Source organism: Actinomadura sp. NPDC048955 (genome assembly GCF_040649435.1).
Classification (GTDB): Bacteria; Actinomycetota; Actinomycetes; order Streptosporangiales; family Streptosporangiaceae; genus Spirillospora; species Spirillospora luteofluorescens.
On record NZ_JBEZJI010000008.1, the window covers coordinates 1 to 225458 of the forward strand.

The 225458-nt window shown below is 72.9% G+C and carries 209 protein-coding genes and 1 pseudogene (1 of these 210 running past the window's edge); 125 read left to right on the forward strand and 85 right to left on the reverse strand.

Translation table 11 applies throughout. The features are described from left to right. Positions 1 to 125: 125 nt before the first annotated feature. Complete coding sequence (locus tag AB0C84_RS10610; protein ID WP_361063774.1) at positions 126 to 3305, reverse strand: BTAD domain-containing putative transcriptional regulator; 3180 nt, start codon at positions 3303 to 3305, stop codon at positions 126 to 128. 127 nt (positions 3306 to 3432) lie between these two features. Here AB0C84_RS10610 and AB0C84_RS10615 point away from each other — a divergent pair, with 127 nt between their 5' ends. From AB0C84_RS10615 to AB0C84_RS10640, 6 genes are all read left to right on the forward strand, one after another. Beyond that, positions 3433 to 4857 carry an MFS transporter gene (locus AB0C84_RS10615; RefSeq protein ID WP_361063776.1) on the forward strand — a complete coding sequence of 475 codons (1425 nt, stop codon included), beginning with the start codon at positions 3433 to 3435 and terminating at the stop codon, positions 4855 to 4857. 25 nt (positions 4858 to 4882) lie between these two features. Beyond that, positions 4883 to 5260: a DUF3054 domain-containing protein gene (locus tag AB0C84_RS10620; protein ID WP_258941455.1), complete on the forward strand. Its 378-nt coding sequence runs from the start codon at positions 4883 to 4885 to the stop codon at positions 5258 to 5260. Between the two features lie 75 nt (positions 5261 to 5335). Beyond that, positions 5336 to 6985 carry an AMP-binding protein gene (locus AB0C84_RS10625; protein WP_361063780.1) on the forward strand — a complete coding sequence of 550 codons (1650 nt, stop codon included), beginning with the start codon at positions 5336 to 5338 and terminating at the stop codon, positions 6983 to 6985. Between the two features lie 53 nt (positions 6986 to 7038). Next, positions 7039 to 10053: an AMP-binding protein gene (locus AB0C84_RS10630; protein ID WP_361063784.1), complete on the forward strand. Its 3015-nt coding sequence runs from the start codon at positions 7039 to 7041 to the stop codon at positions 10051 to 10053. 99 nt (positions 10054 to 10152) lie between these two features. Then, a complete protein-coding gene (locus AB0C84_RS10635) occupies positions 10153 to 11505 on the forward strand; it encodes a cytochrome P450 (protein ID WP_361063787.1) in 1353 nt (450 codons plus the stop codon). Positions 11506 to 11507: 2 nt separating this feature from the next. Beyond that, the gene (locus tag AB0C84_RS10640) at positions 11508 to 12317 is read left to right on the forward strand and encodes an SDR family oxidoreductase (RefSeq protein WP_179843637.1); all 810 of its coding nucleotides are present in this window, start codon (positions 11508 to 11510) and stop codon (positions 12315 to 12317) included. Here the strand turns inward: AB0C84_RS10640 and AB0C84_RS10645 are convergent. After that, the gene (locus AB0C84_RS10645) at positions 12314 to 13174 is read right to left on the reverse strand and encodes an oxygenase MpaB family protein (protein WP_361063790.1); all 861 of its coding nucleotides are present in this window, start codon (positions 13172 to 13174) and stop codon (positions 12314 to 12316) included. The two genes, AB0C84_RS10640 and AB0C84_RS10645, sit on opposite strands and share 4 nt — an antisense overlap. A 102-nt stretch (positions 13175 to 13276) precedes the next feature. Between AB0C84_RS10645 and AB0C84_RS10650 the strand changes: the two genes are divergently transcribed. After that, the gene (locus tag AB0C84_RS10650) at positions 13277 to 13894 is read left to right on the forward strand and encodes a helix-turn-helix domain-containing protein (RefSeq protein WP_361063793.1); all 618 of its coding nucleotides are present in this window, start codon (positions 13277 to 13279) and stop codon (positions 13892 to 13894) included. Between the two features lie 287 nt (positions 13895 to 14181). Beyond that, on the forward strand, positions 14182 to 15657 hold the full coding sequence (locus AB0C84_RS10655; RefSeq protein ID WP_361063796.1) for a carboxylesterase/lipase family protein: 1476 nt from the start codon (positions 14182 to 14184) through the stop codon (positions 15655 to 15657). A 178-nt stretch (positions 15658 to 15835) separates the two neighbouring features. Here AB0C84_RS10655 and lhgO read toward each other — a convergent pair whose 3' ends face one another. From lhgO to hisN, 3 genes are all read right to left on the reverse strand, one after another. Beyond that, the gene (gene lhgO, locus AB0C84_RS10660; RefSeq protein WP_361063799.1) at positions 15836 to 17035 is read right to left on the reverse strand and encodes an L-2-hydroxyglutarate oxidase; all 1200 of its coding nucleotides are present in this window, start codon (positions 17033 to 17035) and stop codon (positions 15836 to 15838) included. A 26-nt stretch (positions 17036 to 17061) separates the two neighbouring features. Further along, positions 17062 to 17253, reverse strand: coding sequence for a hypothetical protein (locus AB0C84_RS10665; RefSeq protein ID WP_179833075.1), 192 nt, complete (start codon positions 17251 to 17253; stop codon positions 17062 to 17064). A 121-nt stretch (positions 17254 to 17374) separates the two neighbouring features. Then, positions 17375 to 18178: a histidinol-phosphatase gene (gene hisN / locus AB0C84_RS10670; RefSeq protein WP_258941463.1), complete on the reverse strand. Its 804-nt coding sequence runs from the start codon at positions 18176 to 18178 to the stop codon at positions 17375 to 17377. A gap of 134 nt (positions 18179 to 18312) precedes the next feature. On the opposite strand from hisN, the gene AB0C84_RS10675 reads away from it, so the two are divergent. Continuing rightward, positions 18313 to 19161, forward strand: a complete 849-nt coding sequence (locus tag AB0C84_RS10675) for a hypothetical protein (protein WP_361063802.1) — start codon at positions 18313 to 18315, stop codon at positions 19159 to 19161. On the opposite strand, the gene AB0C84_RS10680 is transcribed toward AB0C84_RS10675, so the two are convergent. The 6 genes from AB0C84_RS10680 to AB0C84_RS10705 form a co-directional block, all read right to left on the reverse strand. Next, on the reverse strand, positions 19158 to 20663 hold the full coding sequence (locus AB0C84_RS10680; RefSeq protein WP_361063805.1) for an FAD-binding oxidoreductase: 1506 nt from the start codon (positions 20661 to 20663) through the stop codon (positions 19158 to 19160). The two genes, AB0C84_RS10675 and AB0C84_RS10680, sit on opposite strands and share 4 nt — an antisense overlap. Before the next feature lie 57 nt (positions 20664 to 20720). After that, positions 20721 to 21725 carry a ribosome small subunit-dependent GTPase A gene (gene rsgA / locus AB0C84_RS10685; protein ID WP_361064274.1) on the reverse strand — a complete coding sequence of 335 codons (1005 nt, stop codon included), beginning with the start codon at positions 21723 to 21725 and terminating at the stop codon, positions 20721 to 20723. Positions 21726 to 21742: 17 nt separating this feature from the next. Then, positions 21743 to 23014 carry a 3-phosphoshikimate 1-carboxyvinyltransferase gene (gene aroA, locus AB0C84_RS10690; RefSeq protein ID WP_361063808.1) on the reverse strand — a complete coding sequence of 424 codons (1272 nt, stop codon included), beginning with the start codon at positions 23012 to 23014 and terminating at the stop codon, positions 21743 to 21745. An 80-nt stretch (positions 23015 to 23094) separates the two neighbouring features. Beyond that, positions 23095 to 23817: a zf-HC2 domain-containing protein gene (locus tag AB0C84_RS10695; protein WP_361063811.1), complete on the reverse strand. Its 723-nt coding sequence runs from the start codon at positions 23815 to 23817 to the stop codon at positions 23095 to 23097. Beyond that, the gene (locus AB0C84_RS10700; protein ID WP_218826252.1) at positions 23814 to 24305 is read right to left on the reverse strand and encodes a sigma-70 family RNA polymerase sigma factor; all 492 of its coding nucleotides are present in this window, start codon (positions 24303 to 24305) and stop codon (positions 23814 to 23816) included. Before AB0C84_RS10700 ends, AB0C84_RS10695 begins: the two co-directional genes overlap by 4 nt. A 210-nt stretch (positions 24306 to 24515) precedes the next feature. Further along, entirely contained in the window at positions 24516 to 25556 is a 1041-nt protein-coding gene (locus AB0C84_RS10705) for a DoxX family membrane protein (RefSeq protein ID WP_361063814.1), read from the reverse strand. Here AB0C84_RS10705 and AB0C84_RS10710 point away from each other — a divergent pair. Continuing rightward, positions 25555 to 26403, forward strand: a complete 849-nt coding sequence (locus AB0C84_RS10710) for an SOS response-associated peptidase (protein WP_361063817.1) — start codon at positions 25555 to 25557, stop codon at positions 26401 to 26403. The two genes, AB0C84_RS10705 and AB0C84_RS10710, sit on opposite strands and share 2 nt — an antisense overlap. Before the next feature lie 70 nt (positions 26404 to 26473). Here the strand turns inward: AB0C84_RS10710 and AB0C84_RS10715 are convergent, their stop codons facing one another. Further along, a complete protein-coding gene (locus AB0C84_RS10715; protein ID WP_308206501.1) occupies positions 26474 to 27280 on the reverse strand; it encodes a methyltransferase domain-containing protein in 807 nt (268 codons plus the stop codon). Between the two features lie 356 nt (positions 27281 to 27636). On the opposite strand from AB0C84_RS10715, the gene AB0C84_RS10720 reads away from it, so the two are divergent. The 5 genes from AB0C84_RS10720 to AB0C84_RS10740 all read left to right on the forward strand — a co-directional run bounded on the left by AB0C84_RS10720 (position 27637) and on the right by AB0C84_RS10740 (position 32717). Further along, the gene (locus AB0C84_RS10720) at positions 27637 to 28242 is read left to right on the forward strand and encodes a sigma-70 family RNA polymerase sigma factor (protein WP_173395830.1); all 606 of its coding nucleotides are present in this window, start codon (positions 27637 to 27639) and stop codon (positions 28240 to 28242) included. Next, positions 28239 to 28535, forward strand: coding sequence for a mycothiol system anti-sigma-R factor (rsrA, locus tag AB0C84_RS10725; RefSeq protein ID WP_179843627.1), 297 nt, complete (start codon positions 28239 to 28241; stop codon positions 28533 to 28535). Before AB0C84_RS10720 ends, rsrA begins: the two co-directional genes overlap by 4 nt. Before the next feature lie 19 nt (positions 28536 to 28554). Next, positions 28555 to 29481, forward strand: coding sequence for an NAD-dependent epimerase/dehydratase family protein (locus tag AB0C84_RS10730; RefSeq protein WP_258941470.1), 927 nt, complete (start codon positions 28555 to 28557; stop codon positions 29479 to 29481). Between the two features lie 547 nt (positions 29482 to 30028). After that, the gene (locus AB0C84_RS10735; protein ID WP_361063823.1) at positions 30029 to 31378 is read left to right on the forward strand and encodes an HD-GYP domain-containing protein; all 1350 of its coding nucleotides are present in this window, start codon (positions 30029 to 30031) and stop codon (positions 31376 to 31378) included. A 10-nt stretch (positions 31379 to 31388) separates the two neighbouring features. Continuing rightward, positions 31389 to 32717, forward strand: coding sequence for an HD domain-containing phosphohydrolase (locus AB0C84_RS10740; protein WP_361063826.1), 1329 nt, complete (start codon positions 31389 to 31391; stop codon positions 32715 to 32717). Positions 32718 to 32767: 50 nt separating this feature from the next. On the opposite strand, the pseudogene AB0C84_RS10745 reads toward AB0C84_RS10740, so the two are convergent. Then, positions 32768 to 34492 (reverse strand): annotated as a pseudogene (locus AB0C84_RS10745) (cytochrome c oxidase assembly protein); the annotation flags it as partial. Between the two features lie 97 nt (positions 34493 to 34589). Between AB0C84_RS10745 and AB0C84_RS10750 the strand changes: the two are divergent. Beyond that, complete coding sequence (locus tag AB0C84_RS10750; protein ID WP_361063829.1) at positions 34590 to 35993, forward strand: SPFH domain-containing protein; 1404 nt, start codon at positions 34590 to 34592, stop codon at positions 35991 to 35993. Here AB0C84_RS10750 and AB0C84_RS10755 read toward each other — a convergent pair. The 5 genes from AB0C84_RS10755 to AB0C84_RS10775 are packed head-to-tail and all read right to left on the reverse strand — an operon-like array spanning position 35962 to position 39832. After that, a complete protein-coding gene (locus tag AB0C84_RS10755) occupies positions 35962 to 37158 on the reverse strand; it encodes a cytochrome P450 (RefSeq protein ID WP_361063832.1) in 1197 nt (398 codons plus the stop codon). The genes AB0C84_RS10750 and AB0C84_RS10755 overlap by 32 nt on opposite strands. After that, the gene (locus AB0C84_RS10760; RefSeq protein ID WP_179843621.1) at positions 37155 to 37751 is read right to left on the reverse strand and encodes an ATP/GTP-binding protein; all 597 of its coding nucleotides are present in this window, start codon (positions 37749 to 37751) and stop codon (positions 37155 to 37157) included. The genes AB0C84_RS10755 and AB0C84_RS10760 overlap by 4 nt, the downstream gene beginning before the upstream one ends. After that, entirely contained in the window at positions 37729 to 38085 is a 357-nt protein-coding gene (locus tag AB0C84_RS10765) for a DUF742 domain-containing protein (protein WP_179843620.1), read from the reverse strand. The genes AB0C84_RS10760 and AB0C84_RS10765 overlap by 23 nt, the downstream gene beginning before the upstream one ends. Further along, positions 38082 to 38516 (reverse strand): roadblock/LC7 domain-containing protein, encoded by a 435-nt coding sequence (locus AB0C84_RS10770; protein ID WP_246395877.1) that lies wholly within the window; start codon positions 38514 to 38516, stop codon positions 38082 to 38084. The genes AB0C84_RS10765 and AB0C84_RS10770 overlap by 4 nt, the downstream gene beginning before the upstream one ends. Then, the gene (locus AB0C84_RS10775) at positions 38513 to 39832 is read right to left on the reverse strand and encodes an ATP-binding protein (protein WP_361063837.1); all 1320 of its coding nucleotides are present in this window, start codon (positions 39830 to 39832) and stop codon (positions 38513 to 38515) included. Before AB0C84_RS10775 ends, AB0C84_RS10770 begins: the two co-directional genes overlap by 4 nt. Positions 39833 to 40137: 305 nt before the next feature. Here AB0C84_RS10775 and AB0C84_RS10780 point away from each other — a divergent pair, with 305 nt between their 5' ends. Both AB0C84_RS10780 and AB0C84_RS10785 read left to right on the forward strand, forming a co-directional pair. Next, entirely contained in the window at positions 40138 to 40959 is an 822-nt protein-coding gene (locus tag AB0C84_RS10780) for a helix-turn-helix domain-containing protein (protein ID WP_258941538.1), read from the forward strand. Between the two features lie 135 nt (positions 40960 to 41094). Further along, positions 41095 to 42123 carry a LysR family transcriptional regulator gene (locus AB0C84_RS10785; RefSeq protein ID WP_361063840.1) on the forward strand — a complete coding sequence of 343 codons (1029 nt, stop codon included), beginning with the start codon at positions 41095 to 41097 and terminating at the stop codon, positions 42121 to 42123. Here AB0C84_RS10785 and AB0C84_RS10790 read toward each other — a convergent pair. The 4 genes from AB0C84_RS10790 to AB0C84_RS10805 all read right to left on the reverse strand — a co-directional run bounded on the left by AB0C84_RS10790 (position 42120) and on the right by AB0C84_RS10805 (position 45775). After that, a complete protein-coding gene (locus AB0C84_RS10790) occupies positions 42120 to 42914 on the reverse strand; it encodes a hypothetical protein (RefSeq protein WP_361063843.1) in 795 nt (264 codons plus the stop codon). The genes AB0C84_RS10785 and AB0C84_RS10790 overlap by 4 nt on opposite strands. A 1-nt stretch (position 42915) precedes the next feature. Continuing rightward, positions 42916 to 43488 carry a papain-like cysteine protease family protein gene (locus AB0C84_RS10795; RefSeq protein WP_361063846.1) on the reverse strand — a complete coding sequence of 191 codons (573 nt, stop codon included), beginning with the start codon at positions 43486 to 43488 and terminating at the stop codon, positions 42916 to 42918. A gap of 398 nt (positions 43489 to 43886) precedes the next feature. Continuing rightward, positions 43887 to 45122 carry a HAMP domain-containing sensor histidine kinase gene (locus tag AB0C84_RS10800; protein WP_361063849.1) on the reverse strand — a complete coding sequence of 412 codons (1236 nt, stop codon included), beginning with the start codon at positions 45120 to 45122 and terminating at the stop codon, positions 43887 to 43889. Further along, a complete protein-coding gene (locus tag AB0C84_RS10805; RefSeq protein WP_361063852.1) occupies positions 45119 to 45775 on the reverse strand; it encodes a response regulator transcription factor in 657 nt (218 codons plus the stop codon). The genes AB0C84_RS10800 and AB0C84_RS10805 overlap by 4 nt, the downstream gene beginning before the upstream one ends. Positions 45776 to 45940: 165 nt before the next feature. Here AB0C84_RS10805 and AB0C84_RS10810 point away from each other — a divergent pair, with 165 nt between their 5' ends. From AB0C84_RS10810 to AB0C84_RS10830, 5 genes are read left to right on the forward strand one after another with little or no spacing between them, the layout of a single operon-like run. Further along, complete coding sequence (locus AB0C84_RS10810) at positions 45941 to 46453, forward strand: hypothetical protein (RefSeq protein WP_361063855.1); 513 nt, start codon at positions 45941 to 45943, stop codon at positions 46451 to 46453. Continuing rightward, positions 46450 to 47574: a peptidoglycan-binding domain-containing protein gene (locus AB0C84_RS10815; RefSeq protein ID WP_361063858.1), complete on the forward strand. Its 1125-nt coding sequence runs from the start codon at positions 46450 to 46452 to the stop codon at positions 47572 to 47574. Before AB0C84_RS10810 ends, AB0C84_RS10815 begins: the two co-directional genes overlap by 4 nt. Next, complete coding sequence (locus tag AB0C84_RS10820) at positions 47571 to 48293, forward strand: ABC transporter ATP-binding protein (RefSeq protein ID WP_361063861.1); 723 nt, start codon at positions 47571 to 47573, stop codon at positions 48291 to 48293. The genes AB0C84_RS10815 and AB0C84_RS10820 overlap by 4 nt, the downstream gene beginning before the upstream one ends. Then, positions 48290 to 49495, forward strand: a complete 1206-nt coding sequence (locus AB0C84_RS10825) for an ABC transporter permease (protein ID WP_361063864.1) — start codon at positions 48290 to 48292, stop codon at positions 49493 to 49495. Before AB0C84_RS10820 ends, AB0C84_RS10825 begins: the two co-directional genes overlap by 4 nt. Before the next feature lie 47 nt (positions 49496 to 49542). Continuing rightward, positions 49543 to 50118, forward strand: coding sequence for an antibiotic biosynthesis monooxygenase (locus AB0C84_RS10830; RefSeq protein WP_179843608.1), 576 nt, complete (start codon positions 49543 to 49545; stop codon positions 50116 to 50118). Here AB0C84_RS10830 and AB0C84_RS10835 read toward each other — a convergent pair whose 3' ends face one another. The 3 genes from AB0C84_RS10835 to AB0C84_RS10845 are packed head-to-tail and all read right to left on the reverse strand — an operon-like array spanning position 50119 to position 53657. Continuing rightward, the gene (locus AB0C84_RS10835) at positions 50119 to 51912 is read right to left on the reverse strand and encodes a choline/carnitine O-acyltransferase (RefSeq protein ID WP_361063868.1); all 1794 of its coding nucleotides are present in this window, start codon (positions 51910 to 51912) and stop codon (positions 50119 to 50121) included. It abuts the gene before it with no gap. A 59-nt stretch (positions 51913 to 51971) separates the two neighbouring features. After that, positions 51972 to 52781 (reverse strand): class I SAM-dependent methyltransferase, encoded by an 810-nt coding sequence (locus AB0C84_RS10840; protein WP_361063871.1) that lies wholly within the window; start codon positions 52779 to 52781, stop codon positions 51972 to 51974. 12 nt (positions 52782 to 52793) lie between these two features. After that, positions 52794 to 53657, reverse strand: coding sequence for an arpA protein (locus AB0C84_RS10845; protein ID WP_361063874.1), 864 nt, complete (start codon positions 53655 to 53657; stop codon positions 52794 to 52796). 301 nt (positions 53658 to 53958) lie between these two features. Between AB0C84_RS10845 and AB0C84_RS10850 the strand changes: the two genes are divergently transcribed. Then, positions 53959 to 55770: a serine/threonine-protein kinase gene (locus AB0C84_RS10850; RefSeq protein ID WP_361063877.1), complete on the forward strand. Its 1812-nt coding sequence runs from the start codon at positions 53959 to 53961 to the stop codon at positions 55768 to 55770. Positions 55771 to 55916: 146 nt separating this feature from the next. After that, positions 55917 to 57134, forward strand: a complete 1218-nt coding sequence (locus AB0C84_RS10855) for a PP2C family protein-serine/threonine phosphatase (RefSeq protein ID WP_361063880.1) — start codon at positions 55917 to 55919, stop codon at positions 57132 to 57134. A gap of 137 nt (positions 57135 to 57271) precedes the next feature. Here the strand turns inward: AB0C84_RS10855 and AB0C84_RS10860 are convergent, their stop codons facing one another. From AB0C84_RS10860 to AB0C84_RS10875, 4 genes are all read right to left on the reverse strand, one after another. Continuing rightward, complete coding sequence (locus AB0C84_RS10860) at positions 57272 to 58291, reverse strand: alpha/beta hydrolase family protein (RefSeq protein WP_361063883.1); 1020 nt, start codon at positions 58289 to 58291, stop codon at positions 57272 to 57274. Between the two features lie 217 nt (positions 58292 to 58508). Continuing rightward, entirely contained in the window at positions 58509 to 59825 is a 1317-nt protein-coding gene (locus AB0C84_RS10865) for a hypothetical protein (protein ID WP_361063885.1), read from the reverse strand. Then, positions 59822 to 60070 (reverse strand): hypothetical protein, encoded by a 249-nt coding sequence (locus AB0C84_RS10870; protein ID WP_361063888.1) that lies wholly within the window; start codon positions 60068 to 60070, stop codon positions 59822 to 59824. The genes AB0C84_RS10865 and AB0C84_RS10870 overlap by 4 nt, the downstream gene beginning before the upstream one ends. 99 nt (positions 60071 to 60169) lie before the next feature. Continuing rightward, the gene (locus AB0C84_RS10875; protein WP_179843603.1) at positions 60170 to 60451 is read right to left on the reverse strand and encodes a hypothetical protein; all 282 of its coding nucleotides are present in this window, start codon (positions 60449 to 60451) and stop codon (positions 60170 to 60172) included. 218 nt (positions 60452 to 60669) lie between these two features. Between AB0C84_RS10875 and AB0C84_RS10880 the strand changes: the two genes are divergently transcribed. Continuing rightward, positions 60670 to 61206, forward strand: a complete 537-nt coding sequence (locus AB0C84_RS10880; RefSeq protein WP_258941492.1) for a ferritin-like domain-containing protein — start codon at positions 60670 to 60672, stop codon at positions 61204 to 61206. Between the two features lies 1 nt (position 61207). Then, complete coding sequence (locus AB0C84_RS10885) at positions 61208 to 62176, forward strand: TIGR03557 family F420-dependent LLM class oxidoreductase (protein ID WP_258941493.1); 969 nt, start codon at positions 61208 to 61210, stop codon at positions 62174 to 62176. Between the two features lie 50 nt (positions 62177 to 62226). On the opposite strand, the gene AB0C84_RS10890 is transcribed toward AB0C84_RS10885, so the two are convergent. Continuing rightward, complete coding sequence (locus AB0C84_RS10890; protein WP_361063893.1) at positions 62227 to 63507, reverse strand: M14 family metallopeptidase; 1281 nt, start codon at positions 63505 to 63507, stop codon at positions 62227 to 62229. A 701-nt stretch (positions 63508 to 64208) separates the two neighbouring features. Here AB0C84_RS10890 and AB0C84_RS10895 point away from each other — a divergent pair. After that, entirely contained in the window at positions 64209 to 64703 is a 495-nt protein-coding gene (locus AB0C84_RS10895) for a hypothetical protein (protein ID WP_338740871.1), read from the forward strand. 103 nt (positions 64704 to 64806) lie between these two features. On the opposite strand, the gene AB0C84_RS10900 is transcribed toward AB0C84_RS10895, so the two are convergent. Then, on the reverse strand, positions 64807 to 67080 hold the full coding sequence (locus AB0C84_RS10900; protein ID WP_361063897.1) for a PA domain-containing protein: 2274 nt from the start codon (positions 67078 to 67080) through the stop codon (positions 64807 to 64809). A 128-nt stretch (positions 67081 to 67208) separates the two neighbouring features. Between AB0C84_RS10900 and AB0C84_RS10905 the strand changes: the two genes are divergently transcribed. Both AB0C84_RS10905 and AB0C84_RS10910 read left to right on the forward strand, forming a co-directional pair. After that, positions 67209 to 68147 carry a helix-turn-helix domain-containing protein gene (locus AB0C84_RS10905; protein WP_361063900.1) on the forward strand — a complete coding sequence of 313 codons (939 nt, stop codon included), beginning with the start codon at positions 67209 to 67211 and terminating at the stop codon, positions 68145 to 68147. Between the two features lie 314 nt (positions 68148 to 68461). Then, positions 68462 to 69394 carry a hypothetical protein gene (locus AB0C84_RS10910; RefSeq protein ID WP_361063902.1) on the forward strand — a complete coding sequence of 311 codons (933 nt, stop codon included), beginning with the start codon at positions 68462 to 68464 and terminating at the stop codon, positions 69392 to 69394. 91 nt (positions 69395 to 69485) lie between these two features. Here the strand turns inward: AB0C84_RS10910 and AB0C84_RS10915 are convergent, their stop codons facing one another. Both AB0C84_RS10915 and AB0C84_RS10920 read right to left on the reverse strand, forming a co-directional pair. Next, positions 69486 to 69809, reverse strand: a complete 324-nt coding sequence (locus tag AB0C84_RS10915; RefSeq protein ID WP_361063904.1) for a DUF397 domain-containing protein — start codon at positions 69807 to 69809, stop codon at positions 69486 to 69488. Continuing rightward, positions 69806 to 70603 (reverse strand): helix-turn-helix transcriptional regulator, encoded by a 798-nt coding sequence (locus AB0C84_RS10920; RefSeq protein ID WP_361063907.1) that lies wholly within the window; start codon positions 70601 to 70603, stop codon positions 69806 to 69808. The genes AB0C84_RS10915 and AB0C84_RS10920 overlap by 4 nt, the downstream gene beginning before the upstream one ends. Before the next feature lie 402 nt (positions 70604 to 71005). Between AB0C84_RS10920 and AB0C84_RS10925 the strand changes: the two genes are divergently transcribed. From AB0C84_RS10925 to AB0C84_RS10955, 7 genes are all read left to right on the forward strand, one after another. Then, on the forward strand, positions 71006 to 71320 hold the full coding sequence (locus AB0C84_RS10925; RefSeq protein WP_361063910.1) for a hypothetical protein: 315 nt from the start codon (positions 71006 to 71008) through the stop codon (positions 71318 to 71320). Further along, the gene (locus AB0C84_RS10930; protein ID WP_258941502.1) at positions 71317 to 71514 is read left to right on the forward strand and encodes a hypothetical protein; all 198 of its coding nucleotides are present in this window, start codon (positions 71317 to 71319) and stop codon (positions 71512 to 71514) included. The genes AB0C84_RS10925 and AB0C84_RS10930 overlap by 4 nt, the downstream gene beginning before the upstream one ends. Positions 71515 to 71637: 123 nt before the next feature. Further along, the gene (locus AB0C84_RS10935) at positions 71638 to 73221 is read left to right on the forward strand and encodes a BBE domain-containing protein (RefSeq protein WP_361063913.1); all 1584 of its coding nucleotides are present in this window, start codon (positions 71638 to 71640) and stop codon (positions 73219 to 73221) included. 145 nt (positions 73222 to 73366) lie between these two features. Next, the gene (locus tag AB0C84_RS10940) at positions 73367 to 74620 is read left to right on the forward strand and encodes an alpha/beta hydrolase-fold protein (RefSeq protein ID WP_361063916.1); all 1254 of its coding nucleotides are present in this window, start codon (positions 73367 to 73369) and stop codon (positions 74618 to 74620) included. A gap of 31 nt (positions 74621 to 74651) precedes the next feature. Further along, complete coding sequence (locus tag AB0C84_RS10945; RefSeq protein ID WP_361063919.1) at positions 74652 to 75209, forward strand: hypothetical protein; 558 nt, start codon at positions 74652 to 74654, stop codon at positions 75207 to 75209. A 115-nt stretch (positions 75210 to 75324) separates the two neighbouring features. Further along, complete coding sequence (locus AB0C84_RS10950; protein WP_361063922.1) at positions 75325 to 76131, forward strand: VOC family protein; 807 nt, start codon at positions 75325 to 75327, stop codon at positions 76129 to 76131. Positions 76132 to 76274: 143 nt separating this feature from the next. Then, on the forward strand, positions 76275 to 77081 hold the full coding sequence (locus AB0C84_RS10955) for a VOC family protein (RefSeq protein ID WP_361063925.1): 807 nt from the start codon (positions 76275 to 76277) through the stop codon (positions 77079 to 77081). Positions 77082 to 77096: 15 nt separating this feature from the next. Here the strand turns inward: AB0C84_RS10955 and AB0C84_RS10960 are convergent, their stop codons facing one another. Continuing rightward, complete coding sequence (locus AB0C84_RS10960) at positions 77097 to 77777, reverse strand: TetR/AcrR family transcriptional regulator (protein WP_361063928.1); 681 nt, start codon at positions 77775 to 77777, stop codon at positions 77097 to 77099. A 90-nt stretch (positions 77778 to 77867) separates the two neighbouring features. Beyond that, on the reverse strand, positions 77868 to 78626 hold the full coding sequence (locus AB0C84_RS10965) for a DUF1932 domain-containing protein (protein ID WP_361063931.1): 759 nt from the start codon (positions 78624 to 78626) through the stop codon (positions 77868 to 77870). 80 nt (positions 78627 to 78706) lie between these two features. Here AB0C84_RS10965 and AB0C84_RS10970 point away from each other — a divergent pair, with 80 nt between their 5' ends. Both AB0C84_RS10970 and fusA read left to right on the forward strand, forming a co-directional pair. Then, positions 78707 to 79327, forward strand: coding sequence for a GntR family transcriptional regulator (locus AB0C84_RS10970; protein ID WP_361063934.1), 621 nt, complete (start codon positions 78707 to 78709; stop codon positions 79325 to 79327). Between the two features lie 109 nt (positions 79328 to 79436). Beyond that, positions 79437 to 81482 carry an elongation factor G gene (fusA, locus tag AB0C84_RS10975; RefSeq protein WP_361063937.1) on the forward strand — a complete coding sequence of 682 codons (2046 nt, stop codon included), beginning with the start codon at positions 79437 to 79439 and terminating at the stop codon, positions 81480 to 81482. 46 nt (positions 81483 to 81528) lie between these two features. Here fusA and AB0C84_RS10980 read toward each other — a convergent pair whose 3' ends face one another. Further along, complete coding sequence (locus tag AB0C84_RS10980; protein WP_361063940.1) at positions 81529 to 81963, reverse strand: DoxX family protein; 435 nt, start codon at positions 81961 to 81963, stop codon at positions 81529 to 81531. Continuing rightward, positions 81960 to 82892 carry a hypothetical protein gene (locus AB0C84_RS10985; RefSeq protein ID WP_361063943.1) on the reverse strand — a complete coding sequence of 311 codons (933 nt, stop codon included), beginning with the start codon at positions 82890 to 82892 and terminating at the stop codon, positions 81960 to 81962. The genes AB0C84_RS10980 and AB0C84_RS10985 overlap by 4 nt, the downstream gene beginning before the upstream one ends. Positions 82893 to 83267: 375 nt before the next feature. On the opposite strand from AB0C84_RS10985, the gene AB0C84_RS10990 reads away from it, so the two are divergent. Beyond that, entirely contained in the window at positions 83268 to 84614 is a 1347-nt protein-coding gene (locus AB0C84_RS10990; protein ID WP_361063946.1) for a biotin carboxylase N-terminal domain-containing protein, read from the forward strand. A gap of 196 nt (positions 84615 to 84810) precedes the next feature. Here the strand turns inward: AB0C84_RS10990 and AB0C84_RS10995 are convergent, their stop codons facing one another. Both AB0C84_RS10995 and AB0C84_RS11000 read right to left on the reverse strand, forming a co-directional pair. Then, the gene (locus tag AB0C84_RS10995; protein ID WP_361063949.1) at positions 84811 to 85308 is read right to left on the reverse strand and encodes a GNAT family N-acetyltransferase; all 498 of its coding nucleotides are present in this window, start codon (positions 85306 to 85308) and stop codon (positions 84811 to 84813) included. Further along, positions 85305 to 86084: a hypothetical protein gene (locus AB0C84_RS11000; protein ID WP_361063952.1), complete on the reverse strand. Its 780-nt coding sequence runs from the start codon at positions 86082 to 86084 to the stop codon at positions 85305 to 85307. The genes AB0C84_RS10995 and AB0C84_RS11000 overlap by 4 nt, the downstream gene beginning before the upstream one ends. Before the next feature lie 94 nt (positions 86085 to 86178). On the opposite strand from AB0C84_RS11000, the gene bioD reads away from it, so the two are divergent. Both bioD and bioB read left to right on the forward strand, forming a co-directional pair. Beyond that, entirely contained in the window at positions 86179 to 86910 is a 732-nt protein-coding gene (bioD, locus tag AB0C84_RS11005) for a dethiobiotin synthase (protein WP_361063955.1), read from the forward strand. After that, entirely contained in the window at positions 86907 to 87902 is a 996-nt protein-coding gene (gene bioB / locus AB0C84_RS11010) for a biotin synthase BioB (protein ID WP_361063958.1), read from the forward strand. The genes bioD and bioB overlap by 4 nt, the downstream gene beginning before the upstream one ends. 18 nt (positions 87903 to 87920) lie before the next feature. On the opposite strand, the gene AB0C84_RS11015 is transcribed toward bioB, so the two are convergent. Together AB0C84_RS11015 and AB0C84_RS11020 are read right to left on the reverse strand one after the other, a co-directional pair. Then, positions 87921 to 88724, reverse strand: coding sequence for a GntR family transcriptional regulator (locus AB0C84_RS11015; protein WP_361063961.1), 804 nt, complete (start codon positions 88722 to 88724; stop codon positions 87921 to 87923). 36 nt (positions 88725 to 88760) lie between these two features. After that, the gene (locus AB0C84_RS11020; protein ID WP_361063964.1) at positions 88761 to 89924 is read right to left on the reverse strand and encodes an 8-amino-7-oxononanoate synthase; all 1164 of its coding nucleotides are present in this window, start codon (positions 89922 to 89924) and stop codon (positions 88761 to 88763) included. A gap of 77 nt (positions 89925 to 90001) precedes the next feature. Here AB0C84_RS11020 and AB0C84_RS11025 point away from each other — a divergent pair, with 77 nt between their 5' ends. Continuing rightward, on the forward strand, positions 90002 to 91669 hold the full coding sequence (locus AB0C84_RS11025; protein WP_361063967.1) for a histidine kinase N-terminal domain-containing protein: 1668 nt from the start codon (positions 90002 to 90004) through the stop codon (positions 91667 to 91669). Between the two features lie 185 nt (positions 91670 to 91854). Here AB0C84_RS11025 and AB0C84_RS11030 read toward each other — a convergent pair whose 3' ends face one another. Both AB0C84_RS11030 and AB0C84_RS11035 read right to left on the reverse strand, forming a co-directional pair. Further along, positions 91855 to 92103: a WhiB family transcriptional regulator gene (locus tag AB0C84_RS11030; protein WP_179843575.1), complete on the reverse strand. Its 249-nt coding sequence runs from the start codon at positions 92101 to 92103 to the stop codon at positions 91855 to 91857. 292 nt (positions 92104 to 92395) lie between these two features. Next, positions 92396 to 93337: a diacylglycerol kinase family protein gene (locus AB0C84_RS11035; RefSeq protein WP_179843574.1), complete on the reverse strand. Its 942-nt coding sequence runs from the start codon at positions 93335 to 93337 to the stop codon at positions 92396 to 92398. Between the two features lie 89 nt (positions 93338 to 93426). Here AB0C84_RS11035 and AB0C84_RS11040 point away from each other — a divergent pair, with 89 nt between their 5' ends. Next, entirely contained in the window at positions 93427 to 93945 is a 519-nt protein-coding gene (locus tag AB0C84_RS11040; protein ID WP_361063971.1) for a hypothetical protein, read from the forward strand. 58 nt (positions 93946 to 94003) lie between these two features. Here AB0C84_RS11040 and AB0C84_RS11045 read toward each other — a convergent pair whose 3' ends face one another. The 3 genes from AB0C84_RS11045 to AB0C84_RS11055 all read right to left on the reverse strand — a co-directional run bounded on the left by AB0C84_RS11045 (position 94004) and on the right by AB0C84_RS11055 (position 96763). Then, positions 94004 to 94762, reverse strand: coding sequence for an RNA polymerase sigma factor SigF (locus AB0C84_RS11045; protein WP_141586803.1), 759 nt, complete (start codon positions 94760 to 94762; stop codon positions 94004 to 94006). Between the two features lie 68 nt (positions 94763 to 94830). Next, a complete protein-coding gene (locus tag AB0C84_RS11050; RefSeq protein WP_179843572.1) occupies positions 94831 to 95259 on the reverse strand; it encodes an anti-sigma factor in 429 nt (142 codons plus the stop codon). Between the two features lie 580 nt (positions 95260 to 95839). Further along, complete coding sequence (locus AB0C84_RS11055) at positions 95840 to 96763, reverse strand: sugar kinase (RefSeq protein WP_361063975.1); 924 nt, start codon at positions 96761 to 96763, stop codon at positions 95840 to 95842. An 81-nt stretch (positions 96764 to 96844) separates the two neighbouring features. Between AB0C84_RS11055 and AB0C84_RS11060 the strand changes: the two genes are divergently transcribed. The 13 genes from AB0C84_RS11060 (at position 96845) to AB0C84_RS11120 (ending at position 111245) form a co-directional block, all read left to right on the forward strand. Then, the gene (locus tag AB0C84_RS11060; RefSeq protein ID WP_361063978.1) at positions 96845 to 97600 is read left to right on the forward strand and encodes a phytanoyl-CoA dioxygenase family protein; all 756 of its coding nucleotides are present in this window, start codon (positions 96845 to 96847) and stop codon (positions 97598 to 97600) included. Further along, positions 97600 to 98640 carry a DUF4432 family protein gene (locus AB0C84_RS11065; protein ID WP_361063981.1) on the forward strand — a complete coding sequence of 347 codons (1041 nt, stop codon included), beginning with the start codon at positions 97600 to 97602 and terminating at the stop codon, positions 98638 to 98640. The genes AB0C84_RS11060 and AB0C84_RS11065 overlap by 1 nt, the downstream gene beginning before the upstream one ends. Continuing rightward, the gene (locus tag AB0C84_RS11070) at positions 98637 to 99437 is read left to right on the forward strand and encodes an SDR family oxidoreductase (RefSeq protein ID WP_361063983.1); all 801 of its coding nucleotides are present in this window, start codon (positions 98637 to 98639) and stop codon (positions 99435 to 99437) included. The genes AB0C84_RS11065 and AB0C84_RS11070 overlap by 4 nt, the downstream gene beginning before the upstream one ends. 82 nt (positions 99438 to 99519) lie before the next feature. Then, on the forward strand, positions 99520 to 100794 hold the full coding sequence (locus AB0C84_RS11075; RefSeq protein ID WP_361063986.1) for a DUF4185 domain-containing protein: 1275 nt from the start codon (positions 99520 to 99522) through the stop codon (positions 100792 to 100794). Between the two features lie 112 nt (positions 100795 to 100906). Then, positions 100907 to 101836, forward strand: a complete 930-nt coding sequence (locus tag AB0C84_RS11080; RefSeq protein ID WP_361063989.1) for an alpha/beta hydrolase — start codon at positions 100907 to 100909, stop codon at positions 101834 to 101836. A gap of 34 nt (positions 101837 to 101870) precedes the next feature. Next, positions 101871 to 102575, forward strand: a complete 705-nt coding sequence (locus AB0C84_RS11085) for an FCD domain-containing protein (protein ID WP_179843566.1) — start codon at positions 101871 to 101873, stop codon at positions 102573 to 102575. A gap of 113 nt (positions 102576 to 102688) precedes the next feature. Continuing rightward, positions 102689 to 103948, forward strand: a complete 1260-nt coding sequence (locus AB0C84_RS11090) for an extracellular solute-binding protein (protein ID WP_361063993.1) — start codon at positions 102689 to 102691, stop codon at positions 103946 to 103948. Between the two features lie 3 nt (positions 103949 to 103951). Then, positions 103952 to 104923, forward strand: coding sequence for a sugar ABC transporter permease (locus AB0C84_RS11095; RefSeq protein ID WP_361063996.1), 972 nt, complete (start codon positions 103952 to 103954; stop codon positions 104921 to 104923). Further along, positions 104920 to 105750 carry a carbohydrate ABC transporter permease gene (locus AB0C84_RS11100; protein ID WP_179843563.1) on the forward strand — a complete coding sequence of 277 codons (831 nt, stop codon included), beginning with the start codon at positions 104920 to 104922 and terminating at the stop codon, positions 105748 to 105750. The genes AB0C84_RS11095 and AB0C84_RS11100 overlap by 4 nt, the downstream gene beginning before the upstream one ends. Positions 105751 to 106016: 266 nt before the next feature. Then, positions 106017 to 109103: a glycoside hydrolase family 38 C-terminal domain-containing protein gene (locus AB0C84_RS11105; protein WP_361063999.1), complete on the forward strand. Its 3087-nt coding sequence runs from the start codon at positions 106017 to 106019 to the stop codon at positions 109101 to 109103. Positions 109104 to 109120: 17 nt separating this feature from the next. Then, positions 109121 to 110356, forward strand: coding sequence for an enolase C-terminal domain-like protein (locus AB0C84_RS11110; protein ID WP_179843561.1), 1236 nt, complete (start codon positions 109121 to 109123; stop codon positions 110354 to 110356). A gap of 10 nt (positions 110357 to 110366) precedes the next feature. Next, positions 110367 to 110846 carry a GNAT family N-acetyltransferase gene (locus AB0C84_RS11115; protein WP_179843560.1) on the forward strand — a complete coding sequence of 160 codons (480 nt, stop codon included), beginning with the start codon at positions 110367 to 110369 and terminating at the stop codon, positions 110844 to 110846. 39 nt (positions 110847 to 110885) lie between these two features. Further along, complete coding sequence (locus tag AB0C84_RS11120) at positions 110886 to 111245, forward strand: hypothetical protein (protein ID WP_361064004.1); 360 nt, start codon at positions 110886 to 110888, stop codon at positions 111243 to 111245. A gap of 57 nt (positions 111246 to 111302) precedes the next feature. Here AB0C84_RS11120 and sodN read toward each other — a convergent pair whose 3' ends face one another. Then, on the reverse strand, positions 111303 to 111704 hold the full coding sequence (gene sodN, locus AB0C84_RS11125; RefSeq protein ID WP_179843558.1) for a superoxide dismutase, Ni: 402 nt from the start codon (positions 111702 to 111704) through the stop codon (positions 111303 to 111305). A 183-nt stretch (positions 111705 to 111887) separates the two neighbouring features. Here sodN and sodX point away from each other — a divergent pair, with 183 nt between their 5' ends. The 6 genes from sodX (at position 111888) to AB0C84_RS11155 (ending at position 116788) form a co-directional block, all read left to right on the forward strand. Continuing rightward, positions 111888 to 112280 carry a nickel-type superoxide dismutase maturation protease gene (gene sodX, locus AB0C84_RS11130; RefSeq protein WP_361064008.1) on the forward strand — a complete coding sequence of 131 codons (393 nt, stop codon included), beginning with the start codon at positions 111888 to 111890 and terminating at the stop codon, positions 112278 to 112280. Positions 112281 to 112397: 117 nt separating this feature from the next. Next, positions 112398 to 113288 carry an ABC transporter ATP-binding protein gene (locus tag AB0C84_RS11135; RefSeq protein WP_361064011.1) on the forward strand — a complete coding sequence of 297 codons (891 nt, stop codon included), beginning with the start codon at positions 112398 to 112400 and terminating at the stop codon, positions 113286 to 113288. Beyond that, on the forward strand, positions 113285 to 114304 hold the full coding sequence (locus AB0C84_RS11140) for an ABC transporter permease subunit (protein WP_361064015.1): 1020 nt from the start codon (positions 113285 to 113287) through the stop codon (positions 114302 to 114304). Before AB0C84_RS11135 ends, AB0C84_RS11140 begins: the two co-directional genes overlap by 4 nt. Before the next feature lie 92 nt (positions 114305 to 114396). Beyond that, positions 114397 to 114900: a hypothetical protein gene (locus AB0C84_RS11145; protein ID WP_361064018.1), complete on the forward strand. Its 504-nt coding sequence runs from the start codon at positions 114397 to 114399 to the stop codon at positions 114898 to 114900. 80 nt (positions 114901 to 114980) lie between these two features. Then, complete coding sequence (locus AB0C84_RS11150; protein ID WP_361064021.1) at positions 114981 to 116132, forward strand: histidine kinase; 1152 nt, start codon at positions 114981 to 114983, stop codon at positions 116130 to 116132. Further along, positions 116132 to 116788, forward strand: a complete 657-nt coding sequence (locus AB0C84_RS11155; RefSeq protein WP_361064024.1) for a response regulator transcription factor — start codon at positions 116132 to 116134, stop codon at positions 116786 to 116788. Before AB0C84_RS11150 ends, AB0C84_RS11155 begins: the two co-directional genes overlap by 1 nt. Before the next feature lie 64 nt (positions 116789 to 116852). Here AB0C84_RS11155 and AB0C84_RS11160 read toward each other — a convergent pair whose 3' ends face one another. Continuing rightward, positions 116853 to 118043: an NADP-dependent malic enzyme gene (locus tag AB0C84_RS11160; RefSeq protein WP_361064027.1), complete on the reverse strand. Its 1191-nt coding sequence runs from the start codon at positions 118041 to 118043 to the stop codon at positions 116853 to 116855. Between the two features lie 358 nt (positions 118044 to 118401). Here AB0C84_RS11160 and AB0C84_RS11165 point away from each other — a divergent pair, with 358 nt between their 5' ends. The 4 genes from AB0C84_RS11165 (at position 118402) to AB0C84_RS11180 (ending at position 122096) form a co-directional block, all read left to right on the forward strand. Then, positions 118402 to 119313: an ABC transporter substrate-binding protein gene (locus AB0C84_RS11165; RefSeq protein WP_179843551.1), complete on the forward strand. Its 912-nt coding sequence runs from the start codon at positions 118402 to 118404 to the stop codon at positions 119311 to 119313. 4 nt (positions 119314 to 119317) lie between these two features. Next, positions 119318 to 120229, forward strand: a complete 912-nt coding sequence (locus AB0C84_RS11170; RefSeq protein WP_361064030.1) for an amino acid ABC transporter permease — start codon at positions 119318 to 119320, stop codon at positions 120227 to 120229. A gap of 68 nt (positions 120230 to 120297) precedes the next feature. Then, positions 120298 to 121050 (forward strand): amino acid ABC transporter ATP-binding protein, encoded by a 753-nt coding sequence (locus tag AB0C84_RS11175; protein ID WP_258943460.1) that lies wholly within the window; start codon positions 120298 to 120300, stop codon positions 121048 to 121050. Positions 121051 to 121127: 77 nt separating this feature from the next. After that, complete coding sequence (locus AB0C84_RS11180; RefSeq protein ID WP_258943373.1) at positions 121128 to 122096, forward strand: zinc-binding dehydrogenase; 969 nt, start codon at positions 121128 to 121130, stop codon at positions 122094 to 122096. A 33-nt stretch (positions 122097 to 122129) separates the two neighbouring features. Here the strand turns inward: AB0C84_RS11180 and AB0C84_RS11185 are convergent, their stop codons facing one another. The 6 genes from AB0C84_RS11185 to AB0C84_RS11210 all read right to left on the reverse strand — a co-directional run bounded on the left by AB0C84_RS11185 (position 122130) and on the right by AB0C84_RS11210 (position 129532). Continuing rightward, positions 122130 to 122852: a PadR family transcriptional regulator gene (locus AB0C84_RS11185; RefSeq protein WP_258943374.1), complete on the reverse strand. Its 723-nt coding sequence runs from the start codon at positions 122850 to 122852 to the stop codon at positions 122130 to 122132. Positions 122853 to 122856: 4 nt separating this feature from the next. Beyond that, positions 122857 to 123678, reverse strand: a complete 822-nt coding sequence (locus AB0C84_RS11190) for a DUF4097 family beta strand repeat-containing protein (RefSeq protein ID WP_179843547.1) — start codon at positions 123676 to 123678, stop codon at positions 122857 to 122859. Positions 123679 to 123760: 82 nt separating this feature from the next. Beyond that, the gene (locus AB0C84_RS11195; RefSeq protein WP_258943376.1) at positions 123761 to 123940 is read right to left on the reverse strand and encodes a DUF6104 family protein; all 180 of its coding nucleotides are present in this window, start codon (positions 123938 to 123940) and stop codon (positions 123761 to 123763) included. A 71-nt stretch (positions 123941 to 124011) separates the two neighbouring features. Next, positions 124012 to 127704, reverse strand: coding sequence for a multifunctional oxoglutarate decarboxylase/oxoglutarate dehydrogenase thiamine pyrophosphate-binding subunit/dihydrolipoyllysine-residue succinyltransferase subunit (locus tag AB0C84_RS11200; RefSeq protein ID WP_361064036.1), 3693 nt, complete (start codon positions 127702 to 127704; stop codon positions 124012 to 124014). Between the two features lie 185 nt (positions 127705 to 127889). After that, the gene (locus AB0C84_RS11205) at positions 127890 to 128561 is read right to left on the reverse strand and encodes an AIM24 family protein (protein ID WP_179843544.1); all 672 of its coding nucleotides are present in this window, start codon (positions 128559 to 128561) and stop codon (positions 127890 to 127892) included. Between the two features lie 62 nt (positions 128562 to 128623). Then, positions 128624 to 129532 carry a glutathione S-transferase family protein gene (locus AB0C84_RS11210; protein ID WP_361064040.1) on the reverse strand — a complete coding sequence of 303 codons (909 nt, stop codon included), beginning with the start codon at positions 129530 to 129532 and terminating at the stop codon, positions 128624 to 128626. Between the two features lie 153 nt (positions 129533 to 129685). Between AB0C84_RS11210 and AB0C84_RS11215 the strand changes: the two genes are divergently transcribed. Further along, positions 129686 to 130375, forward strand: a complete 690-nt coding sequence (locus tag AB0C84_RS11215) for a DedA family protein (protein ID WP_258943379.1) — start codon at positions 129686 to 129688, stop codon at positions 130373 to 130375. A 12-nt stretch (positions 130376 to 130387) separates the two neighbouring features. On the opposite strand, the gene AB0C84_RS11220 is transcribed toward AB0C84_RS11215, so the two are convergent. Continuing rightward, positions 130388 to 131452, reverse strand: a complete 1065-nt coding sequence (locus AB0C84_RS11220; RefSeq protein WP_361064043.1) for a dihydrodipicolinate reductase — start codon at positions 131450 to 131452, stop codon at positions 130388 to 130390. Between the two features lie 246 nt (positions 131453 to 131698). On the opposite strand from AB0C84_RS11220, the gene AB0C84_RS11225 reads away from it, so the two are divergent. Both AB0C84_RS11225 and AB0C84_RS11230 read left to right on the forward strand, forming a co-directional pair. Continuing rightward, entirely contained in the window at positions 131699 to 132601 is a 903-nt protein-coding gene (locus AB0C84_RS11225; RefSeq protein WP_361064046.1) for an SDR family oxidoreductase, read from the forward strand. A gap of 4 nt (positions 132602 to 132605) precedes the next feature. Further along, a complete protein-coding gene (locus AB0C84_RS11230; protein ID WP_361064049.1) occupies positions 132606 to 133403 on the forward strand; it encodes an enoyl-CoA hydratase-related protein in 798 nt (265 codons plus the stop codon). A 228-nt stretch (positions 133404 to 133631) separates the two neighbouring features. Here AB0C84_RS11230 and AB0C84_RS11235 read toward each other — a convergent pair whose 3' ends face one another. Then, a complete protein-coding gene (locus AB0C84_RS11235; RefSeq protein ID WP_361064052.1) occupies positions 133632 to 134474 on the reverse strand; it encodes a hypothetical protein in 843 nt (280 codons plus the stop codon). 348 nt (positions 134475 to 134822) lie between these two features. Between AB0C84_RS11235 and AB0C84_RS11240 the strand changes: the two genes are divergently transcribed. The 14 genes from AB0C84_RS11240 (at position 134823) to AB0C84_RS11305 (ending at position 150732) form a co-directional block, all read left to right on the forward strand. Continuing rightward, the gene (locus AB0C84_RS11240) at positions 134823 to 137399 is read left to right on the forward strand and encodes an ATP-binding protein (protein ID WP_361064055.1); all 2577 of its coding nucleotides are present in this window, start codon (positions 134823 to 134825) and stop codon (positions 137397 to 137399) included. Further along, positions 137399 to 137851: a roadblock/LC7 domain-containing protein gene (locus AB0C84_RS11245; RefSeq protein ID WP_179849299.1), complete on the forward strand. Its 453-nt coding sequence runs from the start codon at positions 137399 to 137401 to the stop codon at positions 137849 to 137851. The genes AB0C84_RS11240 and AB0C84_RS11245 overlap by 1 nt, the downstream gene beginning before the upstream one ends. Positions 137852 to 137854: 3 nt before the next feature. Further along, on the forward strand, positions 137855 to 138235 hold the full coding sequence (locus AB0C84_RS11250) for a DUF742 domain-containing protein (protein WP_179843536.1): 381 nt from the start codon (positions 137855 to 137857) through the stop codon (positions 138233 to 138235). Next, positions 138216 to 138866 carry an ATP/GTP-binding protein gene (locus AB0C84_RS11255; protein ID WP_179843535.1) on the forward strand — a complete coding sequence of 217 codons (651 nt, stop codon included), beginning with the start codon at positions 138216 to 138218 and terminating at the stop codon, positions 138864 to 138866. The genes AB0C84_RS11250 and AB0C84_RS11255 overlap by 20 nt, the downstream gene beginning before the upstream one ends. A 105-nt stretch (positions 138867 to 138971) precedes the next feature. After that, positions 138972 to 141608 (forward strand): nitrate- and nitrite sensing domain-containing protein, encoded by a 2637-nt coding sequence (locus AB0C84_RS11260; RefSeq protein WP_361064280.1) that lies wholly within the window; start codon positions 138972 to 138974, stop codon positions 141606 to 141608. Next, positions 141605 to 142051 (forward strand): roadblock/LC7 domain-containing protein, encoded by a 447-nt coding sequence (locus tag AB0C84_RS11265; protein WP_258943385.1) that lies wholly within the window; start codon positions 141605 to 141607, stop codon positions 142049 to 142051. The genes AB0C84_RS11260 and AB0C84_RS11265 overlap by 4 nt, the downstream gene beginning before the upstream one ends. A gap of 1 nt (position 142052) precedes the next feature. Next, complete coding sequence (locus tag AB0C84_RS11270) at positions 142053 to 142448, forward strand: DUF742 domain-containing protein (RefSeq protein WP_179843533.1); 396 nt, start codon at positions 142053 to 142055, stop codon at positions 142446 to 142448. Next, complete coding sequence (locus AB0C84_RS11275) at positions 142429 to 143034, forward strand: ATP/GTP-binding protein (RefSeq protein ID WP_361064060.1); 606 nt, start codon at positions 142429 to 142431, stop codon at positions 143032 to 143034. The genes AB0C84_RS11270 and AB0C84_RS11275 overlap by 20 nt, the downstream gene beginning before the upstream one ends. 496 nt (positions 143035 to 143530) lie before the next feature. Further along, on the forward strand, positions 143531 to 144718 hold the full coding sequence (locus AB0C84_RS11280) for an ROK family transcriptional regulator (RefSeq protein ID WP_218905273.1): 1188 nt from the start codon (positions 143531 to 143533) through the stop codon (positions 144716 to 144718). A gap of 28 nt (positions 144719 to 144746) precedes the next feature. Beyond that, the gene (locus AB0C84_RS11285; protein WP_361064062.1) at positions 144747 to 146276 is read left to right on the forward strand and encodes a sugar ABC transporter ATP-binding protein; all 1530 of its coding nucleotides are present in this window, start codon (positions 144747 to 144749) and stop codon (positions 146274 to 146276) included. Further along, the gene (locus AB0C84_RS11290; protein ID WP_361064065.1) at positions 146273 to 147337 is read left to right on the forward strand and encodes an ABC transporter permease; all 1065 of its coding nucleotides are present in this window, start codon (positions 146273 to 146275) and stop codon (positions 147335 to 147337) included. Before AB0C84_RS11285 ends, AB0C84_RS11290 begins: the two co-directional genes overlap by 4 nt. Positions 147338 to 147429: 92 nt before the next feature. Continuing rightward, a complete protein-coding gene (locus AB0C84_RS11295) occupies positions 147430 to 148494 on the forward strand; it encodes an ABC transporter substrate-binding protein (RefSeq protein WP_179843529.1) in 1065 nt (354 codons plus the stop codon). Positions 148495 to 148594: 100 nt separating this feature from the next. Further along, entirely contained in the window at positions 148595 to 149737 is a 1143-nt protein-coding gene (locus tag AB0C84_RS11300) for a Gfo/Idh/MocA family oxidoreductase (protein ID WP_361064068.1), read from the forward strand. Next, entirely contained in the window at positions 149734 to 150732 is a 999-nt protein-coding gene (locus AB0C84_RS11305; protein WP_361064071.1) for a sugar phosphate isomerase/epimerase family protein, read from the forward strand. Before AB0C84_RS11300 ends, AB0C84_RS11305 begins: the two co-directional genes overlap by 4 nt. A gap of 186 nt (positions 150733 to 150918) precedes the next feature. On the opposite strand, the gene AB0C84_RS11310 is transcribed toward AB0C84_RS11305, so the two are convergent. After that, positions 150919 to 151770 carry an LLM class F420-dependent oxidoreductase gene (locus AB0C84_RS11310; RefSeq protein WP_361064075.1) on the reverse strand — a complete coding sequence of 284 codons (852 nt, stop codon included), beginning with the start codon at positions 151768 to 151770 and terminating at the stop codon, positions 150919 to 150921. 65 nt (positions 151771 to 151835) lie between these two features. Between AB0C84_RS11310 and AB0C84_RS11315 the strand changes: the two genes are divergently transcribed. Continuing rightward, the gene (locus AB0C84_RS11315; protein WP_361064078.1) at positions 151836 to 152321 is read left to right on the forward strand and encodes a MarR family winged helix-turn-helix transcriptional regulator; all 486 of its coding nucleotides are present in this window, start codon (positions 151836 to 151838) and stop codon (positions 152319 to 152321) included. 9 nt (positions 152322 to 152330) lie between these two features. Here the strand turns inward: AB0C84_RS11315 and AB0C84_RS11320 are convergent, their stop codons facing one another. After that, a complete protein-coding gene (locus AB0C84_RS11320; protein ID WP_361064081.1) occupies positions 152331 to 153029 on the reverse strand; it encodes a cupin domain-containing protein in 699 nt (232 codons plus the stop codon). Positions 153030 to 153127: 98 nt separating this feature from the next. Between AB0C84_RS11320 and AB0C84_RS11325 the strand changes: the two genes are divergently transcribed. Next, positions 153128 to 153475, forward strand: a complete 348-nt coding sequence (locus AB0C84_RS11325; protein WP_361064084.1) for a hypothetical protein — start codon at positions 153128 to 153130, stop codon at positions 153473 to 153475. A gap of 162 nt (positions 153476 to 153637) precedes the next feature. Here AB0C84_RS11325 and AB0C84_RS11330 read toward each other — a convergent pair whose 3' ends face one another. After that, on the reverse strand, positions 153638 to 154222 hold the full coding sequence (locus AB0C84_RS11330) for a Uma2 family endonuclease (protein ID WP_361064087.1): 585 nt from the start codon (positions 154220 to 154222) through the stop codon (positions 153638 to 153640). Between the two features lie 206 nt (positions 154223 to 154428). On the opposite strand from AB0C84_RS11330, the gene AB0C84_RS11335 reads away from it, so the two are divergent. Together AB0C84_RS11335 and AB0C84_RS11340 are read left to right on the forward strand one after the other, a co-directional pair. Further along, on the forward strand, positions 154429 to 154992 hold the full coding sequence (locus tag AB0C84_RS11335; RefSeq protein WP_361064090.1) for a DUF1707 domain-containing protein: 564 nt from the start codon (positions 154429 to 154431) through the stop codon (positions 154990 to 154992). A gap of 113 nt (positions 154993 to 155105) precedes the next feature. Further along, positions 155106 to 157565: a hypothetical protein gene (locus AB0C84_RS11340; protein WP_361064093.1), complete on the forward strand. Its 2460-nt coding sequence runs from the start codon at positions 155106 to 155108 to the stop codon at positions 157563 to 157565. A 248-nt stretch (positions 157566 to 157813) separates the two neighbouring features. Here the strand turns inward: AB0C84_RS11340 and AB0C84_RS11345 are convergent, their stop codons facing one another. The 4 genes from AB0C84_RS11345 to AB0C84_RS11360 form a co-directional block, all read right to left on the reverse strand. Then, the gene (locus AB0C84_RS11345; protein ID WP_179843521.1) at positions 157814 to 157999 is read right to left on the reverse strand and encodes a hypothetical protein; all 186 of its coding nucleotides are present in this window, start codon (positions 157997 to 157999) and stop codon (positions 157814 to 157816) included. 159 nt (positions 158000 to 158158) lie between these two features. After that, positions 158159 to 160009 (reverse strand): endonuclease/exonuclease/phosphatase, encoded by a 1851-nt coding sequence (locus AB0C84_RS11350; RefSeq protein ID WP_361064097.1) that lies wholly within the window; start codon positions 160007 to 160009, stop codon positions 158159 to 158161. 126 nt (positions 160010 to 160135) lie between these two features. Beyond that, positions 160136 to 161224 carry a Zn-dependent alcohol dehydrogenase gene (locus tag AB0C84_RS11355; RefSeq protein ID WP_361064100.1) on the reverse strand — a complete coding sequence of 363 codons (1089 nt, stop codon included), beginning with the start codon at positions 161222 to 161224 and terminating at the stop codon, positions 160136 to 160138. 74 nt (positions 161225 to 161298) lie between these two features. Continuing rightward, positions 161299 to 161490 (reverse strand): ferredoxin, encoded by a 192-nt coding sequence (locus AB0C84_RS11360; RefSeq protein ID WP_179843519.1) that lies wholly within the window; start codon positions 161488 to 161490, stop codon positions 161299 to 161301. 238 nt (positions 161491 to 161728) lie between these two features. Between AB0C84_RS11360 and AB0C84_RS11365 the strand changes: the two genes are divergently transcribed. After that, complete coding sequence (locus AB0C84_RS11365) at positions 161729 to 162385, forward strand: class I SAM-dependent methyltransferase (protein ID WP_361064283.1); 657 nt, start codon at positions 161729 to 161731, stop codon at positions 162383 to 162385. A 37-nt stretch (positions 162386 to 162422) separates the two neighbouring features. Here AB0C84_RS11365 and AB0C84_RS11370 read toward each other — a convergent pair whose 3' ends face one another. The 8 genes from AB0C84_RS11370 to AB0C84_RS11405 form a co-directional block, all read right to left on the reverse strand. Further along, entirely contained in the window at positions 162423 to 163538 is a 1116-nt protein-coding gene (locus tag AB0C84_RS11370; RefSeq protein ID WP_361064104.1) for a prenyltransferase, read from the reverse strand. Next, positions 163528 to 164289, reverse strand: coding sequence for a methyltransferase domain-containing protein (locus AB0C84_RS11375; protein ID WP_361064286.1), 762 nt, complete (start codon positions 164287 to 164289; stop codon positions 163528 to 163530). The genes AB0C84_RS11370 and AB0C84_RS11375 overlap by 11 nt, the downstream gene beginning before the upstream one ends. A gap of 42 nt (positions 164290 to 164331) precedes the next feature. After that, positions 164332 to 165615 (reverse strand): glycosyltransferase family 4 protein, encoded by a 1284-nt coding sequence (locus AB0C84_RS11380; protein WP_361064107.1) that lies wholly within the window; start codon positions 165613 to 165615, stop codon positions 164332 to 164334. 28 nt (positions 165616 to 165643) lie between these two features. Then, positions 165644 to 166879: a cytochrome P450 gene (locus AB0C84_RS11385; RefSeq protein ID WP_258943400.1), complete on the reverse strand. Its 1236-nt coding sequence runs from the start codon at positions 166877 to 166879 to the stop codon at positions 165644 to 165646. 36 nt (positions 166880 to 166915) lie between these two features. Continuing rightward, the gene (locus AB0C84_RS11390; RefSeq protein WP_179843515.1) at positions 166916 to 168187 is read right to left on the reverse strand and encodes a cytochrome P450; all 1272 of its coding nucleotides are present in this window, start codon (positions 168185 to 168187) and stop codon (positions 166916 to 166918) included. A 122-nt stretch (positions 168188 to 168309) separates the two neighbouring features. After that, the gene (locus AB0C84_RS11395; protein ID WP_361064112.1) at positions 168310 to 171168 is read right to left on the reverse strand and encodes a hypothetical protein; all 2859 of its coding nucleotides are present in this window, start codon (positions 171166 to 171168) and stop codon (positions 168310 to 168312) included. Between the two features lie 73 nt (positions 171169 to 171241). Beyond that, the gene (locus AB0C84_RS11400) at positions 171242 to 172231 is read right to left on the reverse strand and encodes an MBL fold metallo-hydrolase (RefSeq protein WP_258943402.1); all 990 of its coding nucleotides are present in this window, start codon (positions 172229 to 172231) and stop codon (positions 171242 to 171244) included. A gap of 99 nt (positions 172232 to 172330) precedes the next feature. Beyond that, positions 172331 to 173491 (reverse strand): steroid 3-ketoacyl-CoA thiolase, encoded by a 1161-nt coding sequence (locus AB0C84_RS11405; protein WP_361064116.1) that lies wholly within the window; start codon positions 173489 to 173491, stop codon positions 172331 to 172333. Positions 173492 to 173658: 167 nt separating this feature from the next. Here AB0C84_RS11405 and AB0C84_RS11410 point away from each other — a divergent pair, with 167 nt between their 5' ends. Then, positions 173659 to 174048, forward strand: a complete 390-nt coding sequence (locus AB0C84_RS11410) for a hypothetical protein (RefSeq protein WP_361064118.1) — start codon at positions 173659 to 173661, stop codon at positions 174046 to 174048. A 24-nt stretch (positions 174049 to 174072) separates the two neighbouring features. Here AB0C84_RS11410 and AB0C84_RS11415 read toward each other — a convergent pair whose 3' ends face one another. Beyond that, complete coding sequence (locus AB0C84_RS11415; protein ID WP_361064121.1) at positions 174073 to 175266, reverse strand: cytochrome P450; 1194 nt, start codon at positions 175264 to 175266, stop codon at positions 174073 to 174075. A 190-nt stretch (positions 175267 to 175456) separates the two neighbouring features. On the opposite strand from AB0C84_RS11415, the gene AB0C84_RS11420 reads away from it, so the two are divergent. From AB0C84_RS11420 to AB0C84_RS11450, 7 genes are read left to right on the forward strand one after another with little or no spacing between them, the layout of a single operon-like run. Beyond that, positions 175457 to 176458 (forward strand): ketoacyl-ACP synthase III, encoded by a 1002-nt coding sequence (locus AB0C84_RS11420; RefSeq protein ID WP_361064124.1) that lies wholly within the window; start codon positions 175457 to 175459, stop codon positions 176456 to 176458. A gap of 56 nt (positions 176459 to 176514) precedes the next feature. Next, positions 176515 to 177267 (forward strand): glycosyltransferase family 2 protein, encoded by a 753-nt coding sequence (locus AB0C84_RS11425; RefSeq protein WP_361064127.1) that lies wholly within the window; start codon positions 176515 to 176517, stop codon positions 177265 to 177267. Between the two features lie 56 nt (positions 177268 to 177323). After that, entirely contained in the window at positions 177324 to 178493 is a 1170-nt protein-coding gene (locus tag AB0C84_RS11430) for a cytochrome P450 (protein ID WP_361064130.1), read from the forward strand. After that, positions 178490 to 179995, forward strand: a complete 1506-nt coding sequence (locus tag AB0C84_RS11435; RefSeq protein ID WP_361064133.1) for a class I adenylate-forming enzyme family protein — start codon at positions 178490 to 178492, stop codon at positions 179993 to 179995. The genes AB0C84_RS11430 and AB0C84_RS11435 overlap by 4 nt, the downstream gene beginning before the upstream one ends. Further along, on the forward strand, positions 179992 to 180918 hold the full coding sequence (locus AB0C84_RS11440) for an NAD(P)-dependent oxidoreductase (RefSeq protein WP_361064136.1): 927 nt from the start codon (positions 179992 to 179994) through the stop codon (positions 180916 to 180918). Before AB0C84_RS11435 ends, AB0C84_RS11440 begins: the two co-directional genes overlap by 4 nt. A gap of 49 nt (positions 180919 to 180967) precedes the next feature. Beyond that, on the forward strand, positions 180968 to 181705 hold the full coding sequence (locus AB0C84_RS11445) for a Clp protease N-terminal domain-containing protein (protein ID WP_361064139.1): 738 nt from the start codon (positions 180968 to 180970) through the stop codon (positions 181703 to 181705). Between the two features lie 38 nt (positions 181706 to 181743). Then, positions 181744 to 182607, forward strand: a complete 864-nt coding sequence (locus AB0C84_RS11450) for an alpha/beta hydrolase (RefSeq protein WP_361064142.1) — start codon at positions 181744 to 181746, stop codon at positions 182605 to 182607. A 22-nt stretch (positions 182608 to 182629) separates the two neighbouring features. On the opposite strand, the gene AB0C84_RS11455 is transcribed toward AB0C84_RS11450, so the two are convergent. Beyond that, a complete protein-coding gene (locus AB0C84_RS11455; protein ID WP_361064145.1) occupies positions 182630 to 184072 on the reverse strand; it encodes a PucR family transcriptional regulator ligand-binding domain-containing protein in 1443 nt (480 codons plus the stop codon). 95 nt (positions 184073 to 184167) lie between these two features. On the opposite strand from AB0C84_RS11455, the gene uraD reads away from it, so the two are divergent. The 10 genes from uraD (at position 184168) to AB0C84_RS11505 (ending at position 194111) form a co-directional block, all read left to right on the forward strand. Further along, on the forward strand, positions 184168 to 184641 hold the full coding sequence (uraD, locus tag AB0C84_RS11460) for a 2-oxo-4-hydroxy-4-carboxy-5-ureidoimidazoline decarboxylase (protein ID WP_258943413.1): 474 nt from the start codon (positions 184168 to 184170) through the stop codon (positions 184639 to 184641). After that, the gene (gene uraH / locus AB0C84_RS11465; protein ID WP_179843501.1) at positions 184638 to 184952 is read left to right on the forward strand and encodes a hydroxyisourate hydrolase; all 315 of its coding nucleotides are present in this window, start codon (positions 184638 to 184640) and stop codon (positions 184950 to 184952) included. Before uraD ends, uraH begins: the two co-directional genes overlap by 4 nt. Beyond that, positions 184952 to 185809 carry a factor-independent urate hydroxylase gene (gene pucL, locus AB0C84_RS11470; protein WP_361064150.1) on the forward strand — a complete coding sequence of 286 codons (858 nt, stop codon included), beginning with the start codon at positions 184952 to 184954 and terminating at the stop codon, positions 185807 to 185809. The genes uraH and pucL overlap by 1 nt, the downstream gene beginning before the upstream one ends. A 28-nt stretch (positions 185810 to 185837) precedes the next feature. Continuing rightward, complete coding sequence (locus AB0C84_RS11475; protein WP_361064153.1) at positions 185838 to 186716, forward strand: FAD binding domain-containing protein; 879 nt, start codon at positions 185838 to 185840, stop codon at positions 186714 to 186716. Continuing rightward, positions 186716 to 187201: a (2Fe-2S)-binding protein gene (locus AB0C84_RS11480; RefSeq protein ID WP_179843498.1), complete on the forward strand. Its 486-nt coding sequence runs from the start codon at positions 186716 to 186718 to the stop codon at positions 187199 to 187201. The genes AB0C84_RS11475 and AB0C84_RS11480 overlap by 1 nt, the downstream gene beginning before the upstream one ends. Then, complete coding sequence (locus AB0C84_RS11485; protein ID WP_361064156.1) at positions 187198 to 188556, forward strand: 8-oxoguanine deaminase; 1359 nt, start codon at positions 187198 to 187200, stop codon at positions 188554 to 188556. The genes AB0C84_RS11480 and AB0C84_RS11485 overlap by 4 nt, the downstream gene beginning before the upstream one ends. Further along, on the forward strand, positions 188557 to 190866 hold the full coding sequence (pucD, locus tag AB0C84_RS11490; RefSeq protein ID WP_361064159.1) for a xanthine dehydrogenase subunit D: 2310 nt from the start codon (positions 188557 to 188559) through the stop codon (positions 190864 to 190866). It begins immediately after the preceding gene. Then, positions 190863 to 192161 (forward strand): allantoinase AllB, encoded by a 1299-nt coding sequence (gene allB / locus AB0C84_RS11495; protein WP_361064162.1) that lies wholly within the window; start codon positions 190863 to 190865, stop codon positions 192159 to 192161. The genes pucD and allB overlap by 4 nt, the downstream gene beginning before the upstream one ends. After that, complete coding sequence (gene alc, locus AB0C84_RS11500; RefSeq protein ID WP_361064165.1) at positions 192158 to 193156, forward strand: allantoicase; 999 nt, start codon at positions 192158 to 192160, stop codon at positions 193154 to 193156. Before allB ends, alc begins: the two co-directional genes overlap by 4 nt. A 79-nt stretch (positions 193157 to 193235) precedes the next feature. After that, on the forward strand, positions 193236 to 194111 hold the full coding sequence (locus tag AB0C84_RS11505) for a hypothetical protein (protein ID WP_361064168.1): 876 nt from the start codon (positions 193236 to 193238) through the stop codon (positions 194109 to 194111). Between the two features lie 59 nt (positions 194112 to 194170). On the opposite strand, the gene AB0C84_RS11510 is transcribed toward AB0C84_RS11505, so the two are convergent. Both AB0C84_RS11510 and AB0C84_RS11515 read right to left on the reverse strand, forming a co-directional pair. Then, positions 194171 to 194404 (reverse strand): DUF397 domain-containing protein, encoded by a 234-nt coding sequence (locus AB0C84_RS11510; protein WP_089314270.1) that lies wholly within the window; start codon positions 194402 to 194404, stop codon positions 194171 to 194173. Between the two features lie 103 nt (positions 194405 to 194507). Continuing rightward, positions 194508 to 195128 carry a TetR family transcriptional regulator gene (locus tag AB0C84_RS11515; RefSeq protein WP_258943421.1) on the reverse strand — a complete coding sequence of 207 codons (621 nt, stop codon included), beginning with the start codon at positions 195126 to 195128 and terminating at the stop codon, positions 194508 to 194510. A 238-nt stretch (positions 195129 to 195366) separates the two neighbouring features. Here AB0C84_RS11515 and AB0C84_RS11520 point away from each other — a divergent pair, with 238 nt between their 5' ends. The 3 genes from AB0C84_RS11520 to AB0C84_RS11530 are packed head-to-tail and all read left to right on the forward strand — an operon-like array spanning position 195367 to position 199266. Further along, positions 195367 to 196986: an AMP-binding protein gene (locus tag AB0C84_RS11520; protein WP_361064172.1), complete on the forward strand. Its 1620-nt coding sequence runs from the start codon at positions 195367 to 195369 to the stop codon at positions 196984 to 196986. Continuing rightward, positions 196987 to 198093, forward strand: a complete 1107-nt coding sequence (locus tag AB0C84_RS11525) for an acyl-CoA dehydrogenase family protein (RefSeq protein ID WP_361064175.1) — start codon at positions 196987 to 196989, stop codon at positions 198091 to 198093. Continuing rightward, complete coding sequence (locus AB0C84_RS11530) at positions 198094 to 199266, forward strand: acyl-CoA dehydrogenase family protein (protein ID WP_361064178.1); 1173 nt, start codon at positions 198094 to 198096, stop codon at positions 199264 to 199266. A 51-nt stretch (positions 199267 to 199317) separates the two neighbouring features. Here the strand turns inward: AB0C84_RS11530 and AB0C84_RS11535 are convergent, their stop codons facing one another. Both AB0C84_RS11535 and AB0C84_RS11540 read right to left on the reverse strand, forming a co-directional pair. Beyond that, entirely contained in the window at positions 199318 to 200745 is a 1428-nt protein-coding gene (locus AB0C84_RS11535) for a glutamate decarboxylase (RefSeq protein WP_361064181.1), read from the reverse strand. Between the two features lie 133 nt (positions 200746 to 200878). Further along, positions 200879 to 201550 carry a TetR family transcriptional regulator gene (locus tag AB0C84_RS11540; RefSeq protein ID WP_258943425.1) on the reverse strand — a complete coding sequence of 224 codons (672 nt, stop codon included), beginning with the start codon at positions 201548 to 201550 and terminating at the stop codon, positions 200879 to 200881. Between the two features lie 140 nt (positions 201551 to 201690). Here AB0C84_RS11540 and AB0C84_RS11545 point away from each other — a divergent pair, with 140 nt between their 5' ends. Both AB0C84_RS11545 and AB0C84_RS11550 read left to right on the forward strand, forming a co-directional pair. Continuing rightward, positions 201691 to 203310 carry an MFS transporter gene (locus AB0C84_RS11545; RefSeq protein ID WP_361064185.1) on the forward strand — a complete coding sequence of 540 codons (1620 nt, stop codon included), beginning with the start codon at positions 201691 to 201693 and terminating at the stop codon, positions 203308 to 203310. Positions 203311 to 203331: 21 nt separating this feature from the next. Continuing rightward, positions 203332 to 204012: a rhomboid-like protein gene (locus AB0C84_RS11550; RefSeq protein ID WP_361064188.1), complete on the forward strand. Its 681-nt coding sequence runs from the start codon at positions 203332 to 203334 to the stop codon at positions 204010 to 204012. A gap of 7 nt (positions 204013 to 204019) precedes the next feature. Here the strand turns inward: AB0C84_RS11550 and AB0C84_RS11555 are convergent, their stop codons facing one another. Next, the gene (locus AB0C84_RS11555; RefSeq protein ID WP_361064191.1) at positions 204020 to 205273 is read right to left on the reverse strand and encodes a hypothetical protein; all 1254 of its coding nucleotides are present in this window, start codon (positions 205271 to 205273) and stop codon (positions 204020 to 204022) included. Positions 205274 to 205529: 256 nt separating this feature from the next. Here AB0C84_RS11555 and egtA point away from each other — a divergent pair, with 256 nt between their 5' ends. Genes egtA through egtD form a run of 4 tightly spaced genes read left to right on the forward strand, consistent with a single transcriptional unit; the run spans position 205530 to position 209833 of the window. After that, the gene (egtA, locus tag AB0C84_RS11560; RefSeq protein ID WP_361064194.1) at positions 205530 to 206741 is read left to right on the forward strand and encodes an ergothioneine biosynthesis glutamate--cysteine ligase EgtA; all 1212 of its coding nucleotides are present in this window, start codon (positions 205530 to 205532) and stop codon (positions 206739 to 206741) included. Beyond that, entirely contained in the window at positions 206738 to 208081 is a 1344-nt protein-coding gene (gene egtB, locus AB0C84_RS11565) for an ergothioneine biosynthesis protein EgtB (RefSeq protein WP_361064197.1), read from the forward strand. Before egtA ends, egtB begins: the two co-directional genes overlap by 4 nt. Next, positions 208082 to 208816 carry an ergothioneine biosynthesis protein EgtC gene (egtC, locus tag AB0C84_RS11570; RefSeq protein ID WP_258943431.1) on the forward strand — a complete coding sequence of 245 codons (735 nt, stop codon included), beginning with the start codon at positions 208082 to 208084 and terminating at the stop codon, positions 208814 to 208816. It begins immediately after the preceding gene. A gap of 60 nt (positions 208817 to 208876) precedes the next feature. Beyond that, positions 208877 to 209833, forward strand: coding sequence for an L-histidine N(alpha)-methyltransferase (egtD, locus tag AB0C84_RS11575; RefSeq protein WP_361064200.1), 957 nt, complete (start codon positions 208877 to 208879; stop codon positions 209831 to 209833). 3 nt (positions 209834 to 209836) lie between these two features. On the opposite strand, the gene AB0C84_RS11580 is transcribed toward egtD, so the two are convergent. Beyond that, positions 209837 to 210619 carry an SGNH/GDSL hydrolase family protein gene (locus AB0C84_RS11580; protein ID WP_361064203.1) on the reverse strand — a complete coding sequence of 261 codons (783 nt, stop codon included), beginning with the start codon at positions 210617 to 210619 and terminating at the stop codon, positions 209837 to 209839. Positions 210620 to 210840: 221 nt separating this feature from the next. On the opposite strand from AB0C84_RS11580, the gene AB0C84_RS11585 reads away from it, so the two are divergent. Both AB0C84_RS11585 and AB0C84_RS11590 read left to right on the forward strand, forming a co-directional pair. After that, on the forward strand, positions 210841 to 211992 hold the full coding sequence (locus tag AB0C84_RS11585; protein ID WP_361064206.1) for an acyltransferase: 1152 nt from the start codon (positions 210841 to 210843) through the stop codon (positions 211990 to 211992). Further along, positions 211907 to 213124 (forward strand): hypothetical protein, encoded by a 1218-nt coding sequence (locus tag AB0C84_RS11590; RefSeq protein ID WP_361064209.1) that lies wholly within the window; start codon positions 211907 to 211909, stop codon positions 213122 to 213124. The genes AB0C84_RS11585 and AB0C84_RS11590 overlap by 86 nt, the downstream gene beginning before the upstream one ends. Positions 213125 to 213198: 74 nt before the next feature. Here AB0C84_RS11590 and AB0C84_RS11595 read toward each other — a convergent pair whose 3' ends face one another. Continuing rightward, positions 213199 to 213723 (reverse strand): cysteine dioxygenase family protein, encoded by a 525-nt coding sequence (locus AB0C84_RS11595; RefSeq protein WP_179843476.1) that lies wholly within the window; start codon positions 213721 to 213723, stop codon positions 213199 to 213201. 182 nt (positions 213724 to 213905) lie between these two features. Here AB0C84_RS11595 and AB0C84_RS11600 point away from each other — a divergent pair, with 182 nt between their 5' ends. Next, positions 213906 to 214919, forward strand: coding sequence for a LacI family DNA-binding transcriptional regulator (locus AB0C84_RS11600; RefSeq protein WP_179843475.1), 1014 nt, complete (start codon positions 213906 to 213908; stop codon positions 214917 to 214919). 3 nt (positions 214920 to 214922) lie between these two features. On the opposite strand, the gene AB0C84_RS11605 is transcribed toward AB0C84_RS11600, so the two are convergent. Beyond that, the gene (locus AB0C84_RS11605) at positions 214923 to 216386 is read right to left on the reverse strand and encodes an aromatic amino acid ammonia-lyase (protein WP_179843474.1); all 1464 of its coding nucleotides are present in this window, start codon (positions 216384 to 216386) and stop codon (positions 214923 to 214925) included. A 163-nt stretch (positions 216387 to 216549) separates the two neighbouring features. On the opposite strand from AB0C84_RS11605, the gene AB0C84_RS11610 reads away from it, so the two are divergent. The 4 genes from AB0C84_RS11610 to AB0C84_RS11625 are packed head-to-tail and all read left to right on the forward strand — an operon-like array spanning position 216550 to position 219988. Next, a complete protein-coding gene (locus AB0C84_RS11610) occupies positions 216550 to 217716 on the forward strand; it encodes an ATP-binding cassette domain-containing protein (protein WP_361064214.1) in 1167 nt (388 codons plus the stop codon). Then, entirely contained in the window at positions 217716 to 218363 is a 648-nt protein-coding gene (locus tag AB0C84_RS11615; RefSeq protein ID WP_179843472.1) for an ABC transporter permease, read from the forward strand. Before AB0C84_RS11610 ends, AB0C84_RS11615 begins: the two co-directional genes overlap by 1 nt. After that, the gene (locus tag AB0C84_RS11620) at positions 218360 to 219046 is read left to right on the forward strand and encodes an ABC transporter permease subunit (RefSeq protein ID WP_179843471.1); all 687 of its coding nucleotides are present in this window, start codon (positions 218360 to 218362) and stop codon (positions 219044 to 219046) included. Before AB0C84_RS11615 ends, AB0C84_RS11620 begins: the two co-directional genes overlap by 4 nt. Before the next feature lie 18 nt (positions 219047 to 219064). Then, complete coding sequence (locus AB0C84_RS11625) at positions 219065 to 219988, forward strand: ABC transporter substrate-binding protein (protein ID WP_179843470.1); 924 nt, start codon at positions 219065 to 219067, stop codon at positions 219986 to 219988. A 63-nt stretch (positions 219989 to 220051) separates the two neighbouring features. On the opposite strand, the gene AB0C84_RS11630 is transcribed toward AB0C84_RS11625, so the two are convergent. From AB0C84_RS11630 to AB0C84_RS11640, 3 genes are all read right to left on the reverse strand, one after another. Then, positions 220052 to 220954 (reverse strand): endonuclease/exonuclease/phosphatase family protein, encoded by a 903-nt coding sequence (locus AB0C84_RS11630; RefSeq protein WP_361064219.1) that lies wholly within the window; start codon positions 220952 to 220954, stop codon positions 220052 to 220054. Positions 220955 to 221015: 61 nt separating this feature from the next. Then, a complete protein-coding gene (locus AB0C84_RS11635) occupies positions 221016 to 222200 on the reverse strand; it encodes a cytochrome P450 (protein WP_361064222.1) in 1185 nt (394 codons plus the stop codon). Continuing rightward, positions 222200 to 223009: an SAM-dependent methyltransferase gene (locus tag AB0C84_RS11640; protein ID WP_361064225.1), complete on the reverse strand. Its 810-nt coding sequence runs from the start codon at positions 223007 to 223009 to the stop codon at positions 222200 to 222202. The genes AB0C84_RS11635 and AB0C84_RS11640 overlap by 1 nt, the downstream gene beginning before the upstream one ends. Before the next feature lie 218 nt (positions 223010 to 223227). Here AB0C84_RS11640 and AB0C84_RS11645 point away from each other — a divergent pair, with 218 nt between their 5' ends. Together AB0C84_RS11645 and AB0C84_RS11650 are read left to right on the forward strand one after the other, a co-directional pair. Beyond that, entirely contained in the window at positions 223228 to 223812 is a 585-nt protein-coding gene (locus AB0C84_RS11645; RefSeq protein ID WP_361064228.1) for a GNAT family N-acetyltransferase, read from the forward strand. Positions 223813 to 224183: 371 nt separating this feature from the next. Continuing rightward, complete coding sequence (locus tag AB0C84_RS11650) at positions 224184 to 225263, forward strand: SDR family oxidoreductase (protein WP_361064230.1); 1080 nt, start codon at positions 224184 to 224186, stop codon at positions 225261 to 225263. On the opposite strand, the gene AB0C84_RS11655 is transcribed toward AB0C84_RS11650, so the two are convergent. Next, positions 225241 to 225458, reverse strand: the 3' portion of a protein-coding gene (locus AB0C84_RS11655; protein ID WP_361064233.1) for an IclR family transcriptional regulator. Its footprint extends 544 nt past the window's final position; 218 of the gene's 762 nt are visible here — the last part of the coding sequence; the start codon falls outside the window, past its right edge; the stop codon is at positions 225241 to 225243. The genes AB0C84_RS11650 and AB0C84_RS11655 overlap by 23 nt on opposite strands.

A 225458-nucleotide genomic window follows, 5' to 3' on the forward strand; every position in this document is an offset into this window, starting at 1 on the left:
CCGGCATGGCCATGGGCGACATCGACATCACCGAGATCAACGAAGCCTTCGCCGCCCGCCCCTGGGGCTTCGCCCCTAGACCCCCCTCGGGCTTCGCCCTTCGAATTCCGGTTGGCCTTTTTGGGTCAGGGCTGTTGCGGGGTGGTCTGGCCCTTTTTTAGTTCGGCGGTCAGGGTTTCTTCGCCTAGGGCCTTTTGCAGGGTGGTCATGGTGCGGGCCGCGTCTGTGTCGGCGGCGCTTGGTAGTGGGGCGCCTGTTGATTCGCGGGCGGCGGTGGCCGCGCCCAGGAGGCGGGCGGCCTGGTGGTGTTCGTTCATCAGGGTGTGCGCGGCGGCTAGGCCTTCCAGTGCCAGGGCCGTTGCCCTTGGGTCGCCTGTGCGGCGCGCTACCGTCAGGGCGTCCAGGTGCGCCTGGCGGGCGGAGCGGGCGTCGCCGCGTTGCTCGGCTACGAAGCCCAGTTCGGACAGGGTCAGCGCCACCCCGGGGTCGAAGCCGACGCGCTGCTGCCAGTCGAGGGCGTCGCGCAGCAGCCCCTCGGCCATGTCAAGCCTTCCCTGCCGCCGTGCGCCCATCGCCAGGCCGAGTTCGGCGAACACCTCTCCGGGGCGATTGCTCTGCTCTGTCGCCAGTCGCATGGCCTTCTCGTGCAGCCGCTCCGCACCGGCCAGGTCGCCGGTCATCAACGCGATCCTGCCCAGCCCGGACAGCAGGTACGAGACCTGCGTCCAGATGCCGAGGGTCTCGGCCAGCTGCAGGCCCTCACGCAGCAACCCGGCGGCGCCCTCGTAGTCGCCTCGGATCTCCGCGAGCCTGCCCAGCAGGTCGGCCGCCCGCAACCGGCCCCAGCGGTCCCCGAGCGCGTCGAACAGCGCCGCGCCCCGCTCAGTGTGGCGGGCGCAGACGGCCAGGTCGCCTCGGATCAGCGCGTAGTGGGCCAGCGTGGTCAGCGTGGCGGCCGTGCCCCAGCGGTCCCCGGCCTCGCGGAAGGCGTCCAGGGCCCGCCGCGCCAGCCGTTCGCCGGTGGACGAGTCCGCGCCGCCCAGCAGGATCTCGGCGAGGAACCACTCCGCCCGGGCCCGGCCGCTCGGATCGTCCAGGCGGTCGAACGGCTCCAGGGCCGCGCGGACCTGCCGCGTCCGGTCGGCGCCGTGGCGGCCGAGCATCTCCATGCCCGTCCGCCAGGCCCCGGCCGCTGCCCTCGCGGCCGTCGGGGCCGTGTCGACCCGGGCGAGCGACAGGTCCAGGAGGCGTCGGCCCTCGCCGAGCCTTCCGCGCAGGAACCAGTACCAGGCCATCGCGTTGACCAGGCGCAGCGCGAGATCCGGGCGGTCGTGCCGCACGGAGCTCTCGACGGCGGCGCGCAGGTTGGCGTGTTCGAGATCGAGGCGCTCCAGCCACCGCCCCTGGTCGGGGCCGTGGAGCCGCTCAGCGGCCCGTTCGGCGAACTCGGCGTAGTACTCGTCGCGCCGGGTCCGGGCGCGCTCGGACTCGCCGGCCTCCCGCAGGCGCTCGGCGCAGTAGACCGCGACGGACTCCAGCAGCCGGTAGCGGTGCCCTCGCGGGTCGGCGGCGACCACGACCATGGAACGGTCGACCAGGCGCGACAGCAGGTCCGCGACGTCCTCGACCGCCACCCCGTCCCCGGCGCACACCGCCTCCGCCGCCTCCAGCGAGCAGCCGTCGACGTGCACCGACAACCGCCGCAGCACGGCGCGCTCGGGCCCGGCCAGGAGGTCCCAGCTCCAGTCGATCGCCGCGCGCAGCGTCCGCTGCCGCCGCGGGACGTCCCGCCGGCCGGCCGACAGCAGCCGGAACCGGTCCCGCAACCGGGCCGCCACCTCGTCCGCGCCGAGCGCGCGGACCCGGGTGGCCGCCAGCTCCAGCGCCAGCGGGATGCCGTCGAGGCGCCGGCAGATCGCCGCGACGGCGCCCGCGTTGCCGGCGGTGAGGGCGAAGCCGGGCGAGGCGGCGGCGGCGCGGGCGACGAACAGCCGGACGGCGCTGGAGCGGCGCAGGGCCGCCGGGGCCGTCTCCCGCACCGCGTCCGGCGGCTCCAGCGGCGGCACCGCCCAGACCGCCTCCCCGCCCACTTCGAGAGGCTCCCGGCTCGTCGTCAGGATCCGCACCTCCGGCGCCGCCGCCAGCAGCCGGTGCGCCAGCTCGGCCGCCGGGCCGATCAGGTGCTCGCAGTTGTCGAGGACCAGCAGCAGCCGCCTGCCGCGCAGCGCGCGGGCCACCCGGTCGGCGGCCGGGACGGGCTTCGCCGCAGGGTCCTGGACGGCGTCGTCGCGGACGCCCAGGGTCGCGGCGACCGCCTCCGCCGGCGCGTCCGGCCGGTCGTGGCCGCCGAGTTCGACCGCCCACACGCCGTCGGGGAACCCGTCGACGAGCCGGGCGGCGACCTCCAGGGCCAGCCGCGTCTTGCCGACCCCTCCCGGCCCGGTCAGGGTGACGAGACGGTACGCCTCCAGCAGCCCCCGCACCTCCGCGACCGCCTCCTCCCGGCCGATCAGCTCGCCGGGCGGCGCGGGCAGATTGGTCCGGGGACGTCCCGGCGCCAGATCCGGGTCCTGGGTGAGGATCGCCCGCTGGAGTTCCGCCAGCTCGGGGCCCGGGTCCAGGCCCAGCTCCTCGCGCAGGCGGTCGCGCAACTCGGCGAAGCCGTCCAGGGCCTCGCTCTGCCGCCCGGCGCGGTAGAGGGCGCGCATCTGGGCGGCGCGCAGCCGCTCCCTGAGGGGGTGCCGGGCCACCAGGTCGCGCAGCTCACCCACCAGCGCGGTGTGCTCGCCGAGGTCGAGCCGGGCCTCGACGAGATCCTCCACGGCCGTCAGCCGCTGGTCTTCGAGGCGAGTGATCGTGGCCCGCGCGAACGGCTCGTCGGCGAAGGGGGCATAGGCGGGGCCCCGCCACAGCGCCAGCGCGTCGGTGAGCAGCGCGGCCCTGGCGCGAGGATCGGCGGTGCCCCGGGCCCGTGCGAGGAACGCGGCGAACCGGCCCGCGTCCACCTGCTCGGGAGCGGCCCGCAGCAGGTATCCCGGCGCCTGGAACGCCACCAGCGCCCTGCCGCCCGGCTCGGCGTCCTCCAGAGCCCGGCGCAACTGCGACACCTTGACCTGGAGGGCCCCCGCCGCGTCCGCGGGGCGCGCCTGCCCCCACAGATCGTCGATCAGCCGCTCCGCCGACACCGGCCGCCCCTCCTGGACGAGCAGGTCGGCCAGCAGCGTCCGGACCTTCAGCCCCCGCACCGCCACCAGGGTGCCGTCGGCCGTCCAGACCGCCAGCGGTCCGAGCACCCCGAAACGCATGGCCCCACGATAACGCGGTGATCGCCGCCTACGGCGGCGGGCGGCGGACGGTAGGCGGAGGGAAGGCGAACGGTAAGCGCGCGGCCGCATAGTCGGGCCAAGAGCCTCCTACCGAAGAAGGTCCATCATGCGTTCCGCGCCCAGGCCGGGATTGAGCCTGGCCCTGCTGGCGTTCTCCAGCCTCATCACCTCGCTCGACTTCACGATCGTGTACGTCGCGCTGCCCGAACTCGTCCGCGACGTCGGCTTCACCGAGGGCTCGGCCCAATGGGTCATCAGCGCCTACGCCGTGTTCTTCGGCGGCTTCCTGCTGCTCGGCGGCCGCTCGGGCGACCTGCTGGGCCGCCGCCGCATGTTCGTCCTCGGCATGGTCGCGTTCGGCGGCGCGTCCCTGCTCGGCGGCCTCGCCACCTCCCCGGGCACGCTGATCGCCGCCCGCGCGATCCAGGGGGTCGGCGCCGCGATCGTGTTCCCCGCCACCCTGGCGCAGGTCAACACCATGTTCGCGGAGGGACGCGACCGGCTCAGGGCGCTCGGGGTGTGGGCCATGGCCGGCGCCGGAGGGCTCAGCGCCGGAGCGCTCCTCGGCGGCGTGCTGACCCACGCGTTCGGCTGGGAGGCGGTGTTCCTCGTCAACGTGCCGCTGGTGGTCGCCGCGGCCGCCGCCGCGTTCCGGCTGCTGCCGGCGGACGGGCCCGTCGAGCGCGGCCGCGGCTACGACCTGCCCGGCGTGCTGACCGGCACCGCGGGCGCCACCCTCCTGGTGTACTCGATCGCCGAGGTCCCCGAGACGGGCTGGACGTCGCCGAAGTTCCTCACCGGGGCCGTGCTCGCGCTCGTCCTGCTCGCCGCCTTCCTCGCCGTCGAGGCGCGCAGCCGCAGCCCGCTGATGCCGCTGCGCCTGCTGCGCGACCGCGACCTGGCCCCCGCCCTCGTGATCATCTTCGTGTTCGGGGCGACCATGCAGAACGTCGTGTACTTCCTCACCCTGTACTTCCAGGACGTGCTGGGCTACACCGCCCTGCGGGCCGGGCTGGCGTTCCTCGGCCTGTCCGCGGTGATCGCTCTCGGGAACTTCACCGCCGGGCGGCTGATGCTGCGCATCGGCATCCGCGGCACCCTCGTCACCGCCCTCCTCCTCGGGGCCCTGGGCAGCGGCCTGCTGGCGGCCGGGATGGTGGCCGACGGCTCCTACCTCACCGTCCTCGCCGGGATCGCCGTGTACGGGATGGGCATGGGCACGATCTACCCCACCCAGTTCGCCGCCGCCGCCACCGGAGTGGACGCCCGCGAACAGGGCATCGCCGGCGGCATGGCCAACACCGCCATGCAGATCGGGGTCGGCGTCGGCCTGGCCGTGCTCGTCGGCGTCGCGGCGTCGGGCGCGGGCACCGCCGGCGGCCTGCGCGCCGCCGTCGCCGTCTCGGCCGTCCTGACCCTGGCGGGCGCCGTCGCGGCCCTCGCGATTCCCGGCCGTCCCTCCGGCGGACCGGGCGAGAGCCTCCCCGAGGGCGCGGCGGCGTCGCCGGCGCCGAAGGTCGGCATGACCTGACCTGCGGGGCGCTTAGCCTTGAGGGGTGCCGAAGGTCTTGGGTGGGGTCGCCGACGTCCTCTGCGTGCTCGTGTTCGTCGCCATCGGGCGCGCCTCCCATGAGGAGGCCGCCAGCCTGGGCGGATTCCTCACCACAGCCTGGCCGTTCCTCGCAGGGCTCGGCGTCGGGTGGGGACTCCTTCGGGCCTGGCGGCGGCCCGAAGGGGTGTGGCCCGTCGGCGTCGGCGTCTGGGTCTCGACCGTGACCGCGGGAATGCTGCTGCGGGTCCTGGCCGGGCAGGGGACCGCCCTCGCGTTCGTGATCGTGGCTTGCGTGTTCCTGGGCGCGGCGCTGCTCGGCTGGCGCCTCGTGGCCCGGCTGGTGTCGGCCCGGGCGGTCTCTTTCACTGATCGAACCGGTTGACGGGGGTCGCGCCGCCCTGGTGAAGTTACCCGCGAGTTATGTACGGGCGCGAGCCTTTCCTGTGAAGGGGACACGATGCCATCTGCGCTGCGCGACTGGCTGGACAAGCCGACCACCGGACGCGGTATCCACCTGGCCGCCGACGACGGCGGCTGGGAGTTCCGCGACTACGGTGAGCTGGCCTCGGCCGCGCGGCGCACCGCCGGAGCGCTGATCGAGGAGGGCGTCCGGCCGGGCGACGTCGTGTGCCTGGTCCTGCCCACGGACTTCACCTGCGTCGAGACGTACTACGCGGTCTGGGCCGCCGGGGCCACGGTGTGCCTGATCACCCCGCCGCTGTTCCAGGACGGCGACGACTACGTCGCGCACGTGGCGGCGATCCTCCGGCAGGCGTCGCCGGCGCTCGTCGTCGCCTCCGACGGGCTGGCCGACTACGCGCGGCGGGCCATGGCCGGGGCCGGGCTGGACGGGGAGCCGTGGCGGCCCCGGCAGGCCGGCGAGGAGGCCGAGGTGCGGCCCGCCGGAGAGCTCGCCCTGCTCCAGTTCACGTCCGGGTCCAGCGGCTCGCCCCGGGGCGTCATGGTCACCTGGGAGAACCTGGAGGCCAACAGCGACCTGATCGCGCGGATGGCCGGGTACGAGGACGGGGACGTGGTCGCCTCCTGGCTGCCGCTCTACCACGACATGGGGCTGATCGGCTGCTTCCTCACGCCCATCGCGCGGCAGGGGACGCTGAAGCTGATGCGGCCCGACCACTTCATCCGCGACCCGGCACGGTGGCTCCGGTGCTTCGCGGAGGCGGCGCACACGGCGGCGCCGCCGTTCGCCTACGCCTACTGCGCGCGGCGCGTCAAGCCCGAGCAGCTGGAGGGCCTCGACGTGTCCGGGTGGAAGATGGCGCTGATCGGCGCCGAGCCCATCGACCCGCACGCGCTGGAGGTGTTCGCGCAGCTCCTGGAGCCGTTCGGGTTCTCCCGGACGATGTTCAAGCCCGCCTACGGGATGGCCGAGACGACCCTGCTCGTCACCATGGACGACGCCCCGCGCCACCCCCTGGCGATCCGGCCCGACCCGGAGGCGCTGGCCTTCGGGCGGCCCGTCCGGATCCTGGAGCAGCACCGGCTCGGAGCCGAGTCCCTCGGCGCCAAGGCCGGCTGGGTCGTCGGGTGCGGCACGCCCGAGGACGACGTGCCCGTCACCATCGTCGACGACGAGGGGCGCGAGCTGGAGAGCGGGCTCCTCGGCGAGATCGTCGTGGGGGGACCGTCGGCGTGCCCCGGGTACTTCGCGGGGGCCGAGGCCAAGTCGACCCGGTTCATGGACGGGAAGGTCTACACCGGCGACGCCGGGTTCTTCCACGAGGGGCAGCTGTTCGTCCTCGGGCGGATGGGCGACAGCATCAAGGTGCGCGGGCGCTCCGTCTACGTCGAGGACCTCGAATCCAAGATCGCGGAGGCGAGCGGGCTCGGCAAGGGCCGCATCGTCGTGGTCGGCGTCCCCGGCGCGGGCCGCAAGGGCCTCGCGCTGTTCGCCGAGACGCAGGACGAGGCCTGGATCGGCGGGGTGCGCGAGATGCTGCGGCGGCGGCTCGGCGACGACGTCGAACTGACGATCGTCGTCGGCGCCGGGCTGATCCAGCGCACCTCCAGCGGCAAGCCCCGCCGCAGGTACATGTGGGAAAGGCTGCAGGGCGGCCACCTGGAAGGCGCGCGGATCATCTCGTGATTGCTTAACCCGGTGATAACAGGACAACATGGCGTTGACTCTGTGAGAGGGCCATGATGCCGCCTGTTGCCAAGACGCTCCTTCGCCTGGGTTCCCGCCTTGGCTCGACCGCCCAGAACGCCCTGGAGGTCGCCCGCTTCGGGGGGTTCGACACCGACGAGGACGCCTCGCCCTGCGAAGTGGTGACCGAGCAGCGCGTCTACAGGCTGCGGCACTACTTCCCGGGCGAGGGCGGCGGGCCGGTCGTGCTGCTCGTCCCGCCGCTGATGATCACCGCGGAGGTGTACGACATCTCCTCGCGGGTCAGCGCGGTGCGCGTGCTGCGCGACCTCGGCGTCGACCCGTGGGTGGTGGACTTCGGAGCGCCCGAGCGCGAGCCCGGCGGGCTGGAGCGGACGGTCAGCGACCACGTGCTGGCCGTCAGCGACGCGGTGGACCGGATCCGCGAGGCCACCGGGCGCGACGTCCACCTCGCCGGGTACTCGCAGGGCGGCATGTTCGTCTACCAGGCCGCCGCGTACCGGCGCAGCGAGGGCATCGCGTCCGTGGTGACGTTCGGGAGCCCCGCCGACACCAGCGTCGGGCTGCCGTTCGGGCTGCCGAGCTGGCTCGCGTCCGAAGGCGTCGAGCGCATACCCGACGCCCTGCTCGGCGGGTTCGCGGTCCCGGGATGGGTCACGCGGCTCGGATTCCAGCTCCTCAGCCCCGTCAAGTCGGTGCGCTCGCGGGTCGACTTCATCCTGCAGCTGCACGACCGGGAGCGGCTCGCGCCCCGGGAGCGCCAGCGCCGGTTCCTGGAGCGGGAGGGCTGGGTGTCGTGGCCCGGGCCCGCGCTGGCGGAGTTCATCCGCCAGTTCATCCAGCACAACCGCATGCTGACCGGCGGGTTCCTCATCGGCGACCGGCTCGTCACGCTCGCCGACATCACCTGCCCCGTCCTGACGTTCGTCGGGGAGGTGGACGAGATCGCGGCGCCGCCGATGGTGCGCGGGATCCGCCGCGCCGCGCCGCGCGCCCAGGTGTACGAGGCGTCGCTGCGCGCCGGGCACTTCGGGCTCGTCGTCGGCAGCCTCGCCATCGCGCGGACCTGGCCGGCCGTCGCCGCGTGGGCGCGCTGGCGGGACGGCGAGCAGGAGCTGCCCGGCATCGTCGTGCCCGTCGCCGGGGACGAGGAGGCCGCGTCCGCCGGGCTGCCGGGCGGCCCCGCCGGGTACGGGCTCCAGCTCGCCATGGGCATCGGCACGAGCGCCGCCCGGTCGGCGTACCGGACCGCCTCCCGGGCCGTGCACGGGACCCGCCAGCTCGGCGGGGAGGCCGCGCAGAACCTGCCGCGCCTGGCCCGGCTGGAGCGCATCCAGTCCGACACCCGCATGTCCATGGGGCTGCTGCTCGACGAGCAGGCCCGCCGCAGGCCGGATGAGGTCTTCTTCCTGTACCAGGGGCGCGGGCACACCCACGACGCCGCCAAGCGCCGCATCGACGCCGTGGTCCGCGGCCTGATCCACATCGGGGTGCGGCGCGGCGACGCGGTCGGCGTGCTGATGGGCACCCGTCCGACGGCGCTCGCGCTCGTCGCCGCGCTCAACCGGCTCGGCGCCGTCGCGGTGCTGCTGCGGCCCGACGGCGACCCGGCCGCCGAGGCCCGGCTCGGCCAGGTCACCCGGGTCGTCGCCGACCCCGAGCACGCCGCGGCCGCCGCGAAGCTGGAGGGCGTGTCCGGCTTCCTGCTGGGCGGGGCGGGACGCGGCGAGCGCGGCCCGCTGATGGACATGGAGGCCATCGACCCGGACCGGGTCGAGCCGCCCGGCTGGTACCGGCCCAACCCGGGGCGGGCCGGAGACCTGGCGTTCGTGGTCTTCCGCGGTGACGGGGACCAGCTGCGCGCCAGCCGCATCACCAACCGGCGGTGGGCCCTGTCGGCGTTCGGGACGGCGTCGTCCGCCTCGCTGTCCTCGTCCGACACCGTCTACAGCCTTACGCCGCTCCAGCATCCGTCCGCTCTGCTGATGAGCCTCGGGGGAGCCGTGGCCGGTGGGGCGCGGCTGGCGCTGGCGAGTGCTCACAGAGGTCCCGGGGGGTCTGGGGGGTCGGCCCCCCAGCAGGAGTACGACCCGGAGACGTTCTGGGACGAGGCGCGGCGCTACGGCGTGACGGTCGCCTCCTACACCTGGACGCTGCTGCGCGAGCTGGTGAACGCCCCGCCGGACCCGGCCGAGCGGCACCACGCCGTCCGGCTGTTCATCGGGTCGGGCATGCCGCGCAACCTGTGGCGGCGGGTCGAGGAGCGGTTCGCGCCCGCGCGGGTCCTGGAGTTCTACGCCTCCACCGAGGGCGAGTCGGTGCTGGTCAACCTGAGCGGCAAGAAGCCCGGATCGCTCGGGCGGCCGCTGCCGGGCAGCGCCGAGGTGCGCCTGGCCCGCTACGACCTGGAGTGCGGGCGGCTCGCCGAGGGGCCGGACGGGTTCGCCGTCGCGTGCGAGCCCGGCGAGATCGGCATGCTGCTCGCCCGGGTGCGGCTGTCGGCGATCGGGTCGGCGGCCCGCCCGGTGCGGGGGGTGTTCCGGCCCGAGGACGCCTGGACGATCACCGGGGACCTGTTCCGCCGGGACGACGGCGGCGACTTCTGGCTCGTCGGGCGGGACACCGAGCTGATCCGCACGGCCGACGGCATCGTCCCGCCCGGCCCGATCCGGGACGCGCTCGGTGACCTGCCCTACGTCGACGCCGTGGCCGTCTACGGGATCCCGGTGGGCGACACCGAACTGGCCGCCGCCGCCGTGAGCCTGCGGAGCAAGGGCCAGGCGGAGGACGCCGTCAAGCCGGTGGACCTGTCGGAGGCGCTGCTGCGGGTGGAGCCGGGGCTGCGGCCCGCGATCGTGCGGATCGTGGACGAGATCCCCGTCACCGCGGGACGGCGGCTGCGGACGGCGCCGCTGCGGGACGAGGGCGTCCCCGCCGCGGGCGACGGGCGCGCCTTCTACCGGGACAAGGCGGGCGCGTACCGGCCGCTGACCGACGCGGCGCGGCGGCGGCTCCTCAAGGCGCCGCCCGCCCGCGAGGCCCGCTGACGCCCAAGTCACCGCGGATAAGTCTGGACTTACGGGCGGCCGTTGCGTTAGAACAAAGCGACAGATTTCGCGCATTTGTTGCACGCGTCCGGAGGGGTCATGACGAGCGTTCTCGCGCCGCCGCCGCAGGGCAGCGAGCTGAAACCGGTGCCCGGCGTGCCCGGCGTCCCCTACATCGGCAGCACGCTCGCGGTGATGCGCGACCCGATCGGGATGGCCCGCAAGCGGTACGCCGAGTACGGCCCGGTCGCCTGGGGATGGCTGCTCGGCCAGCGGATGGTCACCGTCCACGGCCCCGAGGCCGCCGAGGTCGTCCTGGTCAACCGGGACAAGGCGTTCGCGAACGGGCCCGCGTGGAGCTACTTCATCGGCCCGTTCTTCCACCGCGGCATCATGCTCCTCGACTTCGAGGAGCACCTGCACCACCGCCGCATCATGCAGCAGGCGTTCACCCGCCCCCGGCTGCGCTCCTACATGGACGCGATGGCGCCCGGCATCGTCAAGGGCGTCGAGTCGTGGGAGCCCGGGCAGGGCTTCAAGGTCTACGACCACATCAAGAAGCTCACGCTCGACCTCGCGGTGGACGTCTTCATGGGCGTCGAGCTGGACGACGCCGAACGCGCGCGGGTCAACGGCGCGTTCATCGACGCCGTCCGGGCGGGGACGGCCTACGTCCGCTTCCCGGTGCCCGGCCTGCGCTGGCACAAGGGCCTCCAGGCGCGCAAGGTCCTGGAGGAGTTCTTCTACCGGCACCTTCCCGCCAAGCGCGAGGGCGACGGCGGCGACCTGTTCTCGGCGCTCTGCCAGGCCGAGACCGACGACGGCGAGCGGTTCACCGACGAGGACGTCGTCAACCACATGATCTTCGCGTTGATGGCGGCGCACGACACCACCACCATCACGCTGACGACGATGGCCTACTACCTGGCCAAATACCCCGAATGGCAGGAGCGGCTCCGCGAGCAGTCGCTCGGGCTCGGCAAGGAGCGGCCCGGCTTCGACGACCTGGACGCCTTCACCGGCATCGACATGGTCATGAAGGAGTCGATGCGCCTCGTCACGCCCGTCCCGGCGCTGCCGCGCAAGGTCGTCAAGGACACCTCCATCCTCGGCTTCCACGTCCCCGCCGGGACGACCGTCGTGGTGCCGATGCTCAGCAACCACCACATGGCCGACTGGTGGACCGATCCCGACGAGTTCGACCCCGGCCGGTTCTCCCCGGAGCGCCGCGAGGACAAGGTCCACAAGTACGCGTGGGCGCCGTTCGGGGGCGGCGCGCACAAGTGCATCGGGCTCCACTTCGCCGGGATGCAGGTCAAGACGATCCTGCACCAGATGCTCCTGCGGTACCGCTGGAGCGTGCCCGCCCGGTACGAATGGCCCCTGGACCACACGTCCCTTCCCTCACCCAAGGACGGGCTCCCCGTCCGCCTCGACCGACTGGAGCAGTGAACATGAGCAAGGTCGTCGCCATCACCGGGGCCGCGAGAGGGATCGGCCTCGCCACCGCCCGCGCCCTCAAGGCCAAGGGCGCCACCGTCGTCATCGGCGACATCGACGAGACCGCCGTCAAGGAGGCCGCCGGCTCGCTCGGCGTCACCGGCCTGGTCCTGGACGTCACGTCCCGCGAGTCGTTCACCGCCTTCCTCGACGAGGCCGAGAAGGCCGCCGGGCCCCTCGACGTCGTCGTCAACAACGCCGGGATCATGCCGATCGGGCCCGTCACCGACGAGAGCGACGCCGACGCCCGCCGCTGCATCGACATCAACGTGCACGGCGTGATGCTCGGCACCAAGCTCGCCCTCGACCGGATGCTGCCGCGCGGCCGGGGCCACGTCATCAACATCGCCTCGCTCGCCGGCGTCATGTTCACCCCCGGCCTCGCGCTCTACAACGCCAGCAAGGCCGCCGTCGTCGGGTTCACCGAGGCGACCCGGCTGGAGGTGGCCGACCGGGGCGTGCACGTCAGCGCCGTCCTGCCCACCTTCACCAACACCGAGCTGACCGCCGGGACGCGCAGCCCCAAGGGGCAGAAGAACTGCGAGCCCGAGGACATCGCCGCGGCCGTCGTCGCCCTGGTCGGCAGGCCCCGCCCGCAGGCCGTCGTGCCGAAGAAGCTCGGCACGCAGGTCCGGCTCGGCGCGCTGCTGCCCGAGCGGGTCCGGCAGGCGACCTCCCGCCGCCTCGGCCTCGACAAGATCTTCCTGGAGTACGACCCCGAAGCGCGCAAGGGCTACGACGCACGCATCCGCTCCGGCTCCTAGGCCGCTCCGGTCCGCCGCGCTCTGCGGAAGGCGCGGCGGGCCGGCGGCAGGTAGCGGACGGCCTCGGGCAGCAGTGGCCACACCCGTCCCGCCGCGCGGACGGCCGCCGCGAACCGCCGGTGGCGGCGCTCGTCGGCGGCGCTCCACGGCAGGTCGAGCAGCTCGCGCATGCGCGGGTGCATGCCGCCGACCGTGATGAACCGCGCGACGGCGTTCAGCGGCGGCGACACCGCCCGCCACACCGGCGCCGGCACCTTCCGCGGCGCGGGCAGCCCCTTGGTCACGTAGCCGACGCCGTACCGGGCGGTCCGGTGCGCGACGATCTCCTCGTCCAGCATCCTCTTCCAGTACGCCTGGAACGCCTCCCAGTCGTCCGGCATGGCCCGGTCGCTGACCCCGTACATCCGGAACCAGGTCTTGGACTCCTCGTAGATCCGGCGCTTGTCGTCCTCGCCGAGCGGCCGGATGAAGGTCTCGACCCCGTACAGCATGTTGTCGAGGAACGTCGCGTGCGCCCAGTAGTAGGTCTCGGGATCGAGCGCGTGGTAGCGGGAGCCGTCCGGCATCTCGCCCTTGATCTCGCGGTGGTAGTCGCGGACCCTGCGGCCCGTCGCGGCGGACCGCTCCCCGCCGTACACGGTGTCCAGGATCGGGCCGGCGGACCGCTTGACCCGCGCGAACGTCTCGGCGAAGAACACCGAGTGGTCCAGGACGCCCTGGCCGAGCGCGGGGAGCATGTTCTGCAGCACCCCCGCCCGGGGCCCGACGAGGATCATCCGGGTGTCGCCGAAGTACCGCCAGGTCAGCGAGCCGGGCCCGAGGGGGGCCGGGGTCCGCGCGTCGGCCTCGTCCGTCATGTGCACCGCCGGGGGTCGGAACAGAACTACAGAACAACGATTATTGTAACTGTGTCGCACCCGGTGGCGGGGAGCCGGGTGCCCGGCGGCTAGGGTGCGGATATGACCACGGACGCGACCATCGCCCAGGAGTTGCGGGACCGGCTGGCGGCGCCGGACGCAGGTGCCGACGATCTCGACACCCGCATCCTGGACGCCGCGCTCGCGGAGTTCGAGACCTACGGGCTGCGCCGGGTCAGCGTCGAGGACGTCGCCAAGCGGGCCGGGGTCGCGCGCACCACCATCTACCGGCGGTTCACCAACAAGGAGCAGCTGCTCCAGGCCGTGATCCTGCGGGAGTGCCGCCGCTTCCTCACCGCGATCGCCGAGGCCACCGACGACCTGCCGTCCCCGGAGGACGCCGTCGTCGAGGGCTTCGTGGTCGGCCTGCGCAGCGCCCGCACCCACCCGCTGATGACGCGCGTCCTGCAGAGCGAACCCGAGGCGTTCCTGCCGCAGCTCAGCATGAACGGCGGCGCGGTGATGCTCGCGGCCCGCGACATCCTCGCCGACCGCCTGCGCCGCGCCCGCCCCGACGGCGCCGAAGACCACGACACCGTGGCCGAGGTCCTCCTGCGCCTCGCCGTCTCGCTGCTCCTCATCCCAGGCGGCGGCCTGGCCCTGGAAGACGAAAACGCCATCCGCACCTTCGCCCGCGACTACCTGACGCGCCTGTTGTAATTGCTTCTATCTCCTCCTTCGGGCCTGGCGGCCCTCCATCGTCGATAAAAGCGGGCGATCGCTGGCATCGCTCCGTCTCGCCTGGCGGCTCGCTGCGCGATCAGGTTCTCGCAAGCTCGAACCTGCCTTCGGACGCGATCGCAACCCTTGAGGTTGTCGCGTGGTGCGGTGGGGCCTGAGGTAGCTCACCGCGGATGCTGCTCCTGGGGGAGGCTGAGCGTTTCGCGGTTGGGGTGTGTCCCGTACGCTCTGGTTGTCGAATTTCGTTCTAGAAGCGGAGGTGCGGCATGGTGGCGGTCGTACAGACGTCCCATGGGAAGGTCCGCGGGCTGGCGCAGGACGGCGTCACCGCCTTCCTCGGCATTCCTTACGCCGCGCCGCCGTTCGGGGCGAACCGCTTTCAGGCGCCGCGTCCGCCCGAGCCTTGGGACGGTGTCCGCGACGCCGTCGAGTACGGGCCGACCGCGCCCAAGCCCGGCTACCCCAAGGTGTTCGCCGCGCTCCTGCCCGATCCCGAGATCCCGGGCGACGACTGCCTCAACCTGAACGTGTGGACTCCCCGGCTCCCGGACGGCCCCGGACCGGGCCTCCCGGTGATGGTGTGGATCCACGGCGGCGCGTTCCGGAACGGGTCGGGCGCCGTCCCCATCTACAGCGGCCGCAACTTCGCCCGCGACGGCGTCGTCTGCGTGACGATCAACTACCGGCTCGGCGTCGAGGGCTTCGCGCACCTGCCCGGCGCCCCGCCCAACCGCGGGCTGCTCGACCAGATCGCCGCGCTGGAGTGGGTCCGCGACAACATCGCCGCGTTCGGCGGCGACCCCGCCCGGGTGACCGTGTTCGGCGAGTCGGCGGGCGCGATGAGCGTCACCACGCTGCTCTCCCTCGACCTCGGCCTCTTCCACCGCGCCGTCGCGCAGAGCGGCGCGGGCAGCATCGCCCAGGCCCCGGCCGACGCCCTCCTCGTCACCAAGGAGATGGCGGCGCGGCTCGGCGTCGAGCCCACCGCCGACGCGTTCGCCGCGCTCGACCCGGCCGCGGTCATTCCCGTCCAGAACGCCGTCGCCGCCGAGGTCGCGGCGCTGCCCGACCCCGGCCGCTGGGGCGCCACCACCGCCGCGGGCGGCATGGCGCTGACCCCGGTGCTGGACGGCGAGCTGATCAGGCGGCGCCCCGAGGACGCCATCGCCGCCGGCGCCGGACGGGACGTGGACCTGCTCATCGGCTACACCACCGAGGAGTTCCGGCTCTTCCTGATGCCCACCGGGATCGCCGCCGGCCTCAACGACGAACTGGTCGGCGCCGTCGCCGCGGGCATGGGCGTCCCGCCGGGGCTGCCCGCCGCCTACCGCGCCCACCACCCGGACATGGCGTCCGGCGAGCTGCTCGCGGCGATCATCACCGACAGCCTGTTCCGCATCCCCGCGCACCGCGCCGCCGCCGGGCACGCCGACTCCGGCGGCCGCACCTGGATGTACGAGTTCGCGTGGCGGTCGCCGAACCACGACCTCGGCGCGTGCCACGCGCTGGAGCTCGGCTTCGTGTTCGACAACCTCACCGCCGGGACGGAGGGCCTGGCCGGCCCGAACCCGCCGCAGGCGCTAGCCGACCGGATGCATCGCGCGTGGACCCGCTTCGCCGTCGACGGCGACCCCGGCTGGGAGCCTTTCGCCCCGCCGAGCCGCGCGGTCATGGTCTTCGACGCCCCCACCGACGAACTCGTCCACGACCCCCACGCCCGCGACCGCAAGCTCTGGGAGTAGTGCTGCCACTCTCGAACGCGCTGACCTCAGCCCCACCGCAACCACGCAACAGCCTCAATGGTTGCGATCGCGTCCGAAGGCAGGTTCGAGCGGAGCGAGAACCTGATCGCGCAGCGAGCCGCCAGGCGAGTCGAAGCGATGCCAGCGATCGCCCGCGTCTCCCTCCTCCTTCGGGCCTTCAAGGCCCGAAGGAGGGGGGAGACGCAATCAACTCCGCTATTGCTAGGGAGGATGTGGCGGCTGGGGAGGGGGCGTTGCGGATGGTGGTGATGGGGCCTAGGTGGCCGATGCGGAAGTCGTCCACGAGGGAGCCGTCGGGGTCGACCGCTTGGGCGCGGACGCCGGCGGGGGCCGGGGCGACGTCGGCCGTTGTCAGTTCGGGGACGAAGCTGCGTGCTTCGGCGACGAACGCCCGCTTGACCGCCGACCCGTACAGTTCCCGGGCGCCTGTGCGCCAGTGCCGGCGTGCCAGGCGGCGGAAGCCGGGCCAGCGGACCGTGTCCCACAGGTCCGCCGGGCGGACGTCGCGCCGCCGGTAGCCCTCCCTGGCGAGGGCCAGGACGGCGTTCGGGCCGATGTCCACGCCGCCGTCGACGCGCCGGGTGAAGTGCACGCCGAGGAACGGGTAGCGCGGGTCGGGGACGGGGTAGATGAGGCCGCGCACGAGATCCGTCCGGGACGGGACGAGCCGGTAGTACTCCCCTCGGAACGGGATGATCGCCGGAGCGGGGGAGTCGCCCGCGAGGCGCGCGACGCGGTCGGAGTGGAGGCCCGCGCAGATCACCAGCCGGTCGAAGGTCAGCTCCTCGTGCGGGGAGGCGGCCGTGACGCGGTCGCCCGCCCGGCCGATGCGCACGACCTCGAAGCCGAGCCTGACCTCGCCGCCGGCGTCCACCACGTCCCGCGCGAAGGCGCGGGCCACGGCCGGGAAGTCGACGATCGCCGTGGTGGGGGAGTGCAGGGCCGCCGCGCCCGTCGCGTGCGGCTCGATCTCGGTGAGCGCGCCGCCGGTCAGTCGCCGCAGCCCGGGGACGCCGTTGGCCGTCGCGCGTCGCTCGATCTCCTCCAGGGCGCCGAGTTCCGCCGCGTCGCGGGCGACGACGAGCTTGCCGCACTCCACGTACGGCAGGTTCCGGTCAGCACAGAACTCCTTGAGCAGGCCGATCCCGCGCCTGCACAGGGTCGCCTTCAGCGACCCCGGCGCGTAGTAGAGGCCCGCGTGGGCGACGCCGCTGTTGTGGCCCGTCTGGTGGGCCGCGACACGGTCCTCCTTGTCGAGGACCGTCACTTTCAGGCCCGGACGCGCCAGCGCCAGCCCGCGCGCGATCGCCAGCCCGACGATGCCCGCGCCGACGACGCCGACCCGTGTCTCCGCCACACCCGCACCCTAGTGGGGGCGCGGCCTCAGCTGCCGAGGCGCTTGCGCCCCTGGGACCGCACCCGCTTGCGCTGGGACGGGTCGAGCATCATGTACCCGACGAGCGGCGCGCCGAGGACGCCGAGGATGATCAGCGCGCTGAGCCACCACGGGAAGACGAACAAGGTCAGGAAGCCGACGACGACGCCGCCGATCACTAGCTTGGTCTGGGTCGACATCTCGCACCTCCGTTGACGGACCGCCCACTTGTAGAACGGCCGTCGGGCGACCGCTGTTCCACGATATGTCGCGAGTCGGTCCGAGCGCCATGGCAGGGGCGGCGGTTCGGGCGCGTTCCGGTCAGATGCGCAGGGACAGCTGGCCACCGCCGAGGGTGCGGAGGACCTCCGCGTGCAGCTTGCCGTTGGTGCACACGACGCTGCCGCCGTCCGGGCCGGGCACGCCCGAAAGGTCGGTGAACATGCCGCCCGCCTCCTCCACGATGACCTGGAGGGCGGCGAGGTCCCACAGGGACACCTCGGGCTCGGTGGAGATGTCGACCGCGCCCTCGGCGACCATCATGTGCGACCAGAAGTCGCCGAACGCCCGCGTCCGCCACACCGAGCGGGTCAGTTCGAGGAAGCGGGGCAGCCGGTCCTGCTCCTCCCAGCCGCTCAGGCTGGAGAACGACAGGGACGCGTCCGAGAGATCGCCCACCGACGAGACGCTCATCCGGGTCGCGCGGGTGAGGCTGCGGCCCGTCCAGGCGCCGCCGCCGCGGGCCGCCCACCAGCGGCGGTTCAGCGCGGGCGCCGACACCACCCCGACGACGATCTCGTCGTTCTCCATCAGCGCGATCAGCGTGGCCCACACCGGGACGCCGCGCACGAAGTTCTTCGTCGCGTCGATCGGGTCGATGATCCAGCAGCGGTTGCCGTACCCGGTCCTGCCGTACTCCTCGCCGAGCACGGCGTCGCGCGGGCGGGCCCGCTTGAGCGTGCCGCGGATCTGCTCCTCCACGCTGCGGTCGGCGTCGCTGACCGGCGTCAGGTCCGGCTTGGTCTCGACGTCGAGATCGAGCGCGCGGAAGCGCTTGGTCGTGATGTCGTCGGCCCCGTCCGCCAGCACATGCGCGAGACGCAGGTCATCGGAATAGCCCGCCACGGCGAGCCACGCTACCCTGATCACCGCCCGTCCCGACACACGTACCCGGGCCGTTCCGGCGTTCGGACGGCCGGGATCGGCGCGCCGGGCGCGATGTCCCGCTTCCCGGCGCGGGTGGTGGCAGCATGGGGGCCATGGCGCACGATCTCCCCGAGTGGGTGGCCGAGCTGACCGATCCACGCCGGGCGCAGACGCTCGACGAGCTCGCCGACCGCCTCGTCCCCCTGGCCGAACACGCCATCGACGTCTCCCGTCGATTGCAGGCGCAGCTCAACGAGCTCAACGACCCGTTCAAGCGCGAGGCGCTCTACGGGCGGGTGGAACGCCTCAAGGCCCGCGTCGGCGAGGCCCTGGAGGAGATCACCGCGGAGATCGCCGCGTCCGGGGAGGAGCGCATCGAGCGGGTCTGGACCGATTGGACGGACCGCGCGGGCCCCGCCGGGAACGGCGCGCGGGGCCGGGAGATGCGGCGCAGGCTCGACCGCGACGTCGTCCCGGCGCTGTCCCGCCAGCAGCAGGACGTCGCCGAGCGCGTCGCCGAGCGCTCCTCCAAGGCCCTGGAGGAGGCGACGCAGCTGCTGCTCACCCGGGTGGAGGAGCTGGCCAAGGCGGTCACCGACCTGATCCACGATGTGCTCCCGCTGGCCCGCGAGGGCCTGACGCTCGCCAGCCGGATCTCGGCCCTGTCCGGCCACGCGCGCAAGGCGGGCCGGGGGCCGGTCCCGGACGAGCTGAAGGACGCCGGAGCGCAGACGTCGAGGGCGTTCGACGAGGCCGTCGCGCGCCTGGAGCTGGAGTGGTCCGCGCTCGGCTCCCGGGCCGCGACCGTCCGGGCGGCGCTGCGGGGTGCGGAGGAGGCCGCGTTCAGCCAGGTCACCGAGGAGATGACCCGGTGCGTCGAGGAGCTGGCGCCCCGGCACGTCCAGGCGCTGAACGAGGCCGAGGCCAAGGCGCGCAGCCTGTTCGAGGGGTCGCTCGGCTAGACCGCCTGCGGGAAGCGGAACAGGCGCCCGGGGTCGTGGGCGGCCTTCACCTTCCTGAGCCGGTCCAGGTTGGGGCCGTAGTAGGCGTGCGCCCAGTCGTGCAGGTCCGCGTCGACGTAGTTCACGTAGGCGGCGCCGCCCAGGTGGGGCTCCATCGCGGTGTGCGTCGCGGAGAGCCAGGCGTCATCGGGCGCGAGGTACTGGACGCAGAAAAGCCCCTTGCGGTGCGGGAAGGCGGTGTCGCCCGGACCGACGCGCGCGATCGCGGCGCCCATCGCGTCCATCAGCACCGACCGGTTCCGGACGCCGTTGCCCTTCTCGAACCGGTCGAGCAGGGCGCCGATCGCGTCGTCGGGCAGCGGCCGGTAGGCGATGTGGGACTTCCCCGAGTACTCGGTGCGGGGGAAGGCGCCGCCGGGGCGCTGCCCGGGCAGGCCGCCCTGCCCGTGGCACTGCTCGACGGACTGCCCGGCGCAGCCGCCCATGAACTTCATCGCGTCCATGTAGGGGCGGCTCTGGGCGGTGGTGGAGGCGGGATCCGTGCCGATCGCGGCCGTCAGGCGCTCCATGTGGCCGCCGGCTCCGGCGAGCGCGAGACCCGTCACCTCGATGTCCGGGACGCCCTGATCGGGGTTGGTGTCCAGGTGCAGGCTCGTCCAGACCTCGCCGGGCGCCGCCGGTGCCCAGCGCTGCCAGCCGCGCACCGCGTCGGCCGCCTTCCGCCAGGGCCAGCGCATGCTGAACGGCGTCACGTCCCCGACCTCGTGCGTCCGGAACGTGAACGCCACCGCGACGCCGAAGTTGCCGCCGCCCCCGCCCCTGCACGCCCAGAACAGGTCCGGGTTCCGCCGCGCGTCGCAGGTCAGGACCCGCCCGTCCGCCGTGACGACGTCGACCGACTCCAGGACGTCGCACGACAGCCCGTACGCGCGGGACGTCACGCCCAGCCCGCCGCCGAGCGTCAGCCCCGCGACGCCGACCGTGGGGCAGCTCCCGGACGGGACGCTCACCCCGCCGTCGCCGAGCTCGTCGTAGAGATCGATCAGCCTGGTCCCGGCCCCGACGGCCGCGCGGTCGCCGTCGCGCCTCACGGCGTCCATGGGGGAGACGTCGATCACGAGGCCCGTGCCCGTCGACCAGCCCGCGTAGCTGTGCCCGCCGCACCGCACCGCCACCGGCATCTGCTTCACCGTCGCGAACGCCACGCATTCCGCGACGTCCTGAGGGGTCTCGCAGTAGGCGATGCCGGCCGGGCGGACACGGTCGTAGCGCGGGATGTAGAGGCGCCTCGCCTCGCCGTAGGACGCGTCGGACGGGCGGACCAGCTTCCCGTCGAGGCCGCGTTCCAGGGCGTTCCAGTCGGCGGGCCCGGTCGGCTTCGGCGGCGCGGGCGGACGCCTCCGCGCGGGCGGCCCCTCATCGGAGCACCCGGCGACGCCGAGCCCGCCGAGCCCGCCGAGCCCGCCCAGGGCCGCCGCCTTCAGCATCGCTCGCCGCTCCATGCGGCTCATTGTCGCGCCTGCTGCCCCTTCGAGGGGCGGGATCCGCGGCGTAGCGGACTATTCGGGCTCGCCCTCGCGGCTGGCGAGGAGGCGGCGCAGGGAGTCCAGGCGCGCCCGGCTGGCGTGGCCCTCCTCGACCCAGGAGTCCAGGCCGCAGTCGTCCTGGAGGTGGTCGCAGCGGGGCGGGCAGCGCTCCGCGGCGCCCTCGGCGAGGTCGTCGAACGCGCCGAGCACGTTCTCGACGTCGACGTGCGCGAGGCCGAAGCTGCGCACGCCCGGGGTGTCGATGATCCAGCCGTCCCCGCCGGGCAGCTCCAGCGCGAGCGCCGAGGAGGAGGTGTGCCGGCCCCGGCCGGTAACGGCGTTGACGTGGCTCACCGCGCGTTCGGCGTCCGGGACCAGGGCGTTCACCAGCGTCGACTTGCCGACGCCGGAGTGGCCGACGAGCACGCTCGTGCGGCCGGTGAGGCGGGCGCGCAGCTCGCCGAGGTCGCCGCCGCGCTCGGTCACGACGTAGGGGACGCCGAGCGGCGCGTACTCGGCCACCAGGGCGTCGGGCGGGGCGAGGTCGGCCTTGGTGAGGCAGAGCAGGGGGGCCATGCCGGCGTCGTAGGCGGCGACGAGCTGCCGGTCGATCATGCGGGGGCGCGGCTCGGGATCGGCCAGCGCCGTCACGATGACGAGGTTGTCGGCGTTCGCGACGATGATCCGCTCGAACGGGTCGGTGTCGTCGGCGGTGCGGCGCAGCGCCGAGGTGCGCGGCTCGACCCGGACGATCCGGGCCAGGGTGTCCTGCGCGCCGGTGACGTCCCCGACCAGCGCGACGCGGTCGCCCACGACGACGCCCTTGCGGCCGAGCTCGCGGGCCCGCATCGCGGTGACGGCGCGCTCGTCGGCGGTGCCGGGGTCGGCCAGGCACCGGTACCGGCCGCGGTCCACCGCCGTCACGAGCCCGGGCGAGGCGTCCTCGTGCGCGGGACGGCGGCGCGTGCGCGGCCGCGACCCGCGGCGCCCGGGCCGCACCCGGACGTCGTCCTCGTCGTAGTCGTGTTTGCGTGCCAGTGGTCCGGTCCCTGCTGTCAGGCGGGCGCCAGCATCGACGCCCACTGCCGGGTGAAGTTCGGAAGAGTCTTGCCGACGGTGCCCGGATTCTCCACTTCGATGCCGGGAACGGCCAATCCGAGCAGGGCCGCCGCCATCACCATCCGGTGGTCGTCGTAGGTGCGGAAGACGCCGCCGCGCAGCGGCCGCGGCCGGATCTCCAGCCCGTCGGGCAGCTCCCGGACGTCGCCGCCCAGCCCGTTGATCTCGGCGACCAGCGCGGCGAGCCGGTCGGTCTCGTGGCCGCGCAGGTGCGCGATGCCCGTCAGCCGGGACGGCGAGCCCGCCAGCGCGGCGAGGGCCGCGAGCACCGGCGTCAGCTCCCCGACCTCGTGCAGGTCGGCGGCCAGGCCGTCGAACCCGTCCCCGCCGCGCACGGTCAGCCCGTCCGGCCCGCGGGTCACCTCGGCGCCCATCGCGGCGAGCAGCCCGCGCAGCGCGTCGCCGGGCTGGGTCGTCTCGGCCGGCCAGTCGGGGACGGTGACGCGGCCCCCGGTGACCAGCGCCGCGCCGAGGAACTGCGCCGCGTTCGACAGGTCCGGCTCGATCACCACCTCGCCGCCGCGCAGCGGGCCGGGCGCCACCCGCCAGACGTCGTGCCGCGCCTCGACCTCGGCGCCGGCCGCGCGCAGCATCTGGACGGTCATCGCCAGGTGCGGCGCCGACGGCACCGGCGGCCCCTCGTGCCTGACCTCCACGCCCTTGTCGAACCGCGGCGCGGCCAGCAGCAGCCCCGACACCAGCTGGGACGACGCCGACGCGTCGATCACCACCCCGCCCCCGGCCACCGAGCCCGAGCCCCGGACGGTGAAGGGGAGCGCGTCACGCCCTCCGTCGTCGATGTCGGCGCCGAGGGCGCGCAGCGCCGTGATGATGGGGCCCATCGGCCGCTCGCGGGCGCGCGGGTCGCCGTCGACGAACACCTCGCCGGACGCCAGGGCGGCGACCGGCGGCAGGAACCGCATCACGGTCCCGGCCAGCCCGACGTCGACGCGCGCCGGGCCCTCCAGGCGCTGCGGCAGCACCTGCCAGTCGTCGCCGTCCTCCCCGATGCCGGCGCCGAGCGCGCGGAGGGCGCCGGCCATCAGCTCGGTGTCGCGGCTGTGCAGGGGCCGGGTGATGCAGGTGGGCGCCTCCGCGAGCGCGGCCAGGATCAGCGCCCGGTTGGTCATCGACTTCGAGCCGGGCAGCGGCACGGTGGCGTCCACCGGGGCAGGGGCGACCGGGGCGGACCAGTGCGGAGAGGACATGCCCCAAGGTTATCGGGCCGCCGGCGGAGGGAGCGGGACGATCGGGAGGCCCCCCGAGATCAGAGGGGGATCAGAGGGGATCAGAGGGGAATCGTCAGGAGCGTTCCGCCGTCGTCGAGGCGGACCTCGAAGTGGCCGATCTGCTGGCGGCTGAGCCCGGTCCCGCCCTGCATGACGAGGGGCTTGGGCTGGCCCGGGACGCCGTACCCCTTGTCGGGGACGCTCCACCCCGCGACGACGCTGCGCTCGCCGGTCCGCGAGACGGCCTCCAGGTGGCACTTCAGCGGCCCGCGGATCCCGCGCAGCTCCAGCCCGACCTGCGTGCCCCAGCCCTTGTCGACCAGCGCGACCGTGCCGGACGCGCCGGTGCTCGCGTTCGCGGCGTGGAACCGCTGGCCGGTGAGGGGCTGCGCCACGGGCGGCTTCGGCGGCGGGGCCTCGCCGTTCACTGCCGTCCCGATGCCGATGCCCGCGGCCAGCGCCGCGGCCGCGGCGGCCGTGCCGGCCAGGTACGCGCCGCGCCGGAACCGCCGGTCGGCATGCCTCCTGCGCCGCATCATGTCGATCACCGGCGCCGGGGGCGCGGACGGATCGCCGCCGCCCTCCCATCCGGCCCCGTCCGGAACCGGCCCGGCCGCGGGCGACAGCCCGGACAGGGCGCCGGCCGCACCGGACAGCTCCCTAAGCTCGGCCTGGCAGGCCCCGCATCCCCGCAGATGCGCCTCGAACGCCAGCCGGTCGCCCTCTTCGAGAAGGCCCAGCGCGTACGCGCCGACATCGGTGTGCTCGACCTGGGAACTCATGACGTGACCCCCCTCTCCTCCAAGGCGACCCGCAAGGCGCGCAACGCGTAGTAGACGCGGGACTTGACCGTCCCCACCGGGATGCCGAGGTGTTCGGCGGCCTGGTTCACCGTCCGGTCGCGCAGCACCGTCTCCGTCAGTGCCTGACGGTGCGCGGGGGAGAGCGACTCCAGCGCCTCGGTCACCACGACCTTGCGCAGCAGCGCGTCCATCTCGTCCGCCATCGGGAGGTTCTCCAGGGGCCCGTCGCCGACCTCCGGCGGCCTGACCTCGCGCTGCCGCCGGTTGTCGATCACGATACGCCGGGAGACCGTGGCCAGCCACGGCATCAGCGAGGACGTCCGGTCGTCGAGCCGGTCCGCGCTGCGCCATGCCCGGATCATGGTCTCCTGCACCACGTCCTCGGCCCACGGGCGGTCGCCGCCCGTCAGCCGCAGGACGAACGCGAGGAGCGGCCGATGGTACTCGCGGTACAGCTCGGCCGCCATATCCTCGTCGGCCGCGTCCTGCGCGGCCCGCGCCGCGCCGGGGCGGCGGAGCAGGCTCCGCAGGCCGCCGCCGGGGCGGCCGGTCGATCCGGGAACTGCCATGGCCGGGGCGTCTCCGTCGTGATGGAAGGGCGGTCATCTGGCAGTACGGGACCGCCCCGGCCCCCGGTTCAACGCTCTTGAGACTCTTTTAAGGTTCTCTTCGGGAAGTCAGCGTTTGACCGCGTGCAGGGCCTTGCCGGCCTGCGCCGCGGTTCCCGCCTTGACCGTCCGTCCGGCCTTGGCGGCCTTCGCCGCCTGCGTCGCGGTCCCGGCCTTGACGGCCTGGCCCGCCCGCGCGGCCTTGCCCGGCTTGGACGCGCGGCCGAGCTTGAACGCGCTTCCCGCCGCCAGGGCGCCCTTGAGCGCGCCGCCGGCCCTGCCGCTCGCCCTGCCTCTGGCCTTGCCCGCCTTGGTGGCCTTCTCGGCGGCCTTGCCGGCGACGAGGGCGCCGCCCGCGCCGGCGCTCTTGAGCGCGCCGCCCGCCTTGCGGGCCGCCTTGCCTCCTGCCTTACCGCCCGCCTTGCCGGCCTTGAGCGCGCCGCCCGCCATCCCGGCGGTCGTGAGCGCGCCGCTCGCCTTGCCGCTCGCCTTGCCCATCCGGAACATGCCGCCGGACTTGGCGGTCGTGGCGCGCCTGCTCGCCTTGGCGGCCTTGCGCCCGCCCTCGGCCCGGGCGACGCGCACCTGGCGGGACGCCTCCCGGCGCGCCTCGCGCAGCGTCGCGGCGGCCTCGCGGCGCATCGCCTTCGCCTCCGCGCCGCTCCTGATCTGCGTCTCGCGCACGGCGCGGCGCAGTTCGGCGGTGCGCGGCGCGCGGCGGGGCTCGGTCGCCACCATGAGCAGCGCGCCGAACATGCCGGCGTTCTTCAGCAGGTGGGAGCGCTCGTTGGCGCGGCGCTCGGGGTCGCTCTCGGTCCAGTAGCGGTGCTCGGTCGCCAGCGCGGGGACGAGCTGGGCGGCGAGCACCAGCGTCGTGAGCCGCCGGAACCTGCCGGTCAGCAGCAGCGCCCCGGTGCCGAGGCTGAGCGCGCCCTGCATGCGGACGAGGGTCTCGGGGTCCTTCGGCAGCCAGTCGATCCGGTCGGCGACGGGCTTGACGGCCGGGCCCACCCGCTCGGCGCGTTCGCGCGGATCGCGGAGGGCCTCCAGGCCGGTCATGATGTACGGCGCCGCCACGAACGGGCGGGCCAGGGTCGTGAAGGGTCGCATGACCCGCTACATGCCCAGCGCGCCGCGCCTCAAGCGCGGCAGGATGGGACGCATGTGCGGACGCTACGCCACCACCCGTGCGCGCCAGGAGCTGCTGGACGAGTTCCAGGTGCAGCTCGACGCGGTCGACGGGGACATCCAGGCCGACTACAACGTCGCCCCTACGAAACAGGTCCCGGTCGTGCTCGACCGGCGGCCGAAGGACGAGCCCGACGAGGCGCCCGCGGTGCGGCAGTTGCGGACGGTGCGGTGGGGCCTCGTGCCGTCCTGGGCCAAGGACCTGTCCATCGGCTCCCGCATGATCAACGCGCGGGTCGAGACGGTGCACGAGAAGCCGTCCTACCGCCGCGCGTTCGCCAGGCGGCGCTGCCTGCTTCCCGCCGACGGCTACTTCGAGTGGTACACGCTCCAGGACCAGGGCGACGGGGCCGACCCGGCCGAGGGGGAGAAAAAGGCGAAGCGGAAGCCTCAGAAGCAGCCGTACTTCATCCGTCCCAAGGACGGCGCCGTCATGGCGATGGCGGGTCTTTACGAGCTGTGGAAGTCGCCCGAGGACGAGTGGGTCTGGACCTGCACCGTCATCACCACGAACGCGCCGGACGATCTCGGCCGCATCCACGACCGGATGCCGATGGTCGTCGAGCCGGAACGGTGGGACGCCTGGCTCGACCCCACGCTCACCGACACCGAGCAGGTGCGCGGCCTCCTCGTTCCCGCCATGGCCGGGACAATGGACGCCTATCCGGTGTCGAAGGCCGTCAACAGTGTGCGCAACAACGGCCCGGAACTCATAGAACCGGCAAATTCCGGGGATGGTGACGGCAACCATTCCGACGGGCTCTTCTGACGGGGGCCCTTCACCGGAGCGGCTCTTCGCCGCGACAATTCGGCCGCGGACGGCCCTGCGGCGCGAGGCCCTAGCGCCGCCGGGCGCTGGCCAGCAGGTGGATGCCGAGCGACTCGTCGGTCTGGCGGGCGCCCATCTCCGTGCGGACGAGGCGCTGCAGCGCCCGCGGGGACTCGCCGAGGACGTGCTCGACCGTCGAGGGGGACAGCACCGTGCGCGGCCGGATCCACTCGACCTCCAGGCCTGCGTCGGCGAGCAGTTCGCGGAGCTGGTGGGAGGAGAACGAGCGGGTGATCGTCCCGTCCGGCCAGGGCACGAGGACGACCTCGGCGCTCGGGACGTCCGACAGGTGCGCCCAGTAGTTGCGCTCGGCCAGCAGGGCCATGCCGAGGGTGAGCGAGTCGACGCACAGCAGGACCCGGCCGCCGGGGCGCAGCACGCGGGCGATCTCGGTGACGGTGGCCTCGGTGGCGAGGTGCCGCGACAGCACGCGGTTCTCGGCGATCACGGCGTCCACGCAGGCGTCGGCGAGGTAGGACAGGGTGCCCGAGTCGGCGACCAGCGGGACGGTGCGCGCGGCGGTCCGGCCCGGCTCGGCGCGGCGTCCCGGCGCCGGGCGGCCGGGGCGTTCGGGGTCGCGCACCTCCAGCACCGTGTGGCCCGCCGCGGCGGCCCGGGCGGCGCTGTGTCCGTGGCCTCCCGAGATGTCGAGCACGCGGGACGGCCTGCGCGGCAGCCACCGGGTGAGCTGGGCGTCCGCCACCGCCTCGTAGAAGGTCCAGTAGCGCGCCAGGGAGTCCCCTGACCCGTCTCCGGAGGTGTCCCGCAGGCTGGCGATGGTGGGCTCGGAAGGTCGCGCCGAAGGCACCGAGTGCACCAATTGCTCCTGTTCTAGCCGTGTACGTCACATCTTTCCCCGTCCGGGGCAGGTCATCACCCTGAGTGAGGGACGGGACCCGGCGACCCGGTTGCGGCGCGCCCGCTCCCGCCCGGGAATCGGCGGGGGCGTTCCGGTGTTGCACCCTCTCACAGGCCAGCGAAAGCGGAGGTGCGAGCCGGATGACCACAGCCGTCGCCGATCAGCAGCGAAGTACGGCGGCGCCCCGCGGCGACGCGCGGGCACCCGCCCTCGTGGGCAGGCCGCGCGGACCGATATCGTCTGAGGGGTCGATATCGTCTGAGGGGTACGGCGCCGCCAGGCCGGTCCAGGCCACGGGCGCCAGAGCCGAGGGGGTGGGTCAGGTACCGGGCACCGCGGAGACCGTGGAGCAGCGCCAGGAGCGCTTCCAGCGCGACGTGCTCCCGTTCTTGGACCAGTTGTATTCGGCCGCGCTGCGCATGACGCGCAACCCGGCCGACGCCGAGGACCTCGTCCAGGAGACGTTCGCCAAGGCGTTCGCGTCCTTCCACCAGTTCAAGGAGGGGACGAACCTCAAGGCCTGGCTCTACCGGATCCTGACCAACACGTTCATCAACTCCTACCGCAAGCGGCAGCGCCAGCCGCAGCAGGCGGCCACCGACGACATCGAGGACTGGCAGATCGCGCGTGCGGAGTCGCACACGTCGAGCGGTCTGAAGTCGGCGGAGGCCGAGGCGCTGGAGCACCTGCCCGACTCCGACGTCAAGCGGGCGCTGCAGGAGCTCCCCGAGGAGTTCCGCATCGCCGTCTACCTCGCCGACGTCGAGGGGTTCGCCTACAAGGAGATCGCCGAGATCATGGGCACGCCCATCGGCACGGTGATGTCCCGGTTGCACCGCGGCCGGCGCCAGTTGCGCGGCATGCTTGAGGACTACGCCGACGAGCGCGGGCTCACCCGCGCGAGCAGGGGGTCGACATGAGCTGCGGCAACCACCATGACACGCCCTGCGACGAGGTGCTCGCCCGCGTGTACACCTACCTCGACGGCGAGCTCGACCAGGGCGGCTGCGGCGAGGTGCGCCAGCACCTCGACGAGTGCGGCCCGTGCCTGCGCGAGTACGGCCTCGAAGAGGCCGTCAAGAAGCTCGTGAACAAGTCGTGCGGGTGCGAGCAGGCCCCGACCGACCTGCGCGCCAAGGTGCTCGGCCGCATCGAGGAGATCTGCGGCGAGATCCAGACGTCCGGGGGCGCCGGCAAGCCGGAGAACGTCTGACCCCCGGTATCTTTCCGGTGTGCTGACACTCGTCACCGGCGCGGCCGGATTCATCGGATCCCATCTCGTCGACAGGCTCCTCGCGGACGGCCACGAGGTCGTCGGCGTCGACGACATGTCCTCCGGCGCGAACGTCCGTTCCGGGGTCGAGCTGTGGGAGATGGACGTCGCCGACCCGGCGCTCGCCGAGCGGGCCGCGGCCCGCCGCCCCGAGGTGGTCTTCCATCTGGCCGCGCAGGTGAGCGTGCGGGTCAGCGTGGGCGACCCGCTGGGCGACGCCCGCACCAACGTGGTCGGGACGGCGAACGTGCTGGAGGCCGCGCGTGCGGGGGGCGCCCGCAAGGTCGTGTTCACCTCCAGCTGCGCCGTGTACGGGGTGCCGGACGCGCTGCCCGTCCCGCCGGACGCCGAGCTGCGGCCCGCGTCCCCGTACGCGGCCTCGAAGGTCGCCGGCGAGGTGTACGCCGGGATGTACCGGCAGCTGCACGGGATCGACTTCACGACGCTGACGCTCGCGAACGTCTACGGGCCGCGGCAGACGCCGGAGGGCGAGGCGGGGGTCGTCTCGATCTTCACGGACGCGCTCCTCGCGGGCCGTCCGACCAGGGTCTTCGGCGACGGCACCCAGACCCGCGACTACGTCTACGTGGGGGACGTGGTCGACGCGTTCGCCCGCGCCGCGGGGGAGGCGGGCGGCGGGCTGCGCCTCAACGTGGGCACCGGCCTGCAGACGACCGACCGGGAGCTGCACGCCCTGGTCGCCGAGGCGGCGGGCGCGCCGGACGACCCGGAGTTCGCGCCGCCCCGGCTGGGCGACCTGCCGGCGATGGCGGTCGACCCGCGGCGTACCGGGGAGGCGCTCGGCTGGAAGCCGGCGGTGAGCCTGCCCGAAGGGCTCGCGGAGACGGTCGCCTGGGCGCGGGAACGGAACACGCCCCGCACCTGATTGGTCCACTCTCCCTAAAGCTTCGGGGCCGCGTTCGCCGACCTTTATTCAATTTCGCTGATGCATTTGCGGATGCACGTGCATTCAGATTGTGCAGGCGGTTTGTGCACCCGGTTTGTGCAGGCCGGATAGCGTGGCGATGATTGGATTTTCAACCAGGACAATTGATCACCTAAGGTGACGATTGGTTCACGCTTTGCTCACGTTTTCCTGCACGCCTGTGTGACCTGGTCAGTCCGCGTTAGGCTTATGCCGAAATCAGTGACGGAGCGCGTGCACTCCGAGGAATTCGGGGTACGTGCTCGCCCGGGAGACCTGGACCGCACCGGTCCCGGTGGCCGGCCGCGAGGCCGGCCGGCCCGGTTCGGCTGGGGGGAGGCAAGGAGCCATGCTCAAGCGCGTGACACCGCATGGACACGGGCGGCGCCCGAGCGTCCCGTCGTCGTCGTCGCTGATGATGACCAAGGGCGTGTCCTGGGTCTAGTGCCGGCAGGCACATGTGAGCCCGGTGGCGGCCTGCCAACTCGTCACTCCCCGAGGGGCGGCAATGCGTGGACTACCTCTCGCTGCCTGGGCGTACGTCTGCGGTGTGGTCGCGCTCGCGGCGGGCCTCATCGCGACGTCGTCCTTCACGGATCTCGACTGGTCGAAGCTCGCCGTCCTGGCGCTGCTGTTCCTGGTCTGCGACTCGGCGCCCGCGCGGCTGAACATCACGCGGGCCAGGGTGTCGCTGAGCTTCGCCGCCAGCCTGGCGTCGGTGGTGCTGCTCGGCCCGGTCGGCGCCGCGCTGCTCGGCCTGTGCGCCCTGGTCACCGGTCAGCGGATCCTCGCTCCGGTCAAGCGGCTCTTCAACGGCGCGCAGTTCGCGCTCAGCGGCTTCATGGCCGGGACGGTGTTCAACCTCCTGGGCGGTGACCGCTTCCACCCCGAGAAGGCCCGCTGGGTCGAGAACGTCATCGGGCCGTTCCTCGGCGCGCTGGTCGCCTTCGTCCTGGTGAACCTGGCGCTGATGGCCGGGGTGCTGCTGCTCAGCCGGCAGGCCGCGCCGCGCGAGCTGCTGCGCGAGAGCGGCCAGCTCGCCGTCGGCTGCGTCGGCTACGGCATGGTCGGCCTGCTGATCGCCGGGCTGTGGCCGCGGGTCGGGCCGTTCGCGGCCGTGCTCGTCCTGCTCCCGCTGTTCATCGCCCGCTGGGCCATGGACCAGGCGTACGCGCAGCAGCAGGCGCACGCCGCGACGCTCGCCGCGCTGTGCCAGGCGGTCGAGACCAAGGACTTCTACACCCGCGGCCACTCCGAGCGCGTCTCCCGCGGCTCGGTGATGATCGCCCAGGAGATCGGGATGCGCGCGGACCGGGTCGAGGCCATCCGGTACGCGGGGATGCTGCACGACGTCGGCAAGCTCGGCGTCCCGACCAAGGTGCTGCAGAAGTCCGGCTCGCTCACCGAGGAGGAGTTCGCCGCGATCCAGCTGCACCCGATGCGCGGGCTGGAGATCGTCCGCGAGATCGGCTTCCTGGACGAGGCGCTCGCCGGCATCATGCACCACCACGAGAAGATGAACGGCCGCGGCTACCCGATGGGCCTCGCGGGCGACGAGATCCCCGAGTTCGCCCGGGTCATCTCCGTCGCCGACGCGTTCGACTCGATGACCTCGACCCGCTCCTACCGGGCCGCCCGCACCAAGGACGAGGCCGTCGAGGAGCTGCGCCGCGGGATGGGCGACCACTTCGACCCCGCGATGGTGGAGGCGTTCCTGCGGGCGCTGGAGCGGGAGGGCTGGGAGCCGCCGCGGCCGGTCGTGCTGCCCGACGACGACGTCGTCGAGACCACCCAGCAGGACCACGACGACCCGAGCGCGCCGCTGCGCGTCGCCGGCGGCGACGGGGTGCGCCAGTGACGGGGCACCTATGAGCGGGCAGGCGCGCGCCCGCGACCGGGCCGCGTGGCAGACCATCGACTCCGGCCAGCTGCTGCTGATCGCGACCGCAGGGCTGTTCGTGATCGTCGCGATCGCCGAGGTCGCGGCGGTCGGGCTGCGCCAGCCCGACGTGGCGGTCATCTTCGGCGTGCTGATCGCGCTGGGCGAGCTGTTCCGCATGGTGATGCCGGGCAACCGGGAGGTCGCGCCGATCGCCAGCGCCGGCGCGATGGGGTACGCGCTGCTGGTCGGCGTCGGCCCGGAGGGCGCCGCGCCGGACGCGCCGCTCGGCGTGGTGGCCGCCGGGCACTCCGCGCTCCAGGTCGTCGCGGTCACCGCGGCCGGGATGCTGGTCGGCTCGCTGCCGCACATCGCGGTCGGCCGGTCGGCGCGGCCCGACGCGATGGCGCGGCGGCTGTTCACCGTCGCGGTCGTCGCGCTGTGCTTCCGCCCGCTGCTGTCCCTGCACCTGCCCTGGCAGCTGCTGCTGGCCGTCATGTGCTTCGTGGTGGTGCTGTCCTGCTTCACCGACATGCTGATCGCCGCGATGATCCGCGCGGAGGCCGTGCGGGCGCGGTTCGGCATCGCGCTGCGCGACGAGGTCGACGCGAAGATGGCGCTGTGCGCCGCGACCAGCGCGACCGCCATGCTCATCGCGGTCGCCACGACGGCGATGGGCGAGGCCGCGCTGCTGATCTTCACGGTGCCGATCCTGGTGACGCAGTTCGCGTTCCGCCGCTACGCCGGGATCCGCGCCACCTACCTGCAGACCGTCCGGGCGCTGTCGCGCGTCACCGAGGTCGGCGGGTACGTGGAGGCGGGCCACTCGCACCGGGTGTCGAGGCTGGCGGTGGCGATGGGGCGCGAGCTCGGGATGTCGGAGGAGGAGCTGCTCGAACTGGAGTACGCCGCCCTCATGCACGACATCGGGCAGTTGTCGCTCGGCGACCCGATCCCGGGCGGCGCGACGGTGCTGGCGTCCCCGGCCGAGCAGCGCCGCATCGCCGAGCTCGGCGCCGAGGTGATCAAGCAGACCGGGGTGCTGGACCGGGTCGCGCACATCGTGCAGCTGTCCTCGCACCCCTACCGGACGGGACGCGAGCCGTCCGGCGACGACGGGCAGCGGCCGATCCCGCCGCCGCTCGCCGGCCGCATCATCAAGGTCGCCAACGCCTACGACGACCTGGTCGGCGACTCCGCCGACCGCGACCGGGGCGCCGCCGTGCTGGAGCGGCTGCGGCTGGACTCGGCCTCCGAGTACGACCCGACGGTGGTGGAGGCGCTCAGCCGGGTCGTGGACCGGGGGCCCCGCCAGTAGAGGCCGTGGGCCGCCGCGGCGGCGAGGGTGACGGCGGCGGCCGCCGTCCAGAGCAGCAGGGCGCCGAGGTGCTGGTCGTCCAGCGGTGGCGCGCCCCAGCGGCGGCCGAGGTGCTCGTACCAGCCGCCGTGGACGGTCCCGTCCCGTGTCAGGGCGATCCCGGCGATGGCGTGGAGCGGCAGGAGCGCGAACGGCATCAGCGTCCCGGCCGTCCCGTGGAAGTAGGCGAGCCCGACGACCAGGAAGACGACCAGCGCGAGCGAGTGCAGGGCGTGGTTGCCGAGGGACGCCCCGAGCAGCGGCGACCTGGGGAACGCGTAGAGGCTGAGCAGCAGCAGCGCCGACGCGGTGACGGGGTCCGTGAGCACACGGAGTCCCCGGCTCCCGGCGGCGGCGGCGAGCAACGCCCTGCCCTCGCCGCGCGTCGCCTCCAGCGCCAGCCGGAGGGGCGCCCCGTACAGCAGCAGGGCCGGCGCCACCAGGCCGGCCAGGACGTGCTGAGCGGCGTGCGCGCTGAACAGGACCATGCTGTACCGGGAGATCCCGCCGCAGGTGGCGAGGAGCACGACGAGGAGCCCGGTGGCCCATGACGCGCTCCGCCGCCACGGCCAGTCGCGCACGCGCGCGACGCCCGTCCCGTAGAGGACGGCGCCGGCGGCGATGAGCACGAGGAACAGCGGGTCGATCCACCAGTCGAGCAGGAGCGGGCCGGCCCCGGCGGGGCCGGGCAGCGGGAAGCCGAGCCGCAGCGCGACGACGTCCAGCGTGCCCGGCGCGACCTCCGGCGGCGGCGTGCGGGACAGTCCGGTCGCCAGCGCCATGGTCGCGGCCATCACGAGGATCTCGACGGCGCCGAGCCGCAGGAAGGGCCGCGCGCCGCCGCCGCGCAGGGCGGGGAGGGTGGCGCGCCGGTGCCACCAGCCGATCGCGCCGAGGACGGCGAGCGCGGCGGCCTTCGCGACGACCAGCGCGCCGTAGCGCGACCCGAGGTGCGGGCCGCCGAGCCGCACCCAGGCGTTCACCGCGCCGCTGGCGCCGACGACGGCGAACGACGCCAGCGCCAGCGCGCTGTAGCGTTCGGCGACGCGGGGGAGCCGGTCGCCGACGGCGGGGGCGAGGGTGACCAGGGCGACGAGGCCGCCGGTCCACAGCGCGACGCCCGCGATGTGGGCGACGAGGCTGTAGACGGCGAGGGCGTGGTTCGCGCCGCTCGCGGCGTGCCCGGTGAAGAGCGGCGGCAGCATGCCCGCGAGCGCGCCCGCCAGCAGGTACCCGGCCCCGCCGGCGGCGCGCGGGTGGCTCGACGCGACCGACACGGCGATCGTGGCGGCGAGGACGAGGAACAGGGCCCGCCCTTGCGGCAGCTCGACGAGGAACGTCCGCATCATGTCGCCGGTGACCTTGGTGGGGCCGACCCCGAACAGGTCCAGGACGGTGCACACGATCAGCGCCAGCGTGCACGCCGCCCAGGCCGTGGCGGTGAGCGACGCGGCGCGCAGGCACCTGCGCGCGGCGGGCGCGCCGGGCACGAAGACGGCCGCGACCAGCAGCCATCCGACCGTCAGGACGGCGGCGACGTCGCCGCCCAGCCGCGCCGTCACCAGGCCGGCCTTGGTCAGTGCCCCGGCCTGGGAGAGCCCCGGCGCCGCGGTCTCGCTGAACGCGCCGCCGGCCCGCACGACGAGCGCGAGGACGACCAGCGCGATCGCCCCGGCTCCGATCGCGAGCATCGGAAGGTCCGTCCGGGCCGCTTCCCGCCGTTCCTGTTCGCGCATTGCCGTCGTCTCGCGTGTCACCACGACCGCAAATACGCACACATCCAAGCAAAAGGTTCATTAATGTGTCGGCCACACCGAATTCCGGGGGAGCGAGATGAGCGCCTCAGACCAGGGCAACAGTTATCTGGACAAAGTCGTCGCGCAGCAGGCGGTGCTGGAGGACGACCTGAAGGCCAAGCGCCGCCCACCGCCGCCCCCCGGCGCGGTCGGCGCGGCCCCGGCGCCGGGACCGCTGGCCAAGCGCGACCGCGCGCTCGGCGGCACGGCGCCCGCCGACCGTCCCGGCCCGGGGCCCGTGGACGTCCGGGTCAGCGGGTTCTGGCGGTGGAAGAACGTGCTCGTCCCGCCGAACGCGTTCGTCGTGCACACCCGGCGCGGCCGCGAAGAGCCGCTGCACATCGGCCTCGGGGTGTCGTTCCGGTTCAACCCGTCCACCGACTCCTTCCTCGTGGTGCCGGGCGCGACGCAGACGATCCTGATCAACGCGTACTGCATCTGCCGGGAGCTGCAGGGCGTGCTCGTCCAGGGCTACGTGCAGTGGATCATCCAGGACTTCGGCACCGCCTACCGCAAGCTCGACTTCGGCGGCGACGACCCGATGCGGCTGGTGAACCTCCAGCTCCGCGAGCAGGCCGAGGCGGCGATCAAGGACAAGGTCGCCACGATGGGGGTGCGCGACGTCCTCAGCGACAAGCAGCCGATCATCGAGGAGCTGACGGCCCGGCTGCGCGCGGTCGCCGAGGGCGAGGACAACAGCGACCAGGGGCTCGGCCTGCGGATCGTCACGGTGCAGATCAAGGAGGCCGTGGTCAGCTCGTCGCGGCTCTGGGAGAACCTGCAGAAGCCCTACCGCGCCGAGCAGGGGCAGATCGCGCGGCTGGCGGAGCTGGAGGCCGAGGAGGCCGTCGCGCAGCGGGAGATGGCCGCCGCGCGGATCAAGGAGACGCAGCGGCTGGAGCACGAGCGCGAGCTCGCCGAGCTGCGCGCCCGCAACGAGTCGCAGCTGTTCGACACCGAGGCGGCCGAGAAGCTGCGCCGCACCCGGCGCGAGCACGACGACTCCCGCGAGTTCGCCGAGCTCCAGACCGAGACGACGCGGCACGCGCTGCGGATGGAGCGCGAGCGGCACGAGGAGGAGGCCGAGACGGGGCGGCTGCGCATCGAGCGCGACCACGAGCTGGCCCGGCTGCGCGCCGAGGGCGAGACCGCCGTCGCCGGACTGCGGGCCCGGTCGCGGCACGAGCAGGCGCTGCTCGACCTGGAGCGGGACGCCGCCCGCGCCGCGCTGGAGAACGAGCGGACGCCCGCGGCCGTCCAGGCGCGGCTCATCGCGGCGCTGCCGGAGATCATGGCGAAGCTGCCCAAGCCGGACGAGCTGCGCACCGTCACCGTCAACGGCGTCGACCAGACCGGCGTGGCCGGTCTGGTCACGCAGCTCGCCGCCGTCGTCGGCGCGCTGCGCGCCGCTACGGAAGGACCTGGTCCGGAGGGAAGGTGACCGGGAGGGCGGTCAGGGCCCGGTGGAACGGGCCCGGCCGCCACTCCAGGTGCTCCGCGGGGACGGCCAGCTCCACGTCGGGGATCCGGTCGAGGAGCTTCTCGATCGCGACGGACGCGATGAGCCGGGAGTGGCTCCTCGCCGGGCAGGTGTGCGGGCCGCCCGCGTAGGACAGGTGGGCGCGGTTGCCCCGGCGGTCGGCGATCCCCCGGGACGGGTCGGTGTTCGCGGCGGCGTAGCTGAGCAGGACGGGCTGGTGCGCGGGCAGCCGGTACCCGTGGAAGTCGATGTCCTGGCGGGGGAAGGTCGTCCCGTAGTTGGCCATCGGGGGGTCGGTCCAGAGGATCTCGTCGAGCGCGTCCTCGACGGGCAGGGCGCCCCCGGACAGGTCGCCGCCGAAACGGTCGTCGGACAGCAGCAGCAGGATGCCGTTGGCGATGAGGTTCAGCTCCGGCTGGGTCCCGGCCCCCATCAGCAGGATGACCTGGTGGATCGTCTCCAGGTCGTCGAGCCCGGCGGGGTGGCTCAGCATCCAGGACGTCACGTCCGCGCCCGGATCGGCGCGCTTGCTCGCGACCAGCTCGCCGGCCGCCTCCCCGAGCAGCGCGTTGCCCTCCTCGGCGGAGACGGTGTCGAAGATCGCGTTCATGCCGCGCAGGAGCTTGTCGCCGATCTCGGGCGGGCAGCCGAGGAGCTCGTTGAACACCAGCAGCGGCACCATGCGCGCGTACTGGCCGATGAGGTCGGCCTTGCCGTCGCCGGAGAACCGGTCGATGAGGGTGTCGGCGCCGCGCTCGACGTACTCGCGCAGCGACACCGGATCGACCCGGTCCAGGCTGTCGACGATGACCGACCGCAGGCGGGCGTGCACGGTCCCGTTGGTGAACAGGGCGTTGGGCCGCGACATCATCATCGGCAGCACCGGGCACTCTGGGCCGACCTCCTCCTCCCACACCTCGCTGCAGCGCGGGAACGTGGCCGGGTCGCGCAGGATCTCCAGCGCGGCGTCGTAGCCGAGGACGAGCGTCGCCGGCACGCCGGGCGCCAGCTCGACGGGCGCGAGGTCGCCGTGCTCGCGCATCCGCGCGTAGGCGGCCTGCGGGTCCTTGGCGAACTCCGGGCCGTACAGCGGGATGCGCTCGGGCGCCGTGCGGTCGATGGTCATGGCTGCTCCCCGTCCAGGGTGAGGAGGTGGTCGACGAGCGAGATGAGCGCCTCGGTGGAGGAGACGCGGTCGCGGGCGTCGCAGCTGACGAGCGGGGTCGACGCCGCGAGGTCGAGGGCCTCGCGCACCTCCGCCTCGGGGAACCGCGGCGCGCCCTCGAAGTGGTTGACGGCGACCGCGTACGGCAGGCCCTGCTTCTCCACGATGTCCATGACGGCGAACGACTCCTGGAGGCGCGCGGTGTCGACCAGGATCAGCGCGCCGAGGGCGCCGCGCGCGAGGTCGTCCCACAACCGGGTGAAGCGCTGCTGCCCTGGCGCCCCGAACAGGTACAGCACGAGGTCGTCGCTGAGGGTGAGGCGGCCGAAGTCCATCGCGACGGTCGTGGTCGTCTTGTCCTTGATGCCGGCGAGGTCGTCCACGGACGCCCCGGCCTGCGTCATCCGCTCCTCGGTGCGCAGCGGGCGGATCTCCGAGAGCGTCCCGACGTAGGTGGTCTTGCCGACCGCGAAGTGCCCCACGATGAGGATCTTGACGGCGGTCCGGACGCTCTCGCGCAGGTAGGGGGTGTCAGAGGCGAGCGCGGAGTCCATCGAGCACCTCCTGTAGGAGCCGGGCCTTGGACTGCTGGGCGGCGGGCGCGGCGGCCCGGGTGGCGAGGTGGCCGCTGTCGACGAGGTCGGACAGCAGCACCTTGGTGAGCCCGACGGGCAGGCTCAGGTGACCGGAGATCTCGACGACCGACAGCGCGCCGCCGCGGCACAGTTCGACGATGCGGAGCTTCTCCGGGGACAGGCCGGTGCGCGGCAGGTCGCCGGTCGCGGTCACCAGGGTGACGAGGTCGAACACGTTGCGGGTGGGGTGGGCCCGCCCGCCGGTGACGACGTGCGGGCGGACCAGCGCCCTCCTGCTGCGGCGCGGGGTCATGCGGGACGGCCCGCGCCCGGCCGCGGCGGGGTGGTCAACTCCTTGCCCAGCCGCTGCACGAGCTCCTGGAGCCGGAACGACACGGTCTCCATGTCGACGTGCTGCGTCGCCGACACCGCCAGGTAGGCGCCGGGGCCGGCGGCGACGAGGAAGACGTACCCGTCGTCGAACTCGTTCACGGTCTGCCGCCAGGTCGTGCCGGCGTCCCCGCAGAACTCGGCGGTGCTGCGGGCGAGCGACTGCAGGCCCGCCATGCCCGCGGCCTGCCGTTCCGCCTCGTCCACGTTGATGCGCTCGGAGTGCGCCATGAGCAGCCCGTCGGCCGACAGCAGGATCGCGTAGCGGGTCTCCGGCATCCGCAGCGCGTCGTCCAGCATCCAGCCGAGCCGGTTCGTACCGTCGTCCATCGCGCCGTTCCATCCCTCGTTCATGGCCGCAGGTCCTTGCTCTCGATACCGGGGCCCTCGCCGTCGGACGGCGTCGCGGCGCGGCCGGACCGCGTCCCGCGCTGCCAGGCGCCGAGGCCCGCGGCGGTCTCCCGGGCCGGCCTGAGCGGCGGCGGCTGCGCCCCCGCGTCCGGCTCGGCGGGCGGCTCGTGTTCCCCGGTGGGACGTTCGGCGACCGCGACGCGGGTGCGTTTCGGAAGGCCGCCCGGGGTGGCGGGGAGGTCGGTCGGGGCGGCGGGCGCGGGGCTCTCCGCGACCGGGCCGGACGCGGCGGACGGTTCGGGCGCACGCTCGCCCGGCACGTCGGTGAGCAGCGTGGACGGTACGAACACGACGGCGCGCACGCCGCCGTAGGGGGAGCGGGTGTCGACCGACACCCGGAAGCCGTACCGCGCGGCGAGGACGCCTGCCACCGCGAACCCGACGCGGGGCGGGTCGCCGAGCCGGTGGATGTCGACGGAGGCGTCGCCGGACAGCAGGTCGGCGGCGCGCTGGAGCTCCTCGGCGTCCATCGCGACCCCGGCATCGTCGATCATGATGGCGACGCCGTTGTGCGTGGACTGGAAGTTGACCTCGACGGTGGTGTCGGGGCGCGAGTGCCGTGCCGCGTTGTCCAGCAGCTCGGCCAGGGTCAGCACGATCGGTTCCACGGCCCGGCTGGTCACCGCGGCGTTCACCGGCCCCTGCATGTTGACCCGCAGGTAGTCGCGGATGCGGGAGGTCGCGCCGCGCACCACGTCGCTCATCGACGACGCCGAGCGCTGCTGGCCCGGCCACGACCCGCACAGCACGGCGGTGGCCTGGGCGCGCCGTCCGAGCTGGGCGTTCATGTGGTCGACGCGGAGCAGGCCCTCCAGCACGTCCGGGTCGTCATGGCGCTCCTGCATGTCGGAGATGGCGAGCTGCTGCTCGTTGGCGAGGCTCTGCACGGCGCGCATCATCGCGCGCAGCGTCGACTTGGCCGACAGGTCGGCCCGTTCCCGGACGCGCGCGGCGGATCCCGCGAACAGCTCGGTGACGGTACGCATCGCCTGCCCGAAGGCGGGCGCCTCGCGGTCCAGGTCGTGCAGCGGGCCGGTGACGCGCACGCCGGGGTTGTGCAGGGACTCCATGAGCTCGGGCAGCCGGACGTCCGCGAGGTGCCGCAGCTCTCTCTCGCGCAGGTCGAGCCCGCGGGCCAGGACGGCGTTCTGCGCGCGGAGGTCGGCCGTCTCCCGCCGCTGGCGTGCCAGGAGGGCGGCGGCCGCGATGCCGGCGCCCGCCACGACGACGAGCGCCGCCGCCAAGAGGAATGGCTCCATCAGATCCTCGGTGCAGGGGTCTTCGGGCGAGGTGGGCCGGGCCGGTGTCGGCGACACCCGGCGGACCGCCTCATGGCTGGTGGGGACGGCGTGGATACGCCGCAGTTTCGGCACCGTAGGACGGGTGAGCGGGAGCGCGCTTGTGCCCGCGCGCAGAGAAGTTGCCGCCGGGCGCATCGCAAGATCACCCACCGTCTGAATCACGTTACTTTCCGATGGATCCGGCTGATTCGTCGGACGGTGATCTACTACGCTCGCCCGCAAGTGATCTAGGGCGGGGGGCGGAGGGGCCTGCGTTGGACGACGTGCTCGGCGGGCCGTCCGGACCGCGCGGCGCCGAGTACCGGCTCGTGCTGTACCTGTCGGACCGGGCGGAGTTCGTCCGCACCCCCGGGCAGGCGCGCCGCGACCGCGGCTACCGGTTCCTGCTCCCGCTGCACGGCGAGATGCTCATGGTGCAGGACGGCCGCGAGGCGCGGCTGCGCCCCGGCACCGGCGGCCTCATCGCGCCCGCGGCGCCGTTCCGGGTCGTCCAGCCGAGCCCGGCCCGCGCGCTGGTCATGACGATCCCGGCCCGCGAGATGGACGGCCGGCTGGGCGGCCCCGCCCTCCCGGTGACCGGCCTGGACCTGTCCGCGGGCCTCGGCCGCGTCGTCGCTGACATGGTGCGGGCCGTCGGCGAGGAGCGGCGCAGCCTCAGCGGGCCGCAGTTCGACGCCGCCTGCGAGCGGATCACCGAGCTGCTGTGCCTGCTGCTCGCCGGGCAGGAGCGCCCGCCCGCGCCCGGCCACCTCGCCGAGGTGGAGGCGGTCGTGCGCCGCTACGTCCGCGAGCACGCCACCGACCCCGGGCTCACCGGCGCCGCGATGGCGCAGGACCTCGGCTGGTCGCTGCGGCAGGTGCAGCTCGCGCTGCAGCGCGCCGGGACCACCCCCCGCGAGCTGATCCGCGAGGAGCGGCTCCGGCTCGTCCGCGACCGGCTGCGCAACCCCCTCGACCGGCACGTCACCATCACCGACCTCGCGCACGCCACCGGGTTCTCCTCGGCCAGCGCGCTCAGCCACGCGTTCCGGCAGCGGTTCGGCGTCAGCCCGCGCGAGCTGCGGCGGCACGGCGCCGCCCGGTGACGTGGTCCGGGCGCTCTGGCACGGATTTCCACTTTGCCCGGACCGATACCGGGTTACGATGCGGCTGAATTCACCGGACGGGGCGTACAGACGGTCAGGAGCGCGCCCGTGGACCTCGGCCCCCACCACCTCAGGATGATCGAGGCTATCGCCGCGACCGGCAGCATCAGCAAGGCCGCCGCGCGGCTCGGCCTCACCCAGCCCGCCGTCAGCACCATGCTGCGCCGGGTCGAGGGCCACCTCGGCGTGCAGCTGTTCGTCCGCTCCCCGGAGGGCGTCACGCCGACGCCGGTCGGCGCCGAGGTCGCCACCCGCGCGCGGGCCGCGCTGGCCAGCATCGACGACCTGAACGCGGCGCTCGCGAACCGGCTCCGCGAACCGGCCGCCATGCCGCTGCTGCGGGTCGGGGTGCAGGCGTGCCCGGTGCTCACGCGGCTCAGCGACCATCTCGGCTCGCTGTCCCCGGAGGCGCGGCTGCACCTGCGCGTCGACCCCGGCGGCGGGCGCATCCCCGCGCTGCTCGGCTCCGGCACCCTTGACATCGGGCTGTTCCAGGAGCCCGTCGACCATCCGCCGCGGCCGCACGACGGCCTGGAGCGGTTCGTGCTCGTCGAGTGCGAGCCGGCCCTCGTCGGGATGTCCTGCTCCAGCCCCCTCGCCACCGGCGCGACCGTCGACCTGGCCGATCTCGCCGACCACGACTGGATCGACGACCCGCTCGACGACGGCCCCTGGCCCGCCTACCTGCGCGGCGTGTGCGCCGAGGCCGGGTTCCAGCCGCGGGTCAGGTACTGGGCGACGGACTGGCAGATCTCGGCCTCGCTCATCCGGTCCGGGCGCGCCGTCGGCATCTACCAGCCGACCGCGGCCCCCCGCGAGGGGGTCGCGTTCCGCCGGATCACCGGCGACCCGCTCGGCCAGCGGGTCGTCCTGATGTGGCGACCCGGGGCCGAGCGGGCGGCGGCCCGGCTGCGCGGCGTCTTCGACGCCGTCTACCTCGACCTCGTCCGGGCCCAGCGCGTCTACGGCGACTGGTGGGACGAGCATCCCGAGGCGCACCCGGCGCTGCCCGTCCCCGCGGGCCCGGCGGCGGACGCGGGGACGGGCGCCGGTACGGGTCCCGGGGAGGGGGGCGGTTCCCGGAACCCGAGGGAGGGCGGCTAGTAGCTGCCCTGGCGGCGGCGCCGCACGAGTGCGGCGCCCGCGGCGGTCACCGCACCGCCCGCGCCCAGTGCCAGCAGAGCGGGCGCCGGGCCCCTGTCCGGCGCCGGATCGCTGACGCCGGTCGCGGGCGAGAAGCCGCCGAGCTTCCCGGACCGCTGGTAGGCGGTGCCCGGGAGTTTGTCGGCGTACCGGGAGCGCACGAGCCTCCGGTACGCCGCCACCGTGACGCCGGTCCTGCCGACCGACGACGCGGCGGTGTCGTTGAGCGCGGTGACCCGGCCGTCCTTCAGCCGGTACCACGCGTGGATCTGCGGCTCGGTGAACACCGTCCCGCCCCGGGCCCGCGCCGGGTAGACCGCCTCCTCCGTCCCGGAGATGACGTTCATGACCTGCCAGCCCGCGCCGGACCGGGTCAGCCATACCGTCGCGTGCTGCCCGCTCGCCGACGCCGCGCCGACCGCCATGTAGGCGAAGGTCGCGACGGGTGCGCCGCCGTCGCCCTTCACGAACGCCGGGTTCAGCGAGTAGACCCGCTGGACGGACCCTTCCAGGCGCGGGGCCTTCGCCTGCGCGGCGGCCTTCGGCACGGCCTGGGTCACGAGCTGCCCGCGCTGGTGCTGGTCGAGGTGGACGAAGAACGCGCCGAGCCGCTGCCGGGCGGCGGGCGACGCGGCGGCCTTCGCGGCGGCGGCCTCGTCGGAGGACGGTCCGGCGGCCAGCGCCGCGGTGCCGCCCATCAGGACGGTCCCCGCGATCAGGGACCCGGCCGCGAGTCTCGCAGTCGTGCGCATGTCAGCCTCCGATCCTGGACAGGGCCTGGCCCCAGCGGAACTGGTAGTTGCTGACGTAGCTGCTGTACGCCATCTCCCCGTACCGGGGGCTGGAGGGCCACGGGTCGCCGTAGGAGACCGTCTGGCCGGAGTAGCCGTAGATGACCTGCGCGTGGCCGCCGCCGGCCGTCCAGTAGATGCCGGTGAGGATCGGCCGCTGGCCGTTGATCTCGGTCGTGACCGCCTGGTACGACAGGGGGCCGCTGACCTGGCCGGGGGACACGCCGAGCGCCTGGAACGCGCGCTGGTCGTACTCCAGGTAGCCGGCCTGGTTGGGGCAGGAGCTGCCGCGCGGGTAGCCGCGCCCGAGGGCGCAGAAGTCGTTCTGGCTGACGTTGCCCTTGCCGAAGAACTTGGCGATCGTCAGGCCGCTGGCGACCCAGCACCATTGGTCCTGCTGCTGCACCTGCTGCGTGATCGGCAGGTCCTGCGCCGAGGCGGTGCCGGTGGACGCCGCGAGGGTGGCCGCCGCCACCCCGGCGAGTCCGGCGGCGAGCCGCCGGCGTGCCCGGGCGGGTCGGGTACGCGTTCTCATGCACTTCCGCCTTTTCTCCCGGCGAGGCAGTACCGCCTCTCGCGAGGGAGCGGAGCGATTCCCGTCCGGTGCCGGGGGAGAGTCCGGGCGGGGAGGCCGCGAGAGGCCGGAGGAACGCGATAAAAGTCTCATTCGCGCTCTGAACCGGGTAATGCCAGCAGGACATAACAAACCGCTATGGCCCGAATGAACTCGGCTTTCTCCCCCGAAAGCGCGTCTAGGGCCTGTCTCGAAGGGGCCTCGGCCACGCGCGCGAACGCGTGACCTGGCCGGTGGAGCGAGGCCGGAGGCGAGCGGAGCCGGGCAGATCGCGGAGCGATGCCGCGTTCGCCCAGGCTCGGTCACGTAGCGAGCCGCCAGGCGAGCGAAGTGGGCCGGGACTTTGAAACACAGCGTGCTTAGGTGCGGGTGGCGAGTGGGCCGGGGCGGGGGGCGGTCTCGGGGTCCGGGTCCGCGGAGGGGAGGGCGACGGTGACGGTGAGGCCGCCTTCCCGGCGGGGGGCGGCGGTCACGGTGCCGTTGTGGGCGCGGACGATGGACTGGACGATGGAGAGGCCGAGACCGGCGCCCTTGGCGGTGACGAGGCGGTCGCCGTCGAGCCGGCGGAAGGGCTCGAAGAGGGCCGGGATCTCGTAGGGCGGGACGGCGGGGCCGGAGTTGGCGACCTCCAGCACGGCGCGGCCGCCCTCGGTGCGGCAGGACAGGGAGACCCACCCGGAGCCGGTGTTGTGCCGCAGCCCGTTCTCCAGCAGGTTCTGCACGACGCGTTCCAGCAGGAGCGCGTCGCCCGCCGTCATGGCCTCGGCGGTGTCGGCCTCGACGGTGATGCCGGAACCGTCGGCTTCGAGCGCCGTCTGCGCGGTGACGTGGGCGACGACGTCCGCGAGGTCCACCGGCGCCCGGGTGGTGATCTCGTTCTCCGAGCGGGCGAGCAGGAGGAGGCCGGTGATGAGGCGCTCGTGCCGCGCGTTGATCTGCAGGAGGGTCTCGCCGAGCTGCCGGACGTCCGGGGACGCCGACTCGCGGTGCATCGCCACCTCCACCAGCGCGCGGCCGAGGGTGAGCGGGGTGCGCAGCTCGTGGGAGGCGTTCGCGACGAAGCGGCGCTGGCCGTCGAAGGAGCGGTCGAGGCGCTCGACCATCGTGTCGAAGGTGTCGGCGAGCTCCTTGACCTCGTCGCGGGGGCCCCGCAGCGCGATGCGCTCGTGCAGGCCCCGGTCGGCGGCGGGCGAGCCGGCGATGCGGCGGGCGGTCTCGGTGACGCGGTGCAGCGGCGACAGGACCTGGCCCGCGATCAGCCAGCCGAAGCCCGCCGCGGCGCCCCCGACGACCAGCAGCGCGATCGACCCCTGGGTGACCAGGGAGGTGACGGCGGCGTCGTGCAGCTCCTCGCGCTGGTCGCGTATCCAGCGGTCGGTGTCGGCCATCACCCTCGCCTGCGCCGCCTCCTGCGAGACCCCGGCCGGCGGCGCGGTGCCGGGGGCCGGGTTCAGCCGGGTGGCCAGCACTTTCGGCCCGGACCGCGAGAGCTGCTGGTCGAACAGGGCGTAGGTCGCGCCGAGCAGCACCACCCCGGCGGCGAGGAACAGACCGCCGTAGGTGAGGGTGAGCCGGGCGCGCAGCGACAGCCTCATGGGATCCGGTACCCCGCTCCTTTGACGGTCTCGACGACGGGTGGGTCGGCGAGCTTGCGGCGCAGCTTGAGGACGGTCAGTCGGACGGCGCCGGTGAACGGGTCGGCGTGCTCGTCCCACACCTTCTCCAGGAGCTGCTCGGCGGACACGACGGCTCCCTCGGCGCGCAGCAGCTCGGTGAGGACGGCGAACTCCTTGCGCGCGAGCGGCACGTAGCGGCCGTCCCGGAACACCTCGCGGCGCGCCGGGTCCAGGGTGATCCCGGCGCGGTGCAGCGTCGGCGGCGCGGCCGGGCGGCAGCGGCGGCCGAGCGCGTGCACGCGGGCGGCGAGCTCGGGGAACGCGAACGGCTTGGTCAGGTAGTCGTCGGCGCCGAGGCCGAGCCCGTCGACGCGGTCGGTGACCTCCGCGGCGGCGGTGAGCATCAGGACCCGCGCGGCGCCCCCGCCCCGGACGATCTCGCGGCACACGTCGTCGCCGTGGACGAGGGGCAGGTCGCGGTCCAGCACGACCACGTCGTAGTCGTTGACCGTGACCCGCTCCAGGGCGGCCGCGCCGTCGTGGGCCAGGTCGACGGCGTGCGCGTCGTCGCGCAGCCATTCGGCGATCGCGTCGGCCAGGAGCCGCTCGTCCTCTGCCACCAGCACTCTCATGAAGCCTCCTCCGAACGCCGATGGTGCCGGAGGCCGTGTTTCGTTTCCGTTAGTGAACGCCTCCCCCTGGAAACGCCCGGGAGCGGAAACGCGGGGGAAACGCGCCGCCGGGTTGCATCGCTCCTCGCCGGCCGGAACCGCTCCGGCCGGGAACGAGGAGGAGACATGCGACTGAGGATCCTGGCCGTGCTGCCGCTCGCGCTGGCGCTGACCCTGACCGGGTGCGGCTCGGACGGCAAGGACGACACCGTGGCCTCGGCGAACGGGGGCGCGAAGCAGGGCGGCGCGAAGCAGGGCGGCGAGCAGCTCAGCCCGGAGGAGCGCGGCGTCAAGTTCGCCCAGTGCATGCGCGAGCACGGCATCGACATGGAGGACCCGAAGCCCGGCGGGGGCATCCGGATCCAGTCCAAGGGCGACAAGGCCGTCATGGAGAAGGCCATGGAGGCGTGCCGGCAGTACAACCCCATGGCCGACCGCACCGGCGCGCCCGATCCGAAGATGCAGGAGCGGGCGCGCGAGTTCGCCGCGTGCATGCGCAAGAACGGCGTGGAGAAGTTCCCGGACCCCGACCCGAACCAGCCCGGCATCCGGATCGACAAGAACACGGTCGGCGACGACCCGGACCTGGAGACCGCGCGGCAGGCTTGCGACAAGGTCCTTCAGGGCGGCGGGAAGTGACGGGGGAGACCGTCGCGGAGCGCGCGCCGGCCGAGCGGGAGGGCCGCCGCGCCCGGCGCCGGCCGCGCCTGAGGATCGCTCTGGCCGTCGCCGCGGTCGTCGCGGCGGGCGGCGCCGCCACCGCGGCGGCGCTCGCCACCGGCGGGGACCGGGGCGGCGGGCGGGCCGCGGCCCTGCCGCCCGGCACGGCGAAGGTGGCGAGGGAGACGCTCAGCGACACCCAGACCGAGGACGGGCAGCTCGGCTACGGCCCGACCCTGACGGCGACGAGCCAGGCCAGGGGCACGATCACCTGGCTGCCCGAGAGCGGGGACGAGGTCACCCGCGGCCACCGGCTGTACGAGCTCGACGGCGATCCCGTCGTGCTGATGTACGGGTCCAAGCCGTCCTACCGGCCGCTGCGGACCGGGACCGAGGGGTCCGACGTGAAGCGGTTCGAGAAGAACCTCAGCGCGCTCGGCTACGGCGGCTTCACCGTGGACGGCGAGTACACCTCGGGCACCGCCGAGGCCGTCCGGGAATGGCAGGACGACATCGGCGCGCCGCAGACCGGGACCGTCGAGGTCGGACGGGTCGCGTACGCGGCCGGGCCCGTCCGGGTCGAGACCCTCGCGGCCACCCCGGGCGAGCCCGCCGCGCCCGGCAAGAAGATCCTCGGCTACACCGGGACCACGCAGGCCGTCACGGTCGAGCTGGACACCGCCGACCAGCGGCTGGCGAGGAAGGGCGCCAGGGTGGAGGTGACCCTGCCGGAGGGGCGGCCGGTCGAGGCCGAGATCGACGAGGTCACCACCGTGATCGAGCCGGGCGGGCAGAACGAGGACCCGGCGACGAAGGTGGAGGTCACGATCTGGCTCGACTCCGCCGCGGCCCGGAAGGCCGCGGCCCGCTACGCGCTCGCCTCGGCCGACGTCCGCTTCACCGCGGGCCGGCGCGAGAACGTCCTGACGGTGCCGGTGTCGGCGCTGGTCGCGCTGCGGGAGGGCGGTTTCGGGGTGGAGGTCGTCAGGGGCGGGACGTCGTCGTACGTCCCGGTCGAGACCGGGTTGTTCGCCGACGGGAAGGTCGAGGTCTCCGGGGCGGGGATCGCCGAGGGCGCGCTCGTGGGGGTACCGAAATGATCACGCTGCGGGACGTGCGGAAGTCCTACCCGGGCGGCGTGCACGCGCTCGCCGGGGTGTCGCTGCACGTCGGCGCGGGCGAGCTGGTCGCGATCGTCGGCCCGTCCGGGTCCGGCAAGACGACCATGCTCAACATGCTCGGCACCCTGGACCGCCCCACCTCGGGCGAGATCCGCGTCGACGGCCACGACGTGGGGCGGCTCTCGGACGCGCGGCTGTCGGCGCTGCGCGCGAGCCGCATCGGGTTCGTCTTCCAGCACTTCCACCTGGCGGCGGGGACCCGGGCGATCGACAACGTCGCGGACGGCCTGCTGTACTCCGGGCTGCGCCCGGCGGTGCGGCGGCGGCGGGCCGCGGCGGCGCTGGAGCGGGTGGGGCTCGGCCACCGGCTGGAGCACGCGCCGCACGAGCTGTCGGGCGGCGAGCGGCAGCGGGTCGCGATCGCGCGGGCGGTCGCCGGGGAGCCCGCGCTGCTGCTCGCGGACGAGCCGACCGGCGCGCTGGACTCGGCGTCCGGCGACGGGGTGATGACCCTGCTGCGCGAGCTGCACGCCGCCGGCACCACCGTGGTGGTCATCACGCACGACCGGGAGATCGCGGCGGCCCTGCCGCGCCGCGTCCGGATGCGCGACGGCCTGGTGGTGGCCGACTCCGCGGACGGCTCCGCGGGGGACGGCCCGGCGGGCGACGGCCCGCGCATGGCGGGGGCGGCGCGATGACGGCCGGGACGCTCCAGCCGGCCCGGCTGTGGCCGGGCGACGTGCTCAGGGTCGGCGCGGTCGGCCTGCGGACCCGGCCGCTGCGGGCGTTCCTGTCCGCGCTCGGCATCGCGATCGGGATCGCCGCGATGGTCGCGGTCGTCGGGGTGTCCTCCTCCTCGCGCGCCGACCTCGACCGGACCCTCGCGGCGCTCGGCACCAACCTGCTGACCGTCTCGCCCGGCAGCACCCTGACCGGCGAGAAGGCGCAGCTTCCGCTGGAGTCGGAGGCCATGGTGGCCCGGATCGCCCCGGTCCGGGAGGTGTCGGCGACCGGGCTGGTGGACGGCGCGAAGGTCTACCGGACCGGCAAGATCCCCGAGGCGGAGACCAACGGGATCTCGGCGTACGCGGCCCGCACCGACCTGCGCGCCGCGACGGGGGCGAGGCTGCGCGGCGGGGTGTGGCTGAACGCCGCGACCGGCGGCTTCCCCGCGACGGTCCTCGGGTCGACCGCCGCGCGGCGCCTCGGGATCGGGCACGCGGCGCCGGACGTCCAGGTGCTGATCGGCGGGCGCTGGTTCACCGTGATCGGCATCCTGGAGCCGGCGGAGCTGGCCCCCGAGCTGGACGGCGCCGCGCTGGTCGGCTGGGCCGCGGCGCAGGACCGGCTCGGCTTCGACGGCCATCCGACGACGATCTACACGCGGTCGGCGGAGGCGAGCGTCGAGGACGTCCGGGAGGTGCTCGGCGCGACCGCGAACCCGGAGGCGCCGAACGAGGTGGAGGTGTCGCGGCCGTCGGACGCCCTGGCGGCGAGGAAGGCGGCGGGCGAGGCGTTCACCGGGCTGCTGCTCGGCCTCGGCGCGGTCGCGCTGCTGGTCGGCGGCGTGGGGGTCGCCAACACCATGGTCATCTCGGTGCTGGAGCGCCGGTCGGAGATCGGGCTGCGCCGCTCCCTCGGCGCGACCCGCGGCCAGATCCGCACGCAGTTCCTCGCGGAGTCGCTGCTGCTGTCGGCGCTCGGCGGCGCGGGCGGGGCGGCCGCCGGCGCGCTCGTCACCGCCGGCTACGCCGTGTCCCAGGGATGGCCGGTCGTCATCCCCGCGTGGGCGGTGCTCGGCGGGGTCGCCGCGACCCTGCTCATCGGCGCGGTGGCCGGCCTGTACCCGGCGATCCGGGCGTCCCGCCTCAGCCCCACCGAGGCGCTCGCCGCCACCTGATCGGGACGAATACGCATGGACCGGACGGGACGGGTGAGATCTCAGCCATGGCTTCAGCGGAGACCGAGCCCGTCACGATCGTGTTCACCTGGGACGTCAGGCCGGGCCGGGAGCGCGACTTCGAGGAGTGGGCGCAGGGGCTCCACGAGGTCGCGACCCGGTACTCCGGCCACCAGGGCGCCACCTGGCTGCGCGCGGAGGGGTCGCGGCACCGGTACTACACGGTCGTGAACTTCGCCGACCAGGAGCGGCTCGACCGGTGGCTGCACTCCGACGAGCGCGCGGAGTGGATCGAGCGGGTCAGCGGGATCGCCGACGAGCACCGGCAGGACACCACCGGGCTGGAGACGTGGTTCAGCCTGCCCGGCGAGTCCGTCCCGCCGCCCTCCAAGCTCAAGATGATCGTGGTCACCTTCTGCGCCGTGTACCCGCTCGCCCTGCTCCTGCAGGCGTTCGTCACGCCGCTGACCCAGTCGTGGCCGCTGCCGCTGCGGGCGCTGACGTTCCCCGTCATCGTGATCCCGCTGCTCACCGTCCTCGTGATGCCCGGGCTCAGCCGGGTGTTCCGGCGCTGGCTCTACCCGATCGGGCGGACGCACCGGCCGGCGAGACCCGGAAGGTGATCACGCGAGCAGGTCCCGCAGCTCGCTGACGGCCTCGCGGAGCCGGCCGGCGAACTCCAGCATCGCGTCCGCCACCGGCCGCGGGGTGCTCAGGTAGACGTTGAGGCGGTCGGGAAGCAGGACGTAGGCGACGCCGATGCACTGCTCGCTGGTCGAGCCGAACCCGAAGTACCGGATGTTGACCGACGGCGCGGAACTGGTGCTCAGGTAGTCGTCCCGCATGACGAGCCACCCGGGGGACTCGAACAGCGGGAGCGGCTCGGTGACGCCCAGCTCGGCGCCGCGCCGCTTCTGGATCAGCTGGAGCTCCCACAGGTGCTGCTCGGGCGCCTGCCCCGCCTGGCACTCCTTGGCCCGCCGGACGTGGGCGTCGGCGGCGGCGCGGAAGGCGTCCCGGCGCGGCCCGGCGCCGGCCGCCGGATCGTCCATGGCCTCGACGAAGCGGAACACCTCGGGGGTGACGACGCGCATCGCCTCGGTGCGCCCGTTGCGGTACTGACGGGTGGCGATCGACTCGTAGGTGGCGCCGACGAGGCCCTTCGCGCGCTTGTGGGCGAGCTGGTAGGCCATCTGGACGAACGCGTCCGGCGACATCTTTAGCCGCTTGATGTGCTCGGTGCCGAAGTCGTCGAACGACACGGTCGTGGTGGCCGTGGCCGCCCCGTACGCGGCGAAGGCCGCCGCGGCGTCGCCGATGTCGCGCCGCAGGGCGTCGTCCAGAGTGAACTCGATCGCCTCGGCGACCGGGAGCCCCTGCGACCGGGCGCCCGACCGCTGCGACAGCTTCTCCGGGGGGTCGCTCAGCAGCGCGTCGACGAAGCTGAGGATCGTGGTGCCGTCCAGGCCGCAGTGCTCCACGTTGATGCCCGCGGTGCCGTCGCCGAACACGACGAAGGAGACGGCCTTGTCGAACCAGCGGCCGGCGCCGTCGCCGTGGAGCAGGTGGTCGCAGGCGTCGAGCGTGGTCTCGGGGACGAGGTCCTCCAGGCACACGCAGAACAGGGCGGTCTCGATGTCGTCGAGCGCCTTGGCGTTGCCGAGGGCCAGCAGGGCCTCGCGGCTCGCCGCCCACTCGGCGCGGGCCTTGGTGGTGAGGTGCCCGGCGGACGGCTCCGGCGCCGCCTCCGCCTTCAGCACGGAACCGAGGCCCTCGCGCAGCTCCTCCAGCGTGTGGGGGTGGCCGTCGGGACCGAGCACGTCCATCTTGATCATGTTGCCGCGGAACAGCACCACGATGTGGCGGGCGTCCGACGGCCCCGGCCACTCGGCGGTGTAGGGGGCGCGGACGGTGTCCTGTTCGGCGCCGGGGATGCGGGTCGTGGAGAACAGGTACCGGTTCTGCGCCATCGACAGCGGGCGGCCGCGCTGCACGACCGGCGGGATCTCCTCCCGGTCGAGCCGCACTTTGTAGTCCAGCGCCCCGGCGATGAGCCCGGCCGCGCGCTCGACCTGTCCCTCCGGCGACTCCTTGAACAGGAAGAAGAAGTTGGCGTTCAGCGCGATCCGGTCGCGGCGGCCGAGGTAGCGGTAGGGCCAGAACGTGTCCAGCCAGCTCTCCACCCCCTCGCTCGCGTCGTAGCGCTCCAGCGCCGCGTGCAGCGTGCGGCCCGGGCCGTCCGGGCGGGCGAACGAGGCCAGCGCCGACTCCGTCCGGGCCCGCTCGTCCGCGGTCAGCAGCGGTCCGCACCATTCGAGGAACCGCTCGCAGGTGGCGTCGAGCGTGGGCAGCGGCACCCGCGGCAGGCGCTCCTCGTTGCCGAAGGTGCGGGACGACAGTTCTTGGCCGGCGTTCACATCGATCCTCTTGTTCTGTTCGTTCCCCGGGTCACGTGTCCGCGACCGGTCGGAAGGGGTCAGTCGCGTGGACGGCTGATGTAGAGCTGCGCGTAGAACCAGCCGCCGGTCTCCAGGCCGTCCGGGTCGGCGCCGACCTCGGCGAGCCGGTCCAGGACGAGTTCCTGCTCCTGCGGCGTCGCGAACCGCCGCTGCCGGAACAGGCCCTCGTGGCGGACGGTCGTGTACCCGGCGGCCGCGAGCGCTTCGGCGATCGGGTCGAACGGGAACATGCGCAGCACGAAATGCGCCATCCACGGCCTGCGCTCCCCGTGCGCCTCGACGACGCGGGCGAGGGTGCGCTCGGTGACGTAGCCGAGGCACCCCGTCGAGATGACCAGATCGGTTCCGGCGAGCTGGGCGCGCTGCCCGGCGGTCGGCTCGCCGCTCTCCAGGTCCGCGTGGACGGCGCCGTCGAGGAAGCCCGCTTCGAGCGCGTAGGAAAGGGCGCTGTCGGATGCGTCGAGGCCGAGGAAACGCAGGCGGTTCGTCGCTTCACGGGAACGGACCAACTCCCGGTCTCGGGCCAGAAGGCCGGCGCGCGTGCGTCCGGAGGCGTCGGGACCGCCGTAGCGATCGTACAGGTCCGCCATCGTCACGCCGTATTTCAGCAGAGCCGCATTAATGCCGTAGGAACAGCCGATATCGAGAACGGTGGGGACCGGGACGCCGCGCGCCTCCCGGTATTCGGCGATGAGCCGCTGGAAGTGCGGTTTGGCCAGTTCCGGGATGTCGTAGTGGAGTTCGCGCAGCGTGCCGAAGTAGGCGCGGGGATCGGGGCTGGTGTAGATGTGGTCGAGCGAGATCTTCCCTGTGGCGTCCGTGCGCACGGGCGGTGCCTCCTAGTCCAGCAGCCGGTCGACCCTGACGGCGCGTCCCTCCGCCGCCAGGTGCTCGGGCAGGACGCGGCCGAAGAGCTGCCTCGTGCGCGCGACGCTGCCGATGACCCCCGGGCGCTCGCTGTAGGCGAGGATCGCCGTGTGCCGCGCCGTGTCCCCCCGGACCGCGGCGACCCGGTGCAGCGAGTACCGTCCCCTGAACAGCTGCAGGTCACCGGGGCGGAGCGTGAGCCCGCGGACGAGGTCGCCGCCGTGCCCGGTCAGCACGCGGCGCACGTCGCCGAAGTTCTCCGCCTCCGCCGACCTGATGTTCGGGCAGTACTCGAAGACGCCCCCGTCCTCGGGCTCCTGCGTCAGCAGGCTGACGGTGAACTCGTTGGTGTCGAAGTGCCAGGGGTGCTCCATTCCCGGGTTGACGACGTTGAGGACGAGCCCCGACAGCGGGTCGGCCAGCTCGTGGACCCGGGGCAGCCCGAAGCAGGCCGCCACGAACCGCTGGAAGACCCCGCTCGCGTAGAGCCGGTGGACGACGGACCCGGCGGGGATGTGGTCGCGGGCGACGAACGCGTTGCCCCGCTCGACGGTGAGGCGCCCGGGGTGGTCCTCCGGCAATGGCGTGCTCACGTCGATGTTGTAGGCGTTCACCGTTTCCACGTCGTAATGCGCGTGCGGTGCGATCGCCCCGCATTCCGCGCGCAGCGCGTCCCGCAATGCCGGGCGAATGAAGTCGGGCAGCACGCAGCAGCCCGTTTTCTCCAGCTCGTCCCTGGTCCGGGAAACGAGTACGTCCCATCCCGCGCCGCCCGGCGCGGCCAGCGGATAGCGCTCGGTGTCGACGATCCCTGCGAGAGCCTCCGCTGCGCCCATGAAGATCCTTTCGCGGTCGGCGAACCCCAACGGGTTGTAGCACATTCCTTCCGCGCATTCCCGGCCGCGCTTTTCCTCCGCGCTTTGTCACGGAATGACAAGTGCGGCCCGTGACCTGTGGCTTCGAACGCTCCCGGGCCCGCGTGCGCGCCGCGGCCGGTGTGTCCCATCTCACCGGCCCTCCCCGGGCCTCAGACCCGTGTCCGGATCTGGCGGTCGTGCCGACTTTCCGCGAACCTTTCCTCACGCGGTGGCGTCACCGTCCTGTGAAGCATGATCTGAAGAGCGGCGGGAGAGCGGGATGGACTGGCGGCTGGCAGGGTTCACCGAGGAGCGCGAGCTCGGGCGCGGCGCGCAGGGACGGGTCGTCCTGGCCCGCCACACGGGTTCCGGGACCCCGGTCGCGATCAAGTACCTGGCCGGCGGGGACCCCGGCGCGGTCGACGCGCTGCGGTCCGAGGCGCAGATGCTCGGCCGCCTGACGAGCCCGTACGTGGCCCGCCTCTACCAGTTCGTGGAGGGCGAGCACGGCGCGGCGATCGTGATGGAGGCGGTGAACGGCGCGTCCCTGAAGGAGGTGCTGCGCGAGAACGGGGCCCTCACCCCGGAGGCCGCGCTGCTCGTGCTGAAGGGCTCGCTGCTCGGGCTCGCCTCCGCGCACGCCGTCGGGGTCGTGCACCGCGACTACAAGCCGGCGAACGTCGTGGTGCGGGGCGACGGGCTGAGCAAGCTCGTGGACTTCGGCATCGCCGTCCTGACGGGCGGCAGCTCGATCTCGGGGACGCCGGTCTACATGGCGCCGGAGCAGTGGCGCGGCGACCCCGCCAGCCCCGCCACCGACGTGTACGCCGCGACGTGCGTGTTCGTGGAGTGCGTCACCGGGCACCGCCCCTTCGCGTCGGCCGACCGGGCGGCCCTGATGAACCAGCACCTCACCGCGCAGGTCGACGTGCGGGACGTGCCCGGCCCGCTGCGCGAGCTCGTCCTCCAGGGGATGGCGAAGGACCCGGGGCGGCGGCCGCCGGGCGCGGCGGAGTTCGTCACGCGGCTCGACATCGCCGCCGTCGCCGCGTACGGGGGCGACTGGGAGCAGCGGGGCGTGCGCGCGCTGGCGGGCGCCGCGGTCGCGCTGGCCGCGCTGTTCCCGCTCGGCGCCCTCGCCGTCACGCCCGGCGCGTCCGCCGCGGCGGGCGCGGGCGCGGCGGGTGCGGCGGGCACCGCCGGAGCGGGCGGCGCGGGCGGCGCCGGCGGTGCGGGGACCGCGGGCGCGGCCGTGAGCAAGGGCTTCCTCGCCACCGCGGCCGGCAAGGGCGCGATGGCCGCCGCGGGCGCCGCCGTGGTCGCGGGGACGGCGGGCGGTGTCTACGCGGTGCAGGACGACGAGCCCTCGCGGCCCGCGCCCGTGCCCGCCGCCGTCGTCACCCTGGTCGCCGACAACCGCAAGCTCACCGACCCGGCGATCGAGATCCAGAACGCGCAGTACCCCAAGGTCACCGGGTTGAAGGACCCCGCGCTGGAGCGCCGCGTCAACGCCGAGCTGCGCGAGCCGATCGACTGGCTCGTCGGGGTGTGGAAGAAGAACGCTCCACGTTTCTGCAAGGGCAGGCCCGCGAAGATCGGCACCGAGACGAGGCTCGGGCTGCGCGGCCCCCGCCTGGTGTCGGTCCGCTACTACCTGCTGTCGGACAACTGCCAGCAGGCCGACGGCTCCCCGGGCGGCGAGGTCGTCACCGTCGACCTGCGCACCGGCCGCCGGCTCACCGCGGCCGACATCTTCAAGCCCTCGACGCTCACCGCGGCCGGCGTGAGCCGGCTCAACACCCTCGTCCCGCAGAAGCCGGCGCCGAACGAGCGCCCGTGGCGGGACTGCGGCCCCGACGGGTTCGCGCTCGCCGACTTCTCCCCGCGCGGGACCCAGGGGTCGACCGCCAAACCGGGGCCGTTCCTGTTCCCCTTCCTCACCCCGAACGGATTCGAGATCTCCCTCCTGGCGGGGGGCAGTGACGGCTGCGGCAACCTGAACTTCGGCACCTCGTACGCGAACGTCCGCGGCCTGCTCAAGCCCGAGATCGCCGCGCTGCTGCCCTCGGGCCCCGCACCGTCGCGGACCTGACGCGCCGGGCCCGGATCCCACATGGACGACGCGTGCCGGGGTAAGGGGTTCCGGAAAGGGGGAATTGCGGTCCTGGTGAGAGGTGGTCCGCCTGCGGGACGGTGGAGTGGGAGCCCCGAGAGCCGAGAGTGCAGGGCGGCGAACCGATGCTGAGAGAGCTGTTGGCGGCCAGCCATCTGATGTCGATGGAGCAGCTGCCGGGCGCGGTGGCCCGGCACGCCGCCGACCACGGCCTGCATGACGCGCTCATCTACGTCGTCGATCTCCAGCAGACGGTGCTGCGCCTGCTGACCGGCAAGGGACCGGACGCCGGACAGGACCCCGGGGCCGGATCGCGGGAGCTGAGGGTCGACGGGACGGTCGCCGGCCGTGCCTTCCAGACGATGGAACCCGCGTTCGGGCAGGCCCTCGACGGCGGGCGCTGCCAGTTCTGGGTGCCGATCCTCGACGGGACCGAGCGGCTCGGCGTGCTGCGGGTGACCGTCCGCCGCGACGACGACCGGGTCCGGGAGGAGGCCGAGGTCCTGGCCGGCCTGGTCGCATTGATCATCGTCAGCAAGGGCCCCTACAGCGACTCCTACTCCCGCCTCGTGCGGACCAGGGACATGACGGTGTCGGCGGAGATGCAGTGGCGGCTGCTTCCGCCCACGAGCTTCGCCAATGACCAGGTCGTCATCGGCGCCGCGCTGGAGCCGGCCTACATGCTGGGCGGCGACACCTTCGACTACGCGCTGGCCGGCGACACCGTCCATCTCACGATCTTCGACGCGATGGGCCACGACACCTCCGCCGGGCTCACCTCCAACCTCGCCGTCGCGGCCTGCCGCAACGCCCGCATCCAGGGGGCCGGGCTCGTCGAGACGGCGCAGGCGGTGGAGGCGGCGCTGCTCGAACAGGACCCGAGCGGGCGCTTCGTCACGGGCGTGCTGGCCGAGCTCGACCTGCCGTCGGGGCGGCTGTCGTGGGTCTCGCACGGGCACCCTCCGCCCGTCGTCATCCGCGGGTCGCGGTGGGTCACCACGCTGGAGTGCCCGCCGGGCACCCCGCTCGGCACCGGGCTCGGCGTGCAGGCGAAAGTGTGCAACGAGCAACTGGAGCCGGGCGATCGGATCCTGTTCTACAGCGACGGGATCGTGGAGGCCCGCGATCCGAACAAGCAGGAGTTCGGGCTGCAGCGGTTCGTCGACTTCATCATCCGGCGCGAGGCCGACGGGCTGTCGGTCCCCGAGACGCTGCGGCGGCTCGTCCACAGCATCCTGGAGCACCACGCGGGGCGCCTGGCCGACGACGCCACGGTCCTGCTCCTCGAATGGCAGGGGCCCCTCGGCATGAAGGACCCCCCGGAAACCCTCAAGAACGACTGAGCCCGGAGCAGGAGCCCAGCCCTAGTCTCGAAGTGGTCTCGGCCGCGCGCGAACGCGTGAGCTGGCCGGTGGAGCGAGGCCGGAGGCGAGCGGAGCCGGGCAGATCGCGAAGCGATGCCGCGTTCGCCCAGTGCCGGTCACGTAGCGAGCCGCCAGGCGAGCGAAGTGGGCCGGGACGTGGAAACACAGCCCAGCCCAAGGGCTTCCATGAGCATCGGGTATGCCTCGTGCAGGTCGCGCTGCCAGTAGGGCCAGTCGTGCTGCCCGTCGAAGAAGCGGGCGGTCACCGGGATGTCGAGGGTGCGCAGCCGGTCCACGAACGCGTGCGCGTGGTCGTTCGCGCCGGCCTCCACCGGGTCGGTGAACGGCAGCCGGCCGAGCGGCCCGGCCCTGCCGTTGCCGCTCGCCACCCAGAGCCGGACGCCGCGCAGCCGCCCCGCGAGGTCGGTCGGGTTGTGGGCGCGCCAGATCGCGGCCTGGTCGTCGGGGTCGCCCCACACCCGCCGCCAGTCGGTGCCGGGGCAGGCCAGGGACGGCCCCCAGCCGGTCGAGTCGTCGCCCGGCTCGTGGCCGTGCAGGGTGTCGAGGTAGCCGCTGAACGCCGCCGCGGCCGCGAACGCGCCCGGGAAACGGGCCGCGTACAGCATGGCGCCGAGGCCGCCCATGGAATTGCCGGCGATCACGCGCCGCGTTCCCGCGCGGTAGTCCCGTTCGAGAATGCGCCGCAGTTCGGTCATGTGGAACGTCTCCCAGCGCGGCGGGCCGCCGTTCCCGTAGTTCCACCAGTCGGAGTAATTGCCGCAGCGACCGCCGTCCGGCATGACCACGATGACGCCGGTGCCGGCGGTGAGTTCGGCGACGTCGGTGTCGCGGGTCCAGGCGGTGTAGTCGTCGACGCCGCCGTGCAGCAGCCACAGTGCGGGCCAGGTGCGCTCCGCGTGCCGCGACCAGCCCGGCGGGAGCAGGAGCCGCACCTTCCGGCGGCCGTCCATGGCGGGAGAGGCAATGGTCAGGTCCAGGGTGCGGGGCGCGACGGCCGTCTCGGCGACGACCTCGGCGGCGGCCGGCGCGGCCGCCATGGACCGGTTCGCGAGCACGAGAGGGAGCAGGAGCGCGAAGGCCCCCAGCCATGCGGCGGGGGTGGGGCGACGGAGCAACGCGGGGCCTTCCGGAAACACCGGCCGTGAGATCGTGCCGGCCTTGGGAAAGAGGAGAGATCCTTTGTCGGACTTTCTCTCCCCGTTCCCCGGGGATTCCCGTGGCCCGGCGCCCCGAAGCACAGGGGGAAAAGCTTATAAAATGCATTTCAACGGACAGGAAAAACGCGCCGGGTGCCCCCCTGGCGGCACCCGGCGCGTTGGTGAGAGGGGCCCGTCAGGTGCCGGAGGCGGCCTTGGCGACGGGCGCGTTCACGTAGCGGACGGCCCACCGCACCAGCCCGCGGACCATGCTGTACAGGATGAACGCCACGCCGACCAGCGGCAGGACCAGCAGGACGATCTGGAGCCCGGAGGTGAGGAGCGTGAGGGGGTCCGCGCCGTCGGCGGCGGCGGACGCGAGCCTGCGCATCATTGCCCAGTCCTTGGCCACCAGCCCGGGGACCTGCGTGATGATCAGCGCGATCTGGAAGGCCAGCATGGGGATCACCGTCAGCACCCAGACCGTGACGAAGATCTGGGGCCAGCGCTTGAGGTCGTCGAGCCGGGCGTCGGCGGGGCGCCGCAGGAGCGTCCGGCGCAGGATCGGCCCGATGTACCGGAACAGGTCGGGGATGCCGATGAGGTCGGACATGATGTAGTACCCGTCGAACCGGAGCGTCGGCAGCAGCTGCTGCACCATCTCCAGGTTGACGTACATGATGGCGACGATCAGCGGCGCGAACCCCGTCTGCGCGTAGAGCAGGGTCAGCCCGATGACGAAGATGGCGTTGAAGTAGACGCCGGCGAGGTCGGCGCGGAGCCGCCCGGCGCGGCCGAGCCGGTACGACTCGGTGATGTCGGTGTAGAACGCGGGCCACACCAGGTAGATGCCGCAGCCCATGACGCCCGGGCGGACGCCTCCGTACCGGCAGGCCGAGGCGTGCCCGATCTCGTGGAACGCGCACGAGGCGATCCCGAGCGCGATCACCAGCAGGATGCTGACCGGCTTGAGGATCGCCATCGACAGCGCGTCGGCGATCGACCTGGACGTGAGCACCCAGACCTCGCCGGCCAGGAATCCGGCGAGTACGGGCGCCATCACCCAGGGGCGGAACAGCCAGGCGAACAGGCCGCCGATGAACCAGGTGACCGACTCCGGGAACACCGCGACCTTGAACTTGAGCGCCAGGAACGGGTCGGACCGCGCGAGCTGCGGCTCGGTGCCGTCGCTGAAGGTGGTGACGCCGAGCGGGGCGAGTTTGCGGTCCACCAGGTAGACGATCTGCTCGGAGGTCAGCCGCGCGCCCGCCTCCCGGCTGACCGAGTCGGCCACGGTGGCGAGCGAGGCGACCACGTCGCTCTCGCTCGCCAGGTGGCGGTGCTCCTGCAGCGCCTTGGCGACCAGGAACAGCAGCGGGGGCAGCCGGACGAGCTGCCGGTTCGGCAGGCGCACCAGCTGCGGCGGCTCGCGGTACCCGGAGTTCTTGAACTCGCCGACGAGTTCGGCGCCGTCCACCAGTGCGGGCAGGGTGAGGGCGGCGGGCGCGGTCATGGCTTGTCGTGCACCACGACGGCGGGCGTGCAGGTCAACGTGGAGGACGGGGGCTCGGCGAGCAGGCCGGTGCCGAGCAGGCCGGTCGTCCCGGCGGACTGGGTGGCCTGGCAGGCGTAGAAGACCTGGGTGTCGCCGCCGCCGCCACCGGTCCTGACGGACAGCGCGAACCGGCGCGGGAGGACCTCCCCGGTCAACCGGTCCAGTTCCGCATAGGTGAGCCGCTGAGGGTTGGAAGAGCTCATGGGATCGCTTTCACTTTTCCGTAGGAAGGGGGGAAGGGCTGGCGGAAGCCGCCAGCCCTTCCGATTGCGAGCCGAAGCCCGCGGTTACGCACGCTCGGCTCAGTGGCCGGAGACCACGGCGCCCGGGATGCAGGACTGCGAGCTGGCGTCGTTCTGCGCGTGCAGGCCGACCAGCTGGAGCAGGCCGCTGTCGGGGCGGGTCTGCTGGCTCTGGCAGGCGTTCACGACCGCGGTCGTGCCGTCGCCGCCACCGCCGTGGTTGAGGTTGAGGTTGGCGTTCTCGTTCTCGCCGCCCCCGACGAGAAGGGTGGACAGAACGGCGCGCTCCGGCAGGACCTCACCGGCGAGCTTGTCCAGCTCGGTGTAGCTGAAGGACTTCATGTGGTTCCTTTTCTTCCTTGTCACGCCCGGATCTCAAGGTGGATACCGGATGTCCCTTCCCTCGCCCCAGGTCGGAGCGAGGTAGCTCTACGTATAGCAGATGTGACGTACGGTGGCCAAGTAACCCTCCGGGCGGCAGGTTCCTCGCGTCGGCGTCCAGGCATGAGTGGGCCCTGATGGGTAGGGGAGCCCACATCCGCGCAGATCAGGAGGAGTGCATGGCCGAGAGCAGCTTCAGCATCGACGTCGCGGCGATCCGCGAACGCGCCCGCGCCAAGATGACCGACGGACCCGTGACCGCGGGTTACGGCAGGAGCGCCGAGGAGGTCGTCGGCGTCCTCAACGACGTCCTCGCCACCGAGATCGTGTGCTGGATGCGCTACGCGCAGCACGCGATCAGCGCGACGGGGATCGACCGGGCGCAGGTGTCGGCGGAGTTCGCCGAACACGCCGACGAGGAGCGCGGCCACGCGATGCGCGCCGCGGAGCGCATCAGCCAGCTCGGCGGGGAGCCGGACTTCGATCCGAAGACGCTGGCAGAGCGCTCCCACACCACCTACCGGACGTTCGACGAGAACGACCTGAAGAGCATGCTGGAGGAGAACCTCGTCGCCGAGCGGATCGTCATCGAGTCCTACCAGGAGATCATCCGCTGGCTCGGCGACGGCGACGTGACCACCCGCCGGCTGATGGAGCACATCCTCGCCGAAGAGGAAGAACACGCCGACGACATCATGGACCTGCTGGGGATCTGACATGGAATTCGGATACACGCTGCTCTGCGAGCAGACGCCGCCCAAGCAGCTCGTCACCGACCTCGTGGAGGCCGAGGAGGCCGGATTCGCCTACTCGGTGATCTCCGACCACTACTTCCCGTGGCTGGAGAGCCAGGGCCACTCCGCCTACGCCTGGTCGGTGCTCGGCGCGCTCGCCCAGGCCACCCACCACATCCCGCTGATGACGTTCGTGACCTGCCCGATCATGCGCTACCACCCGGCCGTGGTGGCGCAGAAGGCCGCCACGATGGGCGTGCTGTCCGACGGGCGCTTCACGCTCGGTCTCGGGGCGGGGGAGAACCTCAACGAGCACGTCATCGGGCGCGGCTGGCCGTCGGTGGACGTCCGGCACGAGATGTTCGCCGAGGCCGTGGAGATCATCCGCGCGCTGTTCGGCGGCGGCTACGTCAACTACCGGGGCCGCCATTTCAGCGTCGACTCCGCGAAGCTGTACGACCTGCCCGACGAGCCCGTCCGGATCGGCATGGCGGCCTTCGGCGGGCGCGCCGGCCGGCTCGCCGCCGAGCACGCGGACCTCCTCATCTCCGACCAGCCGGTCCCGGAGGTCGTCGAGCGCTTCCACAACGAGGGCGGCGCCGGCAAGCCCGTCTACGGTCAGATCCCCGTGGCCTTCGGTCACGACTATGAGGAGTGCAGGCAACGCGCCCACAGCACGTGGAAGTTCTCCGCCCCGGGGTGGAAGGTGATGGCCGAGCTGCCCGGCCCGGTGAACTTCGAGGCCGCCACGAAGACCGTCCGTCCGGAGGACGTCGTGGAGTCCGTCCCCTGCGGCGACGACGTGGACGACTACGTCGAGGCCGTCCGGCAGTGGGCCGACGCGGGCTTCACCCACATCTCGTTCTGCCAGTCCGGGCCCGAGCACCAGAAGGACTTCCGGACCTGGGCGGAGGCCGACCTTCTGCCGGCCCTCCGCGAACGTTTCGGCTGACACGCCGGGCCCGGTCCGTCGCGGGCCGGACCGGACCGGCGCGCCGCCCGTCACTGAGCGCAGTACTGGCTCTGCTTTCCGATGGCGCGGTAGGGGCAGTCGGCGTAGTCGGTCAGGCGCAGCAGGGCCTCGCGGCTGCGCTGGACCTCACCGGCGATCGCGGACGGCGCCGGGTAGAAGCTGCCTCCGGCCAGCTCGAACGTGAACGAGAAGATGCGCTGCTGGCCCCACGTGTAGTCGTCCGTGGTCCCGTCGGTGATGTACAGGTCGCTGGACTGCTCGGGCGCGAAGCCGTTCGTTCCGGCCAGTTCCCGGCCGATGGTGCGGTGGGCGGCCTCCTCGTCGGCGGACATCGAGCCCGGGACGGTGTTGCTGTAGGTGTAGCCGAACGGCCACAGCACCAGTTCCGCGTCCGAGTGGATGTCCAGGAACATGCCGAGCTGCTGCTTGCCGCCCACGACCCGGCTCCGCACGAAGTCGGCGAGGACCTTCGTCTCGGTGGCGGACTCGGGGCCGGTGCCCCGGTAGGTCTCGCTGGAGCCGTTGCCGGACGAGCCGCCGCAGCAGCCCCACTTGTAGGCGAAGTTGCGGTTCAGGTCCGTGCCCGTGGACGTGGGGTTGGGCTGGCGGTTCTTGCGCCACATCCGGCCCGGCTGGGTGTCGCTGGTCATGTCGTAGACCTGGCCGTCCGGGTTGACCATCGGCATGACGTAGATCTCGCGGGAGTTCACCAGGTTCGTGATCCGGCTGTTGGACCCGTACCCGGTGGTGAGCTGCCCGATGTAGTCGAGCGCCTGCTCGGCGGTGAGCCGCTCGCGCGCGTGGATATTGGCGATGATCATGACTTCGGGCTCGTTCTCGTCGGTCGCCACGTTGTCGCTGATCTTCACGCCGACGATGTCGCGGCCCTGGTAGGACTTGCCGACGACGAACTGGCGGGCGATCGCCGGGTGGGCGGCGACGACCGAGTCCACCTCCTGCCGCATCTCGGCGAACGTGTGGTACGACGTCGCCGCGGTGCTCGGCGCCGCGCTCGGGTTCGCGGTCTGGACGGGGGCCGGCCGCACGGCGAAGCCGAGCCGCCGGATCGCCCTGACCTCCGACGGGATGGCGCTGACCTCCACCCCGCCGGCCCGGACGGCGTTGATCGCCGCTCCGGTCCGGGCGACCTGGCTGCGCTGCTGGCCGGTCCGGGGACCGGTCACGACGTACTGCCCGGCGGTCTCGGGGCCGGGCGCCGACGCGACGGACGGCGCGGCGAGCCCGGCCAGGGCCAGCGCCAGCGCCGCCGGGACGGCGAGCAGGGAACGCAATCGGCGGGAGCTTGTCATGACGGGGTACCTGCCGTTCGGCTCAACGCGCCCGCTCGTCGCGCGGCGGGGTCTCCTGCGGGACGCTCACGGACGCTCGCGGTCCCGTCACGATGGACCGGAACCGCCCGCCTGACAATGGCCTCCGGCGGGGACTTCCGGGCGGCTCCGTAAATCCGGAGTCGCGAAGAATCGCCAGATCAGAGATACCGGGCCGCCGGAGTCCGAAGCGGGTTTCAGTGCCGATCAGAGTGGATGTGAAATTTCACAGCCGGCCGGGCGCCCCTCTCAACTTGGTTCGCCGGCCGCGCTGTGTAACCGGTTCTCGCACATTTCGCCCCGACGTTCGCCGCCGTTGCCGGAGAGGGTGGGGCTGATGGGGCGGGACGAGCACGCCGATCGCGAGTATGTCTGTATCCTGCATGGATAGCGACTTACGGACGTTCGAAACGACGCTTTATGATCGGTGTCATCGCGAGATAACGGAAGAGTCGTGTCCGGGTATTGACCACTCTATGACCTTTGTCTATGGTCTGCGTTAGAACGCGTTCTACTCCGGTTGGAACCCATGTCGAGGGCGACAGGGCGGTTCCCCGGCCCGGTCCCTGATTCGCGGCGGCCTTCCCACCGGCCATGGGCGGAGCCGTGCATGGATCAACGGACCTCCCACCCCACCCTTCGGGTGCAGGCGCGACGCCCACCGTTCGAAATGAGGACCCCCCTTGTCTCGCACCACGAAGCTCGCCGCGGTCGCCTCGGCCGCGGTCGCGGCCACCGCCACCGCCACCGTCGCCCTGACGGCCTCGCCCGCCCTGGCCGTCAACACCGGCTCGTTCACCGCCACCCTCAACGGCACCATGGTGATCGACGCGGGAGTCCCGGCCAGCTGCACCAGCTCCGTGCTGAAGGGCACGGTCCTGTCGGGCGGCGTCAACGCGTCCTACACGTCCGCGAGCGCCGGCGGCTGCGGGGTCACCGTCACTCCCGGGGCCCTGCCCTGGAGCGGCACCTTCAGCGGCACCACCGTCAAGATCAACAACTTCTCGATGAGCGCGATCGGCTGCACCTACGGCGGAACCCTGACCGGCACCGCCTCGGCCACGAACTTCCCGTTCACCGCCACCTTCACCAACCAGGTCGTGCCCAAGACGAGCGGCAGCTTCATCTGCCCGGCCTCGGCCAAGATCACGGCCAAGTACGACTACGCCCAGCCCTGATCCCCGCGGGGGCGGGTCCGGCCCTGACGTCAGCCGGACCCGCCGCCCGTGCCGTGACCCCGGCCGCGCCGCCGGGGTCACGGTGTCCGGTCGTACCGGCCCGTCAGCGCAGCTCGTAGGCGCGGACGGTCTCCTGGGCGACCGCGTTGCCCCGCTCGTCCTCGGCGGTGACCCTCAGGGACACCGTCCCCTTCCCGTGGAGGCGGGCGACGCCGTTCTTCAGCGGGACGCCCGTCCAGGTCCTGCCGTCGTCGAACGACGTCTGGAGGGCTAGGCGGCGCAGCGGCGCGGACGAGCCGTCCTGGTGGCGAACCGTCAGCCGCAACGTCTTGGAGCCGGTCCGGTTCCGCAGGTCGAGCGCCGCGTCGTAACCGACCTGGAGCAGCGGAAGGGGCGTGACGTCGGTCGTGTGCGCGGAGCGGAACGTCCAGGACGTCTTGGTCCGCGTGGACAGCCGGGCCCCCGGGGCGTTGTTGGCGAAGTCGTACTCGACCCGGTATCCGGCGTCCTCCGGTGTCGTCGCCAGCACCCCGCTCGCCTTGTAGGCGGTCTGCGCGATGAGTTCGTCGTCCCGGTAGACACGGAAATCGGTGGCGAAGCCATTCGGGAAGGAGCTGGAGTAGGCGTCGGAGAAATTCCGCGCCGCGTCCGTCATGCCGACCCGCAGACGGATCTGGTCACCGGCGCGGACGATCGGTGACTGCGCACTGATCCCGCCGGTCAGCGGAGCCTTGCCCCAGCTGTGCGCGATACGCTGCCCCGCCCTGTAGGGGGACCATTTCGTTTCGCCGAGCACGAAGTGGGGCGTGTCCGGGCCGGGGAAGGCGTTGTTGTAAGGCTGCTCCGGGGTGATGGCCATCGCGGACCACTGCGTTTCCGGATCTGCCGAGACGTATTCGACGCGCGTCCGCGGAGTGCCGGTGACCGGTCGGCTGTAGGCGAGGGCGAAGTCCTCCCAGGGGCGCTTGCTGTAGCGCGCGGCGGTCATGGCGCCATCGCCGTGGTAGGCGTTGTCGATGCGCGCCAGATCCCGCGTGCGCGCGACATGGTTCAAGTTCCTGGAGATCTGCCCCTTCTCCGGAAGTAGCAGGTCGTACTGGTACGGGCTGTCCGTGATGCCCTTGGCCGTCACCGTTGCCTTCCCCCGCAGTACGGCCCGGCCTTCCTCATGGGACAGGCGGACGGTCGGGACCTTCAACTGCGTCCCGTAGCCGCCCGGATCGTCGTTCACGCCCGGCTTGTCGTTGTAGACGGCGACCATGCGCGCCCCGGCCTTGGCGGCCCTGGCGACCTGCTCGGCGACGGGCACGCCGTCCTCGCGCTGCACCAGGGCGAGCCGTCCGCGCAGGTCGGCACCGGGTTCGTCCCCGTCCGCGACCCGCATGGCCGCGCTGCCGCCGAGGCGAGGGAACTGGTCCGAGGTGTCGCTGAAGTAGGCCGCCGGATAGTACTCGGGGTGCAGGGTCCGCCCGCCCGCACGCATCGTGATCGCGGGCGCCTCCAGCCGCCACCGCGTGTACGTCTCGAACGTCCCGGTGCGGACCTTCGCGGTCGGCTGGAGGAACACCCGCTGCTCCAGCGTCGCGCCGTCGCCCATGTAGACGCCCTCGTCCACGGCCGGCCCGTTCGCGGGCCCGCGCGTCCACATCAGGTGGCTGATCGCGCCCAGGCCGGGCGCGGTGGCGTGCTCGGGCGTGCGGACCGTCACCTCCTCCGCCTTGCGCGCGTCGAGGACGATCTCGGTGTCCCCGGTGATCTCGATCTCCGGGTAGCCGACGAGGCTGTAGTTGAGCGGCTTGCCGGGACCGGTGCTCGGCGCCCACGACGGCATCGTCTGCACGACGCCCATGACGGAGTACGTCCCCGGGACCAGCCGCACGCAGTTCGCGTCGTTCCAGCGCTCGTCGGTGCAGGGCGCGTCCGGGTCGCCGGGCAGCGGCCGGTGCGCGTTGCCGATCGAGGCGTCCTTCACGTTCAGGAAGCCCGCCGTGCCGAGGCCGGGCCGCCCGTCCCGCGCGATGCTCCTCACCCGCACCGTGACCAGCTCACCGGAGGCCTTCGGCTCCGGCGCCGCGGACCGCCGCCGCTCGTGCAGCGCCGTCACGTTGTAGCGCTCGGGGTCGTCGGCGAGCCGGTCGTCCGGGACGACGTACAGGTCGCCCCCGCTGTGCCGGACGGAGAACGCGGGGGAGCGCCCGGCCGCGGCCGTCACGGCCGTGCCCTCACCCCCGACGTGCACCGTGTCGCCGGTCGGCAGCGTGACGTCGTAGGCTCCGGCCTCCGCCCGCAGAGCGGACGCAGGCCCGGCGTCCGCCGCCGCCGGCGCCGCGAACGCCAGCGCGCCGAGACCCAGGGCCGCCGCGGTCCTCAACCACATGGCCATCCCTCCCCAAAAGTGGATCTTGATTGTCGGGTCGGCCGCCGCGGCCGGGCCAGGGAAGACGCTGGCGGCTTCCGCCATGGCGGGAACCCGTCAAACGGACCGGGAAGCCGTACATTTAGGACGTGTCCGATTCGCCGCTCCTGGAGGGACTCGGGGTGACCGCCGCCGAGGAGGCGGCGTACCGCGCCCTGCTGCGGGAGGGCCCGTCCACCCTCGCCGACCTCGCGGCGCGCCACGGCGCGTCTGTCGCGGCACTGCGCCGCCTCCTGCCGCGCCTTGAGGACCTCGGCCTCGTGACCCGCCTGGCCGGGCGCCCGCTGCGCCTCCTCGCCACCCCTCCCCATGTCGCGGTGGAGGCCCTCGTCGCCAGCCGCCAGGAGGAGATCGCCCGCAGCCGCGCCGCCATCGGCCCGCTCCTGGCCGAGGCGGCGCCGCACCCGGAGGAGCTCGTCGAGGTCGTCAGCGGCCGGACGGCCGTGTCCCGCCGCTACCTGCAACTCATGAACGGCGCCCGCGAGGAGCTGCTCGTCCTCGTCCAGCCTCCGTTCGCGACCGACGCCACCGTGTCGAGCGACGAGCAGGAGCGCACCATGCGCCGCGGCATCGCGGTGCGCGGCATCTACGGCCCCGAGGCGCTCGACGAGCCGCACGCCCTCGACCACGTCCGCCGCGCCGTCGCGTCCGGCGAGCAGGCCCGCCTCGGCGCCGTCCCCATCAAGCTCGCCGTCGCCGACCGCCGCACCGCGATGCTGCCGCTCACCTCGCAGCACGCCAGCTCGGTCGACAGCTCCCTGGTCGTCCACCCGTCCGCCCTGCTGGACGCCCTCGTCTCGCTCTTCGAGGCGCTGTGGCGCTCCGCCGTCCCGCTCCCCGGCGAGGACGCCCCGGACGACGCCGTCCTCGCCCTCCTCGCCGCGGGCCTCACCGACGACGCCATCGCGCGCCGCCTCTCCATCAGCACCCGCACCGTCCAGCGCCGCGTCCGCGACCTGTGCGACCGCCTCGGCGCCCGCACCCGCTTCCAGGCCGGCGCCCTCTACACCCACCACCAGGACCGATGACACCCCTCGGTCCGGAGTCGTGCGGGGGGAGCAGATCGGCGGTCCGGCTGACGATCTGCCTCCGACGTCGCATCCTGGATCGTGACGCGGGTCGCTCACTGTGAGGCCATGCCCGGTTCGCCGCCCGCCCTGCACCATTTCCTGGTTTATCGACCGGTGTAGTTGATAAATCCGCACCATCCCGCACGGTCCCTCTTGCCGGTTTCCACAACCGGTGGTCGATCGCTCCCCGAGCGGCGGCCACCGGTTCGCGGAACCGGTGGCTCGTCGCTCGCGGAGCGCTCCGGCCTCTCACAACCTAGAGGGGCAGGACTATGTCCTCTTCACTCGACCTCCGCCGGCCGTTCGCCGGCAGGGGTTACGTCGTGGCGAGCCTGGTGTCGTCGGGCATCGGCTACGCCTTCACCACGAGCTTCCTCGCACTGGAGGTGGCGGCACCGATGCAGGCGGTCGGTGCCCTCGCCCTCTGCGTGCTGATGCTTCTTACAGGACGGTCTCCGTTCAGGCGGTACCAGCGGCCCATGTGGTGGCCGATCGCCCGCCTGACCGGGGGGAACGCCGCCGTCGCGGTCCTGTACCCGTTCGCCGTGCAGCGCCTGAACCTGGGCACCGTCGCCGCGGTCGTGGTACTCGGCTACCTCTCGGTGGGCTTCAAGAGGATCTGGCTCTTGAGGTCCACCGCGTGGGGATTCAAGCACCTGTGCGGGCGCGCGCTCGTCGCGGGTGGAATCGTCATGCTCAACTGGCCCCTGCAGGGCGGGATCGTGGGCTTGCTGTGTGCTTTCGGCAGCGCATGGTGCGTTTGGAACACGGTCACCGTGCTCGGGACGATGAAGGACCACGGACTGGCGGACCAGGGCGCCACGTTCGCCAACCTGCTGTCGGCGCCGGTGCTGTTCGCGCTGGTGTTCCTGCTGCGGGGCGGTGACTGGGTGTCCCGGGAGTTGTTCCTCGTGGCCGGGCTGGCAGGTCTGCTCACGCTGATGCTGCCGGTCCTCTTCACCAACGCCGCGCTTCGCCGTATCTCGAAGCTCGACGTCGGTGTCATGCAGTCGCTCTCGACGCCGGTCCACGCCATGGTGGCGCTGGTCGGCGCCGCACTGGGGCGGCTGCCGTCCGACCAGCGGCTCTCCTTCCCGGATTGGGCCGCCATCCTCCTGATCGCCGGCGCCGCCTTCGGAGTCTCCTCTCTCAAGGAGCCCTCCGGCGGCGCGCTCCGCGTCGGGACCCAAACCAGCGGCAAGTGACACGCCGCTGACCCGCAACGGCGGAGAGGACCACCCTTTCCGCCGTTGCACCTCCGCCGCGCCCGCCCTCCGTCCGGAACCCGGAGGTCGATCAGGCCAGGTCGAGCTCCCCGGCCTTGACCGACCGCGTGAAGGCGGCCCAGGCGGCGACGCCGAAGGTCAGCTTCGGCCCCTCCGAATCCTTGGAATCCCGCACCCCGACCACCGGAGAAAGGTCGGCCACCTCGACACAGTTGCCGCCCTGATGGTCGCTGTAGCTGCTCTTGCGCCACAGACTTGCCACTTCGACGCAATCACCGCCGCTATGACCGCTGTAGCTGCTCTTACGCCATAGAGTTGCCACTTCGACGCAGTCGCCACCTTCGTGTCCGCTGTGGCTGCTCTTGTGCCACTCGACGGTCTGCCAGTCGTTCATAGGCTCTCCATCACCGTCTTTATCATGGTCCGTGACTCCTTGACGGGGAGTGCGTGGCCTCGAAGTAGATCCCAGCGTACGACTTTGTCTCTTACTCTGGTAGATCTCTCGATGAGAATGCCCTCACCTGCGGACTCTGTGTAGGCAAGATCAGGCATGTCATCGAAGCCCAGGATGGTGAAGCTCCCCTCAAGGCCAGTGTGATAGCCGGCACTGCTGGGGATGACCTGCAGCATTGTGTTGAGTCTTTCGGATGCGTCGAGCAGCGAACGGAGCTGTTCTCGCATTATTTCGGGGCTCCCCACAACGCGCCTCAGCACGTACTCGTCTAATACGAGCCACGCGTGCGGAGGGTTGTCACGAGTCAGAACCGTCTGCCGTTCCATGCGCTTCGATGTCAACTCGGAAGCGTTGGTTCCATCGGTGGCTGTGAGGATCGCCCGGGTGTAGTTCTCGGTCTGGAACAGACCGTTCACGAGCAGAGCACAGAAAATGCGATACGAGATCGCCTTCTTCTCTTCTTCCAGATATTCAGGGAACCCTGGCGGTAGCACGAACTGGACTTCGATGTCCTTGGCGAGCTTCCAAAGGCGGTAGAAGTAGCCGCCGGTCTTGAAGTAGGTATCGAGGTCCAAAGCGCTCTGCTCGGAGACCTTGCGGCCGCTCTCCATGGTGCTGATCCACTGGGGTGTGCAGCCCAGTGCGTCCGCCAGTTGCTTGCCGGTGAGTCCGCCATGCTCGCGCATGCGGCGGAGTTCGTTGCCGAAGAAGACGCGCGCTCGATTGTCGCTCATGAGAAGCCTCCGGAGGGTTAATCGGGGGGTCGGGTTGAGTTGATCTCGGGTGGGCTTGATCGGGGGTGCCGCGAGGTCACTACCGCACTTTTACCTTCACCGTGAGACTGGTCGCAAGTGTTTTCGACGTGAAGGCGGGCGGGGAGGTTTCGAGATGTCCAGGTCGTCGGAATCGAAAGGCTTTGCGACGGGGCGAATACCCCTGATGTCTGATTGGTTCGGCGAATTTTCGCGGGACGGGTGCGTCGCGCGGCGGCACACCATGCTGAGCCCCTATCAACTCCTTAACGGGTGCCTAGGGGAGGTCCAAGCGCGGGACACGGACGAACTGTGGTTGCTCTGCGACGCCCAGACGCGCCTGTTGGAACGGATCGCTCTCGCGGAGTTCCTGAGGGGGCGACCGTGAGCGTTCCGGAGCACGAGTCCCCGGCCGTCGAGTCGTACGTGCGTCTGCAAGTCCTGGGGATGCACCTCAGGGCGCACGGGTTCACGATCCACCACGTGGCGGGCGGGCTGGTCGTCCGCAACATGACGTCTACCGCGCGGAGCCGCTGCGGGGCCAGGGGAGTGTCCGGCGACACCATCACCTGCCGCCCGCGGGAGGAGGACGAGGGCCGCTACTGGTACTTCACCTCCTGGCGGCAGCCGATCGCCGAGGCCGAGCGGATCACCGACGCCCTGGTGATGATCAAGGGCTATCTGGGGGCCCCGGCATGAGGGCCGAGGACCGGGTCCGGAGGGCCGAGACGGCCGCCTACCTCGCCGCGCTGAGGCGCGAGTTCCCGGCGTTCGGCATCGTCGCCGACCCGGAACGTCCCATCTGGATGGCGGTGCGCGGCAACGACGTCTTCATCCGGGCCACCGACGGCCACGTCCTCCGCCGGAGGCTCCTGGAGCTGGCGAAACGGTGAGTCCCGCCCACGTGTGAAACCTCACCAAGATGCTAACTGTTCGTTACTGATCGACTACTTTGCGACATGGTGGGGAAGGGGTTCCCGCATCCCTTATCCGAGGTGTGTGGAGGCGATGCCCCGATGAGCGAGATCCCGACCCTGTCCGGCACGGCCGGCGCGTCCGCGGCGTCCGGGCTGCCCAGCACGATCGTCCGGTCCGGCGACAAGCGGTATCCGGCGCTCAGCCGCGGGTTCAACCAGCGGTGGATCGGCGAGCCCGAGTACGTGCGGCTGGTGCGGTCGCCGGAGGAGGCGCGGGCGGCGCTCGCCGAGGCGGTGCGCGAGCGGCCGGCCGACCCGCGGCGGACGCGGATCACGGTCAAGGCCGGCGGGCACTGCTACGAGGACTTCGTCTGCGGCTCCGACGTGCGGGTCATCCTGGACGTGAGCCCGATGTGCGGGGTGACCTACGACGCCGCGATGCAGGCGTACTGCGTGGAGGCCGGGGCGACGAACTGGCACGTCTACAGCCACCTGTACCCGATCAGCGGCAAGGCGCTGCCCGGCGGGTCGTGCTACTCGGTCGGGCTCGGCGGGCACATCCCGGCGGGCGGGTTCGGGCTGCTGTCGCGGCAGCACGGCCTCACCGTCGACTACCTCTACGCGGTGGAGGTGGCGGTCGTGGACGAGCACCAGAACGTCGAGCTGGTCGTTGCCCGGCGCGACGACGGCGACCGGTGGCTCCGCGACCTGCTCTGGGCTCACACAGGGGGAGGCGGCGGGAACTTCGGTCTGGTCACCCGGTTCTGGTTCCGGGGCCTGCCGCAACCGCCGAAGCAGGTGCTGTTGACGGCCCTCGCGTGGGACTGGAAGGACTTCACCAAGAACGAGTTCGCCGCGCTGCTGGAGACGTTCGGGGAGTACTTCCGCGACCACCAGGACCCGTCCACGGCGGCCGGGAAGCTCTTCGCGATGCTGAAGCTCAACCACGTCAGCAACGGCCAGATCGGGCTGCTGGCCCAGGTGGACGTCGACGACCCCGACGGGGCGAGGGCGATGACCGACTTCATCGTGGCCCTCGACGGGCGCATCGGCCCGGCGGCGAGGCCCATGCGCACGATGATGGGCGAGCACTTCGTGCACCTGGAGATCCCGCGCGTGATGCCGTGGCTGACCGCCACGCAGGCCCTGAACGCCAGCGGCGAGAACCGCTGCGGAAAGTACAAGTCGGCCTACCTGCGCAAACCGTTCACCGAACAGCAGGTCGACGCCATGTGGGCGTATCTCGGCAAAGAGAAGTACACCGACTACGTGAACAAGCAGGCGCTCATCCAGGTCGACTCGTACGGCAGCGCCGTCAACAGGCCGCTGCACAAGACGGCGGCGCGGCAGCGCGATTCCATTATGAAACTCCAGTACCAGGTGTACTGGACGCAGAATGACGCCTACGAGGACACGCACATCGCGTGGATCCGCGACATCTACAAGGCGACGTTCGCCGCGACCGGTGGCGTCCCCGTCGCGGACGGCGAGACCACGGACGGCTGCTACATCGGCTATCCCGACGCGGATCTGAACGACGGGCACTGGAACGGGTCGTCCCAGACGTGGGAGACGCTCTACTACAAGGACGCCTACACGAAACTCCAGGAGGTCAAACGGCACTGGGACCCGGGAAACGTGTTCCGGCACGCCCAGTCCGTCCGCCCGGGGAAGCCGGGGTAGCGGCGCGGGCCGGTAGCCCAGCGTCACGGATCATCTCGCCTTTATTGCATTCGCTGCCAATACTTGCGGCTGTGACGGCGGGGACAGTAGTTTCGTCGGGCGAGCGGAGCGTCGGGCCGGGCGTGGCCCGAGCGGCTGGGGAGTCATGAAGAAGCGTACCGACAGGAAGATCGCCATCGCGGGCACCGCGGCGGCGGCCGTGCTGCTGCCCACCGTCATGGTCGGCCTCGCGCAGGCCGGCGTGGGGGTCCCGAAGGGCAAGTCGGAGGCCAGCGGGAACTCCAAGCCGATCCCGTCGTTCGGCCCCGCGACGCAGCCGTCGGTCCCCGGCGGCGCGTCCGCCTCCCCGACGAAGTCGCCGGGTGCGGCGAAGCTGCCCAGCGTCCCGCTGAACAGCAACCCGTTCCGCACCGGCCAAGGGTCGCCGAGCCCTGACGACCCCGACAGCAACACCGGCAACCGCGGCAAGAAGCCGCAGATGCCGTCCGGCTCGGCGCCGGGCAAGTACGCCAAGGCCCCCGACGGCGCCGCCATCACGGGCGTCAAGAAGATCAGCTCGCGGATCTTCGACGTCACGATCGCCTCGCCGGCGCTGGGCGCCGCCGTGAAGACCCGCGTGATGGTCCCCAAGGGCTGGAAGGCCGGCGCCACCAGGTCGTGGCCGACCGTGTACGCCTACCACGGCGGCAACAACAACTACCTGTCCTGGACCAAGGACTCCAACATCGAGCAGGTCATCGGCTCCTACGACGCGATGGTCGTGATGCCCGAGGGCGGCTGGAACGGGTCCTACACCAACTGGTTCAACGGCGGGAAGGGCGGCATCCCCGAGTGGGAGACCTTCCACATCGGCGAGGTCATCCCGCTGATGGAGCGCAACTTCCACGCCGGGTCGGTGCGCGCCGCGATCGGCCTGTCGTCCGGCGGGCAGGGCGCCATCACCTACGCCGAGCGGCACCGCATGTTCAAGTACGCCGCCTCCTACAGCGGCGCGCTCAACATCACCGCCCCGGGCATGCCGGTCATCCTGACGTCCATGAACCGCGAGGCGGGCACCGCCATCTGGGGCGACCCGATCACCGCGCGGGCGAACTGGCGGGCGCACGACGCGACCGTCATGGTGTCGAAGCTGAAGGGCGTCGGCGTCTACGTCTCGTCCGGCAACGGGCAGCCCGGCCCCTACGACAAGCCCGACACCCCGCCCCACGACGCGGGACGCATCGGCGAGCAGCTCGCCGGCACGATGAACCAGAACTTCGTCGCGGCCGCGCAGAAGGCGGGCGTGCCCGTCACCTCCCATCTGTACGGGCCCGGCATGCACAACTGGAAGTACTGGCGCATCGAGCTGGTCCGAAGCTGGCCGACCATCGCCAAGGCCATCGGCGCCCGCAAGTCCTGACCGCCCGCACGGAGGCCCGGGGAGCGGCACGGTGAAGGGGTTCGCCCGGCGCGAGTTCCAGCTCGTGCTGCTGCGGCGCATGGCCGACTACCAGCCGGGCCTCGTCGAGGACGCGATGCGGTCGCTCGGCGCGTCGCGCACGGAGATGCGCGAGGTCAACGCCCGGTGGCAGCGCATCCTGCGGTCCCGGACGTTCCCGCGCGGCCGCCGCCGCTTCGAGACCGTCCTCGGCCCGCCGGCCGGGGCCGGGGAGCATCAGATCGGCGACGTCGCCTGCGAGGTGGCGTGGTGGCCGCCCTTCCCCCTGTGGCCCGGCCTGCGCTTCGAGATCATGATGGGCCCGGACGGCACGGTCATGCAGGAGTGGCTCGTCCGCGACGACGGCGTGCCGGTGCCGCCGCTGGAGACCGTGGACGACCTCGTCCCGTGGACGTGCGTCGTCGGCGACGTGGACGCCCGCTTCGGCGCGGTCGCGCACCAGGACGGCGAGGTCCCGAGCCGCTGGCACGCCACGCTCGCGGGCCCGGACGGCACCGCCCTGGTCGCACACTTCGTCTGGGGGCTCCTCCAGACGGTCGAGAGCGTCTGAAACGGTCCAACGCCCGGACGGGCCGCCGACATTGGGGTGATCTTAGGGATCCGCGTCCCCGGAGATTGCGCACTCGTCCATAACGTGGGGATATGCGAACTTTGGAGGGTAGGCGATGCCCGAAGTAACCGCATATGCCCCCGGATATCCCACCTGGGCCGAACTGGTCACCCCGGACGTGCGCGCGTCCCAGAAGTTCTACACCGAGCTCTTCGGCTGGTACGTCTACACGCTGGCGGGCGACCTCAACGACTACTCGATCTTCACCCTGGGCGGCGTCCAGGGGCCCGAGGTTGCCGGCATGCAGCCGCTCGCGGACGCCTCGATGGAGCCGACGTGGACGTGCTACTTCCGGACCGACGACATGCGGGCCACGCTCGACACCGTGCGCGCCATGGGCGGGCACGAGCTGAGCGAGCCCACCGACCTCTCCAACCTCGGCCGGATGGCCCACTGCGCCGACCCCGAGGGCGCCGACTTCGCCCTGTGGGCCCCCTACGACTTCCAGGGCGCGGGCGTCGTGGACGAGCCGTCCGCGATGTGCTGGATGGAGCTGGCCTCCCACGACGTCGAGGAAGCCCGCCGCTTCTACGGGGCCGTCTTCGGCTGGACGGCCGTCGACCGCTCCTACCTCGCGCCCGGCTACACCAACTGGAAGGTCGGCGAGTGGTCCGTGGCGGGCATGGTGCCGCTGGAGGAGTGGTGGCCGGCCCACTTCCAGCCCCACTGGATCCCCTACTTCTGGGTCGCCGACTGCGACGCCATGGCCGCGCGGGCGGCCGAGCTGGGGGCGGTCGTCCACATCCCGCCGACCGACATCAAGCCCGGCCGCTTCGCCGTCATGACCGATCCGTGCGGGGCGCGCCTGGCCGTCCTCACCCCGGCCGCCGGTTCGCGCCTCACCTTCCGTCCGCACGGCTGACAGAGGCTCCGCCCGCCCCGCCGGCCCGTGCAGACGCGGAGATTGGGGTGATCTTGGGGATTCGCGTCATCGGGGATTGCGCGGGCCTCCCTAGCCTGGAGGAATGCGCGCTGCAAGGGCGCTGCGATGCCGGAGGTGACCCGATGCCCGAGGTGACCGCGTTTCCCCCCGGCCACCCGACGTGGGCCGAGCTCGCGACCCCGGACCCGCAGGCGTCCGAGCGGTTCTACCGGGGCCTGTTCGGCTGGTACTCCTACACGCTGACCGTGGGCGACCTCGGCGACTACGAGATCTTCACCCTGGGCGACGTCCAGGGGCCCGAGGTCGCCGGGATGCAGGCGCTCGCCTACGACTCGGCGACCGCGTCCTGGACGTGCTACTTCCGTTCCGACGACCTCCCCGCCACGCTCGCCGCCGTCCGCGAGGCGGGAGGCCTGGAGACGTTGGAGCCCACCGACATCGCCGATCTGGGGCGGATGGCCCTGTGCTCCGACCCCGAGGGCGCCGACTTCGGGCTCTGGTACCCCTACAACCTCAAGGGCGCGGGCGTCGTCGACGAGCCGTCCGCGATGATCTGGGTGGAGCTGGCCGCCCGCGACATCCAGCGCGCCCGCCGCTTCTACGGGGCGGTGTTCGGCTGGAGGGCCGTCGACCGCGACTACTACGACTCCGTCTACACGCACTGGAAGGTCGGCGACCGGGCGGTGGCGGGCATGGTCTCCATGGACGAGCACTGGCCGCCCGGCTACCCCTCGCACTGGACCCCGTTCTTCTGGGTCGCCGACTGCGACGCGTCCGCGGCCCGGGCCGTCGAGCTCGGCGCCCAGATCCGCATCCCGCCGACCGACATCAAGCCCTGCCGGTTCTGCGTCGTCACCGACCCGACCGGCGCCCGCCTGGGCCTGGTCACCCCCACCACGGACGTCCTGGCCGAGCGCGAACGCCCCTGACCTCCGCCCGGCAGGTCAGCGGCCGAGGGGCCCGGAGCCGGGCGCGGGCGGCGCGTCCTCGGAGCGCAGGCGGCCGAGGAGCATCAGGACGAGCTCGTCGATGACCTCGTCGAGGGTGGCGTCCACCCAGCCGGCGGTCCAGTCGTGCAGGAGGCCGTTGATGCTGCCGATGAAGGCGGTCGCGGCGATCCGGTAGTCGCGGTCGGTGATCTCGCCGCGCCCGGCCGCGGCGGCGGCCTCGGCGCAGATGAACTCGACCCAGCGGGCGCGGCGGGTGAGGCGCTGGCGGTCCAGCCGGGGGCTGACGCCGATGATCTCGACGAACGCGATCCGGATGCGGGCCCGGTCGGCGGTGATGCTGGCGGCGTAGGCGCGGAACAGGTGGGCCGTGCGCTCGGCGAGCCCGAGGCCCGCGACGGACGGCAGCGCGGCCACGACGTCCCGCTCGGCGGCGTCGTTGACCTCCAGGTGCAGTTCGGCGAGGAGGTCCTCCAGCGTGCTGAACTCCTCGTAGAACTGGCGCGTGGACAGCCCGGCCGCCTCGCTGAGCGCCGCGACCGTGGTGCCGCGGTAGCCGGGGCCGCGGCCGAACATCTCCAGCCCGGCGTCCAGGAACCGGCGGCGCCGCTCGGCGCGCCGCTCGGCTGCGGACCGGCCGCCGTACCTGCCGGTCGGTGTCGCGCGCCTGCCCGCCACGTGGTTCCCTCCGTCCGTCCGGACGGCATCTTCCCGCAAATCAGTCCTGTGTCACACATCACCTCGCTGTGGTCTCGCTCACCGGGGCGGTCAGGTGGACAGCCGCCTCAGCAGGTCGCGGCTCGCGGCGGCCATCGCCGGGGGGATGTCCAGCTCCTCCAGCATGGCCGCGGCGGCGTCCATCTCGGCGGCGCGGCGGGCGGCGTGCCGGTACGTCCCGGCGACGAGCCGGTCCACGGTGTGCTCCCCGGCCGCCACCAGCTCCGCGACGATGTTCTCGTGCAGCCAGTCCTCGCAGCCGGCCGCCCGCGCCGCCTCCAGCGCCTCGACCACCGACCCGGCCAGCCCCTTGAAGAACACGCTGCGCAGCAGCTTGCGCCCGGCCGCCGCGCCCGCCTCGGCGTCCATCACCTCGATCCCGGCGCCGAACGGGGTGAGGAGCGCGGCGGCGTCGCCGGCGCCCCCCGCGCAGGCCAGCATCGGCGTGCGGAGCCCCCGGCCCGGCACCGGCGCCATGATCGCCACGTCGGCGAACGGGACGCCGGCCCGCCGCGCGAGCGCGTCCAGCTCCCGCTTCAACCCGGGCGACCCGGTGTTCAGATCGGCCCACACGGCGCCCCCGGCGGCGCCGATCCCCGCCGTGAGCGCCGCGACCGCGTCGTGCGCGCTGTTGACGCTCAGCACCAGGTCGGCCCCGGCGGCGGCGCCGGCCTCGCTCGCGGCCTGGACGATCCCGCCGGAAGCGGCGACGGCCGGGTCGTAGCCCCGCACCACCGCCCCCGCGGCCACCAGGTCGCGCGCGATCGCGCCGCCCGCCTCGCCCAGCCCGAGTACGGCGATCACCGTCATGCGTCCTCCTCCGCGGCGGGACGGTCCCGTGAACCGCTACCCTAGATCGAACCAAAATTGGCGACAATCCCGGAGACTCCGTGAGCGACGTGACGGCCGCGATCCGCGAGGCGATCCTCGGCGGCGAGTTCGTGCCGAACCAGCGGCTGGTCGAGGCCGACCTGTCGGAGCAGTTCGCGGCGAGCCGCGCCGGCGTCCGCGCGGCGCTCACCGTGCTCGCGGGCGAGGGCCTGGTCGAGCGCGTCCAGAACCGGGGCGCCCGCGTGCGCGCCGTCTCCCTGGCGGAGGCCGTCGAGATCACCGAGGTCCGGATGGTGATCGAGGGGCTGTGCGCGGCGAAGGCCGCCGAGCGCGCCGGCCCCGCCGACGTCGGCGACCTGCGGACGATCGGCGAGGAGATGCGCGCCGCCGTCGCGTCCGGCGACGTGCTCGGCTACTCCCGGCTGAACGAGCGCCTGCACCGCCGCGTCCGCGAGATCAGCGGGCAGCGGACCGCCTCGGGCGTCCTGGAGCGCCTGCGCGCCCAGAACGTCCGGCACCAGTTCAAGCTGGCCATGCACCCGGGCCGCCCCCAGGTGTCCCTGCCGCAGCACCTCGCCATCATCGACGCGATCGCGGCGCACGACCCGGACGCCGCCGAGCGGGCCGCCCGCGCGCACCTGCGCAGCGTCATCGAGACCCTCGGGGAGATCGCCTCCTAGCCGGAAAACCCTTCGCGCGCGCCCTCCTCCGGCCGTTACGGTCGGCCTGCCGCGCGGCACGATCTTGCCCTGCGGCGGTCGTCATCAGAGAGAACCAGGAGGATTCCCGATGACAACAACCACAGCCCTTGCTCTGACCAAGGTTCGCAACATCGGGATCATGGCGCACATCGACGCCGGCAAGACGACGACCGCCGAGCGGATCCTCTTCTACACCGGCGTGTCGCACCGCATCGGCGAGGTGCACGACGGCAACACCGCGCTGGACTACACCAAGCAGGAGCGCGACCGGGGCATCACCATCACCTCCGCGGCGACGACCTGCCGCTGGACCGTCCAGGACGGCCCCGGCGGCGAGCACACGATCAACCTGATCGACACGCCGGGCCACGTCGACTTCACGATCGAGGTCGAACGGTGCCTGCGCGTCCTCGACGGCGCCGTGGCCGTGTTCGACAGCGTCGCGGGCGTCGAGCCGCAGTCGGAGACGGTGTGGCGCCAGGCCGACCGCTACGGCGTGCCGCGGATCTGCTTCGTCAACAAGCTCGACCGCGCCGGCGCCGACTTCGCGCGCTGCGTCGACATGATCGGCGAGCGGCTCGGCGCCGTCCCGCTGGTCGTGCAGCTGCCGATCGGCGCCGAGTCCGGGTTCGAGGGCGTCGTCGACCTCGTCTCCGGGCGGGCGCACGTCTGGCCGGACGACCGGCACGCCGTGGTGGACGTCCCGTCCGGCATGGCCGAGGACGTCCGCCGCTGGCGCGGCAGGCTCGTCGAGACGCTCGCCGAGCGCGACGAGGAGGTCATGGAGCTGTACGTGGGCGGTGCGGAACCGTCGCCGGAGCAACTGCACGCGGCGATCCGCCGGCTCACCGTCGCCTCCGAGGCCACCCCGGTGCTGTGCGGCAGCGCGTTCCGCAACAAGGGCGTCGAGCCCCTGCTGGACGCGGTGGTGCGGTACCTGCCGTCGCCGCTCGACGTCGCACCGCCGGAGATCGGGGACGCCCTGGAGCTGACCCCGCTCTCCGCGCTCGCCTTCAAGATCGTGAGTGTCCCGCACCTGGGCCGGCTCACCTTCGTCCGGATCTACACCGGGCGGCTGGAGGCGGGCGCGAGCGTGCTCAACAGCGTCAAGGAGCGCAGGGAGCGGATCGGCAAGATCTACCGCATGCACGCCGACACGCGCGAGGAGATCGCGTCGGCGGGCGCCGGCGACATCGTCGCGGTGATGGGGCTCAAGCAGACCTTCACCGGCGAGACGCTCTGCGACGGCGCGCGCCCGGTCGTCCTGGAGTCCATGGACTTCCCGGCGCCGGTCATCGAGGTCGCGATCGAGCCGCGGTCCAAGGCCGACCGGGAGAAGCTGAGCACCGCGATCCAGCGGCTCTCGGAGGAGGATCCGTCGTTCCAGGTCCACGACGAGGAGGGCCAGACCGTCATCGGCGGGATGGGCGAGCTCCACCTGGAGATCCTCATCGACCGGATGCGGGAGGAGTTCCACGTCGAGGCGGGCGTCGGCCGGCCGCGCGTGGCCTACCGCGAGACGATCCGCGCGGCGGTCGACCGGGTCGACCTCACGCACCGCAAGCAGTCGGGAGGCAAGGGCCAGTACGCGAAGGTGCAGATCGCCGTCGAACCCATCGAGGACGGGTACGAGTTCGTCAACCGGGTCACCGGCGGGCGGATCCCGAAGGAGTTCATCCCCTCGGTGGACGCGGGCTGCCAGGAGGCGATGCGCTTCGGCGTCCTCGCCGGGTACGAGATGACGGGCGTGCGGGTCACGCTGCTGGACGGCGACTTCCATCCCGTCGACTCGTCCGAGCTCGCCTTCAAGATCGCCGGTTCGCTGGCGTTCGGCGAGGCGGTGCGGCGCGCGTCCCCCGTGCTGCTCGAACCGGTGATGACCGTCGAGGTCACCGCCCCCGAGGAGCACCTGGGCGCGGTGATCGGCGACCTCAACGCCCGGCGCGGCCGGATCGAGGGGACCGACGAGCGGGCCGGCGCCCGGATCGTGCACGCCCTCGTCCCGCTGTCGGAGATGTTCGGCTATGTCGGGCACCTGCGCGGCATGACGTCGGGCCGCGGGGTGTTCACCATGCGGTTCGCGTCCTACGCGGAGGTCCCGGCCGCGGTCGCCCGGACCATCGTCTCGGGCTGAGGTGAAGGGGGCCCGGCTCTCGCCGGGCCCCCTTTCCGCGCGCGGCTCAGGATCCGGACGGGGCCGCCGCCGGTTCGCGGCGGCGGCCCGCCAGCAGGGCGTCCAGCGCCCAGGCCCCCGGCCCCAGCACCGCGATCAGCAGGAACGCCCAGCAGAACAGCGCCGCGCTCTCGCCGCCGTTGCGCAGCGGCAGCAGCGCGTGCGGCTGGTGGACGGTGAAGTACGCGTACGCCATCGAACCGGACGCCAGGACCGCGGCCGGCCGCGTGAACAGCCCGGCCAGAACCAGCGCGCCGCAGACGAGCTGGATGAGCGCCGCCCACCATCCCGGCCAGACGGCGAACGCGACCGCGTGCCCGCCGCCCCGGTTGCCGCCGAGCACCCCGAACAGCGACGCCGCGCCATGGCACAGGAACAGCAGGCCCACGACGGCGCGGAACAGCGCCAGCACCGGTCCGCCCAGTCGGTCCGTCGGGATCATCCCTCGGTCACCCAGGCGTGCATGATGCCCATGACGTCCGTGAAGCCCTCGTCGGACGCCCTGTAGGACGCGGTGATCCTCAAGGTGTCGCCGACGCCGATCCGGCCGATCGGGGAGCCGCCGCACGACGGCATGCTCGACACCTCCGTCATGCCGTGGTGGTCGATGAACTCCGGCGTGCCGCCCTCCTCCGCCTCGCTGCGGCAGAGCAGCCGCCCGGTCGTGACGTCCTCGGTCCGCACGGCGACGCCGCCGTGGTGCAGGTGCCCGCGGACGTGCACGACGTCGCCCGACACGGTGGACCGCCACGTCCTGGACCTCTCGCTCGGCGGTCCGGCGGGGACGTCCCAGGTCGAGTCGGCGCAGCCGCCGGCGTCCAGCCACAGCGGGACCACCGGCCGGATGTGCGAGCCGAGCACCGGCTGGTAGGTGAAGGTGAACTGGACGTAGACGGTCTTCTCCTCGTGCGCGTGGTTCATCAGGTCGGCGAGGAGCGTCCAGCGGTCGAGGGGCGCCATCCGGAACCCGTAGCCGGCCGGGAAGACGCTTTCCATCCGCTCGTTGCCGGACGCCAGGACGCGCCGCGGCCCGCCGCACACGGTGTCCCACGCCGCCGAATTGAAGACGACGGCATGGTGCAGCATCGGCCCGGTGTTGATGTTGGCGTTGCTTCCGTCGGCGTAGACGAGATTCGGCTTGAACCCCGTGACGAAGCAGCTCTCACACGGTTTCGCCACGTCCACGGCGATCTGGTTCGGCAGCTCGCCGTGCTCGCCGTTCGCCGCCTTCGGAATGGTGTAGGGGCCGTACCGCAGGGTGACGGTCTGCGGCTGCGCCGCCGGTGCGGCCTGCGCGCCGGCCGGGGCCGGCACGGCGCCGGTGAGCAGCGCGAAGGTGCCGAGCAGCACGAGAAGCGTTCTTCGGGACAAGGGTGTCCTCCTTGGGGAGCGGCGCCGGGCGGGAACCGCGGCGCACTTTTCCGCATGCGGCGGCCGAGCCCTGAAAGAATGGATTCCGCTTCCTTGCGAAAAAGGCCGTCCGCGACGCCCACACAGTGAACGCCGCCCGGCCGCGAGTCAATTGTGCCGGGACACAGTTCGCGCCGATCAGCCGAATGAGCAGCGTTTTCGCCGAACCCGCGGGAATGGAGACCGGCGATCTCGCCGATCCCCTCGCCGAGACGTTCCCCACACGGGCTGTGCGAGGCGAGGACCCGGGAACCGTCGGTCGCGGAGCCACCGGCCCACTAGTCTCTGCCGGGACGGGACGCCGGATCCCGCCGGTCCGCGAGGAGGAGTCCGCAGGTGTTCGAGTCGGTGCTCGTGGCCAACCGCGGCGAGATCGCCGGGCGGATCGTGCACACCGCGCGCGCGATGGGGCTCAAGACGATCGCGGTGTACTCCGCGGCCGACGAGGGCCTGCCCTTCGTCGCCGAGGCGGACGAGGCCGTCCTGATCGGGCCCGCGGAGCCGTCCGGCAGCTACCTCAACGCGGCCGCGATCCTGGAGGCCGCGCACCGGACCAACGCGCAGGCCGTCCACCCCGGCCACGGGTTCCTCGCCGAGAGCGCCGCGTTCGCCCGGCAGGTCGCCGAGCGCGGCCTGGTCTGGGTCGGCCCGCCGCCGCTCGCCATCGCCCGGATGGGCGACAAGATCAACGCCCGGAACCTGATGAAGGAGGCGGGCGTCCCCGTGGCGCCCGGCGTCTGGGAGCCCGTGCCCGACGCGGCGACGGCCGCCGAGGAGGCCGAGCGCATCGGCTACCCCGTCATGGTGAAGCCCGCCGCGGGCGGCGGCGGCATCGGGCTGGCCGCGGCCCGCGACGAGACGTCGCTGCGCAAGGCGTTCGAGGAGGCCCGCGCCGCCTCCGAGCGGCTCTTCGGCCGCGGCGACATCCTGCTGGAGCGGTACGTCGAGGGCGCCCGGCACGTCGAGGTGCAGATCCTCGGCCTCGCCGACGGCACGGTGGTCGCGCTGGGGGAGCGCGACTGCTCCGTCCAGCGCCGGTACGGCAAGGTCGTGGAGGAGTCCCCGTCCCCCGGCGTCACCCCGGCACTGCGCGAGCGGATGCTGGCCGCCGCCGTCCGCGCGGGCGAGGCCGTCGGCTACCGCGGCGCCGGCACCGTCGAATGCCTCGTCGACCCGGCCGCGCAGGAGTTCTACTTCCTGGAGATGGACACCCGCCTCCAGATCGAGCACCCGGTCACCGAACTCGTCACCGGCATCGACCTCATCGAGCAGCAGTTCCGGATCGCCGCCGGCGAACCGGTCTCCTTCACCGGCACCGCCCCGCGCGGGCACGCCGTCGAGTTCCGCGTCTGCGCCGAGGACCCGCACCGCTTCCTGCCCGGCACGGGCGAGATCACGGTGTGGGAGGAGCCCGTCGGCGAGGGCATCCGCATCGACGCCGGCTACGCCGAGGGCAACACCGTGACCCGCCACTACGACCCGCTGCTGGCCAAGCTCTGCGTCCACGGCGACGACCGCCCCCACGCCTTGGCCCGCGCCCGCGCCGCCCTGGAGGCGTTCCACATCGAGGGCCCGCCGACGAACCTGCCCTTCCTGCGCGAACTACTCGACCGCCCGGAGTTCGCCAGTGGCGACTACGACACCGGGCTGGTGACGCGCATGCGCAGCCCCCAGGCCCCCTGAGCGCCGCCCCCGCGCCCGTCGTAGAGTGACGCCGTGTACTGCGACCGCTGCGGCGAGCCCGCCGAGGGCGACCACACCCCCTGCCGGACCGCCCGCCGGATGGAACCGCCCCGCTACTGCCCCGACTGCCGCCGCCGCCTGAAAGTCCAGGTCACCCCGACGGCCTGGACCGCCGAATGCTCCCACCACGGCCCCCTCACCCCCGAGGGTCAAGGAACGACAGGGCGTAGGTGATGAGGTCTACGCCCGGGGCCGGGGTCCAGTCGTGGTCCGGGGTGCGGACGAAGCCCATCTTCTCGTACATGCGCTGCGCGGACTCCATGTTGCGCTGCGTCGACAGGCGCAGGCCGGACAGGCCGGCCGCGCGGGCCCGTTCGACGCAGGCGCGCACCATTGCGCGGCCCGCGCCCTTGCCCCGTGCCTGCTCCAGGACGGCGAGCATGCGGAACTCGGCCTCGTCCGGTCCGGCCAGCTCCGCGTAGGGGGTGCCGGGCGGGCAGTACGCGACCGCCCCGGCGATCTGCCCGGCGTCTTCGGCGACGAGCAGTTCGGCCTTCGCGGCCCGGTCGGCGGCGTCGCGGAGCTTGTGCACGTACGACGACTCCGGGCTGACCAGGCCGCCGTGCACGTAGACCTCCACGGTCAGCTCGCCGACGAGGTCGTACTCGTCCGGGCGCGCCAGCCGAACGATCACTTGACGTCCTGGCAGGAGGACTCGGCGGGAAGGAGAGGGCGCAGGCGGACGGAATAGGTCTGACCGCCGCTGCGCCACGCCGTGTCCGGGTTCGTGACGGGGGCCTTCGCGGCCGGGGCGACCGTGCAGACCGCACCTGCCACCTGGACGCCCTTGCCGAGCGGCTCCAGCGGCCACGTCTTGACGGTGGCGCTTCCCGTGGTCGGCCCGGCGAGGACGGCGGTCTTCTCCGCCTTGTACGGCGCGGGCTTCCCGGTGAGGTCGGACGCGGGCCAGCCGGCCGGGTCGAGGCGCTTGAGGAAACGTCCCTCCGGGCCCGACCGCGCCTCGGGCTGGACGATCCTGGTCGTCGCGCCGTCCATGGAGACCACGACCGTGATCGCGTCCGCGACGCCGCCGGGGCCGACCGCGTGGGAGCGGGCGAGACCGGCCGCGCGGGCCTCGTCCAGCAGGCGCCGCAGGGCCTCGGGCTTCAGGCGGTACTCGGTCGGCCCGCTTTGGGACGCGGCCACCGCGCGGCCCGAGGAGTAGAGGGAGAAGTCGGGCAGGCTTCCGGGGCCGCCGAGACCGGCGATGCCGCCGGTCTTGCGCCACCGCAGGACGAGCTGCTCGCCCGCGGGGCCGTCCTTGGCGGGGGACGCGGTTGTGGCGGGTGCGGAAGCGGGGGGCTCGGCGGTGCCGGAGCCGTCGCCGCAGGCGGCCAGCGTGCCGCAGGCGGCGAGGGCGGCGCAGGCGAGTGCCGGCGCCCGGCGGGAGCGTGTGTACGGACCGGCCATGACGGTTGGACGCTCGGCGGCCCGCCCCGGTTCCGGCGTTTCCGGGAACACCCGGCGACGGGCCGATTCCGGGCCCGCGCTAGTGTGCCGATCTGTGAGTGTGCTCGTTGTGACCGGGACCTGCACGGGTGTGGGCAAGACCGTCGTCACCGCGGCGCTGGCCGCGGTGGCCGCCGCGCGCGGCGCGTCGGTCGCCGTAGTCAAACCGGGACAGACCGGTGCCGGCGAGAGCGACCCGGGCGACCTCGACGAGGTCCGCAGGCTCGCCGGGATCGACGACGTGCACGAGTACGCGCGGTTCCCCGACCCGCTGTCCCCGGCCGCCGCGGCCCGCCACGCGGGCCGGCCCCCCGTCCGGATGCCGGACGTCGCCGAGCGCGTCCGGGACCTGGCGTCCGGGCGGCGGCTGGTGCTGGTCGAGGGCGCGGGCGGGCTCCTCGTCCGCTACGACGAGGAGGGCGCCACCATCGCCGACCTCGCGCGCTGGCTCGGCGCCGCCGTCGTGGTGGTGGCCCGGCCCGACCTCGGCACGCTCAACCACACCGCGCTCACCCTGGAGGCGATGGCGCACCGCGGGGTGCAGCTCGCCGGAGTGGTGATCGGCGCGTGGCCGGACGACCCCGACCTCGCCATGCGCAGCAACATCCGCGACCTGGAGACCATCGCGGCCCGCCCGCTGTCGGGCGTGCTGCCCGCCGGCGCGGGCGCCCTGGACCCGGCGGAGTTCCTCGTGGCCGCGCACCGCGGCCTGGCCCCCTCGTTCGGCGGCGGATTCGACGCCGCCGCCTTCCGCGCCGCCTTCGGCCCCGACAAGGAGAACACGTGACGGACATTCTCGACATCGCGCGCCGCCAGGTACTGGACGAGGGCGAGGGCCTGTCGCAGGGGCAGGTGCTGGAGGTCCTGAACCTGCCGGACGACCGGCTCCAGAACCTGCTCGCGCTCGCCCACGACGTCCGGATGCGGTGGTGCGGGCCGGAGGTCGAGGTCGAGGGGATCGTGTCGCTGAAGACCGGCGGCTGCCCGGAGGACTGCCACTTCTGCTCGCAGTCCGGCAAGTTCGAGTCGCCCGTCCGGTCGGTGTGGCTGAACATCCCCGAGCTGGTCGAGGCGGCGAAGGAGACCGCCGCGACCGGCGCCACCGAGTTCTGCATCGTCGCCGCCGTGCGGGGGCCGGACGAGCGGCTGATGTCGCAGGTCCGCGACGGCGTCAAGGCCATCAACGACGCCGTCGAGATCAACATCGCGTGCTCGCTCGGCATGCTCACCCAGGAGCAGGTGGACGAGCTGGCCGCGATGGGCGTCCACCGCTACAACCACAACCTGGAGACGGCCCGCTCCCACTTCCCGAACGTGGTCACCACCCACTCGTGGGAGGAGCGCTGGGACACCCTCCGCATGGTCAAGGACGCCGGCATGGAGGTGTGCTGCGGCGGCATCGTCGGCATGGGCGAGAGCGTCGAGCAGCGCGCCGAGTTCGCCGGGCAGCTCGCGGAGCTGGAGCCCGACGAGGTCCCGCTGAACTTCCTCGCGCCGCGGCCCGGCACCCCGTTCGCCGACTACCCGCTGGTCGAGGGCACCGAGGCGCTGAAGACGATCGCCGCGTTCCGGCTCGCCCTGCCCCGCACCATCCTGCGGTACGCCGGCGGCCGCGAGCTCACCCTCGGCGACCTCGGCACCCGCGAGGGCATGCTCGGCGGCATCAACGCCGTCATCGTCGGCAACTACCTCACCACCCTCGGCCGTCCGGCCAGGCAGGACCTGGAGCTGCTCACCGAGCTGAAGATGCCGATCAAGGAGCTCGGCCGGACACTGTGAGACGGGACGGGCGGCCGGTCAGCGGCTCAGCCGGGTGATGAACTTGTAGCGGTCGCCCCGGTACAGGGACTGGGCCCACTCGACCGGCTGGCCCGTCGTGTCGAACGCGTGGCGCGACAGCAGCAGCATCGGCAGGCCGACGTCCACGCCCAGGAGCTGGGCGTCGTGCGGGGTGGCGAGGACCGTCTCTATCGTCTCCTCGGCCTCGGTGAGGTGGACGTCGTAGGCGGTCGCGAGCGTCTCGTACAGGGAGTGATGGCGCGGCAGCTCCCGGCGCAGGCCGGGGAAGCGGCGGGCCGGGAGGTGGGAGGTGTCGATCGACATCGGCTCGCCGTCGGCCAGCCGGAGGCGGTGTATCCGCAGCACCCGGCCGCCGGGCCGGATGCACAGGAGCGTGGCGAGGCGCTCGTCGGCGCTGACGTAGCCGGCCTCCAGGATGCGCGTCTCGGGGCGCAGCCCGTGGTGCCGCATGTCCTCGGTGTAGCTGACGAGCTGGAGTTCCTGGGCGACCTTCGGCTTGGCGACGAAGGTGCCCTTGCCCTGGATGCGCTGGAGGCGCCCTTCGACGACCAGCTCGGCGAGGGCCTGCCGGACGGTCGTGCGGGACGTCTCGTACTTCTCGGCGAGGGTCCGCTCGGGCGGCAGCGGGCTGCCCGCGGGAAGCGACTGGATCAGCTCGACCAGCAGCTCCTTGAGCTTGTAGTACTTGGGGATCCGGGGCGCCTGGTTCGGGTGGCGCTTACCGAGGTCGCCGAGCGAGGCCCGGTCGAAGCCGTGCTCGAACCCGCCCCCGTGCCGGGGCCCGCCCCTGACCTCCGTCACGGCATCTCCTCACGTTCATCACCGGTTTCCCCGATGTTATGGGTGAAGACTACGGCCGGTAGAAGACGCGATTTCCGCCAGGGCCGCCCGCAATCGTGTGAGGTCCGACTCGTCCAGCGTGGCGCGTGCGGTGAGGCGCAGGCACGCCCGGCCCTTGGGGACCGACGGCGGCCGGAAGCAGCCGACGCGCAGACCGTGCTCAGCGCAGATCTCGGCGGCCCGCACCGCGGCCTGCGGCTCGCCCAGGAACACCGGCACCACGGCCGCCGCGGGCCTGGCCGTTTCCAGGCCGGAACCGGCCGCCAGGTTTGAGATCGCGAGCGCCCGTTCGCGGGCCCGGCCGGGCAGCGCGGGGTCGGAAGCGAGGACGTCCAGCGCGGCCAGGGCGGCGCCCGCGGCGGGCGGGTTCAGGCCGGTGTCGAAGATGAACGACCGCCCCGTGTCGACCAGGGCGTCGATCACCTCGGGGGCCCCGAGGACCGCCCCGCCCTGCGACGCCAGCGACTTCGACAGCGTGAGGGTGAGGACCACGTCGGGCTCTCCCGCGAGGCCGGCGGCGTGCGCGGCGCCCCGGCCCCCCTCGCCGACGACGCCGAGCGCGTGCGCCTCGTCGACCACCAGCAGCGCCCCGTGCGCCCGGGCGGCGGCGTGCAGCGCGCCCAGCGGCGCGAGATCGCCGTCCACGGAGAACACCGCGTCGGTGACGACGAGGGCGTGGTCCTCGTCGCGCTCGGCGAGGGCCCGCTCCGCCGCGGCCGCGTCCCGGTGCGGAACGATCACCACGCGGGACCGTGACAGCCGGCACGCGTCCACGATGGAGGCGTGGTTGACCTGGTCGGACACCACGAGCGTGTCGGGCCCCGCAAGCGCCGTGACGGCGCCGAGGTTGGCCAGGAAGCCGGAGGAGAACACCAGGCCCGCGGCGCTGCCGGTGAACGCGGCGAGCCGCCGGTCCAGCTCGGCGTGCAGCCGCGTCGTCCCGGTGACCAGGCGCGAGCCGGTGGAGCCGGTGCCCCACTCGCGCGCGGCCGCGACGGCGCCCTCGACGAGGCGCGGGTCGCCGGACAGCCCGAGGTAGTCGTTGGACGCCAGATCGGTGAGGCCGTCGGGCCGGGGGCGCAGCGTCCGGCGCAGCCCGGCGGCGGCGCGCCGTCCGGCCGCGTCCCGGAGCCTGGCCAGGGGGTCTCGTCCTGCGGTCATGCCGGGCATACTGCCAGGTGGCCCCCGGGGCGAGACCACCTGCCCTGGGACAGAAAACCATCGGCGATGATGGTCGTGTGCCTACCTTGACCGATTTGGTCCGCGACCACACCGACCTCACCGACACCGACCTGGAGTGGCTCCACGCACTGGTCTCGGACTGGCAGCTGCTGGCCGACCTGTCGTTCGCGGACCTCCTGCTGTGGGTGCCGCTGCGGTCGGCGGACGCGCTGCCCGCCGACGGGACGACCCGCGCGGGCCGGGGCAGGCCGGGCCTTATGGACACCGGTGCGGCCGTCCCCGGCTGGGTCGCGATCGCGCAGATGCGCCCGACGACCGGCCCGACCGCCTACCCGGAGGACCTCGTCGGCAAGGTCGTCCGGACGGGGCGCCGCGGGCTGATCGACGTGGCGTGGCGCGAGCGCCGGATCGTCCGCGAGGGCGACCCGGAGTGGGGCAGCGGCATCCCCGTCCGCGAGGAGTCCATCCCGGTGCGCCGCGGCGCCAAGATCCTCGGGGTCATCCAGCGCAGCACGAACCTCAGCTCGGCGCGCACCCCGTCCCGGCTGGAACTGACCTACCTGCAGAGCGCCAGCGACCTCGCCACGATGATCTCCGAGGGCCGGTTCCCGGTGCCGGGCGAGGAACCGAACATGGTCCGCTCACCCCGCGTCGGCGACGGCCTCATGCGCCTGGACCGCTCCGGCAGGGTCACCTACGCCAGCCCCAACGCCCAGTCGGCCTACCGGCGGCTCGGCTACCCGACGGACCTGGTCGGCGAGGCGCTCGGGCAGATCACCGCGGACCTGTGCGACACCGGCGAGCCGATGGAGGAGGCGCTGAGCGTCGTGCTGTCGGGCCGCGCGCCCCGCGAGGTCGAGGTCGAGTCACGCGGGTCGATCATGCAGCTGCGCACGATCCCGCTCGTCGTCGGCGGGACGCGGATCGGGGCCGTCGTGCTGTGCCGGGACGTGACCGAGCTGCGCTGGCGCGACCGGGAACTGATGACCAAGGACGCCACCATCCGGGAGATCCACCACCGGGTGAAGAACAACCTGCAGACGGTCGCGGCGCTCCTGCGGCTCCAGGCGCGGCGGCTGCGGATCCCGGAGGGGCGGGCCGCGCTGGACGAGGCCGTCCGCCGCGTCGGGTCGATCGCGATCGTGCACGAGACGCTGTCGCACACCCCCGACGAACTGATCGACTTCGACGACATCGCCGACCGGGTGATCACGATGGCGGGGGAGGTGTCCACCCCCGAGACCAAGGTCACCCCCAAGCGGACCGGCAGCTTCGGCGTCCTGCCCGCCGAGGTCGCGACGCCGCTCGCGATGGCGCTCACCGAACTGCTGCAGAACGCCCTGGAGCACGGCCTGGCCAACCGGTTCGGGACCCTGGAGGTCGTGGCGCACCGCTACGGAGAGGGAGAGGTCACCCGGGAACCGGGCGGCGCGTCGTTCTGGGGCGAGTGGAAGGCCCCCGGCGCGAACGACCCCCGCGTCCCCGGCACCGAGACCGAGCCCCCGTCCGGCCGCCGCCTCGTCACGATCGTCGCGGACGACGGCGTGGGCCTGCCCCCCGACTTCGACATGGAGAGCAGCGACAGCCTGGGCCTGCAGATCGTCCGCACCCTGATCGTCGGCGAACTGGGCGGCCACCTGGACTTCCGCCCCAGAGAAGGCGGAGGCACCGAGGTGGTAGTGGACATTCCCATAGACCACCACCACCGCCCCAGCCGCCCCTGATCACGGCCATCAACTCTGGTCCGTGCGCACTGGGAGCAACCGGCGCCTCAACCGTCAACAACCTGAAGATGTGCGATCGCGTGCGAAGCCAGTTTCAAGCGAAGCAAGAAACTGATCGCGCAGCGAGCCGCAAGGCGAGCCGGAGCGATGCCAGCGATCGCAGCCGTGCCCGCAAGGAAGGCGCTCTAGCGCCTGACGCTAAGGGCACGGCGGGAACGCCGCAGCGCGCGGCGTTCGTCTTCGCCCATGCCGCCCCAGACGCCGGATTCCTGGCCGGACTCGAGCGCCCAGCGCAGGCAGGCGTCGCTGACGTCGCAGCGGCGGCAGACCTGCTTGGCTTCTTCGATCTGCAGGATCGCGGGGCCGGTGTTGCCGATGGGGAAGAAGAGCTCGGGGTCCACGTCACGGCAGGCTGCGCGGTGGCGCCAGTCCATGCGGTCCACTCCTTCGTCAGGTGGTGGAGATGCTCCACTCTTTGTGAACGGGTTCACATGTCGCGAACGCCCGGGGTGGCTGTGGCCAGGTCCAGGGATGGTTGTTCCGCGGCGCCGCGAGCAGGTGACCAGCGACGTTGGGGTCCCTGCCGGGTGGCGCACTTTGAGCGTTTCAGGAGGGTGCGGGCAGACGCAAGACCTTTGAGAAAGGATTCTCAAAGTATGGGTGTCGCATGTGTCACACCCATCGGTCGGGCGTGTTACTTGGCTCTCACATGCGTCCTCGCGCGCCTCAAATGACGATGCGGATCGCCTTCGGCACGGAGCGGAACGTGACCGTCCGGTGCTCTCCCAGGTAGTCGCCGTCCAGCTGGAACGCCACGGGCCGGTCCGCGCGCACCGTGACCTCCGCCTCATCGTGCAGGTTCAGCACGTGCCGCCCCTGAATGGGATACGCCCGCGGAGTCAGCATCTGCGCCAGCGCCCCCAGCGTCGCGCCGAGTTCCAGAGAACGCATCCCGAACACGTCCAGCCCGCGCGCGAAGTTCGCCTTCGGACTCGGATTCAACGGCACCCGGCCCATGAAAGTCCATGGAGACGTATTGGAGATGAACGCCAGGAACAACCCCGATTTCGGCGGGCGCCCGGGCTGTTCCAAAGTGAGCGCCGGACGGCGCCGATCAGTGCCGGAGAAGAAATGCCGTATCGCGGTCCGCACATACAGCGACGGGTCCGCCCGCAGGCCCGCCTCCCGGCGCCGCTCCACCTCCCGCACGACCTCCGCGTCCAGCCCCACCCCCGCGCAGAACGTGAAATACCGCTCCGGGGCCCCGGGATGGGAGGCCGTGCCGAGCCCCACCGACCGGTACCGGCCCGCCCGCAGCGCCTCCAGCACCGACCGCGTCGCGCCGATCGGATCGTCCGGCAGGCCGAGCGCGCGGGCGAACACGTTCGCGCTCCCGCTCGGCAGCACCGCCAGCGCGGGCAGATCAGGGGACGGACCGTCCGCCAGCAGCCCGTTGACGGCCTCGTTCACCGTCCCGTCCCCGCCGAGAGCGATCACGACCTCGTAGCCCTCGACGGCGGCCTGCCGGGCCAGCTCGGTCGCGTGGCCGCGGTGACCGGTCTCCGCGAGAACGAGATCGAGATCGCCGGAGAAGGCCCGCACGAGGATGTCGCGGGCCCGCCGGGAGGTGGAGGTCGCCTTGGGGTTGGCGATGAGCATGGCGCGCACGGCGTCAGGGTATCGAGCGTTCCGGATGCGTTCGCCCGCAGTTTCCCCTGAGAGCCGGCCGCCGCACGGGGCGAGTAGGGTTTCGGGGTGTGACCAAGCGTCCCTTCACCGTGCAGGCCGCCGCCGCCCTCCAGGCCGCGGAGGGCGCCGCAGCCGTCGGATTCGGCGTCTTCACCGGCGTCGAGACCGCCACCGGCGCCGCCGTCGACCCGGCCAGCGCGATCGGGGTCACCGTCCTCGCCCTCGCCGGTGGCCTCGGCATGCTGGGGTGCGCCCGCGGACTCCTCCGCGCCGCCCAGTGGAGCCGCGCCCCCACCGTCCTCACCCAGCTGTTCGCCCTGCCGATCGCCTGGTCGCTGTGGCAGAGCGACCGCCCCGCGATCGCCGTCCCGCTGGGCGTCGTCGCCGTCCTCGCGCTGATCACCGTCCTCAGCCCGCCGAGCACCGCCTGGCTCATCGAAGACCACGACGAAGACGACGACACCCCGGCGGACGACACCGAACCCGCCGAACCGGCCGCCGTCCCGCCCCCCGGAGAGCCCCGCTCCCTCGGACGGCGCCTCAAAGACCGCCTCAACGAACAACCCACCAAGAACAGCAAGAACTGACCCGACGTCGAAAGGGCCCTGAGGACGCGTCCCCGGGGCCCCTTCCGCACAACACCCGCTACTCGTCCGCCGTCAGGCCGTCACGGAGCTGCGCCAGCGTCCGCGCCAGCAGACGCGACACGTGCATCTGCGAAATGCCCAGCTCCGCCGCGATCTGCGACTGCGTCATATTGCCGAAGAAACGCAGCAGAAGAATCTTCTTCTCCCGCGCCGGGAGCTTCTCCAGCAGCGGCTTGAGGGACTCGCGGTACTCCACGCCCTCCAACGACTCGTCCACCATGCCGAGCGAGTCCGCCACCGCCGGGGCGTCCTCGTCACCGGAGTCAGGCGCGTCGAGGGACACCGTGGAATAGGCGTTCGCCGACTCCAGCCCCTCCAGCACCTCCTCCTCGCTCATCTGCAGGTGCGCCGCCAGCTCGCTCACCGTCGGAGCGCGGCCCTCCCGCTGCGCGAGATCACTGATCGCCTTCGTCAGCGACAGCTTCAGCTCCTGCAGCCGGCGCGGCACCCGCACCGCCCAGCCCTTGTCGCGGAAATGCCGCTTGATCTCACCGACGATCGTCGGCGTGGCATAGGTGGAGAACTCCACCCCCCGCTCCAGATCGAACCGGTCGATCGACTTGATCAACCCGATCGTGGCGACCTGGATCAGGTCGTCCAGCCACTCACCGCGATTGCGGAAGCGCCGCGCGAGATACTCCACCAGCGGCAGATGCAGCTCCACGAGCTGATCACGGATGCGCTGGCGCTCCGGGTCGCCCTCAGGCAACTGGGCGAGACGCTCGAACAACGCACGCGCCCGCGCCCGATCCGGCACGGCACTGCTGTCCGAACGCTCGGTGCTCGCCCCGGCGACCGTCGTCTGCTCCGTCGTCGTCTTCTCCGTCACGGGGCCCCCGCCGCACCGCGACGCTTCTGCAGCGTCACGGTGACCCGGTCGTCGGAGCCCACCCTGGCGTCCACCTCGCCCGCCAGAGACGACAACACCGTCCACGCGAACGTGTCGCGGCTCGGCTCCTCACCGTCCACCGTCAGAACCGACACAGAGATGCGCATCGCCTCCCCGGTCAACTCGAACTCGCACGTCAGATCGGTGCCGGGCACCGCCTGAGCGAGCAGCATCGCGCACGCCTCGTCAACGGCGATGCGCAGGTCCTCGATCTCGTCCAGCGTGAAGTCCAACCTGGCCGCCAGGCCCGCGGTAGCGGTCCGCAGCACGGACAGGTAGGCACTCGCGGCAGGCAGCTTCACCGTGACCACGTCACGGACGGACAACTTCGTACTGGCCGGCATTGCAGCGGTTTCCTCGGTCACGTCACTCCCTCGCAGGATGGTCCCGCTGCCTTCGAAACTACCGCCTACGAGCCGTGCATCGAGACTCCGGCGCGCTGTGTTTATTTGCGTTGCGTTGGGTTGGGGCGCCTGGGGGCGCCCCAACCCAACGCAACGCGGTGCGATCGCTGGCATCGCTCCGGCTCGCCTGGCGGCTCGCTACGCGATCAGATTCTTGCTTCGCTCGAATCTGCCTTCGGACGCGATCGCGACGGTGAACCCTCGTTCGGGGTGCTGTGGTGGCGGGTGATGTGTGCGGAGCGGGGGGTTTCGGTGGGGTGCGTTTGCGGGGGTCTACCTCGGGTTGTGGGGGGTTGCTGTGGCGCTTCGGCTCGCCTGGCGGCTCGCTTCGCGAGTTGGCCCTCGCTTCGCTCGTGCCGTGGTCGGGGTCTGGTGCGGGTTTGTGGGGGTTGATCTCGCGCTCCGGCTCGCCTGGCGGCTCGCTTCGCGGTTGGCCCTTGCTTCGCTCGTGCCGTGCGTTGTTGTGGGGGGTGGCGGAGCGCTTCGGCTCGCCTTGCGGCTCGCTCGCTTGTGCGTGCTTGGGAGGGCTGGTGCGGGTGGGTCAGGTTCTTGCTGGGGTTGGGGGAAGTAGGGCTCCCTGGTGGGTTATTACCTGGGCTGCCAAGGTGGTCGCTGTTTCGGCTGCTTGGGCGGGTGGGGTGCCTGTCAGGCGGGTGGCCAGGTAGGCGCCGTTGAAGGCGTCGCCTGCGGCTGTGGTGTCGATCACTTTTACGTGGGGGACGGCGGGGATTTCGATCGTCGTCTTGGTGTCGGCCAGCAGGGAGCCTTGGGGGCCCTGTTTGACCGCCATTTCGGTCACTCCGGCTTGTCTCAGGCGTCTGATCGTGTCGGTCGGGATTCTGTCGCCGAAGACGGCCTGGTCGTCGGTGAAGGTGGGGAGGGCTATGTCCGTCCTGGTCAGGACGGTGGACATGGCTTCGGCGGCGGCCGCGGGGGAGGGCCAGCCCGCGGGGCGGTAGTTGGTGTCGAAGGCCACCCGGCCGCCGCGGCGGCGGGTCTCGTCCAGGACGGTGAGGAGCCTCGTGCGGGCTTCGGTGCCGAGGATCGACAGGGTGATGCCGGAGAGGTAGACGAGGTCGTGGTCGGCGATCGCGTCGTCGAGCTCCGGGGGGTGCGCGGGGCCGAACAGGCCGCGGGCCGCCGACTGGGACCGGTAGTAGTGGAACGTGCGTTCGCCGGCTTCGTCCGTGCGGATGAGGTAGAGGCCCGCCTGGCCGCCGGGGACGGCGCGGGTGTGGGCGGAGCCGACGCCGTGGGCCGCCCAGGACTCGCGCATCAGGGCGCTGTAGGGGTCGTCGCCGATGAGGGTGACGAACTGGACGTCGGCCGTGCCGGGGGCCGCGGTGCGGGCCAGGTAGGCGGCGACGTTGAAGGCGTCGCCGGCGTAGCCGACGGCCAGGCGGTCGGGGGCGAGATGACTCAGTTCGATCATGCATTCGCCGATCACGGCGATCCGGTTCCGCATGGCGGGCCACGATACATCTAGACAACAAGTGATCTGATGACTAAGACTTCGGGTGTCGCGCTTCATCGAGAAGGGACGCCCATGCACGACGGTTACGACGAGGACGGGTACGCGATCTTCCGGAACGTCCTGGATCCGGAGCTCGTGGCCGAGGCGGACGCGCATGTCCGCTGGCTGGAGGCGCGCTATCCCGACCGGACCGGTGAGGAGCTGTCCACCGAGCTGGTCGCCAAGGACCCCTTCTGGGTGCGGCTGGTGTCCGACGAGCGGCTCCTCGATGTCGCCGAGCGGTTCGTCGGGCCCGACATCGCGCTGTTCGCGTCCGCCTACATCTCCAAGCCGCCGTTCACCGGCAAGGCCGTGCTGTGGCACCAGGACGGCGCGTTCTGGCCGCTCGAACCGATGCGCGTGGTGACGCTGTGGCTCGCCATCGACCGGTCGACGCCCGAGAACGGGTGCCTCCGGGTCATTCCCGGGAGCCACAAGGAGGTCCTGCACGAGGTGCAGGAGCGGGAGGACGCGGAGGCCGTCTTCGGGGTGGAGAGCGCCGTGGGCGTGGACGAGTCGCGTGCCGTGGACCTCGTCCTCGAACCCGGCGACGTCGAGGTCCACCACCCGAACATCATGCACGGCAGCAACGCGAACGAGTCGCCCCACCGGCGGTGCGGGCTGACCATCCGCTACATCCCGACCTCGACGCGGATCACCGAGGAGCCGCTGCCGTTCCCGTCGGCGCTGCTGCTGCGCGGCGACCCGGGCGTGAACGAGTACCAGCCGCGGCCCCGGTACGAGGCGGGGGAGCACTTCGCGTTCAGCGGCGCGGAGAACTGGAGCTGATGCGGCGGCACCGGCCGTCCCGCAACTGGGGCGCCCGCGTCCACGAGATCACCTGGGCCGGGATCGAGGCCGTGGTCCTGGAGAACGAGCTGCTCCGGGTGACGGTTCTCGTGGGCAAGGGCGGTGACATCGCCGAGTTCTGCCACAAGCCGCGGGACATGGACTTCGTGTGGCTTTCGCCTGACGGGCTGCGCGATCCGCGTGATGTGGCGGGAGGAGCGGGCGATGACGTCGCCCTGTTCCTCGACGGCTACGAGGGCGGCTGGCAGGAGGTTCTGCCCAACGGGGGCGCGCCCAGCACCTATCGGGGGGCGGCGTTCGCGCAGCACGGGGAGGTGGCCTCGCTGCCGTGGGACTCCGAGATCGTGGCCGACGGCGCCGGCGAGGTCGCCGTCCGGCTCTCCGTCCGGGGGCGGCGGATGCCGCTGCGGGTCGCCAAGACGCTGCGGCTGAGGGCGGGCGAAGCCGAGCTCGTCGTCGAGGAGGAGCTGGTCAACGAGTCGGGTGTCGCGCTGGACGCGATGTGGGGGCACCACATCGTGTTCGGGGCGCCCTTCCTGCGGCCCGGGCACCGGATCAGGGTCGGGGGAGGTGCTCAGGTCGTTCCGCACGAGACGGCGATCGGGCCCGGTGGGCGGCGGGTCCGGGGTGGTGGGCCGCATGCGTGGCCTCGTGTGCCCGGTGAGGGGGGCGGTGTCATCGATCTCGATGTGGTGCCCGATGCCGGGGTGCCCAGTGAGATCGTCTACCTCACCGGGCTGGAGGAGGGACGCTACGAGGTCGTCGATCCGGACGGCTTCGGCCTGCGGGTGCGCTGGGACGTGGACGTCCTGCCGCATCTGTGGCTGTGGCAGGAGTTCGGGGCGACCACCGGGCATCCGTGGTGGGGCCGCGCGTACGTGATGGGCCTGGAGCCGTTCGCCGGGTACCCGACGGACGGGCTGGCCGCCGCGGTCGCGAACGGCACCGCGTTGAGGTTGGAACCGCGTGCGCGGCGGAGCCTGTGGCTGCGTGCCGCGGTCATCGAGGAGGGCACGTGAGGGAGTTCGAGGGCAGGGTCGCGGTCGTGACCGGGGGGTCGCTCGGGATCGGCCGGGCCGTGGTGGAGCGGCTCGCGCGCGACGGCGCCGCCGTGGTGTTCTGCGGGATCGGGGAGGACGAGGTCCGCCGTGCGGAGGGGGAGCTGCGGGGCGCGGGGCTGGAGGTCGCCGGCGCCGTCGCCGACGTGACCGACGCCGCGCGGATGGACGGGCTGGTCGGGGAGGCCGTGTCCCGGTACGGCGGCCTGGACGTGCTGGTGACGTGCGCGGGCGTGCAGCGGTACGGGACGGTCGAGGAGACGTCCGAGGAGCTGTGGGACGAGGTGCTCGGCGTCAACGTCAAGGGCGTCTTCCTCGCCTGCCGCGCCGCCGTCCCCGAGCTGCGCCGCCGGGGCGGCGGGGCGATCGTCACGGTGTCGTCGGTGCAGGCGTTCGTCTCGCAGGACCGCGTCGCCGCCTACAGCGCGAGCAAGGCCGCGATCAACGCGCTGACGCGGGCGGTGGCGCTGGACCACGCGGCGGACGGCATCCGCGCGAACACGGTGTGCCCCGGGTCGGTCGACACGCCGATGCTGCGGTGGGCGGCCGACCTGTTCCGCGGGGAGAAGGGGCAGGACGAGCAGGTCGCCGAGTGGGGGCGTGCGCACCCGCTCGGGAGGGTCGCGGCGGCCGCGGAGGTCGCCGAGGTGGTGGCGTTCCTCGCGGGACCGCGCTCGTCGTTCGTGACCGGCGCCGAGCACCGGGTGGACGGCGGGTTGCTCGCCCGTAATCCGGCGGCACTTCCGGAAATCTCCTAGAAGATCTAGACACCAAGTCATTTGATGACTCAAAATGTGGGGCGCACGAGGACCGTGTGAAAGTGACCTCGCGGAGGTTCCCATGCAGGCGTCCGTCCCTCCCACTCCCTTCTCTCCCGATCGGCCCTCATCCGTTCGCGGGGGGTGGCGGCGGCGCGCCGGGGTCTTCGCGTCCGTCCTGGCGCTCGCCGCCGCGCCCGCCGTGCCCGCGGCCGCCGACGCCCGGGGTCCGGGGCGCGCGGCCGCCGGGCCCACGTGTTCCGGGAAGGCCGCGCCGGCCTTCGGCACCGCCTCGCAGAACGCCGCCCTCAACGGCAAGTTCACGTCCTACGGCAACAGCAACACGCTGCTGGACGACTGGACCGGCGCGGACACGACGTACTCGCTGAAGCTCTCCGACGGGCGCATCGTCTACGCCTACTCCGACACCTTCCTCGGCAAGGTCAACGCGGACGGGTCGCGGCCGGTCGTCATCGAGGAGGGCGGGACGACGCCGTTCATCAACAACTCGTTCGTCGTCCAGGGAACGGGCGGGGGGCTCACCACCGTGCACGGCGGGACGGCGGCGGCCCCGAAGGCGGTCATGCCGCCCGCGCAGCCGGCCCACTGGTACTGGGCGGGCGACCTCACCCAGAGCGGGACGGAGGTCCAGCAGCTCTACCGCGAGTACTACGACCCCGACCCGGACAACGGCACCGGGTGGGACATGAAGTTCAAGGACAACGTCCTCGCCCGGTTCTCCAGCGGGAACCTCGCCGCGCCGGCCGTCCAGGCGATGCCCTCGGCGTCGGGCGTGCAGTGGGGGTCGGCGCTGCTCAGGGACGGCGGCTACACCTACGTCTACGGCACCGAGGACTACACCGACCCCCAGACGCAGGTGAACACCAAGTACCTGCGCGTCGCGCGGGTCAGCGGCACGGACCTGCGCGGCGCCTGGCAGTACCGCACGGCGAGCGGCTGGTCGTCCGCGGAGACGGACTCGGTGCGGCTGATGAGCGGGGTGTCGAACGAGTTCAGCGTCACCAAGCGCGGGTCGCACTACATCATGGTCAACCAGGACGCGAACATCGCTTTCGGCGGTGAGATCGACGTCTGGTTGTCGTGCTCGGCGGCCGGGCCGTTCAGCGGCGAGCAGACCGTCTACCAGACGCCCGAGACCGGGCCGCTTGGCTCCTACGGCGATCCGGACATCTTCACCTACAACGCTCACCAGCACGCGGCGCTCTCGTCCAGCGGCACCCTGGTGATCTCCTACAACGTCAACAGCCTGGACACCACCGGCGGTCCGGCCAACGACAACTACCGGGACGTCAGCATCTACCGGGCGCGCTACATCAACCTGCCGGTCTCCGGCTAGCCCGAGCCGCGGCACCGTCGTCCCGTCCACGGCGGTACCGCTCCCCGCGCCCCCGGGCCACCTCCCGCCCGGGGGCGCGTCCCGTTCCGTCCCCCCCTCTGAGGTGCCGACCATGCCCCTGGACGCCGAACTCGCCGCCGCGCTCGACGGCATGCCCTACGTCGGGCTCGCGGACCCCGTGCGGGCCCGCGCCGCCATGAGCGACCTGGTCCGCGCCCTCGCCCGGCCGGTGGGCGGCGAGCGGGCGGTCGTCGAGGACCGGGTCGCCTCCGGCGGGGTCCCGGTGCGGATCTACCGGCCGCGCGAGACGCCCGCGCCCGTGCTCGTGTACTTCCACGGCGGCGGGTTCGTTACCGGCGGGCTGGACAACGAGCACGAGCGCTGCCTGAAGTTCGCCGGGGAGGACGGGATCGCGGTCGTCTCGGTCGACTACCGGCTCGCGCCCGAGCACCCCTTTCCCGCCGGGTTCGAGGACTGCTATGCGGCGACCGTGTGGGCCCATGAGCACGCGGGGGAGTTCGGCGGCGACCCGGAGCGGGTCGCGGTCGGCGGCGGGAGCGCGGGCGGGGCGCTGGCCGCCGCGGTGGCGCTGCGGGCGCGGGACGAGGGCGGGCCGCCGCTGGTGTTCCAGATGCTGCTGTACCCCGTCCTGGACGACCGGATGGCCACGCCGTCGATGCGGACGTTCACCGAGCCGCCGCTGTTCAACAGCGGCGACGTGCGGCACATGTGGCGCCACTACCTCGGTGGGCGGACGGACGTGCCCGCCTACGCCGCACCGGCGCGGGCCGGAGACCTGAGCGGCCTGCCGCGCGCCTACGTCCTCGTCCCCGAGCACGACCCGCTGCGGGACGAGGGGCTCGCCTACGCGCACCGGCTGATCGTCTCCGGGGTTCCCACGGAGCTGCACCATGTGCCGGGCGCCTGCCACGGTTTCGACGGCATCATGTCGGCGCGGCTGGGGCGGCTCGCGTTCGAGGAGGAGCGCGCCGTCCTGCGGCGATGTCTCTCCGGGAGGGTGGACACGCCAATCGCTAAGTGATTAGATGACTTTACTTCTTGGGAACGAGGTGGCGATGTCACAGGATGTGGCCCGGCCTAGCCTGGCGGACGCCCTCACGGAGCGCATGCTGGAGCTGATCAGGGCGGGCGGCCTGCGCGCCGGCGACCGGCTGCCGTCCGCGCGGGAGCTGTCCCAGCGCTTCGCGGTGACGACGCCGACGCTGCGGGAGGCGCTGCGCCGGCTGGAGGCCACCGGGGCGATCCAGCTCCGGCACGGCTCGGGCATCTACGTGGGCGCCGACCTCGAACGCGTGGTCATCCCCAACCCCAACGTCCGGGAACTGGAGGCCGACCGGCTGCTCCAACTGCTGGACGCGCGGCTGCTCATCGAGCCGCCGCTGGCCGGACGGGCGGCCCGCCGGTCGCGGCCGGCCGACATCGAGCTGCTCCGGGCCCTCCTCGACCAGGCGGGCGCGGACCTCGGCACGGACGCGCCGGAGGCGGAGGCCCGCCTGCACAAGGCGAACATGGCCTTCCACCGGGAGGTCGCCGGCGTCGCCGGCAACTCCGTGCTCTGCGAGGTCATCGACTCGCTGCTGTCGGTGCACGCCATCGAGCAGCGCGCGATACAGCGGATCTTCGACGACCGCGTCCGCGACTTCGACGAGCACACCGCGATCCTCGCCGCCATCGAGGCGGGCGCGGAGCGGGACGCCGAGTCCCTCATGCGGGCCCACCTCGCGGACGTCAAGCACGTGATCGAGCAGCGGCTCGCCTGAGCGGGCCGTCCCCCGCCGCCGGTGCGAAGCGCCGCGCGGCCGGTTCACCCTTCACCGATTCCATCCTTCGACCACCCCGATCGGGCATCGCCGCCCGATGAAGGAGGCTCACCATGGTGCCGTCCAAGCGACTCCAGGTGACCGCGCTCACCGTGGGCGCGCTGCTGCTCGCCGCCGGCTGCGGGTCCGGCGACTCGGGCGGGAGCAGGTCCGAGCTCAAGCTCTACAACGACAAGGGCGCGTGGAAGCCCTTCTTCGAGCAGATGGGCGCCCTCGGCAAGCAGCAGACCGGCCTGGACATGACGCCGGTCGGCTACACCGACGAACCGACCTACACGGCGTTCATCAAGACCTCGTTCCGCACGAACGTCAAGCCCGACCTGTTCACCTGGACGACCGGCGGGCGCCTGGAAGAGATCGTCAAGCAGAACCAGGTCGCCGAGACCACGAAGATCTGGCAGGACGGCATCGCCGGCGGCGACCTCACCGAGGACCTGAAGAAGTACTACACCGTCGACGGCAAGCAGTACTGCGTCCCGCTGAACACCGCCTACTGGGGGATGTTCTACAACAAGAAGATCTTCGACAGGTACGACCTGAAGCCGCCCACGACGTGGGCGGAACTGGAGAAGACGGCGCAGACGCTGAAGTCGAAGGGGCAGGTGCCCTTCAACCAGACCACCCCGACGTCGCTGTTCTCCTTCGCCTGGTTCGAGCAGATCCTCGCCGGCACCGACCCCGACCTGTACGAGCGGCTGTCGAAGGGCCAGGCGTCCTACACCGACCCCGGCGTCGTGAAGGCGATGGAGCGCTGGAAGACGATGATCGACGCCGGCTGGTTCAGCAAGCCGGGCGACAAGGCCGACCCCGCCGACCACTTCAAGTCCGGCGACGCGGCCATGGTCATCAACGGCACCTGGTTCAACACGAGCATGACCCAGCGCGGCCTCAAGCAGGGCGAGGACTACGGGTTCTTCTTCATCCCGAACGTCGACCCGGCACTGCCGAAGCGGTCGCTGGTGTTCGAGAGCGGCCCGCTGTGCTCGCTGCGCAAGGCCCCCGACGCGGCCGCCAGCACCAAGTACCTCAAGTGGTGGATCACGCCCGCCGCGCAGGAGAAGTGGGCGAACGCGCGCGGCGACGTGTCCGGCAACCCGAAGGTCAAGGTCGCCGACCCCGAACTGGACAAGGTCACCAAGGAGGCCGCGTCGGGCGGCAACCGCCTCGTCCTGCGCTACTTCGAGGCGGCCCCCGCGCCCGTGCTCACCGAGGCGCTCAGCGGCTTCGACAAGTTCCTCAACAAGCCGGAGACCTACATGGACGTGCTCAAGGGCATCCAGAAGGTCAACGAGGACTACTGGAAGTCGCACTGATCCATGAGCACGCACAAGGCCACCGCCGACCGTCCCAAGCTGACGGTGGTGCCCCCCGCGGGCGGCGGGCGCTGCAAGGCGTCCGGCGCCCGCCCCGGCCGGGGGTTCGCGCTGCACGGCCGGTTCCGGCACGCCTACATCTCACCGGCCGTGCTGTTCGTCGCCGTCCTGCTCTACCTGCCGTTCCTGTGGACGGCGTACCTGAGCCTGACCAGCTACGACGGGCTCGCCTCGCCCGAGTTCACCGGCCTGGACAACTACCGGCGGCTCCTTGAGGACGACGCGCTCGTCACCTCGATCCGCAACACGCTGCTGTGGGTCGTCGGCACCGTCGTCCTGCCGGTGGGGCTCGGCCTGCTCGTCGCCGTCCTGTCCTACGACCTCAGGCGGGGCGCGTGGTTCCGGCTGCCGTTCCTGCTCCCGTACGCGATGTCGGGCGCCGGCCTCGGCGTGATCTGGGGCTTCATCCTCCAGCCGGACGGGATGGCGAACCAGATCCTGACCCTGTTCGGGATGCCGGGCGGCGACACCGCGTTCCTCCAGGACGGCCCCCGCAACACCGTCGCCATGATCGTGGTGTGGACGTGGCAGCAGCTCGGCGTCAACATGCTGCTGTTCGTCGTCGGCCTCCAGTCGATCCCGAAGGCGCCGATCGAGGCCGCCCGCATCGACGGCGCGTCCGGATGGGCCATGTTCCGGCACGTCATCTGGCCGCTGATGCGCCCGATCACCACCGTGGTGTTCGGCCTCGCGCTCGTCGCCGGCCTGAAGAACTTCGACATCGTGTGGGTGATGACGCAGGGCGGTCCCGGGCGCTCGTCCGAGACCCTCGCCGTGACCATGTACCGGGACGTGTTCGTCGCCAACGAGTACGGCTACGGGTCGGCGGTCGCGGTGCTGCTCACCACCATCACGGGCCTGGCCTCGTACGTCTACCTGCGCCGCCAGGTGAGCAGGGAGGAGCTGCCGCGATGAGCGGAGCGAGACTGATCCACGTGCGCCGCGCCGTGCTGGCGGCGCTGGGCCTGGTGTGGCTCTTCCCCACCTACCTGATCGTCGCGAACGCGGTGCGGCCCGCCGGCGACTACGACCCCTCGGACGCGGTGAAGCCGCCGTCATCGATCGGCCTGTTCGACAACATCGCGCAGGCCTGGGACCGGACCGCCGTCGGCGACACCCTGCTCAGCACCCTGCTGTACAGCGTCGTCTCGCCCGCGCTGGCCGTCCTGATGGGCGCGCTCGCCGGGTACGCGATCGTGGTGCTGCGCCTGCGGCACGGCTTCGCGTGGTTCGTGGTCATCTTCGCCGGGACCGTCGTGCCGTTCCAGATGCTGCTGGTGCCGCTGTTCGTCGGCTACAGCAAGGTCACGCTGTACGACGACCGCCTCGGGCTGATCATCATCTACTCGGCGATCAACGTGCCGCTGGCCGCGCTGGTGATGCGCAACTTCTTCGGCAACGTCGCCGTGTCGATCTTCGAGGCGGCCCGGCTGGACGGCGCGTCCACCTTCCGGATCTTCTGGCGGATCTACCTGCCGCTGTCGGCGGCGGCCCTGGCCGCCGTGTTCATCCTGGAGTTCACGTTCGTCTGGAACGACCTGCTGTTCGGCCTGACGCTCTCGCAGTCGCCGACCGTCCGGCCCGTGTGGGCCGAGCTGTCCGCGCTGACCACCGACGTCTACGCCGGGACGCCGGTCCCGATCGCGCTGGCCGCCGGCCTGGTGGTCTCCCTGCCGACCGTCGCGATCTTCCTCGCCACCCAGCGCCTGTTCACCCGCGGCCTCACCCTCGCCCAGTTCTAGCAGTATCCGCCCAGGGGGCGACCCCTGGAACCCCGTCACGGGCCGGCGAACCGTTTCGCGATCCGCTTCGCGTCTCGCGAAACGGCCCGCCGGCCCGGCGGGCCGGGTGGCCTCCGGGCGTAGAACGCCCTCCGGCCGCCCGGCCCGTGACCCCTCAGCCCAGGGGGCGACCCCCTGGAACCCCCGTCACGGGGCGGCGGACCGGGCGGCCTCCGGGCGCCCGGCCCGTGACCTCGGACTCCCAGAGAGGAATGTGACGCACAACGATGACGAGTCGCCTGCTGCAGGCGAGCCTCGGCTCGCCCGACTATGACGGGATCCGCGACGCGCTGCGCCAGGACACCTCGACCGAGGTGCTCGCCGTGCGCGGGCTGTCGGTGCGCGCCGCCGTGCTGCCGCTGTTCAAGCGGGACGAGGGCGGCGCGCTCCTCCAGGCCGTCCGGTTGACGCTGTCCGGCGGGGGGCCGGTGGAGGTGGCCCTCAAGGACGGCGACGCCGAGATCGCCGCCGCGGCGGCGGAGGGCGGGACCGTCACGCTGCTCGTCCCCGAGGTGGACGCGCCCCGCCGCCTCACCCTGGAGGTGCGCGACTCCGGCGGGCTCGTCGGGGCCGCGCCGCTCGACGTCGCCCCGCAGCGCAAGTGGAACGTCTTCGTCGTCCACCACTCGCACCTCGACATCGGCTACACCGACACGCAGGGCACCGTCCTGCGGCACCACCTCGACTACCTCGACGCGGCGCTGCGGCTGGCGCGGGAGACCGACGGGCGGCCGGACGACGCGCGGTTCCGCTGGTCGGTCGAGTCGTCCATGCCCGCGCTGCGGTGGCTCGCCACCCGACCCGACGACCAGGTCGCCGAGTTCGCCGAGCGGGCCCGCGCGGGCGACATCGAGGTCACCGCGTTCCCGATGCAGCTGCACACGGAGGCGTGCTCGACCGAGGAGCTGTACCGGCAGCTCCGCTTCGTCGAGCAGCTAAGCCGCGAGCACGGCATCGAGGTCCGGTCGGCGATGCACACCGACATCCCGGGCGCCGTCGTCGGGACGGTGGACGCCCTCAACGCGGCCGGCGTCCGGTACCTGGCCGCCGCGCACAACTGGGCCGGGCGCTCCGTCCCCTACATCACGGGCGGCGACCGGCTCGCCCGCCCGTTCCGGTGGCGGTCCCCGGGCGGCGGCGAGCTGATCGTCTGGTTCACCGACACCCCGCACGGCATGGCCTACATGGAGGGCAACACCGTCGGGCTCGTCGACGGCTACGACCTCGCCGAGGACCTGCTGCCCCGCTACCTCGGGTCCCTCGCCGACCGGCCCTACCCCTACGGGCCCGGGACGTTCGGCTGGTACGCCGCGCCCGGCCAGGTCGGCGCCGCCAAGGACCCCGACTTCCTGGACGCCGTCCACCTGCGCGTCCAGGGCGCGCACGCCGACAACGCCGGGCCGTCGATCGTCCCCGCCGACATCGCGCACCGCTGGAACGAGACCTGGGCCTACCCGCGGCTGCGGATGGCGACCAACGCCGACTTCTTCGAGTACGTCGAGGAGCACCACGGCGACCGGCTCCAGACCCACGAGGGCGACTGGACGGACTGGTGGGCCGACGGCCTCGGCTCCGGCGCCCGGCCGCTCGGCTACGTCCGGCGGGCGCAGAACGTCCTGCGCGCCGCCGAGACGCTGCACGCCCTCGCCGACGAGCGCAGCGGGGATCGCACCGGCGCCTCCCTCTCGGCCAGCAGGGCGATCGACGAGGCCTACGACCGGGCCGCGCTGTTCGACGAGCACACCTGGGGCGCCGCCAACCCGTGGGAGGACGCCGAGGAGGGCGGCGACTCCGGCGGCCTGCAGTGGACCCGCAAGTCCCAGGTCGGCTACCAGGCCCACGACGACGCCCTCGACCTGCTCCAGGCGGGCGCGCGGCGGATCGGCGCGACGTTCGGGGCCGCGCCGGACGCGCTCGCCTCGTTCCTCGTCGTCAACCCCGGCACGGCCGCACGCACCGACGCGGCCCGCGCGTTCCTGCCCCGCGACGTCGTCGCCGTCGACGTGCCCATCGCGCTCGTGGACGCCCGCACCGGCGAACCCGTCCCGCACCGCGAGGAGGAGGTCGACCCGGACGAGTGGCCGACCCGTCCCATCGGCCGCCACCTGGAGGCCGTCGTCCCGGACGTCCCCGGCCACGGGCACGTCCGCGTCGACGTCGTCCGGGCCGAGACGGGCGCGCCGGAGCCGGTCGACCTCGGTTCCGGCGGCACGATCGAGAACGAGTTCTACCGGGTCGTCTACGACCTCAGGGAAGGGCACATCGCCTCGGTCTTCGACAAGATTGCCGGCCGCGAGCTCGTGAACGCCGACGCCGTCGCCGGGTTCGGGCAGTACGTCTACGACCGGTACGCGACCGCGCCGCACTTCAACCACATGTCCGGGCACATGCTCGTGCACGACAAGACGATGCTCGGCGACCGGGCCGTCGCCACCCACGCCACCGTCACCGAGTGCAGCCGCACCCCCGCCGGGGAGCGGCTCGTCGTCGAGCTGCACGGCAAGGGCGTCGACTGGCTGCGCACGACCATCGACCTGTACGCGGGCGTGCCGCGCGTGGACGTCCGCTACCAGCTCGGCAAGCAGCCCACCGCGGCCAAGGAGGCGGTCTTCTTCGCGTTCCCGTTCGCCGTGGACGGCCCGCCCGCCGCCTGGGAGCTGACCGGCGGCGTCGGCGGTACCGGCGTCCCGAGCGTCCCGGGGTCGGCGGAGCACATGCGCCCGATCCGCCACTGGGTCGCCTTCGAGGACCCCGAACTCACCGTCGCGTGGGCGACGCTGGAGGCGCCGCTCGTCCAGTTCGGCTCCATCCACATGCCCTACGCGCCGTTCCCGCCCACGCTGGACGAGGAGGACGGCACCGTCTACTCGTGGGCGCTGAACAACATCTGGGACACCAACTTCCCGTCCCAGCAGCAGGGCGAGACCACGTTCCGGTACGCGTTCGCGTCCGGCGCGGCGGGCTCGGGCCGCCGGCTCGGCGCCCGCACGGCCGCCGGGATCACCGACCCGTTCGTCGCCACCCTCGCCACCGGCGACATGCCCGCCGCGGAATCGGGGACCTTCCTGCGCGTGGACGACCCGGACGTGCTCGTCACCTCCGTGGGCCGCGCCCGGGACGGCGAGGGGCTGGCCGTCCGGCTCCAGTCGCTCGCCGCCGGACCGGTGGAGACGGGCCTGCACGTGCCGGGCGCCACCCGCGCCTCGCTGAGCGGTGGTCTGGAGCGTGACCCGGCGGAGCTGCCCGTCCGGGACGGCACCATGACGGTGCGGCTGCCCGCCTGCGGCGTCGCCACCGTCACGGTTCGGCGTTGAGTACGGATCGGGGACACATGAAGATCACAGGCATCCGCGCCACCACGGTCACCGTGCCGCTGGAGGCGCCCCTCCTGCACAGCAACGGCGCGCACTGGGGCCGCTTCGTCCGGACGATCGTCGAGGTCGAGGCCGACAACGGCCTGGTCGGGCTGGGCGAGATGGGCGGCGGCGGGCAGAGCGCCGAGGCCGCCTTCCAGGCCCTCGCCCCGCACCTGGAGGGCCACGACCCGTTCGAGCTGGAGGCGCTCCGCTTCAAGATCGCCAACCCGACGGCGAGCCTGTACAACAACCGCACGCAGATGCTCGCCGCCATCGAGTTCGCCTGCCTCGACCTCGTCGGCCAGCATCTCGGCGTCCCGGTGCACGACCTGCTCGGCGGCCGCATCCGCGAGTCCGTCCCGTTCGCGTCCTACCTGTTCTACCGCTACCCGGGCGCCGGGGGATCGGCGGAGGTCCGCACCCCCGAGCAGCTCGTCGAGCACGCCCGCGCGCTCAAGGACGCGCACGGGTTCACCGTCCACAAGCTGAAGGGCGGGGTGTTCCCGCCGGGCCACGAGCTGGAGTGCTACAAGGCGCTCGCCGAGGCGTTCCCCGGCGACCGCTTCCGCTACGACCCGAACTCCGTGCTGAGCCTGGAGGAGGGCCTGCGGTTCGGGAAGGCCATCGAGGACCTGCCCAACGACTATCTGGAGGACCCCGTCCTCGGGCTGGAGGGGCTGCGGCTCGTCCGCGAGCGCGTCAACGTCCCGCTCGCCACCAACACCGTCGTCGTGAACTTCGAGCAGCTCGCCGCGAACGTGCTGCGCCGCAGCGCGGACGTCGTCCTGCTCGACACCACGTTCTGGGGCGGCATCCGGCCGTGCGTGAAGGCCGCCGGCGTGTGCGAGACGTTCCAGATCGGCGTCGCCGTCCACTCCTCCGGCGAGCTCGGCATCCAGCTCGCCACCATGCTGCACCTCGGCGCCGTCCTGCCCAACCTCACCTACGCCGCCGACGCGCACTACCACCACCTCGCCGACGACGTCATCGAGGGCGGGCCGATGCGGTACTCCGGCGGCAGGATCCCGGTGCCGTCCGGCCCCGGCCTCGGCGTCCGCCTGGACCGTGACAAGGTGGCCGAGTACGCGGAGCTGTACCGGGAGCTCGGCGGCTACCCCTACGACCGCGACCCCGGCCGCCCGGGCTGGTACCCGCTCGTCCCCAACGACCGGTGGGCCGATCCCGACGCCGCACTTCCGCCGCTCGCATAACCTGCCGGGTGTGATTCGTTACGCGACGGCCGGCGACGTCCCGGAGATCCTGCGGCTGATCCGCGAGCTGGCGGAGTACGAGCGCGCCCTCCACGAGGTGAAGGCGACCGAGGACCAGCTCCGGGACCGGCTGTTCGGCGACGACCCCCAGGTCTTCGCCCACGTCGCCGAGCACGACGGCCGGGTCGTCGGGTTCGCCGTGTGGTTCCTCACGTTCTCCACGTGGAACGGCACGCACGGCATCTACCTGGAAGACCTGTTCGTCGAGCCGGAGTACCGCGGCCACGGCTACGGCAGGGCGCTGCTCACCGAGCTGGCCCGCGTCGCCGACGACCGCGGGTACGGGCGCGTCGAATGGTCCGTCCTGGACTGGAACGAGCCCGCGATCGGGTTCTACAGGGCCCTCGGCGCCGGCCCGAAGGACGGGTGGACGGTCTACCGCCTCACCGGCGACGCCCTCACCCGGGCCGCCCGCCCGTCCGACGGCTGACTTGCATCCGGGACCGGGGTACGGACCTACCGTCGGGCCATGGAACTTCAGCAGGTACCGGCCCGGCCGGACGACGAGGGATGGGTGCCGCCGGCGTGCACGCTGCCGACGGCCGAGCGGCCGTTGCGGGTGGCCGAGTTCGACGCGCTCTTCGCCGAGGATGTGACGTCCGTGCGGCCCGCCGGGGCGGGCCGGGTGCGGATGGAGCTGCGCCCTGACCCGCGGGCGGCCGGGCGGGCCGCCGAGCTCGCCGCCCGGGAGACGGGCTGCTGCTCGTTCTTCACCTTCACCCTCACCGCCACCGGCGGCGCGCTGGCCATGGAGATCAGTACCGGCGACCGCCACACCGGGGTCCTGGACGCGCTGACGGCCCGCGCCGCCAGGACGGCCGCCCCCTGACACGCCGCGAGGGCCGTCCGGGAACGGACGGCCCTCGCGGTGGTGAGCTGGACGCGCTCAGCCCTGCTTGGTCTCCCAGAAGATCTTGTCGATCTCGGCGATCTTCGCCAGCAGGTCCTCCGCGGCCTTGGAGTCCATGCCGCCCTTGGTGCCGGAGGCGCCCGCGAGCTTGGTGGCCTCGTTGAACAGCTGGTGCAGCTGCGGGTACTTCTCGAAGTGCGGCGGCTTGAAGTAGTCGGTCCAGAGCACCCACAGGTGCTCCTTGACCAGCTGCGAGCGCTGCTCCTTGATCAGGATCGCCCGGGCGCGGAACTCCGGGTCCTCGTTGGCGGCGTACTTCTCAATGATCGCCTTCACGGACTCGGCCTCGATCCGGGCCTGCGCCGGGTCGTAGACGCCGCACGGCAGGTCGCAGTGCGCAGACACCGTGGTCTTCGGGCGCAGAAGCTTGAGCAACACCTGCTAGTCCCTTCCCTCGTTGCGGATCATGCTCAGGTCACCGACATTACCCTTGTGCACCGGGGCCCGTCCGGGCAGGGCACTCGGTAATTCGGCCTAAGACCCGGGCCGTCCGGCCCGGAACCTCTCCAGCAGTGTTCATGACCGCCGCCCGCCGAAGTATGCGGGCCGACGAGGAGGACCATGCGGATCCGGACCCCGGCGCTGTGCGTCCCGGCGGCGGCGGCGCTGGTCGCGCTCGCCGCGCGGAGGCTGCGGACGGTCGAGGTCACCGGGGAGTCGATGCTTCCGGGGCTGCGGCCCGGGGACTGGCTCATCGTCCGCGATGGCGCCCGGCCCGCGCCCGGTGCCGTGGTCGTCGCCGAGCACCCGGAGCGCCGGGGACTGCTCATCGTGAAGCGCGTCTCGCACCGGTCGGCGGACGGGTGGTGGCTGGAGAGCGACAACCAGCGCGCCCTCGGCGCCAAGGACAGCTGGGATTTCGGTCCCGTCGCCGACGACCTGGTCGTGGGGCGGGTCGTGGGACGTTACTGGCCTCGCCCCCGCGTGCTTCTGACCCGGCGGCGGGAGCGCTGACCGGAGCCTCGTTCGGCTGAGCGCCGGCGTCGAACCGGCCGAAAGTACGACCGCCGTCCACGGGAACCGTGCTTTGGGCCGGTGATCCGAGCGGGTGCCGTCGCCGACGATTCCGGTATGCCACTTGAAGAGCCGATCCCGATGCTGCACGCAGACGGACTGACGAAGAGATACGGACGCAGGGAGGCGCTGAGCAGCGTCGATCTGCGCGTTCCGGCCGGACGCGTCGTGGGGCTGGTGGGTCCGAACGGGGCCGGCAAGTCCACGCTGCTGAACCTCGCCTGCGGGTTGCTGGAGCCGACGTCGGGCTCGCTGCGCGTGCTGGGCTCCAAGCCGGCGGCGAGCGCCGCGCACCTGGCCAGAGTCGGGTTCGTGGCGCAGAACACTCCGGTGTACCCGTCGTTCAGCGTGGAGGACCACCTGCGCATGGGGGCGCGCCTGAACCCGTCCTGGGACCGGAGGCTGGCCGAACGGCGCATCGAGCAGGTCGGGCTGAACCCGAAGCAGAAGGCGGGACGCCTGTCGGGCGGCCAGCGCGCGCAGCTGGCGCTGACCGTCGCCGCCGCCAAGCGGCCCGAACTGCTGGTCTTCGACGAGCCGGCCGCCGCGCTGGACCCGCTGGCGCGCCAGGGGTTCCTGGCGAACCTGATGGAGTTCGTCGCGGAGCTCGGCGCCAGCGCCGTGCTGTCGTCGCACCTGCTCGGCGACATCGAGCAGGTCTGCGACCACCTCATCGTGCTGTGCGACTCGCGGGTCCAGGTGGCCGGCGACGTCCGGGACCTGCTGGCCGGCCACCACCGGCTGGTCGCGCCCGGCGGCGGCCTCGGCCCGCTGCCCGCGGGCGTCGAGGTCATTCAAAGGGAGCACGGCGGCGCGCTGGTGCGCACCGGCCTCCCGCCCTCGGAGCTTCCGCACCGGGCCGAGCCCGTCAGGCTCGAAGAACTGGTGCTCGCGTACATGTCGCGGGCGAACGCGCCCGCCGCCCAGGCACGGGAGGGAGCACGATGATCTGGTTGAACTGGCGGCAGTTCCGCCTCCAGGCGATCGCCGGTGCGGCCGGGCTCGTCCTGATCGCCGCCTACCTGCTGTACCTGGGCCTGGACATCCGGGAGGCGCACGACGCCTACCGGGCGCGGTGCACCGACACCGCCGCCTGCGCCCAGGCCGTCGCCCAGTTCCAGGGCGCCTACCGGAACCCGCTGCTGTTCCTGGCCGCCGGACTCCAGCTGATCGCCGTCGTCATCGGCGCGTTCTGGGGCGCACCGCTGATCGCCCGGGAACTGGAACTCGGCACCCACCGGCTGGTGTGGAGCCAGAGCGTGACGCGGCGCCGCTGGCTGATCGGCAGGATGGCGTTCGTCGGCCTGGCCGCGGTGATCCTGACGGGCCTGGCCGCCCTGCTGCTCACCTGGGCCGCCTCACCGTACGACGAGGTCGCCGCCGACCGGTTCGGGACGATCGAGTTCGGCGCCCGCAACATCGCCCCGATCGGCTATGCCCTCCTCGCCTTCGCGCTCGGCACCACCGTCGGCCTGTTCGTCCGGCGGACGCTTCCGGCCATGGCCATCACGGGCGTCGTCTTCATCGTCGTCCAGTTCGCGGTGCCGAACCTGGTGCGCCCGCACCTCATGCCGTCCGAGAGGACGAGCCTGCCGATGACCGCGCAGACCGTCAACCAGGCCAGGAGCCTGGGCAGCATCACCGGCGCCCCCGTCATCGGAGGCCTGCAGGTGCCCGGGGCCCCGGACGCGTGGATCAGCGAGACCAGCCCGCTGCGAACCCGCGACGGGCGGACGCTCAGCGGGAGCACGTTCAACGCGTGCCTCGACACCCCGCCGAAGACCGGCGCCGGCGGCACGTTCGGCGACGCCGCGGTGTGCCTGGGCGCGCTCGACCTGCACGTCGACGTCGAATACCAGCCCAGTGGCCGTTACTGGAACTTCCAATTGGCCGAAACCGGGCTGTACCTGCTGGCCTGCGCGCTCCTCACCGCCATTTCCCTGCGCCGCGTCCGGCGTGCGTGAAGCGACCGATCCCCGACAGCGAAACCAGGTCTCTCATGTCGCATGCGAACAGTCATCAGAATGGTGCCGGCGGGTCTCCAGTGACACCGGGCATGCTGGTCAACGCGGGGTTGGGCGTGGTGTTCGCCTCGGGCACCGCCTTCACGGCGTTCATGCTCATCACCAGCTGGGGCGGCACTTCCTGGCTCTGCACCACCGCCTTTTCGGTGGTGACGTGCGGGCTGGCGCTGCTGCGCGGGCGGCGAAGGGTGCGGCCCGCGGCCGCCGGGCTGGTCGTGGCGGCCGGCGCGGTGGCGGCGTCCATGGCGGCCGACCTGCCGCAGGAGCCGTCGCCCATGACGGCCCTGGCCCTCGCCGTGCTCGTCGGCTCGGCGCTCCGGTCGCTGCCGGTGCCGTCGGCGGCCGCCGTCGCCGCGGGCGGCGCCGCGGTGATCGCGTTCGGCTGGTATGCCAAGCCCAGCGCCCTGATGGCCCTGGCCACGCTGCTGGTGGCGGGCGGGTTCGTGGTGGGGGCGCTGCTCCGCGCGGTCGACCTCGTCCGGCGGAACGGTGCCGAGGGCGCCGGGCCGCCGCCGGCCGGCCCGCCACCGTGGTGAGGCCGGGGCCTGCCCGGGACCTGCCCGGCGGTGCTCCGTCCGCGCGCGGCACCGGACGGAGCACCGCTAGCCTGGCCGGCGTGACCGATCCGGGTGCGTGGGGACGCCGCGTCTCCGTGGCCGGGCTGGGCGCCGTCTTCCTCGCGGCGATCTTCGTGCAGGCCGCCGCCATCGCGCAGAGCTGGGGCTCCTGGTACTGGGCGCCGGGCAGCGCCGCCGCGGCGGCGGTGTGCGTTCCGGCGCTGCTGGGGCTGCGCCGGCCCCGCTGGCCGACCGTCGCGGGGTTCGGCCTCGCGGCGGCGGCCATCGTCGGCGTCCGCGTCGCCGGCACCGACCTTCCCGCCGAACCCAGCCCGGCGATGACGCTGGGGCTGGCGGTGCTGACCTGCTCCGCGCTCCGGATCCTCGCGCCGGTGCCCGCCGCCGCCGTCGCGGCCGCCGGACCGGTGGTGATCGTCGCCGGTCAGCTCGCCGCCGGCCCGCCGTCCGCGGGCCTCGCGGCGGTGACGGCGCTGGACGGCCTGGTCTGGACGGCCGCGGTCGGCGCCGGGCTGTCGCTGCGGCTCCTGGACGCGCGGGCGCGCGGGGTCGCCGAGCAGGTCCGCCGGGACGAGAGGCTGGAGCTGGCCCGGGAGCTGCACGACGTCGTCGCCCACCACATCACCGGCATGGTGGTCCAGGCGCAGGGCGCCCAGGTGGTCGCGCGGCGGAACCCGGAGCAGGTGGGCGAGTACCTCGGCGAGATGGAGGCCGCGGGCACCGAGGCGCTGGCCGCGATGCGCCGCGTCGTCGGGCTGCTGCGCGACGCCGACGACGCGGCACCGGCGTCCCCCGGGCCGGAGGGTCTCGGCGCGCTGGTGGAGCGCTTCCGCCGGCAGGGCCCGGAGGTGCGGCTGAGCCCGCCGGACGGGGGCGCGGACGCCGGGTGGCCGCCGGAGGTGACCACCACCGTGTACCGCGTCGCCCGGGAGGCGCTGACGAACGTGCTGCGGCACGCGCCCGGGGCCCGGTCCGTGACGGTCGCCGTCGAGCAGGGCGCGGGGTGCGTCACCGTCGAGGTCGCCGACGACGCCCCGGCGGCCCCGGCCCGGCACCCCCATCGCGGCGGCTACGGACTGATCGGCATGCGCGAACGCGTCGAATCGCTGGGCGGCTCGCTGAGCGCCGGGCCGCGGCCCGGCGGCGGCTGGTCGGTGTCGGCGACCCTGCCCGTCCCCACCAGGGAGCCCTGATGACCATCTCGGTCCTGCTCGCCGACGACCAGGCGATGGTCCGCCGCGGGCTGCGGCTGATCCTGGAGGACCAGCCCGACATCAGCGTCGTCGGGGAGGCGCCCGACGGGGCCGAGGCGGTCGCCCTCGCCCGGCGGCTGCGCCCGGACGTGTGCCTGGTGGACATCAGGATGCCCCGGCTCGACGGCATCGCGGTCACCCGCGCGCTGGCCGGCCCGCAGGTGCCCGACCCGCTGCGGGTCGTCGTCGTCACGACCTTCGACCTGGACGAGTACGTCTACGGCGCGCTGCGCGGCGGCGCGGTCGGCTTCGTCCTCAAGGACGCCGGGCCCGCCCTGCTCGTCGAGGCGGTCCGCGCCGCCCACAACGGCGAGGCCCTGGTCTCGCCGTCCGTCACCGTCAGGCTCCTGCGGCACCTGACGGCCGCCTCGGCGCCGCCGCGCGCCGCGCGGCCCGCGCCTCTGTCGGACCGCGAGGTCGAGGTCGTCCGGGCCCTGGCACGCGGCCGCACCAACCAGGAGATCGCCGCGGAGCTGTTCATCTCGTTGAGCACGGTCAAGAGCCACCTGGCGGGCATCCAGACCAAGCTGGGGGTCCGCAACCGCGTCGGGATCGTCACCTGGGCGTGGGAGAACCACCTCGTCGACACGGCCTGACGCCGCACGGCACCGCCCGGCGCGCGGCCCGTGCTCCGGGAACGGAACACGGGCCGGCGGCGGGTCAGACGCGGGCGACGCCCTCTTCGCGGGCCTTGGCGGCGACCGCGGCCGTGACGGCCGGGGCGACGCGGTCGTCGAACGGCCCGGGGATGACGTAGTCGGCGGTCAGGTCGTCGCCGACGATGCCGGCGAGGGCGTTCGCCGCCGCCAGCTTCATCCCCTCGGTGATCGTGTGGGCCCGGACGTCCAGCGCGCCGCGGAAGATGCCGGGGAACGCCAGCACGTTGTTGATCTGGTTCGGGAAGTCGCTGCGCCCGGTCGCGACCACCTTGGCGTGCCGGCGCGCGACCTCCGGGTGGACCTCGGGGGTCGGGTTGGAGAGGGCGAAGACGATCGCGCTGTCCGACATCGTGGCGACGCACGACTCGTGGACGGTGCTGCCGGACAGGCCGATGAACACGTCGGCGCCGCGGAGGGCCTCCTCCGTGGAGCCCTTCAGGTGCGAGCGGTTCGTGATCGCGGCGATGCGCTCCTTGACGGGGTTCAGGCCGTCGCGTCCCTCGTGGATGATCCCCTTGCTGTCGGACAGGGCGATGTCGCCGATGCCCGCCTCGATCAGGATCTGCGAGACCGCGATGCCGGACGCGCCCGCGCCCGCCACGACCGCGCGCAGCTCCGACAGCGGCTTGCCGACGAAGCGCGCCGCGTTGGTGAGGGCGGCGAGCGCCACGATCGCGGTGCCGTGCTGGTCGTCGTGGAAGACGGGGATGTCGAGGGCGGCGCGCAGCCGGTCCTCGATCTCGAAGCAGCGGGGGGCGCTGATGTCCTCCAGGTTGATGCCGCCGAAGCTCGGCGCCATCCGGATCACGGTGTCGACGATCTCGTCGACGCCCGTGCAGTTCAGCGCGATCGGCACGGAGTCGACGTCCGCGAACTCCTTGAACAGCAGCGACTTGCCCTCCATGACCGGCATGGAGGCCGCCGGGCCGATGTCGCCGAGCCCGAGCACGGCGGTGCCGTCGGTCACGACGGCGACGACCTTGGAGGTCCAGGTGTACTCGTAGGCCAGCTCGGGGTTGTCGGCGATCGCGGTGCACACCCGCGCGACGCCCGGCGTGTAGGCCAGTGAGAGATCGTCCTTGTTGCGGACGGGGATGGTCGAGCGCATCTCCAGCTTGCCGCCGCGGTGCAGCGGAAAGGCCGGATCGTCGTCCAGTGAGGGTGGTTCGGTGGGAATGGGCTCAGCAGCCACAGCGACCCCTGTCTGTGAAAGTTGGCTTTCTGAGATGCCGCCGCGGTGGTGGTCTGGTGTGGCCGGTCACCCGGTGGATCTCGCGACGCACGGGGGTCACCCGTTGTCTGATTGTGCCACAGGGGGGTGGGGCCGCCCGGAGGCCGGGGTGGGTGGTGACCGTCACGTGACCGTGCCCACACGGTGGCGGGTCGGTCGCGTTGCGTAGGGCATACCCGGTGGATGATGGCCGATCCGGGTTCGCCTCGTTGCGTGATTGTTTCGCACCCTTTATCCAGATCAGGGACGTTGTACGCCAAACTATGCACCTGACCATCGGATCTACGCGGATCCGACGAAACCACCAGGAGGGGGACCAGTGATCACCGGTTCTCTGCGCCGCCGCGCCGTCGCGGCGAGCGCGCTCGTACTGACGGGCGCGCTCGCGCTGTCCGCATGCGGCGACAGCAACGACTCTGGCGACTCGGGCTCCGCGGCCTCGAACACGAGCGTCGACAGCAAGCTCGCGGCGATGGTCCCGGCCGCGATCAAGAGCGACGGGAAGATCTCGATCGGCACGGACGCCTCGTACCCGCCCAACGAGTCCGTCGATCCCGCCTCGCAGAAGATCGTCGGCTGGGACGTCGACCTGTTCAACGCCGTCGCGGCCAAGCTCGGCCTGAAGACCCAGTACAGCAACGCCGGCTTCGACACGATCATCCCCGGCGTCCAGTCCGGCAAGTACGAGGCCGGCGTCTCCTCCTTCACCGACACCAAGGAGCGGGAGCAGGCCGTCGACTTCATCACCTACTACTCCGCCGGGACGTCCTGGGCCGTGCTCAAGGGCAACCCGAAGGGCGTCAACCCCGACGACGCCTGCGGCAAGTCCATCGGCGTCCAGCAGGGCACCGTCCAGGTCGACGACCTCACCGCGCGCAGCAAGAAGTGCACCGACGCGGGCAAGCCGGCCATCAAGAGCGTCGTCCGCAAGCAGCAGACCGAGGTCAACAACGACCTCGTCGCGGGCAAGGTCGACGGCATGGCCGCCGACTCGCCCATCGTCGGCGACGCGGTGAAGAAGACCGGCGGCAAGCTGGAGATCATCGGCCAGACCTACGACACCGCCCCCTACGGCTACGCGGTCGGCAAGAACTCCGGCCAGCTCAAGGAGGCCATCCAGGGCGCGCTGAAGGCCCTGATCGCCGACGGCACCTACAAGAAGATCCTCACCGACGCCGGCGTGGAGACCGGTGCGATCACCGAACCGAAGATCAACGGGGCGCAGAGCTGATCGCATGACGGTCGACAACGACGCCGGCAAGGGGCGGCCTGAGGCGATCAAGGCCGTCCCCGTCCGGCATCCGGGGCGCTGGCTCGGGGCGGCGGTCGTCCTCGTGCTGGTCGCCATGTTCATCAACTTCCTGCTGACCAGCAAGGCGCTCGACTGGACCGAGCAGTGGAAGTACCTGTTCTCGGACCCGGTGCTCAAGGGCGTCCGGAACACCATCTGGCTCACCCTCGCCGCCATGGTCGGCGCCGTCGTGCTCGGCATCGGGCTCGCCCTGATGCGGCTGTCGGCCAACCCCCTGCTGAGCGGCGCGGCCTGGGTGTACCTGTGGTTCTTCCGCGGGACGCCGCTCTACACGCAGCTGCTCATCTGGGGCGCGATCGGCTCGCTGTTCCCCACGGTCGGGATCGGCGTCCCGTTCGGACCCGAGTTCCAGACGTGGCACACGCAGGAACTGGTCAACGCCGCGCTCGCCGCGTCGCTGGGGCTGATCCTCAACGAGGCCGCCTACATGGCCGAGATCGTCCGGGCCGGCATCCTGTCGGTGGACGAGGGGCAGCAGGAGGCCGCGAGCGCGCTCGGCATGTCCCGGATGCAGACGATGCGGCGGATCGTGCTGCCGCAGTCGATGCGCGTCATCGTCCCGCCGACGGGCAACGAGGCGATCTCGATGCTGAAGAACACCTCGCTCGTCGTGGCCGTCCCGTACTCGGAGCTGACCTTCACCGCGCAGACCATCTACGCCAGCACCTACAAGATCATCCCGATGCTGGTGATGGCCTGCCTGTGGTACCTGCTCCTCTCCTCGCTCATGATGATCGGGCAGCACTACCTGGAGCGGTACTACAGCAGAGGCACCAGCAGGGGGGTGGAGCCCAGGCAGCGGCTCCGCCTCCGCGGCGGAGGAGGCGGCCAGTGAGCGCAGGCGAGGACATCGCGGGCGGCGTCCCCGGCATCCCGGAGCCCGCGGCCGCGAGCGGCGGGCTGATGGTCAAGGCCGAGGCCGTGCACAAGTCCTTCGGGCGCCTCGAGGTGCTGAAGGGCATCGACCTGGAGGTCAAGTCCGGCGAGGTGATGTGCGTCGTCGGCCCGTCCGGCTCGGGCAAGTCGACGTTCCTGCGCTGCATCAACCACCTGGAGAAGATCAACGCGGGACGGCTGTGGGTGAACGGCCACCTCGTCGGCTACCGGGAGAAGGGCGGAAAGCTCTACGAGCTGCGCGACCGGGAGGTCGCCGCCCAGCGCCGCGAGATCGGCATGGTGTTCCAGCGGTTCAACCTCTTCCCGCACATGACGGCGCTGGAGAACGTCATGGAGGCGCCCTGCCGGGTGAAGAGGCAGCCGAAGGCGCAGGCCAGGGAGCGGGCCGTGGCGCTGCTCACCCGGGTCGGGCTAGGCGAGAAGGTGAAGAGCTACCCGGCGCAGCTGTCCGGCGGGCAGCAGCAGCGGGTCGCGATCGCGCGGGCCCTCGCCATGGAGCCCGCGCTGATGCTGTTCGACGAGCCGACCTCCGCGCTGGACCCCGAGCTCGTCGGCGAGGTCCTGGAGGTCATGAAGCAGCTCGCCCTCGACGGCATGACCATGGTCGTGGTCACCCACGAGATGGGCTTCGCCCGCGAGGTCGGCGACTCGCTCGTCTTCATGGACGGCGGCGTCGTGGTCGAGGAGGGCACCCCCCGGGAGGTCCTCGCCAACCCGAAGCACCCCCGCACCCAGGACTTCCTGTCCAAGGTGCTGTGACGCCCGGGCGCGCGGCCCGTCCCCGACACGCCGGGGGCGGGCCGTTTCGCTCGCCGGCCGGCGGTTAGTGTGCGTTCATGTTCGCTGTCACGGCCACACAGATCGACGCAGACCATCCGCTGAACGGGCTCACGCTGGGGGAGCGGCCCGAACCCGAGGTACCGGACGGCTGGACGACCGTCACGGTGAAGGCCGCCGCGCTCAACCACCACGACCTGTGGTCGCTGAAGGGCGTCGGCCTGCCCGCCGAACGTCTCCCCATGATCCTCGGCGGCGACGCGGCCGGGGTCGACGAGGACGGCAACGAGGTCATCGTCCACTCGGTGATCGGCGACCCGGACCGGGGCGGCGGCGACGAGACCCTCGACCCGAAGCGGTCGCTGCTGTCGGAGGTCCACCCCGGGACGCTCGCGGAGAAGGTCGCGGTGCCGCGCCGCAACCTCGTCCCCAAGCCCGCCGGGCTGTCGTTCGAGGAGGCGGCCTGCCTGCCGACCGCGTGGCTCACCGCCTACCGGATGCTGTTCGGCAAGGCCGGGCTCCAGCCCGGCGGGTCCGTGCTGGTGCAGGGCGCGGGCGGCGGCGTCGCGACCGCGGCGATCGCGCTGGCGGCCGCCGCCGGCCACCGCGTCTACGCGACCAGCCGCAGCGAGGCCAAGCGCAAGCGGGCCGAGGAGATCGGGGCCGACGCCGCCTTCGAGACGGGCGCGCGGCTGCCCGAGCGGGTCGACGCCGTGATCGAGACCGTCGGCCAGGCGACCTGGTCGCACTCGCTGAAGTCGCTGCGCCCCGGCGGGCGCGTCGTGGTGTCGGGCGCGACCAGCGGCCAGGTGCCGCCCGCCGAGCTGAACCGCGTGTTCTTCCTCCAGCTCCAGATCGTCGGCTCCACCATGGGGACCCGCGACCAGCTGGAGCGGCTCGCGCGCTTCCTGGTCAAGACCGGCGTGCGGCCGCAGATCGACCGGATCCTGCCGCTGAGCCGGGCGGAGGAGGGCTTCGCCGCCATGGCGGAGGGCGACCTCTTCGGCAAGATCGTCTTCACCCCGTGACGCCGTGCGGGAGACCGTGACCGGGGCGCCCGGTCACGGCTCCCGGCGGAAGACCTCGTCGCGCAGCCGCTCGCGGGCCTCGTCGAGGAGGGCCTGCGCGGCGGCGAGACCGTCGTCGTCCAGCCGGGCCTCCTTCGCGGACTCGCGGACGTCCTCGACGAACCGGCGCAGCAGGCGCTCCAGCTTGAGGCGGGCGACGTCGTCGCGGGTCCCGGTCGCCGTCTTCCAGGCGTCGTCCCAGTTCTGCCGCCACTCCTCCTTCCACGCCTGCTTCTGCTCCCGCCAGTGCTCCTTCTGCCGGCGCCACTCGTCCTTCTGGCGCTCGGTGGTCTCCTTCCACGCGTCCTTGGACGTGGCCTTGCCCTGGTCGCGCATCGTCCGGGCGGCCTGCGTCAGCTCCTCGCGCAGCGTCCGGACGGTCTGGCGGACGTCTTCCTGCACGCCGCGCGCGAACTCCTGCGCCGAGGCGGAGATCTCCTCCTCCAGCTCGGCCAGCTCGTCCATCCGGCGCTCCAGCTCCTCGCGCCCCTTGTCGGTCAGCGAGTAGACCTTCTTGCCCTTGACCACCTCGTGGGTGACCAGGCCCTCGGCCTCCAGCCGGGCCAGCCGCGGATAGATCGTGCCGGGGGAGGGCGAGTACACCCCGAGGAACCGGTCCTGCAGGAGCCGGATCACCTCGTAGCCGTGCCGCGGGCTCTCCTCCAGCAGCTTGAGCAGGTACAGCCGCAGGCGACCGTGGCCGAAGACGGGGCTCACGTCGTCACTTCTCCATTCGGGGTGTGGTGATCTCGGGGGCGTCGTCGTCGCGGCCGAGGAGGGCGATCGTGCCGGACACCGTGTTGACCGCGACCCGCCCCGAGCCGTCCCCCATTTTCCCGCTGACCGAGCGCGAGACGGCGCGTTCCTGGCGGTCGAACGGGAAGGACGTCTCGATCCGCCCGGCCGCCGAGTTCAACGTCACCTGCGCGCCGGTGGACGCCGGGACACGCAGCGCCACCTCGCCCGAGACCGTGTTCACCTCGACGCCGCCGCTCCCGGACAGGTCGACATCGGCGGCGATGCGGCCGCTGACCGTCCGGGCCGCCAGCCGCTCGACGGTCGCGCCGGCCAGCGTCAGGTCCCCGGACACGGAGGTGAACGACACCGTCCCGTCCAGGCCCTGCGCCTCGATCGCGCCGGAGACCGTGTTGGCGTCGATCGCGCCCGCCACCCCGTCGAGCGTCACCTCGCCCGAGGCGCTCTTGATCGACGTGCGGGCCGTCGTGCCGGTGACCACCGCGTCCGCCGACACCAGGTTGAGGCTGACCGGGCAGTCGCGCGGGACGGTCACCGTGATGGCCGCGCGGACCTTCTGGTTGCGCAGCCAGCCGAGCACGCCCTCCCAGAGCTTCTCGTGGGTGACGGTCAGCATCCCCGCCTCGTGCGTGACCACCAGCGGCGGCCCCTCGACGCCGCCGACCATGACGGAGGGGCGCTCGTCGGAGGCCAGCACCGACACGCTGCCCGCGATCAGCGTGACCCGCAGCGCGACCACGCCGTCGAAGTCGAGAGTGGTCGGTTCGTCGATCGTCCAGCGCGACATCACGATGTGCCCTTCGTCCGAGAGGCCTGCCGTCAGTTAACACGATATGTCGCGTCCCCTCGAAGTCAAGACATATCGCGTCTTACTCCTCGTCCTCCTCGTCGAGGCGCGCGAGCCAGGTGGCGAGGCGCTCGACGGGGGTCTCGAACTCCGGGTTCAGGTCGACGAACTCGCGCAGCCGGCCCGCCAGCCACTCCAGGCTGACCTCCTCCGCGCCGCGCCGGTCCGCCAGCTCCTCGATGCCGCGGTCGGTGAAGTACATCGCGTCCCTCCCCATGGACGCCGAGGGCCCCGGCGCGGTGCACCGGAGCCCTCGGATCGATCGGTACCGCTCTACTCCTGCTCGCCGAACAGGCGCGCGAGCAGCGCCTCCTGCTCCGCCTGGTGGAGCTTGTTCGACCCCACCGCGGGGGACGAGGACGCCGGGCGCGACACCCGCGACATCTTCAGCCCGTCGATGTGGCGCGGCAGCTTCAGAGCCATGAACGGCCAGGCGCCCATGTTGGCGGGCTCGTCCTGCACCCAGACGACCTCGACGTCATCCGGGTACTTGGCCAGCTCCGCCTTGATCTCGTCGACCGGCGGCGGGTAGAGCCGCTCGACCCGCACGACCGCGGTGTCGTTCGCACCGGTCGCCTGCCGGGCCTTCACGACCTCGTAGTAGATCTTGCCGGTGGTGAGCAGCACCCGCCGCACGCCCGCCGGGTCGATCGCCGGGTCGCTCTCCGGGATCACCGGCTGGAACACGCCACCGGTGATCTCCTCGACCGGGGAGGCGGCCGCCTTCAGCCGCAGCAGCACCTTCGGCGTGAACACGACCAGCGGCTTGTGCCGGTTCGACAGCACCTGCCAGCGCAGCAGGTGGAAGTAGTTCGCCGAAGTGGTCGGGTAGGCGACGGTCATGTTGTCCTGCGCGCACAGCTGCAGGTACCGCTCGATCCGCGCGGACGAGTGGTCGGGCCCCTGGCCCTCGTAGCCGTGCGGCAGCAGCAGCACGACGCCCGAGTGCTGGCCCCACTTCTGCTCGCCGGAGGAGATGTACTCGTCCACGATCGACTGGGCGCCGTTGGCGAAGTCGCCGAACTGGGCCTCCCAGCACACGAGCGCGTCGGGGCGGGTCATCGAGTAGCCGTACTCGAAGCCCATCGCGGCGTACTCGCTGAGCAGCGAGTCGTGCGCGTAGAACTTCGACACGCCCTGCCCGAACTGCTTGAGCGGCGTGTACTCCTCACCCGTCTTGCGGTCGACGAGCACCGCGTGCCGCTGGCCGAACGTGCCGCGCCGGGTGTCCTGCCCGACGAGCCGCACCGGGTGGCCGTCGATCAGCAGCGAGCCCATCGCCAGCAGCTCGCCGGTCGCCCAGTCGATCGCGTCGTCCTCGATCATCTGGGCGCGGCGCTGCAGGATCGGCTGGAGCCGCGGGTGCGGCGTGAAGCCCTCCGGCAGGCTGACCTGGGTGTCGATGATCCGCTTCACGGTCTCCAGCGGGATCGCCGAACCGGCGCTGCCGTGGTCGATCGGGATGCGCTCCTCGACGTCGGGCTTCACGACCGAGCCCGGTTCGAGGGGCTTCTTCACGGCCTCGCGGGTCTCGGTGAAGGCCCGCTCCAGCTGCTCCTGGTAGTCGCGGAGCGCCTGCTCGGCCTCCTCCACCGTGATGTCGCCGCGGCCGATCAGCGCCTCGGTGTAGAGCTTGCGGACGGACCGCTTGGCGTCGATCAGGTCGTACATCAGCGGCTGCGTGAACGAGGGGTTCTCGCCCTCGTTGTGGCCGCGCCGCCGGTAGCAGACCATGTCGATGACGACGTCCTTCTTGAACGTCTGCCGGTACTCGAACGCCAGCCGCGCCACCCGCGCGCACATCTCCGGGTCGTCGCCGTTCACGTGGAAGATCGGCGCCTGGATCATCCGCGCGACGTCGGTGGCGTAGACGCTGGAGCGCGAGTACTCCGGCGCCGTGGTGAAGCCCACCTGGTTGTTGATGATCACGTGCACGCTGCCGCCGGTGCGGTAGCCGCGCAGCTGCGACAGGTTCAGCGTCTCGGCCACCACGCCCTGCCCGGCGAACGCGGCGTCGCCGTGGATCAGGATCGGCAGCACGGTGAAGCCGGCCTCGCCGACGTCCAGCAGGTCCTGCTTGGCGCGGACGACGCCCTCCAGCACCGGGTCGACCGTCTCCAGGTGGGAGGGGTTCGCGACCAGCTCGGTGTGGATCTTGGAACCGTCGTCGGCGACGAAGTCGCCGGACGCCCCGAGGTGGTACTTCACGTCGCCCGAGCCCTGCGCGCTGCGCGGGTCGAGGTTGCCCTCGAACTCGCCGAAGATCTGCCCGTAGGACTTGCCGACGATGTTGGCGAGGACGTTCAGCCGGCCGCGGTGCGCCATGCCGATCACGACCTCGTCCAGGCTGGCCTTGGCCGCCGCCGAGATCACCGAGTCGAGCAGCGGGATGACCGACTCGCCGCCTTCGAGGGAGAACCGCTTCTGCCCGACGAACTTCGTCTGCAGGAACGTCTCGAACGCCTCGGCGCTGTTCAGCCGCCGCAGGACGTGCAGCTGCTCCTCGCGGGAGGGCTTTTCGTGCGGGACCTCGACGCGCTCCTGGATCCAGGCGCGCTCCTCGGGGTCCTGGATGTGCATGTACTCGATGCCGACCGTCCGGCAGTACGCCATCCGCAGCACGCCGAGGATGTCGCGCAGCTTCATCGTCGGCTTGCCGCCGAACCCGCCGGTCGCGAACTCGCGCTCCAGGTCCCACAGGGTGAGGCCGTGCTTGAGGATGTCGAGGTCGGGGTGGCGGCGCTGCTTGTACTCCAGCGGGTCGGTGTCGGCCATGAGGTGGCCGCGGACCCGGTAGGCGTGGATCAGCTCGTGGACGCGGGCGACCTTGGCGACGTCGTCCTCGTGGGTGGCGGAGATGTCCTTGACCCAGCGCACCGGCTCGTACGGGATGCGCAGGGCTTCGAAGATCTCGTCGTAGAAGCCGTCCTCGCCGAGCAGCAGCTGGTGGATGCGGCGCAGGAAGTCGCCGGACTGCGCGCCCTGGATGATCCGGTGGTCGTAGGTGGAGGTCAGCGTCATCACCTTGCTGATCCCCATGCGCGACAGGGTGTCGCTGGAGGCGCCCGCGAACTCGGCCGGGTACTCCATCGCGCCGACGCCGATGATCGTGCCCTGGCCGGGCATCAGCCGCGGCACCGAGTGGACGGTGCCGATCGTGCCCGGGTTGGTCAGGCTGATCGTGGTGCCCTGGAAGTCCTCCAGGGTGAGCTTGCCGCCGCGGGCCTTGCGGACGATCTCCTCGTAGCCGGCCCAGAACTGGCGGAAGTCCAGCGTCTCGGCGGCCTTGATGCTCGGCACCACGAGCTGGCGCGAGCCGTCGCCCTTCTGCAGGTCGATGGCCAGCCCGAAGTTGACGTGCTCGGGCCTGATCAGCACCGGCTTGCCGTCCACCTCGGTGAACGCGGCGTTCATCTCGGGCATCGCGGTCAGCGCCCTGACGATCGCGTACCCGATCAGGTGCGTGAAGGAGACCTTGCCGCCGCGCCCGCGCTTGAGATGGTTGTTGATGACGATGCGGTTGTCGATCAGCAGCTTGGCCGGGACGGCGCGCACGCTCGTCGCCGTCGGCACGCCGAGGCTGGCCTCCATGTTGGTGGCCGTCCGGGCGGCGACGCCGCGCAGCCGGACCTCCTCGGCCCCCGCCGGCACCGGTGGGGGCGCCGGCCTTTCCGCCTTCGGAGCGGGCGCCTTGGCGGCCGGCCTGGCCGGAGCCTTCGGCGGCTGCGGTGTCGGCGGAGCGGCCGCCGTGCCGTTGGCGGCCTTCGGGGCCGCGCCGTCGGCCTGGGGGGTGGCGGACACGGGCCGGCTGCCCGGCTGGTAGTCCGCGAAGAAGTTCCACCAGGCTTCGTCAACGGAGTTGGGGTCGTCGAGGTACTTCTGGTACAGCTCGTCGACCAGCCACTCGTTGGCGCCGAAATCGGTCAGCATCGGGTCGGCACTAGTATGCGACGACTCTGTCGACACGGCGGAGATCGCCCTCTTCCGCAGCTCGCAGGTAAGTTCTGAGACGCAACAAGGCTACTCGCACTTGCCCCCGCACCACGCCAGCGTGTCGCATCCCCGCCCACACCGCCCCCGCCGTTGGCCGAACCGGCCAAAGGCAGGGCCGTGCCTCTGGCAAGATCTACCAAGGGGGATCCGGCTGGGGCTCAGTGGGTGTGCGGAGCGACCGTTGGGCCCTCGGAGGCCTGGATGAGGACGAAGCCTTGGCCCTGGTAGGCGAGCTGCATCGCTTCGCCGCTGCCGCGGCCGATGAGGGCGCTGGCCTTGAAGGTGCGGTTGACGCCGACCTGGAGGCTCGTGCTCCACGCGACGGCGGACTGGCCGTCGGCGAACGTGGGGGCGCGGCCGCAGTCGAGCATCACCGGGGTGCCATGTGTGGTGAGCGCCACCCAGCCGGTGCCGTGGAGGGTGGTGTTGAACAGGCCGCCCGCGGCGATTCCGGCGCCCTGGACGCGCTGGATGTCGGACTGGAGGTGCGAGTCGTAGGCGAGGATGTTCTTGCCGTTGACGGTGATGCCCTCGTTCTCCAGGTAGAACAGGTGGATGTCGTCGGCGTCGTTCGCGGCGAACAGCAGGCCCTGGCCCTTGACGCGCATGAGGGGGACGCCCTCACCGGTCAGGGCCTTCTTCATGAACTTGCCGATGCCGCCCGCGCCCTCGTAGTCGAACTCCATCTGGCCCTGGAAGGCGACCATGGAGCCCTGGCGGGCGAGGACGTCGCCGTTCAGGTGGATCCGGAGCATCTTGGAGTTCTGGAGGGCGAAGTGGCCGGGGAGCTGCTGTCCCTGTTCGAGGTTGCCGAAGAACTGGCTGCGCATGGTGGGGTCGTGCCTCTCGTGCGGATTACTGGAGGTGCGCCAGCATAACGAGGGAGACGCGGTCAACGTCCCCGGTCGTGCGGTGCCGTCCAGTCCACGAGCGGGCCCTTGGGGACGACGCCGGACGGGTTGATGTTCCGCTGGGTCACGTAGTAGTGCCGCTTGATGTGGTCGAGGTTCGTGGTTTCGCCGAACGCGGGGTTCGAGTACAGGTCGCGGGCGTAGCCCCAGAGGTTCTCGTGGTCGGCGAGGCGCCGCAGGTTGCACTTGAAGTGGCCGTGGTAGACGGCGTCGAAGCGGGCGAGCGTCGGGTAGAGCCGCACGTCGGCCTCGGTGATCTCGTCGCCGAACAGGTAGCGGCGGGTGGACAGGCGCTCCTCCAGCCGGCCGAGGGTGTCGAAGAGGGCGTCGAAGGCCTCCTCGTAGGCGCCCTGCGAGGTGGCGAACCCGGCCTTGTACACCCCGTTGTTCACGGTGTGGTAGACGAGGTCGTTCAGCTCGTCGATCTCGGGCCGCAGCGCCTCGGGGTACAGGTCGGGGGCGCCGGGGCGGTGGTGGGCGGTGAACTCCGTCTCGAACATCGTGGTGATGTTCGGGAAGTCGTTGGTGACCAGGCGCTCGGTCTCGGTGTCCCAGAGGCACGGCACGGTGTAGCGGCCCTGGAACGACGGGTCGGTGGACAGGTACAGCTCGGAGAGGAAGACGGCGCCGGTCACCGGGTCGCGGTCGGGGAACCGCCAGCCCCGCTCGTCCCGGATGGGGTCGACGATCCCGACGCCGATCGCGTCCTCCAGGCCGAGGAGCCGCCGCACGATCAGGGTGCGGTGCGCCCACGGGCACGCGTAGGAGACGAACAGCCGGTACCGGCCGGGCTCGGCGGGCAGGCCGCTCGACCCGTCCGCCGTGATCCGCTCGGTGAACCGGTTCGCCTGGCGGACGAAGCGGCCTCCCTCGACCTCCTGCACGCTCATGCCCGTCTCCCTCTGAAGTAGGTGAGGACGGCCCCGAGGCCGGCACCTGAGAGCGATCCGGATCCGGGAACCTCGCGGCTACCATAACCGTCGGTATCCAGTGTGAAACGGCCGCGACGGCCGGCCGGCGGATCGACGAGGTGGCGGGGGTCCATGCTCGAACAGTTCAACGCCCTGGTGGACGGCCTGCCACCGGCGATGATCTACCTGATCATCGCGGCGCTGGTGTTCGCGGAGGCCGCGCTTTTCGTCGGCTTCGTGTTCCCGGGCGAGACCGCGATCGTGGTCGGCGGCGTCCTCGCCAGCCAGCACGTGCTGTCGCTGCCGCTGCTGCTGGTGATCGCGGTGGTCGCGGCGGTGGCCGGCGACTCGGTCGGCTACGAGATCGGCCGCAAGTACGGGCCGCGGCTGCTGGACGTCCAGATGATGCGAAGACACCGGGCGAAGGTCGCGGCCGCGCAGGACATGATCCGCCGCCGCGGCGCGTTCGCGGTGTTCATCGGGCGGTTCACGGCGCTGCTGCGGGCGCTCATGCCGGCGCTGGCGGGCAGTTCGCGGCTGCCGTATCCGAAGTTCCTGCTCTTCAACGTCATCGGCGGCGTCACCTGGGTGGTGACGTTCACGCTCGGCGGCTTCTTCGCGGGCACGGCGTTCGAGCACGCGGCCAAGCTCGCGGGCCGCGGCCTGGCGATCGGCCTGGCGGCCGCGGCCGTCGTGGCGCTGGTGGTGTGGAGCGTCCGCAGGCACCGCCGCGAGGCCCGCGAGGAGGCCGAGGCCCAGGCCGCCGAGGACGTCTCCGAGGACGAGGAGGACGAGTCGGCGCCGACGCTGCCCTCGTCGTGACGGCCGGGGCGCCTAGAGGTGCATCCGGCCGCTGATCATCGGCAGGTCCAGGTAGGTGCGGATGCCGGGGGCGGCGCCGCACACCGCCGGGACGGAGTTCAGCGCGTGCGCGGACGCCGCGGAGATCGCGTCGCAGACCCACTCCTCGCCGGCCGACAGCGTGAGCGGCGGCCGGCCGTCGACGCGCAGCGAGTACCCGGGCCGCCCCCACTCGTCGGGCATCCGCGCGGCGTCGGCCTTGTGCACGATCTCGACGGTGATCACCGGGCGGCCGGCGGCGATGCCGTTGAAGGTCCAGCGGTCCGCGGCGACCGTGCCGCGCGGGATCGGGCCGGCGGCGGTGGTGAGGTCGGCGCCGGCCAGCCGGTGGTCGGCGTCCACGTCGATCTCGTCGAGGTCGACGCCGAGCCCGGCGGCGACCAGGTGCAGGCTCTCGGAGAACAGCGCCCGCATCGTGGCGCGGTTGGGGCGCAGCGCGCGCAGGTACGTCTCCTCGTCCTTGCCGAACCCGAGCAGGTCGTGGACGAGCCGCCGGGACGGGTGCCGGGCGAAGTCGGTGCACTCGCGGGCGTAGACGTGGGTGATCCGGCGCGACAGCCGCGACAGCACGAGCGGCATCACGTCGGCCATGAAGCCGTGGCTGACGCCGCTTCCGTGCACCGACGCGCCGCCTCGCTTGCAGGCCTGCTCCAGCTCGTTGACGAAGAGCGGGCCGTGCGCCCGCGGGTAGACCAGCCCGGTGAGGGAGATCAGGTTCTTGCCGGACGCCAGCAGCGCGCAGATCGTCTCCAGCTCGGCGAACCGGTCGGGACGGGGGCTCGCGGCGTACAGGACGCAGTCGGCGTCCAGGTCGAGGATCTCGCCGAGGTCGCCGGTCGCGGCGACGCCGGCCGGGCCGCGTCCCGCGAGCGTCCCGGCGTCGGCGCCCACCTTGGCCGGGTCGTGCACCCACGCGCCGGCGAGCTCCATGTCGTCGCGCTCCAGGACGCCCCGGATCGCGCTGCGCCCGAGCGCGCCCGTCGCCCACTGCACCACGCGGTAGCGGCGGCGGGACGCGGACGGGGTGGCGAGGCTCATCGCACGGGACCTCCGTTGCTCCTCGTGGCATCGACGGGTGAGGAGACTACGCGGTGGGCACGGGGGGAATTGCAGCAATTGGCGCAACTTCCTCCCTCGTCCCATCGTACGCAGGACGGCCCCGGCGTCCAGCCGGGAAGGGACCCGGGGGGTCGCGGCCGAGCGGGATTCGGTTTAGTGGTACCACTGGGTAACCCCTTGATGATTACCTGGGGGCGTAGTCGGTGCGATGTGAGGAGACACGAGATGTCGGAACTGCGCTACGACGGCCGCGTGGCGGTCGTGACCGGGGCTGGCCACGGCCTCGGCCGGCAGCACGCGCTGGAGCTCGCCGCGCGCGGCGCCAAGGTCGTCGTCAACGACCTCGGCGGTGACCGGACCGGGTCGGGCGCCTCCGCCGGCCCCGCCCAGGAGGTCGTGGACGAGATCAAGAAGAACGGCGGCGAGGCCGTCGCGAACCCCGACAACGTCGCCACCCCCGAGGGCGCGCAGGCGATCGTGCGGGCCGCGCTGGACGCGTTCGGCAAGGTCGACATCGTCGTCAACAACGCGGGCATCCTGCGCGACAAGTCGTTCAAGAACATGTCGGTCGAGGAGTTCGACTCGGTCATCGCCGTCCACCTGCGCGGCTCGTTCCTGGTCTCCAGCGCCGCCTGGCCGCACCTGCGCGAGCAGGGCTACGGCCGGATCGTGAACACCTCCTCGCCCGCGGGCCTGTTCGGCAACTTCGGCCAGGCAAACTACTCCACGGCCAAGATGGGGCTGGTCGGGTTCACCAAGACCCTCGCCCAGGAGGGCGCCAAGTACAACATCAAGGCCAACGCGATCGCCCCGGTCGCCTGGACCCGGATGACCGAGGACCTGCTGCCCGCCGACTTCGCCGACAAGCTCGGCGTCGACCAGGTGACCCCGCTCGTCGCCTACCTCGTGCACGACTCCATCGAGGACTCCGGCCAGGTCTACACGGTCGGCGGCGGCCGGATCGCGAAGATCTTCGTGGCGGAGGGCCCCGGCTACGGGCAGAAGGCGACGCTGTCGGTCGAGGACGTCCGGGACAACTGGGCGGCCATCGGCGCGGCCGAGCCGCTGACCGTGTTCGGCAACGTGGGCGAGCAGATGGGCCCGCTGATCCAGCAGCTCACGTCCTGAGCCGTTGACCGGGATCGAGCTCGACCGGCGGGACGGGGTGCTCACGATCACCCTGTCCCGCCCGGAGCGCCTGAACGCGGTCGACGGCGCGCTGACCGAGGAGATGCTGGACGTCCTCAACGGGCTGATGCGCGACCCGTCCACCCGGGTGGTCGTGCTGACCGGCGCGGGCCGCGGGTTCTGCTCGGGCATGGACCTGCAGGGCGGCGACCCGGGCGGCGCGAGCGGTGAGGGCCGCGTCCAGCGGCTCTACCGGGGCATCGCCCGGGGCGGCGAGGTCACCGCGCGGCTGCGGGAGATCCCGCAGCCGGTGATCGCGGCGCTGCACGGCCCCGTCGCGGGCATGGGCGTGTCCTGGGCGCTGGCCTGCGACCTGCGGGTCGCCGACCCGACGACCCGCTTCGTCGTGCCGTTCGTCGACCTCGGGCTGTCGGCCGGCGACTGCGGCCTGTCGTGGCTGCTGCCGCGCCTGGTCGGGCCGGCGAGGGCCGCGGAGATCTGCTACCGGGCGCAGCGCCTGGACGCGGCGCGCGCCGACGCCCTCGGCCTCGTCACCGAGATCGCCCCCGAGGGCGGGGACCTGGACGCCGCCCAGGCCCTCGCCGGCGAGCTGCTCGGCAGGTCCCCCTACGGCCTGAGCCGCACGAAGGAGCTGCTGAACGCGTCCCTGGACGTCCCCGGCCTGCGCCGGCAGCTCATGGCGGAGACGGCCGTGCAGACCCTGGCCTTCTTCAGCGAGGACCTCGCCGAGGGAATGGCGGCGACCATGGAGAAACGCCGACCGGATTTCAAGAACCGCTAGCGGCCCTCAAAGGGATGCCGAGGCCGGCCCAAGGGGGGTGACCCCCTTGGGCCAGGGCCGGTCTCGAAGCGGCCTCAGCCGCGCGCGCGAACGCGTGAACGGCCCGGTGTCGCGACGCCGAAGGCGGGCGACACCGGGCAGATCGCGAAGCGATGCCGCGTTCGCCGAGGCCGGGTCACGTAGCGAGCCGCAAGGCGAGCGAAGTGGGCCGGGACTCTGAAACACGACCTAGTCGGCGAGCGCGGTGGAGAGCGCTTCGACGTAGCGGAGGGCGGCCAGGCGGGCCAGGGCCGGATGGGCGCCGAGGGGCGCGGAGTGGGCCGAGCCCACCGTGGCGGCGGCCGCCGTGATCAGCGCGGTCTCCGGCTCGGACCCGATCAGGTGCGGGGCGACGGCGATGGACGCCGCGCCGGCCGCGCGCAGCTGCTCGTAGGCGGCCTTCACCGACGCCTCGTCGTTCAGCGATGCGGTGAAGACGGGGGCCGCGAGGCGGGAGGCCAGGAGCACGCCGGTGACCTCGGCCTGCCGGACGGCGGTCGCGCCGCCCGGGGTGGCGACGATCACACCGGACGCGGCCGTCACCATCGTCATCAGCCTGATCCGGTCGGCGCGGGCGAGCCCCGCGTCGGCGAGCCGGTCGTGCAGCGCCTCGGCGATGAGCGGGTGCGGGCCGAGCGGCTCGGCGGCGACGGTGCGCACGGGCGCGGCCGCCACGGCGGCGCGCACGGCGGCGTCGAGCGCCGGGTCGGGCCCGGTGGACAGCGGCACCACCACGGCCGCGAGCTCGTCGCCCTGCGGCCGGATCCCGGCGAGCGCGGCGTGCAGGCTCGCCTCGTCGCCCTCCAGGTGGCCGACGTAGGCCGGTTGCCCGGTGTGCTCCAGTTCGACGAGGTGGGCGAGCTCGGCGGCGATGTCGGTTCCGGCCCGCCGGGCGGGTCCGGGGACGGCGAGGACGAGCGTGGGGGATCCGGGGGGCAGCAGGAAGGATTCGTCGCCGCGGTGACGGCCGCCGCGGGGTGTGCGGCGCCGTCGCGACGGCAATGCCTCGGATGCCTGGCTTTCGGGACTCACGGCGGGCATCGTAACGCCCTCCGGCCCGGGAGCCGTCCTCCCGGCCCGGCCGTCGTCGTTGCCTGTAGGAATCGTGGATCTCCTTCCCGGACCGGTCGCGGCGCGAGCGGTGGTGAAGAAGCAGAGTATGGCGCATTGTCGCGGAGCGACAGGGGGAAATGAAGCAAATTGTCCGGATTTGCCGCTATCCTCTTGTCTCAGGTTCGACAAGATCGTCTTGCCTCCGCACATCGCCGCAGGTGGCAAGGAATTGCGGCAATGCGGCCGAATGCCGTCAAAGGGGTTGCGGGGGCGTCGCGGGCGGCCTTTATGATCCAGGGGCCCTCCGTGCCGGACGTTCGAGGTCACATGAAATCCCCCCGTAGGCGGTCGATCCGCTCGAAGGTCACCGCGCTGCTGCTGGTGCCACTGCTCTCGCTCGTCGCGCTCTGGGGATACGCCGCGATCATCACCGGCCGCGACGCGCTCGCCCAGCGCCGCTACCACACGCTCGACCGCGAGTTCGCGCCGAGCGGCCAGGGCGTCCTGGTCGAGCTCGGCAAGGAGCGGCTGGCCTCGGCCGTGTTCCTCAGCACCCCGCGCCAGGCCGCGGGCGGCATCCCCGCCGCCCTGGTGTCGCAGCGCTCGCGCCTCGACGACGCCGTCGAGAACTTCCGCCGCAAGGCCACCTCCGACGCCGCGCGCAGCGCCACGAACGCCGAGATGGAGTCGCGCGTCTCCGCGGTCCTGCGGGCGCTCGGCGGGCTCGGCGGGCTGCGCGCCGCGGTCGACGCCCGGTCCGTCGACCGGTTGGCCGCGGTCAACGGGTACGGCACGATGGTCGACAACATGCACCGGCTCTACGACAGCCTCGTGGCCATCGACGACTCGGCGCTCTACGACTGGACGCAGTCCACCCGGCACGCGGGCCGCGGCATGGAGCTGCTCCAGCGGGAGAACGCGCTGGTCGCGGGCGCGTTCATCACCAAGGGCCGGATGACGGCGGCCGAGCACCGCATGTTCGTGGAGATGGTCGGCGAGCAGCGCTGGCAGTGGACCAAGCAGCGCTCGCTGCTCGACCCGGTCGTCTACCGGACCGGCACCGCGCAGGTGTTCGCGTCCCCGCGGTACCAGACGTTCAAGGCGATGGAGGACCGGATCGCCGACGCCGACCCGCGCCGGCCGATCCCCGTCCAGCCCGGCGAGTGGCAGCGCACCGCGCAGCCGCTCGTGCTGTCGGTCAACGAGATGGTGCTCGGCAACTCCAGGCGCGCCGGGGAGCACGCCGACGACCTCGGCCGCGAGGCCTACCTCAGGCTCGCCGCCGTCGGCGGCCTCGGCCTGCTGGCGATCCTGCTGTCGGTGCTGCTGTCGCTGCGGTTCGCGCGCGGCTTCGTCCGCGAGCTGGTCGGGCTGCGCGGATCGGCCGAGGAACTGGCCGAGCAGCGGCTGCCCGGCATCGTCGAGCGGCTCGGCCGCAACGAGAGCGTGGACGTCGCCGCGGAGGCCCCGCCCCTGGACGCCGGCCGCACCGCCGAGGTCGCCCGGCTCGCCGAGGCGTTCGCCAAGGTGCAGCGGACCGCCGTCGACGCCGCCGTCGGGCAGGCCGAGCTGCGCGCGGGCGTCAGCCGCATCTTCCTCAACATCGCCCGCCGCAACCAGTCGCTCCTGCACCGCCAGCTGACGCTGCTGGACGGCCTGGAGAGCCGCGCCGAGGCCGACGACCTGGAAGACCTGTTCCGCATCGACCACCTCACCACCCGCATGCGGCGGCACGCCGAGAGCCTCATCATCCTGTCCGGCGCGACGCCGGGGCGCGGCTGGCGGCGGCCGGTGCGCTTCGCCGACGTGCTGCGCGCCGCCGTCTCGGAGATCGAGGACTACACCCGCGCGACCGTGCTCACCGACTCCGAGGACGGGCTGGTCGGCGCGGCCGTCACCGACGTCGTGCACCTGCTGGCCGAGCTGATCGAGAACGCGGCGGCGTTCTCGCCGCCCAACACCGAGGTGCGGGTGATGGCCGAGCGGGTCGGCACCGGGTACGCGGTCGAGGTCGAGGACCGGGGCCTCGGCGTGAAGCCGGAGCAGCTCGCCGAGGCCAACCGGCGGCTCGCCGAGCCGCCCGAGTACGACCTGGTCGACACCGACCAGCTCGGGCTGTTCGTCGTCGCGCGGCTGGCCGCCCGCCACGACATCACCGTCACGCTCCACCGATCCCCGTACGGCGGCGTGACCGCGATCGTCCTGTTCCCGCACGAGCTGGTGGTGTCGGCCGAGGAGATGGCCGCCGGGGTGCCGCCGCCCGCGCACGGGCCCGAGGACGCGCCCGCGGCCCTGACGGGGACCGCCGTCGACGGGGGACCGGAGCGGGAGGCGATGCTCATGGCCGCGCCCGTCCCCGAAGGGGTCGTTCCGCTCCGCGACCCCGCCGAGCCTGCCCGTCCCGCGGACGACCCGCGGCACGGGCAGCGGAACGCTCCAGGGCATCTGGACGGCGCCGGCGGCCACCTGGAGGCCCCGCCGGCGCTGCCCGCGCTCACCGGACCCCAGGCGCCCGCCGCTGACCCGGCGCCCGCGACGCCGTGGGGTGTCCCGGACCGGCCGATGCCGCCCGCGCCGCCGCGTCCCGCCCCGAACCCCTGGTCGGACGACGCCCACACGCCGGAGGCCGGGGGCCCCGGCGGCGCCGCCGACGAGGACACCGACGAGGCCGCCGGCGAGGACTGGCAGCCCGCCGGAACGCACGCCGGTTTGCCCCGCCGCGTCAGGCAGAGGAACCTGGCCCCGCAACTGCGCAAGAATCCCCCGTCGCCACCGCCGCCCGGCGGAACCGCGAACGGGGCAGTCGCACGCTCGCCCGAGGAGGCACGCTCGCTGATGGCATCGATACAGCAGGGATGGCGGCGCGGACGCGCGTCCGACATGGGGGATGAGGGGACCCGATGATGCACAACACCGTGACCGGTGAGCTGAACTGGCTGCTCAACGACTTCGCCCAGCGGGTCACGACGGTGCGGCAGGCGGTGATCCTGTCGCGTGACGGGCTCGCCGTCGCCGCCTCCAACGAGCTCGCCCGGGAGGACGCCGAGCACCTGTCGGCGCTGGCGTCCGGCGTGCAGAGCCTCGCCCGCGGCGCCGGCCGGCACTTCGCGGGCGGCAACGTCCGGCAGACCATCATCGAGATGGACGCGCTGCTGCTGTTCGTGACGGCGGCCGGTGACGGCACCTGCCTGGCCGTGCTCGCGGAGGCGGAGGCCGACGCCGGACTGGTCGCCTACGAGATGGCGGTGCTGGTCAAGCGCGTCGGCCAGCACCTGCAGGCGAGCCCGAGGTTCGGGACGGACACGGGCGGTCAGGGGTTCGGAGGCGCCGGGGGGTCCGCGCCGCGGGGCTTCTGACCGATGACCCCGCCGGGAGAGCGCTGGCTGGACCGCGAGGCCGGGCCGCTCGTGCGCCCCTACGCGATGACCCGGGGACGGACCCGTCCCGAGGGCGCGGGCTTCGAGCTGATCGCGGTGGTCGCGGCCACCGGCGTCCCGCCGGGCGACCGGCTGCGCTACAGCCCCGACCACGCGCGGGTGCTGCGGGGCTGCGCGCGGCCGGTCACGGTGGTCGACCTCGCGGCCGACCTCGGCCTGCCCATCGGCGTCGTGCGGGTGCTGCTCGGCGACCTGCGGGACAAGGGCCTGGTCGCGGTGGTGGACGAGGCGCGCCCGGCCGAGGGCCGGCGGCCCCCGACCGGGGTGCTGAGGGAGGTGCTCAATGGACTCCGCGCGCTCTGACCGGCCGCCCGCGCGGCCGGGCCTCGCGGCCCGGCCGCTCGTCACCACCAAGATCCTCATCGCGGGCGGGTTCGGCGCGGGCAAGACCACCCTGGTCGGCTCGGTCAGCGAGATCCGGCCGCTGCACACCGAGGAGCCCCTCAGCGACCGGGGCACCGGGGTCGACGACGTGTCCGGCGTCGACGCGAAGGCGACCACGACCGTCGCCATGGACTTCGGCCGGATCACGCTGTCGGACCAGTTGCTGCTCTACCTGTTCGGCACCCCCGGCCAGGAGCGGTTCTGGTTCATGTGGGACGAGCTGGCGGCGGGCGCGATCGGCGCGGTCGTGCTCGCCGACACGCGCCGGCTGACCGGCAGCTTCCCCGCGATCGACTACTTCGAGCGCCGCGGCGTCCCGTTCGTCGTGGCCGTGAACTGCTTCGACGGCGAGCGGACGCACCGGCCGAGCGACATCGCCATCGCGCTCGACCTGGACCCCGGCGTCCCGGTGGTGCTGTGCGACGCGCGCCGCCGCGAGTCGTCCAAGGAGGTCCTCGTCACGCTGATGGAGCATGTGCTGAGCTGGCCGGACGACGAGGACGAGGCACCCGGCGGCCGGAAGGCCGATCATCGTGAACCCGCGACGTAGTAGGCTCCCGCACACCCCCGTACTCCACGCATCGGGAGGTTTCCCCCGCATGTCCCGCCCCCCAATGCCGACCGCGACACACGTGAGCAGGGTCCGCCAGCCGTGATGGGCCCCCGTTTCTCCTCCATCCGGGCGAGGATCAGCCTGCTGGTCCTCGTGCCGCTGCTGGCGCTCGCCTCGCTCTGGGTGTTCCTCACGGGCTTCACCTACGGCGACGCGAACCAGCTGCTGCAGAGCCGCGACTTCCAGGAGAAGACCGTGCTGCCCACGCAGCACCTCATCGACGCGCTGCAGAAGGAGCGGCGGCTGACGATGGCCGAACTCGGCGGCGCCCGCACGGACGCCGGCGTGATGCGGACGCAGCGGCAGGCGACCGACGAGGCGAGCGACAAGGTCCGCGAGGGCGCGCGCGACGGCGGCCTGCGGGGCTCGATCCTGCCCCTGGTCGTCGAGCGGCTGGACGCGTTCGTGGAGCGGATCGACACGCTGCGCGGCGTCCGGCAGAGCGTGGACCAGCGGGTCGCCGACCGCGAGCGCGTGCTGCGCGAGTACAGCGGCATCATCGACGCGGGCTTCGCCGTCTACAACGCGACCACGCCCGGGGACGGGTCCATCACCGCGCACGCCCGCACGCTCGCCTCCTTCGGCCGCGCCCGCGAGTTCATGTCGCGCGAGGACGCCCTGCTCACCGGCGCCCTGGCCGCCGGGCACATCACCACCGCCGAGCGCGGGGAGTTCGCGCAGCTCGTCGGCGCCCAGCGGATGCTGTACGCCGACAACGCGCCCAACCTGCACCACGACTACGCGCGCTACGAGCGCCTCGCGGCGTCCCCGACGTTCGTCCAGCTGCGGACGCTGGAGGACCAGGTCATCCGCGGCGCCGAACCGCCCCGGGCCGCGGTGCGCAAGACCCGCGAGGCGGGCGCCCAGCCCGCCGCGGGCGCCCGCACGGGGCAGACCGCCGCGCGCGCCCCGCACACGCCGGTCATCGAGCCCGCCATCTGGCGGTCCCTCGCCGACACCGCCAACGGCCGGCTGTTCGAGCTGGAGAACAGGGTCCTCGACGACGTCGTCGACCACGGGGAGCGCATCGCGATCGGCGCCTTCACCCGCCTCGGCCTCGCCGGCGGCGTCGGCCTCATCGCGATCGTCCTGTCGGCGCTGCTCGCGGTCCGGGTGTCGCGGCGGCTGCTGGAGGAGTGCCGCACGCTCGCCTCCGGCGTCGTCGACTTCACCCGCACGCGGCTGCCGCTGCTGGCCGAGCAGATCCGCGCCGGCGCCCCCGTCGAACCCGAGGCCGCCCCCGAGCTCGACTACCGCATCACCGAGATCCGGCAGATCGCCGAGTCGTTCGACCGCGCCCGCGAGGCCGTGCTCGTCGCCGCCGAGGGCGAGGTCGCGGCCCGCCGCGGCATCAGCGAGGTGTTCGTCAACCTCGCGCGCCGCAACCAGGCGCTGCTGCACCGCCAGCTCAGCCTGCTCGACACCATGGAGCGCCGCACCGAGGACCCCTCGGAGCTGTCGGACCTGTTCCGCCTCGACCACCTCGCGACGCGCATGCGCCGGCACGCCGAAGGCCTGGTCATCCTGGCCGGCAAGACCGCCGGACGCGGCTGGCGCCGTCCCGTCCCGCTGGTGGACGTGGTGCGCGGCGCCGTCGCCGAGGTCGAGGACTACCCGCGCGTGCGGGTGCAGCCGCTGCCGCGCGTCTCGCTGCTCGGCTCCGCCGTCGCCGACGTCATCCACCTGCTCGCCGAGGTGGTGGAGAACGCCACCACGTTCTCGCCGCCGCAGTCGCCCGTGCGGGTCAGCGGCCATGCCGTCGCCAGCGGCTTCGCGGTCGAGGTCGAGGACCGCGGCCTCGGGATGACCGAGGAGGCGCTGCGCCGCGCCAACGAGCGGCTCGCCCACCCGCCCGAGTTCGACCCGTCCGACAGCGCCCAGCTCGGGCTGTTCGTCGTCGCCCGGCTGGCCGAGCGGCAGGACATCACCGTCACGCTGCGCCCGTCCCCGTACGGGGGGACGACGGCGATCGCGCTGATCCCGAGCTCGCTCATCGTGGAGAGCGCCGAACCGGAACCGGCCGCCGTGCGCCGCGCCACCGGGCCCATGCAGAAACTGCCGAGCCCCGCCGCGGCGCTCCCCGCCGCCGCCCCCGCACGCGGCGAGTCCGCCGGGGTCGTCCGCCTCGTCGCGGAGGCCGAGCCGTACCGGCCCGAACCGGGCCCGCTCGCGCCCAGGCCCGCGGCCCCGGCCGAGAAGCCCGAGCCCGCGGCGCCGAAGCGCGCCGAGACGCCGCCCGCGCCCGCCCGGGGCGAGCCGCCGCCGGAACCCGCCCCGCCCCTGCGGGAGGGCGAGCTGCCCAGGCGCAGGCGCCAGCAGCACCTGGCACCCCAGCTCAAGGAACGGGTGGACGCGCACCTCGCCGCGCAGGGCCAGGCCCCGCCGCCCGCTCCGGAACCGGCCGCGCCCCCGGCGCCGCCCGCACCGGAGCCCGCCGCGACGCCGCTCGCCGCACCCGTCCCCATGGACGCGATGGACGCTCCCGCGGACGGTCCCGGCCGCGACACGGCCGGGACCGTTCCCACGGACGAGGACCCGGACGACGGCGCCGCCCGCTCGCCCGAGTCGATGCGCTCGATGATGTCGGCCATGCAACTCGGCTGGCAGCGAGGCAGGCAGGACGCGGCCGACGCGGAGGCCGCGGGCAACGAAGGCGACCAGGAGGACGACGCCCCATGACACAGCCCCAGCACTCCGGCACGGAGGTCCCGGGCGGAGCCGGAGGTGAGCTCAACTGGCTCCTGGACAGCCTCGTCCAGCGGGTCGCCCCCGTGCAGAACGCCGTGGTGCTGTCCAGCGACGGGCTGCGGATGGCCGCCTCCAGCGGGCTGGCCCGCGAGGAGTCCGACCACCTGTCCGCCGTGGCCGCCAGCTTCCAGAGCCTCGCGCGCGGAGCCGGAGAGTCCTTCGGCGGCGGAGCCGTCCGGCAGACGATCGTGGAGATGGAGTCGTCGTTCCTCTTCGTCACCGCCGCCGGACGAGGCGCCTGCCTGGCCGTCCTCGCCGACGCCGAGGCCGACCTCGGGATCATCGCCTACGAGATGGCGATGCTCGTCACCCGGGTCGGCCAGCACCTGTCGGCCAACCCGCGCGTCGCCGCGGCCGAGCCCGGCGGCGCGTGAGATGAGCGGCACGGCCTGGTACGACGACGCGGCGGGCCCCGTCGTGCGTCCGTACGCGCTCACCCGGGGCCGGACGCACTACGACGGCGTCGAGTTCGACCTGGTCGCGCTGATCGTCGCGGCCGACCCGCCCGAGCCCGCGGAGGACGCCCACGCACTTCCGGCGACCCCATGGGCGCCGGAACCGGAACATGACATGATCCTCGAGCTTTGCCGCACCCCGTTGTCGGTCGCCGAGATAGCGTCGGATCTGGAACTTCCCCTCGGGGTCGTCCGTGTCCTGCTCGGCGACCTGCTCGACCACTCGCTGATACAGGTCCGGCGCCCCGCGCCGGTGGCGCAGTTCCCCAGCGAGCGCGTACTCAAGGAAGTGATCGATGGAATCCGTGCGCTCTGACGCGGCCGCCCACCAGGGCGACTCGGCGCTGACGGTAAAGATCCTCGTCGCCGGCGGCTTCGGCGTCGGCAAGACCACCCTGGTCAGCGCGGTCAGCGAGATCCGCCCGCTGCGCACCGAGGAGGCGCTCACCGAGAAGAGCATCGGGGTCGACGACACCACCGCCGTCGCGTCCAAGACCACCACCACCGTGGCGATGGACTTCGGGCGCATCACCCTGCCCAACGGCCTGGTGCTCTTCGTCTTCGGCACCCCCGGCCAGGACCGGTTCTGGTTCATGTGGGACGAACTGGCCAAGGGCGCGCTCGGGGCGGTCGTCCTCGTCGACACCCGCCGCCTCGCCGACTGCTTCGCCTCGGTCGACTACTTCGAACGCCGCGGCGTCCCCTTCATCATCGGGGTCAACCGCTTCGACGGCGCCGGTCAGCACTCGGCCGACCAGGTCCGCGACGCCCTCGACCTCGCCCCGGAGATCCCCGTGATCTCCTGCGACGTCCGCGACCGCGAAGACGCCAAGCGCGTCCTCATCAGCCTCGTCGAACACATCATGCGAACCATGAGCACTGGCAGGCAGCTTGCTTATTAGCTTTTATCTCCTCCTTCGGGCCTAGCGGCCCTGCTGTGTCTATCGCGGCGCCCTCCTCCTTCGGGCCCGGAGGGCCCTCCATCGTCGGGCACCGCGGCGATCGCTGGCATCGCTCCGGCTCGCCTTGCGGCTCGCTGCGCGATCAGGTTCTCGCAAGCTCGAACCTGCCTTCGGACGCGATCGCGGCGCCGGGGTCGCTGCGGGGTTGCGGTAAGGGCTGAGGTTGTGGCGGTCGTGGGCGCGGGTGGCGTTTATGGCTCGCCTTGCGGCTCGCTGCGGTGGGGGCTGAGGTAGGCGTTTAGGTGGTCTTTTGGGGCCCCGTCCGGTGCGCTGCACTGGGCGGGGCCGTTGCTTGTGGCGAGCTTTGTCCTCTGAGTGGGGAAAGTTTGAGGTTTTTGGGGGAAAGGTCTTCTCATCGCGGTGAAAGGGGGTTACGGTCTCGGGCATGAGACCGGCGTCACAGGGCGCCGGGGCTTGATCCCGAGGGGACGGCGTGATGCGCATGTCGGCTCGTCCGCAGAACGTGCACCAGGCACGCCTGCTGCGGCTGCTGCGTGACGAGGGGCCGCGCTCGCGCGCCGAGCTGGGCGACGTCGTCCGGCTGTCGCGGTCCAAGCTGGCCGTCGAACTGGACCGGCTCGTCGAACTCGGCCTCGTGGAGGGCGCCGGGCTGGCGGCCTCGCGGGGCGGGCGGCGGTCCGGGATCGTCCGGCTGTCGCCCCGGCTGCGGTTCGTGGCCTTCGACATCGGGGCGACCTCGATCGACGTGGCGGTGACCGACGGCGAGCTGGAGGTCCTCGGGCACGTGAGCGAGCGGTGCGACGTCCGGCAGGGCGCGACCGTGGTGCTGGAGCGGGCGCTGGACCTGCTCGGCAAGCTGCGCGACGAGGGCCTGATCCCGCAGGTGCACGGGACGGGCATCGGGGTGCCCGGGCCGGTCAGCTTCCGCGACGGCATGCCGGTCGTCCCGCCGATCATGCCGGGCTGGGACCGGTTCCCGGTGCGGGACGCGATCGGCCAGGAGCTCGGCTGCCCGGTGCTCGTCGACAACGACGTGAACCTGATGGCCCTCGGCGAGCTGCACGCCGGGCTCGCCCGGTCCGTGGACGACTTCCTGCTCGTGAAGATCGGCACCGGGATCGGCTGCGGCATCGTCGTGGACGGCGCCATCTACCGCGGCGTGTCCGGCAGCGCCGGGGACATCGGCCACATCCGGGTCGACGACGACGGCCCGACCTGCGCCTGCGGCAACGCCGGATGCCTGGAGGCGTTCTTCGGCGGCGCGGCGCTCGCGCGGGACGCGGAGGCGGCCGCGCGCTCCGGCCGCTCGCCCGCGCTCGCCGCCCTGCTGGAGACCCACGGGGAGCTGGGGGCCGAGCACGTCGGCGAGGCCGCCGCGGCCGGCGACCCGAGCGCGGTGCAGATCATCCGGGAGGGCGGCCGGCACGTCGGCCAGGTCCTCGCCGGGCTCGTCAGCTTCTTCAACCCCGGCCTCGTCATCATCGCGGGCGGCGTCGCGGGCCTCGGCCACGCGCTGCTCGCCGAGATCCGCAGCGTCGTGTACCGGCGGTCCGCGCCTCTCGCGACCGGCAACCTCCCGATCGTGCTGTCCGAGCTCGCCGGCGCCGCCGGCGTGGTCGGCGGCGCCCGGCTCATCAGCGACCACGTCTTCTCCGCGTCCTGACCCCCTCTCCGGCCCCCGAGGAGGCCCGATGGGCTCGCCCGAACCCGAACCCGAACCGCTGCTGCGGATGCGCGGCATCGTCAAGCAGTTCCCCGGCGTCCGCGCCCTGGACGGCGTCGACCTCGACGTCCGCCCCGGCGAGGTGCACTGCCTGCTCGGCCAGAACGGCGCCGGCAAGTCCACCCTCATCAAGGTGCTCGCCGGCGCGCACCAGCCCGACCAGGGCGAGATCATGTTCGGCGGGGCGCCGGCGCGGCTCGCCGGGCCCACCGCCGCCATGCGCGCCGGGATCGCCACCATCTACCAGGAACTCGACCTGGTGGACGGCCTGTCGGTCGCCGACAACATCTTCCTCGGGCACGAGAGGGCCCGCCTCGGCTTCACCCGCCGCGGCGAGGCCGAGCGGGCGGCGCGGGAGCTGCTCGGGCGGCTCGGGCACGGGGAGATCCCGCCGCGCCGCGAGGTCGGGCGGCTGCCCGCGGCCGGCAAGCAGGTCGTCAGCATGGCCCGCGCCCTGTCGCACGACGCCCGCCTCATCGTGATGGACGAGCCGTCCGCCGCGCTCGCCCACGACGAGGTCGCCAACCTGTTCCGCATCATCCGGGAGCTGACCGCCGCCGGCGTCGCCGTGGTGTACATCTCGCACCGGCTGGAGGAGATCCGCGAGATCGGCGACCGGGTCACCGTCCTCAAGGACGGCCGGTCCGTCGCGGGCGGGCTGCCCGCGCGGGGCACCTCCACCGACGAGATCGTGTCGCTGATGACCGGGCGCGACGTGGAGTACGTGTTCCCGCCGCGGCCCGAGCCGCAGGACGCGAGCCCCGAGGTGCTGCGGGTCGAGGACCTCACGCTGCCCGGCGCGTTCGAGGACGTCTCGCTCACCGTCCGCGCGGGCGAGATCGTCGGGCTCGCCGGGCTGGTCGGGTCCGGGCGCTCGGAGATCCTGGAGACCGTCTACGGGGCCCGGCGCCCCGCGCGGGGACGGGTGCTCGTGGACGGCCGCCCGGTCCGTCCCGGCGACACGGGCGCGGCGGTGCGGCGCGGCATGGGCATGGCGCCGGAGGAGCGCAAGAGCCAGGCGCTGCTGCTGAACGAGACCGTCGCCGCGAACGTCAGCGTCGCCTCGCTGCCGCGCTACGCCTCGTTCGGCTGGCTCAGCCGCCGCCGCGAGCTCGCCGACGTGCGGCGCCAGATCGAGTCGCTCGACATCCGTCCGCCCGACCCGCGGCGCCCGGTCGTGACGCTGTCGGGCGGCAACCAGCAGAAGGTCGTGCTGGCCCGCTGGCTGCTCGGCTCGGCCGGGCTGCGGCTGCTGATCCTCGACGAGCCCACCCGCGGCGTGGACGTCGGCGCGCGCGCCGAGCTGTACGCGGTGATCCGCGAACTGGCCGGGCGGGGGATCGGGGTGCTGCTGGTGTCCAGCGAGGTACCCGAGGTGCTCGGGCTCGCCGACCGCGTCCTCGTCGTCCGGGAGGGGCGCGTCGTGCACACCGGCGACGCCCGCGACCTCGACGAGGGCGCCGTGCTCAACATGATCATGGAGGGGAGTGCCCTGTGACCGGCACCTTTCACTCCGGAGGGTCGGCCCCCCGGACCGAGAAGACCGCGGGCGAGCGCGGCGGGGCGCCCGCCCGCCCGGCCGGCGGGCGCGGACGGCCGTTCGCGCGGGGCGGCGGCGCGGGCGGCCGCGAGATCCACCACCTCGGGCTCGTCGCCGCGCTGGTGCTGCTGTCGGCCGTCGGCCTGGTGACCGAGCCCGGCAACTTCGCGACGTCGGGCAACGTCGTCGGCATCCTCGCGCTCGCCGCCACCATCGGCGTGATCACCGTCGGGCAGACGTTCGTCATCATCGGCGGCGGGATCGACCTGTCCGTCGGGTCGGTGATGGCGCTGGCGTCGGTATGGGCGACGACCGTGGCGACGCAGTCCTACGGCCCGGCGGTGATGGCGCTGTGCGCGGTCCTCGTCGGCACCGGCGCCGGCGTCGTCACCGGACTGCTGATCTCCTACGGCCGGCTCGTGCCGTTCATCGCCACCCTCGCGATGCTCGTCGCGGCGCGCGGGCTGGCGCAGCGGATGTCGGACCGCAGGACCCAGCTCGTCCGGCCGGAGAACGACGCGATCGAGGCGCTGTCCACCACCAAGCTGCTCGGGCTGCCGCTCGTCGTGTACATCTTCGCCGCCGTCGCCGCCGCCGGATGGCTGCTGCTCAACCGCACCACGTTCGGCCGCCGGACGTTCGCGGTCGGCGGCAACCCCGAGGCGGCGCGCCTGGCCGGAATCGACGTCCGCCGGCACACCCTGACGCTGTACGCGCTGTCCGGGTTCTGCTGCGGCGTCGCCGCGCTCATCATCATGGCCCGCACCACCACCGGCTCCAGCACCCACGGCGACCTGTACGAGCTCGACGCGATCGCCGCCGTCATCATCGGCGGGACGCTGCTCACCGGCGGGCGCGGCACCATCGCCGGGTCGATCCTCGGCGTGCTGGTGTTCACCCTCATCACCAACCTGTTCATCCTGAACGGCCTGCAGACCAGCGACCAGCTGATCGCCAAGGGCGCGATCATCGTGATCGCCGTGCTGCTGCAGCGCCGCGGGCTCCGCTCGCCCACCTGAGGACACCGCCCGACACCCACCCCTCGTCCGGCGCCGCGCGTCCCGGGGAACGCGCGGCGGGGGACGCCCCATCCCTTGATCAGGAGCACGTCATGCGTGATCAGAGCCCCCGTCCCACCCGCAGAGGCGTCCTGTTCGGCGGCGCCGTCGTCGCGGCGGGCAGCCTCGCCGCGGCCTGCACGAGCAACAGCGCGAAGGACGACCCGAGCCCGGCGGCGCAGGCCGGGTCGCTCGGCGGCGACAACGACAAGCCGGGCAAGCAGGTCACCATCGGGTTCTCCGCGCCCGCCGCGGACCACGGCTGGATCGCGGCGATCGCCAAGAACGCCGAGGGGCAGGCCAAGAAGTACAAGGACGTGACGTTCAAGCCGGTCGAGCCGACCAACGACATCAACCAGCAGATCTCCGCCGTCGAGTCGCTGATCCGCGCGAAGGTCGACGTGCTGGTGATCCTGCCCAACGACGGGGAGCAGCTGAACCAGGTCGCCCGCAAGGCGATGGACGCCGGCATCCCGGTCGTCAACCTCGACCGCGTCTTCCCCGACAAGCTGTCGTACCGGACGTGGGTCGGCGGCGACAACTACGGCATGGGCGTCTCCGCCGGCCACTACATCGGCAAGAAGCTGAAGGGCAAGGGCGCCTCGAACCCCGTGATCGTGGAGATCCAGGGGATCGCGACGCTGCCGCTGACGCAGGACCGCAGCAAGGGCTTCGCGGACGCGCTGAAGTCCTACGGCTACACCGTCACCGCGAAGCAGGACGCCAAGTTCACCGTGGAGTCCGGCAACCAGGTCGCCTCCAACCTGCTCCAGGCCCACAAGAAGATCGACGCGCTGTGGAACCACGACGACGACCAGGGCGTCGGCGTGCTCGCCGCGATCAAGCAGTCCGGCCGCAAGGAGTTCTTCATGGTCGGCGGCGCGGGCTCGGCCAACGCGATGCGCGAGATCAAGACGGGCGGCGGCGTGCTGGAGGCCACCGTCACCTACCCGCCGACGATGGCCGCGTCCGCGATCAAGCTGGGCCGGCTCATCGCGCAGGGCAAGGGCATGGCCGACCTGGTCGAGCTCCAGGTGCCCCAGTCGATCACGCTGGCCTCCGAGACGGTGTTCAAGGACAACGTCGACACCTACATGCCGCTCGGCTTCGAGTCCTGAGCGACGGGGGCGCCGGCGCTCCCGCCCGCCCCCGGGCCGGAGCGCCGGCCCGGGGGCCGGGGCCTGCCCCCGTAAGACGACACAGAGAGGTGAGCTGAACATGACGACCGTCGGAGTCGGGATGGTCGGGCACGCGTTCATGGGACGCGCCCACTCCCAGGCGTGGCGCAGCGTGGGGCCGTTCTTCGGGCCGCCGCTGACGCCCGTCATGACCGCCCTGGCGGGACGCTCGGCCGAGCGCGCCCGCGCCGCCGCCGACGCGCTCGGCTGGGCGTCGGTGGAGACCGACTGGAAGGAGCTGCTCCGCCGCGACGACGTCCAGCTCGTCGACATCTGCACGCCGGGCGACAGCCACGCCGAGATCGCGGTCGCCGCACTCGACGCGGGCAAGCACGTGCTGTGCGAGAAGCCGCTCGCCAACTCCGTCGCGGAGGCCGAGGCGATGGCCGCCGCCGCCGAGCGGGCGCGCGAGCGCGGCATCCGGTCGATGGTCGGGTTCAACTACCGGCGCGTCCCCGCCGTCACCCTGGCCCGCAGGCTGGTCGACGAGGGCCGCATCGGCGCCGTCCGGCACGTCCGCGCCCAGTACCTCCAGGACTGGCTCGCGGACCCGGAGGCCCCGTTCACCTGGCGGATGGACCGCGACCGGGCCGGGACGGGCGCGCTCGGCGACATCGGCGCGCACATCATCGACACCGCGCAGTTCATCACCGGGCACAACCTCGTCGGGGTGTCGGCGCTGCTGGACACGTTCGTCCCGGAACGCCCGGTCCCGGGCGGCGGCACGGCGCAGGTCACCGTGGACGACGCGGCCCTGTTCGTCGGGCGCACCGACGGCGGCGCGCTCGCCTCGTTCGAGGCCACCCGGTTCGCCACCGGCCGCAAGAACGCGCTCCGGATCGAGGTCAGCGGCTCCTCCGGCGCCCTGGCGTTCGACCTGGAGTCGCTGAACGAACTGTGGTTCTACGACCGGGACGAGGACGACGCGACCGCCGGATTCCGCAGGATCGTCGTCACCGAACCCGTCCACCCGTACGCCGACCGGTGGTGGCCGCCCGGCCACCTCCTCGGCTACGAGCACACCTTCACCCACCAGGCCGCCGACCTGCTCACCGCGATCGCGGACGGCACCGACCCGCGCCCGTCGTTCGCCGACGGCCTCCAGGTGCAGCGCGTCCTCGCCGCCGTCGCCGCGAGCGCGCAGTCCCGAAGCTGGGTCGACGTCGAAGGGAGCGCATCATGACACGACCCGTCACCCTGTTCACCGGCCAGTGGGCCGACCTGCCGTTCGAGGAGGTCTGCCGGCTCGCGTCCGGCTGGGGCTACGAGGGCCTGGAGATCGCCTGCTGGGGCGACCACTTCGAGGTCGACAAGGCCCTCGCCGACGACGGCTACGTCACCCGCAAACTGGAGACGCTCGCCGAGCACGGCCTCAAGGTGTGGGCGATCTCCAACCACCTCGTCGGGCAGGCCGTCTGCGACAACCCCGACGAGCGGCACCGGGCGATCCTGCCCGAGCGCATCTGGGGCGACGGCGAACCCGAGGGCGTCCGCCGCCGCGCCGCCGCCGAGATCATGGACACCGCCCGCGCCGCCGCGCGGCTCGGCGTCGACACGGTCGTCGGATTCACAGGCTCCTCGATCTGGCACACCGTCGCGATGTTCCCGCCCACCCCCGAAGCGATGGTCGAGCGCGGTTACGCCGACTTCGCCGAGCGCTGGAACCCCATCCTGGACGTGTTCGACGAGGTCGGCGTGCGGTTCGCGCACGAGGTGCACCCGAGCGAGATCGCCTACGACTACTGGACGACCGTCCGGACGCTGGGGGCCATCGGGCACCGCCCCGCGTTCGGGCTGAACTTCGACCCGTCCCACTTCGTGTGGCAGGAACTCGACCCGGTCGGCTTCCTCCTCGACTTCCGCGACCGGATCTACCACGTCGACTGCAAGGACACCAAGGTCCGCACGGGCGACGGCCGCCGCGGCCGCCTCTCGTCCCACCTGCCCTGGGCCGACCTGCGCCGCGGCTGGGACTTCATCTCCACCGGCCGCGGCGACGTCCCCTGGGAGGACGTCTTCCGCGCCCTCAACACGATCGGCTACACCGGCCCGATCTCCGTCGAATGGGAGGACGCCGGAATGGACCGCCTCCAAGGCGCTCCCGAAGCCCTCGAATTCGTCCGCGCCCTCAACACCATGGAACCGCCCAAAACGTCATTCGATTCGGCGTTTACATAGCATTTCTCTCCTCCTTCGGGCCTGGCGGCCCTCCATCGTCGATAAACGCGGCGATCGCTGGCATCGCTCCGGCTCGCCTGGCGGCTCGCTGCGCGATCAGATTCTTGCTTCGCTCGAATCTGCCTTCGGACGCGATCGCGGCCATTGAGGTTGTTGGGTGGTTGCGGCGATGGTGCTGCTTCTGGGTCAGGGGGCGAGGCGGGCGCCCAGGTTGGGTGGGGCGTGGTCTGTCACGAAGCGTTCCAGTTCGGAGGCCGTGACGCCCATGGGCGGGACGACTATGAGCCGGTCCACACCCAGCTCCCCGTAGTCCCGGACGTACTTTGCGTCCGGGGGGCGGGGCGGGCTGATCGAGATGTGGAGGGGATCGCGGCCCGCCTCGGCGGTGAGGGTCCGCAGCTGGGCGATCGTCTCGGCGGCGGCGCGGCGGCCGAGCATCCAGCCGTACCAGCCGTCCGCGTGCCGGGCGGCCCGGCGGAGGGCCGCGGGGCTGTGGCCGCCCACCACGACGGGGATCGGCCGCTGCACGGGCCGGGGATGGGCGTCCACGCCCGCGAAGTCGACGTGGCGACCATGGAAGGCCGGCTCGTCGTCGTACCAGAGTGACCGCATCGCCGCGAGGTACTCGTCGGCGCGGGCCCCGCGCCCCTCCGGCGGAACGCCGACCGCGCGCATCTCCGGTTCCAGGTATCCGGCGGCCGTGCCGAAGACGAGCCTGCCGCCGCTGAGCACGTCGAGGCTGGCGAGCTGCTTGGCGAGGACCAGCGGGTTGCGCTGCGGCAGGACGACGACCCCGGTGCCGAGCGCGATCCGCTCGGTGCGTCCGGCGAGGTGGGCGAGGGCGACCAGCGGATCCAGAAACGGCGCGTCCGGCTCGGCGGGGGACGGTGCGACGCGCGGGCGCGGCAGCACCACGTGGTCGCCGGCCCAGACCGAGTCGTATCCGAGATCCTCGGCCAGTGCGGCGATCCGGGCGGCGACGTGCGGATCGGCGCAGGCGTGCAGGTTGACGGCGAAGAGCCCGAGAGTTGGTGGCATCCGTAGATAATCGAACTTTTCTATGATCGAGTCAAGCGATGATCCAACGGATATACCCTGCTTGAATGACGGAGGGTTCGACGCGCGGTGGGCTGCCGGAGGGGCTCGCGTCCCTGGCGGGCTTCCAGCTGGCCAAATGCGGGTGGTGGCTGGAGCAGCGGCTGGAAGAGGAACTGGAGCCGCTCGGGATCCGGGTACGGCACTTCCTGGTGCTGGCGATGCTCAGCACGTCCGAGTCCCTCTCGCAGCAGGAGATGGCCGACTACCTGCTCCTCGACCCCACGCTGATGGTCGGGCTCGTGGACGATCTGGAGGCGCGCGGATTCTGCGAGCGCGCCCGTGACCCGCGCGACCGGCGGCGCTACCGCGTCCGCGTCACCGAGGACGGCCGCGCGCTGCACCGCCGGGCCCGCGCCCTGGCCGACTCGGTCGGCGACGACGTCTTCGGCCGGCTGCCGGACGGTGAGCTGGGCACCGTGGTCCGGGCGATCGGCCAGGTCATGGAGCCGTTCTGGGCGGAACAGGCGGTGCGCCCGCGCCGCAAGCGGTGAGGGGCCGGGTCAGGGGAGGGCGCGGAAGTCCGCGAAGTCGAAGCCGGGGGAGACGACGCAGCTGACCAGGACCTCCTCGCCTCCGGCCGGGCGGGCGGCCTGCCAAACGCCGGGCGGAACGAGGGCCTGCGGCACCTGGCCGCGCGCGACGTCTGGGCCGAGCGTGATGGTTTCGGGCGTCTGCGATGGGTGGTCGCCGTCGCCGCCGAGGAGCAGCGTCAGCGGGCCGCCGGAGTGCCACAGCCACAGTTCCGCCGACCGGACGGCGTGCCAGATCGACTCCTCGCCGGGCGGTAGGAGGAAGTAGATGGCGGTCGCGGAGGCTCGGGCGCCCGGGTAGCCGTCCGGCGTGAACTCCGCGTCCGACCGCCATGTCTCGCGGTACCAGCCGCCCTCGGGGTGGGGCAGCAGGTCCAGCGCCTCGGCGGTCGCCGGCCGGTACAGGGCCGCGACGTGCCGGCCGTCGGGACCGCGCCGCAGGTAGCGGACACGGGACGCGGTCGTGCGGTCGATCAAGCCGCGCGCGGGCGCGGCGCCGGGTGCGGGGTCCAGGGCGACGGCGACGAGTTGGCCGCCGGGGAACTCCTGGTCGGCGAGGGACAGCAGCCCGGGCCCGTCGTCGGGCGCCCACACGGCTCCGGCCTCCTCCAGGACGAAACGGGGACCGGGCTGGGCCCGCCAGGCGTCGAGCGTCGTGAGCAGCAGCACCCCCCGAGCCTAGACCGACCTCCGCGGGGCTGCGCGGCGAGGCAGGCATAGTACTGTCACCAGGGAATCGTGATCAAAGAAAAGACCCTGGGGGATTCATGTTCTCGTTCGACCGTTCCTACAAGAACTTCAAAGACATCCCGTCAGCAGTTCTCCTCGAGGTCCTCCTGGGAGAGGGGCTGAAGGTGACCGCGGCGTGCAAGGTCATCGCGGTGATCGACGGGCTGGTGCGCCTGGCGTACACCACTCCGGATCCGCGTATGGAGTTCGGGTTGAACTTCATGGAGGACTGGGTGAAGATCACGGCCTTTCTCGCTCCGTTCGACGAACTGGGGTTGGCCGAGGAGACGCCTGTGATGACGCTGAAAGGCGTCACCGACGGAAACTTCGAGTGCAGGACCGGCGATGACGGCCGATACGTCGTCACGCTCTACGTGCAGCGCTGACTCCGGAGTGCCTCGGCACCCGGGGATTCGGCCCCCGCGCGAAGCAGAGAGCCGGGCCGATTGCCTGGCTCTTCCGCATCGACTGGTCCCGTCACTCCAGGAGCGACGGGACCAGAACCTTCTCCGGACCGGTCGCCGCCTCCGTGAGAACCGTGCGGCGTGCTAGTCCATTTCGGAGAGGCGTGCGGGGTCGAAGGCGATCGGGTAGGGGCGGTCCAGGGTGACGGTTTCGCCGGAGCGCGCTTTGCCGGTCAGCTCGTAGCGGCCGTCGTGGAGTTCCATCAGGGTGACGGCGGGGCGGGGCTCCAGGTCGACGAGCCAGTAGTGGGGGATGCCGGTCGCGGCGTACTCGTCGACCTTGCGGACGCGGTCGATCTGCTCGTTGACCGTGCGCGGCGTGACGACCTCGGCGACCAGGATGAGGTCGGGGCCGTAGTAGGTGCGGGTCTGGCGTTCGAGGGCGGCGCGGGCCACGTCGCGGGCGACGACGAAGACGTCCGGCTTGCGGATGCCCGCCGGGGTCGTGACGTCCTGCGGGGCGCCGGCGACGTGCACGTCGGCGTCCGCCTGCCGGGCGGCCTCTTTGAGGACCGTCTTGAGCTGTTCGGCCGCGTGGTCGTGCCAGAGGTCGCCGGGCAGCTCGTTGAGCCAGCCGTCGGCGAGTTCGTAGCGGCGGCCCTCCTCGGGGAGGGCGTCCAGGTCGTACAGCGTGTACGGACCGTGGGCACGGCCGACCGTCCCGCCCATGGGTCGTCCCCCCTCACCTCGATGAACGGGCTGATCCGAATCTAGTGGACGGGCGTCCGGAAAGAGCGCAGCCATGATCGCGCGTCGGGATGCGGACGAATGTCTCGAAAGCCGAGCGGCGGCGAGTTAAGATACATCGCGTCTTGACCCTCCAGCCGCTGGAGGGGCCAGGCTGTCGAGGCGGAGACGCCCGAAGGAGAGATGCGATGAGCGTCGAGCAAGACCGGGCCGCGCCCGCCGTGCGCGCCTCGGACCGCGACCGCGACGAGATGCTCGTCCGGCTCCACACGGCCTTCGCCGAGGGGCGGCTGAGCGAAGCCGAGCTGGACGAGCGCATCGACCTGGCCCTGGCCGCGCGCACCTACGACGACCTGGGCGCGCTGGTCGCCGACCTGCCGTCCGGGCGGGCCGCCCGGGAGGAGACCGGGAACGCGCCCGCCGGCCGGTTCCAGGTCGCCTACAAGGGATCGGTGGCGAAGGCCGGGCGCTGGCGGCTGCCCGAACGGTTCACGACCGTGGTCTACAAGGGGACGGGCCTGCTCGACCTCCGCGAGGCCGACCTCGACGGGGAGGTCACGACCCTGTGGGTGCTCGCCTACAAGTCCACCGTCCAGATCGTCGTGCCGCCGGGAGTCCGCGTGGAGGCGGACGGCGTGGGCGTGTCCACCGAGGTCTGCGGCGCCCTTCGGCCGGGGGCGCCGGTCCTGCGCGTCAAGGGCTACGCCTACAAGGGAGCGATCGAAGCGAAAGATCGGATATCTCGGGCGTGAGGTGATAGAACGCTCCCGCGGCCCCCATCGGCCGGCGTTCACGCGGATGTCAGTACAAGGCCCCCCGTGGCGCGATTTGATGGTGACTCGACAGGGACCGTGAAGGAGCGCGTGTGACCGCGAGGACCCCGGAGCAGCACGAGGCCCGGCGGACGGCCGAGGAGGGCCCGGCGGACTCCCGGCACGTGCGGCGGCGCCTCACGTTCGGCGTCGCGGGGGACCTCGCCGACATGCCGGCCGCGCGGTCGCCCTGGCAGCGCGCCTTCGAGGCGTGGCGCTCCGCCGGGCTGGACTGGGGCCACGGCTCCGCTCCCCGGGAGGCCGCGCCGCGGCCCGCGAGCCGCGACGCCGGCCGCGCGAAGTCCCCGCAGAAGCCCGCGCGGCCGCGCCCGGTGCGACCCGACCCGCATGACGTGCTGGTCGCGGGCCCGCCCAGGCCGCCGGCGCGCCCGCGACCGGCGATGCGGTCCGGGCCGACGCGGCGGTTCCGCGCGCGGGCCGCGATCGCGGCCGGGCTCGTCGTGGTCGCCGGCGGCGCGATCTACGCGGTGTCGCGGGGCGACGACGGGCCGGCGGAGCAGGGCCTGCCCGGGCCGGTCGTCGCGGACCGGCTGTTCGCCCCCGACCCGGCCGCCACGAGCGACGGCCTCGTCCAGGACCTCACGACCCTCGCCTCCGCGGGCGCGACCGTCGTCGCGGCGGGCACCGAGGGCGACGGCGTCCCCGGCCGGGAGCGGGCCCGCTTCCTCGTCTCCGCCGACGCGGGACACGCCTGGTCGCTCGCGGCCCTGCGCACGGCGGACGGCTCCGCCGCCCCGCCCGGCGACACCCCGCGCCTGGTCGACGGCGGGGCGGGCCGCTGGGCCGCGCTCGGCCGTTCCTCCGCCGGCGGCGTGACGGCGTGGACCAGTGAGGACGCCGCGACCTGGACGCGCCGCCCGCCCGCCGCGGGCTTCACCCCGTCCGACCAGGTGAACGACCTGGCCCGGACCGGCCAGGGCTTCGTCGCCGTGGGCTCCTCCGGCGGCCGCGCGGTGGCCTGGACCTCGGCGGACGGGCAAGCGTGGCAGCGCGTCGACGGCATCGCGGGGATCACCGCCCTCGACCGCGTCGCGGCGTCCGGGAACGCGGTCGTGGCGCACGGGACGTACGGCAAGAGGGTCACCACGAAGCGGGGGAAGAAGAAGGTCACGCGGACCGTGCGGACCGACGGTCTCTGGCGGTCCACCGACGGCGGCCGGACGTGGGCGCTCGTCGGCGTCCCCCAGGCGCAGGGCTCCTACGGGCCGACGAAGGGCCTGGCGGTCGGCCCCGGCGGGTTCGCGACCGTCCGCGAGGGCAGGCGGACGACCGGCCGCAAGAAGAAGCGCAGGACGACGCGCTTCGGCGTCCTGTTCACCTCGGCGGACGGTGCCAGGTGGCAGGCCGCGGGCCGGTTCGGCGGCGCGGGCATCGAGCGCTTCGACGGCACCCCCTCCGGCCTCGCCGTCATCGTCCAAGGTGCGGCGGCCGGCCAGCGGGGCGCGCGCACCGTCCTGCGGAGCGCGGACGGCCGCACCTGGCAGCCGGGGGGCACGATCGCCGCGCCGGTGCGGAGCAGCGGCCTGACCGTCGCCAACGGAAAGATCGCCGTCTCGGGGCGGCAGGGCGACGACGGCTACCTGTTCGGCGTGGACCTGCGCACCGTCCCGGGCGCCGTCCATCCGGAGCGCTCGATCAGGTCGCTGGCCGCGGGGCCGGGCGCCTCCGTCGCGGTGGGAAGCACCAACGGCAACGCCGCGATCTGGACGGCCCCCGACGGCCGCGCGTGGAAGCGCGCCGGGTTCCCCGCCACGGCCGGCCTGCTGTCCGATGCCGTGCGCGGCGGGCGCGGCTGGCTGGCCGTCGGCCGCGTGTCGGGGACGTCCCCCGGCCCTCTCGCGCTGACCTCGCAGGACGGGCTCACCTGGCAGAGGCCCCGGTTCCCCGCGGGCCCGCCGCCCGTGGCCGCCGCCACCGGCCCGTCCGGCTACGTCGCGGTCGGGACGGGCGTGGCCTGGCGTTCGGCCGACCTGAGCACCTGGAGCCGCGCGGGCCTCGACGGCGCCCCGGCCGACGTGGCCGCCACGAGCAGGGCCTACGCGGCGGTCGGCGGACGGGGCAGGGAGCCCGCGGCCTGGACGTCCCCGGACGGCCTCAGGTGGACCGCCGCCAAGCTTCCGCCCGGCCTCACCGCTCCGCTCACCCAGGTCGCCGCCAAGGGCGACACCCTCGTCGCGATCGCCGGCGGCGCGGCCGCGCTGGTGTCCACCGACGCCGGTGCGACGTGGACGCGGCGCGACCTCGGCCCGGGCCTGGCCGCCACCGCCGTCGCGGCGACGCCCGGCGGCTTCGTCGCGGCGGCCTCGGCGAAGGACGACGCGGCCGTCCTGACGTCATCCGACGGCGTGAACTGGCGGCGCGTCGCCGTCCCCGGCCTCACCGGTCCGGGCGACCAGCGCCTCACCGCCCTGACCGCCATGGGCCCGGCGATCCTGGCGACCGGCACCGACGCCGACGCTCCGATCCTCTGGCACGCCCGCACCCTCGGGTGAGCGCGAGGTGCCGGGCGGTCAGCCGTTGCAGCCGCAGGAGCAGCCCTTCGCGCACGAGCATCCGCCGCCATGTCCGCAACTGCAGTCCTTTTTCGTCATGAGCGGAAAGTAACCTTTGCGGCATTTGCGGTCTATGGCCGAGTAGCGACGTGCACCTGTCGGCGAGGACACGGGCCCCGGCGAGGACACGGGCCGTCCCTCCGCGGGGGAGAGGGACGGCCCGTGCCCGGTTCGGGGGACGCGAGGGCTCAGAAGTTGATGTGGAAGTCCACACCGAGCAGGACGAGGATCCAGAGGAAGACGGCCAGCAGCGCGCTGACGATCTTCTCCACCAGGCCCTCGGTGATGTAGCCGCGATCCCAGGCGATGAACACGCCGACGATCAGGTAGATGAGGCCGAGCAGGCTGATGTGCGGCCGATATCGGGTCGCCATGGAAGGCGTCTCCTCCCGGTGGGGGGTTGTGCCGATCGGACGCTGCCCCACCGGTCAGGAGAAAAACCCCGGAGGTATTCCGGACCTAACCATGACGCTACTTTTGGCATCTCCCAAATCCGGGCATCGTGTCGGCCGTCAGTCGGCCGTCACCGCACGCTACCGTCCGGTCACCGCGATGCGGACGATCGTGGGGTCGCGGTCGCCCGCGCGGTCGGCGAACTCCGCGCCGCGGTGCACCACGTCGAACTCGTGCCGGTTCCCGCGCAGCGACGGGCTCAGCAGGATGTGGTCGAGGTCCTCGGCGTTGCCGGCGGTCACCGCCGTGTAGCGGTCGCCCGCGGGCAGCTCGGCGGGCAGGTCGGCGAGCCCCGCGCCCTGGGCGAGGGTCCGGACCGGGGCGGAGGTCCCGCGGTCGCCGAGGTCGCCCGCCACGATCACGCGGGCCCGCCCGTCCACCTTCCGGACGGAGTTCACGAAGCCCGCGACCACGCGGGCCTGCGCGTCCCGGCGCCACTGGGTGGGCTGGGACGGCGGCTGGCGGCGCCCGAACAGCGGCTGGTCGTCGGCCGTGCGCGGGAACCACTGGTTCGCGACGACGATGATGCGGCGGCCCCGCCAGGTCAGCTCCGCGGCGAGCGGCTTGCGTGCGCCGGCCCACGCGGCGTCGCCCGGCGAGATCCGGCCGGGGCTCAGCGTGAGCCCCGCCGCGCCGCCGCGCGGGACGGCCCTGACCGGAGTGACGGCCGCGTCGGGCCGCGCGGGCGGCTCGTCGGGGACGGGGTCGGCCAGCGACGGGCGGTCGACGAACGCGAGCCCGCGGTCGGTGCGGAACAGGAACCCGACCCGGTCGTTGGAGCCCTTGCGCCCGCCGTCGGCGTTGTCGCGCGGGTCGACCGAGCGCCAGTCGTAGGCGGGGCCGCCCGCCGCGCTGATCGCCGTGATCAGCTGGGCGACGCTCTGGTCGTCGGCGACGGTGCCGTCGTCGTCGGCGCCGCTGTTGTCGCCGAGGCCGCTCACCGCGACGAGGTCGGGGGAGCGCAGGCCGTCCACGATGTCGCGCGCCGCGGCGTCGAACCGCGCGGCGGGGGCGTCGGGGCTGAGGCCGTCCAGCCCGGCGGTGGCGACGGCGAGCTCGCCGGGGCGCTGCGCCCGGGTCGCCTCGCGGACGAGCCCGCCGGGGGCGCGCCGCGGCGTCGCGGTGAGCAGCAGCTTGTAGTCGCCGTAGGAGTAGTCGAGGACCCCGGCGTTCGCGCCGGGCAGCCGGTCGCCGACGTCCATGCCGGGCAGCGGGGCGAGCGCGTCGTCGAGGATGACGCGCTCGGGGTTGGCGTCGCCGTCGCGCAGCAGGATGCCGCCGCGCGCCGTCCGCGGCTTGGCGCCGGCGCCCCCGGAGGGCAGCACCGGCAGTTCGCCGTCGCTGGAGGGCCCGGCCGCGACGGCGTCGCGGAGCTCGATCCGCATGCCTTCGAGGGCCTCGTAGAAGTCCAGGGCGTCGCGGCGGGGGTCGAACGCGCCGCCGCGCTCCACGTCCCCCAGCCCGTGGTCGATCACGCCCGGCGGCCTGAGCCCGCCCGCGCCGAGCACGAGGGCGGGCGGCGGCCGCGTCCCGTGCGCGTCGACCTTGGTCGCGGTGGCGTCGATCTCGGTCCGGCTCAGCCCGCCGGCCGCGCCGCCGTCCGGCCGGAACTCGCTGACCCTGCCGTCCACGCGGACCGCGTCGCCGACCGCCGCCTGCGGCCGGTTCCGGGTGAAGACGTAGACGCCCTCGGACGTCGCGGGGCTCCTGTCGGGACGCGGGTCCTGCATCCAGAAGCCGTTGGTGCTCACCGCCGTCACGACACCGGGAACCTGCGCGACCGCGGCCCCGTTCAGAGGCGAGATGTGCGCCGCGCCTTGAATGTGGTGAATCCGGACGACCCGAGGCGCGGCCTGCGCCGCGGAGGCCGGAAGAAGGGCGACCGAGAGAGCCGCCGTGACCGCGACCGGGAGCCACCGCAGACCGTGCACCAACCGCGCTCCATGACGACTCGCCGCCCGACCCGAACAGACAAGGATGATACGCGTCCGGGAACATGCGGCGCGCCGTTCCGGATGGGCGCGGTTACGGGACGGCACGCCGCAGTCTTGGGGGGTTCAGTCGAACACCACTACTTGGCGGATGACTTCGCCTTCGGTGAGGGCGCGGACGGCGTCGTTGAGGTCCTCGAAGCCGATCCGGCGGGTGATGAGGCTTTCGATGTCGAGCTTCCCGGCGCGCCAGAGGTCGACGAACAGGGGGATGTCGCGCTTGAGGTCGCAGCCGCCGTACAGGGACGGCTTCAGGCTCTTGCCGTCGAACAGCAGGGCGAACGCCGTCTGGCTCCAGCTGTCGTCGGCGGCGCCGGCGCCCACGACGATGACGTCGCCGCCGCGGCGTGTCGCGTTCCACGCCGTGGTGATCGCGGCGGACTTGCCGACGACCTCGAAGGTGTAGTCGAAGCCCGCGCCGCCGGTGAGCAGTCCCTTGGTCGCGTCGAGGTCGTCCAGGGTGGCGGTGTGGGTCGCGCCGAACTGCTCGGCGATCGGGTGCTTGGCCTCGTTCGGGTCGATCGCGAGGATGGTCGAGGCGCCCGCGATCCTGGCGCCCTGGATGACGGAGAGCCCGACGCCTCCCGCGCCGACCACCGCGACCTTGGAGCCCGGCGTGACCTTCGCGGTGTTGACGACGGCGCCGACGCCGGTGGGGATGCCGCAGCCGAGCAGGGCGGCGTACTCGAAGGGGATGTCCTCGGCGATCTTGATCACGCCGCGCCGGGGGAGCACGATCTCCTCGGCCCAGGTGCCGGTGCCCGCCATGCCGAACGCGGGGCTGCCGTCGCCGAGGGTGAAGCCGGGCTCGGAGAACGACCGCGCGAGGTGGGTCATGCACAGGTACGGCTCGCCGCGCAGGCACTCGGCGCACTCGCCGCAGTCGGGCGTCCAGTTGACGACGACGTGGTCGCCCGGCCGGACGCCGGTCACCCGGTCGCCGACCTCGGCCACGACCCCGGCGCCCTCGTGGCCGATGACCGTCGGCATCGCGGACGGCAGCACGCCGGTCATGGTGGACAGGTCCGAGTGGCAGACCCCGGTCGCCTTGATCTCGACCTTCACCTGGTCGGGACCCGGATCGATCGTCGAGACGTCGTCGCGCAGGTCGAGTTCCTTGTCGCCGACCGCATGCAGTACCGCGGCGCGTGCCATGGCTGCCTCCACTGTGCCTGAGCTGTTGCCGGGGGTCTGGGGTGGGTGAACGGGGACCGGGGGCAGCCGCCGGGCTACTCCTCCAGCGTCAGCGCGGCCTTCGGGCACGACCGCACCGCGTGGCGGACGCGGTCCTGCTCCTCGGGCGGGACGTCCGGCCGCGTGATCCGCAGCTCGTCATCGTCGTCGAGGTCGAAGACCTCGGGTGCGAGCCCGACGCACACGGCGTTCGCCTCGCATACCAGAGGGTCGACTCGTACTCTCATCGCTCTGCTCCGTTCGGGGGACTCACCCGTCAACCTACCGAATATCGTTCGGAAACGGGTGGCTCACCCCGAAAGTAGAACACGTTCCAGTCTGGTCCGGCAAGACTCCGCGTGAGACTCGGGTCTCATCCCACCGATGTCGGATATGGTGCCCCGACGGAGGAGAGCGATGACCCACACCAAGGCGTCCACCGGACCGGGGACGACCAGCGACGACGCACGGTCGGCGGGAACGCCGATGCCCGCCGAGCTGCTGCGCGCCGCGCGCGGCGCCAGGGGCTTCATGCCGGACGGCGAGGGCCTCGCGCTGTACGAGGCGGGCCTGGAGTACGGCGGCCGGCTGGCCGGGACCGGGCCCATGCTGGAGGTCGGCACCTACTGCGGCAAGTCCGCCGTGTACCTGGGGGCCGCCGCCAGGCTGGCGGGAACGGTCCTCGTCACCGTCGACCACCACCACGGCTCGGAGGAGAACCAGGCGGGCTGGGAGCACCACGACCCGTCCCTGGTCGACCCGTGCACCGGCCGGATGGACACCCTGCCCAAGTTCCGCGCGACGATCGCCGCCGCCGGGCTGGAGGACGAGGTCGTCGCCGTCGTCGGGCAGTCCCGCACCGTCTCGGCGTTCTGGCGGACGCCGCTGGCGCTGCTGTTCATCGACGGCGGCCACGGCGAGGAGCACGCGCAGGGCGACTACGAGGGCTGGGCGCCGCACGTCGCCGCCGGCGGGGCCCTGGTGATCCACGACGTCTTCCCCGACCCCCGGGACGGCGGACGGCCGCCCTACGACGTCTACCTGCGGGCGCTGGCGAGCGGCGCCTTCGAGGAGCGCCGGGCGGAGGGTTCGCTCCGCGTCCTGGAACGCGTCGGCGACGCCGACCCGCTCACGCCCGCCTGACCGGCCCGAGCCGGCGCGCCTGACCGGGGGAGCCCGGTCAGGCGCGGTTGGCGGCCGCGACGAGCGCGCAGCCGCACGCCAGCGGATCGGACGCCTCCGACGGCCCGAGCGGCCGTCCCGCGATCTCCTTGAAGAGCCGGGAGCCGGGGGAGGCGTCCGCCAGGGCGTCCGCCGCGAGGATCACCGCCGCCGCCGTGTAGGTGGAACGGTCCCCCGGGAAGTGCCGCTCGTTCTCGAACTGCCAGCCCGTCCAGTACGAGCCGTCCTCGTGCCGGAGGTGCTGGATGGTGCCGAACAGCTCCAGCGCGCGGTCGCGGTCGCCCGCGGCGTCCAGCGCCAGCACCAGCTCGCAGCTCTCCGCCGCCGTCACCCACGGCTGGTCCGAGACGCAGCGGCAGCCGAGGCCCGGCACCACGAAGGTGTCCCAGGACTCCTCGAAGCGGCGCGCCGCGTCCGCGCCCCGCACGGGGCCGCCGAGCACCGGGTAGTACCAGTCCATCGACCAGCGGCTCTTGTCGGCGAACGCCTCCGGATGCGCCGCCACCACATGCCCGAGCTGGTCGGCGGCGAGCTCCCAGTCCGGCTGGTGCTCGCCGAGCCGCTCGGCCAGCGCGACCGCGCAGCGCAGCGACTGGTAGATCGACGAGCAGCCGGTCAGCAGCGCGTGGTCGGACGGCTCGCCGTCCTCGTGCCGGATCCAGATGATCTCGCCGCGCCCGGTCTGCAGCCCCAGCGTGAAGTCGATCGCGCGCCGGACCGCCGGCCACATGCGCCGGGCGAAGTCCTCGTCCCCGGTCGTCAGCAGCTCGTGCCAGACGCCCACCGCGACGTAGGCGGCGTGGTTGGACTCCCCGCCCGGCTCGGTGACCTCGCCCAGCACCCACTTCGCGGGCCACGACCCGTCCGGGCGCTGGACGCCGAGCAGCCACTCGTAGGCCCGCCGCGCCTCGGCGCCGAGCCCGGCGACCGACAGCGCCATCGCCGCCTCGACGTGGTTCCAGGCGTCCACGTGGCCGGGGACGCCGTGCGTCGGCGAGAACCACGGGATCGCGCCGGACGGCTCCTGCTGCGCCGCGATGCTCCGCGCCGTGGCGACGACGTCGCCTGCGGTCAGGACTCCGGGGACCGAGGGCGGGGCGGTCTCAGACCGCATCCGCCGTCTCCCTGGCCGGGGCCGCCGGCGCGTCCGGCGCCGCGGGCTTGGCGAAGTAGACGACGACGCTCTTGCCGATCAGCGGGTTCATGACGCGCTCGGCCATCCGGGTGGCGAGCGGCCGCTTCATGATGTCCCAGACGAGGATCTGGTGGTAGGCCTTGGCGAGCGGGTTGCCGTCGTTGTCCACCCCCACCGCGCACTTGATCCACCAGTAGGGGGCGTGCAGCCCGTGCGCGTGGTGGTGGCCGCCGACCCGGAAGCCGATCGACTTCAGCTTGGCCTCCAGCTCGGCGCGGGTGTAGATCCGCACGTGCCCGCCGGGGGCGGTGTGGTAGTCCTCGGACAGGGCCCAGCAGACCCGCTCGGGCAGCCAGCTCGGCACCGTCACCGCGAGCTTGCCGCCCGGCCTGAGGACGCGCAGCAGCTCGCGCATCGCCCGCATGTCGTCGGGGATGTGCTCCAGCACCTCCGACGCGACGATCGCGTCGAAGTGGTCGTCGGGGAACGGCAGGTCCAGCGCGTCGCCCTGCACGGTCTCGGCGGTCGCGTCCTCGGGCACCTGGCCTTCGAGGCGCATCGCCCCGAACATCTTGTCCACGCCGGACAGCTCTCCGGCGTCCTGGTCGAAGGCCACGACGTGCGCACCCCGTCGGTACAGCTCGAAGGCGTGCCGTCCGGCGCCGCATCCCATGTCGAGGACGCGGTCTCCAGGGGAGACGCGGAACCGCTGGAAATCCACGGTCAGCAGGGTCGTGCTCCTTCCGATCAGAGGGCGTCTACGGACGCTCCCTCACTTGCCCTTGCGTGCGGCTAGGCGCCGGTAGTTCTGCTGGGTGATGGCGGCCCGGTAGTGCTCCACGGTGGCCTGCGCCACGGCGGGCCAGGCGAACCGCTCCTGGACGCGCGCGAGGCCCGCGGCTCCCACCCGCGCACGCTCCTCGGCGGAGTCGTGCAGGCGGTGCAGGGTCGCGGCCAGTTCCTCCACGTCACCCGGCGCGACCAGGATCCCGGCGTCGCCCACGACCTCGGGCAGCGCGCCGGCGCGGCTCGCCACCAGCGGCGTCCCCGACGCCATGTGCTCTACGGCCGGCAGCGAGAACCCCTCGTAGCGCGACGGGACGACGGCGGTCTCCGCGGACGCCAGCAGCTCGCCCAGCTCGCCGTCGCTGATGCCGCTGACGAACCGCACCCGCTCGCCGAGAGCGAGCTCGCGCACGAGCCGCTCGGTCGGGCCGTCCTTCTGCGGCCGGCTCACCACGATCACGTGGACGTCGCGCTCGGTGGCGACCTTGGCGACCGCGCGCAGCAGCACGTCCACGCCCTTGATCGGCGCGTCGGCGCTGGCCATCGCCACGATCCGGCCGGGGACGCGCTCGCCGCGCGGGTGGAAGATCCGGGTGTCGACGCCGAGCGGCAGGATCTCGATGTCGCGCGGGTCGACCTTGAAGTCCTTGACGATGTCGACCTTGGAGGACTCCGACACCGTCAGCACGGGCCCGATCCGCCGCGACACCTGCGACTGCATCCCGACGAACCCGTACCAGCGGCGCTTGCCGAGCTTCTGCTTGAGGCCGCGGGCGGCCTCGATCTCGATCCGCCGGTCGACGCTGATCGGGTGGTGGATGCTCGTCACCAGCGGCAGCCCCAGCCGGGCGATGCCGAGGTTGCCGACGCCGAGGACCTGGTTGTCGTGCACGACGTCGAAGTCGCGGCGGCGCTCGCGCAGCAGCCGCAGCGCGCGCAGGCTGAAGGTCAGCGGCTCGGGGAAGCCGCCGGTCCTCATGTGCGCGAACTCCAGGACGTCCAGCCAGTCGCGGAACTCGCCGAGGGCCGGGGTGCGGAACGGGTCCTCGTCCCGGTACAGGTCCAGGCTCGGGAGCTTGGTGAGGGTGATCGCCTCACGGTCGAGCTCCGGGTACGGCTGGCCGGAGACGACCTCGACGGCGTGCCCGAGGTCGGCCAGCTCCCGGGTCAGGTGCCGGAGGTAGACGCCCTGCCCGCCGCAGTGCGGCTTGCTGCGGTACGAGAGCAGGGCCACCCGCAACGGACCGCCCGCCTCGCCTGCCTCACCCACGCCATCCCCTGCCCACGCACCACTCCCGTCAGTCGAGGGACGCCGGACGCACCCGTACCGGCATCTCCTTTACGCCGTTGATGAAACTAGACCTTAGCCTGCGAACGTTACCGTTGAGTTCAATATTGGGCATGGCGTCCAAGAGTGTTTCGAAGAGCACACTCAGCTCAAGCCGGGCGAGATGGGAGCCCAGGCAGAAGTGCGGACCGCCGCCGCCGAAGCCCAGGTGGGGGTTCGGGTCCCGTCCCACGTCGAAGCGGTACGGGTCGGCGAACACCGCCTCGTCGCGGTTGGCCGAGGAGTAGAACACCACGACCTTGTCGCCCTCGGCGACGGCCGTGCCGCCGATCTCGGTGTCCCGGACGGCCGTGCGCCGGAACATGTTGACCGGGGTGACCCAGCGGACGATCTCGTCGGCCGCCGTCCGGGCCAGGGACGGGTCGGCCTTCATCCGCTCCCACTGCTCCGGATGCTCCAGCAGCGCGAGCATGCCGCCGGACGCCGCGTTGCGGGTCGTCTCGTTCCCGGCGACCGACAGCAGCATCACGAAGAGCTCGAACTCGTCCCCGGTCAGGACCTCGCCGCCGGCGTCCGGCTGGAGCAGCCGGGTGACGATGTCCTCGCGCGGGTTCTCGCGCCGGTCGGCGGCCAGCTCGTTGGCGTAGGCGTACAGCTCCGTCGCCGCCTGCTGCCCCTCCTCGGGCGTGCGCTGGAAGTCCGGGTCGTCCCCGCCGATCAGCGTGTTCGACCAGTGGAAGATCTTCTCCCGGTCCTCGGGCGGGGCGCCGAGCAGCTCGCAGATCACATACAGCGGCAGCGGCGCCGCCAGGTCGCGGACGAAGTCGGCGTCCGGTCCCCGCTCGGCGGTCTCGGCCACGAGCCGCCGGCAGATGTCCCGGATGTGCTGCTCCAGGGCGCCGATCGCGCGCGGGGTGAAGCCCCGGTTGACGATGCTCCGCTTGCGCGAGTGTTCCGGCGGGTCCTGGTTCAGCATCATCATCCGCTGCAGGACGATCTGGTCCTCCGGCGACTCGTGGAACAGCGCCAGCCGCTGCCAGGACGAGAAGAGCTCCGGGTGCCGCGAGACGTGCACGACGTCCTCGTGCCGGGTGACCGCCCAGAACGGCGGGTGGTCCAGTTGCGGGTCGCCGTGGTGGCGGTACACCGGCTCGTGCTCGCGCAGCCATGCCAGCTGCCCGTGCGGGACGCCGCTGTGCTCGTACGCTCCCGGGTCGACCAGTTCGATGTCGGGGGTGGTGGTCATCGCCTCGAACCTCCTCGTCCGGAGTGATGGGCGCCGTCAACCTCCCAGGGGGGCCGAGGGCGTGAAGCTCACCGGGATCTCCTTGTAGCCGTTGACGAAGTTGGACCGCAAGCGCCGCGGCTCGCCCGCGAGCCGGATGTCGGGCATGCGCTCCAGGATCGTCTCGAAGATGATCCGCAGGTTCATGCGGGCGAGATGGGTGCCGAGGCAGTAGTGCGGGCCGCCGCCGCCGAAGCCGATGTGCGGGTTCGGGTCGCGCGCCACGTCGAAGGCGAACGGGTTCTCGAAGGCGCGCTCGTCGCGGTTGGCGGAGCCGTAGAACATCACGACCTTGTCGCCGGCCTTGATCTGCTTGCCTCCGATCTCGGTGTCGACCAGGGCCGTCCGGCGGAACTGGTTGATCGGGCTGACCCAGCGGACGATCTCCTCGACCGCCTTCGGCAGCAGGCTCCGGTCCTCGCGCAGCCGGGCCCACTGGTCCGGCCGCTCGAAGAAGGCGATCATGCCGCCCGCGGTGGCGGTCCGGGTGGTCTCGTTCCCGGCGATCGACAGCATGATCACGAAGAGCTGGAACTCCTCCAGGGTGATCCGGTTCCCGTCGGCGTCGGGTGTCAGCAGCTTGGTCACGATGTCGTCGCGCGGCGTGGACTCGCGCGCGGCGGCGAGCTGCCCGCCCCACTCGGCGAACTCGGCGGCGCACAGGGTCGACTCCTCGCGCCCCCCGATGAACTCGGGGTCGTTGAACGCGACGAGCTTGTTCGACCAGTGGAAGATCTTCTCCCGGTCCTCCATCGGCGCGCCGAGCAGCTCGCAGATCGTGTACAGCGGCAGCGGCGCGGCGAACCGCTCGACGAAGTCGCACTCGCCCAGCGGCGCCGCCTCGTCGATCAGCTCGTTGCAGATCTTGCGGATGTGCTCCTCCAGCCGCCCGATCATCCGCGGGGTGAAGCCCTTGTTGACCATGGAGCGCAGCCGGGTGTGGTCCGGCGGGTCCTGGAAGAGCATCATCTGCCCGTACATGGCGATGTCGTCGCTGGAGAACTCCTCGAACATCGACGTCCGCTCGTGCGAGGAGTACGGGTCGGCGCGCCGCGACACCGACACCACGTCCTCGTGGCGCGTGATGGCCCAGAACCCCGGCACCCCGTCGTTCGGGTCCTGGTGCCAGTGGACGGGGTCGTTGTCGCGCAGCCACTGGAACTGGCGGTGCGGGATCCCCCCGCGCTCGTAGACGCCCGGATCGATGATGTCGATCTCGGGGGCCCGGAAGGCCCGGGCGGCGGAGACGGGGGACGTCGCGAGTGCCATGGATGATCCTTCGTGCCGGGGTGGAGACCAGCATTTACCTAGAACAGGTTCTAACATGAGACTCCAGTCTCATCAAGAGTCCCGCCCGTGAGAGTGATCTGCGTCGCACCCCGGCCGAAAGGTCACAGCCCCAGTTCGCGCCCCTCCGCCTCCCACCACGCGACGGCTCCGTCGACGTCCAGGCCCGTGACCCACAGGTCCTCCGGGTCGGCGGGCATCAGGGGCTGGCGCAGCGCCTCGTCGAGCTGCCACGACCGGTTCCGGGCGTGCTCGCCCGTCTCGGGATCGGTGTAGAGCACGGCGACGTCCGCGGGCAGCCGGTCGCGCTCCTTCTCGTTCCCGACCGTGAACGGGTACCCGTAGGCGGCGGACGCGGCCGAGGAGACCGGCAGCCCCGTGCCCTCGGCGAGCCGCCGCACGGCCGCCACGTCGTAGGGGGCGGGGCCCCGCTCGTCCAGCAGGCGCAGGTACCGCGCGATGCGGTCGGCCCCGCCCCAGCCCTGCGGCCGCGGCGGATACCGGTGGTGCCAGCCGGGGAAGGTGAAGTCGCGGAAGACGCCGTCCAGGGAGTACTCGACGGCGAAGGACTCCTTGTGCGGACGGGCCTGCCAGGACAGGATCACCATCGCGCCGTTCGGTGTCCGCCACAGCTGGCCCTCGGGGTCCTGCGTGGCCTGCGCGCCGAACCACAGCCGCCGCCACCGGCCGCCGCCGTCGCCCCAAGGGGTGCCGCCCCAAGCGCCCAGGAGGTCCACGGCCTTCGCCCGTTGGTACGCGGCCCGCCACGGCAGCGCGGCCAGCAGCGCCTCGCCGCCGAGCGTCCCGAACGCGAAGTGCACGGCCCGCGCGCCGGTGGGCAGGTCGATGCGGCCGAGCGGATGGGGGGTGTCGTAGGCGGGCCCGGCCTCGGCGGCCTCCACGAGGACCTCGGCGAGATACCGGATGGCCGGCACCCGCGCGACGTTCCGGCCGGCCCGCAGGCCGCCGCCGGGACGGATCCGCTCCGGCAGGCCCTCCGGCGGGGCCAGGCGGAGCGCGTCCCGCAGGCGGAGCACGTCGAGCAGGCACGCGGCGGCCCGGAGCGCCTGCGCCGCCACCTCCTCCAGCAGCCGCGCGTCGGTGATCTCAGGGAGGACACGGCCGAGCTCGGCGTCCAGCTCCCGCCGATGGACGAGGGCCGCGTCCACCAGGCGGGCCGCGCCGTCGCGGGTGAGGCCGCGCAGCGCCGCCGAGCCCTCGGGGTCCGCGGCCGGCAGGTGGGGCCAGAAACCGGGCGGGGGCATGACCGCGTCACCGGGCTGGGACGGGGAGTACCGGATCCTGAGGGTCGTCCGGCCCGCACCGTCGACCAGGCGCAGGAGCCCCCGGTCGAGCGTGAGCTGCGTCGGCGCGGTCGCGCCCGGGAACGTCAGCGCGACCGCCGCCGGGCTGCGCGGCCATCGCCACCGCCCGTCGGCGGGCACCTCCAGCTCGCCGGGCGCGGGCGCGCGGTAGGTCTCCGCGCGGTTCCCGTTCAGCCGCGAAACGTAGCAGTCGGCGCCGTCGTACCACGGGTAGGTGCCCGTGGCGTGGGGGAGGTCGGCGCGGTGGACCGGCCCTTCGGGCCCGAAGACCTCGACACGCTTTCCCTCGACGCCGACCGTGAGCAGATCGTCGTGCAGGACGGCGGTGGCGTACGAGCCCTCGACGGCCGGGAACCGCAGCTCCTCGGGGAGCCCGGCCCGCAGCGCGCGCCACAGCGCGTCGACCGGATCGGTGATCTCCAGCCCGGCCAGGGCCTCGGCGGCCGGGGTCGCGGCCGCCCACTCCGCCAGCGGCGCCAGGCGGGGCAGCGCGACCTCCAGGCCGAGCAGGTCGCCCGCCGCGCACTCCTCCCGCCACCGCGCGACGTCCTCGGAGAGGGCGCGGCGGACCGTCCCCTGCGCCCACAGCGCCCGCAGCAGGGACGGATAGTCGACGTTGGCGTAGTGGCCGAGCCCCCGCACGCAGGCGTCCAGCCGCTCCCGCGCGTTCGGGGCGCCTTCGTCGAGCTGCGCGAGGAACCGGGGGAGGGCGTCGTCCTCGCCGTTCCAGTGCGGAGCCTGGACCTTCGAGCGGGTGAAGGCGAGGGGGTCGGGTGCGGAGCGCCCGACGACCGGGTCGGCGGCGGGGTCGAACCACCGTCCCGGCGCGGGGAACAGGCGGTCGCCCGCGCCGGCGGCCAGGCGCATCAGCTCGTTCGCGGGCTGCGGGCCGGCGGCGGCGAACCAGTCCGGCGGCAGCCGCCGCCCGGCCTTGACCAGCCCGAGCAGCAGCAGCCAGTGCCGGTGGTGCTCGGCGCGCGGACCGGGATCGGCGTACAGCCCGCCGTCGGGCCGCGCCGCGATCAGCAGGTCCAGCAGCGCGGGATCCCCGGCGAGCCGCCGCAGCGCCGCGTCCACGGACTTCCACAGCGGCAGCGGCGCCCGGGGCAGCAGCCCTCCGCGCAGCAGCCGCTCGGCGATGAAGCCGGTCTCGTCCGCCTCGTCGACCCCGGCCGACCGCGCCACCGGAAGCAGGTCGGCGACGACGTTCGGATACGGGACGGTGCCCGCGTCGAAGAACGCGCACACCGCCTCCCGCGCCCACGCGTGGGCGGCGGCCGCGTCGTCGTGCCGCGCGAGCCGCTTCAGGTGCCCGTGCAGCGCCGACGCGGTGATCGCGCCCAGGGGGACCAGATCCACCAGCACCCGCTGCGCCCGGGCCGTGTCGGGCGCGAGGCCGAGCAGCCGCGCGTTCGCCTCCTCGACCTCGCCGGCCCTGCCCAGGTAGAACGCGGCCTGCTCGGCGTGCCCCGCCCGCGCGAACGCCCCCGCCGCGGCCGAGAAGAAGTCAGGCAGGGAGGCCGCCGGCCGGTGCCCCGCGGTCCGCAGGACGCGCTCGCGCGCCCCCTCCGGATCGTCGGGGGCGAGCGCCAGCGCGCCGTCCATCTCGTCGTCTTCCGGCCCCGGCACGTCCCGCATCCGCCACCCCTTCGGAGATCGTCGGCGGGCAGACTAACGTCCCCGGACGACACCGGGCGGCGGATCGGGAACGTCAGCGCAGGACGTAGCGCAGGGGGTCGTCGTCGCCGTCGCGGCGGGCGACGCCCCGGGTCTCCAGGGTGCGCAGGTGCGCGGCGGCCTCGGCGGCGGCCATGCGCCGGGCCTGCTGGGCCATCTCGGGCCACGGGTGGCGCCAGGTGAGGCCGGCGGTGAGGTCCCAGAGGGTGACGGGGCTCGGGGACAGCAGCGCCGCCACCTCCGCGAGGCGCTCCTCGTGGTGGCCGATGATCTCGCGGGCGCGGTCCCCGAGGCCGCGGAAGCGGTGCTGGTGGGCGGGCAGGACCTCGCCCACCGTCATGGCCGACACCTTGTCGAGCGAGCCGAGGAAGTCGCTCAGCGGGTCCACGTCCGGGGTGTCGTAGGGGTAGAGGCCGATGTGCGGGGTGATGCGCGGCAGGACGTGGTCGCCGGTGAAGATCCGGTCACCGTCCTCCAGGTGCAGGCAGATGTGGCCGGGCGTGTGCCCGGGGGTCCACACGGCCTGGAGCCGGCGGCCGGGGACGTCCACCAGGTCGCCGTCGGACAGCTCGCGGTCCGGGACGGCGGGCGGCGAGACCCGGGTCTGCTGGGTGGGCCCGGTCAGGTCCGACTCGGCCGCGCCGGCGCGGCGCAGCGCGGTCAGCTCGAACGAGCGGCGGCCGCCCTGGCCGACCTCGTTGAACAGCCGGACGATCGCGGCGTCGGAGTGGTGCATGGCGATCCAGGCGCCGGACGTCTCGCGGACGCGCCCGGCGAGGCCCGCGTGGTCGGGGTGGAAGTGCGTGACGACCACGCCGTACACGTCGGCGACGTCGATCCCGAACGTGCCGAGCCCGTCGCGCAGGGCCGTCCACGCGTCCTCGTGCTGCCAGCCCGCGTCGACCAGGACGGGGCCCCGGGGGCTCTCCACCGCGTACACCAGCGTGTACGACAGGGGGTTGTTCGGGATGGGGACGGGGACGCTCCACAGCCCGCCGCCGAGGTCCTCAGGTTCCGGCTGCACCGAGACCGCCTTTCGCGCCTGTCATGGTTCGAGGGCCCCGGCCGCTGGGACCGGGGCCCGTGGTCGTGCGCTGTCCTGTACTCCAGGATGCCCGCCCGGTCAGATCCGTTCGAGGATCGTGGCGGTGGACAGGGCGCCGCCCGCGCACATCGTGACCAGCGCGGTCCCGGCGTCGCGGCGCTCCAGCTCGTGCAGCGCGGTGGTGATCAGCCGGGCGCCGGTGGCGCCCACGGGGTGGCCGAGGGCGATGGCGCCGCCGTTGACGTTGACCCGGTCCATGTCCGGCTTGTGGACCGACGCCCAGGACAGCACGATCGACGCGAAGGCTTCGTTGATCTCGGTGATGTCGATGTCGCCCATGGCCATGCCGGAGCGCCGCAGGACGCGCTCGGTCGACTGCACGGGCCCGTCCAGGTGGTAGTACGGCTCGCCGCCGACGAGGGCCTGCGTGCGGATGCGTGCGCGCGGGCGCAGGCCGAGGGCCCGGGCCCTGTCCTCCGACATCAGCAGGACGGCGGCGGCGCCGTCGGAGATCTGGGACGAGGTGCCCGCCGTGTGCAGGCCCTCGGGGCCGAGCACCGGCCTGAGCCCGGCGAGCCCGTCGGCGGTCGTCTCGCGCAGGCCCTGGTCGCGGGTGACCTCGCGGGTCTCGCCGGTGACCTCGCCCTCGGCGTCCAGGACCGGCGCGGTGATCGGGGCGATCTCGCGGTCGAAGCGGCCGTCCGCCCACGCCTTGGCGGCGAGCTGCTGGGAGCGGGCGCCGAACGCGTCGAGGTCGGCGCGGGTGATGCCGCGGCGGGCGGCGATCCGCTCGGCGGCCTCGAACTGGTTCGGCATGTCGAGCGACCAGTCGTCGGGCCGCGGGTTGGCGGGCATGACGTTGCTGCCGAGCGGGGCGCGGCTCATCACCTCGACGCCGCAGCCGATCGCGACGTCCACGACCCCGGCGGCGATCTGGGACGCGGCCAGGTGGACGCCCTGCTGGGAGGAGCCGCACTGGGCGTCGATGGTGGTGACGCCCGCCTGCCACGGCAGCCCCGCGTACAGCCAGGAGTAGCGGCCGACGTGCCCGCCCTGCTCTCCCGCCTGCGTGACGCAGCCGGCGAAGACCTGCTCCACCTCGGCGGCGTCGATGCCGGAGCGCTCGACGGCGGCGTTCAGGGCGTGCGCGAGGACGGCCATCGGCTTCAGGCCCGCGAGCCAGCCGCCACGCTTGCCGAGCGGCGTGCGCACCGCCTCGACGATCACCGGGGTACCCATGCGGTCTCCTTCTAGAACACGATTCACTTTTGACTGTAACGTGTTCTAACTTTGCGGGGGAAGGCCGGTCCCGGTGAGAGGGATCGCGCGCGGGCCGCGGCACGCGGGGGTGTCGGCCGCGTCGACTAGCCTGGGCGCACGACGATCCCCCCGCGCCGGAGAGTCCCATGGCCGCAGATTTCGACGAGCCCGTGTTCGACGAGGACTTCGTCAGGAGCGCCGTCTTCACCGAGCCGTCCGCGCGCGAGCGCGCCCGGCCCCCGTCCCGGCGCGAGCGGCGCAGGTCCCGCCGCGCCGCGCGGCGGGACGGGGGCCGGCGCCCGCGCCGCGAGCCGACCCACCGGACCGCGGTGCTCCAGGTGGCCGGCGGCGTGCTGGTGCTGCTCGCGATCTCCTTCGCGCTCTGGTGGTGGAACTCCGCGCCCCGCGACGAGCGCCCCGCGCGGCCGGTCGGCCCGACGATCACGCACTCCCCGGCGCCCGCCCCGACCCCGACGGCCCCGGACAAGGAGGCCCCGGAGAAGGACGCCCCGCCGACCGAGATCCCCGAGGTCTAGCGGGCCCGGGTCGCCGTCACGCCGTCACGGGTACTGGGCGGGCCGGACGCGGAGCTCGGCGTACGACGGGACGAGGACGCGACGGGCCGGGCGGCGGGAGACCACCCGGTACGGGCGGCCGGAGGACAGCAGCGTCTCCAGCATCCGGGCCACCTGCACGCGCGCGACTGCGGCGCCGAGGCACAGGTGGCGCCCGCCGCCGAACCACAGCTGCCGCGTCTCCGGGACGTAGGCGCGCCGGACGTCGAACGGCCCGGCGGCGCCCGTCGCCCGGTAGGTCAGCAGCAGGATCCGGTCGCCCGCGCGGAGCCGCCGCCCGCCGACCGCCGCGTCCCGGGCGACGTGGCGCCCGATCACCGGCGCCGGGGCCGCGACGCGCAGCCCCTCCCGCACCGCGTTGTCCATGAGGGACGGATCGTCCAGCAGGGCCCGCTGCCCTCCGGTGTCGTGCAGCAGGGCCGCGGTGCGGACGGTCCCGGACACCCCGGTCTCCGTCCCGGCGATCACCAGCAGGGTCGCCAGGCCGCGGGCGAGCGGCAGGCCGAGGCCCATCTCGCGGCAGCGGCCGAGCAGGGTGCCGGTTCCTGCCGTCCGGTAGGCGCGCGGGACTCCGGCGGTGATCTCGTCCACGACGGCGCGGGCCCGCGCGAGGACCGCCGGGTCGAGGCCGGTGGACGCGGTCGTGCCGAGCGCCAGCCGGGCGAGCCGCTCCCCGGCGGCGAAGAGCGCGCGGTACTCGGCGTCGGCCCGGTCCGGGGGCAGGCCCAGCAGGTCGGCGACCATGCGCCCGGCCATGACGCGGGCCGCGTCGGCGACGTCGACGCCCGCTCCGGCGGCGAGGCGGGCGGCGAGCGCGGCGTGGGTCCGGCCTTGGGAACGCTCCACCAGGATCCGGGCGGCGTCCTCGGTGAACAGGTCGCGGGCGCGGGTGCGGACCTCGGCGTGCGTCGCACCGCCGAAGAACCGCCCCATCTCGTCCCCGAACAGCTGCGTCCAGAGGTGGCCGACGCCGCCCTCGCCGTTCATGCCGAAGGCGGCGTGGTCGTTGAGGACCTGCCGAGCGAGGACGGGGTCGGTCACCACCCACCCGAGCCTCGGCACGCGGGTGATGGGGCCGGTGTGGCGCGCCGCCTCCAGGAGGGCGAACAGGCCCGGGTTCGCCGTCCACAGCAGGCGGGCCTCGTGCCGCGCCGCCCTGTCGGTCTTCGTGCTGGTCACCCGCCGATTCTGGCGGTTCCGGAATCCGGACGGAAACGTGGTATCCCTCAAACCGGGCTAAGTGGCAGTACTCAGGCCGAACCGGGTACAACGCCCGGCCCGGGATGCGTAGGGTTCCCCTGACCGGGAGCGCCCGCGGCCGACGAGGCTTGCCGGACACCGAGCACGAGGAACCGGGGGACCCGAGCCCATGAGAGCCCGCATCACCGCCGTCGCCGCGCACCTGCCGGACCGGACGGTCAGCAGCGCCGAGGTCGAGGCCCGCGTCGCGGCCGAGAGCCCCGGGTACCGCCCGCACCCCACGATCGTCGAGCGGATGACCGGCATCCGGTCCCGGCACGTGATGCGCGACGACGAGCAGGCGTCCGACCTCGCCGTCGCCGCGGCCCGCCGCGCCCTCGCCGAGCGCGCGGTCGAGCCGGCCGGCCTGGACCTGCTGGTCTTCGGGTCGGCGTCGCAGGACCTCGTGGAGCCCGCGACCGCGCACATCGTCGCCGCCAAGCTCGGCGCGACCTGCCCGGTCTTCGACGTCAAGAACGCCTGCAACGGCTTCCTCAACGGGCTCCAGATGGCGGACGCGCTGATCCGCACCGGGCAGCACGAGCGCGTCCTGGTCTGCACGGGCGAGAGCCCGTCCCGCGCCGTCCGCTGGAAGGTGCGCGACCGCGCCCAGTTCGTGGACGCGTTCGCCGGCTACACCCTCTCCGACGGCGGCGCCGCGATGCTCGTGGAGGCCGCCCCGGACGGCGGGATCTTCTACCGCGACTTCGCCGCCGTCTCCAGCGCCTGGCGGGTCGGGACGCTCCCGGGCGGCGGTTCGATGCACCCGCGCGACCCCGAGTTCACCTACTTCAGCGGGGACGGCCGGCGGCTGAAGGACGCCTTCCTGGCGACCGGCCCGGAGATCTTCACCACCGCGCTCGCCAAGACCGGGCTGACCTGGGACGACTTCGCGGTCGTCGGCGTCCACCAGGTGACGCTGCCCTACCTGGAGACGCTGCGCGCGATCCTCGGCATCCCGCCCGACCGGCTCGTCGTCACGCTGCCCGACCACGGCAACGTCGCGTCCGCGAGCCTCCCGCTGCAGATCGCCACCGCGCTCGCCGAAGGGCGCTGCGGGCCCGGCGACCGGATCGCGCTGATCGGGCTCGCCGGCGGCGTCAGCCTCGGCGTCATGTTCGCGGAGCTGTGACGATGAACCCTGCGGACCCTGCGGACCCTGCGGACCCTGCGAACCCTGCGGACCCGATGAACCTGTGGATCGTCGTCCCCGCCTACAACGAGGAGCGCTCGATCGGCGCGACGCTGCGCCGCCTCGCCGAGCAGACCGACACCGGCTTCACCCTCGTCGTGGTCGACAACGGCAGCACGGACGGGACCGCCACCGCCGTCAAGGAGTTCGCCGCGGGCGCCGCGGCGTTCGACGTCCGGATCGTCCACGAGCCGGAGAAGGGGACCGGCGCCGCCGCCGACACCGGCGTCCGGCACGCGATCGGCGCGGGGGCCACGCACGTCGCCCGCACCGACGCCGACTGCCTGCCCCACCGCGGCTGGGTCGCGGCGGTGCGGCGGGCGTTCGGCGAGGGGCTGGAGATGGTGTCCGGGCCGCTGCTGCCGCGCACCGACGAGTTCCCCCTGAGGCTCTGGGAGCGCCGGCTGCTGCCCGCCGTCATCGACCTCGCCGCCCTGTTCGGGCGGTTCCGCCCCGGGAACCAGGACCCGCTCTACCTCGGCCCGTACGTGATGATGCCGGGCTGCAACCTCGCGATCACGGCCGACCTGTACGAGCGGGCGGGCGGCTTCCCCCGCACCCGCATCGAGGACGTCCACGAGGACCGCGCGCTGGTCAACCGCGTCCGCTACGTGACCGACGCCTACGCGCTGCGCGAGGACGTCGTCGTGTACGGGTCCGTGCGCAGGCTCCGCGCGTTCGGCCTCGTCAGGACGCTCGGCTGGTACGCCGACCACCGCTACCGCCCCGCCGTCGTAGACATCCGATGAGCGCAGGAGACATCCGATGAGCGCAGGGGACATCCGATGAGCACGGGGGACATCCGATGAACTGGGAGAGGCGGCTCTACCTGGCCGCGCACCCGGTCGCCTACCCGCTCCTGCGCGGGGTCGCGCGGCGCGGGCCGATCGTGCGCGTGCCCGGGGTCGGGGTGGTCGTGAACGACGCCGCCCTGGCCCGCGAGATCCTCATGGACGGCGAGACGTTCCGCAAGGACGGCCCCGGCTCGCCCGGCGAGCTGTGGACGCCCGTGCTCGGGCCGTCCGTCCTGCTCAACATGGAGGGCGGCGCCCACCGCGCCCTCCGCCGCCGCCTGACCGACCTGTTCACCCCGGCTTACACCGAGGCGCTGTGCGCCCGCGTGCTGGCCGAGCCGCTGGCCGCGCTGTCGGACCGCCTCGGACGCGGCGCGGCCGTCGACCTGGTGGAGGCGGCGCGGGTCATGGCCGGGACCGTGATCGGCGAGGTCATCGGGCTCGAAGGCGGCACCGAGGCCGCCTACCGGGACCTGTTCGAGCAGGGCGAGAAGATCGTCTCGATGGTGTCGCTGCGCACGCGGCGGCTCTCCCCGTCCCAGGCCCGCCGGGCCCGAGCGGTGCTCGACCCGCTCGGCGACATCGCGGCCAAGTCCTACCTGGCGGGGGACGAGTCCACGGTCATGGGACGGATGCGGGCCCTCGGCCTGTCGCAGGACGAGGCGCGCGGCGCCGCCGGAGCGTTCTTCCTGACCGGCACCGAGACCGTCGCGACGCTGCTGCCGCGCCTGGTCGCCCTGCTCGCCGACCACGGGCAGCTCGACCGCGTCGCCGGGGATCCCGCTCTCCTGGACCGGGCCGTCGAGGAGGCGATGCGGGTCGCGACGCCGACGCCGGTCATGCTGCGCAGCGTGCACCGCCCGGCCGTGGTCGGGGGCGCGGCGATCCGCCCCGGCGACCGGGTGCTGATCGCCACGCACAACTGCTGCCGCGCCCACGGCCCGTTCGACCTGGACCGTCCGCACCCGCCCGAGCTGCGCCGCCTGTGGTTCGGCGCCGGGCCGCACTTCTGCATCGGGTACCCGCTGGCCATGGCGCAGATCCGCCTGGTCACCCGGACGCTGCTCGCCGCCGCGCCGCTCACCGTCACGCGCCGCGCCGCCGCCCGGAACGTTCTGATCCCGACCTATCGCCACCTGGCCGTCCGGTCGGGAGATCCTCGGAAAGTGAGGGCGGCATGACGCTCGTCCGGCTGCTGCTCGACCAGGCGGCGCGGACGCCCGCCGCCGTCGCCCTGGTCTCGGGGGACGGCACGGAGCTGACCTACGGTGACCTGCGGCGGCAGGTGCTCGCCGTCCGGCACGGGCTGCTGTCCGGCGGGCTCGCCGCGGGCGACGGCGTGCTGTTCTCGGTGCGCCCCTCGCCGGAGTCGCTCGTCCTCGCGCTGGGCGTGGTCGCGGCCGGGGGAGTGGTCGTGTTCGCCGACCCGGGCGCCGGGCCCGAGATGTTCACCGCGCGGCTGCGGCTGGCCCGTCCCCGCTGGTCGGCGGCCGAATCGGTGCTGTACGCGGGCAGCAGGCTCCGGCCCGTCCGGGCGTACGCGCGGCGGCGCGGGCTCCTCCTGCCGAACCTCGCCGACCTGCAGATCCCGGGCGAGGGCCCGATGCGGCACATCCACGTCGGCCGCCGGCTGCCGGGCGTGCCCCGGGGCGCGCTGTCCTTCGCGCGCCTGGCCCGTGGCGAGGCCCCCGAGCCGGACCGCGAGCCCGATCCGGACGCCCCCGCCGCCGTGATCTTCACGTCGGGCACGACGGCGGACCCGCGCGCGGTCGTCCACACGCAGGCGTCGCTGGCGGCGGCGCTCGACCTGTTCCGGTCCCGGCTGCCCCTCGGGCCGGGGGACGTCGTCCACACCGACCAGCTCATGCTCGGCCTGCCGACCCTGATCGCGGGCGCCCGCTGGTCGATGCCGCCCCTGTTCTGCGCCCCGGCCGACTTCGCGCGGCTGATGCGCGAGCGGCGGGCCACGCACACGTTCTGCGTCCCCGTCCACCTCGCCGAGATCCTGGACGCGTGCCGCGAGCTGCCGCCGTCCGTCCGGTACGTGCTGCTCGGCGCGGCGCCCGCGCCCGCGGCCGTGCTCCGGCAGGCGGTCGAGGCGGCCCCCTCCGCGGAGGTCCTGTCGGTGTACGCGATGACGGAGATCCTGCCCGTGGCGATCGCGTCGGCGCGGGAGAAGCTCGCGCACGACGGGCCCGGCGACCTGCTCGGCGCGCCCCTCCCCGGCGTCGGCGCCCGCCTGGCCGGGGACGGCGAGCTGCTGCTGTCCGGCCCCAACCTGTGCCGTGGGTACCTCGGCGCGGACCCCGTCGCCGAGCTGCCGACCGGCGACCTCGCGCGGCTGGACGGCGGCCGCCTCGTCCTGACGGGACGCAAGAAGGACATGCTGATCCGCGGCAAGTTCAACCTCTACCCCGGCCTGTACGAGCCGTCGATCGCCGCGCTGCCCGGCGTGGCCGAGGCCGCCATCGTGGGCGTGCCGGACCCGCGCACGGGGGACGAGGAGGTCGTCCTCGCGGTGGTCGGCACCGGCGACCTGCACGAACGGCTGCACCGCAGGCTCCCGGACGTCATCGACCACGACGCCCTCCCGGACCGTATCGTCGTCCTGGACGAGCTGCCCCGCTCCGGGCGCACCCGCAAGCTCGACCGGGACCGGCTCCGCGAGGTGGTGGCGCCGTGAGGATCGCGGTGACGGGAGCCTCGGGTTTCGTCGGCGGCGCGGTGTGCCGGGCGCTCGCGTCCGAGGGGACGGCCGTGCTCGCGTTCGGCCGCCGCCCGGCGGTGGCCCCCGGCCGCGTGGGCGGCGCGCCCTACCGGTCCTGGGACCTCACGCGAGGCCCGCTGCCGGACGCGCCCGCCGTGGACGCGGTCGTCCACTGCGCGGGCAGCGTCACCGACTGGGGACCCGCGGCCGCCCTCTTCGCCGCGAACCTCACCGGCACCCGCAACGCTCTGGCGAGCTTCCCGGGAGCCAGGTTCGTGCACGTCAGCACGGCCAGCGTGTACGACCCGTTCACACCGAGCGTCATGGCGCGCGAGGACGAGGCCCCGGTGCGCCGCTACATGAACGCCTACGGCGCCTCCAAGGCCGCCGCCGAGAGGGCCGCCGCGGGCGCCGGTGCGATCATCCTGCGCCCGCACGCGGTCTACGGGCCCGGCGACACGACGCTCCTGCCGCGCGTCCTGTCCGCCGTGCGGGGCCCGGTGCTGCCCGCCGTCGGGACCGGCCGCCAGCGCGTCAGCCTGACCTCGGTCGGGAACCTGGTCCAGGCGTGCGTCCTGGCCGCGACGGGCTCCGTGGCCTCCGGCGTCTTCAACGTCGCGGACGCGGCGCCGGTCGCGATCGACGACGCGTTCCGCGCGATCCTGCGCGAGCGCGGCGTCCGGGCGCGCCCGGTGTACGTCCCGGCCCGCGCCGCCCGCCCGCTCGCCGCCGTCGCCGAGGGGGCGTTCCTGCTGGTCAGGCGTCCCGAACCGCCGCGCCTCACCCGCTACGCGATCAGCCATCTCGCCCTGGAGCGCACCCTCGACACCACCGCCGCCCGGGAGGCCCTCGGCTATGACCCGGCCCCGACGTCCTTCGCCGGGGCCGCCGGCTGGTGAGCGTCAACCCAGGGTTGACGATCCAGGATCGTCAACCTATGGTTGACGCATGACCGAACCCCAGCGGCCGCCGGTCCAGGTCCGCCTCGACGACCTGATCAACGGCATCAAGAAGGTCCACACCGACGCCCTCGAACAGCTGACCAGCGCCGTCCTCGCCGCCGAGCACCTCGGCGAGGTCGCCGACCACCTCATCGGCCACTTCGTCGACCAGGCCCGCCGCTCCGGCGCGTCCTGGACGGAGATCGGCAAGAGCATGGGCGTCAGCAAGCAGGCGGCGCAGAAGCGCTTCGTCGCCAAGGGGGAGAAGCCCGACCTCGACCCCTCCCAGGGCTTCTCCCGCTACACCGAGCGCGCCCGCAAGGTCGTCGTGGCCTCGATGAGCGAGGCCCGCGCCGCCGGCCACGCCGAGATCATCCCGGCCCACCTCGTCCTCGCCCTGCTCACCGAGCCCGAGGCGCTCGCCGCCAAGGCGATCCTCGCCCAGGACGTCCTGCTCGACACCGTCCGGCAGGCCGCCACGGCCGAACTCCCCCCGGAGGCGGAAGGCGAACTCCCCGAGCTCATCCCCTTCGGCCAGGACGCCAAGAAGGCCCTCGAACTGACGTTCCGCGAGGCCCTGCGCCTCGGCCACAACTACGTCGGCACCGAGCACATCCTGCTCGCCCTGCTGGAGTTCGAGGACGGCACGGGCATCCTCTCCGGCACGGGCGTCGACAAGGCGGCCGCCGAGGCGAACATCACCGCCGCGCTGGAGGCGATCGCCGCCGAGACGGACACGCCGTGAGGCGATGAGTTCCGGCTCCGCGCACGGTCCACCCCTCCATGGAGAAACTCATCAAGGCGGGCGGGGCGGAACTGTGCGCGGAGACGTTCGGTGATCCGTCCGACCCGCCGATCCTGCTGATCGGCAACACGATGCTCACGTGGCCGGACGACCTGTGCGAGCGCCTCGCCGCGCTGCGCAGGTTCGCCGTCCGCTACGACCTGCGCGACACGGGCCGGTCCGAGACCGCCGACCCCGAGGCCCCCCGCTACACGCTGCGCGACCTCGTCGCCGACGCCGCCGGCGTCCTCGACGCCCTCGGGCTGCCGTCCGCGCACGTCGCCGGGTTCGGCGTCGGCGGCTGGATCGCCCAGCTCCTCGCCCTGGACCACCCGGCCCGCGTCACCACCCTCACCCTCATCGCGACCAGGCCCACCGCCCCGGGGCCGGCCGACGCCGACCTGCCCGACCACGCCCCGGAGCTGATGGCCCGCTTCATGGAGCGGCCGAAGGTCGACTGGGCGGACCGGGAGTCCGTGGTCGCCTTCCAGGTCGAGAACGCCCGCCACATGTCGGGCCCGTCCTTCGACGAGGCCGAGGCCCGCGCGAACATCGAGCGGATCTTCGACCGCACCGTGACGGGAGCCGACCCCGGCAAGGCGCACCGGGCGAACCAGATGGGGACGGTCTTCGCGGCCCTGGACTCCGGCGACCGCTGGCGCGAGCGCCTCCCGGAGATCGCCGCCCCGACCCTCGTCGTCCACGGGGAGGACGACCCCTTCTTCCCGCTGGGCAACGGCCGGGCGCTGGCCGCCGAGATCCCGTCCGCCGAGCTCCTCGTCCTGCCCGGCACGGGCAGCGAGCTCCCGCGCCGGACCTGGGACACGGTCGTCCCCGCGCTCCTGCGGCACACCACGGCCTGACGCGCGCCCGGAGCCGGCGCGGTCAGACGAGGAGGGCGAGGAAGAAGTCGACCCGGTCCTCCATCCGGGACAGGTCCCGGCCGGTCAGATCCTGGATGCGCTGGACGCGGTACCGGACCGAGTTGACGTGGAGATGGAGCTCCTCGGCGCAGCGCGTCCACGACCCGGAGTTCCTCAGGAACGTCTCCAGCGTCTGGACGAGGCCGGCTCCGTGGACGTCGTCGTAGGAGTGCAGCGGGTCCAGGAGGCGCACCCGGAACATCTGCCGGACGTCGTCCGGCACGCTGGCGAGCAGCAGAACGTGGGTCGCGAGCTCCTCGTGCCGGACGACGCACACTGGGGAGGGACGGGTCGCGGCGAGGCGGCGGGCGTGGCGCGCCTCCTCGATGGCGCCGCGCAGGTCGGGGGGCACGGCGGCGCCGCTCACCCCGACGGCCACGCGGGTGCCCGCCAGACCGGGGGCGAGGAAACCGAGGGCGTCCTGGACGGCGGCGGCGACGTCCAGCCCGCCGGACGGGACGAGCGCGACGGCCTCCCCGTCCAGCAGCCCGACCACCGGCCGCGGCACGCCCACGACCTCGGCGAGGACGGTGCGCAGCTCGCCCGGACGCAGCGGGCCCTGCGCGGACGCGGCGACCGCCACGACCGGGGAGACGAGCTCCGCGGACTTCGGTAGATCGTCCCCGGAGAAGGCGGCGGTCACGATGTCCTGGGACGAGCGGTCGTCGGCGCGGAGGCGGGCCCGTTCGAGGTCGACGATCGCGGCCAGCTCCCCGGCCATCGTGTGGCGTTCGGGCGGCCAGTCGGCGAAGTCCCCCTCCAGCGCCACGAACCAGTCGGCGACCCGCGGCGTGTCGCCGGGGGACACCGGGAAGAGCGACATGTCCTGGCCCGGGACGTGGTGCGGCAGCCGGGGCGCGGTGAGGAACGCGGAGGCCAGAGCGGCCGGGGCGGCGGGCGGCGGCCCCGCGACGACCCGCCCGGTCGGGGTGAGGACGTGGCAGTGGCCGACGAGGTCGAGGACGGCGCCGAGCCCGGTCCCCTCGACCAGGCGGCGGTGCCGGTCCAGCAGGGCGGTGAGATCGGCCGCGCGTGCGCCGGACAGGTGCCGGACGACCTCCTCGGTCACGGTCGCGAACGCCACGTCCTCGGGGACCTTGAACAGCGGCAGCCGGTGCCGGCGGCACGCCGCCACGAGATCGTCCGGGATGGCGCCGAGCGTGAGGTCCCACGCGGCCAGCCCCGACACGCCCGCCCCGGCGAGGGCCGCGACGAACGCCTCCGAGTCGGCCGGGCCCGTCCGCCAGACGAGGCCGGTGAGCACGAGCTCGCCGCCGCGCAGATAGCGGCCGGGGTCGATCAGGTCGGTGGTGACGACCCAGCGGATCGGCCGGTCGAGCTCGTCCTCCCCGCTGACGACCTCCAGCCGCAGCCCGGGCATCGCGAGCAGCGAACGCAGCTTCATGTGTAGCAAGCTACAAAAGACCGCGCGCGACCATGGCCTCGCTTCGGACGTCCTGTGACTCGACCGCGCCCGGGGCGGGCTTGTGTACTGCAAGCGTGGTGGAACCGAGCAGCGAGGAGCTGGCGGCGTGCTGCGCGTCCCGCCGGTGGATCGCCGAGGTCGGCGGCCGGGCCTACGCCGATCCCGCCGCGCTGCGCGCCGCGTCGAGGCGCGCACTGGACGACCTGGAGTGGGCGGACGTCGAGGAGGCGCTCGCGGCGCATCCCCGCATCGGGGACCGGGTGGGCGGCGCCGCGCGGGAGGCCCGGTGGTCGCGAGGGGAGCAGGCAGGGGCGGCCGCGGCGCCGGCCGACGTTCAGGACGCCCTGATAGCGGGAAACCGCGCCTACGAGGAGCGTTTCGGCCACGTGTTCCTGATCCGCGCGTCCGGGCGCTCCGCGCTGGAGATGCTCGCCGCGCTGCGGGAACGGCTCGGCAACGACCCTGACGCCGAACGCGACGCCGTCCGCCGGGAACTGGCGGAGATCGTCGACCTGCGGCTGGCCAGGCTGATGGAGGAGGACGCGTGAGCCTTTCGACCCACGTACTCGACGCGGCGAAGGGGATGCCCGCCGCGGGCGTGGCCGTCCGGCTGGAGCGCCGCGACGCGGGCGGCGGCTGGACTCCGCTCGCCGAGGCCCGCACCGACGCCGACGGCCGCGTCCGGGAGTGGGGCGCCGAGCCCGGCGAGGGGGTGCACCGGCTGACCTTCGCCACCGAGGGACTGTCGGACTTCTACCCCGAGGTCACGGTCGCGTTCACCATCGACGACCCGGGCCGGCACTACCACGTCCCCCTCCTGATCAGCCCGTTCGCGTACTCGACGTACCGGGGGAGCTAGTGGCGATCGTTCTCGGGCCCAACCGCTACGGCAAGGCGGAGACGCGCGTCGTGCGCGTGACGCGGGACGGCGGCACCCACCGGATCAGGGACCTGAACGTCAGCGTGGCGCTGTCCGGAGCGATGGACGAGGTCCACCTGACCGGCGACAACGCCGCCGTGCTGCCCACCGACACCCAGAAGAACACCGTGTTCGCGTTCGCCCGCGAGCACGGCATCGGCGCGATCGAGGACTTCGGCCTCCTGCTCGCGCGGCACTTCACGGCCTCCCAGCCCGCGGTCGCGCACGCCCGGGTGGAGATCCGCGAGTACGGCTGGCGGCGCATCGCGGGCGGGCACTCGTTCGTCCGGGACGGCGGCGAGGTGCGCACGGCCCTGGTCCACGGCGGCGAGGCGGAGTCGGTCGTCTCGGGCCTCACCGACCTGGTCGTCCTCAACTCCACCGGAAGCGAGTTCCACGGCTTCGCCCGGGACGAGTACACGACGCTCGAACCGACGGACGACCGGATCCTCGCCACGGCGGTCACCGCCCGGTGGCGGCACCGCGGCACCACCGCGGGCTGGGACGACTCCTACGCCGCCGCCCGCGACGGCCTGCTGCGCGCGTTCGCCGAGACGCACAGCCTGTCGCTCCAGCAGACGCTCTACCAGATGGGGCGCCGCGTCCTCACCGAGCGGCCGGAGATCTGCGAGGTCAGGCTGTCGCTGCCCAACAAGCACCACTTCCTGGTCGATCTGGAGCCGTTCGGCCTGGACAACGACAACGAGGTCTATTTCGCGGCGGACCGCCCGTACGGGCTCATCGAAGGCACGGTGCTGACCGACGACGCGCCCGCCGCACCGGTGGCCTTCGACTGAGACCGCCGTCCCGGAGGAATACTGAGACATGGACTTCTTGCGACCGCTGACCTGGGAGGACGCGCTGGCCGCCAAGGCCGCGCGGCCCGGTGCCCTGCCCGTCCAGGGCGGCACCGACGTCATGGTCGAGATCAACTTCGACGCGCGGCGGCCCGAGGCGCTGCTCGACCTGACCCGGATCCGCGCCCTCACCGCGTGGGACACCGCGGACGGCCGGCTCCGCGTCGGCGCCGGCGTCCCCTACGCGCGGCTGATCACCGAGCTGGGCGGGCGGCTGCCCGGCCTCGCCCAGGCGTCCCGCACGGTCGGGTCGCCGCAGATCCGCAACCGCGGCACGGTCGGCGGCAACCTCGGCGCCGCGTCGCCCGCCGGGGACGGCCATCCGCCGCTGCTGGCCGGGGACGCGGTGATCGAGGCCGAGTCGGCCGAGCGCGGCGTCCGGATGATCCCGGTCGCGGAGTTCTTCACCGGCGTGAAGCGCAACGCGCTCGCGCCGGACGAGCTGATCCGCGCGTTCTGGGCGCCGCCCGCGTCCGGCCCGCAGTACTTCTCCAAGATCGGCACCCGGAACGCGATGGTGATCGCGGTCTGCTCCTTCGCCGTCGCGCTGCACCCGGGCGAGCGCCGCGTCGGCACCGGCCTCGGCTCGGCCGCCCCGACCCCGCGCCGCGCCGCCGAGGCCGAGGCGTTCATCTCCGCCGAGCTGGACTGGGACGGGCGCGGCCCGCTCGCCGAGGCCGCCGCACGGCGCTTCGGCGAACTGGTGCGGGACGCGGCGTCGCCGATCGACGACGTCCGCGGGACGGGCGGCTACCGCGGCCACGCCCTGGCGGTGCTGGCGCGCCGCACGCTCACCTGGGCCTGGAACGACCACCGCAAGACGACCGTGGGAAAGGCGGCCTCGTGATGCGCGTGAACCTGACCGTCAACGGGTCCGAGGAGGCCGTGGACGAGGTGTGGGAGGGCGAGAGCCTGCTCTACATGCTCCGCGAGCGAATGGGCCTCCCCGGTTCAAAGAACGCCTGCGAACAGGGCGAATGTGGCTCGTGCACCGTCTACCTGGACGGCGTGCCGGTGTGCGCCTGCCTGGTCGCCGCGGGCCAGGCGCAGGACCGCGAGGTCGTCACCGTGGAGGGGCTGGCGCAGGGGCCGCCCGGCGAGGAGCGGCTCGACGCCGTCCAGGAGGCGTTCGTCGAGGCGGGGGCCGTCCAGTGCGGGTTCTGCACGCCCGGCCTGATCGTCCAGACGCACGACCTGATCGAGCGGAACCCGGCGCCGTCCGACGCGGAGATCCGCGAGGCGCTGGCCGGGAACCTGTGCCGCTGCACCGGCTACGAGAAGATCCTCGACGCGGTGCGCCTCGCGGCCGAGCGCAGGGCGGCCGCGCGATGAGGCGCGTCGTCATCGAGAACGCCCACGTGGCCACCGTGTCCGGGGACGAGTACCCGGGCGGCCACATCGTGGTCGAGGGCGACCGGATCACGGCGGTCGGACCGGGCCCCGCGCCGGAGACCGGACCCGGCGCGGAGCGCATCGACGGCACGGGCTGCCTCGCCACCCCCGGCCTGGTCAACTCCCACCACCACCTCTACCAGTGGGCCAGCCAGGGCGCGGCCGTCGACGGCACCCTGTTCGAGTGGCTGACCACCCTCTACAAGCCGTGGTCGAAGATGGACGCCGAGGTCGTCGGCGGCGCCGCCACCGCCGGGCTCGGATGGCTCGCCAAGTCGGGCTGCACGACGTCCACCGACCACCACTACCTGTTCCCCAAGGGACGCGGCGACCTGTTCGCGGCCGAGATCGAGGCCGCCCGGGAGATCGGCGTCCGGTTCCATCCGTGCCGGGGATCGATGGACCGGGGCGAGTCGCAGGGCGGGCTGCCCCCGGACGAGGTCGTCGAGGACATCGACACCATCCTCGCCGAGACCGAGGCCGCGATCGACCGGTACCACGACCCCTCGCCCGGCTCCCTGCTGCGCGTCGCCGTCGCGCCCTGCTCGCCGTTCTCCGTCACGCGGGACCTGCTGGTCGAGTCGGCCCGGCTGGCGCGCGCCAAGGGCGTGCGCCTGCACACCCACCTCGCCGAGACGCTCGACGAGGAGGAGCACACGCGCGAGCAGTTCGGCATGACGCCCACCGAGTACGTGGACTCGATCGGCTGGCTGGGCCCCGACGTGTGGCTCGCGCACTGCGTCCACCTGCACGACACCGACGTCAAGCGGCTCGCCGAGACCCGTACCGGAACGGCGCACTGCCCGAGCTCCAACGCCCGCCTCGGCGCCGGGATCGCCCGCGTGTCGCACCTGCTGGAGGCGGGCGCGGCGGTCGGGCTCGGCGTCGACGGGGCGGCGTCGGCCGAACTCGTCCCGCTGGCCGGGGAGCTGCGGCAGGCGATCTACATGCAGCGCGCCCGGTACGGGCCGACCGCGCTGAACGCCCGGCAGGCCCTGGAGATGGCGACGCTCGGCGGCGCCCGCTGCCTCGGCCGCGACGACGAGCTCGGCGCCCTCGCGCCCGGCCGGCTCGCCGACATCGCGCTGTGGCGGATCGACGGCTTCCGCGCCGCCGTCGACGACCCCGTCGTCGCGCTGGCGTTCGGGCCGACGCCGCCGCTGGAGCGCCTGCTCGTCGGCGGGCGCACCGTCGTGGACGGCGACACGCTCGTCACCGTCCCGCAGGACGAGGCCGGGCGGCGCGGCGCGGACGCCCACCGCCGCCTGATGCGCCTCGCCGAGGAGGTGCTCTGAATGACGTCCCCGACCAGGAGCCCGGCCCACACGGCCACCCCCGGCATCGGCGGAGTCGGCGAGAGCCCCCTGCGCCCGGACGGCGCCCTCAAGGTCGCCGGCGAGTTCGCCTACGCCTCCGACCTGTGGCTGGACGGGATGCTGTGGGGCGCGACGCTCCGCAGCCCGCACCCCCGGGCGCGGATCCGGTCGCTCGACGTCGGGCCCGCCCTCGCGCTGCCCGGCGTCCGCGCCGTCCTCACCCACGAGGACGTGCCCGGCCGCAAGGTGTTCGGCATCGACCACACCGACGACCAGCCCGTCCTCGCCATCGACCAGGTACGGCACCAGGGCGAGCCGGTCGCGCTCGTCGCCGCCGACCACCCCGAGACGGCGCGCCGCGCGATGGACCGGATCGCCGTCGAGTACGAGGTGCTGGAGCCGGTCACCGACCCGCGCGCGGTGATCGCCGACCCGGAGGGCCTGAAGGTCCAGGACCGCGGCGGCATCACCCGGCACCAGCCGGTCCGGGTCGGGGACGTGGACGCGGCCAGGGCCGAGGCGGCCGTCGTGGTGTCCGGCGAGTACGAGGTCGGCATCCAGGACCAGGCGTTCCTCGGGCCCGAGGCGGGCCTGGCGATCCCGGCCGAGGACGGCGGCGTCGACCTGCACGTCTCCACGCAGTGGATCCACAACGACCTCAAGCAGATCGCGCCCTGCCTCGCGCTGCGCGAGGACCAGATCCACATGACGCTCGCCGGCGTCGGCGGCGCCTTCGGTGGACGCGAGGACCTGTCGATGCAGATCCACGCGGCGATGCTGGCGCTGCACACCGGCCGGCCCGTGAAGATGTCGTACAACCGGTACGAGTCGTTCTTCGGGCACGTCCACCGGCATCCCGCGCAGATGCGGTACGAGTTCGGCGCCACGCGGGACGGACGGCTCCTCTACGCCGACGTCGAGATCGTCCTGGACGGCGGCGCGTACACCTCGTCCACCATGAACGTCGTCGGGAACGCCGCCTCGCTGGGCGTCGGCCCCTACGAGATCCCCAACATCCGTATCGACGGGTACGGCGTCTACACCAACAACCCGCCGTGCGGTGCGATGCGCGGCTTCGGTGCCGTCCAGGCATGCTTCGCCTACGAGTCGATGATGGACAAACTGGGCGCCGCCTGCGGGCTCGGCCCGGTCGAGGTACGCCGCCGCAACGCCGTCTCCCAGGGGTCCAGGCTCGCGACCGGGCAGGTCATCGAGTCGCCCGCGCCGCTCGCCGAGATGCTCACCCGGCTGGAGGCCATGCCGATGCCTCCCGACCCGGACCGCTCCGACCTGCGGAACCTGCCGGGCGGCGTCTCCCAGACGACCCACGGTGAGGGCGTCGTGCGCGGCGTCGGCTACGGCGTCGGGATCAAGAACATCTGCTTCTCCGAGGGCTTCGACGACCTGTCCACGGCCCGCGTCCGGCTGGAGGTCATCGGCGGCGAGGCCACCGCCCTCGTGCACACCGCCGCCGCCGAGGTCGGGCAGGGCCTCGTCACGGTCAAGGCGCAGATCGCGCGGACCGAGCTCGGCGTCCAGAAGGTCACGATCGCCCCGGCCGACAACCGGGTCGGCGACGCCGGGTCCTCCAGCGCGTCCCGCCAGTCGTACATGACGGGCGGGGCGGTCAAGACGGCCTGCGAAGCGGTCCGCGCCGAACTGCTCGCCCTCGCCGCGCGCCGCTTCGGCCGCACCGACCTCGCCGTCGCCGGCGGGAAGATCGTGTCGCGGGCCGGGGGCGTGCTCGGCACGATCGAGGACGTCCTCGGCGACACCGCCATCGAGGAGACCCGCGAGTACCACCACCGGCCCACCACCCCCCTGGACCCGGTCACCGGCCAGGGCCGCAGCCACACCCAGCTCGCGCTCTGCGTGCACCGCGCCGTCGTCGACGTGGACGTCGACCTCGGCCTCGTCAAGGTCGTCGAGCTCGCCGCCGTCCAGGACGTCGGCCGGATCCTCAACCGGACCGCGCTGGAGGGGCAGATCCACGGCGGCACCGCGCAGGGCCTCGGCCTCGCGCTGATGGAGGAGATCGTCGTGACGGGCGGCCTGGTCCGCAACCCGTCCTTCACCGACTACCTGATCCCCACCATCCTCGACATGCCGCCGATGCGCCTGGACATCCTGGAGAACCCCGACCCGGAGGCGCCCTACGGGCTCCGCGGCGCCGGGGAGCCGCCCACGCTGTCGTCCACGCCCGCCGTCGTCGCCGCGATCAGGGACGCGACGGGCAAGGCGCTGACACGGGTCCCCGTCCGGCCGGAGCACATCGTGGCCGGCCCGTGACCGGGGACGACCTCGTCATCCGTTCCCGCCGGACCGTCCTGCCGGAGGGAGAGCGGCCGGCGGCCGTCTCGATCCGTTCCGGCCGCATCACCGCGATCTCGCCCTACGACACGCCCGCCTCGGTGGACCTGGGCGACGTCGCGCTGCTCCCCGGGCTCGTCGACACCCACGTCCACATCAACGAGCCGGGCCGCACCGAATGGGAGGGCTTCGCCACCGCGACCCGCGCCGCGGCGGCGGGCGGCGTCACCACGCTCGTCGACATGCCGCTCAACTCGCTGCCCCCGACCGTCGACCCGGCCGCGCTCGCGGCCAAACGCGCCGCCGCCGAAGGCGCCTGCGCCGTGGACGTCGGCTTCTGGGGCGGCGCGATCCCCGGCAACACGCCCTCGCTGCGCCCGCTGCACGACCTCGGCGTCTTCGGATTCAAGTGCTTCACCTCCGACTCGGGCGTCCCGGAGTTCCCGCCCCTGGCGCCCGCCGAGATGAAGGCGGCCTTCCAGGAGATCGCCTCCTTCGGCGGCCTGGTCATCGTGCACGCCGAGGACCCCGCCGCGCTGTCCCCGCCGTCCGGCGGCGACTACGCCGCGTTCCTCACCTCGCGGCCGCCGTCCGCCGAACGCCGGGCCGTCGAACGGGTCGTCCGGCTGGTGGAGGAGACCGGCGCGCGCGCCCACATCCTGCACCTCTCGGCGGCCGACTGCCTGGACGTCCTCGCCGCGGCGCAGGCCGGCGGCCTCCCGGTGACCGCCGAGACCTGCCCGCACTACCTGACCCTCTGCGACGGCGACGCCGGGACCGCCGCGTTCAAATGCTGCCCGCCCATCCGCGACGCCGCCAACCGCGACCGGCTCTGGCAGGGCCTCGCCTCTGGCACGATCTCCTGCGTCGTCACCGACCACTCGCCCTGCACGCCCGACCTGAAACGCGGCGACTTCGCCACCGCGTGGGGCGGCATCTCGTCCCTGCAACTCGGGCTGCCCGCCGTCTGGACGGCCGCCCGCGCACGCGGCCACGACCTGGCCGCTGTCGCCCGCTGGATGTCCGAGGCCCCCGCCGCACTCGCCGCCGTCCCCGGCAAGGGCGCCATCGCCCCCGGAAACGACGCCGACCTCGTCGCCTTCGCCCCCGACGCGACCTTCACCGTCGACCCCGCGTCCCTCCACCACCGCCACCCCGTCACCCCGTACGAGGGCAGAACGCTGACGGGCGTCGTCCAGGCCACCTGGCTGCGCGGCGCACGCGTCGGCGACGCCCCGGCCGGACGCCTGCTCACCCGACCGGAGGCACGATGACCGACTTCACGTCCCTGCCGGACCTGGCCGTCCGCACGCTCGGCGGGTCGGTCGTCGCCGCCAGCGACGAGTCCTTCGCCGAGAAGGAGAACCTGCTCAACCCGTGGAAACCCGCGTTCCACCCGGAGACCTTCGGCCCGAAGGGCCAGCTCTACGACGGCTGGGAGACCGCCCGCCGCCGCACCCCCGGCCACGACTGGGCCCTGGTCCGGCTGGGCCTCCCGGGCCAGATCCACGGCATCGTCATCGACACCGCCTGGTTCAAGGGCAACTACCCCCCACACGCCTCGGTGGAGGCCTGCTTCGCCGACGGCTACCCGGCCCCCGCCGAACTCGAAGCCGCCGACTGGCTGGAGATCGTCCCGAGGACCCCCCTCAAGGGCGACACCGCGCACACTCTTCCGACCACCGGATCAGAACGCGTCTTCACCCACGTCAGGCTCAACATGTTCCCGGACGGCGGCATCGCGCGCCTCCGCGTCCACGGCAGGGTCGTCCCGAATCCCGCTTACCTGACGGGCCTGACCGTGGACCTCGCGGCCCTGGAGAACGGCGCCCGCGTCCTCGACTGCTCCGACCGCTTCTACTCGTCCCCCGACAACATGCTGTTCCCCGGCCTGGCCCGCACCCAGGCCGAGGGCTGGGAAACCGCCCGCCGCCGCGACGAAGGCAACGACTGGGCCGAAATAGCCCTGGCCGCCCCCGGCACCATCGAACTGGCCGAACTCGACACCACGAACCTGAAATTCAACGCCCCCGCCGAAGCCCAGCTAACGGCCACCACCACCGACGGCGAACAGACCGTCATCCTCCAGCGCACCCGCCTGCAACCCGACACCCGCCACCGCTACCGCCTGAAAACCCCAGAAGTGGCAAAAGTCCGCCTGGACATCCACCCCGACGGCGGCCTGGCCCGCCTCCGACTCTGGGGCTCCCTGAACTCCAAAGTCGAACAAGCCCTAACAACCTACTGGAACACCTACATTCGCCAATAACGGACTGTGATGCACACCACACTTTCGGTTATTGGATAGTCACGGTATCTAACAGTGGCGGTCAAGTAACGTTCTGCGCATGGTAAGCACCAAACACGAAGGACCCATCCAGATCATCCGGGACAACCCGGAAGTCGTGGCCCAATTACTCAAAACCGCCTTCGGAATCGAAGTGTCCGACGCGGCCACCATCAGGTCGACGAGCGAGAGCTGTACCCAGCTGGCCCCCGCCGCCTACGTCGCCGACAACGTCGTGGAGATATGCGAAGGCGGGTCCACCGAGCCCACCATCGGCGTCATCGCCGAGACCCAGCTCGCCAAGGACCCCGACAAGCACGGCAGCTGGCCGGTCTATCTGACCTCGCTGCACGCCAAGCTCCTGTGCCCCTGCTATCTCCTCGTCATCTGCCCCAGCCGATCGGTGGCGGAATGGGCGCGCGAGGCGATCCAGATCGGTCACCCGGGCTTCAACCTCGTCCCGTACGTGGTCGGTCCTGGCATGGAACCCCTCGTCACCACCCCCGACCAGGCCGCACAGCGGCCCGAGATGACCGTTTTGGCCGCACTGGCCAACATCATCCCGACCGACAAGGAGTCCCTGGAAATCACGCACGCCGCCCTCGCCGCCATCTCGAACGAGGACGAGGAAAACGGTCGTCTGTACACTGACCTGGTAATGGGCGTGCTCTCGAAAGGCGCCCGAAAGATCTTGGAGGGGTACGTGAAAACCGGAGCCGCCGGATACAAGTTCAAGAGCGAGCCGTTCCGGCGCTCGCACGCCGAAGGTAAGGCCGAGGGGGAGGCGGAGTCGGTGCTGAAGGTTCTCGATGCGCGGGGGCTGTCGGTGTCGGACGCTATGCGCGAGCGGATCCTGGCCTGCACTGACCAGGAGCAGTTGGATCAGTGGCTGGTCCGCGCCGCCACGGCCGAGCACGCCGACCACCTGTTCGGCTGAGCCGTCCGCGTGTTCGTCAGGTGAGGACGCCCCCGGTGGTGGCCGGGGGCGTTTTCTCGTCACGGGGCCTCGGTGGGGTCTTCCAGGAGGTCGTCGAACTCGCCGTCCTTGACGCCGGCGATGAAGGCGTCCCACTCGGCCTCGGTGAAGTAGAGGATCGGGCCCTCCGGGTTCTTGGCGTCGCGCATCACGACGGCCCGCTCACCGAAGTCCTTGTGCTGGACGGGGACGTCCTTGCCATCGATGAACTCGATGATGACCCCGTCGCTGAGGATCGGTTCCTGTCCGGTCACTGGCACCCCTTGTTCGTCCTGGCCTCTGACGGGTCCAAGGCTAATGGGGAAGGGGCGGGCGGCACATGGGAAAGCGGTGACTCTGCGTTCGCTCCCGTGTCGCTCAGTCGATGAGGAGGCGGGAGGCGGTGATCTCCAGGCGGGCCTGGATCTCCTCGGCGGTGGCGTTGCCGCGCAGCATCTCGATCATCTCCATCGTCCAGATGCCGGACAGGGCGCGGGCGACGAGGCGGCGGGGGTCCTCGGCGGGGATGTCCTCCGGCGGGCCGGACGCGGCGCGCAGGAGGAGCTCGCTCATGCGGTCGCCGAAGTCGGTCTTGACGTCGGACAGGAGGAGGGAGCGGATCAGCGCCTCGGCCAGCTCCGGCTCGCGCATCAGGCCGCGGGTGGCGCGCATCAGCACCTCGACGGCGCGGTCCGGTGCGCCGCCGGCGCGGGGCGGGCGGCGCTCGATGCTGCCCTCGAGGAGGTCGAGCTCCTCGCTGACGACGGCGACGACGAGGTCCATCTTGGACGGGAAGTAGCGGTAGAGGGTGCCGAGGGCGACGCCCGCGCGCTCGGAAACGGTGCGCATCTGCATCGCCTCGATCCCGCCGCGCGATGCGAGCGCCGCGGCCGCCTGGACGATACGCTTGCGCCGCTGGTGCTGGCTGCGGGAGCGCACGCCCTGGCCGCCCGGCTGACCCCGGGTCTCGTCCCCGGTCACTGTCGGCTCTGCGGTCACGGTCGCCTTCCCTTCTGTGCGGGCACGGTCGCCCGACGCGTCCTCCCCAGCGTACCGCTCTCGCGAGAACCTGTTATCTGATCGGTTCATCGCGATCTCGTCCCCGGTGCCCCATGCCCGTCCGGTTTCCCATGACACCCAGGCGAACCGGGTCGTGGACGGGAGAGATCGTCCCTCTGGACACTTAGTAGAATCTGTTCTACTTTTTCGCCGTGGGACGGATCGGGGAGGTGGGCCGGTGAGCGTCGCGGCGCTGCTGGAGGCGCGGGCGGGCGACGACCGCCCCGGGCTGCGGTCCGCCGACGACGGCCGGGCCTGGACGTGGCGGGAGGTCGTGGCCGAGTGCGCGGCCCGCGCGGCGTGGATGCGCGGCGAGGCGCGTCCCGAACGGCCGGCCCACGTCGGTGTGCTTCTCGACAACCTTCCCGAGGTGGTGTTCCTCCTCGGAGGCGCGGCGCTGTCGGGGGCGGTGGTCGTGGCGCTGAACCCGACGCGGAGCGGCGCCGAACTGGCGGGCGACGCCGAGCGCGCCGACTGCGATCTCGTGCTGACCCAGCCGCGGTACGCCGGGAAGGCCGCCGCGCTCGGGCTCTCGGTCGTGGACGTGGACGCCTTCGGTGAGCTGGTCGCGCCCTACGCGGGCTCGCCGCTGCCCGGCGCCGCGGCGACCGGCCCCGGGGCCCTGCTGATGTTGATCTTCACCTCCGGGACGTCGGGGCGGCCGCGGGCCGTCCGCGTCACCCATCGGAAGGTGGTCGTGCCGGGGGAGATGCTCGCCGAGCGCATGCTGTCGCCGGAGGCGGTCGTCTACTGCCCGATGCCGCTGTTCCACTCGGGCGCGGTCATGGCGGCGTACGCGCCGGCGCTGGCCGCCGGGGCCGAGCTGGTGCTGCGCTCCCGGTTCTCGGCGTCGGCCGTCCTGCCGGACGTGCGCGCCCACGGCTGCACCTACCTGCACTACGTCGGCAAAGCCCTCTCGTACGTGCTGGCCACGCCGGAGGGAGAGGACGACGCCGACAATCCGGTGCAGTTCGCCTTCGGAAACGAGGCTGCGCCGCTGGAGCAGAAGGCGTTCGGCGAGCGTTTCGGGTGTTTCGTCATCGACGGCTACGGCTCGACGGAGACCGCGATCTCGCTGGCGCCCGACCCGTTCGGCCCGCAGGGCGCGCTGGGGAGGCTGACCGAGGGCATCGCGATCCTCGACCCGGCGGGACGGCCGTGCCCTCCCGGCGTGTTCGACGAGGCCGGACGGCTGGTGAACGGCGACGAGGCCGTGGGGGAGCTGGTCAACACCGGCGACCTCGGCCTGTTCGACGGGTACTACAAGGAGGACGCCCCCGACCGGCTCCGCGACGGCATGTTCTGGAGCGGCGACCTCGCCTACGCCGACGCGGACGGCTACATCTTCTTCGCCGGGCGCAGCGGCGACCGGCTCCGCGTGGACGGCGAGAACTTCGGCGCCGTGCAGGTGGAACGCGTTCTGGCGGAGCTGCCCGGGGTCCGGCAGCTCGCCGTGTACGGGGTCCCGGACGCGGCGTCCGGCGACCAGGTGATGCTCGCCGTCGCCGCCGACGACTTCGACCCGGGCGCGTTCGCCGCGTACCTGCGCGGGCGCGCCGACCTCGGCCCGAAGTGGATCCCGCGGTACGTGCGGGTGGCGCGGGAGCTGCCCGCGACCGCCTCCAACAAGATCCTCAAGCGCCGGCTGGCCCGGGACGCCTGGCGCACCGACGACCCGGTGTGGTGGCGGCCCGGCCGCGACCTGGACTACCGCCCGATGAGCGCGGCGGACGCGGCCGCGCTGCGGGCCGAGTTCGAGCGCCGCGGCCGGCTGCACCTGCTGGAAGGGAGCGGATGAGTGGACTTCGACCTCGACGAGACCCAGCGAGAGATCAGGGGGCTCGCGGCGGACGTGCTCGCGCGGGAGGCCGCGCAGGAGCGGCTGGAGGCGTTCGAGAAGAGCGAGGCGCCCTATGACGACGTGACGTGGAAGGCGCTCGCGCCGGCGGGGCTGCTCGGCGTCGTCCTGCCCGAGGACGCCGGCGGCGCCGGGCTCGGGCCGGTGGAGCTGGCGGTGATCCTGCGGGAGGTCGGGGTCCGCACCGCGCCCGTCCCGGTGTACGCCTCGCTCGCGCTGGCGGCCGTTCCGATCGGGGCGCACGGGACGCCGGAGCAGCGCGCCCTGCTGGCCCCGCTCACCGAGGGCGCGACGATCCTGACGGGCGCCTACCGCGAGGTCGGCCCGGCCGGTGAGATCGCGGCGACGGCCCGCGCGGACGGCGACGGCCATGTGCTGGACGGCGTGAAGACGTTCGTCCCGTACGCGCGGGAGGCGTCCCGGATCCTCGTCCCGGCCCGCGTCGAGGGCGGCGGCGTCGGGGTGTTCCTCGTGGAGCCCGCCGCCGTGACGATCACCGAGCATCCGTCGGCGACGTCCGAGCCGCTGTCGCGGGTCGCCCTGGACGGCGTCCGGGTCGGCGCGGACGCCCTGCTCGGCGGGACGGCGGACGGCGCCGCCTGGGACACGCTGCGCCGCTCGGCCGTCGCGGGCGCGGTCGCCGTCGCGTCCGGCGTCATCGAGGGCGCGCTGGAGCTGACGAAGGAGTACACGAAGACGCGCGAGCAGTTCGGCCGGGCGCTCGCGCAGTTCCAGGCGGTCACGATGCAGATCGGGGACGTCTACATCGCCAAGCGGGCCCTGGACGTGGCCGTGTGGGCGGGCGTGTGGCGTCTCGCGCAGGGCGCGAGCGACGCCGAGGAGGTCCTCGCCATCGCCGCCTACAACGCGTGCGACCCCGTGGTGAAGGCGCTGTACACCTGCCAGCACCTGCACGGCGGCATCGGCCTGGACATCACCTACCCGCTGCACCGGTACTTCGCCTGGGGCAAGCACTGCGGCCATCTGCTCGGCGGCGGCGAGGACCGTCTCGACGCGCTCGGCGCCCTCATCGCCCAGGAGGCCTGAATGTTCATCGACCTGACCGACGAGCAGAAGCGGCTGCGCGCCGAGCTGCGCGAGTACTTCGAGAACTGCCTGACCGCCGAGCAGCGCGCCGCGATCCGCGCCGACCCGTTCGGCCCGCCCTACCTGGAGCACTGCCGGCGTCTCGGCCGCGACGGGATGCTCGGCGTCGCGCTCCCGAAGGAGTACGGCGGCCGCGGCTACGGCCCGGTCGAGCAGACGATCTTCGCCACGGAGATCGCCCGCGCCGAGGTCACCTACCCGCTGATCACGCTGAACTCGGTGGCGCCGACGATCCTGCAGTACGGCTCGGACGCGCACAAGGAGCACTTCATCCCGCGCATCCTCGCCGGCGAGTGCCACTTCGCGATCGGCTACAGCGAGCCGGGCGCCGGGACCGACCTCGCGGCCCTGCGCACCACCGCCGTCCGGGACGGCGACCACTACGTGGTCAACGGCCAGAAGATCTTCACCTCGGGCGCCCACCACGCCGACTACGTGTGGCTCGCGGCCCGCACCGACCCGCAGGCCAAGAAGCACAAGGGCATCTCGATGCTCGTCGTGGACTGCAAGGACCCGGGGTTCTCCTGGACGCCGATCATCACGATGGACGGCGCGCACCACACCAACTCGACGTACTTCCAGGACGTCCGGGTCCCGGCCGACATGCTGGTCGGCGAGGAGAACAAGGGCTGGGACCTCATCGTCAACCAGCTCAACCACGAGCGGGTCACGCTCGGACCGGCCGGGAACATCGGGCACACCCACGTCCGGTTCGCGCGCTGGGCCCGCACGACCGCGGGACCGGGCGGCCGCCCGCTCATCGAGGAGCCGGCCGTGCGCCGCGCGGTCGCGCAGGTGTACGCCTACCTGCGCGCCAACGAGTTCCTCAACTGGCAGGTCGCGGCGAACCAGGACCTCGGCTGGCTCGGCGCCGCCGACGCGTCCGCCACCAAGATCTACGCCTCGGAGCGGATGCAGGAGGTCGGCCGCATCGTCGGGGACGTCCTGGCCCGCTACGGCGACCCGGGCGACCCGGAGACGGCGGCGTTCATGGAGGCCCAGGACCGGCTCGCGAAGGGCGCGCTCGTGCTGACCTTCGGCGGCGGCGTCAACGAGATCCAGCGCGAGCTCATCGCGATGATCGGGCTCGGTCTGCCCCGGGCGCCGCGCTGACGCGCCGGCCCGGAGCCGGCCGGGTCTGACGGGCGGTCCGCCGGCCGCCCGTCAGACCTTCCTGGCCTGGACCTTCTTGGGCTCGGCGCCGTGGGCGAAGCCGCTGGCCTGCCGCGGGTCGCGGTGGGGCTGCTTCTGGGAGCGGAGCCGGAGCGTGGTGCGGCGGAGGTCGTCCATGAACAGCTCGGCGAGGTCGTGCCCGAACCCGTTGCGCACCACGACGCGCAGGACGTCGAGGTCGGTGCGGTTCTCGGGGAAGCTGTAGGCGGGCACGAGCCAGCCGGACTCGCGCAGCGCGGCGGAGACGTCGTAGACGGTGAAGCCGTCGAAGTCCTCCCGGACGCGGAACGCGAAGACGGGGAGGTCGCCACCGCCGGTGAGCTTGTAGAAGGGGTAGAGCCCGTCGATCTCGGCGGCCAGCCGGGTGGCGACGTCCCGGCACGTCTGCTGGACGCGGCGGTACCCGTCGAAGCCGAGCCGCAGGAAGTTGTAGTACTGGGCGACGACCTGCGCCCCGGGGCGCGAGAAGTTCAGCGCGAACGTCGGCATGTCGCCGCCGAGGTAGTTGACGTGGAAGACGAGGTCGTCCGGCAGGGCCTCCTCGTCGCGCCACAGCGCCCAGCCCACGCCGGGCATGACCAGCCCGTACTTGTGGCCGGAGGTGTTGATGGAGGCGACCCGGGGCAGCCGGAAATCCCAGAGCAGGTCCGGGTCGAGGAACGGGGCGATCATCGCGCCGGACGCGCCGTCGACGTGGATCGGGACGTCGAGCCCGGTGCGCGCCTGGAGGTCGTCGAGCGCGGCCGCGATGTCGGCCACGGGCTCGTAGCTGCCGTCGAACGTGGAGCCGAGGACGGCGACGACGCCGATGGTGTTCTCGTCGCACAGCTCCACGGCCTCCCGCGCGCCGAGGTGGTAGCGGTCGCCCTCCATCGGCACGTAGCGGGGCTCGACCTCGAAGTAGTTCGCGAACTTCTCCCAGCAGATCTGCACGTTGACGCCCATGACGAGGTTGGGGCGGTCCGCCGGTTCGCCCGCGGCCCGCCGCCGCTCCCGCCAGCGGCGCTTGAGCGCGAGGCCGCCGAGCATCGCGGCCTCGCTGGACCCGGTGGTGGAGCAGCCCACGGCGTGATGCGGGTCGCCGGCGTTCCAGAGCCGGGCGAGCATGCGCACGCAGCGCAGCTCCAGCTCGGCGGTGCGAGGGTACTCGTCCTTGTCGATCATGTTCTTGGCCTCGCACTCGGCCATCAGCATCCGAGCCTCCGGCTCGGCCCACGTGGACACGAACGTCGCCAGGTTCAGCCGCGCGTTGCCGTCCAGCATCAGCTCGTCGTGGACCACCTGGTAGGCGGTGGACGGCTCCATCTCCCCGGCGGGCAGCCGGTACCGCGGGACCGTCAGGGGCTCCCGCGTGAAGATCGGATTGACCTCCAGGTCGCGGCCGCCGCGCCCGGCGCGGGGCGGGTGCTTCGGAGCCATGTCGCCCTCCTCGTCCGTGCGGGGACGCGGCGTCCCCCGGCACCGCACGACAAGTACCCGCGCCGGCGCCGCGCACACACAGGGTGAATGCGTCGTCGCAGGCCGGCGCGGGCCGGGCCGTGCCGCGGGCGGGTCAGTCGCGCGGCGGGGCGGGCTCGTTCAGCCCGTTCTCCAGGATGGCGAAGGCCTGGTCAACGGTCTCCGACAGCGTGGCGAACGTCCCGCCGAGGCGGCGGGTGGCGTCGGCGGCGGCCTGGAACGCGCAGGTGCTGGCGGCGGCGACGACGTGCGGGCGCAGGTCCTTCGCGGGGTCGAGGCCCATGCGCTCGGCGATGACCTCGGTGAGCAGCGCCTGTTTCTTCTGGGCGTGCTCCAGGCTGCCCGCCATCAGCGTCGGGCTGTCGCTCATCATCGTGAGCATGCACTCGAAGCGGCCGGTGTCGAAGCCGAGTTCGCCGGCCTCGCACGCCCGCGCGATCTCCACCACGGTGTGCCGCAGCGCGGTCATGATCGGCTCGTCCGGCGGGCGTTCGGCGAACTTGCCGAGGACGGCGCGGGTCTGCTCTTCCTGGAAGGTGAGGGCGACGTCCTCTTTCGAGGCGAAGTAGCGGAAGAACGTCCGGGACGAGACGTCCACGGCGTCGGCGATCTCCTCGACGGTGGTGGCGTCGAACCCCTTCTCGGCGAAGAGGGTGAACGCCGCGTCGACGAGCGCCTCTCGGGTGCGCTGCTTCTTGCGTTCGCGCCTGCCCGGGGGCTGGGAACCGGGGCCGGACGTGCCGGTCTCGGGGGCGGTCGCGGTCATGCGCGCATTGTAATCGCCCGGCGATCGTCCGTCGACCCCGCTCTGTCGTGACGTGAAACATGTCGCATGCATGCGAAGGGCAGTTGACGACATCTGTCATGCCATGACAGTTTGAAGCCCTGCCAAGCCGGAGGTCGATGATGACTCAACCCCATGGCGCCGAGACCCTCGAACCGGGCGCCGTCCACATACCCCCGCGCGACCAGGCGCGCGGCCGTCCCGCCAGGGCCGGGCACGGGCATCCCTGGCTCACGCTCGTCGCGGTCGCGCTGGGCGTGATGATGGTCGGGCTGGACGCGACCGTCGTGTCCATCGCCAACCCCGCGATCGCCAAGGACCTCGGCGCGAGCCTGTCCGGCCTGCAGTGGGTCACCAACGCCTACCTGCTGGCCCTCGCCGTCACGCTGATCCCGGCGGGGAAGATCGCCGACCGGTTCGGCCGCAAGCGCACCTTCCTCGCGGGCGTCGTCGGGTTCGCCGTGTCGTCGGTGCTGATCGGGCTCTCGGGCGGGCTCGGCATGGTGATCTTCTGGCGGGTCGTGCAGGGGTTCGCGGGGGCCCTCCTGCAGCCGGCCAGCCTCGCCCTCCTGCGCAACACGTTCCCGGCCGAGCGGCTCAACGCCGCGATCGGCATCTGGGGGTCCACGGTCGGCATCTCCATCGCCGGCGGCCCGATCGTCGCCGGGCTGCTGGTGGAGAACGTCAACTGGGAGTCGGTGTTCTTCCTGAACGCCCCGCTCGGGCTGGTCGCGCTGCTCGTCGGCCTGTGGGTGATCCGCGAGTCGCGGGACGAGGAGGCCGCCGGCTCCTTCGACCTGCCGGGCGTCGCGCTGCTCAGCGGCGCGCTGTTCGCCCTGGTCTGGGGGCTCATCAAGGCCGGCGAGAACGGGTTCGGCCACGCCGTCCCGCTCGTGTCGTTCGCCGCGTCCGCCGTGCTGTTCGCCGCGTTCGTCTGGAACGAGCTGCGGGTGGAGCGCCCGCTGCTGCCGCTCGGGCTGTTCCGGTCGGTGTCGCTGTCGGCGGCCACCGGCCTCATCGTGCTCGGCTTCTTCGGGATGTTCGGGACGATCTTCTTCATCACCCTGTACCTGCAGCAGGTGCACGGCATGAGCCCGGTGGACGCCGGCGTGCGGATGCTGCCGATGACCGGCGTGTTCATCGTCGCCTCCCCGGTGGCGGGCGCGCTGACCAGCCGGTTCGGGCCGCGGGTGCCGCTCGTCCTCGGGATGGCGTTCACCGCGACCGCGATGTTCGGCCTGTCGCGCATCGGGGTGGACGCCCCGTACGTGCAGCTGTGGCCGTGGTTCGTGCTCGTCGGCCTGGCGTTCGGGATGGTCATCGTCGCCGGCACCGAGGCCATCGTCGGCAACGCGCCCGCCCACCTCGCGGGCGTCGCGGGAGGCCTCCAGCAGACCGCCGCGCAGGTCGGCGGCGTCCTCGGCACGTCGGTGCTGGGCGTGCTGCTGTCGACCAAGGTCGGGGACGTGCTGTTCGGGCGGCTCACCGAAGCGGGCCTGCCCGGCGCGGCGGCGCGCCAGCTCGAAGGACAGGGCGGGCTCGTCTCGCAGGGGGTGGCGCCCGTACCGCCCGGCGCGTCGAAGCCGGCGGCCGACGCCATCACGACCGGGAGCCACCTCGCGTTCATGGACGGGTTCCAGACGTCCCTGACCGTGGCGGGCGCCGTCGCACTCGTCGCGGTCCTCGCCGCGCTCCTGGTGCGGCGGGGGAGTTCTCCGGTCGAGGGCGCGGCCGCCGCGTAGGTCCCGGTCTAGGCTGCCGGTGTGACGGGTTGCGCGAGGCTCGGCCGGATCCTCCGGTCCTATCCGATGCCGCTGACGTTCCTCGGACTGTTCGCGGCCATGTGGACGGTGCAGGCCCTGATCCTGCCTCCGGGCGCGCGGCATGCGCTGATCGCCTGGGCCAGCACCAACCTGGCCAACCTCGCGGTCAACCCGGTCGGGACGATGGTCGCCTCGGCGTTCGTCGCCGAGGGGTCGCAGGGCGTGCTGCTGGTCGTGGCGGCGGTCGGGCTGTTCCCCGTCACCCGGCGGTTCGGGAACCTGCGGGCCGTCGCCCTCATCACGGCCTCGCACGTGCTCGGCACGCTCATCAGCCAGGGCATCGCGCTGGCGCGGCTGGAGGCGGGCCTGCTGTCGGACTCCATCCGCACCGTCCCCGACGTCGGGCCGTCCTACGTGCTGTGCGCGGCGCTCGTCGCGGCCTTCCTGTACGGGCACGGCCGGGCCCGCCGGCTGGCCGCGCTGGCCTGCTGGTGCGCGCTCGTGCCCGTCCTGCTGGACGGCCTGTTCACGCTGGAGGTCGCCGCCGTCGGCCACCTGGTGGCCATGCTGACCGGCGCGGTCGCCGGCCGGCTGCTCTCGCTCCTCGAACGCCGCCGCGGGCCCGCGCCGCTCGGCGCGGTGCCCGCCGGTCCTCCGGCCGCCGGAGCCGCGGAGATCTGACCCCCGGTCAGCCCTCGCCGCCCGGCTGGGGGGCCGGGTTCGAGGTGGGGCTCGGGCTCGGGGTGCCCGGGTCGGTCGGCGGGTCGGACGGGGTGCCGGTCGGCGGCGGCGTCGTCGGGTCGGTGGACCCGTCGTCCGGCGGGGTCGTCGGGTCGGACGGCGTGTCCGGGGGAGTGGTCGGCGTCGTGTCGTCCGGGGGCGTGGACGGCTGCTCCGGCTTCGAGGGGGTGCCGGAGGCCGGCGGCTTCGCGCGGGCGGGCTCCTTCGACGGCGACGTCGCGGGCGGCGCGGGCGCCGCGCCGCCGGCCGGGGAGCCGCCCGCCTGCTGCGGCGGCGTGCCGTACGCGGTCGTCACCGGGTTCCGCGACCCGCCGTCGGCGCGCTCGGAGCCGGTCAGGCCGGGCGCCGGGTCCTGCGGGACGCCGTGGCTCGACGTGGACGCCGGGTGCGTCTGCCCCTTGCTCGCCGTCGGCGTGAGCGAGGCGGCGCTGCCGCCCTTGGCCGCCGGCCAGGACACCAGCAGCCCGATGACGGCGGCGGCCGAGGCGGCGACGCCCGCGACCGCGCCGAGGCCCTTGGAGAGCGGGCCGGAGGCGCCGCGCTTGCGGCGGTCCGCCCGCTCGGGTCCGATCACGACGAGCGGGCTCGGCGAGATGACGCTCGGCAGCGGCCGGGCGGCCTCCTCCTCGCAGGCCGCGAGGACCTGGTCGCGCAGCCAGCCGGGTGCGTGAGCGGGGGCCCGCTGGGCGAGCAGCCGCGGCAGCCGTCCCTTCTCGAACGCCGCGATGAGGTCGAGCCGAGCCTCGGTGGCGCCGCGCATCAGGATGTCGAGGACGGCCCGCTCCAGCCGCGTCCGCGCCGCGTTGAGCAGCTGCAGGACGGTGTCCGGCGCGAGGCCGAGGACGCGGGCGATGTCGTGCGGTTCGAGCCATTCGCCCGCCGACAGCAGCAGCACCTCGCGGTGGTCGGAGCGCAGGCTTCCGGCGGCGCGCAGCAGCGGGTCGGGGCCGGCGAACAGGGGGCCGCGCCCGGCGGCGGCGCCGAGGCCCGGCTCGCCGGTGAACGCGCCGCGCTCGGCGCACGCCGTCCGGGAGAGCGAGTAGAGCCAGAGCACGCTGTCGCCGCGCGGCGGCTGGTGCACGGCCGCGCTGAACGTGTCGCCGACGGCCGTCGCCGCGAGCTGGTCGCCGACCAGCGACCAGCAGTAGGCGTACAGGCGGTCGGCGTGCGCGTCGTAGAGCGAGCCCAGGTCTCCGCCCATGTTGCCCCCCGTCTCCGGCCGGTTTCACTTCCGACAAATCGTGCATATCGCTGGCCAGGGGGACTCTAGCGCCTCTGATCAACCCATGAGAAGCCAGGGATCGGACACCACGTCGAATAGCACGGAAGGTAGCAGGGACCACTGCGGACGGTGACGTTCACGGAGATTTAAGAAACTTCCTGAAAAACCGCTGATTTCTGATCCGGTTCAGCAGGGAAGACTCGAACCCGTTATCGAATTACCGGAGGAGTCAATGGTGACCCGGCTCACAGTGGACGACGTCTACCAGCACATTCGCGGCGTCTGCTTCAAGACGGGCCCGCCCGGGACGGTCGGCGCGGAGACCGAGTGGCTCGTCGTCGACGCCGGCGATCCGGCGGCCCACGTGCCCGCCGAGCGGGTGCGCGCCCTCGTCGACGGGGCCGGTCCGCCGGCCGGCGGGAGCAAGGTGACCTACGAGCCCGGCGGGCAGCTCGAACTCAGCTCCGCCCCGTTCGGGACGCTCGACGACCTGACCGTCTCGCTCGGCCGGGACATCGACCACGTGCGGGACGTGCTCGCGCCGGACGGGCTCGCGCTCGCCGGGCACGGCGTCGACCCCGTCCGCGTTCCGCGGTTCCAGGCCGACCACCCCCGCTACGCGTGCATGCGGGACTACTTCTGCGCGGGCGGCTTCCACGACGCGGGGCTGGCGATGATGTGCTCGACCGCGTCGGTCCAGGTGAACCTGGACATCGGCGCCGACGACGCGGACGCGTCCCGCCGCTGGAGGCTCGTGCACGCGCTCGGCCCGGTGCTGGTCGCCGCGTTCGCCAACTCGCCCCTGCGGGAGGGCCGCCGCACCGGGATGCGCTCGTCCCGGCAGGCCATCTGGACCGAGCTCGACCCGTGCCGCACGCTGCCGGTGCTGCGGGACGGGGCGGACGGCGACCCCGCCGAGGCCTGGACGCGGTACGCGCTCGACGCACAGGTCATGCTCGTCCACACCCCGGACGACCAGTGGGTGCCCGCCCCCGGGATGTCCTTCCTGGAGTGGCTGGCCAAGGGCGAGCCCGGCGAGGACGACCTCGCCTACCACCTGTCCACGCTGTTCCCGCCGGTGCGGCCGCGCGGCTGGCTGGAGTTGCGCATGATCGACGCGCTGCCCGGCCCGTACTGGCCGGTCCCGGTCGCCGTCGCCACGGCCCTGCTGGACGACCCGGCCGCCTCGCGCGCCGCCGAGGCCGCGGCCGAACCCGTGGCGCACCGGTGGGCGCAGGCCGCCCGGCACGGCCTGTCGGACCCCGCCCTCGCCGGGGCCGCGCGGGCGTGCTTCGCGGCGGTGCTGGACGCGCTTCCGCGGCTCGGCGCGCCCGGGCTCGTCCCGCTGGTCGAGGAGTACGCCGTCCGGTACGTCCTGCGAGGCCGCAGTCCCGCCGACGACCGCCCCGCCGGCCCCCCGACACGTCCGCTGGAGGATCCGACATGAGCTCGCCTGGCCCGTCCGCCGACGAGGCCGCCCTGAAGGAACTGATCGCCGACGAGCTCGGCGCGGTGCGCGACCGCAGCTTCGGCCTCACCACCGACGTCCTCGCCGAGGACGATCTCACCGCGCAGGTGTCGCCGCTGATGTCGCCGCTCGTCTGGGACCTCGCGCACGTCGGCAACTACGAGGAGCTGTGGCTGCTCCGCGCGGCCACCGGGCAGGAGGCGATGCGCCCCGAGATCGACGACCTGTACGACGCGTTCGAGCATCCGCGCGCGGAGCGGCCGGAGCTGCCGCTGCTCAAGCCGGCGGAGGCGCGGTCCTACCTCGGCACGGTCCGCTCCAAGGTGCTCGACTCGCTGCCGTCGGTGCGCTTCGACACCCCGGACCCGCTGACGTCCGGCGGGTTCGTGTACGGGATGGTCGTCCAGCACGAGCACATGCACGACGAGACCATGCTGGCCACGCACCAGCTGCGCCGCGGGGCCCCCGCCCTGCTCGACCCCAAGGCGGAGCCACTCCAGGTCCCCGGCGAGGCGTCCGGCGCGGACGAGGTGCTCATCGAGGCGGGCCCCTTCCAGATGGGGACCTCGGACGAACCATGGGCGTACGACAACGAACGTCCCGTGCACCTCGTCGACCTGCCCGCGTACTACATCGACGTGGAACCGGTCACCAACGCCGCCTACACCGCCTTCATCGAGGCCGGTGGCTACGACGAGCCGCGCTGGTGGGACCCGGCCGGGTGGGAGTGGCGCAACGGCAGCGGCAAGCGCGCCCCCGCCTTCTGGGAGCGTGAAGGGGGACAGTGGTCGCGGCGTCGCTTCGGGCGGTCGGAACCCGTCCCGCCAGGCGAACCCGTCCAGCACGTGTGCTGGTACGAGGCCGACGCGTACGCGCGGTGGGCGGGGAAGCGGCTGCCGACCGAGGCCGAATGGGAGAAGGCCGCCCGCTGGGACCCCGTCGCGGAACGGTCGCGCCGCTATCCCTGGGGCGACGTCTACGAGGAGGGGCGCGCCAACCTCGGACAGCGCTCGCTCCGTCCGTCCGAGACCGGCTCCTACGCGGCCGGAGCGTCGGCGTACGGGGTGAGGCGCCTGCTAGGGGACGTGTGGGAGTGGACCTCGTCCGACTTCCACGGGTACCCCGGCTTCCGCTCGTTCCCCTACAAGGAGTACTCGGAGGCCTTCTTCGGACCCGACTACAAGGTGCTGAGGGGCGGGTCCTGGGCCACGCACCCGCTCGCCATACGCGGCTCGTTCCGCAACTGGGACTACCCCATCCGCCGGCAGATCTTCTCCGGGTTCCGCTGCGCCCGCTCGGCGGCCGGGGAGGCGCGCTAGATGTGCCGCCATCTCGCCTACCTGGGGCCCGAGCGGACGCTGCACTCCCTCATCTACGAAGGGGAGCACTCGCTGGAGACCCAGTCGTACGCGCCGCGCATGACGCAGGGCGCCATCCTCAACGCCGACGGGTACGGCGTCGGCTGGTACCAGGACGGCGAGGCCGTCCGGTTCCGCCGCGCCCAGCCCATCTGGACCGACCAGTCGTTCCGCGAGGTCGCCGGGGCCGTCCGCGCGTCGTGCGCGGTCGCGGCGCTGCGGTCGGCGACCGTCGGGTTCCCCGTGGACGAGTCGTGCGCCCAGCCGTTCCGCGCCGGCCCGTGGCTGTTCAGCCACAACGGGAAGATCGAGGGCTACGGCGGCGTCGAGTCCAAGCTGCGGGAGCTGGCCGGGGACATCGCCGAGATCCCCGACGCCCGCGCGCCCGTCGACTCCGCGCCGCTGTTCGCCCTCGCTGTCCGGAACTGGCGGGAGGGCGCGCCGCTCGGCGAGGGCCTCGCCGCCGTCGTCACCGCGATCACCGCGCTGGCCCCCGGCCGCTACAACCTGCTCGCCTCGGACGGGACGGCCCTGGCCGCCACGACCTGGGGCGACTCCCTGTTCGTCCGCGAGGGCGGGGACGCGGTCCAGATCGCCTCCGAGCCTCCGGACGGCGACCCCGCGTGGCGCCGCGTCCCCGACCGCTCGCTCGTCACCGCCGGGCCCGCCGACGGCGTCCGCATCACCCGCCTCTGACATCACCCACCCTCTGACATCACCCGCTTCCGACATCGCCCGCCACCGAAGGAGAACCACGTGGACCGGTTCCTGACCGCCGACGACCTCGCCAAGTCCCTCCGCCAGGACGTCCGGGCCGGGCTCACCGGCGTGCCCAAGACGCTGCCGCCCAAGTGGTTCTACGACGAGCGCGGCAGCGCGCTCTTCGAGGAGATCACGCGGCTGGAGGAGTACTACCCGACCCGGCGGGAGCGGGAGATCCTCGCCGCCCGGGCGTCCGGCATCGCCGCCGCCACCGGCGCCCGGACGCTGCTGGAGCTCGGCGCGGGCTCGGGGGAGAAGACCCGGGTGCTGCTGGACGCGCTGGCCGGCACGCTGGAGACCTACGTTCCGGTGGACGTCAGCGGCGACTTCCTGGAGCAGGCCGCGGCCGGGATCGCCGCCGACCACCCCGGCCTGACCGTCCGGGCCGTCGCCGCCGACTACGAGCAGCACCTGCCCCTGCTGCCCGGCGGCGAGCGGCGCCTCATCGCCTTCCTCGGCGGGACGATCGGGAACATGCCGCCCGCCGAGCGCATCGGGTTCCTCGGCGGCGTGCGCGCCACCATGGCCGAGGACGACTTCCTGCTCGTCGGCGCCGACCTCGTCAAGGACCCCGGGCGGCTCGTGCGCGCCTACGACGACGCGGCGGGCGTCACCGCCGAGTTCAACCGCAACGTCCTGTCGGTCGTCAACCGGGAGCTGGACGCCGACTTCGACATCGGCGCGTTCGAGCACGTCGCGGCCTGGAACGCGGCCGAGGAGCAGATCGAGATGCGGCTGCGGTCGCTGCGCGCCCAGGACGTCCGCATCCGCGGCCTCGACCTCGACGTGTCGTTCACGGAGGGGGAGGAGATGCGCACCGAGATCTCCGCCAAGTTCCGCCGGGAACGGCTGGAGGCGGAGCTCGGCGCCGCCGGGATGGAGCTCGCCGAGTTCTGGACGGACGAGGCCGGGGACTTCTCCCTCACCCTCGCGGCCCCCGCCTCCCGCTGACGCTCAGCCCTTGCGGACGGGGTGCGCGAGGCCCATCCGCTTGAGGTCCGCCGCCAGGCGGGTCGCCACGTACAGGTGGCCCGCCGGCGTCGGATGGGTGCGGTCCTGCTTGATGAGGCGCGGCGCGTTGCCCTGGCCCGTCAGCAGGTCGCCGGTGATCCAGCCCTCGCCCATCGGGTCGACGAACGGGACGCCGAGCTGCCCGGCGAGGTTCTTCAGCGCGTCCCGGACGGCGAGGGCGCCGGGCAGCGGCGTCCCCGTCCCCCAGAGCGGGCCCACCAGCACCAGGCGGGTGCCCGGCCAGCGCTGCCGGGCGCGCTCCAGCAGCACGTGCGCCGCCGCCGCGACCTGCGCCGGGGGGATCCGCCAGTCGTTGTGGCCGCCGGACACGATCAGCATGTCGGGCGCCGGGCGCCAGCCGAGCTGGCTCTCGAACAGGCCGAGGAACGCGTGCGGGCCGCGGCCCCTCTGGACGTAGCCGGTCCCGGACCGCCCGCCGACGACGACCTGCCAGCCGAGCAGCCGCGCGGTCGCGGAGGCGTAGGTCGACTCCGGCTCGACGCCGCGGTCGCCGACCGTGTAGCTGTCGCCGAGGAACATCACGACGGGCGGCGCCTCGCGTGCCCCGTCGGTCTTCGGGCCGTCCGCCGCGGCCTGCTTGTGCACCGACCCCGCGAGCAGGGAGCACCCCGCGATCAGGGAACTTCCGGCGAGCGACAGGACCGCCGCCAGGCTCAGGCACAGCAGCCGGGTCGCCGCGCCGCGTCGGGCGCGGCGAGATGTCATGGAGTACCACCAAGGAGATCGGGGGACGCCTCCGCATCTTACTGACCTCGCGCCGCTCACGCGCGCACTCCGCGACCATGCCGTCACCGTGCCGCGGCCGTCTCGTCACCGTGCGGGGGCGGTGCCGCGCCCGCGGGGCGGTGACGAATCGCGTCCTTCCCTACATCCGCCGTTCACCCGGCGGATCGGACCGGGCCACCTGGCGGCGGGAGGGTGCCGCGGTGACTCGACGGGAACGGCTGAGCGAACTCGACCTGCTGCGCTTCGCGGCCGCGCTGGCGGTGGTGCTCTACCACTTCACGGGATTCGGCGGCGCCGGGGCGTGGCCCGTGCCCTCGCAGGAGGTCTTCCCCGAGATCGCGCCGGTCACCCGGTTCGGTTACCTGGGCGTCGACCTGTTCTTCGTCATCAGCGGGTTCGTGATCCTCATGAGCGCGTGGGGACGCGGCCCGGGCGAGTTCGGTATCTCCCGGCTCGTCCGGCTGATGCCCGCCTACTGGGTGAGCGTGCTGCTGGGCGCCGCCGTCTACGCGCTGTTCCGGACGGGCCACGGCGTCCCCGGCCTGATCGTCCCCAACCTGACGATGCTCCAGGGCGGGCTCGGCCTGCGGAACGTGGACGCCGTCTACTGGACGCTCTGGGTCGAGCTGCACTTCTACGTGCTCGCCGCCGTCCTCGCGGGGATCGGGATCACCTACCGCTCCTGCCTGGTCTTCATGGCGGCCTGGATGCTCGGCGGGGTCTTCGCCGACGAGGCCGACAGCAAGATCCTCCAGGTCATGCTGGTCCCGACCTGGAGCTGCTACTTCATCGCGGGCATGGCGCTGTACATGATCCACCGGTTCGGCCCGACGCTGCTGCTCTGGGGGTACGTCGCCGCGTCCTACCTGATCGCGCTGCGCTGGGGCGCCTGGCGCGCGGAGAACGTGTTCAGGGGCGCGGACGAGACCGTGGTCAGCGCCGTCATCACGGGCATCTTCGCGGTGATGATCCTCGTCGCCACCGGGCGGCTGAGCCGGCTGCGCCGGCGGGGCCTGACCGTTCTCGGGGCGCTCACCTACCCCCTCTACCTCGTCCACTCCCAGCTCGCGCTTCCCCTGCTGGACGCGGTGTATCCGGGGCTCGACCGCTGGGCGGCGCTGGCCGTCGCCGTCGGGGCCTCCCTGCTGGCCGCCTACGCCGTGCACCGCCTGGTGGAACGTCCCGGCGCGGCGTGGATGAGGGCCCGGCTCATGGCGTCGTTGAAGCCCATGCGGCCGCCTGAGGAAACGTCTACGTTGGTCGCTCGTGGCGATCGGGGTGGACGGGGCGGTGCTGACCTCGACGGCGGTGAGCCTCGCGATCGCGCCCCGGTGGAAGCGGCGCGCACCTGACCCCTCCTCCGGCTCGGGGCGGCGCTGGGCCCGCCCGGAGGCGTTCCTCTGCCTCGTCGTGGGGCTCGTCTATCTGAACCAAGTGCTCTTCACCGTGTACGTGCTGCGCGTTCACAGCGGAGACGTCTCGTTCGTCGCGAAGTATCTGCCCGAGGGATGGTTCGCGCTTGAGGGCGGCCCGGCCATGCACGGCCTGGCGGAACGCTTCCCTGCGCCGGAGTTGCTGGCCCCGTCCGTCCTCCGCGTGCAGGCGTTCCTCGAACTGCCGTTGGTTCTGCTCGCGTACGTGACGGTGCTGCGGTGGCTGGACCGCGGCCTGTACTGGCGCCTGGCGCGCTCGTGGCTGGTGTGGGCCGCGTCGCTCTCCTACACGTTCGTCTTCTGCATGGTCGAGTGGGATCTGCACAACCCCTACACGGTGGACGACATCGTGATCCGGGCCTGTTCGGCTGTGGCGACGCCCTTGCTGCTGCGCTGGCTGGCGGCGCAAGAAGACTCCGGTACGGACGAGCCGTCGTTCCCGCAGATGCTCCTGTTCGCCGCATCCGTGTGGGCGCTGGGGCAGGTGGTGTTGACTGTCTATGACACGGCCCTCTTGTACAACCTCGGTCATCTGGGGGGACGACTACCAGGCGCGGCCGTAGCCGTCTGCGTCCTCGCGGGAGCGCGATGGGCGTCGTCCCGTCTGGGACCAGGCGAGGCGGGTGTCGCCCTGGCGTCGGTCATCAGCGGACTGCGGTGGGGGCTGCTTCTCTTCTTCGTCCCGGCGCTCGCCATCCGCTACGGAGTGAACTTCGGCATACCGCTCCTGGCGGCGACGGCCGGGCTGCTCGTCTGCGTGACGGCCGCCGTGTGCGCTCTGCGGAACGTGCTGTCCGGCCTCGGAAAAGCCCGTATCGCGCTTTGGGCCGTCCAGGCGGCGGTGGCGCTTCTCGCCGGAGCGGCGACCGGTTGCACCGCCGTCCGCCTGGTCACGGACACCTACTACGAGGCGGGCCTGCTGAGGGGCGCCGCCTCCTGCCTCGCCGCCGTCATCGCGGTCTGCGCGCTGAGCGACCGCTATTTCGGACGGCGGTGTGACACATTCGAGTCCGCCCGCGCTGAGGGAGATATGGGCGTCCGGTCGTTGTGAGCGGGCATCGACCGGACGCGCCGCCTCTGGCGGGCCCGTCTCCCCCGGGCGGGCCCGCCGGGGCACTTGAGGTCTCAGGCCGCCTCGTCCGGTGACTGGAGTTCCTCGGTGTAGCTGACCGGCGTCCGGCGCATCACGCCGGACTCGTCGACGGAGTACTGGCCGAGCCGCCACAGCGGCGGCGAGTAGGCGTGGATCGAGACGCTGGCCTCCTCCACCCCGGTGAGCCGGTGGATGTGCTCGGGGCCGAAGCAGAAGGACGCGCCCTCGTGCATGACGGTCCGCAGGGGGTCGCCGCCCATGCGCGGGTTGTTCTCCTCGATGGCGCCGGCGACGACGCGGACGGCGCCCGAGGAGATGTCGTGGTCGTGCCAGCCGGTGTCGTTCTCGGGCGTCCAGCACAGCAGCCAGACGTCGACGTGCTCGTCCCGGTGCAGGGAGACGTAGTGGCGGCGGCCCTCGGGGAACGCGACGTGCGGTCGCCACACGCCGGGCCGCGCGGCCAGGTCGTCGACCAGTTCCCGCAGTTCCCGCTTGTCGAGGGGGCGGCCGGGCAGGTGCCCCAGTCCGCTGGGACGGGGCAGGACCTCGGAAGACACGGGGTTCGCTCCTCTCCGAAACCGTCGGTGGGTACGGTCCGTTAAGCCCGGGACCGGCCGCGAACCGCCAGGCCAAGGCTTCTGAACCGCATCAGTTAACCGTTTCAGTGAACCGCTTCAGTGGCGAATTCGTCAAGGGCGGGTGCCGTGCTCTGTCGGTGGCGGCCTCTAGGGTTGGAGGGATGTCGGAAAAGCGCAAGCGCGCGACCATCCGGGAAGTGGCGCAGGCGACGGGGCTGTCGCCGGCGGCCGTCTCATACGCGCTGCGCGGCATCCAGACCTCCGAGGAGACGCAGGAGCGCGTCCGCGCCGCGGCGCGCGAGCTCGGCTACGAGGCCCACCCGATCGCGCGGGCGCTGGCCAGCGGCCGCACCGACCAGGTCGGCCTGCTGTGCGGCTCGCTGGAGGACTACTGGCAGCAGTCCCTCGCGGTCGGCATCGGGCGGGCGCTGCTCGCCCGCGGCCGCTACGCCCTGATCGTGGACGCCGGCGGCGACCCCGAACGCGAGCTGGCCCTCGCCCGGCGGCTGCGCGACCAGCGGGTGGACGGCCTGATCGTCCAGCCGCTCGACCCGTCCGCCGCGCTGTGGTCGGAGCTGGCGGCCGCGATCCCCGTCGTGTCCATCGGCGACGCCCTGCACGGCGGCCAGGCGCAGGGCGAGGTCGTCTTCGACAACCGGCGGGGCGTGACGCTCGCGCTGGAGCACCTGCGGGCCCTCGGGCACGAGCGCCTCACCGTGTTCACCCCCACCCTCGCCAGCACGCCGGACCGCCCGGCCGACGTGTACGTCAACGCCGAGGCCGAGCGGCTCGGCCTGAGCGTGGACGTCGTGGTCGTGCCGCAGTCCCTGGCCGAGTCCACCGAGGTCGCGCTGCGGGTGCTCGGCGGCCCCGGCCGGCCCACGGCCGTCTTCTGCTTCGCCGACTCCATCGCCTACGGCGTCTACGCCGCCACCCGCGAGCTGGGCCTCGCCGTCCCCGGCGACGTGGCCGTCTGCGGCTACGACAACCATCCGATGTCGGCGCTGCTGTCCCCGCCGCTCACCAGCGTCGAGTGGGACATCGACGGCATCGTCCACTCTGCCGTCCGCCTCGTCGTGGACGTCATCGACGGCAAGCCGCGCAAGCGCCGCGTCGTCCGCGAGCCGTCGCTGCGCGTCCGCGCCTCGACCGGCGAGACGGCGCCGGCGGGCTGAGGGTCAGGGGTGGAGCCGGTCCAGGTGCGGCAGGAGGTCCGCGGCGGCGGCGATGTCGGCGTCCAGCGGCCGGTCCTCGATCCGCGGGTCGAGGACGGCGCCCGCCATGTCCCACGCCGAGCGCAGCGGCCCGCCGGAGGGCGCCCGGCCCTGCATCCGCAGCGCGCGGACGGCGGCCACCAGTTCGCAGCCGAGCCCGAGCCGGTAGGCGGCGACCGCGTCGGTGGTCGCCCGCGCCGACTGCGTCGAGAAGCCCGCGTGCTCCTCGACGCCGCGCGACAGCACCGCGCTGCCCAGCGCCGCGGGGGTGGCGAGGCGCCGCACGTCGGCCAGGCACGAGTGGGCCACGTACTCCAGGATCATGATCCCGGACGAGGCCTCCGTCTCGCCCTGGAACGGGTAGAGGCCGGTGAACGACGGCTCGGCGAGCGTGCCGAGGCGGGCGGCGGCCAGCGCCATCGTCTGGAACAGGGCGGCGCGGGCCGCGTCCAGGGCGAGCCCGACGTAGGCGGTGTGGAAGTTGCCGTTGTGCCAGACCGTCCGCCCGGGGACGTCCACCAGCGGGTTCTCGGAGGCGGCGTTGATCTCCCGCGTGACGACCTGCTCGGCGTACCCGGCCGCCTCCAGCGCGGGGCCGTGCACCTGCGGGAACGCCCGGTAGCCGTAGGGGTCCTGGATGCGCATCGGCGGCGTCCGGTCGAAGGCGAGCAGCCCGCGCATCGCCGCCGCGGCCTGCTGCTGGCCCGGATGGGGGCACGCGTCCTGCACCGGCTGCGCGAACGGCTCCTCCGAGCCCCGGACGGCGAAGTGCGACAGCGCCGCCACGACGGTCGAGGCGCGCAGCGCCGCCCGCAGGTCGGCGACCGCGAGCGCCGCCTCGCCGAGCGTGGCGGCGTTGGAGCTGATGAACGCCAGCGCGTCGGCGGACCGCAGCCGGTAGCCCGGGCCGCGCTCCGGCCCGCCGTCCGGGCCCGGAAGCCACGCCCGCTCACCGAGCAGGCACAGCGCGGTCGAGGCCAGCGCCGTCAGGTCGCCGGTGCCGATCGCCCCGTACACCGGCACCGGGGGGAGCAGGCCCAGGTTGAGCACGTCCGCCAGCGCCTGCAGCACGCCCGGCTCCACGCCCGATCCGCCCGCCGCGATCTGGTTCAGCCGGACGGCCAGCATCGCCCGGACGATCTCCGGCGCGACCAGCGGCCCGGCCCCGGCCGCGTGGCTGCGCAGCAGCCGCAGGCCGTGGGCGTCGGAGTCCTCCCACTCGACGTCCACGACGCGGTTGGCGCCGACCCCCGTCGTCCGCCCGTACACGGGCTGCGCCTCGGTGACCTCGCGGACGACCCGCCAGGCGTCGCGCGCCCGCTCCACACCGGCGGCGGCTATGGCGACCGTCACATCCTCCCGGGCGGCGCGCGCCACCTGAGCGCATGTGAGCAAAGTCCCGTCGATAACGATTCGGCTGTTCTCCACGGCGACACGCTACTTTCCCTGCATTACCGGTAGATATGCTTTCATGCTTGTCGTTCCGGACATGCTGGGACACTGAGATGACGGTATCCATTGGTTACGGTTGGTTCACAGCAGGAATTCGATCATCGGCGTCGCGCGGGACGCCCGGCGAGGACGTGATTCGTTGATCACCTTTGAGGGCGTCACCAAACGCTATCCGGGGGGCACCGTCGCGCTCGACGACGTGAGCCTCGAATGCCAGACGGGCCGCATCACCGTGTTCGTCGGCACCTCCGGCGGCGGCAAGACCACCGCGCTGCGGACCATCAACCGGATGGTCGAGCCGACGTCCGGCCGCGTGCTGATCGACGGCAAGGACGTCCGCGAGCGCAAGCCCGCCGAGCTGCGGCGCGGCATCGGCTACGTGATCCAGCACGCCGGGCTCTTCCCGCACCGCACCATCCTCGACAACATCGCCACCGTCCCGTACCTGCTCTCCTGGAACAAGAAGAAGGCCCGGGACCGGGCGCTGGAGCTGATGGAGCGGGTCGGGCTCGACCCCGCGATGGGCAAGCGGTACCCGTTCCAGCTGTCGGGCGGCCAGCAGCAGCGCGTCGGCGTCGCGCGGGCCCTCGCCGCCGACCCGCCGATCATGCTGATGGACGAGCCGTTCAGCGCCGTCGACCCCGTCGTCCGCGCCGAACTGCAGGACGAGTTCCTCCGCCTCCAGGAGGAACTGCACAAGACGATCGTTTTCGTCACCCACGACATCGACGAGGCCATCAAGCTCGGCGACCGGATCGCGGTGTTCCAGACCGGCGGCAGGCTCGTCCAGATCGACAGCCCCGAGAACCTCCTCGCCCACCCGGCCGACGACTTCGTCGCCGGGTTCATCGGCCAGAACCGCGGCATCCGCACCCTCTCCTTCGCCGAGACGGGCGGCCTGCGGCTGAGCTCCGACACCGTCCGCACGGCGACCGCCGACGCGGCGGACGCGGCCGGCGCGGAGTGGGTGCTCGTCGTCGACGACGACCGGCGCCCCCTCGGCTGGGCCCGTCCGCCCGAGGTGACCGGCCCGCTCGGTAAGGCCAGGCTCAGCCCGGTCGGCCCGACGTTCCAGGTCGGGGGCGACTCCGTGCGGACCGCGCTGGACGCGGCCGTGCTGTCCCCGTCCGGGCTGGCGGTCGGCGTCGACGAGACCGGCGCGGTCGTCGGCACCGCGAGCGGGACCGACCTGCTGGCCGTCCCCACCCACGGCCGCGACGACGGCCATGCCGCGCCCGCCGCGCCCCCCGCCGCGCCCGAGGAGCCCGGCGATGCCGAGGAGGCCGACGCCGGAGGCGCCGGCTGATGGACATCGACTGGGGCTGGATCGGCGAGCACACCGACACGCTGACCGAGCACGCCCTCATCCACCTGCGGCTCGCGCTGCTGCCGGTGCTGTTCGGCCTGATCATCTCGCTGCCGGTCGGCATGCTGTGCCGCCGCTGGGGCTGGCTCTACCCGCCGGCGCTGACGGTCTCGAACGTCTTCTACGCGATCCCGTCGCTCGCGCTGTTCATGGTCTTCATCCAGTACACCGGCCTGACCGCGGCCACGGTCATGATCCCGCTGACGCTGTACAGCCTGTCGGTGCTCGTCCCGAACGTGGTGGACGGGCTGGCGTCGGTGTCCGAACCCGTCCGGCAGGCGGCCACCGCGATGGGCTTCGGCCCGCTGCGGCGCCTGCTCCAGGTGGAGCTGCCGATCGCCGTGCCCATCGTCATCGCCGGGACGCGCGTCGCCGCCGTCTCCTCCATCAGCCTCGTCGCCGTCGGCCAGCTGATCGGGCAGGGCGGCCTAGGCTACGACATCATCCGGGGCTACCAGCTCCAGTTCCAGACGCAGATCGTGGCCGCCACCGTCCTGATCGTCCTGCTGGCCCTGGTCACCGACGCGATCCTGGTCACCGTCCAACGCCTGCTCACCCCGTGGGCCCGAGCCCGGATGACCTCATGAACGAGCTGTGGAACCAGATCGACCTGTTCTGGACGTGGCTGACCACGTCCTCGCAGTGGCACGGCGGCGACGGCATCCCGCACCGCCTGCTCCAGCACGTCTACTACAGCGGCGTGGCGCTGGTGTGCGCCGCGGTCATCGGGCTCGCGCTCGGGCTGCTCGTCGGGCACACCGGCCGGGGCGGGTTCCTCGCGATCAGCCTGGCGAACGTCGCCCGCGCCGTCCCCACCTTCGGCCTGGTGCTGATCGTCGTGGTGATCGAGTACAGCATCACGCCGGTGCTCGTCGCGCTCGTCGCCCTCGCCGTCCCGCCGATCCTGGTCAACACCTTCGAGGGCGTCCGCGGCGTCGACGCCGACGCCAGGGACGCGGCCAGCGGCATGGGCATGACCGGCTGGGGCGTACTGTGGCGGGTCGAGCTGCCGATGGCGCTGCCCCTCATCCTGCTGGGGCTGCGCACGTCCGCGATCCAGGTCGTCGCCACCGCCACCATCGCCGCCTACCCCGGATTCGGCGGCCTCGGCCGCTACATCATCGACGGCCTGGCACGCAACGACTACCAGCTCGTCGTCGGGGGCACCGTCCTGGTGGTGCTGCTCGCGCTGATCGTCCAGGCGGCCTTCGCGGCACTGCGCCGCCTCCTCGTCTCACCGGGCCTGCTCGGCTCCGCCCGATCCTCCTGACACCGAAGGAAGAGCACCATGAACAAACTCATCAGGGGCGCGGTCGTCGGCCTCGTGGCCGCCCTGTCGCTGTCCGCCTGCGGGAGCGGCGACTCCGGAGACGACAGCAACCCGCTCTCCGGAGGCGGCGGGAACGGCACCGTCACCGTCGGCGGCGCGAACTTCCCCGAGAGCAACCTCCTCGGCGAGCTGTACGCGCAGGCGCTGGAGGCCAAGGGCGTCAAGGTCACCCGCAAGTTCAACATCGGCGCCCGCGAGATCTACTACGACCAGGTCGTCAAGGGCGGCATCAGCGTGATGCCCGAGTACAACGGCGCCCTGCTCACCACCTCGGTCGACAAGACCAGCACGGCCGCCACCACCGAGGAGATCAACGCCGCGCTCAAGGCCAAGCTGCCCGCCGGCGTCGAGATCCTGGACTCCGCGAAGGCCGAGGACAAGGACTCCGTCACCGTCAACCCGCAGACGGCCGCCAAGTACAGCCTGAAGTCGATCGCCGACCTCAAGCCGGTCGCCAAGGACCTCGTGATCGCCGGTCCCTCGGAGTTCAAGACCCGCCAGCAGGGCCTCGTCGGCCTCGAGAAGTCCTACGGCCTGAAGTTCAAGAAGTTCCAGCCGTTCGACGCCGGCGCCCAGGCCACCCTGGTGAAGCTGCTCACCGAGAACAAGGTCCAGGCCGCCGACCTGTTCACCACCGACCCGACGATCCAGCAGAACAAGCTCGTCGTCCTGGAGGACCCGGAGAACGTCTTCTCCGCCCAGAACGTCACGCCGCTGGTCAACACGAAGGCGGTGGACGAGAAGGCCCGGGCGGCGCTGAACGGCGTCTCCGCGAAGCTCACCACCCAGGACCTCCTGGACATGATGAAGCGCGTCGCCATCGACAAGGACGACCAGGAGAAGGTCGCCGAGGAGTGGCTGAAGAAGTCCGGCCTCGCGTAACCCCCGCACGCCGCCGACGGCCGAGTCCCGCCTGGGGCTCGGCCGTTCGCCGTCCCGGGCGGCTCATCTCCGGAAGGCCAGGCGGGCGATCACGGGGTCGTGGTCGGACGGGTGGACGCCGCCCGCGCGGTACGGGTCGATCTCGGCCCACACCGTCCTGATCCGGCCCCGCACGAGGATCCAGTCGATCCGCCTGCCGCCCGGTTCCGGGGGCTCCCAGTGGTTCTCGGTGCGGTACTGGGGCCCGTGCCGGCCGGCCGTCCAGGTGTCGCGCAGGGCGCCCGGCCCGGTGAGGATCGCGTACGCCGGGGACGCCCCGGCCGTGTCGTTGAAGTCGCCGGTGAGAACGACCGGCGCCCCCGCCTGGAAGCCGCGGACGCGGTCGAGGATGAGCCGGGCGCTCTTCACCCGCGAGCCCGCCGACAGGTTGTCCAGGTGCGTGTTGGCCTGGTAGAAGACCGTCCCGGTGCGGCGGTCGCGGAACTTCGCCCACGTCACCATCCGGACGTACCGGTTGCCCCAGGTGGCCGAGCCGATCACGGAGGGCGTGTCGGACAGCCAGAAGTGGTCGAAGTCCAGCACCTCGAACCGCCGCTCCCGGTAGAAGATCGCCAGGAACTGGTCGCGGGTGCCGCCCTGGCTGCCGAGCCCGATCCAGCGGTACTCCGGCAGCGTCCGGGCGAGATCCCGCACCTGGTGCCAGCGGGCCTCCTGCACCCCGAGCAGATCCGGGTCGTGCTCGCGCAGCAGGCGCCTGACCAGCGGCAGCCGGGTCCTCCAGTCGCGCGGAGGCGGATCGTTCACGCCCCGCAGGTTGTACGTCATGACCCGCACGGACGCGTCCCCGGCCGCCCTGGGCTCGACCAGCACGAACCCGGAGACGAGCAGGATCGCCGCGGCAGCGATCACCGGCCAGAACCATCGGCGGCGCAGCGTCGCCATGTCACCACCCGCCCGTCCTGCCACCGCTCCGAGCATAGATCGCGGTCTGCGATCCGGACATGCCGCTTGGGCACGCGTGCGGCGGTCAGACCCGGACGGGGAGCGAGACCAGGCCGCGGACGATCGAGCCGGTGCGGTGGTGGCGCAGCTCGTCGGCCGGGACGGCGAGGGCGAGATCGGGGAAGCGGTCCAGCAGGCCGCCGATGGCGATCTGCCCCTCCAGCCTGGCCAGCGGGGCGCCGAGGCAGAAGTGCGGGCCGTGGCCGAAGGCGACGTGCCCCTTGGCGGCCCTGGTCACGTCCAGCGTGTCGGGGGCCTCGAAGACCGCGGGGTCCCGGTCCGCGGCGCCGAGTGAGACGTGCACCCAGGCGCCCTTGGGGATCGGCGTCCCGGCGATCTCCATGTCCTCCAGGGCGATGCGCTGGCTCGCCCGTTCGACCGGGCCGTCGAACCGCAGCAGCTCCTCGACCGCGGACGGCACCAGCTCGGGCCGCGACCGGAGCAGTTCGAGCTGGCCGGGCGCCTGGAGCAGGGCGAGCATCCCGTTGCCGATGAGGTTGACGGTGGTCTCGTGCCCGGCGATGAGCAGCAGCGCGACGGTGCCGAGCATCTCCGCCTCGGTGAGGGCGGCGTCCCCGTCGCGGGCGGTGATCAGGCCGCTGACCAGGTCGTCGCGGGGCTCGTCCCGCCGCTCGGCGATGACGTCGAGCAGGTAGCCGTTGAACGCCCGGGCCGCCTCGCGGCGGCGCTCGCGGGCCTCGGCGGTCAGGGCCGGCACGGTCAGCACGGCCGTCCACTCGCGGAACCGGGCCCGGTCGCGCGCCGGGACGCCGAGCAGCTCGCAGATGACCCGGATCGGCAGCGGGACGGCGAAGTCCTCGATCAGGTCGGCCTCGCCGCGGTCCGCGATGCCGTCCAGCAGCCCGCCGGCGATCTCCTCGACGCGGGGGCGCAGCCGCTCCACCCGCCGGGCGGTGAACGCCTTGGCCACCAGCCCGCGCATCCGGGTGTGGTCGGGCGGGTCCATCCCGAGCATCGTGCCGCCGAAGAAGAGCTCGGGGTTCACCGGCACGGCGCTGAACGCGGTGTCCTTGGACAGGCGCGGGTCGCTCAGCGCCGCGCGGCCGTGCTCGTGGTCGACCACTAGGAAGGCGGCGGCGCCGGGCGGGAAGTCGATCGGATGGACGGGCCCCGCCGCCCGCAGTTCGGCGTACACGGCGTACGGGTCCTCGCTGAACGCCCGGCCGAACAGCAGGTGTGTCGGCAGCATCAGATCACCCTCCCGACGCCGGCGAGGAACCCCGGCCGCGACATGTCGGGCTGGGACGGCTCGGCGTCCGCCCGCCAGTCGGCCACCTGGACCAGACCGGGGCCGACCAGTTCGGTGCCTTCGAAGAACGTCATGACCTCGTCGATCCCGCGCGGAATGATGTCGCCCGCCCCCGTCCTGCCGTAGGCGCCCCGGACCTGCTCCTCGACCTGCGTGGTGACCTCGCCCCGGTGGCCGTGCGTGATGGCCAGGCAGCTGCCGGGGGCCAGCGGCGCGCGGAGCCTCGCGACGATCTCCGCCGGGCGCGCCTCGTCCGGGATGAAGTGCAGGATCGCCAGGAGCAGCAGGCCCACCGGCCGGTCGAAGTCGATCCGGGCCTTCACCTCGGGGTCGTCCAGGATGCTCTCCGGCTCGCGTAAGTCGGCCTGGATGACCGTCGTCAGCGGGTTGTCGGCCAGCAGCGCCCGCGCGTGCGTGAGCACGATCGGGTCGTTGTCGACGTAGATGACGGTCGATCCGGGGGCCGCGCGCTGGGCCACCTGGTGCACGTTCTCCTGCGTCGGAAGCCCGGAGCCGATGTCGAGGAACTGCCGGATGCCGCGGTCGGCCATCATCGTCACGGCCCGCGAGAGCAGCCCGCGGTTGGCGCGGGTGAACTCCAGCACGTTGGGCATCGCGGCCACCACCTGGTCGGCCGCCTCGCGGTCCGCCGCGAAGTTGTCCTTGCCGCCGAGGTAGTAGTCGTACATCCGGGCGACGCTGGGCGTCTCGGAATCGACCAACCATTCCGGATGGTGCTCACCGCTCACGGACGGACCTCCCTGTCCGGGTATCCGATGTGATTGTAGGGACGAACCCGGATGATTTCGATCATTAGCGGCATTCACGCCAAAAGGACCGTTCCAGCCTCTGGTACGGGGGCAGGACAGCCGCCGACCGCATACTCGCCGCCCTCACCCGCCGCTAGGGCCGCGTTGACGGCGTCGCTCTACACTGGCTCGTACGGCCATCTGGAGGGCTCGGCTCCGTGCGGGTATTTCTCACCACCGACCGCCTGCTGCTGCGGCGTTTCACCGAGGACGACCTGGACGATCTGGTCCGGCTCCACGGTGACCCGGAGGTCGTGCGTTTCCTCACCGGCGGCAGGCCCACCCCGCGCGCCCATCTGAGGGACCAGACCCTCGCCAAGATCCTCGCCTGGTACGAGCAGGGCCCGCTCGGCCGCTGGGCCGCGGTCGAGCTCTCCAGCGGCGACTTCATCGGCTGGTTCGCCCTCGAACCGGGCGGTGGCCACGACCTCCGGCAGGCCGAACTCGGCTACTGCCTGCGCGCGGCCAGCTGGGGCCGGGGATACGCCACCGAGGCGTCCCGCGCCCTGATCGCCAAGGCGTTCACCGACCTCGGGGTCCACCGCGTCTTCGCCCAGACCATGGCCGTCAACGCCGCCTCCCGCCGCGTCATGGAGAAGTCCGGCCTGACCTACCTGCGCACCTTCCACCAGCACTGGGACGACCCCATTCCCGGCACCGAACACGGCGAGGTCGAGTACGAACTCCTCCGCGCCGACTGGACCCGCCGGGTAGGGCCCGGGGGTGGGGGGTTGGGGTCCTAGGGCCCTGATTCCGGGGCGGAATTCTTCGAAGAATGGCTCGTGCGGTCCAAGGGACGGATCGGGTCACAGAGGGGAATTCCCGAATGAAGAAGGCAGGGGTGGCGCTGGCCGGTGTGGCCGTTCTGGGCACGGCGGCCGTGGTGGGGACCACGGTGGCGTCCGGCGGCGGGGAGGCCAGGCCGGCCACCTGTGTCGCGGCGAAGACGCCTCCAACACCTTCAGGATCGGGCCTGCGGTCACCGTCTCGCTCGGCGCCACGGTGGGAAGCGTCAACGCCACCCTCGGGTAGCAGGGCGACCTGCAGTGGCAGAAGGGCGAAGAGGCGCTGACACGCGCTCGACAAAATAGGTAGACCGGTCTAGTTTCTCTTCATGACGTTCAGGGAGAGCGGGGCCGGCGGTGCCCTGGTGGTCGGGGCGACGGGGTTCGTCGGCCGGTGGCTGACGGCGGAACTGCTGGGACGGGGGCGGGCGGTCGCCGTGGCCGTCCGGGGCGGCGCCGGGCGCGGTGGCGAGCTGCGGGGATGGCTGCGCGAGCACGGCGTCGACGATCAGGGGCTGCTGGTCGTCGGCGCCGACATCACGCGGCCGGGCCTGGGCCTGGACGAGGAGGACCGCGAGCGGCTGGAGGCCGTGCGGGACGTCTTCAACGCCGCCGCCCTGTTCCGGTTCGGGCTGGGCCGGGAGGAGGCGCGGCGGGCGAACGTCGACGGTGCCGTGAACGTGGCGCGGTGGGCGGCCGCGCGTCCGCGGCTCCGGCGCCTGGTCCACGTCTCCGGTTATCGCGTCGCCTCCGACGGGAGGCTCGCCTACCCGGTGCCCGCGAAGGAACTCGACGTGCTCTACCGGCGCCTGGGCGCGTATGAGGCGTCCAAGCTCGAAGGGGACGCGGCGGTGCGCGCGGTCGCGGCGGAGACGGGGGCGCCCCTCACCGCGGTGCATCCCGCGACCGTGATCGGGCACTCGGTCACCGGGGAGGCCGGGCAGTACATCGGGCTCGCCGAGATGGTGCGGGATCTGTGGGCCGGGCGCCTGCCCGCCCTGGCCGGGTCGCGGCGCACGTTCGTGCCCGTGGTCACCGTCGATCACCTGGCCCGTTTCATGGCGGCCGTGCCCGAGTACGACGAGGGGGCCTACCGCGCCCACCGGGTCCTGGACGATGCCACGCCGCCCCTGCCCGAGCTGGTCGGGCTCCTGGCGCGGCACCTCGGCGTCCGTCCGCCCCGGGTGACGGTGCCGGTCGGGCTCGTGCGGCGCCTGCCGCGCGCGCTCACCGGGGTCGAGCCCGAGACGCTGTCCTTCCTGTCCGAGGACCGGTACGACACGTCGTCGGCCGACGCGCTGGCCAAGGAGGCCGGGCTGAGCCACCCGCCCGTGGAGGACGCGCTGCGCCTCTGGGCCGACCGGCTGGTCGCGGACCGCTTCGGCGTCAGGCCGGAGGGCGGCCGGTGAGCCGGGTGGTGAGGGCGGCGGCCGTGGCGCGCACCTGGTGCGCCAGGGCGGGCCACGTCTCCTCCGCGTGGTCCTCGCGGCGGAACGTCACCGTGATCGCGGCGGTGGGGCGGCCGGTGTGGTCGAAGGCGCAGGCGGCGATGCTCGCGAAGCCCTCGGTGACGTGGCCGTCCTCGACCGCCCAGCCCCGGCGCG

What these genes read in the sequence shown, in the direction of transcription:
- AB0C84_RS10610 (WP_361063774.1), bottom strand. Translation starts at nt 3,305, where the DNA reads ATGCGTTTCGGGGTGCTCGGACCGCTGGCGGTCTGGACGGCCGACGGC.
- AB0C84_RS10615 (WP_361063776.1), top strand. Translation starts at nt 3,433, where the DNA reads ATGCGTTCCGCGCCCAGGCCGGGATTGAGCCTGGCCCTGCTGGCGTTC.
- AB0C84_RS10625 (WP_361063780.1), top strand. Translation starts at nt 5,336, where the DNA reads ATGCCATCTGCGCTGCGCGACTGGCTGGACAAGCCGACCACCGGACGC.
- AB0C84_RS10630 (WP_361063784.1), top strand. Translation starts at nt 7,039, where the DNA reads ATGATGCCGCCTGTTGCCAAGACGCTCCTTCGCCTGGGTTCCCGCCTT.
- AB0C84_RS10635 (WP_361063787.1), top strand. Translation starts at nt 10,153, where the DNA reads ATGACGAGCGTTCTCGCGCCGCCGCCGCAGGGCAGCGAGCTGAAACCG.
- AB0C84_RS10640 (WP_179843637.1), top strand. Translation starts at nt 11,508, where the DNA reads ATGAGCAAGGTCGTCGCCATCACCGGGGCCGCGAGAGGGATCGGCCTC.
- AB0C84_RS10645 (WP_361063790.1), bottom strand. Translation starts at nt 13,174, where the DNA reads ATGACGGACGAGGCCGACGCGCGGACCCCGGCCCCCCTCGGGCCCGGC.
- AB0C84_RS10650 (WP_361063793.1), top strand. Translation starts at nt 13,277, where the DNA reads ATGACCACGGACGCGACCATCGCCCAGGAGTTGCGGGACCGGCTGGCG.
- AB0C84_RS10655 (WP_361063796.1), top strand. Translation starts at nt 14,182, where the DNA reads ATGGTGGCGGTCGTACAGACGTCCCATGGGAAGGTCCGCGGGCTGGCG.
- AB0C84_RS10665 (WP_179833075.1), bottom strand. Translation starts at nt 17,253, where the DNA reads ATGTCGACCCAGACCAAGCTAGTGATCGGCGGCGTCGTCGTCGGCTTC.
- AB0C84_RS10675 (WP_361063802.1), top strand. Translation starts at nt 18,313, where the DNA reads ATGGCGCACGATCTCCCCGAGTGGGTGGCCGAGCTGACCGATCCACGC.
- AB0C84_RS10680 (WP_361063805.1), bottom strand. Translation starts at nt 20,663, where the DNA reads ATGGAGCGGCGAGCGATGCTGAAGGCGGCGGCCCTGGGCGGGCTCGGC.
- aroA (WP_361063808.1), bottom strand. Translation starts at nt 23,014, where the DNA reads ATGTCCTCTCCGCACTGGTCCGCCCCGGTCGCCCCTGCCCCGGTGGAC.
- AB0C84_RS10695 (WP_361063811.1), bottom strand. Translation starts at nt 23,817, where the DNA reads ATGAGTTCCCAGGTCGAGCACACCGATGTCGGCGCGTACGCGCTGGGC.
- AB0C84_RS10700 (WP_218826252.1), bottom strand. Translation starts at nt 24,305, where the DNA reads ATGGCGGCCGAGCTGTACCGCGAGTACCATCGGCCGCTCCTCGCGTTC.
- AB0C84_RS10710 (WP_361063817.1), top strand. Translation starts at nt 25,555, where the DNA reads ATGACCCGCTACATGCCCAGCGCGCCGCGCCTCAAGCGCGGCAGGATG.
- AB0C84_RS10705 (WP_361063814.1), bottom strand. Translation starts at nt 25,556, where the DNA reads ATGCGACCCTTCACGACCCTGGCCCGCCCGTTCGTGGCGGCGCCGTAC.
- rsrA (WP_179843627.1), top strand. Translation starts at nt 28,239, where the DNA reads ATGAGCTGCGGCAACCACCATGACACGCCCTGCGACGAGGTGCTCGCC.
- AB0C84_RS10735 (WP_361063823.1), top strand. Translation starts at nt 30,029, where the DNA reads ATGCGTGGACTACCTCTCGCTGCCTGGGCGTACGTCTGCGGTGTGGTC.
- AB0C84_RS10740 (WP_361063826.1), top strand. Translation starts at nt 31,389, where the DNA reads ATGAGCGGGCAGGCGCGCGCCCGCGACCGGGCCGCGTGGCAGACCATC.
- AB0C84_RS10750 (WP_361063829.1), top strand. Translation starts at nt 34,590, where the DNA reads ATGAGCGCCTCAGACCAGGGCAACAGTTATCTGGACAAAGTCGTCGCG.
- AB0C84_RS10755 (WP_361063832.1), bottom strand. Translation starts at nt 37,158, where the DNA reads ATGACCATCGACCGCACGGCGCCCGAGCGCATCCCGCTGTACGGCCCG.
- AB0C84_RS10760 (WP_179843621.1), bottom strand. Translation starts at nt 37,751, where the DNA reads ATGGACTCCGCGCTCGCCTCTGACACCCCCTACCTGCGCGAGAGCGTC.
- AB0C84_RS10765 (WP_179843620.1), bottom strand. Translation starts at nt 38,085, where the DNA reads ATGACCCCGCGCCGCAGCAGGAGGGCGCTGGTCCGCCCGCACGTCGTC.
- AB0C84_RS10770 (WP_246395877.1), bottom strand. Translation starts at nt 38,516, where the DNA reads ATGAACGAGGGATGGAACGGCGCGATGGACGACGGTACGAACCGGCTC.
- AB0C84_RS10775 (WP_361063837.1), bottom strand. Translation starts at nt 39,832, where the DNA reads ATGGAGCCATTCCTCTTGGCGGCGGCGCTCGTCGTCGTGGCGGGCGCC.
- AB0C84_RS10785 (WP_361063840.1), top strand. Translation starts at nt 41,095, where the DNA reads ATGATCGAGGCTATCGCCGCGACCGGCAGCATCAGCAAGGCCGCCGCG.
- AB0C84_RS10790 (WP_361063843.1), bottom strand. Translation starts at nt 42,914, where the DNA reads ATGCGCACGACTGCGAGACTCGCGGCCGGGTCCCTGATCGCGGGGACC.
- AB0C84_RS10795 (WP_361063846.1), bottom strand. Translation starts at nt 43,488, where the DNA reads ATGAGAACGCGTACCCGACCCGCCCGGGCACGCCGGCGGCTCGCCGCC.
- AB0C84_RS10800 (WP_361063849.1), bottom strand. Translation starts at nt 45,122, where the DNA reads ATGAGGCTGTCGCTGCGCGCCCGGCTCACCCTCACCTACGGCGGTCTG.
- AB0C84_RS10805 (WP_361063852.1), bottom strand. Translation starts at nt 45,775, where the DNA reads ATGAGAGTGCTGGTGGCAGAGGACGAGCGGCTCCTGGCCGACGCGATC.
- AB0C84_RS10810 (WP_361063855.1), top strand. Translation starts at nt 45,941, where the DNA reads ATGCGACTGAGGATCCTGGCCGTGCTGCCGCTCGCGCTGGCGCTGACC.
- AB0C84_RS10820 (WP_361063861.1), top strand. Translation starts at nt 47,571, where the DNA reads ATGATCACGCTGCGGGACGTGCGGAAGTCCTACCCGGGCGGCGTGCAC.
- AB0C84_RS10825 (WP_361063864.1), top strand. Translation starts at nt 48,290, where the DNA reads ATGACGGCCGGGACGCTCCAGCCGGCCCGGCTGTGGCCGGGCGACGTG.
- AB0C84_RS10830 (WP_179843608.1), top strand. Translation starts at nt 49,543, where the DNA reads ATGGCTTCAGCGGAGACCGAGCCCGTCACGATCGTGTTCACCTGGGAC.
- AB0C84_RS10845 (WP_361063874.1), bottom strand. Translation starts at nt 53,657, where the DNA reads ATGGGCGCAGCGGAGGCTCTCGCAGGGATCGTCGACACCGAGCGCTAT.
- AB0C84_RS10850 (WP_361063877.1), top strand. Translation starts at nt 53,959, where the DNA reads ATGGACTGGCGGCTGGCAGGGTTCACCGAGGAGCGCGAGCTCGGGCGC.
- AB0C84_RS10855 (WP_361063880.1), top strand. Translation starts at nt 55,917, where the DNA reads ATGCTGAGAGAGCTGTTGGCGGCCAGCCATCTGATGTCGATGGAGCAG.
- AB0C84_RS10865 (WP_361063885.1), bottom strand. Translation starts at nt 59,825, where the DNA reads ATGACCGCGCCCGCCGCCCTCACCCTGCCCGCACTGGTGGACGGCGCC.
- AB0C84_RS10870 (WP_361063888.1), bottom strand. Translation starts at nt 60,070, where the DNA reads ATGAGCTCTTCCAACCCTCAGCGGCTCACCTATGCGGAACTGGACCGG.
- AB0C84_RS10875 (WP_179843603.1), bottom strand. Translation starts at nt 60,451, where the DNA reads ATGAAGTCCTTCAGCTACACCGAGCTGGACAAGCTCGCCGGTGAGGTC.
- AB0C84_RS10880 (WP_258941492.1), top strand. Translation starts at nt 60,670, where the DNA reads ATGGCCGAGAGCAGCTTCAGCATCGACGTCGCGGCGATCCGCGAACGC.
- AB0C84_RS10885 (WP_258941493.1), top strand. Translation starts at nt 61,208, where the DNA reads ATGGAATTCGGATACACGCTGCTCTGCGAGCAGACGCCGCCCAAGCAG.
- AB0C84_RS10890 (WP_361063893.1), bottom strand. Translation starts at nt 63,507, where the DNA reads ATGACAAGCTCCCGCCGATTGCGTTCCCTGCTCGCCGTCCCGGCGGCG.
- AB0C84_RS10900 (WP_361063897.1), bottom strand. Translation starts at nt 67,080, where the DNA reads ATGTGGTTGAGGACCGCGGCGGCCCTGGGTCTCGGCGCGCTGGCGTTC.
- AB0C84_RS10910 (WP_361063902.1), top strand. Translation starts at nt 68,462, where the DNA reads ATGTCCTCTTCACTCGACCTCCGCCGGCCGTTCGCCGGCAGGGGTTAC.
- AB0C84_RS10915 (WP_361063904.1), bottom strand. Translation starts at nt 69,809, where the DNA reads ATGAACGACTGGCAGACCGTCGAGTGGCACAAGAGCAGCCACAGCGGA.
- AB0C84_RS10920 (WP_361063907.1), bottom strand. Translation starts at nt 70,603, where the DNA reads ATGAGCGACAATCGAGCGCGCGTCTTCTTCGGCAACGAACTCCGCCGC.
- AB0C84_RS10930 (WP_258941502.1), top strand. Translation starts at nt 71,317, where the DNA reads ATGAGGGCCGAGGACCGGGTCCGGAGGGCCGAGACGGCCGCCTACCTC.
- AB0C84_RS10935 (WP_361063913.1), top strand. Translation starts at nt 71,638, where the DNA reads ATGAGCGAGATCCCGACCCTGTCCGGCACGGCCGGCGCGTCCGCGGCG.
- AB0C84_RS10940 (WP_361063916.1), top strand. Translation starts at nt 73,367, where the DNA reads ATGAAGAAGCGTACCGACAGGAAGATCGCCATCGCGGGCACCGCGGCG.
- AB0C84_RS10950 (WP_361063922.1), top strand. Translation starts at nt 75,325, where the DNA reads ATGCCCGAAGTAACCGCATATGCCCCCGGATATCCCACCTGGGCCGAA.
- AB0C84_RS10955 (WP_361063925.1), top strand. Translation starts at nt 76,275, where the DNA reads ATGCCCGAGGTGACCGCGTTTCCCCCCGGCCACCCGACGTGGGCCGAG.
- AB0C84_RS10965 (WP_361063931.1), bottom strand. Translation starts at nt 78,626, where the DNA reads ATGACGGTGATCGCCGTACTCGGGCTGGGCGAGGCGGGCGGCGCGATC.
- fusA (WP_361063937.1), top strand. Translation starts at nt 79,437, where the DNA reads ATGACAACAACCACAGCCCTTGCTCTGACCAAGGTTCGCAACATCGGG.
- AB0C84_RS10980 (WP_361063940.1), bottom strand. Translation starts at nt 81,963, where the DNA reads ATGATCCCGACGGACCGACTGGGCGGACCGGTGCTGGCGCTGTTCCGC.
- AB0C84_RS11000 (WP_361063952.1), bottom strand. Translation starts at nt 86,084, where the DNA reads ATGGCCGGTCCGTACACACGCTCCCGCCGGGCGCCGGCACTCGCCTGC.
- AB0C84_RS11020 (WP_361063964.1), bottom strand. Translation starts at nt 89,924, where the DNA reads ATGACCGCAGGACGAGACCCCCTGGCCAGGCTCCGGGACGCGGCCGGA.
- AB0C84_RS11030 (WP_179843575.1), bottom strand. Translation starts at nt 92,103, where the DNA reads ATGGACTGGCGCCACCGCGCAGCCTGCCGTGACGTGGACCCCGAGCTC.
- AB0C84_RS11055 (WP_361063975.1), bottom strand. Translation starts at nt 96,763, where the DNA reads ATGCGGAACCGGATCGCCGTGATCGGCGAATGCATGATCGAACTGAGT.
- AB0C84_RS11060 (WP_361063978.1), top strand. Translation starts at nt 96,845, where the DNA reads ATGCACGACGGTTACGACGAGGACGGGTACGCGATCTTCCGGAACGTC.
- AB0C84_RS11065 (WP_361063981.1), top strand. Translation starts at nt 97,600, where the DNA reads ATGCGGCGGCACCGGCCGTCCCGCAACTGGGGCGCCCGCGTCCACGAG.
- AB0C84_RS11075 (WP_361063986.1), top strand. Translation starts at nt 99,520, where the DNA reads ATGCAGGCGTCCGTCCCTCCCACTCCCTTCTCTCCCGATCGGCCCTCA.
- AB0C84_RS11080 (WP_361063989.1), top strand. Translation starts at nt 100,907, where the DNA reads ATGCCCCTGGACGCCGAACTCGCCGCCGCGCTCGACGGCATGCCCTAC.
- AB0C84_RS11085 (WP_179843566.1), top strand. Translation starts at nt 101,871, where the DNA reads ATGTCACAGGATGTGGCCCGGCCTAGCCTGGCGGACGCCCTCACGGAG.
- AB0C84_RS11090 (WP_361063993.1), top strand. Translation starts at nt 102,689, where the DNA reads ATGGTGCCGTCCAAGCGACTCCAGGTGACCGCGCTCACCGTGGGCGCG.
- AB0C84_RS11095 (WP_361063996.1), top strand. Translation starts at nt 103,952, where the DNA reads ATGAGCACGCACAAGGCCACCGCCGACCGTCCCAAGCTGACGGTGGTG.
- AB0C84_RS11100 (WP_179843563.1), top strand. Translation starts at nt 104,920, where the DNA reads ATGAGCGGAGCGAGACTGATCCACGTGCGCCGCGCCGTGCTGGCGGCG.
- AB0C84_RS11105 (WP_361063999.1), top strand. Translation starts at nt 106,017, where the DNA reads ATGACGAGTCGCCTGCTGCAGGCGAGCCTCGGCTCGCCCGACTATGAC.
- AB0C84_RS11110 (WP_179843561.1), top strand. Translation starts at nt 109,121, where the DNA reads ATGAAGATCACAGGCATCCGCGCCACCACGGTCACCGTGCCGCTGGAG.
- AB0C84_RS11120 (WP_361064004.1), top strand. Translation starts at nt 110,886, where the DNA reads ATGGAACTTCAGCAGGTACCGGCCCGGCCGGACGACGAGGGATGGGTG.
- sodX (WP_361064008.1), top strand. Translation starts at nt 111,888, where the DNA reads ATGCGGATCCGGACCCCGGCGCTGTGCGTCCCGGCGGCGGCGGCGCTG.
- AB0C84_RS11135 (WP_361064011.1), top strand. Translation starts at nt 112,398, where the DNA reads ATGCCACTTGAAGAGCCGATCCCGATGCTGCACGCAGACGGACTGACG.
- AB0C84_RS11140 (WP_361064015.1), top strand. Translation starts at nt 113,285, where the DNA reads ATGATCTGGTTGAACTGGCGGCAGTTCCGCCTCCAGGCGATCGCCGGT.
- AB0C84_RS11145 (WP_361064018.1), top strand. Translation starts at nt 114,397, where the DNA reads ATGCTGGTCAACGCGGGGTTGGGCGTGGTGTTCGCCTCGGGCACCGCC.
- AB0C84_RS11155 (WP_361064024.1), top strand. Translation starts at nt 116,132, where the DNA reads ATGACCATCTCGGTCCTGCTCGCCGACGACCAGGCGATGGTCCGCCGC.
- AB0C84_RS11170 (WP_361064030.1), top strand. Translation starts at nt 119,318, where the DNA reads ATGACGGTCGACAACGACGCCGGCAAGGGGCGGCCTGAGGCGATCAAG.
- AB0C84_RS11175 (WP_258943460.1), top strand. Translation starts at nt 120,298, where the DNA reads ATGGTCAAGGCCGAGGCCGTGCACAAGTCCTTCGGGCGCCTCGAGGTG.
- AB0C84_RS11180 (WP_258943373.1), top strand. Translation starts at nt 121,128, where the DNA reads ATGTTCGCTGTCACGGCCACACAGATCGACGCAGACCATCCGCTGAAC.
- AB0C84_RS11190 (WP_179843547.1), bottom strand. Translation starts at nt 123,678, where the DNA reads ATGTCGCGCTGGACGATCGACGAACCGACCACTCTCGACTTCGACGGC.
- AB0C84_RS11195 (WP_258943376.1), bottom strand. Translation starts at nt 123,940, where the DNA reads ATGTACTTCACCGACCGCGGCATCGAGGAGCTGGCGGACCGGCGCGGC.
- AB0C84_RS11205 (WP_179843544.1), bottom strand. Translation starts at nt 128,561, where the DNA reads ATGCGCAGCCAGTTCTTCGGCAACCTCGAACAGGGACAGCAGCTCCCC.
- AB0C84_RS11210 (WP_361064040.1), bottom strand. Translation starts at nt 129,532, where the DNA reads ATGAGCGTGCAGGAGGTCGAGGGAGGCCGCTTCGTCCGCCAGGCGAAC.
- AB0C84_RS11215 (WP_258943379.1), top strand. Translation starts at nt 129,686, where the DNA reads ATGCTCGAACAGTTCAACGCCCTGGTGGACGGCCTGCCACCGGCGATG.
- AB0C84_RS11220 (WP_361064043.1), bottom strand. Translation starts at nt 131,452, where the DNA reads ATGAGCCTCGCCACCCCGTCCGCGTCCCGCCGCCGCTACCGCGTGGTG.
- AB0C84_RS11225 (WP_361064046.1), top strand. Translation starts at nt 131,699, where the DNA reads ATGTCGGAACTGCGCTACGACGGCCGCGTGGCGGTCGTGACCGGGGCT.
- AB0C84_RS11240 (WP_361064055.1), top strand. Translation starts at nt 134,823, where the DNA reads ATGAAATCCCCCCGTAGGCGGTCGATCCGCTCGAAGGTCACCGCGCTG.
- AB0C84_RS11245 (WP_179849299.1), top strand. Translation starts at nt 137,399, where the DNA reads ATGCACAACACCGTGACCGGTGAGCTGAACTGGCTGCTCAACGACTTC.
- AB0C84_RS11250 (WP_179843536.1), top strand. Translation starts at nt 137,855, where the DNA reads ATGACCCCGCCGGGAGAGCGCTGGCTGGACCGCGAGGCCGGGCCGCTC.
- AB0C84_RS11255 (WP_179843535.1), top strand. Translation starts at nt 138,216, where the DNA reads ATGGACTCCGCGCGCTCTGACCGGCCGCCCGCGCGGCCGGGCCTCGCG.
- AB0C84_RS11260 (WP_361064280.1), top strand. Translation starts at nt 138,972, where the DNA reads ATGGGCCCCCGTTTCTCCTCCATCCGGGCGAGGATCAGCCTGCTGGTC.
- AB0C84_RS11265 (WP_258943385.1), top strand. Translation starts at nt 141,605, where the DNA reads ATGACACAGCCCCAGCACTCCGGCACGGAGGTCCCGGGCGGAGCCGGA.
- AB0C84_RS11270 (WP_179843533.1), top strand. Translation starts at nt 142,053, where the DNA reads ATGAGCGGCACGGCCTGGTACGACGACGCGGCGGGCCCCGTCGTGCGT.
- AB0C84_RS11275 (WP_361064060.1), top strand. Translation starts at nt 142,429, where the DNA reads ATGGAATCCGTGCGCTCTGACGCGGCCGCCCACCAGGGCGACTCGGCG.
- AB0C84_RS11280 (WP_218905273.1), top strand. Translation starts at nt 143,531, where the DNA reads ATGCGCATGTCGGCTCGTCCGCAGAACGTGCACCAGGCACGCCTGCTG.
- AB0C84_RS11285 (WP_361064062.1), top strand. Translation starts at nt 144,747, where the DNA reads ATGGGCTCGCCCGAACCCGAACCCGAACCGCTGCTGCGGATGCGCGGC.
- AB0C84_RS11295 (WP_179843529.1), top strand. Translation starts at nt 147,430, where the DNA reads ATGCGTGATCAGAGCCCCCGTCCCACCCGCAGAGGCGTCCTGTTCGGC.
- AB0C84_RS11300 (WP_361064068.1), top strand. Translation starts at nt 148,595, where the DNA reads ATGACGACCGTCGGAGTCGGGATGGTCGGGCACGCGTTCATGGGACGC.
- AB0C84_RS11305 (WP_361064071.1), top strand. Translation starts at nt 149,734, where the DNA reads ATGACACGACCCGTCACCCTGTTCACCGGCCAGTGGGCCGACCTGCCG.
- AB0C84_RS11310 (WP_361064075.1), bottom strand. Translation starts at nt 151,770, where the DNA reads ATGCCACCAACTCTCGGGCTCTTCGCCGTCAACCTGCACGCCTGCGCC.
- AB0C84_RS11315 (WP_361064078.1), top strand. Translation starts at nt 151,836, where the DNA reads ATGACGGAGGGTTCGACGCGCGGTGGGCTGCCGGAGGGGCTCGCGTCC.
- AB0C84_RS11325 (WP_361064084.1), top strand. Translation starts at nt 153,128, where the DNA reads ATGTTCTCGTTCGACCGTTCCTACAAGAACTTCAAAGACATCCCGTCA.
- AB0C84_RS11330 (WP_361064087.1), bottom strand. Translation starts at nt 154,222, where the DNA reads ATGGGCGGGACGGTCGGCCGTGCCCACGGTCCGTACACGCTGTACGAC.
- AB0C84_RS11335 (WP_361064090.1), top strand. Translation starts at nt 154,429, where the DNA reads ATGAGCGTCGAGCAAGACCGGGCCGCGCCCGCCGTGCGCGCCTCGGAC.
- AB0C84_RS11345 (WP_179843521.1), bottom strand. Translation starts at nt 157,999, where the DNA reads ATGGCGACCCGATATCGGCCGCACATCAGCCTGCTCGGCCTCATCTAC.
- AB0C84_RS11355 (WP_361064100.1), bottom strand. Translation starts at nt 161,224, where the DNA reads ATGGCACGCGCCGCGGTACTGCATGCGGTCGGCGACAAGGAACTCGAC.
- AB0C84_RS11360 (WP_179843519.1), bottom strand. Translation starts at nt 161,490, where the DNA reads ATGAGAGTACGAGTCGACCCTCTGGTATGCGAGGCGAACGCCGTGTGC.
- AB0C84_RS11365 (WP_361064283.1), top strand. Translation starts at nt 161,729, where the DNA reads ATGCCCGCCGAGCTGCTGCGCGCCGCGCGCGGCGCCAGGGGCTTCATG.
- AB0C84_RS11370 (WP_361064104.1), bottom strand. Translation starts at nt 163,538, where the DNA reads ATGCGGTCTGAGACCGCCCCGCCCTCGGTCCCCGGAGTCCTGACCGCA.
- AB0C84_RS11385 (WP_258943400.1), bottom strand. Translation starts at nt 166,879, where the DNA reads ATGACCACCACCCCCGACATCGAACTGGTCGACCCGGGAGCGTACGAG.
- AB0C84_RS11390 (WP_179843515.1), bottom strand. Translation starts at nt 168,187, where the DNA reads ATGGCACTCGCGACGTCCCCCGTCTCCGCCGCCCGGGCCTTCCGGGCC.
- AB0C84_RS11395 (WP_361064112.1), bottom strand. Translation starts at nt 171,168, where the DNA reads ATGCGGGACGTGCCGGGGCCGGAAGACGACGAGATGGACGGCGCGCTG.
- AB0C84_RS11405 (WP_361064116.1), bottom strand. Translation starts at nt 173,491, where the DNA reads ATGGGTACCCCGGTGATCGTCGAGGCGGTGCGCACGCCGCTCGGCAAG.
- AB0C84_RS11410 (WP_361064118.1), top strand. Translation starts at nt 173,659, where the DNA reads ATGGCCGCAGATTTCGACGAGCCCGTGTTCGACGAGGACTTCGTCAGG.
- AB0C84_RS11420 (WP_361064124.1), top strand. Translation starts at nt 175,457, where the DNA reads ATGAGAGCCCGCATCACCGCCGTCGCCGCGCACCTGCCGGACCGGACG.
- AB0C84_RS11425 (WP_361064127.1), top strand. Translation starts at nt 176,515, where the DNA reads ATGAACCTGTGGATCGTCGTCCCCGCCTACAACGAGGAGCGCTCGATC.
- AB0C84_RS11430 (WP_361064130.1), top strand. Translation starts at nt 177,324, where the DNA reads ATGAACTGGGAGAGGCGGCTCTACCTGGCCGCGCACCCGGTCGCCTAC.
- AB0C84_RS11435 (WP_361064133.1), top strand. Translation starts at nt 178,490, where the DNA reads ATGACGCTCGTCCGGCTGCTGCTCGACCAGGCGGCGCGGACGCCCGCC.
- AB0C84_RS11445 (WP_361064139.1), top strand. Translation starts at nt 180,968, where the DNA reads ATGACCGAACCCCAGCGGCCGCCGGTCCAGGTCCGCCTCGACGACCTG.
- AB0C84_RS11450 (WP_361064142.1), top strand. Translation starts at nt 181,744, where the DNA reads ATGGAGAAACTCATCAAGGCGGGCGGGGCGGAACTGTGCGCGGAGACG.
- AB0C84_RS11455 (WP_361064145.1), bottom strand. Translation starts at nt 184,072, where the DNA reads ATGAAGCTGCGTTCGCTGCTCGCGATGCCCGGGCTGCGGCTGGAGGTC.
- AB0C84_RS11475 (WP_361064153.1), top strand. Translation starts at nt 185,838, where the DNA reads ATGGACTTCTTGCGACCGCTGACCTGGGAGGACGCGCTGGCCGCCAAG.
- AB0C84_RS11480 (WP_179843498.1), top strand. Translation starts at nt 186,716, where the DNA reads ATGCGCGTGAACCTGACCGTCAACGGGTCCGAGGAGGCCGTGGACGAG.
- AB0C84_RS11485 (WP_361064156.1), top strand. Translation starts at nt 187,198, where the DNA reads ATGAGGCGCGTCGTCATCGAGAACGCCCACGTGGCCACCGTGTCCGGG.
- pucD (WP_361064159.1), top strand. Translation starts at nt 188,557, where the DNA reads ATGACGTCCCCGACCAGGAGCCCGGCCCACACGGCCACCCCCGGCATC.
- alc (WP_361064165.1), top strand. Translation starts at nt 192,158, where the DNA reads ATGACCGACTTCACGTCCCTGCCGGACCTGGCCGTCCGCACGCTCGGC.
- AB0C84_RS11505 (WP_361064168.1), top strand. Translation starts at nt 193,236, where the DNA reads ATGGTAAGCACCAAACACGAAGGACCCATCCAGATCATCCGGGACAAC.
- AB0C84_RS11530 (WP_361064178.1), top strand. Translation starts at nt 198,094, where the DNA reads ATGTTCATCGACCTGACCGACGAGCAGAAGCGGCTGCGCGCCGAGCTG.
- AB0C84_RS11535 (WP_361064181.1), bottom strand. Translation starts at nt 200,745, where the DNA reads ATGGCTCCGAAGCACCCGCCCCGCGCCGGGCGCGGCGGCCGCGACCTG.
- AB0C84_RS11540 (WP_258943425.1), bottom strand. Translation starts at nt 201,550, where the DNA reads ATGACCGCGACCGCCCCCGAGACCGGCACGTCCGGCCCCGGTTCCCAG.
- AB0C84_RS11545 (WP_361064185.1), top strand. Translation starts at nt 201,691, where the DNA reads ATGACTCAACCCCATGGCGCCGAGACCCTCGAACCGGGCGCCGTCCAC.
- AB0C84_RS11555 (WP_361064191.1), bottom strand. Translation starts at nt 205,273, where the DNA reads ATGGGCGGAGACCTGGGCTCGCTCTACGACGCGCACGCCGACCGCCTG.
- egtB (WP_361064197.1), top strand. Translation starts at nt 206,738, where the DNA reads ATGAGCTCGCCTGGCCCGTCCGCCGACGAGGCCGCCCTGAAGGAACTG.
- egtC (WP_258943431.1), top strand. Translation starts at nt 208,082, where the DNA reads ATGTGCCGCCATCTCGCCTACCTGGGGCCCGAGCGGACGCTGCACTCC.
- AB0C84_RS11580 (WP_361064203.1), bottom strand. Translation starts at nt 210,619, where the DNA reads ATGACATCTCGCCGCGCCCGACGCGGCGCGGCGACCCGGCTGCTGTGC.
- AB0C84_RS11600 (WP_179843475.1), top strand. Translation starts at nt 213,906, where the DNA reads ATGTCGGAAAAGCGCAAGCGCGCGACCATCCGGGAAGTGGCGCAGGCG.
- AB0C84_RS11615 (WP_179843472.1), top strand. Translation starts at nt 217,716, where the DNA reads ATGGACATCGACTGGGGCTGGATCGGCGAGCACACCGACACGCTGACC.
- AB0C84_RS11620 (WP_179843471.1), top strand. Translation starts at nt 218,360, where the DNA reads ATGAACGAGCTGTGGAACCAGATCGACCTGTTCTGGACGTGGCTGACC.
- AB0C84_RS11625 (WP_179843470.1), top strand. Translation starts at nt 219,065, where the DNA reads ATGAACAAACTCATCAGGGGCGCGGTCGTCGGCCTCGTGGCCGCCCTG.
- AB0C84_RS11635 (WP_361064222.1), bottom strand. Translation starts at nt 222,200, where the DNA reads ATGCTGCCGACACACCTGCTGTTCGGCCGGGCGTTCAGCGAGGACCCG.
- AB0C84_RS11650 (WP_361064230.1), top strand. Translation starts at nt 224,184, where the DNA reads ATGACGTTCAGGGAGAGCGGGGCCGGCGGTGCCCTGGTGGTCGGGGCG.